At 46.6% G+C, this 230,686-nt stretch carries 186 protein-coding genes, 1 tRNA gene and 2 pseudogenes (2 of these 189 running past the window's edge); 66 read left to right on the top strand and 123 right to left on the bottom strand.

Going from position 1 to position 230,686, the window contains the following annotated elements; genetic code table 11:
* Positions 1–403 carry the 5' portion of a TetR/AcrR family transcriptional regulator gene (locus AOT11_RS13245; RefSeq protein ID WP_026050557.1) on the bottom strand. Its footprint begins 386 nt before the window's first position, so 403 of the gene's 789 nt are visible here — the first part of the coding sequence; its start codon is at positions 401–403; its stop codon lies beyond the left edge, outside the window.
* A 400-nt stretch (positions 404–803) separates the two neighbouring features.
* Between AOT11_RS13245 and AOT11_RS13240 the strand changes: the two genes are divergently transcribed.
* Both AOT11_RS13240 and AOT11_RS13235 read left to right on the top strand, forming a co-directional pair.
* Positions 804–1,637 carry a TonB-dependent receptor gene (locus AOT11_RS13240; RefSeq protein ID WP_017421083.1) on the top strand — a complete coding sequence of 278 codons (834 nt, stop codon included), beginning with the start codon at positions 804–806 and terminating at the stop codon, positions 1,635–1,637.
* Between the two features lie 13 nt (positions 1,638–1,650).
* Positions 1,651–5,544 (top strand): zinc-dependent metalloprotease, encoded by a 3,894-nt coding sequence (locus AOT11_RS13235; protein ID WP_026050556.1) that lies wholly within the window; start codon positions 1,651–1,653, stop codon positions 5,542–5,544.
* Between the two features lie 102 nt (positions 5,545–5,646).
* Here AOT11_RS13235 and AOT11_RS13230 read toward each other — a convergent pair whose 3' ends face one another.
* The 3 genes from AOT11_RS13230 to AOT11_RS13220 form a co-directional block, all read right to left on the bottom strand.
* Entirely contained in the window at positions 5,647–6,456 is an 810-nt protein-coding gene (locus tag AOT11_RS13230; RefSeq protein ID WP_017421085.1) for a helix-turn-helix domain-containing protein, read from the bottom strand.
* 251 nt (positions 6,457–6,707) lie between these two features.
* The gene (locus AOT11_RS13225) at positions 6,708–7,247 is read right to left on the bottom strand and encodes a GNAT family N-acetyltransferase (RefSeq protein ID WP_017421086.1); all 540 of its coding nucleotides are present in this window, start codon (positions 7,245–7,247) and stop codon (positions 6,708–6,710) included.
* Positions 7,248–7,258: 11 nt separating this feature from the next.
* Entirely contained in the window at positions 7,259–7,831 is a 573-nt protein-coding gene (locus AOT11_RS13220) for a DJ-1/PfpI family protein (protein ID WP_026050555.1), read from the bottom strand.
* Positions 7,832–8,046: 215 nt separating this feature from the next.
* Between AOT11_RS13220 and AOT11_RS13215 the strand changes: the two genes are divergently transcribed.
* Complete coding sequence (locus AOT11_RS13215; protein WP_039539633.1) at positions 8,047–8,877, top strand: HDOD domain-containing protein; 831 nt, start codon at positions 8,047–8,049, stop codon at positions 8,875–8,877.
* Between the two features lie 116 nt (positions 8,878–8,993).
* Here the strand turns inward: AOT11_RS13215 and AOT11_RS13210 are convergent, their stop codons facing one another.
* The gene (locus tag AOT11_RS13210) at positions 8,994–9,431 is read right to left on the bottom strand and encodes an HAD family hydrolase (RefSeq protein WP_225452697.1); all 438 of its coding nucleotides are present in this window, start codon (positions 9,429–9,431) and stop codon (positions 8,994–8,996) included.
* Positions 9,432–9,683: 252 nt separating this feature from the next.
* Here AOT11_RS13210 and speA point away from each other — a divergent pair, with 252 nt between their 5' ends.
* From speA to emrD, 3 genes are all read left to right on the top strand, one after another.
* Positions 9,684–11,594: an arginine decarboxylase gene (gene speA, locus AOT11_RS13205; protein ID WP_013571559.1), complete on the top strand. Its 1,911-nt coding sequence runs from the start codon at positions 9,684–9,686 to the stop codon at positions 11,592–11,594.
* Entirely contained in the window at positions 11,595–12,530 is a 936-nt protein-coding gene (gene speB, locus AOT11_RS13200; RefSeq protein WP_011080223.1) for an agmatinase, read from the top strand. It begins immediately after the preceding gene.
* 365 nt (positions 12,531–12,895) lie between these two features.
* Positions 12,896–14,101, top strand: a complete 1,206-nt coding sequence (gene emrD / locus AOT11_RS13195; RefSeq protein ID WP_026050552.1) for a multidrug efflux MFS transporter EmrD — start codon at positions 12,896–12,898, stop codon at positions 14,099–14,101.
* A 52-nt stretch (positions 14,102–14,153) separates the two neighbouring features.
* On the opposite strand, the gene AOT11_RS13190 is transcribed toward emrD, so the two are convergent.
* The 4 genes from AOT11_RS13190 to AOT11_RS13175 all read right to left on the bottom strand — a co-directional run bounded on the left by AOT11_RS13190 (position 14,154) and on the right by AOT11_RS13175 (position 17,044).
* Entirely contained in the window at positions 14,154–14,996 is an 843-nt protein-coding gene (locus tag AOT11_RS13190; RefSeq protein WP_017421091.1) for a lipase secretion chaperone, read from the bottom strand.
* Between the two features lie 16 nt (positions 14,997–15,012).
* Complete coding sequence (locus tag AOT11_RS13185; RefSeq protein ID WP_086016756.1) at positions 15,013–15,921, bottom strand: esterase/lipase family protein; 909 nt, start codon at positions 15,919–15,921, stop codon at positions 15,013–15,015.
* A gap of 219 nt (positions 15,922–16,140) precedes the next feature.
* Positions 16,141–16,602 (bottom strand): OsmC family protein, encoded by a 462-nt coding sequence (locus tag AOT11_RS13180; protein WP_017421093.1) that lies wholly within the window; start codon positions 16,600–16,602, stop codon positions 16,141–16,143.
* A gap of 43 nt (positions 16,603–16,645) precedes the next feature.
* Positions 16,646–17,044: a hypothetical protein gene (locus AOT11_RS13175; protein WP_017421094.1), complete on the bottom strand. Its 399-nt coding sequence runs from the start codon at positions 17,042–17,044 to the stop codon at positions 16,646–16,648.
* Positions 17,045–17,257: 213 nt separating this feature from the next.
* Here AOT11_RS13175 and AOT11_RS13170 point away from each other — a divergent pair, with 213 nt between their 5' ends.
* On the top strand, positions 17,258–17,710 hold the full coding sequence (locus AOT11_RS13170; RefSeq protein WP_017421095.1) for a hypothetical protein: 453 nt from the start codon (positions 17,258–17,260) through the stop codon (positions 17,708–17,710).
* Positions 17,711–17,746: 36 nt separating this feature from the next.
* Here AOT11_RS13170 and AOT11_RS13165 read toward each other — a convergent pair whose 3' ends face one another.
* On the bottom strand, positions 17,747–18,244 hold the full coding sequence (locus AOT11_RS13165) for an outer membrane beta-barrel protein (RefSeq protein ID WP_011080213.1): 498 nt from the start codon (positions 18,242–18,244) through the stop codon (positions 17,747–17,749).
* A 121-nt stretch (positions 18,245–18,365) separates the two neighbouring features.
* Positions 18,366–22,319, bottom strand: coding sequence for an ATP-dependent RNA helicase HrpA (hrpA, locus tag AOT11_RS13160; protein ID WP_399462698.1), 3,954 nt, complete (start codon positions 22,317–22,319; stop codon positions 18,366–18,368).
* 316 nt (positions 22,320–22,635) lie between these two features.
* On the opposite strand from hrpA, the gene AOT11_RS13155 reads away from it, so the two are divergent.
* Positions 22,636–25,488 carry an Ig-like domain-containing protein gene (locus AOT11_RS13155; RefSeq protein ID WP_017421097.1) on the top strand — a complete coding sequence of 951 codons (2,853 nt, stop codon included), beginning with the start codon at positions 22,636–22,638 and terminating at the stop codon, positions 25,486–25,488.
* A 185-nt stretch (positions 25,489–25,673) separates the two neighbouring features.
* Positions 25,674–26,261 carry an FMN-dependent NADH-azoreductase gene (locus AOT11_RS13150; RefSeq protein WP_017421098.1) on the top strand — a complete coding sequence of 196 codons (588 nt, stop codon included), beginning with the start codon at positions 25,674–25,676 and terminating at the stop codon, positions 26,259–26,261.
* Between the two features lie 147 nt (positions 26,262–26,408).
* On the opposite strand, the gene AOT11_RS13145 is transcribed toward AOT11_RS13150, so the two are convergent.
* The 13 genes from AOT11_RS13145 to AOT11_RS13085 are packed head-to-tail and all read right to left on the bottom strand — an operon-like array spanning position 26,409 to position 37,139.
* A complete protein-coding gene (locus AOT11_RS13145; RefSeq protein WP_017421099.1) occupies positions 26,409–27,806 on the bottom strand; it encodes a VWA domain-containing protein in 1,398 nt (465 codons plus the stop codon).
* 1 nt (position 27,807) lies between these two features.
* Positions 27,808–28,296 (bottom strand): TadE/TadG family type IV pilus assembly protein, encoded by a 489-nt coding sequence (locus AOT11_RS13140; protein ID WP_026050551.1) that lies wholly within the window; start codon positions 28,294–28,296, stop codon positions 27,808–27,810.
* Positions 28,283–28,750 (bottom strand): TadE family protein, encoded by a 468-nt coding sequence (locus AOT11_RS13135; protein WP_017421101.1) that lies wholly within the window; start codon positions 28,748–28,750, stop codon positions 28,283–28,285. The genes AOT11_RS13140 and AOT11_RS13135 overlap by 14 nt, the downstream gene beginning before the upstream one ends.
* On the bottom strand, positions 28,747–29,487 hold the full coding sequence (locus tag AOT11_RS13130) for a tetratricopeptide repeat protein (RefSeq protein WP_017421102.1): 741 nt from the start codon (positions 29,485–29,487) through the stop codon (positions 28,747–28,749). Before AOT11_RS13130 ends, AOT11_RS13135 begins: the two co-directional genes overlap by 4 nt.
* Before the next feature lie 47 nt (positions 29,488–29,534).
* The gene (locus tag AOT11_RS13125; RefSeq protein WP_017421103.1) at positions 29,535–30,416 is read right to left on the bottom strand and encodes a type II secretion system F family protein; all 882 of its coding nucleotides are present in this window, start codon (positions 30,414–30,416) and stop codon (positions 29,535–29,537) included.
* Positions 30,417–30,419: 3 nt separating this feature from the next.
* Positions 30,420–31,304 (bottom strand): type II secretion system F family protein, encoded by an 885-nt coding sequence (locus AOT11_RS13120; RefSeq protein ID WP_017421104.1) that lies wholly within the window; start codon positions 31,302–31,304, stop codon positions 30,420–30,422.
* A gap of 9 nt (positions 31,305–31,313) precedes the next feature.
* Positions 31,314–32,606 (bottom strand): CpaF family protein, encoded by a 1,293-nt coding sequence (locus tag AOT11_RS13115; protein ID WP_017421105.1) that lies wholly within the window; start codon positions 32,604–32,606, stop codon positions 31,314–31,316.
* Positions 32,606–33,703: a CpaE/TadZ family protein gene (locus AOT11_RS13110; RefSeq protein ID WP_017421106.1), complete on the bottom strand. Its 1,098-nt coding sequence runs from the start codon at positions 33,701–33,703 to the stop codon at positions 32,606–32,608. Before AOT11_RS13110 ends, AOT11_RS13115 begins: the two co-directional genes overlap by 1 nt.
* On the bottom strand, positions 33,693–34,262 hold the full coding sequence (locus tag AOT11_RS13105; protein ID WP_017421107.1) for a hypothetical protein: 570 nt from the start codon (positions 34,260–34,262) through the stop codon (positions 33,693–33,695). Before AOT11_RS13105 ends, AOT11_RS13110 begins: the two co-directional genes overlap by 11 nt.
* A 17-nt stretch (positions 34,263–34,279) precedes the next feature.
* Positions 34,280–35,671 carry a type II and III secretion system protein family protein gene (locus tag AOT11_RS13100; RefSeq protein ID WP_017421108.1) on the bottom strand — a complete coding sequence of 464 codons (1,392 nt, stop codon included), beginning with the start codon at positions 35,669–35,671 and terminating at the stop codon, positions 34,280–34,282.
* 2 nt (positions 35,672–35,673) lie between these two features.
* The gene (gene cpaB, locus AOT11_RS13095; protein WP_017421109.1) at positions 35,674–36,513 is read right to left on the bottom strand and encodes a Flp pilus assembly protein CpaB; all 840 of its coding nucleotides are present in this window, start codon (positions 36,511–36,513) and stop codon (positions 35,674–35,676) included.
* Positions 36,514–36,528: 15 nt separating this feature from the next.
* The gene (locus AOT11_RS13090) at positions 36,529–36,960 is read right to left on the bottom strand and encodes a prepilin peptidase (RefSeq protein ID WP_017421110.1); all 432 of its coding nucleotides are present in this window, start codon (positions 36,958–36,960) and stop codon (positions 36,529–36,531) included.
* A 2-nt stretch (positions 36,961–36,962) separates the two neighbouring features.
* Complete coding sequence (locus AOT11_RS13085) at positions 36,963–37,139, bottom strand: Flp family type IVb pilin (RefSeq protein WP_017421111.1); 177 nt, start codon at positions 37,137–37,139, stop codon at positions 36,963–36,965.
* A 248-nt stretch (positions 37,140–37,387) separates the two neighbouring features.
* Between AOT11_RS13085 and AOT11_RS13080 the strand changes: the two genes are divergently transcribed.
* Complete coding sequence (locus tag AOT11_RS13080; RefSeq protein WP_017421112.1) at positions 37,388–40,276, top strand: DUF1566 domain-containing protein; 2,889 nt, start codon at positions 37,388–37,390, stop codon at positions 40,274–40,276.
* 10 nt (positions 40,277–40,286) lie between these two features.
* Complete coding sequence (locus AOT11_RS13075) at positions 40,287–41,210, top strand: Lcl C-terminal domain-containing protein (protein WP_017421113.1); 924 nt, start codon at positions 40,287–40,289, stop codon at positions 41,208–41,210.
* A gap of 66 nt (positions 41,211–41,276) precedes the next feature.
* On the opposite strand, the gene AOT11_RS13070 is transcribed toward AOT11_RS13075, so the two are convergent.
* On the bottom strand, positions 41,277–42,581 hold the full coding sequence (locus tag AOT11_RS13070) for a MipA/OmpV family protein (protein WP_017421114.1): 1,305 nt from the start codon (positions 42,579–42,581) through the stop codon (positions 41,277–41,279).
* Positions 42,582–42,699: 118 nt separating this feature from the next.
* On the opposite strand from AOT11_RS13070, the gene AOT11_RS13065 reads away from it, so the two are divergent.
* Complete coding sequence (locus AOT11_RS13065) at positions 42,700–43,059, top strand: VC1380 family protein (RefSeq protein ID WP_017421115.1); 360 nt, start codon at positions 42,700–42,702, stop codon at positions 43,057–43,059.
* Positions 43,060–43,130: 71 nt separating this feature from the next.
* Complete coding sequence (locus AOT11_RS13060) at positions 43,131–43,577, top strand: tellurite resistance TerB family protein (RefSeq protein ID WP_026050548.1); 447 nt, start codon at positions 43,131–43,133, stop codon at positions 43,575–43,577.
* A gap of 96 nt (positions 43,578–43,673) precedes the next feature.
* On the opposite strand, the gene AOT11_RS13055 is transcribed toward AOT11_RS13060, so the two are convergent.
* Together AOT11_RS13055 and AOT11_RS13050 are read right to left on the bottom strand one after the other, a co-directional pair.
* Positions 43,674–44,204, bottom strand: coding sequence for a 3'-5' exonuclease (locus AOT11_RS13055; RefSeq protein ID WP_017421117.1), 531 nt, complete (start codon positions 44,202–44,204; stop codon positions 43,674–43,676).
* Positions 44,205–44,293: 89 nt separating this feature from the next.
* Positions 44,294–45,853, bottom strand: coding sequence for a diguanylate cyclase domain-containing protein (locus AOT11_RS13050; RefSeq protein WP_017421118.1), 1,560 nt, complete (start codon positions 45,851–45,853; stop codon positions 44,294–44,296).
* Positions 45,854–46,134: 281 nt separating this feature from the next.
* Between AOT11_RS13050 and AOT11_RS13045 the strand changes: the two genes are divergently transcribed.
* The 3 genes from AOT11_RS13045 to AOT11_RS13035 are packed head-to-tail and all read left to right on the top strand — an operon-like array spanning position 46,135 to position 51,552.
* The gene (locus AOT11_RS13045) at positions 46,135–46,779 is read left to right on the top strand and encodes a DUF2760 domain-containing protein (protein ID WP_017421119.1); all 645 of its coding nucleotides are present in this window, start codon (positions 46,135–46,137) and stop codon (positions 46,777–46,779) included.
* The gene (locus AOT11_RS13040) at positions 46,779–48,686 is read left to right on the top strand and encodes an Hsp70 family protein (protein WP_017421120.1); all 1,908 of its coding nucleotides are present in this window, start codon (positions 46,779–46,781) and stop codon (positions 48,684–48,686) included. The genes AOT11_RS13045 and AOT11_RS13040 overlap by 1 nt, the downstream gene beginning before the upstream one ends.
* Positions 48,687–48,744: 58 nt before the next feature.
* Positions 48,745–51,552: an Hsp70 family protein gene (locus AOT11_RS13035; RefSeq protein ID WP_017421121.1), complete on the top strand. Its 2,808-nt coding sequence runs from the start codon at positions 48,745–48,747 to the stop codon at positions 51,550–51,552.
* Positions 51,553–51,621: 69 nt separating this feature from the next.
* Here AOT11_RS13035 and AOT11_RS13030 read toward each other — a convergent pair whose 3' ends face one another.
* Positions 51,622–52,122 (bottom strand): hypothetical protein, encoded by a 501-nt coding sequence (locus AOT11_RS13030; protein ID WP_017421122.1) that lies wholly within the window; start codon positions 52,120–52,122, stop codon positions 51,622–51,624.
* Positions 52,119–52,448 (bottom strand): DUF805 domain-containing protein, encoded by a 330-nt coding sequence (locus AOT11_RS13025; RefSeq protein ID WP_017421123.1) that lies wholly within the window; start codon positions 52,446–52,448, stop codon positions 52,119–52,121. The genes AOT11_RS13030 and AOT11_RS13025 overlap by 4 nt, the downstream gene beginning before the upstream one ends.
* Before the next feature lie 183 nt (positions 52,449–52,631).
* Between AOT11_RS13025 and AOT11_RS13020 the strand changes: the two genes are divergently transcribed.
* A complete protein-coding gene (locus AOT11_RS13020; RefSeq protein ID WP_017421124.1) occupies positions 52,632–53,687 on the top strand; it encodes a helix-turn-helix domain-containing protein in 1,056 nt (351 codons plus the stop codon).
* On the opposite strand, the gene AOT11_RS23600 is transcribed toward AOT11_RS13020, so the two are convergent.
* Positions 53,684–53,857, bottom strand: coding sequence for a hypothetical protein (locus AOT11_RS23600; protein ID WP_017421125.1), 174 nt, complete (start codon positions 53,855–53,857; stop codon positions 53,684–53,686). The genes AOT11_RS13020 and AOT11_RS23600 overlap by 4 nt on opposite strands.
* Before the next feature lie 128 nt (positions 53,858–53,985).
* Here AOT11_RS23600 and AOT11_RS13015 point away from each other — a divergent pair, with 128 nt between their 5' ends.
* Entirely contained in the window at positions 53,986–54,690 is a 705-nt protein-coding gene (locus AOT11_RS13015) for a DNA-3-methyladenine glycosylase I (protein WP_017421126.1), read from the top strand.
* 4 nt (positions 54,691–54,694) lie between these two features.
* Here AOT11_RS13015 and AOT11_RS13010 read toward each other — a convergent pair whose 3' ends face one another.
* The 3 genes from AOT11_RS13010 to AOT11_RS13000 are packed head-to-tail and all read right to left on the bottom strand — an operon-like array spanning position 54,695 to position 57,544.
* On the bottom strand, positions 54,695–55,231 hold the full coding sequence (locus AOT11_RS13010) for a GNAT family N-acetyltransferase (protein WP_017421127.1): 537 nt from the start codon (positions 55,229–55,231) through the stop codon (positions 54,695–54,697).
* Positions 55,232–55,234: 3 nt separating this feature from the next.
* Positions 55,235–56,548 (bottom strand): diguanylate cyclase domain-containing protein, encoded by a 1,314-nt coding sequence (locus tag AOT11_RS13005; protein ID WP_017421128.1) that lies wholly within the window; start codon positions 56,546–56,548, stop codon positions 55,235–55,237.
* Between the two features lie 12 nt (positions 56,549–56,560).
* Positions 56,561–57,544: an ABC transporter substrate-binding protein gene (locus AOT11_RS13000; protein WP_080586442.1), complete on the bottom strand. Its 984-nt coding sequence runs from the start codon at positions 57,542–57,544 to the stop codon at positions 56,561–56,563.
* Positions 57,545–57,791: 247 nt separating this feature from the next.
* Here AOT11_RS13000 and AOT11_RS12995 point away from each other — a divergent pair, with 247 nt between their 5' ends.
* Entirely contained in the window at positions 57,792–58,283 is a 492-nt protein-coding gene (locus AOT11_RS12995; RefSeq protein WP_026050545.1) for a type II secretion system protein, read from the top strand.
* A 72-nt stretch (positions 58,284–58,355) separates the two neighbouring features.
* Here AOT11_RS12995 and AOT11_RS12990 read toward each other — a convergent pair whose 3' ends face one another.
* From AOT11_RS12990 to AOT11_RS12940, 11 genes are read right to left on the bottom strand one after another with little or no spacing between them, the layout of a single operon-like run.
* Positions 58,356–59,834 carry a DUF4832 domain-containing protein gene (locus AOT11_RS12990; protein ID WP_017421130.1) on the bottom strand — a complete coding sequence of 493 codons (1,479 nt, stop codon included), beginning with the start codon at positions 59,832–59,834 and terminating at the stop codon, positions 58,356–58,358.
* Between the two features lie 40 nt (positions 59,835–59,874).
* Positions 59,875–60,279 (bottom strand): hypothetical protein, encoded by a 405-nt coding sequence (locus tag AOT11_RS12985; protein WP_017421131.1) that lies wholly within the window; start codon positions 60,277–60,279, stop codon positions 59,875–59,877.
* Positions 60,280–60,281: 2 nt separating this feature from the next.
* On the bottom strand, positions 60,282–61,388 hold the full coding sequence (locus tag AOT11_RS12980) for a glycosyltransferase family 4 protein (protein WP_026050544.1): 1,107 nt from the start codon (positions 61,386–61,388) through the stop codon (positions 60,282–60,284).
* Between the two features lie 5 nt (positions 61,389–61,393).
* On the bottom strand, positions 61,394–62,599 hold the full coding sequence (locus tag AOT11_RS12975) for a glycosyltransferase family 4 protein (RefSeq protein WP_017421133.1): 1,206 nt from the start codon (positions 62,597–62,599) through the stop codon (positions 61,394–61,396).
* Positions 62,596–63,594, bottom strand: a complete 999-nt coding sequence (locus tag AOT11_RS12970) for a glycosyltransferase family 2 protein (protein ID WP_017421134.1) — start codon at positions 63,592–63,594, stop codon at positions 62,596–62,598. Before AOT11_RS12970 ends, AOT11_RS12975 begins: the two co-directional genes overlap by 4 nt.
* Before the next feature lie 44 nt (positions 63,595–63,638).
* Positions 63,639–65,039 carry a hypothetical protein gene (locus AOT11_RS12965; RefSeq protein WP_017421135.1) on the bottom strand — a complete coding sequence of 467 codons (1,401 nt, stop codon included), beginning with the start codon at positions 65,037–65,039 and terminating at the stop codon, positions 63,639–63,641.
* Complete coding sequence (locus tag AOT11_RS12960) at positions 65,026–66,261, bottom strand: lipopolysaccharide biosynthesis protein (protein WP_017421136.1); 1,236 nt, start codon at positions 66,259–66,261, stop codon at positions 65,026–65,028. The genes AOT11_RS12965 and AOT11_RS12960 overlap by 14 nt, the downstream gene beginning before the upstream one ends.
* 1 nt (position 66,262) lies before the next feature.
* Positions 66,263–68,434 carry a GumC family protein gene (locus AOT11_RS12955; RefSeq protein WP_017421137.1) on the bottom strand — a complete coding sequence of 724 codons (2,172 nt, stop codon included), beginning with the start codon at positions 68,432–68,434 and terminating at the stop codon, positions 66,263–66,265.
* Between the two features lies 1 nt (position 68,435).
* Positions 68,436–69,011: a polysaccharide biosynthesis/export family protein gene (locus AOT11_RS12950; protein WP_017421138.1), complete on the bottom strand. Its 576-nt coding sequence runs from the start codon at positions 69,009–69,011 to the stop codon at positions 68,436–68,438.
* 14 nt (positions 69,012–69,025) lie between these two features.
* Entirely contained in the window at positions 69,026–70,324 is a 1,299-nt protein-coding gene (locus AOT11_RS12945) for a capsular polysaccharide biosynthesis protein (protein WP_017421139.1), read from the bottom strand.
* On the bottom strand, positions 70,302–71,717 hold the full coding sequence (locus AOT11_RS12940) for an undecaprenyl-phosphate glucose phosphotransferase (protein WP_017421140.1): 1,416 nt from the start codon (positions 71,715–71,717) through the stop codon (positions 70,302–70,304). The genes AOT11_RS12945 and AOT11_RS12940 overlap by 23 nt, the downstream gene beginning before the upstream one ends.
* Positions 71,718–72,329: 612 nt before the next feature.
* Between AOT11_RS12940 and AOT11_RS12935 the strand changes: the two genes are divergently transcribed.
* From AOT11_RS12935 to AOT11_RS12920, 4 genes are all read left to right on the top strand, one after another.
* Complete coding sequence (locus AOT11_RS12935) at positions 72,330–73,877, top strand: alanine/glycine:cation symporter family protein (protein ID WP_017421141.1); 1,548 nt, start codon at positions 72,330–72,332, stop codon at positions 73,875–73,877.
* A gap of 532 nt (positions 73,878–74,409) precedes the next feature.
* Positions 74,410–76,158 carry an ABC transporter transmembrane domain-containing protein gene (locus tag AOT11_RS12930; RefSeq protein WP_017421142.1) on the top strand — a complete coding sequence of 583 codons (1,749 nt, stop codon included), beginning with the start codon at positions 74,410–74,412 and terminating at the stop codon, positions 76,156–76,158.
* Positions 76,155–77,930: an ABC transporter transmembrane domain-containing protein gene (locus AOT11_RS12925; RefSeq protein WP_017421143.1), complete on the top strand. Its 1,776-nt coding sequence runs from the start codon at positions 76,155–76,157 to the stop codon at positions 77,928–77,930. Before AOT11_RS12930 ends, AOT11_RS12925 begins: the two co-directional genes overlap by 4 nt.
* 315 nt (positions 77,931–78,245) lie before the next feature.
* Positions 78,246–78,794, top strand: a complete 549-nt coding sequence (locus tag AOT11_RS12920; RefSeq protein WP_026050543.1) for an MSHA operon transcriptional regulator — start codon at positions 78,246–78,248, stop codon at positions 78,792–78,794.
* Positions 78,795–78,873: 79 nt separating this feature from the next.
* On the opposite strand, the gene AOT11_RS12915 is transcribed toward AOT11_RS12920, so the two are convergent.
* From AOT11_RS12915 to AOT11_RS12890, 6 genes are all read right to left on the bottom strand, one after another.
* Positions 78,874–79,092, bottom strand: coding sequence for a hypothetical protein (locus AOT11_RS12915; protein ID WP_011080165.1), 219 nt, complete (start codon positions 79,090–79,092; stop codon positions 78,874–78,876).
* Positions 79,093–79,231: 139 nt separating this feature from the next.
* Positions 79,232–79,705 carry a Dps family protein gene (locus AOT11_RS12910; protein WP_011080164.1) on the bottom strand — a complete coding sequence of 158 codons (474 nt, stop codon included), beginning with the start codon at positions 79,703–79,705 and terminating at the stop codon, positions 79,232–79,234.
* A 134-nt stretch (positions 79,706–79,839) separates the two neighbouring features.
* Positions 79,840–80,979 carry an HD domain-containing phosphohydrolase gene (locus tag AOT11_RS12905; protein ID WP_017421145.1) on the bottom strand — a complete coding sequence of 380 codons (1,140 nt, stop codon included), beginning with the start codon at positions 80,977–80,979 and terminating at the stop codon, positions 79,840–79,842.
* Between the two features lie 249 nt (positions 80,980–81,228).
* A complete protein-coding gene (locus tag AOT11_RS12900; protein WP_026050542.1) occupies positions 81,229–81,612 on the bottom strand; it encodes a VOC family protein in 384 nt (127 codons plus the stop codon).
* 67 nt (positions 81,613–81,679) lie between these two features.
* Positions 81,680–82,885, bottom strand: coding sequence for an aromatic amino acid transport family protein (locus AOT11_RS12895; protein WP_017421146.1), 1,206 nt, complete (start codon positions 82,883–82,885; stop codon positions 81,680–81,682).
* A gap of 175 nt (positions 82,886–83,060) precedes the next feature.
* On the bottom strand, positions 83,061–83,975 hold the full coding sequence (locus AOT11_RS12890; RefSeq protein ID WP_017421147.1) for a diacylglycerol/lipid kinase family protein: 915 nt from the start codon (positions 83,973–83,975) through the stop codon (positions 83,061–83,063).
* A 312-nt stretch (positions 83,976–84,287) separates the two neighbouring features.
* Between AOT11_RS12890 and AOT11_RS12885 the strand changes: the two genes are divergently transcribed.
* The 3 genes from AOT11_RS12885 to AOT11_RS12870 all read left to right on the top strand — a co-directional run bounded on the left by AOT11_RS12885 (position 84,288) and on the right by AOT11_RS12870 (position 87,604).
* Entirely contained in the window at positions 84,288–84,995 is a 708-nt protein-coding gene (locus AOT11_RS12885) for a substrate-binding periplasmic protein (protein WP_017421148.1), read from the top strand.
* A gap of 151 nt (positions 84,996–85,146) precedes the next feature.
* On the top strand, positions 85,147–86,013 hold the full coding sequence (locus AOT11_RS12880) for a patatin-like phospholipase family protein (protein WP_017421149.1): 867 nt from the start codon (positions 85,147–85,149) through the stop codon (positions 86,011–86,013).
* 322 nt (positions 86,014–86,335) lie between these two features.
* Positions 86,336–87,604, top strand: coding sequence for an HD-GYP domain-containing protein (locus tag AOT11_RS12870; protein ID WP_017421150.1), 1,269 nt, complete (start codon positions 86,336–86,338; stop codon positions 87,602–87,604).
* 119 nt (positions 87,605–87,723) lie between these two features.
* On the opposite strand, the gene AOT11_RS12865 is transcribed toward AOT11_RS12870, so the two are convergent.
* Positions 87,724–88,326 (bottom strand): 2OG-Fe(II) oxygenase, encoded by a 603-nt coding sequence (locus tag AOT11_RS12865; protein ID WP_017421151.1) that lies wholly within the window; start codon positions 88,324–88,326, stop codon positions 87,724–87,726.
* A 225-nt stretch (positions 88,327–88,551) separates the two neighbouring features.
* Here AOT11_RS12865 and AOT11_RS12860 point away from each other — a divergent pair, with 225 nt between their 5' ends.
* Both AOT11_RS12860 and AOT11_RS12855 read left to right on the top strand, forming a co-directional pair.
* Complete coding sequence (locus tag AOT11_RS12860; RefSeq protein WP_017421152.1) at positions 88,552–89,511, top strand: DUF4382 domain-containing protein; 960 nt, start codon at positions 88,552–88,554, stop codon at positions 89,509–89,511.
* 143 nt (positions 89,512–89,654) lie between these two features.
* On the top strand, positions 89,655–90,572 hold the full coding sequence (locus AOT11_RS12855; RefSeq protein WP_017421154.1) for a LysR family transcriptional regulator: 918 nt from the start codon (positions 89,655–89,657) through the stop codon (positions 90,570–90,572).
* A gap of 12 nt (positions 90,573–90,584) precedes the next feature.
* Here AOT11_RS12855 and AOT11_RS12850 read toward each other — a convergent pair whose 3' ends face one another.
* From AOT11_RS12850 to AOT11_RS12835, 4 genes are all read right to left on the bottom strand, one after another.
* Positions 90,585–91,478: a YjjW family glycine radical enzyme activase gene (locus AOT11_RS12850; RefSeq protein WP_017421155.1), complete on the bottom strand. Its 894-nt coding sequence runs from the start codon at positions 91,476–91,478 to the stop codon at positions 90,585–90,587.
* Positions 91,479–91,486: 8 nt separating this feature from the next.
* Positions 91,487–93,046 carry a YjjI family glycine radical enzyme gene (locus AOT11_RS12845; RefSeq protein ID WP_017421156.1) on the bottom strand — a complete coding sequence of 520 codons (1,560 nt, stop codon included), beginning with the start codon at positions 93,044–93,046 and terminating at the stop codon, positions 91,487–91,489.
* Positions 93,047–93,204: 158 nt separating this feature from the next.
* Positions 93,205–95,940: a bifunctional diguanylate cyclase/phosphodiesterase gene (locus AOT11_RS12840; protein ID WP_089529802.1), complete on the bottom strand. Its 2,736-nt coding sequence runs from the start codon at positions 95,938–95,940 to the stop codon at positions 93,205–93,207.
* Between the two features lie 184 nt (positions 95,941–96,124).
* On the bottom strand, positions 96,125–97,336 hold the full coding sequence (locus AOT11_RS12835; protein WP_026050541.1) for an HD-GYP domain-containing protein: 1,212 nt from the start codon (positions 97,334–97,336) through the stop codon (positions 96,125–96,127).
* Positions 97,337–97,645: 309 nt separating this feature from the next.
* Between AOT11_RS12835 and AOT11_RS12830 the strand changes: the two genes are divergently transcribed.
* The 3 genes from AOT11_RS12830 (at position 97,646) to AOT11_RS12820 (ending at position 102,191) form a co-directional block, all read left to right on the top strand.
* On the top strand, positions 97,646–98,524 hold the full coding sequence (locus tag AOT11_RS12830) for an AEC family transporter (protein WP_017421159.1): 879 nt from the start codon (positions 97,646–97,648) through the stop codon (positions 98,522–98,524).
* A 376-nt stretch (positions 98,525–98,900) separates the two neighbouring features.
* Positions 98,901–100,613 carry an EAL domain-containing protein gene (locus AOT11_RS12825; RefSeq protein WP_017421160.1) on the top strand — a complete coding sequence of 571 codons (1,713 nt, stop codon included), beginning with the start codon at positions 98,901–98,903 and terminating at the stop codon, positions 100,611–100,613.
* A 258-nt stretch (positions 100,614–100,871) separates the two neighbouring features.
* Positions 100,872–102,191 carry a GGDEF domain-containing protein gene (locus tag AOT11_RS12820; RefSeq protein ID WP_017421161.1) on the top strand — a complete coding sequence of 440 codons (1,320 nt, stop codon included), beginning with the start codon at positions 100,872–100,874 and terminating at the stop codon, positions 102,189–102,191.
* Between the two features lie 51 nt (positions 102,192–102,242).
* Here AOT11_RS12820 and AOT11_RS12815 read toward each other — a convergent pair whose 3' ends face one another.
* From AOT11_RS12815 to AOT11_RS12765, 11 genes are all read right to left on the bottom strand, one after another.
* On the bottom strand, positions 102,243–102,719 hold the full coding sequence (locus tag AOT11_RS12815; RefSeq protein ID WP_011080146.1) for a response regulator: 477 nt from the start codon (positions 102,717–102,719) through the stop codon (positions 102,243–102,245).
* A complete protein-coding gene (locus AOT11_RS12810) occupies positions 102,688–104,043 on the bottom strand; it encodes an ATP-binding protein (protein WP_017421162.1) in 1,356 nt (451 codons plus the stop codon). The genes AOT11_RS12815 and AOT11_RS12810 overlap by 32 nt, the downstream gene beginning before the upstream one ends.
* Positions 104,044–104,047: 4 nt before the next feature.
* Positions 104,048–105,466 carry an SLC13 family permease gene (locus tag AOT11_RS12805; protein WP_011080144.1) on the bottom strand — a complete coding sequence of 473 codons (1,419 nt, stop codon included), beginning with the start codon at positions 105,464–105,466 and terminating at the stop codon, positions 104,048–104,050.
* A gap of 244 nt (positions 105,467–105,710) precedes the next feature.
* Positions 105,711–106,184, bottom strand: coding sequence for a DUF2947 domain-containing protein (locus tag AOT11_RS12800; protein WP_017421163.1), 474 nt, complete (start codon positions 106,182–106,184; stop codon positions 105,711–105,713).
* Between the two features lie 9 nt (positions 106,185–106,193).
* A complete protein-coding gene (locus AOT11_RS12795) occupies positions 106,194–106,781 on the bottom strand; it encodes an HD domain-containing protein (RefSeq protein WP_017421164.1) in 588 nt (195 codons plus the stop codon).
* Positions 106,781–107,356, bottom strand: coding sequence for a ribosomal protein S5-alanine N-acetyltransferase (gene rimJ / locus AOT11_RS12790; protein ID WP_017421165.1), 576 nt, complete (start codon positions 107,354–107,356; stop codon positions 106,781–106,783). Before rimJ ends, AOT11_RS12795 begins: the two co-directional genes overlap by 1 nt.
* 1 nt (position 107,357) lies before the next feature.
* A complete protein-coding gene (tyrR, locus tag AOT11_RS12785) occupies positions 107,358–108,902 on the bottom strand; it encodes a transcriptional regulator TyrR (protein ID WP_011080140.1) in 1,545 nt (514 codons plus the stop codon).
* 86 nt (positions 108,903–108,988) lie between these two features.
* On the bottom strand, positions 108,989–110,014 hold the full coding sequence (locus AOT11_RS12780) for a YcjF family protein (RefSeq protein WP_017421166.1): 1,026 nt from the start codon (positions 110,012–110,014) through the stop codon (positions 108,989–108,991).
* The gene (locus AOT11_RS12775) at positions 110,011–111,387 is read right to left on the bottom strand and encodes a YcjX family GTP-binding protein (RefSeq protein WP_026050540.1); all 1,377 of its coding nucleotides are present in this window, start codon (positions 111,385–111,387) and stop codon (positions 110,011–110,013) included. The genes AOT11_RS12780 and AOT11_RS12775 overlap by 4 nt, the downstream gene beginning before the upstream one ends.
* Before the next feature lie 196 nt (positions 111,388–111,583).
* Positions 111,584–111,769: a hypothetical protein gene (locus AOT11_RS12770; RefSeq protein WP_011080137.1), complete on the bottom strand. Its 186-nt coding sequence runs from the start codon at positions 111,767–111,769 to the stop codon at positions 111,584–111,586.
* Positions 111,770–111,915: 146 nt separating this feature from the next.
* Positions 111,916–113,439, bottom strand: a complete 1,524-nt coding sequence (locus AOT11_RS12765) for a fumarate hydratase (RefSeq protein WP_017421168.1) — start codon at positions 113,437–113,439, stop codon at positions 111,916–111,918.
* Between the two features lie 160 nt (positions 113,440–113,599).
* Between AOT11_RS12765 and pabB the strand changes: the two genes are divergently transcribed.
* Complete coding sequence (pabB, locus tag AOT11_RS12760; protein ID WP_017421169.1) at positions 113,600–115,000, top strand: aminodeoxychorismate synthase component 1; 1,401 nt, start codon at positions 113,600–113,602, stop codon at positions 114,998–115,000.
* Between the two features lie 134 nt (positions 115,001–115,134).
* Here the strand turns inward: pabB and AOT11_RS12755 are convergent, their stop codons facing one another.
* Together AOT11_RS12755 and AOT11_RS12750 are read right to left on the bottom strand one after the other, a co-directional pair.
* A complete protein-coding gene (locus AOT11_RS12755; RefSeq protein ID WP_017421170.1) occupies positions 115,135–116,853 on the bottom strand; it encodes an ATP-binding protein in 1,719 nt (572 codons plus the stop codon).
* Positions 116,846–117,403 (bottom strand): heme NO-binding domain-containing protein, encoded by a 558-nt coding sequence (locus AOT11_RS12750; RefSeq protein ID WP_017421171.1) that lies wholly within the window; start codon positions 117,401–117,403, stop codon positions 116,846–116,848. Before AOT11_RS12750 ends, AOT11_RS12755 begins: the two co-directional genes overlap by 8 nt.
* 67 nt (positions 117,404–117,470) lie before the next feature.
* On the opposite strand from AOT11_RS12750, the gene AOT11_RS12745 reads away from it, so the two are divergent.
* The 4 genes from AOT11_RS12745 (at position 117,471) to tpdA (ending at position 123,082) form a co-directional block, all read left to right on the top strand.
* Positions 117,471–118,097 carry a CoA pyrophosphatase gene (locus AOT11_RS12745; RefSeq protein ID WP_017421172.1) on the top strand — a complete coding sequence of 209 codons (627 nt, stop codon included), beginning with the start codon at positions 117,471–117,473 and terminating at the stop codon, positions 118,095–118,097.
* A 290-nt stretch (positions 118,098–118,387) separates the two neighbouring features.
* A complete protein-coding gene (locus tag AOT11_RS12740) occupies positions 118,388–119,641 on the top strand; it encodes an aromatic amino acid transport family protein (protein ID WP_011080131.1) in 1,254 nt (417 codons plus the stop codon).
* A 96-nt stretch (positions 119,642–119,737) separates the two neighbouring features.
* Entirely contained in the window at positions 119,738–121,099 is a 1,362-nt protein-coding gene (locus AOT11_RS12735; RefSeq protein WP_017421173.1) for an L-serine ammonia-lyase, read from the top strand.
* A 267-nt stretch (positions 121,100–121,366) separates the two neighbouring features.
* Positions 121,367–123,082 carry a cyclic di-GMP phosphodiesterase TpdA gene (gene tpdA / locus AOT11_RS12730; RefSeq protein ID WP_017421174.1) on the top strand — a complete coding sequence of 572 codons (1,716 nt, stop codon included), beginning with the start codon at positions 121,367–121,369 and terminating at the stop codon, positions 123,080–123,082.
* Between the two features lie 269 nt (positions 123,083–123,351).
* Here the strand turns inward: tpdA and AOT11_RS12725 are convergent.
* Positions 123,352–124,544: pseudogene (locus tag AOT11_RS12725) on the bottom strand (ISL3 family transposase).
* A 93-nt stretch (positions 124,545–124,637) separates the two neighbouring features.
* Here AOT11_RS12725 and AOT11_RS12720 point away from each other — a divergent pair.
* Positions 124,638–125,027: pseudogene (locus tag AOT11_RS12720) on the top strand (GNAT family N-acetyltransferase); the annotation flags it as partial.
* A gap of 72 nt (positions 125,028–125,099) precedes the next feature.
* On the opposite strand, the gene queD reads toward AOT11_RS12720, so the two are convergent.
* Positions 125,100–125,462 carry a 6-carboxytetrahydropterin synthase QueD gene (gene queD / locus AOT11_RS12715; protein ID WP_026050647.1) on the bottom strand — a complete coding sequence of 121 codons (363 nt, stop codon included), beginning with the start codon at positions 125,460–125,462 and terminating at the stop codon, positions 125,100–125,102.
* A 299-nt stretch (positions 125,463–125,761) separates the two neighbouring features.
* On the opposite strand from queD, the gene AOT11_RS12710 reads away from it, so the two are divergent.
* The 6 genes from AOT11_RS12710 to AOT11_RS12685 all read left to right on the top strand — a co-directional run bounded on the left by AOT11_RS12710 (position 125,762) and on the right by AOT11_RS12685 (position 133,098).
* Positions 125,762–127,387 carry a methyl-accepting chemotaxis protein gene (locus AOT11_RS12710; protein WP_017421890.1) on the top strand — a complete coding sequence of 542 codons (1,626 nt, stop codon included), beginning with the start codon at positions 125,762–125,764 and terminating at the stop codon, positions 127,385–127,387.
* A 175-nt stretch (positions 127,388–127,562) separates the two neighbouring features.
* A complete protein-coding gene (gene asnS / locus AOT11_RS12705; protein WP_017421891.1) occupies positions 127,563–128,963 on the top strand; it encodes an asparagine--tRNA ligase in 1,401 nt (466 codons plus the stop codon).
* A gap of 178 nt (positions 128,964–129,141) precedes the next feature.
* Positions 129,142–129,372 carry a hypothetical protein gene (locus AOT11_RS12700; RefSeq protein ID WP_017421892.1) on the top strand — a complete coding sequence of 77 codons (231 nt, stop codon included), beginning with the start codon at positions 129,142–129,144 and terminating at the stop codon, positions 129,370–129,372.
* Between the two features lie 177 nt (positions 129,373–129,549).
* Complete coding sequence (locus tag AOT11_RS12695; RefSeq protein ID WP_026050646.1) at positions 129,550–129,849, top strand: hypothetical protein; 300 nt, start codon at positions 129,550–129,552, stop codon at positions 129,847–129,849.
* A 298-nt stretch (positions 129,850–130,147) separates the two neighbouring features.
* Complete coding sequence (locus AOT11_RS12690) at positions 130,148–131,602, top strand: HD-GYP domain-containing protein (protein WP_223848407.1); 1,455 nt, start codon at positions 130,148–130,150, stop codon at positions 131,600–131,602.
* 305 nt (positions 131,603–131,907) lie between these two features.
* Positions 131,908–133,098 carry an amino acid aminotransferase gene (locus AOT11_RS12685; RefSeq protein ID WP_026050644.1) on the top strand — a complete coding sequence of 397 codons (1,191 nt, stop codon included), beginning with the start codon at positions 131,908–131,910 and terminating at the stop codon, positions 133,096–133,098.
* A gap of 57 nt (positions 133,099–133,155) precedes the next feature.
* Here AOT11_RS12685 and AOT11_RS12680 read toward each other — a convergent pair whose 3' ends face one another.
* Positions 133,156–133,788 carry an outer membrane beta-barrel protein gene (locus AOT11_RS12680; RefSeq protein ID WP_017421895.1) on the bottom strand — a complete coding sequence of 211 codons (633 nt, stop codon included), beginning with the start codon at positions 133,786–133,788 and terminating at the stop codon, positions 133,156–133,158.
* A gap of 186 nt (positions 133,789–133,974) precedes the next feature.
* Here AOT11_RS12680 and AOT11_RS12675 point away from each other — a divergent pair, with 186 nt between their 5' ends.
* Together AOT11_RS12675 and AOT11_RS12670 are read left to right on the top strand one after the other, a co-directional pair.
* The gene (locus AOT11_RS12675; protein ID WP_017421896.1) at positions 133,975–135,852 is read left to right on the top strand and encodes a DUF294 nucleotidyltransferase-like domain-containing protein; all 1,878 of its coding nucleotides are present in this window, start codon (positions 133,975–133,977) and stop codon (positions 135,850–135,852) included.
* Positions 135,853–135,855: 3 nt separating this feature from the next.
* Entirely contained in the window at positions 135,856–136,572 is a 717-nt protein-coding gene (locus tag AOT11_RS12670; protein WP_017421897.1) for a 3'-5' exonuclease, read from the top strand.
* 112 nt (positions 136,573–136,684) lie between these two features.
* On the opposite strand, the gene AOT11_RS12665 is transcribed toward AOT11_RS12670, so the two are convergent.
* Positions 136,685–138,568 carry a methyl-accepting chemotaxis protein gene (locus tag AOT11_RS12665; RefSeq protein WP_017421898.1) on the bottom strand — a complete coding sequence of 628 codons (1,884 nt, stop codon included), beginning with the start codon at positions 138,566–138,568 and terminating at the stop codon, positions 136,685–136,687.
* Between the two features lie 190 nt (positions 138,569–138,758).
* Positions 138,759–140,330: a BCCT family transporter gene (locus AOT11_RS12660; protein WP_026050643.1), complete on the bottom strand. Its 1,572-nt coding sequence runs from the start codon at positions 140,328–140,330 to the stop codon at positions 138,759–138,761.
* A gap of 394 nt (positions 140,331–140,724) precedes the next feature.
* Between AOT11_RS12660 and AOT11_RS12655 the strand changes: the two genes are divergently transcribed.
* Complete coding sequence (locus AOT11_RS12655; protein WP_017421900.1) at positions 140,725–141,210, top strand: MarR family winged helix-turn-helix transcriptional regulator; 486 nt, start codon at positions 140,725–140,727, stop codon at positions 141,208–141,210.
* A gap of 72 nt (positions 141,211–141,282) precedes the next feature.
* On the opposite strand, the gene AOT11_RS12650 is transcribed toward AOT11_RS12655, so the two are convergent.
* The 6 genes from AOT11_RS12650 to AOT11_RS12625 all read right to left on the bottom strand — a co-directional run bounded on the left by AOT11_RS12650 (position 141,283) and on the right by AOT11_RS12625 (position 147,274).
* Positions 141,283–141,921 carry a response regulator gene (locus AOT11_RS12650; RefSeq protein ID WP_017421901.1) on the bottom strand — a complete coding sequence of 213 codons (639 nt, stop codon included), beginning with the start codon at positions 141,919–141,921 and terminating at the stop codon, positions 141,283–141,285.
* Positions 141,914–143,269 carry a cache domain-containing protein gene (locus AOT11_RS12645; RefSeq protein ID WP_011150631.1) on the bottom strand — a complete coding sequence of 452 codons (1,356 nt, stop codon included), beginning with the start codon at positions 143,267–143,269 and terminating at the stop codon, positions 141,914–141,916. The genes AOT11_RS12650 and AOT11_RS12645 overlap by 8 nt, the downstream gene beginning before the upstream one ends.
* 111 nt (positions 143,270–143,380) lie before the next feature.
* Positions 143,381–144,667 carry a TRAP transporter large permease gene (locus AOT11_RS12640; RefSeq protein ID WP_026050642.1) on the bottom strand — a complete coding sequence of 429 codons (1,287 nt, stop codon included), beginning with the start codon at positions 144,665–144,667 and terminating at the stop codon, positions 143,381–143,383.
* 10 nt (positions 144,668–144,677) lie between these two features.
* On the bottom strand, positions 144,678–145,217 hold the full coding sequence (locus AOT11_RS12635; protein WP_017421903.1) for a TRAP transporter small permease subunit: 540 nt from the start codon (positions 145,215–145,217) through the stop codon (positions 144,678–144,680).
* A 124-nt stretch (positions 145,218–145,341) separates the two neighbouring features.
* Entirely contained in the window at positions 145,342–146,430 is a 1,089-nt protein-coding gene (locus AOT11_RS12630; protein WP_011080108.1) for a TRAP transporter substrate-binding protein, read from the bottom strand.
* Positions 146,431–146,875: 445 nt separating this feature from the next.
* Positions 146,876–147,274, bottom strand: a complete 399-nt coding sequence (locus tag AOT11_RS12625; RefSeq protein ID WP_017421904.1) for a hypothetical protein — start codon at positions 147,272–147,274, stop codon at positions 146,876–146,878.
* Between the two features lie 248 nt (positions 147,275–147,522).
* Between AOT11_RS12625 and AOT11_RS12620 the strand changes: the two genes are divergently transcribed.
* Positions 147,523–148,191 (top strand): DUF2982 domain-containing protein, encoded by a 669-nt coding sequence (locus AOT11_RS12620; RefSeq protein ID WP_017421905.1) that lies wholly within the window; start codon positions 147,523–147,525, stop codon positions 148,189–148,191.
* 73 nt (positions 148,192–148,264) lie between these two features.
* Here AOT11_RS12620 and AOT11_RS12615 read toward each other — a convergent pair whose 3' ends face one another.
* The 9 genes from AOT11_RS12615 to fadR form a co-directional block, all read right to left on the bottom strand.
* Positions 148,265–148,921 (bottom strand): MBL fold metallo-hydrolase, encoded by a 657-nt coding sequence (locus AOT11_RS12615; RefSeq protein ID WP_026050641.1) that lies wholly within the window; start codon positions 148,919–148,921, stop codon positions 148,265–148,267.
* A gap of 69 nt (positions 148,922–148,990) precedes the next feature.
* Positions 148,991–149,536, bottom strand: a complete 546-nt coding sequence (locus AOT11_RS12610) for a peptidoglycan L,D-endopeptidase MepK (RefSeq protein ID WP_026050640.1) — start codon at positions 149,534–149,536, stop codon at positions 148,991–148,993.
* Between the two features lie 163 nt (positions 149,537–149,699).
* Positions 149,700–151,256 carry a L,D-transpeptidase family protein gene (locus AOT11_RS12605; protein WP_038941635.1) on the bottom strand — a complete coding sequence of 519 codons (1,557 nt, stop codon included), beginning with the start codon at positions 151,254–151,256 and terminating at the stop codon, positions 149,700–149,702.
* Positions 151,257–151,338: 82 nt separating this feature from the next.
* On the bottom strand, positions 151,339–152,433 hold the full coding sequence (locus AOT11_RS12600; protein ID WP_017421909.1) for a DUF1513 domain-containing protein: 1,095 nt from the start codon (positions 152,431–152,433) through the stop codon (positions 151,339–151,341).
* Positions 152,414–153,439: an imelysin family protein gene (locus AOT11_RS12595; RefSeq protein WP_026050639.1), complete on the bottom strand. Its 1,026-nt coding sequence runs from the start codon at positions 153,437–153,439 to the stop codon at positions 152,414–152,416. Before AOT11_RS12595 ends, AOT11_RS12600 begins: the two co-directional genes overlap by 20 nt.
* Before the next feature lie 9 nt (positions 153,440–153,448).
* A complete protein-coding gene (locus AOT11_RS12590; RefSeq protein WP_017421911.1) occupies positions 153,449–154,828 on the bottom strand; it encodes a di-heme oxidoreductase family protein in 1,380 nt (459 codons plus the stop codon).
* Between the two features lie 72 nt (positions 154,829–154,900).
* On the bottom strand, positions 154,901–156,163 hold the full coding sequence (locus tag AOT11_RS12585; RefSeq protein ID WP_026050638.1) for an imelysin family protein: 1,263 nt from the start codon (positions 156,161–156,163) through the stop codon (positions 154,901–154,903).
* A gap of 170 nt (positions 156,164–156,333) precedes the next feature.
* Positions 156,334–156,930, bottom strand: a complete 597-nt coding sequence (ribA, locus tag AOT11_RS12580; RefSeq protein WP_011080106.1) for a GTP cyclohydrolase II — start codon at positions 156,928–156,930, stop codon at positions 156,334–156,336.
* Positions 156,931–157,143: 213 nt separating this feature from the next.
* Complete coding sequence (gene fadR / locus AOT11_RS12575) at positions 157,144–157,983, bottom strand: fatty acid metabolism transcriptional regulator FadR (RefSeq protein WP_011080105.1); 840 nt, start codon at positions 157,981–157,983, stop codon at positions 157,144–157,146.
* Positions 157,984–158,623: 640 nt separating this feature from the next.
* On the opposite strand from fadR, the gene nhaB reads away from it, so the two are divergent.
* Positions 158,624–160,213 (top strand): Na(+)/H(+) antiporter NhaB, encoded by a 1,590-nt coding sequence (gene nhaB / locus AOT11_RS12570; protein WP_017421914.1) that lies wholly within the window; start codon positions 158,624–158,626, stop codon positions 160,211–160,213.
* A gap of 87 nt (positions 160,214–160,300) precedes the next feature.
* Positions 160,301–160,819, top strand: coding sequence for a disulfide bond formation protein DsbB (gene dsbB, locus AOT11_RS12565; protein WP_017421915.1), 519 nt, complete (start codon positions 160,301–160,303; stop codon positions 160,817–160,819).
* A gap of 79 nt (positions 160,820–160,898) precedes the next feature.
* Here the strand turns inward: dsbB and AOT11_RS12560 are convergent, their stop codons facing one another.
* Complete coding sequence (locus AOT11_RS12560; protein ID WP_017421916.1) at positions 160,899–161,507, bottom strand: SEC-C metal-binding domain-containing protein; 609 nt, start codon at positions 161,505–161,507, stop codon at positions 160,899–160,901.
* 163 nt (positions 161,508–161,670) lie between these two features.
* On the opposite strand from AOT11_RS12560, the gene dusC reads away from it, so the two are divergent.
* On the top strand, positions 161,671–162,627 hold the full coding sequence (gene dusC, locus AOT11_RS12555; protein WP_017421917.1) for a tRNA dihydrouridine(16) synthase DusC: 957 nt from the start codon (positions 161,671–161,673) through the stop codon (positions 162,625–162,627).
* Here the strand turns inward: dusC and AOT11_RS12550 are convergent.
* The 6 genes from AOT11_RS12550 to yfbV form a co-directional block, all read right to left on the bottom strand.
* Positions 162,597–164,090, bottom strand: coding sequence for a GGDEF domain-containing protein (locus AOT11_RS12550; protein WP_026050637.1), 1,494 nt, complete (start codon positions 164,088–164,090; stop codon positions 162,597–162,599). The genes dusC and AOT11_RS12550 overlap by 31 nt on opposite strands.
* A gap of 112 nt (positions 164,091–164,202) precedes the next feature.
* Positions 164,203–166,041, bottom strand: a complete 1,839-nt coding sequence (gene malZ, locus AOT11_RS12545) for a maltodextrin glucosidase (protein WP_026050636.1) — start codon at positions 166,039–166,041, stop codon at positions 164,203–164,205.
* A 142-nt stretch (positions 166,042–166,183) separates the two neighbouring features.
* On the bottom strand, positions 166,184–166,978 hold the full coding sequence (locus AOT11_RS12540) for an ABC transporter ATP-binding protein (protein ID WP_017421920.1): 795 nt from the start codon (positions 166,976–166,978) through the stop codon (positions 166,184–166,186).
* Entirely contained in the window at positions 166,975–167,907 is a 933-nt protein-coding gene (locus AOT11_RS12535; RefSeq protein ID WP_011150648.1) for an ABC transporter permease, read from the bottom strand. Before AOT11_RS12535 ends, AOT11_RS12540 begins: the two co-directional genes overlap by 4 nt.
* A gap of 60 nt (positions 167,908–167,967) precedes the next feature.
* Positions 167,968–168,933 carry an ABC transporter substrate-binding protein gene (locus AOT11_RS12530; RefSeq protein WP_017421921.1) on the bottom strand — a complete coding sequence of 322 codons (966 nt, stop codon included), beginning with the start codon at positions 168,931–168,933 and terminating at the stop codon, positions 167,968–167,970.
* 264 nt (positions 168,934–169,197) lie between these two features.
* On the bottom strand, positions 169,198–169,650 hold the full coding sequence (gene yfbV / locus AOT11_RS12525) for a terminus macrodomain insulation protein YfbV (RefSeq protein ID WP_011080095.1): 453 nt from the start codon (positions 169,648–169,650) through the stop codon (positions 169,198–169,200).
* Positions 169,651–169,991: 341 nt separating this feature from the next.
* Here yfbV and AOT11_RS12520 point away from each other — a divergent pair, with 341 nt between their 5' ends.
* Together AOT11_RS12520 and pta are read left to right on the top strand one after the other, a co-directional pair.
* Positions 169,992–171,188: an acetate kinase gene (locus tag AOT11_RS12520; RefSeq protein ID WP_017421922.1), complete on the top strand. Its 1,197-nt coding sequence runs from the start codon at positions 169,992–169,994 to the stop codon at positions 171,186–171,188.
* A gap of 138 nt (positions 171,189–171,326) precedes the next feature.
* Positions 171,327–173,471 (top strand): phosphate acetyltransferase, encoded by a 2,145-nt coding sequence (gene pta / locus AOT11_RS12515; RefSeq protein ID WP_017421923.1) that lies wholly within the window; start codon positions 171,327–171,329, stop codon positions 173,469–173,471.
* Positions 173,472–173,589: 118 nt separating this feature from the next.
* Here the strand turns inward: pta and metE are convergent, their stop codons facing one another.
* The gene (metE, locus tag AOT11_RS12510; protein ID WP_017421924.1) at positions 173,590–175,926 is read right to left on the bottom strand and encodes a 5-methyltetrahydropteroyltriglutamate--homocysteine S-methyltransferase; all 2,337 of its coding nucleotides are present in this window, start codon (positions 175,924–175,926) and stop codon (positions 173,590–173,592) included.
* 307 nt (positions 175,927–176,233) lie between these two features.
* Between metE and metR the strand changes: the two genes are divergently transcribed.
* Positions 176,234–177,145 carry an HTH-type transcriptional regulator MetR gene (gene metR, locus AOT11_RS12505; protein ID WP_017421925.1) on the top strand — a complete coding sequence of 304 codons (912 nt, stop codon included), beginning with the start codon at positions 176,234–176,236 and terminating at the stop codon, positions 177,143–177,145.
* An 11-nt stretch (positions 177,146–177,156) separates the two neighbouring features.
* Here the strand turns inward: metR and AOT11_RS12500 are convergent, their stop codons facing one another.
* The 4 genes from AOT11_RS12500 to AOT11_RS12485 form a co-directional block, all read right to left on the bottom strand.
* A complete protein-coding gene (locus tag AOT11_RS12500) occupies positions 177,157–177,357 on the bottom strand; it encodes a DUF4250 domain-containing protein (protein WP_026050635.1) in 201 nt (66 codons plus the stop codon).
* A gap of 103 nt (positions 177,358–177,460) precedes the next feature.
* Positions 177,461–178,147 carry a hypothetical protein gene (locus AOT11_RS12495; protein ID WP_017421927.1) on the bottom strand — a complete coding sequence of 229 codons (687 nt, stop codon included), beginning with the start codon at positions 178,145–178,147 and terminating at the stop codon, positions 177,461–177,463.
* A 90-nt stretch (positions 178,148–178,237) separates the two neighbouring features.
* Positions 178,238–180,700 carry an EAL domain-containing protein gene (locus tag AOT11_RS12490; RefSeq protein WP_017421929.1) on the bottom strand — a complete coding sequence of 821 codons (2,463 nt, stop codon included), beginning with the start codon at positions 180,698–180,700 and terminating at the stop codon, positions 178,238–178,240.
* A gap of 101 nt (positions 180,701–180,801) precedes the next feature.
* Positions 180,802–183,264 carry an EAL domain-containing protein gene (locus AOT11_RS12485; RefSeq protein ID WP_017421930.1) on the bottom strand — a complete coding sequence of 821 codons (2,463 nt, stop codon included), beginning with the start codon at positions 183,262–183,264 and terminating at the stop codon, positions 180,802–180,804.
* Between the two features lie 209 nt (positions 183,265–183,473).
* Here AOT11_RS12485 and AOT11_RS12480 point away from each other — a divergent pair, with 209 nt between their 5' ends.
* The gene (locus AOT11_RS12480; RefSeq protein ID WP_017421931.1) at positions 183,474–185,780 is read left to right on the top strand and encodes a YgiQ family radical SAM protein; all 2,307 of its coding nucleotides are present in this window, start codon (positions 183,474–183,476) and stop codon (positions 185,778–185,780) included.
* Positions 185,781–185,875: 95 nt separating this feature from the next.
* On the opposite strand, the gene AOT11_RS12475 is transcribed toward AOT11_RS12480, so the two are convergent.
* Complete coding sequence (locus AOT11_RS12475; protein WP_017421932.1) at positions 185,876–188,299, bottom strand: bifunctional diguanylate cyclase/phosphodiesterase; 2,424 nt, start codon at positions 188,297–188,299, stop codon at positions 185,876–185,878.
* A gap of 240 nt (positions 188,300–188,539) precedes the next feature.
* Here AOT11_RS12475 and AOT11_RS12470 point away from each other — a divergent pair, with 240 nt between their 5' ends.
* On the top strand, positions 188,540–189,469 hold the full coding sequence (locus AOT11_RS12470) for a pyridoxal-phosphate dependent enzyme (protein WP_017421933.1): 930 nt from the start codon (positions 188,540–188,542) through the stop codon (positions 189,467–189,469).
* Between the two features lie 67 nt (positions 189,470–189,536).
* Positions 189,537–191,300, top strand: a complete 1,764-nt coding sequence (locus tag AOT11_RS12465) for a SulP family inorganic anion transporter (RefSeq protein ID WP_017421934.1) — start codon at positions 189,537–189,539, stop codon at positions 191,298–191,300.
* Between the two features lie 38 nt (positions 191,301–191,338).
* Here AOT11_RS12465 and AOT11_RS12460 read toward each other — a convergent pair whose 3' ends face one another.
* Positions 191,339–192,178, bottom strand: a complete 840-nt coding sequence (locus tag AOT11_RS12460) for a cupin domain-containing protein (protein ID WP_017421935.1) — start codon at positions 192,176–192,178, stop codon at positions 191,339–191,341.
* Positions 192,179–192,283: 105 nt separating this feature from the next.
* Between AOT11_RS12460 and AOT11_RS12455 the strand changes: the two genes are divergently transcribed.
* Positions 192,284–192,817, top strand: a complete 534-nt coding sequence (locus tag AOT11_RS12455; RefSeq protein ID WP_026050633.1) for a carboxymuconolactone decarboxylase family protein — start codon at positions 192,284–192,286, stop codon at positions 192,815–192,817.
* Between the two features lie 143 nt (positions 192,818–192,960).
* Here the strand turns inward: AOT11_RS12455 and AOT11_RS23595 are convergent, their stop codons facing one another.
* Positions 192,961–193,122 (bottom strand): hypothetical protein, encoded by a 162-nt coding sequence (locus AOT11_RS23595; RefSeq protein ID WP_017421936.1) that lies wholly within the window; start codon positions 193,120–193,122, stop codon positions 192,961–192,963.
* Between the two features lie 232 nt (positions 193,123–193,354).
* Between AOT11_RS23595 and AOT11_RS12450 the strand changes: the two genes are divergently transcribed.
* On the top strand, positions 193,355–195,124 hold the full coding sequence (locus tag AOT11_RS12450; protein WP_026050632.1) for an SgrR family transcriptional regulator: 1,770 nt from the start codon (positions 193,355–193,357) through the stop codon (positions 195,122–195,124).
* Between the two features lie 1,207 nt (positions 195,125–196,331).
* Here the strand turns inward: AOT11_RS12450 and AOT11_RS12435 are convergent.
* Both AOT11_RS12435 and AOT11_RS12430 read right to left on the bottom strand, forming a co-directional pair.
* The gene (locus AOT11_RS12435; RefSeq protein ID WP_017421940.1) at positions 196,332–197,102 is read right to left on the bottom strand and encodes a TerC family protein; all 771 of its coding nucleotides are present in this window, start codon (positions 197,100–197,102) and stop codon (positions 196,332–196,334) included.
* Positions 197,103–197,322: 220 nt separating this feature from the next.
* Entirely contained in the window at positions 197,323–198,318 is a 996-nt protein-coding gene (locus AOT11_RS12430) for a 2-hydroxyacid dehydrogenase (protein ID WP_026050631.1), read from the bottom strand.
* Positions 198,319–198,964: 646 nt separating this feature from the next.
* Between AOT11_RS12430 and AOT11_RS12425 the strand changes: the two genes are divergently transcribed.
* Positions 198,965–200,605, top strand: coding sequence for a methyl-accepting chemotaxis protein (locus AOT11_RS12425; protein ID WP_017421942.1), 1,641 nt, complete (start codon positions 198,965–198,967; stop codon positions 200,603–200,605).
* 131 nt (positions 200,606–200,736) lie between these two features.
* Here the strand turns inward: AOT11_RS12425 and AOT11_RS12420 are convergent, their stop codons facing one another.
* The 7 genes from AOT11_RS12420 to AOT11_RS12390 form a co-directional block, all read right to left on the bottom strand.
* Complete coding sequence (locus AOT11_RS12420) at positions 200,737–201,372, bottom strand: HAD family hydrolase (RefSeq protein WP_026050630.1); 636 nt, start codon at positions 201,370–201,372, stop codon at positions 200,737–200,739.
* A gap of 57 nt (positions 201,373–201,429) precedes the next feature.
* The gene (locus tag AOT11_RS12415; protein WP_026050629.1) at positions 201,430–201,819 is read right to left on the bottom strand and encodes a nuclear transport factor 2 family protein; all 390 of its coding nucleotides are present in this window, start codon (positions 201,817–201,819) and stop codon (positions 201,430–201,432) included.
* A 97-nt stretch (positions 201,820–201,916) separates the two neighbouring features.
* Positions 201,917–202,447, bottom strand: a complete 531-nt coding sequence (locus AOT11_RS12410) for a nucleotidyltransferase family protein (RefSeq protein ID WP_172840601.1) — start codon at positions 202,445–202,447, stop codon at positions 201,917–201,919.
* 17 nt (positions 202,448–202,464) lie between these two features.
* Positions 202,465–202,935: a GrpB family protein gene (locus AOT11_RS12405; RefSeq protein ID WP_026050628.1), complete on the bottom strand. Its 471-nt coding sequence runs from the start codon at positions 202,933–202,935 to the stop codon at positions 202,465–202,467.
* A 33-nt stretch (positions 202,936–202,968) separates the two neighbouring features.
* Positions 202,969–203,502, bottom strand: a complete 534-nt coding sequence (locus AOT11_RS12400; RefSeq protein ID WP_026050627.1) for an AAA family ATPase — start codon at positions 203,500–203,502, stop codon at positions 202,969–202,971.
* Positions 203,503–203,550: 48 nt separating this feature from the next.
* The gene (locus AOT11_RS12395; protein ID WP_026050626.1) at positions 203,551–204,069 is read right to left on the bottom strand and encodes a GNAT family N-acetyltransferase; all 519 of its coding nucleotides are present in this window, start codon (positions 204,067–204,069) and stop codon (positions 203,551–203,553) included.
* 147 nt (positions 204,070–204,216) lie between these two features.
* The gene (locus tag AOT11_RS12390) at positions 204,217–204,588 is read right to left on the bottom strand and encodes a zf-TFIIB domain-containing protein (RefSeq protein WP_011080068.1); all 372 of its coding nucleotides are present in this window, start codon (positions 204,586–204,588) and stop codon (positions 204,217–204,219) included.
* Positions 204,589–205,220: 632 nt separating this feature from the next.
* Between AOT11_RS12390 and AOT11_RS12385 the strand changes: the two genes are divergently transcribed.
* From AOT11_RS12385 to dndE, 7 genes are all read left to right on the top strand, one after another.
* Positions 205,221–205,544: a helix-turn-helix transcriptional regulator gene (locus tag AOT11_RS12385; RefSeq protein ID WP_011080067.1), complete on the top strand. Its 324-nt coding sequence runs from the start codon at positions 205,221–205,223 to the stop codon at positions 205,542–205,544.
* The gene (locus tag AOT11_RS12380) at positions 205,538–206,854 is read left to right on the top strand and encodes a type II toxin-antitoxin system HipA family toxin (RefSeq protein ID WP_017421948.1); all 1,317 of its coding nucleotides are present in this window, start codon (positions 205,538–205,540) and stop codon (positions 206,852–206,854) included. The genes AOT11_RS12385 and AOT11_RS12380 overlap by 7 nt, the downstream gene beginning before the upstream one ends.
* Positions 206,855–207,175: 321 nt before the next feature.
* A complete protein-coding gene (locus tag AOT11_RS12375) occupies positions 207,176–209,203 on the top strand; it encodes a DNA phosphorothioation-associated putative methyltransferase (RefSeq protein WP_017421949.1) in 2,028 nt (675 codons plus the stop codon).
* A gap of 215 nt (positions 209,204–209,418) precedes the next feature.
* Positions 209,419–210,498, top strand: coding sequence for a DNA sulfur modification protein DndB (gene dndB, locus AOT11_RS12370; protein WP_017421950.1), 1,080 nt, complete (start codon positions 209,419–209,421; stop codon positions 210,496–210,498).
* Positions 210,495–212,126, top strand: coding sequence for a DNA phosphorothioation system sulfurtransferase DndC (locus AOT11_RS12365; RefSeq protein WP_017421951.1), 1,632 nt, complete (start codon positions 210,495–210,497; stop codon positions 212,124–212,126). Before dndB ends, AOT11_RS12365 begins: the two co-directional genes overlap by 4 nt.
* A gap of 8 nt (positions 212,127–212,134) precedes the next feature.
* Positions 212,135–214,144 carry a DNA sulfur modification protein DndD gene (dndD, locus tag AOT11_RS12360; protein ID WP_017421952.1) on the top strand — a complete coding sequence of 670 codons (2,010 nt, stop codon included), beginning with the start codon at positions 212,135–212,137 and terminating at the stop codon, positions 214,142–214,144.
* The gene (dndE, locus tag AOT11_RS12355) at positions 214,144–214,491 is read left to right on the top strand and encodes a DNA sulfur modification protein DndE (RefSeq protein ID WP_017421953.1); all 348 of its coding nucleotides are present in this window, start codon (positions 214,144–214,146) and stop codon (positions 214,489–214,491) included. The genes dndD and dndE overlap by 1 nt, the downstream gene beginning before the upstream one ends.
* 149 nt (positions 214,492–214,640) lie before the next feature.
* Here the strand turns inward: dndE and AOT11_RS12350 are convergent, their stop codons facing one another.
* The 11 genes from AOT11_RS12350 to AOT11_RS12300 form a co-directional block, all read right to left on the bottom strand.
* Positions 214,641–215,096 carry a hypothetical protein gene (locus AOT11_RS12350; RefSeq protein WP_017421954.1) on the bottom strand — a complete coding sequence of 152 codons (456 nt, stop codon included), beginning with the start codon at positions 215,094–215,096 and terminating at the stop codon, positions 214,641–214,643.
* Positions 215,096–217,117 (bottom strand): AAA family ATPase, encoded by a 2,022-nt coding sequence (locus AOT11_RS12345; RefSeq protein WP_017421955.1) that lies wholly within the window; start codon positions 217,115–217,117, stop codon positions 215,096–215,098. The genes AOT11_RS12350 and AOT11_RS12345 overlap by 1 nt, the downstream gene beginning before the upstream one ends.
* A complete protein-coding gene (locus AOT11_RS12340; RefSeq protein ID WP_017421956.1) occupies positions 217,098–217,325 on the bottom strand; it encodes a hypothetical protein in 228 nt (75 codons plus the stop codon). Before AOT11_RS12340 ends, AOT11_RS12345 begins: the two co-directional genes overlap by 20 nt.
* Complete coding sequence (locus AOT11_RS12335; RefSeq protein ID WP_017421957.1) at positions 217,322–219,418, bottom strand: DEAD/DEAH box helicase family protein; 2,097 nt, start codon at positions 219,416–219,418, stop codon at positions 217,322–217,324. Before AOT11_RS12335 ends, AOT11_RS12340 begins: the two co-directional genes overlap by 4 nt.
* 59 nt (positions 219,419–219,477) lie before the next feature.
* A complete protein-coding gene (locus tag AOT11_RS12330) occupies positions 219,478–219,822 on the bottom strand; it encodes a hypothetical protein (protein WP_017421958.1) in 345 nt (114 codons plus the stop codon).
* A complete protein-coding gene (gene dptH / locus AOT11_RS12325) occupies positions 219,815–224,875 on the bottom strand; it encodes a DNA phosphorothioation-dependent restriction protein DptH (protein ID WP_017421959.1) in 5,061 nt (1,686 codons plus the stop codon). Before dptH ends, AOT11_RS12330 begins: the two co-directional genes overlap by 8 nt.
* On the bottom strand, positions 224,856–226,205 hold the full coding sequence (gene dptG, locus AOT11_RS12320; protein ID WP_017421960.1) for a DNA phosphorothioation-dependent restriction protein DptG: 1,350 nt from the start codon (positions 226,203–226,205) through the stop codon (positions 224,856–224,858). Before dptG ends, dptH begins: the two co-directional genes overlap by 20 nt.
* Positions 226,205–227,803, bottom strand: a complete 1,599-nt coding sequence (dptF, locus tag AOT11_RS12315; RefSeq protein ID WP_017421961.1) for a DNA phosphorothioation-dependent restriction protein DptF — start codon at positions 227,801–227,803, stop codon at positions 226,205–226,207. The genes dptG and dptF overlap by 1 nt, the downstream gene beginning before the upstream one ends.
* Before the next feature lie 463 nt (positions 227,804–228,266).
* A tRNA-Ser gene (locus tag AOT11_RS12310) sits at positions 228,267–228,354 on the bottom strand.
* A gap of 144 nt (positions 228,355–228,498) precedes the next feature.
* A complete protein-coding gene (locus AOT11_RS12305) occupies positions 228,499–228,948 on the bottom strand; it encodes an L-alanine exporter AlaE (RefSeq protein WP_089529801.1) in 450 nt (149 codons plus the stop codon).
* A gap of 245 nt (positions 228,949–229,193) precedes the next feature.
* A protein-coding gene (locus AOT11_RS12300; protein ID WP_017421962.1) for a hybrid sensor histidine kinase/response regulator crosses the window boundary here: on the bottom strand, positions 229,194–230,686 show its 3' portion. Its footprint extends 925 nt past the window's final position; only the last 1,493 of its 2,418 coding nucleotides appear in the window; its start codon lies beyond the right edge, outside the window; its stop codon occupies positions 229,194–229,196.

Here is a 230,686-nt window from a genome sequence, read left to right as displayed (position 1 = left end):
ATGGCGTTTTAGCCATGATGGCACAGGTCGATAACACCGGCTCTAGACGCGAGTAAATACGGTAACCGACATGCATCGCGATCATTTTTTCTCGCGTCGTACCTTCAAACGCTGCGGTACGATTAAAGAGAAGCGCTTCGTTTTTTAGCGAATGAATACACAGCGCTAAAATCACATCCTCTTTACTGCAAAAATGATTGTAAATCGTCCCTTTTGAGTACGGACTGGCCGCTGTTAGTTTGTCCATCGTAAGGTTGGCAAATCCTTCCTTCTGTACGATGGCTTTTGCTAACAGAATTAATTCAACTTCTCGATCAGCGATAGCTTGCTGTTTTTTCGTCTTTCCAGCCGAAAAGCCACACCCGTTTTGCTCATCACTTTTCTTACAACCAAAGTTAAACATCATTCACTCTTCCGTATCGACGTACTCCCGCTGCGATTGTAACACGAATCCCTACTAAAGGAATCTCACTCATTTTTGACGAACCGTCACAAATGACACTTCGTCATAATAGTGCATTAATTGATCTAATCAAGTCCTTCTTACGAGAAAAATTGATGAGGGTTATGTGTCAACCAAGCTGAAGTACAACTCATTCCATATACAATAAGAGCTCAGCAACTAAAAGAGGCGGTTGGAGCTCAAAACAAAACTATTAACATTCGAGCAGGCTCACAAATTAGTACTGGTGACACAAGATATTGATACTTTCCATGAATAGATGTTCTTCTTCCAATGATTCCTCTAGTATCCGTCAATCATAAAAAACACTACATTAATCACAAATTACAAGGAAAGTAGAGTGAAACAGTGTCATATTGCACTGTGTGCGCTAACTGCATCTTGCTTGCCGTTTACAGTTCATGCAGAAGATGTCGCCGAATCTATGGTGGCGCCACCGACTCAAAACAGTCCGTGGAATTTGACGTTTTCGACTTCATACAGCCGAAACGCCTACCCCGATAACAGCTATCTTGCATCACGTTCTCTCGACGCCAGTCTCACCGTGGAATATGAAACGGAAACCAACTGGCTCTTTAGCGCCAATTTCAGTGGCGTTCATCAATTCGACGGGCATGAGGGACAGTATTGGCGAGATGTCTGGTTACGAGCGGTTTACCGAGATCTCTATCAACCAACAGAAAATCTCAATTTTTCTGCGAGTATTCGTGGGTTAATTCCTATTTCTGACATCGCAAAAACCACCGACCTTTCTACTGCTTTTCGTGCGGATCTCAATCTCAGCTATGACCTTGGCTTTTTGCTTGAAGGGCTACAACTAACCGATTCCGTTCGTCTAAGAAAAAATTTCCATCGTTACACCACGGCAGGCAATCTTCAGCTCGAAGAGTATCGCCTGAGTAACAGTTTTGGTTTGAGCTATGAATATGGTGATTGGTGGATTTCCACCACCATAGACAGTTCAAAATCGTGGACCTACCGAGGTTCAGAATATTCTCCTGAATTCTCACACGCCGAAGAGATTGGTTACAACGTAACTGAAAGCTTTTCTATCGCTGCTGGTTTAACCAACAGCGCCAGGTATTTCGATACCGACCGAGGACCAAACCCAATCGACACCTTATTCGACTTGGACAAGCCAACTTACTACTTAACACTCACATATAACTATTAAACTGGTGCACAACATGTATAGAAAGTTATTACTCGCCACTATGGTGTCTGTGGCATTGTATGGCTGTGGCGCAGAGGAACGCGCATATGAATATCAACCGAGAGCTGAAGAGCAAATAACTAAAAGCTCTTTAGATACTGAAGCGCTTTGGCTTTATATGCCATCAACAGGCGCGGCGCCACGCTATGCGGCAACTCAACGAGGCTTTTTTCAGGGAACGCCCAAATTAGTCACGCTGCGTTTTGATAAAGCCAATGGCATCATCGCAGAAGAAGTAGACCGCGATACCATTATTAATGGCAAGCCAAGCCGATACGACAGCAGCATCAACCTTGCTCCGGTTCTTAAGATTCCTGGTGAATTCCAGCAATATCGCTGCGCTGAAGATCAGTTTGATGAGTGCACCAACAAAGAAGAGCTCAACACAGACGCCAATCTAAACTGGCAAGATACCACTCACTTCACGCCCGATTACGCGGGCATAAAGTCATTGGCCGTTGATACCGTTGACGCATGGTGGACTGCTGACAATGTCACAGAAACCGCCGAGCCTCGTTTAGTGCATTGGGAATACGACGCGGCAGCCGGTGTCATTAACGTTGAAGTTGAACGCACATTCACCGCCAGTGCCGATGATATGTATCAATTTGGTTCTCAACTGGAAGATCTTTCTTTCAAAACGCGTTTTTTCTACTCGCTGGTGAAACTCGACAAGCTTGCTAGCCCAGATTACGAAGTGGTCCACTACCCAGGCAAAGACTCACAGCGTTATGGTTTTTTTAATGATGAAAAAACACCACTTTCAGTCAATGGCGAGGCTAATCTACAAGGTGAGAAGTTCCGACTCATTAACCGCTTCAACCCGAAAAAAGAGTCCGTCGATTATTATTTAAGCGACAGTTATTTTTCACCTGAGGGGCGGGAGTTTCTGCAAACCACTCTCGACACTATCGCACACATTAACCAGATTCTTGCTGGTACTGGTGTGCCAAAAATCAACATCGTCAACAAAGACAAACCTGCAGGCAAACATCCCGGTGATTTGCGTATCAACATGTTTAACCTAATCACCGATCCGGTTGATAACGGATTGCTAGGTTACGGCCCATCAGCAACCAACCCGCTCACGGGTGAAATTGTCCATGCGCATGTGAACCAATATGCCGGTGTGATCCGCGCTTCGGCTCGTGAAATGTGGCGCAGACTAGCGGTTCACTACAATCGCCAAGAGATTGCCCGCCCAGCAGAGTTCAAATTGGATGAGACAGATCCAGCGGTCAACAATGGAACCGATGACTCTGATGCAGGCACCACCTCCATGACCTTTGGTGCCGAAAGGGTCTCTGACTTCATCGTAGATAAAAATATTACCAATATTCAAACGTCCCTACCCTTGGTGGCCGCTAGCGAGCCAGATTTCAATGACGGCGTAGTGACTTGGCTTCGCCCAGATATGCAGAGCGAATACAGCTTCAACAAACAAGCTTTATCCTACGCAAAACAGCGTCAAGCCTACGCTGAGCAAAACATGTATTCTGATCAGTTCTTGTGGGTAAGCACTCAGTCAAAAGGGTTGATCAAAGGTATTGATTACAAAGCAGGTGGCTATTTTGACAACGCTCATTTAGACCCTTCTGCACCCGATTACGCCGACAAGGTCAACACCAAGCTCAAAGCGTGGGAAGATCTCAACGCTGATCAGCAAGCGCAAGTAACCAAACAGATTTCGCAGCACATTTATACGTCAACGTTAGTCCACGAGCTTGGCCACAACCTCGGTTTGCGTCACAACTTTATGGGCTCAATGGATAAAAGTAACTTCTATAGCGAGCAAGAAATCACTGCACTTGGCTACGACAAAGTTCCTGCATACAGTTCCATTATGGACTACGGTGCGTCCATTTTTGACGAGCTGCCAACTTACGGTAAGTACGATATTGCCGCATTGCGTTTTGGCTACCAACGTCAAGCGGAAGTTAAAACGCTTGATGATAAAGGCGAAACGACAGTGGCTTACGTTAGCTTAAGTGAAATCGACGAAAAAGTGCGTCAAAACTACCGTGCTTATCCACTTGGTACTTTGGAAGTGCTCAAAGAGCAGTTAGCAAAACAAGACGATAACCAACCGACTCAAAGCGTTAAAAACTACTACTACTGTACTGATGAAAACACCAGTAGCACGACCACCTGTAACAGTTTTGACGAAGGGACCAATATCCTTGAGCTGACCGAGTTCCGTATTCAGCGATACTGGGACAGTTATGAGTACCTTAATAAGCGTAATGGGCGTAACCAGTTTTACGAATATCAGGTTCATAACTACACCATCGCGCGCCTCAATCAGTTCAATGAAATTCGCAAAGTTGTCGAAGATTTAGGTGAGATCGACTACTACTTCGCGCAACTTAAAGGGGAAGAGGAAGAGAGTTACGGGCAAAACGTAGCAAATTTCTACACAGACAACTGCCAATATAAGTTCCGTAGAAGTCAGCTACCACAAGGGGCACAGATGATTTGTGACACCTTTGATGCTTCATTGTTGGCAGCAAATTTCTTTGTTGAGGTGATGGCGCAGCCTGACCATGTTTGCGAAATTGAAGTCTCTAGCGATGGTCAGTCGTTATATCGCTTTGTCTCATTAAACGATCTTTGGGCGCAATTTGGCCAGAGCATTGCCTATAAAACCACGCTACCTGAGTCATGTTTCGACGCAGATTTGGTCGCTGAGTTAGCAAAAGGGTCACAGCCGATCAAAGTGCTCGCCGAGACGCGTGATGGCCGCCCGTATGCCGATATGAAAGCCAATAACCCGCATCAATCCTCATCCTCCGCCATTGATTTAATGGGGATTTGGACTGATAAACTACTTGCAGCGCAAATGTTGGTCCAACGAGATGATTGGACCAATGCACGCGACAGATCCAATATGGCTTTAATGGATGTTTCCGATGTTCGCAGTGGCACTAAAGGCACCCCCGTCAAAATGAAAGAATACTTGGGCTATCTAGGCTATGGGGCGACAAGCTTCCGAGGCCCAGTATTTGTCGATGAGAACGGTGAAAGTGTAGAGACAAAAACACGCTACTTACCTGATCTACGTAGCGCGATAGAAGTACCGGCTTATCTTCTTGGCTTAAAGAGCTACTACCAGTTGTCACAAACAACAGTGACGCCGTTCTTTAATGCCCTTGTCACCAACCTAGTTGCATTTGGCCAAGCTGAAGAGTATGGGCTTTCTGATAGCTCGCAACATTTGATCGACGATATTACTTTGACAAGACCAAGCTTATCTGTCGATTTAGACGGCGGTTATGAATTTACTTGGAAAGCACGCAAATACATGATCACGCGTCGTAACGGTTTGGCAAAAAATATGGCTCTCAAAGCGATGTTGATTGATGGCCGAGAGGAACAACGTGAGTTACTAAACAACGCGCCATACGCCGTTAAGCAAAATCTCAACTTTTCTCGCTTAGGGATACGCACACAAAAAGACGCAACTTTGTATCTACTTCGTGATACAGACACCGTGAATCTTTTGCAGTCTGCGGCTTACTTCGACAGTTTGTTCCGTGGGACAGTGCTAACGCCTGCGAAATTTGCCTTCGATAAGACCAACAAGTGCTACTACCCTGCTAAAAACGACGCAGAAAAGGCTTGTCATAGCAAAGATGATCTTCTGTTGGCTTGGCAAGCGATTGAAGAAAACAAAGAAAGCAATCCTGATTATTTAAAACAACTGTTAGCTTATTCTGAAGAGCAAGCAATAAACATTGCGAAGCAAATTGAGAGCAAACCTGAATACGCGCAATACTATGCAATTCCGACTGAAAGTATTTGGCTATGGAATTCTGGTGACTACCGTCGCTATCGTCGAGCAATCGAGCAACTGCCAGTAATGCGTTAACTAGATAAACAACGTCAGTAAAACAAAGAGCCGCCACACTTCATGTGACGGCTCTTTTTTTAGTTTTCATTCAAGATAGCCAAAGATTTCGTTTATCCCACTCTAGAGAGCAAGACTCGGCTTATCCCCTGATTTGTCAATTGCATCTTTGATTTGGTTTAAGAAATCATTTGGCAGTTTTCCAATGCCATCAGAGAACATCAACGGTTCATGCGGGCTCGCAATCAAGAGCACGTTTTTGAAATCAGACACTTCAAAATTACCTTCCGCCATATTTTCGCTATGATACTTAAGCACTTCTTTGGCAATCACTTTACCAATCGCTTTAAGTTGGTCATCGGTCAAATTCATACGTGAAAAACCAATTTTGACGCAATCTTTGTACGCGGTGGTCTGATCTTTCAGTGTTTGTGTGTACTTCTTGTTGAGCTTAGAGTTGTCCGCAAAACGATAGTACATTGGACCGATCAAACTGAACTTGTGATCTTCACTTAACTTGATCAAACCTAACATTTCCAAAGCACGGAAATAGGAGTAAGTGGTTGATTCATCAAGCCCATGTTTTTCTTTCATCCAACGAAATCCATCTTTATCACGCAAATGACGAATTTCTCGGTAAAAGTCGTAAAGTTCCGGAAAATTGAAAAACACTTCGTCTTGAGTGTGACTGAAGTAATTTTCATCGTTGGTTTGTAACTGAACCGCCAGTTTTTGCAACTCTTCTAGCGAAGTATCTGTCTCACGGCAATATTCCAGCAACTTATCGAGCGAAATGTTCGAGCTATAAAGGTGTCTTTTAAACGTAGAAAGAGGTATTCCTAACCTGTCAGACAACTCTCGATATGTCAGCCCCTTGCTTTTGATCGCCTGTCTTAAAGCAGCCAACAGATACTCGGGAGTGGTATCTTGCATATCTTCTTTCCCTATTATTAGTATTTCCGGGCTACATTTGTAACCAGTTCAAGATCTTTAGCAACTATTTATGTTGATTTAGTTATAAATAATGTGCTCAAAAACGTGTTTTAGCATTTATGGAACAAATATCACTAAACACACACATTTTAAGTAGTTATCTCGTTTATTCATTAAAAACAATAACAAAGAGAACATCATCCTCTAATTTCATCATTTAGAGTATTTTTTCTAATTTCTGTTAAGCATGGCTACTTTTTAACCTTAAATTGATACAAATATCGAAAACAATCGACCGATTGACCGTGCAAGGTCACATAATTTGCGATCAGGTTCATTTGCCTAAAACCACACTTTTCGAGCACTCTTTGCGATGCAAAATTGTCTGAGGCAACCACAGCAAGCACGCTTCTAAAACCTAGATTTTCCAATACCACCATCGATTTCGTCACCATTTGTGTGGCAATGCCTTTTCCTGCACTCTCTTCAGAAAATCGATAACCGAGCGTCGCAACGCCACGGTTAAACTTGATGTCGTGAAAGTTCACACGCCCCACAATGGCGCCATCATCCGATTCAACAATCATCGGTAGCATTCGCTTGTGTTGGTATTCTGATAAACAGTAATCGATGTGTTTTCGGATCCCCTGCTCAGAAAACATCGACGCGTCTCGCGGTGTGATGAAACGCTCAAACCAATGGCGATTTTCGTATTCAAATACCAGCAGCGATGCCTCATCGCTACCGCTCAGCATTCTCAAATGAAAACGCCCTTGCTCCACACTTGTCACGGATGACCTCATTATTGATTCCACTGATACTCCATTTGCTTGGCCGTCTGACGAGCCAAATCCTCGCCTTTCAACTTGGCGACCAAATAGAGGCTCATATCTATACCAGCAGAAATTCCACCACTGGTGGTGTATTTTCCGCTATCCACCCAACGCCGTTGCGACAAAACCGCCAGCTTGGGATAACGCTGTTTTAAATCTTCGATGTCTTCCCAATGCGTCGTGACTTGCAAACCATCAAGCAAGCCAGCTTCCGCCAGTAGAAAGCTTCCGGTACACACGGAGGCGACTGAACTCGCCTGCATTGCCGTTTTGCCGATCCAGTTAATAACATTGCGTTTCTTGACTTCATCACGATGATCGCCCCCGACAACCAAAAGCAAATCTAAGTGAGGGTGATTGTCGATGGAATAGTGGGGCTGAACATAGAAGCCACCTCGCCCTTTTACCTGTTTGTCTGTTTCGCCAATCAATGCGACTTGCCAATGGTTTTGACCAAAACGGTTGGCGGTTGAAAACACTTCAAATGGTCCTGCAAAATCGAGGACTTCCGCGTCATCATAAATATAAATTCCAATGTTCATCCTTGCCTCACTGATTATCCATTGTTTCACTTCCAAGTGGTTTAAGCGCTTATCTAGGCACGTTTAACGCTGCAAAATCACTGCTCTGATTTACCAACCCCATACGGGCATCAAGGGCCACCATTGGAATTATTTACTTTTTTGTAAATATCAAATGACCTGACCTATATTCAAATGGCTAACGCTCATTATGCTGAGCATTGAGGAGAATGATCATGAGTCAGGCTGCGTTAATAACTCGATTAAATGAATTACCACGTATTCAAAGTCTGCTGCAAGAATTACTGGAGATGGTTAACCAAGAAGAGGTTAACTTTGGCGCTTTAGCGAAAAAGATATCAATGGATCAAGTGCTCAGCGCCCGATTGCTACGTATGGCCAATTCCGCCCACTTTGGTGGTACGAAATCCATCGCCACCATCAATGATGCTTTGATTCGTGTCGGCACGGGCCCTGTGAGAACGCTAGTGGTCGCCTCGGTACTTTCCAGCGCTTTCCCACGGGTCAAAACCTTGGATATGGAAAAATACTGGACCGACACCTTCGAGGTTTCGGTCATCTCGTCCAAATTGGCGGCAGAAGCTGGAATGGACGTCAATGAAACCTTTACCACTGGAGTCTTGCACAACATTGGCGAGTTGATGATCCACACATTAGTGCCCGAACAAGCCATGGAGATTAACCAACGCGTTAATAAAGGTGCAGACGCCATTGCCGTACAAGAAGAGCTACTGAATGTCTCATCACCAACATTAGGAGCCAAATTGGCACGAAGTTGGAAGTTTCCTGAAGAGATGGCGGATGCAATTGAACATTTCCATGAACCCAGAGAGGCCGATGTATCACCAAAGCTCGCGACCATTATTCATTTCGCTCGTGCAATAAACAAAAGTTGGGATGATTTTAAAGATCCCAGTGAAAAAGCACATTTCCTAGCCAATCATCCCGATTCACGGCTGCTGTGTATCTCCGCCGCTTTTGTCGACAAAATTGATAAAGTGAGAGGAAACGGGCGTGATTTGGCAATGCAAATGGTGGCCGCTTAGCAGTGGCTGAGCTAACTTGATTTAGTCTTACAATCAAACAATCGGGTGAACAGCCATGAAAGCGCCTTCACTCGGTTGTTTTCATTTGACCTACCGCTTTTCGTTGCAGCCCTCTTTTATAACAACAAACTTTCAAGCGCCTGCAACTGGGTAATGGCCACGACCTGAGGTGGCGGTGTATGCCGGTGATGATTCAACCAAATGGCGGAAAGCCCTGCCTGCTTGGCCGGAATGATGTCCTTCTCTAGACTGTCTCCAATCATACAAAGCTCTTGGGGCTTTACCCCCAACGCAGAGGAAATGGCGAGATAAAAGTCACTTGAGCCTTTGAGAAACGGAATGTTTTGCCGATTAAAATAGCCTTTAATGAAAACATCGATTTCAGCACGTGCAAATGCTGCATGAATATCTTTAATTGTTGAATCACCAGCACCGGTTGCAACGTAAAGTGGATAGACAGAGCTCAGTTTTCTTAAGGTCTCAGAAGCACCATTAACCAATTGAATTTTATCCCAATACCTCATCTTTCCTTGCTGAGTTTTGTCATCAATCATGAGAGTATCTCCCCAATCAAACAAGATCGCTTTATGCATTGTTCCTCCATGAAAATTCGCTGGCCTTTTTACCAACCTCTCAATAATAAACTCTTGTCGTAATAATCAATTTTATTCATTAGACTCAAGTGATAAATTGTCCGTTAATTCGCGCAACACGCGTTGCGTGCCAGGCCATGAGAGGGACTTTCCACTCATGTTTTGTTCTTAATATCCGTTGCTGTATTTCGGATATACTCTGTGAGATTAGATGTGGAACAAACATCCAAATTAGACCGCGTTCGCGCCGACTACAACGTGCACTACTGGAGTCAAGGTTTTTACGGTATTGACGACCAAGGCGAAATGTACGTTTCCCCACGTAGTGATAATGCCCATCAGATTCAGCTAAGCAAAATCGTTAAGCAGCTAGAAGAGCGTCAGCTCAATGTACCTGTGCTGGTTCGATTTCCGCAAATCCTGCATCAACGTGTGCATTCAATCTGTGACGCGTTTAACCAGGCAATTGAAGAATATCAATACCCGAATAAATACCTGTTAGTGTACCCAATCAAGGTAAACCAACAGCGTGAAGTGGTAGACGAGATTCTTGCCAGCCAGGCACAACTGGAAACCAAACAGCTAGGCCTAGAGGCAGGCAGTAAGCCTGAGCTTCTCGCCGTTCTAGCCATGGCTCAGCACGCAAGCTCTGTTATCGTTTGTAACGGTTATAAAGACCGTGAGTACATCCGTTTGGCACTGATTGGTGAAAAACTTGGTCACAAAGTCTTCATCGTACTTGAGAAAATGTCCGAGCTAGACCTTGTGTTAAGAGAAGCAAAAAGTCTTGGTGTGACACCCCGCCTTGGTATCCGTATTCGCCTTGCTTCTCAAGGTGCAGGTAAATGGCAAGCCAGCGGTGGCGAGAAATCGAAATTTGGTCTCTCTGCATCACAAGTGCTGAATGTGATCAGCCGTTTGAAGAAAGAAAACCAACTCGATACCTTGCAGCTCGTTCACTTCCACCTAGGTTCGCAAATGGCAAATATTCGCGATGTGCGTAATGGTGTAAATGAATCGGCACGTTTCTACTGTGAGCTGCGTACATTGGGTGCCAACATCACTTACTTCGACGTGGGTGGCGGCTTAGCGATTGACTATGATGGCACTCGCAGCCAGTCTTCCAACTCGATGAACTACGGCTTGGTGGAGTACGCACGCAATATCGTCAATACCGTGGGTGACGTGTGTAAAGATTACAAGCAACCAATGCCAGTGATCATTTCTGAGTCTGGTCGTTCACTGACAGCACACCACGCAGTGTTGATCTCGAACGTAATTGGTACTGAAACTTACAAACCAGAAACCGTGACAGAGCCAGAAGAAGACTTCCCTCTTCTACTGAACAACATGTGGCGCAGCTGGTTGAACTTGCACAATGGCACCGATGCTCGTGCACTGATCGAAATTTACAACGATACGCAAAGCGACTTGGCGGAAGTGCACTCACAGTTTGCGACCGGGGTATTAACCCTTGAGCATCGCGCGTGGGCAGAACAAACATCGCTGCGTATCTACTATGAATTGAACCGTTTGATGAGCACGAAGAACCGCTTCCATCGCCCAATTCTTGATGAATTGTCAGAGCGTTTAGCGGATAAGTTCTTTGTCAACTTCTCACTGTTCCAATCATTGCCAGATTCATGGGGCATTGATCAAGTCTTCCCTGTTCTGCCACTGTCTGGCTTACAAAACGCCGCTGATCGCCGTGCAGTAATGCTCGACATCACCTGTGACTCAGATGGCGCGATTGACGCCTATGTAGATGGTCAAGGCATCGAAAGCACACTGCCAGTGCCTGCATGGAACGAAGATGAGCCATACTTGATGGGCTTCTTCCTCGTGGGTGCATACCAAGAAATTCTTGGTGACATGCACAACCTATTTGGTGATACCCACAGTGTTGTGGTGAACGTGGGCGACCAAGGTGAGATCAACATCGATTTCATCAACGAAGGCGACACCGTCGAAGACATGATGCGTTACGTACACATCGATGTAGACCAAATTCGCAAAAATTATCACTCTTTGGTATCGCAGCGCGTTGACCAAGAGGAACAGCAACAGATTCTAGCAGAGCTTGAACAAGGTCTGTCTGGTTACACCTATTTAGAGGATTTCTAAATGAATGATTTGTTTACTAAAACTGATTATTCACTCTACTCAAACTCGATGAGTTTTGTGCGTCGTCCGTATGTCAAAGATCCTGTCGCAGCAGACGCTGATCTCGTCGTTTTTGGCGCACCGCTAGACATGGCAACCTCTGGTCGTCCTGGCGCGCGTATGGGCCCAGATGCGATCCGTCGTGCATCGGTGAATCTTGCATGGGAAGGTAAGAAATTCCCGTGGGATTTCAACCTTTTCAAAAAGGTGAAAGTGATTGACGGTGGCGATCTTGTCTTCGATTGTGGTGATGCAGAAGACTTCACTTACCGTATGGAAGCAGCTACCTCTGCGATCCTAAAAAGTGGCAAAACAATGCTTGGCCTTGGTGGTGATCACTTCATCACGCTGCCTATTCTGCGCGCTTACGCAAAACACTACGGTGAAATGGCACTGATCCACTTCGATGCACACACCGACACGTACGCAAACGGCAGCAGTTATGACCACGGCACCATGTTCTACCATGCGCCAAAAGAAGGGCTTATCTCTCCTAAGCATTCAGTACAAGTCGGTATCCGTACTGAGTACAAGCAAGAAGGTCACGGCTTTAACGTCATCAATGCGATGCAAGCCAACGACATGAGCGTAGAAGAGATCCTTGCAGATATCCGCCGCATCGTGGCAGATAAGCCGGTGTATGTGACATTTGATATCGACTGTCTCGATCCGGCTTTTGCACCAGGTACCGGTACACCTGTCTGCGGCGGCTTGAACTCGGACAAGATTTTGAAAATCATCCGTGGCCTAAAAGACGTTAACATCGTTGGTATGGATGTGGTGGAAGTCTCTCCTCCATACGATCAAAGCGATTTGACTGCACTGGCTGGCGCAACCATCGCACTGGAACTTATGTACGCTTGGGCAGCAAATAAAGAGTTTGAATCAGAGTTCTAAGCGAAGACTTTGAAGCAAGACCACCAAATCCGATAAACTCTGTTTATCGGATTTTTTTATGCTTACTTTTCATGTTCTCCACTAACGACCCTAAGGCTATTCTACCTCCTCCTCAGCCCCTATCTTTGTTATCTCAAACCAAGGAATCATTAATGAACGGATCGTTAAGTAAAAAATAACCATTAGTTTTTCTAATGAAAAAGATAGATTTTTATCTTGCTTAAGATCACATTTTCAGATTGATCACAATGCCATCAACGACTAATATCTCGCGCCGTAAATCCCTATAAAACTCATTACTTGGCAGTCTTTACCGATCTGTCATGGTCTTTTTCGTTTTTAATTTAGCCGGAGAATTTGCGCAGATGTCCGCGTCATTTCCATTAGCCAAGCTTACCTTTTTGATCGCTATTTTGACCGCTGTGGGTCAAATGACTCAAACCATGTACGTGCCATCAATCGGACACATGGCCAGTGAGTTTTTGGTATCGCCTGCTGCACTGCAGGCTGTCATGGCGTGCTATTTGATCCCTTACGGATTATCGCAATTTGTCTATGGTCCACTGTCGGATCGCCTTGGCCGTAAACCGATCATCATCGCCGGTCTATTGATTTACATTGCCGGCACTATGCTGTCACTGTTTGCGCACGAGTACACTTGGTTCCTTGTCGGTAGCTTCGTTCAAGGCTTGGGTATCGGTTGTGGTGGTGCGATGTCTCGTACCCTGACTCGTGACTGTTTTGAAGGCGCAGAATTACATCGCGCCAACAGTTTGATCAGCATGTGCGTGATCTTTTCACCGCTGATGGCTCCTGTATTGGGCGGCGTGCTGACGGAAACCTTTGGCTGGCGTTCAAGTTATTTGTTTTTGGCACTGTTTGCTATTGCGGTCATTATTACCATGATGACCAGCATGATGGAGACGTTGCCAAAAGAAAAACGTAAACACGAGTCTGTCACGCGCAGCTACCACTACGTTTTATCCAACAAACGTTTCCAAGGTTATTTACTTTGCCTAGTTGCGACCTTTGCCGGTGTGGCGGTTTTTGAGGCAGCGGCGGGCGTGCTATTAGGCGGTGTGTTAGGGCTGCCTGCGACTATCGTCAGCATTCTATTTGTATTGCCGATCCCGGGCTATCTGATTGGTGCTGGCTTATCAAGCTACATTGCTCAGCGTCGCTCACAAAAGCGTGCTCTGAACGTTGGCTTGGTCGCAATACTGATCGGCGCAGCCGTGGTGCTGATTCCAGGTCTGTTTGGTCAAACAACGGCACTGACGTTGGTCGGTGGTGCGACGATTTACTTCCTTGGTGCAGGCATTTTGTTTCCAGCGGCGACCACAGGCGCACTGGCTCCTTTCCCTTATCACGCGGGAACCGGAGGCGCTATTTTGGGCGGCATGCAAAATCTAGGTGCAGGTATCGCGACATTAATCGCCTCCTTGTTCCCAGCCCAAGATCAACTGCCTCTTGGCTGCCTCATGCTCGCAATGTCCATCCTTGCGATGTTAGGGTTGCGTTTGGTCTATCGTAAACCGGATTCTTCCAATGAAATGCCGCTGGCAATCTGATCTTTCTAAGAGGCGATTTCATCGCCTCTTTTTTATTTTGCTACGATAGCGATTATCCACCATCTGCAATGCGTTCAAGTGCTTCAATTCTACGCCATTGGTTTGCGTCGAAGCTGGTTTCTCTCAACATTGTGATTTGTTGGCGCTTTTGCTCATCGCTCAAGCCGAGGTCATCAAGAATCGTATTACGTTGCTCTAAGTAATGTTGAAAAACGCGATCAAACTCGGCGCGATTTTGGTCCAACACTTCCAGTCGCTGTGCTCCAGCCTCGCCCACGAGTTCCACTCGCTTGAGATAAGTGGTTTGTGCATCTTCTCCTTGCGCTAATTCACTCATCAATCGGCGGTTGGCTTCACTTTCTTGAACGTATTCCGGTTGCAGTGCCAAATGATCACGCCAGAGCTGTTTCTGCTCTTCTGCTGAATAGCCCTGTTCACTCAAGCGCGCTTTTTCCAGAGCAAGCGCCCTTAATTGGTTCTCCTCGCCAAAAATCAGGTCGATTTGTTGCGCTGAAAAGTACTCTCGCTGTAGATCGAGTATCGCTTGATGCAAGGTTTCTAATGAGGTGATGTCTGACCCCGTTATTTCAATATCTAAATCAGCAAGAGCTTGCTTGTAGCGAAGGTAAAGTGCGAATAGCTGCTCATCCAACTGCAATTCGCCTAACGCCCTCTCTTCGCTAACCACATCTTGCGTTATTGCCTGCAAAGGTTTTTCACCTAGCGTGGAGAGTGAGTAGTCCAAAAAGGCCTTGGGCGATGTGTTATCAACCGAGGTATCGTGCTGAGAGGTGGCACGTATGTCTTTTTCCACCACAGGCTCCGAAGGTAAAAAATAGACCGCACCGAGGCTCCCCAAGGCGATCATGATAATGGTCAGTGCGGTCTTTTTCATAGTGTTACCTCTAAGGCTACAGTCCTTGTAGTTTCAGACGATTGGCGTGCTGGCGATAAAGGGTGACGGGATCCGTTTCAAACAAATGATGAATACCCAGCAGGCCATTGATCTCATCTAAGTGATTCATTTTGTAGTCGTCACGAATCACTTTACCCAAATGGGTACTGCACGCGCCAACAAGGCCATCGTTCGCTTCACCACCGAACGCCAGACCAAGAATAGCCATTGGTGCATCGGCGGGATCCAAAACATTGGTGTAGGTGCTCGAACCCGTCCACGAGTAGTAATAGACGCCATTGCCAGCCAACCTCTCACCCTCGCCACACTCGGTTTGAGGCACTCCCTCTGGGTAGAATTGGTTAAAGCGCAATGAGCCTTGTGTTGTCAGTGCATCCAGCGACGCGAGCGGATCTTGATCCAAGCCACTGCCCCCAGATAGTAGCCCAATCAGGCCGCTAAGCCCCTCCGCGAGCTTCACTGCCAGTGCTTCGGTGACCGAGCCTTCGGAAACATGACCTCGGACTAAGTCCGCCACTTTAGAGCCCTTATTGACTCCACCTATACTGGTTACTGACGCCACGAGATCAGGCCGAACAGAAGCAACATAGCGAGCCGTCGGACCACCATGGCTGTGACCAACCAAATTGACCTTTGCTGCGCCAGTGGCTGCCAACAACATTTCCACTTGTGACAGGAGCTGCTCACCACGCACTTCGCTGCTGTTGGTAGCAGAGACTTGCGCGACATACACCTTGGCACCATCTTTGGTTAAGGATTCAGGAATACCATAGAAATAATCCACGCCCGCCAACTTATCAAAGCCAAACAGACCATGGACTAACACGATAGGATAACGCGTTTGCGTATACCCCGTTTGATTGAGGGATGAGGTGCTGGTCCCTGCGAGGGCAGCAGCACTCATACACCAGAGAGCAGCGAACAATATTTTCCGTTTCAAGTTATTTTCCTTCTACTAATCGGACCTCTGAGGAGCCAATTAAAGGTAGAAGGGAAATTCAGCGAAAGTGGCATTATTAACTAACATTAGCTTAACATTCGTGAGCCTATCTTGCAGTTCAACAAGAATGGTAAACATCACACGATACCGCACGAAGTAAGGCTCTGTTTTAATTAGCTTTTGCTAAATTTTGGTAATCACTTCACTCTTCACGGAGTTCGCAATGAAGCAGTGCTGGTGTGCTAAGTGATGCAGTTTTTCCAAAGCTTGTCGATCAGGCTGCTTGTCACCGGAAAAGCGGATTATTGGTCGTAAAATCACTTTGGCCACCCACATTCTGCCCTGCTCATTCTCTTCCATGATTCCCACAGCGTCGTCGATGTATTCGTCAATCACGTAGCGCTGTTTTGCGGCAATACCAAGGAACGTCAACATGTGGCAGCTTGAAAGAGCAGCAACAAACGCCTCCTCAGGATCGACATTTTCCGCCACAGAAAGCGGCAGTGGCACCACATGTGGCGATGCCGACGCCGGTACCTGCACACCCCCATCAAATTCCCACATGTGACCTCGGCTGTATTGATTATCAGAGAACGCTTCGCTCGCCTGACGCTGCCACACTATTTTCGCTTTGTACTCCGCCATCTTCCCTCCATGAATGGCAAAACCGGCTTTTATGCCAAAAGTTTTAATTGGAGAGAAACACTACGCCACTCTCGGTTTCCAATGCAACTCTGTCTTCTTGTAACTTGATGTGCAGCAATAAGCCGTTGAGACGAATGGTGTGATCTTCGTATTTATAGATGCTGGTGTAGCCTTCTTCCCCACCGGGATGGGAATAGAGCGCCGTGCGGGTTTGGGTATCAAACTCAATCACGCTCTGTTCTAGGCAAGAATGGCAACGCGCTGTCTCTTGCTGCGGATATTGCTCGACAAAGACGCGCCCCATGATGTACTTATTGAGCATGCTCTCTTCCATCGGATCAGACCAAGTGTCGTTTGCCCAGACCACCGAAGAAAAAAGTATAACCACCACCACAAAGGTTAAAAATGCAGAATGGATGTAAATGGCATGTGTAATTTTCATTGTTTTTCATCTAGTTAGCTTTATAAAAAGATGATTATAGAAAACCCTTTTGATATCAAGACAATCTCGATTCTGATATTTTATGGCCTCATAAGCCAACCAGAATAACGCGGATTGATTCACTTGCTTACTCCGCCAAACCACGCTTTCACGCAGAACTGCGTTACAATAAGCCCATCCTATTCGAGTTTACTGTAAAGCCACATCGCACTTATGTACGACACCCATATAGAACTGCAACACATCTTGTTAGAAGTGAAAGCTGAACGTTGGCACGCCATCGAACGCTTCCTTTTCCCTTATTATTGCTATCAGCACCAATTGCTCACGCGTCAAGGCAAGCCAGATTGGCACTTAGCAAGAGAAAAGTTGCCTCGTTCGGTTTCAGTTGTCACCACTAAGCAATGTGTTATTGAGCCACTTGTGCCTCAGCAGAGCATCGTCGGTTTGCTGAAAGCCCACTGGAAAGACCATGAGCAGATCTCTTTGGTATCGCTGACGTCGCTGTTTGAGCAATGGCTGCACTACGCTGTGATCACCAAAGATGAACAAGCGAGCCTGAAAAAAGCGGGGTTAGAAAACGCCATGCCAAAGGAGTGGTATCAGGATGAACAACCATCGATGGAAGCACGTTTCGAGAAAGTGGGGATAAAAATAAACCGCTAACAAAGTAGCGGTTTATAGGAACAATTTCGCGTCAGCTTATAGGAAGTGTAGCGTCGCGTTAAGTGAGAATGTACCCACGTCATCTTTGTCCATGGTGTAGTTCATGTAGCTTGCGCCAACAGAAAGTGGACCAAAGATAAAGTATTCAGCGCCCACGCCGTACATGATATCGACACCGTCATCATTGGAAGAAGAAAGACCAGTCACTTCTTTGTCCCATGAGTGCAAACCGCCTTTTGCCCAAATGTGCAGTGGACCAAAATCGATGCTTGGTTTTAGCGCCGCGTAGTAAGAGCTCAACTTGGTGTCACGCTTAGTGCCTGAGTAATCGATACCAAAAGTACCGTGTTGAGTGATACCACCTTCAATACCGATGATAGGTAGAATACCAGTACCTACATGCAGTGAGTAAGACGTGTCGCTTTCGCCTTTGTAGTCAGACTGACCTACACTCGCACCGCCGTAAATCCATGAATCTGCCATCGCAGTTGATGACGCGCCGATAAGCGCTAGTGCTAAAAGAGTCTTTTTCATTGTTAACCTTCTCTTGTTTACTAGTCAGTCATTCAGGTGGCATGGTTTTGCCACCTGACCGACATATCAATATCCGTTATTATAGCGTCTGCAATTTATATGCCTACCGCAAAACAACGTATTAGCAAGCTTCTATAGCGTTTTTTACTCGTTTATCGGAGACCGGATAAGGTGTTCCGAGCTGTTGAGCAAAGAAACTGACTCGCAGCTCCTCGATCATCCAGCGAATCTCTTTCACGTTTTCCGGTACCGCTAATCCTTTCGGAATCTTGTTCAATAGTTCTTTGTAGTCTTTGACTACCGACTCAATCTTCAACATATGTAAGCGATCTTTGTTCGGGTCGATAGGCAGTTTTTCCATTCGACGCTCAATCGCTTTCATGTAACGCAAGATATCTGGCAGTCGTTTCCAACCACATTCCGTGGCAAAGCCTTTGAAGATCAGGCCTTCGATTTGCGCTTTGATGTCCGACAGGGCAAATGCCATGGTGAAATCAATCTTGCCTTTGAGCTTTTTGTTGATGTTGAAGGCCGTGGTCAAAATCGTTTCCACTTGCTTGGCGATATCCACCACCGTATCGCCCAATTCTGCGCGCACGTGTTCCTTCAACGCTTCAAATTTTTCTGGCTCCCAAACCAAGCCGCCCCGCTCTTCAATCAGCTTGTCAACGCCACAAGCAATGCAGTCGTCAATCAAATCAAGCACTTTGCCGTACGGGTTAAAGTACAAACCCAGCTTCGATTTGTTTGGCAAGTTTGCGTGCAGATACTTAATCGGCGATGGCACATTCAACAAAATCAAACGGCGTTGACCAGCTTGCATCGCACTGATCTGCTCTTGCTCGGTTTCGTAGAGCTTGATCTCGACGCTGTCTTTGTTATCGACCAGCGCAGGGAATGCCTTAACCTGATAGCCGCCGCGTTTCTGCTGATATACCTGTGGCAACTCACCAAAGCTCCAAGTGTGTAAACCTTGTTGCTCGATATCGTCATCCGCCACTTTTGATAAGGTTTCTTGTACCTTCTCTTTCAGGCTTTCTTTTAGCTCATGGAGATCTTTGTGCTCTTTCAGTTTACGATTTCTTTCATCAACCGCACGGAAAGTCACTTTCAGATGGTCAGGAACTTGATCCAGTTTCCAATCTTCACGCAGCACCGTCGCCCCCGTCATACGGCGTAGCTCTTTCTCTAAAGCATCGAGCAACGGCATTTCCATTGCAGTGACGCGAGACAAGAATGCATCGGCGTAATTTGGCGCAGGCACAAAGTTTTTGCGCAGCGTCTTCGGTAGCGACTTAATCAAGCTCACCACCAATTCATGACGCAAGCCCGGGATTTGCCAATCGAAGCCCGCCGGATCAATTTGGTTCAAAATCGGCAATGGAATGTGCACCGTGACGCCATCGCTGTCGTCACCCGGCTCAAACTGGTAGCTCAACTTGAGCTTCAAGCCATTCTGATGCCAGAAATTCGGGTAATCCAAATCCGTTACGTGGCTTGCATCGCCTTTGAACAACATCTCTTTTTCAAAGTTCAGCAATTCAGGCTCTTTCTTCGATGCTTGCTTCCACCAGGTGTCGAAATGACGGCCAGAGACCACTTCCGTGCCAACGCGTTGATCGTAAAATTGGAACAGCTCTTCATCGTCAACCAAAATATCGCGACGACGAGATTTGTGCTCCAGCTCTTCCACTTCGAGCAGCAATTTACGGTTTTGTTTGAAGAAGGCGTGTTTGGTTTCCCAATCGCCTTCCACCAGCGCACTGCGAATGAAGATTTCACGACTCACTGATGCATCGATATTGCCGTAGTTCACCAAGCGCTTAGGCACAATCGGAATGCCATAGAGCATCACTTTTTCGTACGCCATCACGGCGGCTTGCTTCTTCGACCAATGCGGTTCGCTGTGGCTGCGCTTAATCAAATGCTTCGCCAGTGGTTCAATCCATTCTGGCTGAATTTTGGCGATAATTCGGCCCCACAGTTTCGAGGTTTCTACCAGCTCTGCCGACATCACCCACTTTGGCTGCTTCTTGAAGAGACCTGAACCAGGGAAAATATGGAAACGGGCATTGCGTGCACCGTGATACTCATTTTTCTCCTGATCTTTCATCCCAATATGCGATAACAGGCCAGTCAAAATTGCGCTGTGCACCGCATCGTAAGAGCCGGGCTCACTATTGAGCTTGAACTCCATCTCACGCATCGATTGATGGATCTGGAAGTAAACATCTTGCCACTCACGAACACGCAAGTAGTTGAGGTAATCATCTTTGCACTGACGACGGAACTGGTTACCCGACAATGCTTTTTGTTGCTTCTGAATGTGATTCCACAAATTCACAAAGGTGAGGAAATCAGAATCTTCATGGTAGAAGCGACGATGCTTATCATCTGCCGATTGCTGTTTGTCTGACGGTCGCTCACGCGGATCTTGAATCGACAAGGCCGCCGCAATGATCATGACTTCTTTCAAACAACCCAATCTTGGCGCTTCCAATACCATGCGCGCTAAGCGAGGGTCAATCGGCAAACGAGCCAACTGCTTGCCCACCGCGGTGAGGCGTTTTTTCGGATCTTTGGCATTGCTGTTGATGGCGCCCAATTCTTCAAGCAAGCGCACACCGTCAAGAATGTTGCGTTTATCTGGCGCTTCAACAAATGGGAACGCTTCAATATCGCCAAGGCCCAAAGCTGTCATCTGCAAGATAACCGACGCTAAGTTGGTACGAAGAATTTCAGGATCGGTAAACTCCGGACGTGAATTGAAATCGTCCTCAGAGTAGAGACGAATACAGATACCCTCTTGCACACGACCACAACGACCTTTTCTCTGGTTAGCACTGGCTTGAGAAACCGGCTCAATGGGCAGACGTTGTACTTTGGTGCGGTAGCTGTAACGGCTAATACGTGCAGTACCTGGGTCAATCACGTACTTGATGCCCGGCACGGTTAATGAGGTTTCAGCGACGTTGGTCGCTAAGACAATGCGGCGGCCAGTATGCGGCTGGAAGATTTTATTTTGCTCGCCCGCAGAAAGACGCGCGTACAGCGGCACAATCTCAGTATCTTTAAGCTTACGTTTGGCCAGCGCATCCGCGGTATCGCGAATTTCACGCTCACCATTCATGAAGATAAGAATGTCGCCTAAGCCTTCGTCGCACAGCTCGTCAACCGCGTCAAAGATGCCTTCAAGTTGATCACGATCGTCTTCGGTTTCCCCCCCTAGCGGACGGTAGCGCGTTTCCACAGGGTAAGTCCGTCCCGACACTTCAATGATCGGCGCGCCGCCAAAGTGGTTGGAGAATCGCTCTGGGTCAATGGTTGCCGATGTGATGATGACTTTCAGATCAGGACGACGTGGCAGCAACTCCTTCAAATAACCCAAGATAAAATCGATGTTCAGGCTGCGCTCGTGCGCTTCATCGATGATGATGGTGTCATATTGATTGAGGAAACGGTCGTGTTGGATCTCGGCCAGCAAGATACCGTCTGTCATCAACTTAATTTGCGTATTTTCAGAGAGTTGGTCGTTAAATCGAACTTTATAGCCGACAAAATCACCCAGTTGAGTTTCCATCTCTTCGGCAATGCGATTGGCCACCGAGCGTGCCGCCAATCGACGTGGCTGCGTATGGCCAATCAAGCCAAACTTACCACGGCCTAATTCGGCACAAATCTTAGGTAACTGCGTGGTTTTTCCTGAGCCCGTTTCCCCCGCCACAATCACCACTTGGTGATGAGCAATGGCATCTGCAATGTCATCTTTCTTCTGACTCACAGGCAGGATTTCTGGGTACTCAATTTTCGGTTGATGGCGGCTGCGCTGTTCCACTTCCATCATCGATTTTGCGATGTCTAGTGCGATCTCATCAAACACCGCGTTGCGGGCCGATTCTTTGTTAATTTTACAGGCACCTGCAATGCGCTTACTCAGACGAAAGCGATCTTTGATCAAACACTGACTGAGCGCCTTGCGTAATGACGCGGCGCTGTTTGCTTGAGCCTTTTGCTCAGAAGCATGGGATTCTGTATTTGGCTGTGACGAAGTCAAAGCATTTCCTATTATTTTCATGGGATAAAACTGCGCGGATTGTATCACAGGGCGGCGCATTCCGCGAAGCGTGTAAGGCGCGTGATGCAACAACTTATTTACAGCACAAATCAATAATAAAAATCAGATTTTAAAATGCTATGAAACATCAAAAATCAACTGCGATTAGAGCAAAAGATTTAATCGTGACATTCCACCAGAATTTGCAAATTCGTTGTCAATTTACAAGCCAAACCATTAATTTGTAAGAATTTTCCTTCAATAAAATTGTTTTATCTCGAAGTACTATTTCCTTCGAAACCAAGCTCATTGGAAAGTGAAACAATAAGGAAAAAACATGTACAGAAAAACCACAACACTCGCCGGCTTGATGCTAACGGTTGGGTTCGCGTTGAATCCGATCTCTGCAGCATTGGCGGAAACGGTGCAAATCGGCGTGCAAGCGCCTTCGGAAAGTCAATGGTGGAGCACTTATCGCGTGCAAGTGAGCAACGCCGGTGATAGCCAAATTGAGATGCGTGAATCGAACATAGAGTTTGTTTTGCCTAGTGCGGTCAACGATGTTCAATGGGCGTCAGAGCACCTTTCTTACCCAAGCAGCGCCATCACTCATCAACCCATCCAAGGTGGCGTAAGGCATATCGTGACGTTTCAATTTCCTCAAGAGGATTGGGTCAAAACCACTTTGCAAGCCAATCAATCGTTTCAGTTGACCATAGGTTACAACGGGCAACTGAACGATTTGGCCCGATTTGAACAGAGCATTAAATTCAATGGCGACGGGGGCACTCTTCCTCCAGTGGATCCTGAGGTTGAACTCACCATTCTTGCACCTGTTGAAGGTGCCACGCTCACCGTATCAGAACCGACTTCTATCTCCATTTCTCTTTCTGGTCCGGCAGACAAAGTGGAGTTTTGGGCCGAAAATCGTCGACTTGGCGAGCAAACAGTAGACGAAAACACGCAGGAATATCAGCAAAGCTGGACACCTAACACCACAGGTACGCAGACTGTCACCGCGCTGGCGTTTGACCACGCAGGTAAACAGTTGGAATCACAAAGCGTTTCGGTTTCCGTCATTCCCGATCACCAGCACAGTGCGCCAGAAGTTCGCTTCCTGACACCACAAAGTGGTCAGAGCTTTAAGAAAACAGAACGTATTGCCATTGCGGTTGAAGCCTTTGATGCTGATGACGATTTAAAGAGCGTCACCTTAGATGCCAATGGCGTGGAGATTTGCCAATTTGAACCTGCCGAAAGCACGCCTTTCGAATGTGAATGGCAGCCTGTCAATGCTGGTAGCGTGACGCTTTCGGCCACCGCAGTTGATGAACAAAAACTGCAAAGCGTGGCGCAAGTGAGCATCTCCGTGACCGAATCCAGTAACAGTTGTGGCGATGTGCCTCGCTATCAAGATGGCGTCAATTACCAAGTGGGCGATCAAGTTACCAATGTCGGCGAGATCTTCTCTTGTAAAGTGTTTGGCTGGTGTGGCAACCCTGTATGGGCACCTGGAACCGGACACCCTAGCTACCCAGACGCTTGGAAAGATGCCTGGGATCAAGTTGGTCAATGTGACCCTAATTACGCACCTGAAGTCGATCTGCTTTCACCATCGAATGGCGATCGCCTCACACCAAACCAACCATTCGATGTCGTGTTAACTGCGACTGACGAAGACGGTGATATCGAAAAAGTCGAGGTGCTACTCAATGGAAAAGTGGTTGCGACCGCTGACGGCCAACAAGATGTCGACGCTTATCGCCTCACCGTGGCGGGACAAGCAGAGGGCATGTACCAATTGACGGCGATGGCCTATGACGACAAAGGCGCGAGCAGCGAAACGTCGCCGATTACTGTAGCAATCACGGATAAAACATTGGTTGTAGGGCTCACCTCGCCAAGCGACGGTTCGGTCTTTACCCAAGGCCGTGCGATTACATTGACCGCCGATGCGTCCAGTTTTGTTGGAGAAGTCACGCAAGTGCGTTTCTACGCCGATGATCTGCTGATTGCGACGGTAACACAAAGCCCATACCAACATGAGTGGTTAGGGGCGCAGCTTGGTCAACATCAGCTTTACGCCATTGCGACGGATTCCAAAGGCAACGAGCAAACCTCGGTGGTTTCTCATATCGAAGTCAAAGAAGCCAAGCCCGATACTGGCTTACGTGACAACCCAGATCGCAGCATCACCTATCTCACCTCTTGGGGTTTAACGAACATCGAAGAGCTTCAACGCTCTCAGGGGGATGCTTACTTCCTCTCCTTTGGTAAATGGGACAGCGCTGGCAATATCCAAATCAGTGACGACATGCTAACCCCAAGCTACAACTCAGATTGGATGTCACCAACGTATCAATCGTGGACGGAACTCAAACATGCCCAGCCACGCAAAGCGATGATGGTGGCCTTTGGCGGTGCGACGTACGAAAGCATGTGGAATGACATGGCGACTGAGCAAGGTCGTCAGAATATCGCCAACAGTTTGGTGAAACTGATGAACCAGCCTTACCCTGTTTACAAACGCAATTTGAAACCGGAAGAGATGGTTGGCGAGTGTTTGGCAACGGATTGGAGCGGCCAATGTGACTACAGCAAATATCAGCTCGCAGGTTACGTTTCAATTGATGGTATTGATTTCGACTACGAGACGACCGCGCGCTTGACCGAACAATCGAATCGCAATTTGGAAGACCTGATTCAACGTATTCGTGCTCAAGTGGGTGACAGCAAGTTGCTCTCACTGACCACCTATCACGTCGGTGCCGATCCGGAATCGTGTTCAAACCCTGCCGTATATGACGACTGTTCATTTATTGAACCCGCCCGTTCGATTCACCACGGTGAAGTGATTTCTTTGCTGCAAAACACCAAACAGAGCATCGATTTCTTCAATGTGATGGCCTACGACGCTGGCGAAAACTTCCGATATGAAGTGGCAATGGCAAACTACGCTAAGCACGTGGGCGATCCGTCGAAAATCATCCTAGGGGCGACCATCAATAGCCAGTGGGGACCAAATGGCCGCTTTGTCGAAACGCGTGAGAACAATATCGAGCGTGCTCGTTGGCAAAAACAGAATGGCTACGGTGGCTTCTTTATTTGGACATTAGGTTCCAATACTGAAAGCCTCTCAATGGCAGAACAAGTGGATTACTTTAATCAAATGATCGAACAAAACCAGTAATTCCCTGCCTCCAAGAGCCGCGTTGCGGCTCTTTTTCTTTCTTCCTTTCGTGCATCCCCCACGGCTACATTAGCAATGACTCATTCAGTTTTTTCGAATGAGATGAGCAAATTTCGACGCTTCATCCCCAGCCTCGGCCCGATACAATGGCTCCATAGTTTGAACACTCATTGAAGGAATTCATTATGTCTCGTTTACTGGTATTAAAATCAAGCATCCTTGGTGATTACTCTCAATCAAACAAACTGGTTGACGAGTTCATCAATAAATTCGACCAACAAGACGTTGTCGTTCGTGATCTGGCCCAGCAACCATTGCCTGTTTTAGATTTCCAAGTGGCGACAGCATTGCGCGCAAGCGGTGATTTAAGTGAAGCGCAACAGGCTATTGTTGATCTTTCTGACCAACTGATTGCCGAAATCAAACACGCTGACACCTTAATTATTGCTGCCCCTATGTACAACTTCACCGTCCCGACCCAGCTTAAAAACTGGATCGATTTGATTGCTCGTGCTGGCGTTACCTTCACTTATACCGAGCAAGGTCCGAAAGGACTGATCGAAGGTAAGAAAGCGGTTGTTGTAACGACTCGTGGTGGTATTCATAAAGACGCAGCGAGTGACATCATCACTCCATACCTAAAAACCGTATTAGGGTTTGTTGGTATCACAGAGGTTGAATTTGTTTACGCTGAAGCACTCAACATGGGTGAAGACTTTGCCTCTAAAGGCTTGGCTTCAGCAAGTGAGCACCTTGCTGCGCTAACCGCTTAAGTACGCCAACAGCTTAAGTCATAACACCCGTACCGATTCCACTGCCTGGTACACCAACGGATTGAACGCACCTTGCCCACTTAGTGCCAGTTTGTTTGCGCCCTCACATGATGTGAGGGCTTTTTTCATCACGTTTCTACCCTTGCGTTACTCGATCAACGAACTGCTGATCACTTGATCGGCGATCTGCTCAAACACGCGCTCTACACTAAACAAACTCGCCACATGATAAAACTCCGGCCCAGACGCGCACGACTGCATCAAGCGCTGACTTGCCGCACCTCCAAAATTGATGGTGATGACTTTTACATCACGACCCGGTTGCTTGAGCTGGGTACAAATCAATTTCATTTTTTTATCGCGAAACGCAGGGTCGATTAAATGGTTGCCATCGGAGAACATCACCAAGTACTTACTGCTATTTTCATCACCGTAATGCCGGGGCAACTGCGGGCGAGAAGCATCCCAAATCCCCTGCCAATACGGCGACAAAAGGCGCATCGCCCAGACCATTCCTTCCGCATTATTGGTGTTCATGCCTGGGACTAAACGCTGAACCGTGGATTCAAAGTGCCTCCGCTCGGTAATAAAAGGCACAATCGGGTTCACATGACATTCAATGTCATCAAAAATCGCCTTGTCTTCATGAAACGGTCGATAGTTCTCACGCGTGTTGGTTGATGGATAGACAGCGGGATCCAACGGCGTGCCATCGTCAAAAACCGAGACCGCCGGTTTGTGCATGGGGCGAATTATCCGCTTGGAGTTGTTGTTTGCGAACTGAGGCTGCTTCTCCAAATTGCGGAAATAGCGCAAACCGAGTGTGCCCGGATTGTTCCCCTCGTACTCCAAATCGCGACACATGGCATTGCGTTTCCTCCCAGGTACCGCAGGCGCACGGCCGTTGCCTCGGTCAAACATGTCACTCCAACCATTTTCTCGTTTGACTTGTGCATGATTGTGGCGGCGAAAAGCGCCAAGATAGATCTCCTCCATTGGGCCAGTGTTCACATTCCCTGAAGCGGGCACGATGCTCACCACGTAATTTTGATTGCGATTGCCTCGCGAATACAGCTTATCAGCAAAGGCCAGCAACGCTTCTTTGGTTTTTGCCATCGGCTCGCCGGACATGGAGTTTGAAACATCCAGCATAAAGACAATTTCCGCTTTATTGCTGCTTACACCGGCTTTGGCATGAGCTGAAATTGGCACAATTTCGGAGGCAGCGACATTGAGTGAGTTGGGCACAAAATCGAGCTCTACTTGTAAGTTTTCTTCTTGTTCATCGCGCTGATGTGTCAGACGAACGTCTTGCATAAAGGGGCTCGCAGCACCTGAACTGAGGTTTGCATTCAGTAGTTCAACAGCGGTCGCTTCTGGCACTTCGCTAATAATCGCGGAGGCGAGTGCCGCATCCGTAGCGTTGGCGACTTGGTTGTGCACGCTGTAAATACGCATCACATCCGTCACCCAGGCGGCAAACACCAACATGCTCACTAACATCACCAGCATAAAGACGGAAATACCGCCAGCTTGCTTGCGCATCCTATCTCCTTTTGTAAATCGCATGGCTAACGAGGGCTTGTTGCTCAGAAAAGAGCACCCACCAATGGGATAAAAGCTGTTTTGGTGCTGGCTGATAACAGACACTGACCAGCCAAAGGTCCACCTCGCTTAACTCAAACTCAGCTTGAGGGGGTTGGCACGCCCCTTCTGCCGCTGCAAACGTATTTTGCTCAGAGAGGAACTGAACATTCACCCCCAGCACAGAACCTGGCTTTGCCATCAATTGCTCGGCTTGTTGCAAGTAGGCAGGAATCCACACGCGCAGCTCGTTTCCATCTTGAATATCTTGCATAGAGACAGCTCGAACTAAGGTATGGCTGATCTCTTGCACTTTATCGTTACTGCGTATCAACATGGTGAGGTCCATAAAAGCCAGCACCATAAGCAGAAGAAGAGGAACAAACATCAGCGCTTCAATCGCCACACTGCCCGATTGCATTCTGCGCTGGGCATTCTTAATCAGTTTCAAATGCTTTCTCCGGTATTAAGGCAATGTGATTGCGGTAGCGATAGACCATCTCTTGATCCGTTAATAGGGGAATGGCTAACGGAGGCAGCTCGAGAGAAACCGTAATGACGATAACCCCATGCTGCAACTGCCCCTGTTGCACCGTTTCTCTCTGCGCGGCACCAAGCCACTGAGCGATTGAGGCAAACAGTTGGGGTTCGATATTGGCATGGCGAGCCAAATCCGAACTGTGCAGCTGGAGCTGTTGTGAAAAGTGCTCAATTAGCGCATTTGGGTCCGCGACCTGTTTCAGTTGAGTTGCGCGCCTCGCCTGCTGAATCGCATGGTCAAGCGCAGAAAAATGCCACTGCACCCGTCCCACTTCAAAAAACAGCACCACTAGGGCGAGCAAAACCGGCATGATCAGCGCGGCTTCGACACTGACACTGCCTATTTGACCTTTGTGACCTTTCATTGCAATCGGCTCAACTGCTGCTTAAGGAGCGCAATATCATGCTCCGCTTGTTGCGATGACATGCTGTGAGTGAGCAACTCAAAGGCTTGTTGTTCCTCATCTTGTGCCAACAACACTAAGGCATAATGCTGCGTGACAAAATCCGGTACACGATTCCCCTTAATCAAGGGCTGCAACTGCGATTGTGCAAGTTTGAACTTCCCTTTAAGCAGGTAGTGAAATGAGAGGTTAACGCGAAAGCTTTTGCTGTCAGGCTCCAGCTCAATTGCACGCAGAAAATGCTTCTCCGCTTGCTCGGTGAACTGTTGTTCGTCTTTGGTGATGGCCAATAAGTTGTGCAGGCCTGCATGTTGCTCATCAAAGCCTAAGCCTTGCTGCAAATAGTTACTGGCTTGAAGAAGTTCGCCTTGGTTGAGATAGTGGCGGCCCAATATGAATGCGGCTTCGGCGGCATTGTCTGATTTTTCTAGCAACAATTGCTGCAACTGAGCTTGCGCTGCATGTGGCCTGTCTTCCAGCAGGTCAATGCGAGCGAGCATCAAGCGTGCGTGGACTTCCTCGGGGTAAATCTCTAGCACTTGTTGGTATTTATTTTTAGCCGAATCGTAACGGGCGTATTCAAACGCCGTATCCGCTAGGCTGTTGAGCGATTCTGCACTCGGCTGTGAAGATGGCGCAGCGCACCCCACAAGCAAAAGGGCAAACATTGATACAAGGAGTTTGTAGGCAAATTTCATGGGGGATTCCTAAATGGGCAGCGCAGCACCGCTGCCCTAACTGATGGTTATGCCAAACTGGTTAATAGCTGGGAGAGAATCGGTGATATCACCATCACCAACATCGGTAACATGATCATGGTCATCTGGATTAAGGTGATCTTTCCAGGCAACTTGCCGGCTTTTTCCTCGATATCCAGTGCTCTTTGTCGACGAGCGTCTTCACTGATTTGTCTGAGTGTGTCCGCCAAAGGTGAACCATATTTTTCTGCCATTGTTAAGGTGGTCGCCAAGGTATGCAGCTCTGGAATGCCCGTTCGCCAACTTAAGTTGTTCAACGCTTGAGTCCGGTCATTAAGCAGATCAAGCTCAGCAGATGTGACGCGAAACTGTTCAGCCATTGCACTATGCTGACCTTGCAAGTATCGCGCAACACGCTCAAATGCCCGATTCAATGACAAGCCAGACTCTACACACAACACCAACAGATCAATCGCGTCGGGGGCGGACTGCTTGAGCTTTTTCCGGTAACGATCCGCATTGAGGTTCAACCACCACTCAGGGCCATTCGCGCCCAACACATAACCGACCAAGACCAAGGTCAGTGACCACATGCTGATGATCGCTTCGCCATTCAATGCCTGGCGCCCCAACAACATCGCCGCCACCATCACACCGGAACCAAACTTCGCCAACAAAAGCCATGTTAACGCTTGCGGCTTATGAAACCCCGCGTTGGCAAGCAAACGGCTTAAACGCGCTTTTTCATTGTGTGTTACCCAGTTGTGCATCAACGCATTATCCTGTTGAACAACCGCCTCTTTTCGTTTGATGTAACGCGTTAGACGTGCCTCACGACGCTTACGTTGGTGGGTGTTTTGCCATGCGACAACCGCCATAGCCAATAACATCAACGCACTGAGCATCACGATGATTTGTGCAAGCTCCATCTTTTACCCCTTGAATTTGGTCAGTTGACGAATCAGCAGCAAGCCGCTGGTAACACTGAGCACCACGTAGAGCAGAATCCATTGGCCAGTACCGTCACGCAGTAGGTAATCAAAATGTTCCTTAGCAGAACCATACAGCACGCCAATCAAGGCGGGCGGTAAGATCGCCAGCACCTTGGCGGACGTCCGAGATTCCGACGTGATGGTTCGCACGCGGCTTTCCATCAAACTGCGCTCACGCAGCGTTTGACCAAGTTGCTTGAGCATATGAGATAACTTCCCCCCAGTTTCACTTTGCAAACTCAGCAGAGTGGTCAGAAAGCGAAACTCTTGGCTTGGCATCTGCAGCGCGGCGAAGTGCATCACTCTTTCGACACTATGACCCAACTTAAGGCGATCATGCATCGCCATAAACAGACGTTTAGCACTGCCTTGATATTGCTCTGAGAGGGCAAAAAAGATGTCGTGCAAGGGCGCGCCCACTTTGACCGCCCGCTCCATACTGTCGATGATATCGGGCATTTGCGCGTTGAACTCGCTGATGGCAATCTGCTCAAAATGGCGAAGCGCCAACACCGTCACCAACACCGCCATGACGCTGACTAAAAGTAAGGCTGTCGATGCTGCCATGCCTTGTGAGAGCAAGGTAACAAATAGCCCAGTGGTCGCCACGACCAAGTACAAGCGGTACTTTTGTAACCGCGCCGCACCGATCAAGGTTTCGATACGACTGTAAAATGCCAGCCATTGCGGTCGCTTTTTCTCCATCACCGCCAACGGTTTAAGATAACGTTCACGCTGTTTCTCACGCTTCGCTTCAACGCGACGCGCTCGCATGATCAATGCGCCCATCGCGAGCCAAATGAACAAAAACAATAGCCAAAGCATGGTGCTCTCTTAACCCCCTACGGTTGAAAACAAGCTTAACCACGCTTTATCCAACGCGAAGTGACGAGCTCGTTCAATCACGCCTTGCGGCAAGATGCCTTGGTGGTAATCACCGCGCCCTTCTTCATCAAGGCGATAGTCAAACAGGGGATGGATGGCGATCTGCCCCTCTTCCAGCCCGCCAACAGCGGAAATCGCAGTGACACGGCGTTTACCATCGTGCGAGCGTTCAAGCTGCACGACCAAATCCAACGCTGAACTGATTTGCTGACGCAAAACCGCTGATGGGATCTGCTCTGCCCCCATCATCAACATGTTCTCCAAACGCAACATCGCGTCTGCTGGTGAGTTTGCGTGCAAGGTACATAAGGAACCATCATGGCCGGTATTCATCGCTTGCAACATGTCAAAGGCTTCAGCACCACGAACTTCGCCCAAAATGATGCGATCAGGTCGCATTCGCAGGGCATTTTTGACCAAATCTCGCACGGTTACAGCCCCAGTGCCTTCAGAGCTGGCGGTTCGCGTTTCAAGCTGAATCCAGTGAGGTTGAGTGAGTGACAACTCAGCCGCATCTTCTATCGTGATAATGCGTTCATCTTCACTAATGGGCGTGCTCATGGCGTTGAGCAAGGTGGTTTTACCCGCCCCCGTTCCGCCAGACACCAAGATGTTAAAACGACAACGTGCCGCTAACGCAAGGCATTCCGCCATCTCTTCGCTCATACTGCCAAAGGCAACCAAACCGGGAAGATCGTACTGACGTTCAGGAAATTTACGAATTGAGATACACACGCCATTTAGCGCAAGTGGTGGTGCGATGATGTTAACGCGGCTGCCATCTTCCAAACGTGCATCCACTAACGGGGTGGATTCATCTAAACGACGGCCAACGGCGTTTACGATTCGCTGCGCGACATTGAGCAAGTGCTTTTTGTCGCGAAAACGAATATCGGTTTTCAACAGCTTGCCATGACGCTCAATGTAGATTTGCTCTGGTCCATTGACAAGAATGTCGCTCACGGACGGATCTTCGACCAAACATTGAATCGGGCCCACACCCAACATGTCGTCACACAGCTGCTCCACCAGCACCGCCAACTCACTTTGGTTGTAAGGCAGCAACTGTTGCGCTGACATTTGGCCAACGGCTTTCTTAATCTCTTGCTGCAGTTGAGCTCGGCTGAGTTTTACGGCTTCTGAGGGCTCAATCAGCTTTTCAAAAGCCGCTTGCGCGGCTTCAGGCATGACGAGTGGGTTACCTCGGGAGGCATGCACCAGTTGAGTTTTGTGACCAAACATTAGGCGATCCCCGCTAGGCGTGTTTTTAGTTTGCCAATCGCTTTGGCCAACTTACCTCCGCGTTTTACCAAAGGTTCGCCGTTGTGCTCTGCCGCTTGCACCGCTTTGCTATCGAATGGCAGATCACTAAATTGTGTGATTGACCACGCTTCAAACAACTGTTTTTCGCTCCAAGGCTTATGCGCTTTGGCGCGGCTCTGATTCCCAACCAGATGCACATGGTGCAGATACCCTTCGAGTTTCGACAAAATACCATCGGCTCGGCGACCCGCTTGCAGTGAGAAATCGTGTACCAGTAAGAAGTTGTCCGCCGACAGCATGAGATCCTCTACACTTTCAATAAGATAATGAGGCACATCCAAAATCACATAAGCAAATTGCTGTTTTAACTTATTGACGACATTGATTCGCTGTTGCACAGATAACTCCTCCTGCTCCTCTGTATAAAACAGGCTCAACTGGTGGCCCACATTTTGACCAAATTGCTGAATCAGCACCGAATCAACGCGTTCCACTTCATTCACTAAGCGATGAAGGGTTGGCTGATATTCCACCCCCAGCAAAATCGGGTGCTGAGTAAAGTTGAGGTTAAAGTCGACTAACGCGACAGAACGATGCTTAGCCAACTCAACGGCTAAATTAGCCGCAACAGTCGACGTTCCGACACCACCGCTGGTACCACTCACCAAATAGACTTGCCCTTGCTGAAAACCTTTCTGTGCATGCACCCCTAAAAGGTGCAACAAACTCTTGTGCAGCGCTGTGGGATCCAGTGGTAATGCAAGGTAATCCGCGATGCCCATCTGCATCAGATGACGATATTCCGACAAGGAAATTTCCTCGCCGAAGAGAATCACTTGGCAGCCCGGAGGCGTCACTTTGGCCAGTTCAGTCAAGCGTTGCAACTCATCACGTTGCACCTGCAAAAGTAAAATGTCGCCACATTGGCGCTGCGCCAAATACTTAATCGCTGCGCTCAGGCTTTGCGTGTGAATTTGGCAATCAAGTTGTGCGATGCGATCCACCACCGACTCAATCACGCTCAGTTGCTCGCCTTTTTGGGCAAACACCATCATCGATTGACGCTTAGTTTCCACTTTCACCTCCTGAACCATCGGTGATCTTCGCTGGGTCTTCGGCAATTCTGACGTTACCTTGGCGCAAACGCTCCACGGCCCCCACTTCCAAGCTGCTTTCGGTAATCAAAAGCGGTGCCCCTTGACGATAATGCTGCTGATTGGCCATTGACATTTGTAGGCGACGTTTGTGGCGACACTGCGCCTCGCTCAACGCCAGATTCGGCTCAAAACGGCAAGTTTTTGGGATGAGAGCGACGTCAATCTTCACCCCAATGTCGGTTTGATCCACTTGCTGCCAGCGAACATCCACAGGCAAAGAGAGTGACTCACTCAGTTGCTGCTGCCACTGGGCGAGGCTGTTGTGCGACACCTGCTGAGTGCGAATCAATACCGAGACATCACCTTGCTCAACCCTTTGCTGTGTTGGCTGTAAAAGCTGCTGCAAAGCGGGCAAAACGGCGTCGTGTGAGCTCAACGTCAGTTCACGTTGTTCGGATAGATTCGGCGTTGAGGTACACCCTACGTTGAACAGCATCGCGGCTGAAAGCATCCATAGATGCGGTCGTTTGTTAATCATGTTGTCGTGAAATCCTGTTAGTAGCGATAGCCGTAATCACCAATCAACTTTGGTGTGTTTGCCTCTCCCTCTAACTCACCAAAGAGCAAGCGTTCAAAACGCGTTGGTGAGCGGAAGCTATCCAGAGGTGTCGGTATGGACTCGAGATCACCCGTCGGCTGAACCAGACTCGCCGTGGCAATGATCACCAGTTCACGTTCAATCTGTTTACTCTTGTTGGTTCGAAACAGCGCGCCAACCCCTGGCAACTCACCCAAAAATGGAATGGCATCAACGGAGTTTTCTTCTGATGTTCTTAGCAACCCAGCCAACGCAAAACTTTGCCCATCAGCCAACTCGATGGTGGTGGTCGCGGTTCGCTTATCCAGCCCCGGCACATCAACCCCATTAATTTTGATAGAGTTTTGACGGCTAAGCGCACTGACAACCGGTGTCACGGTAAGCGAAATGCGATTTTCCGATAGCACGGTTGGGGTCACCGAAAGACCCACACCAAAGCTCTTGAACTCAACACCAACCGAATCACCATCGATGCTTGGGAAAGGAAACTCTCCCCCCACCAAAAACTCGGCTTTTTCACCCGATTTTGCCGTGAGATTCGGTTCAGCCAGCACATTGACGAGGCTCTTTGATGCCAGCGCATCGATGATGCCCATAAACGCTGATTCTTTAATGAGATTATCGGGGTCTGTTAAATCCAGTCCTGCGGCAAATTCGTTACCGGGTGACACGCCCAGCATCCAATTCGGATTGACCGATTGCCAGCGGATCCCCAGTTCTTCACTGGTACTCTTGGCCATCTCCACCATACGGATTGAAATGTTCACTTGAGGTGCGGCAGTGATTTTTAATTGATTGATCACCAAAGGCAGCACCGACTGCCCACCCGGCCCTTCTGGCTGGTTGGCGGATTTACGGCTCACTTCCGCTGTGATTTCTTTCAGACGGTCTTTGTCTGCAATCTGCCCGAGCGCAAAATTGTTCACCAAACTCAAAATATCCGCCGCCATTTCTGGGCTTGCTACCGTGCCGGCCACGGCGATCGAATCGCCCACCGATTGAAGGCTAATACGGAAGGCGGGATATAAGATCTCAAGGTGACGTTCCAATTGGCTCAAACCACTGTTTTTCACATTCAGACGATAGTGCGCAATAGCATCCCCTTCTTTGCCAACAATCACTAGGTCGGTTTTGCCCACTTGCGCGCCAAATACCAACGCACTGCGTGCAGACGGCGTTTTGACATCGGCAATGGTTGAATCGACGATGTAGACGCTGCGCATCTCTTTCGACAGAGGGATGAGTCGGCTTTGCCCCACTTCTAAGGTGATCTCTTTGGCCGCCTGTGCGAAAGGCACCACCAGCGTGAAAGCGGCAACCAGCCACCATTGTTTAGCCACGTGCATCATGATTACTGCCCCTCCTTCACGTTACCGCGGATCACCGTCACCGACTGGGTGGGTTGTTGCTCAAGGTCATACGCGCCCGAAATATCTTTGGCCCACTTGAGCGGTTTGTTGGCCACTTCGGTTTGATCGTGATTGCCGCGTAACACCAGGGATAACTCCCCGAGCTTGCTGGCCAACACCAATTTTTCTGCGTCTTGAAGTGATACTTCGAAGGTCACTGAGGTTGGATCATAACTTTTGGCACTTTTCTCTGGCTTTTGATGGGTAGAATATTGATTACCAATCGCGAGCAAATGAATGTTTTGCAATACCGTTTCGACAGCCATGTTGTTGTATATCGGCGTGCCGTTGGCGTCTTGGTCGATTTCCGATTGGCTTGTCAGCAGCACATCCACTTTGTTTCCCGGACGAAGTAAGCCGAGGCCCGCCGCCATTGGGTCAAGCTCAATCGAAATCGCTCTCATACCTGGTTTCACCAGTGCAGACAGAAAATCCGATTGCTCTGGGCGCAACAACATGGCGGGAGATAACACCGTATTGGCGGGAATAAACTGCACTGCCACACTGCCGGCGATCTGTTCTAGCTCAAACACGGGCTGAAGAAACACCTCACCCAAGGTTTCTCGTTCTTGCAGCGAGACTTCTTTCCACTCCAAGCTCTCTCGCTCGATAAATGATCCCATCGCCAACGCTCGGCTGGAGACCAGCACTTGCGCTTTTCGCTCAACAGGCGACAGATGTTTTGATGATTGGTGGAGCTGGGAGGTATCTAACCAGACAAACCCCGCCAGTAATAAGGCAACAGACAAAGCTGCAAAGACAGCCATGTACCAACGACTCATGATGAAAAATCCAATTTATAAAATAAGGTAAGCGGTTGAAGCAGATATCGAAACACCAAGTGGAACCGTCCCTTGATGCCCGTTTGATGTGGCAAAATAAGCGCGAGCCAACTGCCAAACCGCCAATATTCCTGCCCCAAACGCACTGAGTAAAACAAGCTCAAACCAGTGGGGGAACACAATCCAAGCACAGACTGCCGCTAACTTCACATCCCCCGCGCCGAGCAAGCCGTATTGCCAAAGCAGCATCCCCACGACACAGACAATGAGGGCATACAAAGTGGCATCAAGCCAAAACGGTGAGCCCTGCATAAAACGATAGCCAGTCGCCACCAAAAACAAGAGCGCTATGTTGGCGTTGTATATCTTTCGCTGTAACGCATCGCTAAGCACGACCACCATCAGCAATACCAATAAGGCACTGATCGCGACAATCTCTGGATTCACGTTTACTCGCCTGCAGGGTTCAGGCTGTTAACGATGCCAAGAAACTTCTCTTTCAGCGCAGAAATAAACACCCCATCTGAGCCGAAAATAGCCAGCACACCAGCCGCAAGACCGGCAGCAAGGATTCCATATTCAATCGCGGTTGCGCCGTTTTCATCGTTAATGAATTGTTTCAGCATCATTACTCCTTTTTGAAACAACATGTAAATGTTTATGAGAATTAATATCATTTGCAAATGATAACATTTATATTATTATGCGCAACAAATAAAGCGATGAATATTTTACAAAATGACATTTTGCCAGTGTTTTTGATCGAATTTTTACCATTAATTAGATCATTGATCTGATTAATAGAGCATTCACTCAAATCACGGCGTCATTCCCCTTCTCATCTATCGAGCAAATTTTTCAATAAGGAGTGAAAATGCGCTTATTTGCCAAGAGTTTGGTTGCCTCAACCATTGCGGGTCTGTTGACTGCATGTGGTGGTGGCGACGGTGGCGGTTCAGCAACCAGCCCAGCAACGTCCACGAAAGTCACCTTGACGGGTTTTGTTACCCCCTCCCAAGCGACACCACTGAATAGTCATGAAACCACCACAACGGAAGTGAGGCTGCTGGCGGGCGAAGAGATTGTGGCGCGCTCAACCGCGAAAAGACACGCAGGTGAGCATCAGCCTCGCTATCTGCTCGAGGTGGATCCTGCCAAACTGAGCGATGCGCTTCCCCTCACCATTGAAGCCGTCCGCGTTGTTTATCCGCTTGAATCTGCAAATGAGGATCGCACTTCAAATACCGCGACCACCAACACAGAGAAAACCGCAATACGCGAAGTGCTGCTGTATCGAAATGCGATTGGCGCTAAGAAACCGTTATTGGCCGCAGACAAAAACGGCGACTCTTTCATCACACATGATGAATGGCTGCCACTGACATTCTCGCAAACCAATTCGTTGTTTGTTGCTCTCGACCCCAGCGGTGAGCGAAGTGCACTTGAGCTAATGAACGAACATGGTCGTGAGAAAATCATGGCGATCGCCGCCTTGTTGCACACCATTTCCGATCCATTTGATAGCGAAAAACAGGTTGCACTCTCTTCTCTAGAGATGGAAAAAGCGTCTCTGATTGATGCCTTGCTCAAGCATGAAACGATTGCTGCACCTTTGACTGAGGACGCTCGTTGGATCGACGCGGTGAGTTCAGTCTATGAGCAGATGGCTCAAAACCAAGCGATTGTTTTGGCTGATGGCTGGCAAAAACGTATCGAAGATAAATGGATCGAGATGCACGCCGTTGAACAGAGCAATGTGCTGCGTGAAGTGCTTGATAATTCTTATCCAAGCAGAACACTGGTCTTGAAAGGCGAAACCGTTTCGGGCATGAAAAACCCGCAAATCTCGTTGCAAATTGGCTCCTACCCTAACGATCCTTTGGCAAGCAGTCACTATGACAATCCGCTCAAACCCAAGCGTCCATTGCTGCTGCCTATCACGCCCGCTGACGCCGTGAAATCCTACACTGCCATTGAGGGGGCGAATCGTCAGTTTGAGCTGCGCCTTACTCTACGTGACACCGCCAACGGCTTTGATGCTTGTCAGCCAACAGGCAATGAAGTCTACGTTTATTACGACAAGAATGAAGATCTCACCAAGCCAAGCGCCCATCCTACCGACAATATGCAAGATCTGTTGACGGTGATCGCCTACGATCCTGCCAGCGGGGTGGAAATGCGCTCCTACTTAGGCGCGTTTTGTGAACTGGCAAGTGCCGATATCGATAAGAACCAAGATGGCATCGTCACTGCTGATGAGTTCCCTCGTTTAAAAATCTCATTTGAAAACAACGCGCATGCACTATTAGCCGAGCGCAGTGGATTGATGCATCACGGTGGCGGTCAATACGCGAAGCCTGTGAAACAAACGGCGATCGATACACTGTTTGCCAAACACACACCAGAAATGTTGCAGCTGATGAGTTCCATTGTTGCGATGCAGATGGCATCGGTGCACAACAACAAGCTACCCGCCATCGACAACGCTTCTGATTTTTTCCGTACCGCAGCACAACTGCTTGATTTGGACTATAACGCCCAATACCGCATGTATAGCACAAGCAACCTATTGCCTGAGCCGTTTCAAGTTATCCAACTGCTGAAAAATATTTCAGACGTTGCGCATCATATGGAAGATACCGACACCACCATCAACAACTTGTTGAAATGGAGCGCTCAAGCGTTTAGCAATTTGAGCCAGTTCCCAGCAGACACTAAGATGGCATCAGAGCTCAACACAGCCATGGATAGCAACACCAGTTGGCTACCCACTGAACCCATCAACGGCTTGGAATCTATTTGCAGCACCGAATTTGCGCAAGACCAAATCCGTGGTATCGCCGTTCGTGGGCGCGGTGACGACTGGTTGACCTTGGAGTGGCAACCACAAGGCAACAGCGGTTACACGCTGCACTGGGATACCAAACCATTCACGAACTTAAGCGAGGCTGCCAATCAAACGACAGCGGAAAAAAACATAACAACGTTAACTGGGCTCACTAAGTTCACTCGTTATTACTTCCAAATTGCTCATAAAGGGACACCAAGCGCTCAGTTCAACGTTCGCATCGGTGACGCAGGGCTGACCAACTCACATCATTTTGATTCAGACTTTGGCTGCGACCCGATGAGTGGTTACGCACGAAACTCCAATGCCGATGGTTACCAATCCCTTTCCTTCCTCAAAATCGATGCGCAAGGCGAGCGCTTGGCTCGACAAGATCTCCCTTATATTGCGACACCACATAGCTGCACCGTGGAAAGTAAAACTGGCCGAACTTGGGCTGTGCCAAACAGTGAGATGGAGGAAGGCGATCGCATTCGTCACTGGTATGGCATCGACAATCGATACCTGCATGGCGATAACTTGGCGGTGAGTGACGACCAATACAACGGCTTCTGTGTCGCGCTTAACGGTGACGTTTATAGCCAGGATAAAGCGCATCAATGTACGGTGAATCAGCTCGTTCAGCGAGCCAACGAATCCAAACTCTGTGGCATCAGCGAATGGAGGCTGCCGACCTACGAGGAAACACTCAATATTCTCACTTTGAAAGGCAAACCTCAGTTGAACTTTGATGATGATTACTTCCCTAGCATAGATGGCAATTTGTTGTGGATGAGCGAGCACAATCCAGCACTGACTGGCTACGCCAATCTACTTCGCACGACCAGCATCGATGTGAGAACACAAATCTCGCAGATCAACACCCCTCATCAAGTGATGTTGGTGAGTGATGGATTAAAAGTGGATCAGGAATAAGGAAGCAGACATGAAAACAACTTTTCTCATTTCATTAGCAGCGGCGCTTTCCGTTCCTGTCTCTGCACAATGCCTTCCAGAAGAAGGACGTTTTGAAAAAACGATGATTGACTTTCAAGGTACGAGCTACTGGGTGATCAACGACAACAAAACTGAGCTTCAGTGGATGATGTGCCCGATGGGTCAGCAAGGTGAACAGTGCATCGGTGATGCGATTCAAGAAAAACGTTTGGATCTTGATGGGCTTATTGAGACCTTCAATCAAGCTGAAGGGGACAGCACGCTAACGTGGCGACTACCTTATGCCCAAGAGCTTATTACCATCTCCGACCAGAGCTGTCGCTATGGCACTTATACCGATTACTTCCACTTAACGGAAACAACCGAGCATTTAGAGCAGATTTATCAAGCTGTCGCCCCTTTCAAAGAGAAAATGGACATTCTGTATCAGCGCCATCAAGATAACTTAGCGCTATTGCAAAAACGCCGAGAAGCCGATTCAGAGGTTGATGCAAAAATGGCAGAATGGCTGCAAAAACGCAGGCAGCTCCTGAACCACGACGAATGGACACTTGAGGCACATCACTACGTCTCTCAAAAACTGGAACCTTGGTTAAGAGAGAATGTACCTGAATGGGTAAACGCGCGCACAAGTTACTATAAATTCTGGAATTCTCCTCACTTCGGAGATAAGGAGCTAGGGTTAGAAAGCCTCAATAATTTCTACAGTAATCATTACTCGAAAATGGATCAGGCTTATGCCACTCAAAATGGTGCGACCATCTCTTTTAGAAACGTACCGAAGTTAGAAATTGCTAGTGATAGCATCTTAAGCGTGAACTACGACTATTCACTACGCACGATTCAAAGCCAACAAAATTGGTCGATATACTACGTGCGATTGGTCAGAGCGATACCACACGAGAATCGCTAATATAAAAGCAGGGGCATTCGTGCCCCTGCTTTCTTATTTTTGACATCCATGGCTCAATGGCCGGAGTTAAAAATCAAACTGCAAGTAGACCGTGTTGTAGTTACTGCCGCCTTTGATTCGACCAAACTGCGAGGCTTTCTCAAAGATCGCGGAGCGGTGATGCAAAGAGTAGCCAAACCAGACGTTCTTCCAATCATTCTTACCCACCAAATCCCCCACATTCACATCAAATGAAAAGTCGAGATAGTTGAGTAAATGGCTTGGGGTATAACCCTTACGCTCCATTTCACTCTTCTCGATATAGGTGATGTTGTCGATATAAGACATCCCTTCTGCCACACCAAAGCGCCATTGCGTCGGCCAATTAAAGGTGTAATACGCTTTGATAGAGACCACAGTCTCTGTACTTGAGCTTTGCACCTCTGAGCTCCAGTGGTGCGCGATGCCCGAATGCAAGTAGAGGTCTAGCGGCAGTCCGAACAACTCATCTGTCAACGGATGGCCATAGAACACTGACGTTAGCTGGTTATTGTAAGGATCTTTTTCGCGTTCAAATTTGAATATCTCACCAATGTTCGACGGCGTTCCCCAGCCGTGCGCCACACGCAGATACGGCTTGTTTTTCAGGTTAGACTTTCGTTCTTTGGTTTTATCGTTAAAGAAACCAAAGCCAACGTAGAACTCACCCTCATAACGATCTTCCACCGCATCGCTGTTGTAAGCATTGTTATCTAAACGCGTAATACTGGTTTGGCCGAGCAAGTAAAGATTAGAAATAACGTGGTAACGGCCTTTTAACGCGATATTGGTGTCCACACCGGCGCCAATGTTCTGTTTGGAGACATCTGAAAACGCATAGTAAGTACTGTTGAAATCAGCGTCTTTGTAGCGCAGCGTGACTGAAGGCTCTAGCTCCCAGTCACCAAAGTCATATTTGGCAGCCAAGCGGTAGTTGGAGTGAAAACGGAAACTGTCGTCAGACATCAACTCCACTTCAAAACGCCACTGGTCGTCTATTTGATATTTCAATTGTCCACCGAAATCCGCTTTGTCACCTTCGATAGAGTTTTGTGCAATCTTGGGAATATCGATAAAACGTAGACGCGTCAGCGCATTAAATTGCAATTGTTGCTCTTCTGACTGCCACAAGTACGCCCCCCCTTCGATGCCGCGAATGAACACATATTCATTGTCAAAAAACATCATCGGTACAAAGGTACTAACGGTTTGATCGCCTCCTTGCGTATCAAAAGGAATCGACGCTGTGCGGTACATTGCGGCGATGCCCCAGTTTTCCTCTTCTGCAGCCAAAGCGCTTTGTGTCCCACCTAAGCCAACAATTAGACTTAAAGCCAGCCATTTCTTTTTCATTTTTGTTTAAATTCCAGTTAATTACGCTGATTAATTCATCAAACAGAAGAAAAGCTCTTATGTTCATTATCAATTAGCCGTTACAATTAGTAGATATTGTCATTGATTTGAATTTAATGTGAAAGCCTCAGAACTGAAAACTTTTCTCCTTAGCCTGCCAGACGGTTACGATCCCGATGTTGTGATGGGAGAAGAATGGCTGCCAGAAAGGTTGGTAAATACACGCCTTGACGATAATTTGTTGTTTCTTGAATTCGATAATGCTCCAGAGGAAAACCAAGGCGATGAAGAGGGTCGTGGCTTTGTTGAACATGAAATTGCCATGATAAGACAGCGCTTTGAACACATTCTCGATGAAGCCAGTGACACAAAAACCAAAGCCGACGCTATGTTGGCTCTCTTCCTGATAGGCCATGAGCTCTCAAGCTCTGAAGTGATCGAAATTCTTGAAGAAAACGACGACAGTGATGGATATTAATCTTCCTCACACCTTGTAAAATGGCGTAAATGACTTCATGTTGTAGTTAACCTCGTTTGCCGGTGAACACTATGTTTAATGTATTAACTTCATTATTTAAGGAGCTTATTGAGGGTTCTGACCTCAGTAAGCACAAAGCGACCAACCCCAATTTGGCCATTGCGAGCCTACTTTGTGAAGTCGCCGGTGCCGATTACCAAATCGATGAGCGTGAGCAAGCCGTTAAAAGGCAATTACTCAAACGCCTACTCAATCTAGACGATACTCAAGTAGAAGCCTTACTTACGCAAGCACAAAGCGGTGTCGCTGAATCGGCCTCTTTGTATGATTTCACCTCTCAGCTTAGAGAGTTGTCTCAAGAAGTCCGCTTTGATTTGATTAAAGGCATGTGGGAAGTTGCCCACGCTGATGGCGAGATCGACCCACTGGAAGACGCCGTCATTCGTAAAACCGCTGAACTGCTTTATGTCGACCACAGCGACTTTATACGCGCCAAACTGCAAGTACTCGATAAGTAGTTTTTTAATAACGTCACAACAAACTCAACGAAAAACGAAAAAACGCGCCGAGGCGCGTTTTTTATTACAGATACGATGTATTTGGCCATCCACCCGTTAGAACATGGTTAATGCCAGTTTAGCGAGATTATAAGCATCCACATACCCAGAATGTTGACGCCCTTCCCACTCTATGCCTTTGGCTTCTTGCGCAGCTCGATGACCAATACGCTTATCTTTCAAGCGATTTTGAATTCGGTACAACGTCGCAATATTAATGAACTCATTGAATGGCGCATCTATGCCTTTTTCTTGGCATTCTTGCATAAGGATTCGGTCATCACGCCCCCAAGAGGCATAGATTTTATTGCTGCCACCAAAGTTCTTGATCATCGACTTAATCACTTCAGCCAGCGGCCTACCCTGCTTTTCAATCTTACGTGGCGTAATCCCTGTCAACTCAGCGCAAAATAGCGACACTTCATCGTGTTCGGGCTTAACGTAATACTGAGCGCGCTTGACGATTTCACCTTTGAGCAAATCAATCTCTGCTAAACCGATTTCAATGATTTCCCCTGTGCGACCTACGCCATCTTCGTTCCAGCAGCACATTTCTAAATCAAAGCAAACAATTCGGTTGTGGTTCATAAATCGCCTTTTCGTTTCCCAGCCAATAAAGCGCGGAAGTTTACCTCAATAAAAACAGAAACTCGACTCAAGCCATACCGTTTGTCTAATTAGCCTGCAATTGTCACGCAATTTCGCCCTTTGTTTTTGCTTCGGTAAAGCTGAATATCCATCCTTTGTATCAACTCTTCCACGTCCTCATCTTTATGTATCGCGGCCCCTATACTAAGCGTGCAGTGAATTGGGGTTTCTTGATAATAGCAGGCCGTTATTTCGATCCCCTCTCGAATCGACTCAAGGTAACACGACAGCTCTTTTGGTTGAGTCACCGAAGAGAGAATACCAAATTCATCACCACCAAAACGGTAAAAACGGTCGCCCTCTTGCAGCAAGGCACTGATCATCCTTGCCACTTCAACCAAGACTTCGTCCCCACCTAAATGGCCATATTGGTCATTGATCTGCTTGAAATGGTCAACATCAAAGCCGATCAAACTAAATGGTACTTGTTTATCAATCATCTCGGTTAAATCGTGGCGAAACGCGCGGCGATTCAACAATTGAGTTAATGAATCATGATCCACCATAAACTGCAGCTCTTTGGTTTTTTCGTTGAGCATATAGTTAAGGCGTTGCTTCTCGCGAGTTTGCAAGTTCACCACGTGTGCCACTAAAGACGCCATGATGAGGCCGATAACCACGATCCCCATTAACACAGCACGATCCCACTTGGATAGGCTTCTTTCCAGCTTAAACTCCACTTGCCAGTCACGATTTGGCAACGACACCACTTTACTCACCACGGTGCCTTTAATGTTTGACCAGTGAGGGCTCTGGTAAAGGATAGGGTCATCTTCAGCATCAAAGCCTAAATCTGTCACTCTTACCACTAGGCTAAGTTCCGTCGCGGTTTTCGTCACCAGTTCTTCAAAGTAGACCGTACTACGAATCACCCCCACCACAACACCAAGTAAGGTTTCGCGGCGCTGGTCGAATACAGGGTGATAAACCAACAGTCCCGTTTTATCTAATGAGCGATCGTAACCATCTTGCAGTAAACGGACTTTATCGGAAACATTCGCCCGCCCAGTGCTAAAAATATCGTCCAGAATCAACTCGAAACGAACTCGAGCCGAATAAAAGCCAAGCAGTTCAATATTCTTTTCACTTCGTGGGTAAATGTCACTGGCAATGTAGATAGGTCGCCCGTCAGAAAAGACGTACCCTTCGGTCTTGGGGCCATCTTTAGGAACGGTGAAAACGATGAAATTCGGAAAGGTTTCTCTAACATGGGCAATATGCTGCTCAAGCTGCTCGGGGTAGACTTTTTGCATCCACTGCAAACCGATCAAACTCTTTGAAGATGCCACAGTGTGGCGAGCGAAGACTTCAAAGCGCTCCCAGTCTTCCGGCGCAACGGAGTAAAAGAAATTAGCGCCCGAGCCTATATAATCCAAGTCGTTTTGCACAAACTCTCGCAATGATTCAGCTTGACGCTGTGCAAGGTTGTTAAACATGGTCGTGGTATAACGCTGCTGAATTTTGGCGGCAACAAAGAGGAAAACTGCCGTCACAACTAACGTCGCAACAAACGCGATAAGCGAGGCAGAATGCCTACGCAACCATTTGGGAGAAAAGACAGAAACAGGTTGACCCACAAACAAATCCATTTAATTCAATATCACCGAATCGATCGCCAATAAACACGATAACCGTATAAACATCAAGCTTATTAATCGTACACCAGTCGGTTATGTTGTTTTTTTCAGCAATCAAGCCCTAAATTTTGCCTCAATCTCGCATTTATTGCAGCCTAGCAGCTTGAATATGCTAATATTCGTCACCATTTTTACGTCTAATACTAGGTGCAAATCGCAAATTCGCCCGTCTATGTCGTCTATCGCGAGCCAATCAATGCACCTTTAAATCAATCGAATAGAGAAAAATTAGCATGAACATTGATTTAAACCTTATTCCTCAAACGTTCGATATGCTTCACGCAGGTCTAGCGGCGTCGAGCGTTTTATTACTACTAGTGGCTGTTTCTCGTAAATCCAAAGTGATCGAGAAAGTGGTTGAGAAGCCTGTAGAAAAAATCGTTGAAGTCGAAAAACCGGTCGAAAAAATCGTCGAAGTAGAGAAAATCGTTGAAGTTGAAAAAGTGATTGAAAAAGTGATTGAAAAAGTGGTGGAAGTACAATCTAAGCTTGCCACCGCATCCACTGATTCTGCGATGCAACTGCTTTCCATCATGCAGCAAGAAGCTCGCTTGATTGACTTCCTACAAGAAGATCTCACCGCATTCTCTGATGAAGAAGTGGGCGCTGCAGCGCGTGTTATTCATAGCGGTGGCCAAAAAGTACTGAAAGAGTACGTGACGCTCGAAGCGATCCGCAACGAAGACGAAGAGAGCCGCATTGTGGTTGAAGAAGGTTTTAACCCTCAAGCGATCCGTTTAGTCGGAAACGTAACGGGTAATGCGCCATTTAACGGCACCTTAATCCACAAAGGTTGGAAGGCTTCTGCGATGTCGCTACCTAAACTGGCGGAAAACTACGACGCTTCGATCATCGCACCCGCTGAGGTTGAGCTGTAATGGAAACGATGATGACACCCGCAACTGAGCAAGTAGCAAAATTCAGCGTTGGTATCGACTTAGGTACCACGCACTGTGTTATGTCATTCATGGATACCCAGGATGAGCAAGCTCGCGTACAAGTGATGGCTATTCCACAATTGACGGCGCCTGGCACCGTTGAGTCTCGCAACCAGCTTGGTTCTTTTCTTTACCAGCCGCATGAGCATGAGATGAACCCTGCATCACGCGTGTTGCCATGGACGACAGAACCGACTGCCCTTGTCGGTGCGATCGCCCGTAATCTGGGCGGCAAAACGCCTTTGCGTTTGGTGGCCAGTGCGAAATCTTGGCTTTGCCATGGTGGCGTGAATCGCCGTGATGCGTTTTTGCCTGCAGGCAGCCCAGAAGAGATTGAAAAAGTCTCACCATTGCGCGCCACCGAGCTTTATTTAGAGCATCTAAAGCAGGCGTGGGATCACGCACAACCAAATCACCCGCTATCAGAGCAAGACGTGACCATTACGGTACCAGCGTCGTTTGATCCTGCGGCGCGCGATCTGACTGCAGAAGCAGCGCGCAATGTGGGTTTTGTCCATCTTACCTTGTTGGAAGAGCCTCAAGCGGCACTTTATAACTGGATCGACAACAGCAATGACAAATGGCGCGATGAAGTCACCGTTGGTGATATCGTGCTGGTGGTGGACATCGGCGGTGGTACCACTGACCTTTCTTTGGTGGAAGTGACCGAAGAAGAAGGTAATCTGACCCTCAAACGTATCGCTGTCGGAGAACACATTCTGCTGGGCGGTGACAACATGGATCTTGCCCTCGCCTACAGCTTGAAGATGAAACTGGCTCAGGAAGGCAAAGAACTGCAACCTTGGCAAGTACAAGCCATGACGCACGCTTGTCGTGACGCGAAAGAAGCGCTGCTCAATGATGCCGAACTGCAATCGGTACCGATTGTCGTGCCAAGCCGCGGTTCTAAGTTGCTCGGCGCAACACTGAAAACCGAGCTGACGCAGCAAGAAGTGCAGCAAATGCTCGTCGATGGCTTCTTCCCTAAAGTCGCTATCACCGAACACCCAGTACAACGTAACCGCGGTGCACTAACCCAGATGGGCCTACCTTATGCACAAGACGCAGGCATCACTCGCCACATTGCGGCTTTCTTGTCGAAGCAAGCCAATGCCAACGGTGAAGCGGTACCTGCACAAGATTACAACCCGTTTGTTGGCGGAATGCCGGGCATGGCTCAACAAGCCACTGTCGATTTCATCAAACCGACCGCGATTTTGTTCAATGGTGGTGTGCTGAAATCATCGCTATTAGCAGAACGTTTGGAAGAGACCATCAACGAATGGTTGCTTGACGCTGATGCAGAGATGGCAAAACGACTCACCGGCGTCGATTTGGATCTCGCGGTGGCGAGCGGCGCGGCTTACTATGGCGCCGTGCGTCGTGGTCAAGGTGTACGTATCCGCGGTGGTATTGCTTCAAGCTATTATGTCGGTATCGAGAGCGCGATGCCTGCCATTCCAGGTATGGCTCCTCCAATGGAAGCACTGTGTGTGGCTCCGTTTGGCATGGAAGAAGGCACCAGTGTCGACGTACCAAGCCAGCAGTTTGGTTTGATCATCGGCCAACCAGTGAACTTCCAATTCTTTGGCTCAACGGTTCGTCGCGACGATCTTGCAGGAACACATTTGGACCATTGGGGCCAAGATGAGCTTGAAGAGTTACCAGAAATTCAAGTAACGTTACCGGTTTCCGAAGGTCGCCGTGAAGGCGAAGTGGTGCCGGTGACATTAGCCTCACGCGTGACTGAACTTGGCACGCTGTATTTAGAAGCGATTGCGGCGGACAATGGTCAAAAATGGCACGTGGAATTTGACGTGCGTGACGATGCCTCTCTGGCAGAATAATCGAACAAAACAAGCGGCATCCGAAGGGTGCCGTTTTTAAATCAATCAAGGGTTTGTCATGGCATCTCCTCGCTATCTTGTCGGCATTGACTTAGGCACCACGAACACGGTGGTCGCGTTTTGCGAACTGACCGAGAACTTACAACAATCCAACGTCTCCCTTTTCGATATTGACCAGCTTATCGGCCCCGGTGAAGTGGTTCGTAAACCGCTGCTTCCCTCTTTTCGCTACCACCCTGCCAACGGGCAAATCGCGCCTGCCGATCTCACCTTACCGTGGGAAAACCAAAATGTGGCTGGCGACATTGCTAATGTGATCATTGGTGAATGGGCACGCGAACTGGGCGCGAAGGTGGAAGGGCGTCAGGTTTCAAGCGCTAAGAGCTGGCTTTCTCATCAAGCGGTTGATCGCCATTCAGAAATACTGCCTTGGGCCGGGGTCAGCGATGTTGAGAAAGTCTCCCCTGTTATTGCCAGTGCCAGTTACCTTAATCACATTCGCCAGGCATGGAATCATCGCCACCCGGGCAATCTGCTTGAAGACCAAGAGGTGGTGGTCACCGTACCGGCATCATTTGATGAAACCGCACGTAAGCTGACCCTCGAAGCCGCTCAACTGGCAGGCTTAAGCCAAGTGCTTCTGCTCGAAGAGCCTCAAGCGGTTTGCTACGACTGGTATGCTCGCCACCAGCACAGTGCCGCAGAGTTATTAAAAGAAATCCCGCTGATTTTAGTGTGCGATGTCGGCGGCGGCACCACCGACTTAAGCTTGATTGAAGCAAAATTTAACCAAGATGCACTCGCCTTGGATCGCATCGGGGTTGGTGAACACCTCATGCTCGGCGGCGATAACCTAGATTTGGCCCTCGCGCATTTAGCAGAGCAGCGCTTTAATCAAAGCAAAAAACTCAATGCTGCCAGCCTCACCAAACTGATTCAACAAACACGCAAAGCCAAAGAGCAACTCCTCTCGAGTAAGGCACCGGAAGAAGTGAAGATCACCATGCTGGGCAGCGGTTCCAAACTGCTTGGCGGCACCAAGAGCATCGCTTTGAACAAACAGGAAGTTCATCAAATCGCCCTCGACGGCTTCTTCCCGCTTTCTGATTTTACTCAAACGCCGGATAAACGCCGCAGCGCCGTGGTCGAATTTGGTTTGCCTTATGTTGCCGATCCTGCAGTGAGCAAACACGTGGCCGAGTTTTTATCTCAACACCAACAAGTCTCTCATGCTGCGTTAGGAGAGTCAAAGGGTGAGCAACCTGCCATTCCGGTAGGTCTGTTGTTGAACGGCGGCGTGTTTAACAGTGACCTCGTCACGGCGCGGATGACCGAGTTGCTCGGTCGCTGGCGTGGTGCACCGGTTACCGTCCTTGATAACCCGCATCCCGATTGGTCGGTGGCATTAGGGGCCGTCGCATTTGCCAAAGCCCGCCGCGGTGCGCAACTAAAAATCGGCGGCGGTTCTGCTCGGTCTTATTTTTTGCATCTGCAAGAAAAAAACAAAATGGGCAAAGCACTCTGTTTGCTTGCAAAAGGCACCGAAGAAGGACAAGAAATTCGTCTCACTGGACGACGCTTCTCGCTCACCCTTGGTGAACCTGTACGCTTTAACCTGCTGACTTCAACGCACGATGCCTTATCGCACCATGTGGCGATTCAAAACGGCGTCATGGCGGACATCGACCCTGATATCTTCACCCCACTTCCCCCGTATATCGTTACATTGCAGGGGGAAGGCGCAGAATTAGAAGCAAACCAGAAAGAGCGTGTGGAAGTTCAACTCGCCTGTCAATTGACCGAAGTCGGCACCCTGAAGATGGAGTGTGTCAGTGTCGAAGAAGAGGACAAACGTTGGGCACTGGAGTTTGAAGTTCGCAACAAAAAAGCGGAAGAACAAGAACACGCCACACTTCACCCACGATTGAATGAGTGCAAAGAACTCATTACTCGCCTCTATAGTGGCAACAAGAAAAGTGGCGAAGGCAATGAGATCAAAGTGTTAGCCAAAGAGCTTGAACGCAAACTTGGCAAGCGAGATGAATGGGACTTCACCACCCTACGCCACTTGTTTGATGCCTTTGCACAAGGCCGAAAACGTCGTCGCCGCTCTGAACAACACGAAAAGAACTGGCTGCGCTTAGCGGGCTTTTCTCTTCGCCCGGGTTTTGGTGATGCAACCGATTCTTGGCGTATCGAGCAGGTGTGGGGTCTCTACCAACAAGGAATCCAGTTCCAAAATCATCAAGGTTGGACCGATTGGTGGGTATTCTGGCGCCGTATTGCTGGTGGTTTGAACCAAGAGCAACAAGAAACGCTGCTTGCCGACATTGCCAAGTACTTGCACCCTGGCGCGATGAAAAACCCACAAACAGCAAAAGCCGCTCAAGATATGGGCTACGAAGCCATGGTTCGACTGGCCGCGTCTCTAGAGCATCTTGAAGTGGAAGACAAAGTTTTGCTAACCAGTTGGTTTTTGAGCAAAGCACTGAATCAAAACCAATTTGAACAAGCACACTGGTGGGCAATTGGCCGCTTAGCCTCTCGTACACCGCTCTACGCAAGCCAACATCGTGTCATTCCACGTGAGCAAGCGGAACAATGGTTACCGAAACTATTGGATCAAAACTGGCAAAAAGAACCGATGATCGCCTTCGCTGCGGTGATGATTTGTCGTAAAACAGGTGATCGTCTCTTTGATATCTCTGAAGATTTCCGCCAACAAGTGCTCACCAAACTGAAACAGAGCCGAGTGCCGGACGCGTGGATAAGCTTGGTCGAAGAGGTCAAAGAGCTTTCTGAAAGCGAGTCTAAACGCGTGTTTGGCGATGCACTCCCTAGCGGGTTGCGTCTAGTGACTCAGTAAACCAGCATTATTGAACCGCCCAATCAGCCAGCATCATGCTGGCTGATTGGGGATCACAACCATCTATTATTACCAACACATTTCTGAACGTTTATCTCCACCAAGCCAAGAGATCCAACGCCGCTTAGAGTTTAAAATGAAGTACTCGTCTGGCGAAGCGCCTTCTACGATATACCCATCTATCCCTTGTTCACTTGAACTCAACTCGTTTGACGAGACAGAAAAACGCCAGTTCGTACTGCTAATTCGTTCTCCTGCGAGTAGTGCATCATTGAGGCGCTGACTCATCACAATAACAAACATTCCCGATACTGTATTAACGCTAAATCCCGCATCTGCCATCGCCCCTGCAACAACAGGTATTTCATATGAGCAATGTCGACCAAGCTCATCAAAACGTGTATATCGTCCCTCTCCTACTCGTCCTCTCAACCAAAAGAACTGCCCCTCAGTCATCTTTTCAACCGATAAAATACCCTTTGCCCCTGACGGAAAATCATGAGGCATACTGATCTCACCCCATGCTGTAGAGCAGAATAGCGACAGGAGCACCAAACGAAATCTCATCATACAGCCTCCTTGATTACGTTATTGGATACACTTTCTAGCGCTAGCCAATACAGAAGCAGTAAAGGACCGAAAAGAGGAACAATGAACAACAAACACCACCAACCAGAACGCTGAATATCATGTAAGCGTCTTACTATCAACGCGACCAAAGGCATTAGGCTCGCGACACCATACCATGCATCAAAATAGCTTTGTGTCATCACATCAATCACGATAAAGATAAGCGTAAAGACTAAGTGGTATAGCATAAACATCCAAAACTCCGTTCGGTTTGAACAACCTGAAAAATCAGAACAGTTTCGCCAAGCCAGAAGGTAATACTCCATAAACTCTCTCCATAAATAATATGTCGAGGGCATCTTGACGTCGCAGCCAGAGAAAAACGTCCTAAATCCGGTTTTAGGACGTGCTCGAAACGGTATTTGTCCGGTTTAAGCTTTCTCGTATAGAGTCAAACCGTTATCCTTGCTTCAAATGGACTATCATTTCTTTAACCTAAATGGACTTATATGCTCGCCATTCCTATTCCTTTCGTCGTATCTCTAATGCTTGCTACCTTGGCCGTGACTTTGCACGTCAGGTATTCAGAGCAAGCCCCAAAAGCCATGAGGTTCATATTGTTATGCGCATTGACAACCGGGGTTGTAGGCTTACGTTGGACTTATAACCTGCCTATCATCGCTATCTTACAACCCATCTTGGCATCCTTTATTCCTATCGTGGCGTGGATTACATTTGCTCACCCTAACGAACAAACCATTCAACGGATTGCTAAGCATTTTTTGGCACCATTGCTCGTTGCCCTATGTGCGACGACCCGATCATTTTGGGCTCTGCCACTCGATGAACTCCTGACTGGTATCTACCTATTTTATGGTATGGCTCTAATACGGCATTCAACAAGGGAAGCGTCTTTTAATCATATTTCGTTTGGTTGCTGGGAAAACGCGAAAAGAGCGGCAAACATTGCAGGCTGGATGCTGATGTTTTCGGCATTAATTGATGGCGCTATGTCCTTAGATTTTGCAGTGAATCAAGGAAAACTTGCTCCCTATATACTGAGTGTGGGGCATCTTGTGTTGTTACCCATTTTATCTCTGACGGTTGTGACCGTCGCAATGAGTAGTGCGCCTATCGAAGAAACGTCTTCTCAAAAACAGAGCTCTGAAAAGGGTTCTACCATCGCGGATAAAGAACCCTCATTACCCATAATCACTCGTGATCACGCAAAGGAAATTGTCTCAGCATTAGAGCTATTAATGAACGAAAAAAGCGCCTATCTAGATCCAGAATTGACGCTTTCAAAACTCTCTCGTAAGTTGTGTATTCCAGCAAAACACATTTCCATCGCGGTCAACATGCTCCTCGATAAAAACATCTCAAAGCTTATCAACGAATACCGTATCGAACATGCAAAATGTGCGTTACAACAAAGCGATCAGACGGTCACCCAGATCATGATGAACTCGGGATTTCAGACTAAATCCAATTTCAACCGAGAATTTTCACGTGTTACAGGTATGACACCCAGCCAGTTTAGGCGACTAAACCAGTTGGCAACTTAGCATCGCCCTTTTTTCGCCTGTCCAGGAGGACAAAATGATTGGCTTTCCTCGCGGCTGGAACTCTTGTTCTTCAGTTTCACTTCCACATCTTTGTACTCCCCTTCAACACTGGTCAATTGGCAGCCAGATAAAAATACGCATAGACCTAGCGCAATCCATGTCTTTTTCATAGTTTTATAACCTCATGTTTTGTCGCAGACTTTACTGACTCTTGCTTTTAAAATGTCATTCGTTAGTCAACATATCGTTTGGCTTTGTTAGTCCTCGGTAAAAGCGCATAGAAAGGGAGATTGAGATTGTGAATCTAGAAAAATTTGACGACATCTATCAAAGAGCCGCTGAGCGCAAAGGTGGCGAAGCAAAGCTTGAAGCCCTTTTGTCCAAACCACTCACCCAAGCGCAAATTGCCGCCATTCCGGATGATCGTTGGCTCTCTGCCTTCAGTATGAAGATTTTCCAAAGTGGCATTTCTTGGAAAGTCGTGCGAAACAAGTGGCCAAATTTCGAAGAAGTCTTCTTTGGTTTTAAAGTGGCACCTTTGTTGATGCTTTCTGATGAACAGTGGGATCTGAAAGCGGCGGATACGCGTATTATTCGCCATCACGCTAAGGTCAAATCCATTCAAGCGAATGCGCAAATGATGCACGAAGTGGGGTTGCAATACGGCTCATTTGGCCAAATGGTGGCGAACTGGCCGAAAGAAGAAATAACGGGACTATGGGCGTTTTTGAAAAAGCACGGCAGTCGACTCGGTGGTAACACCGGCCCTTACAGCCTACGTCAGCTTGGCGTCGATACCTTTATTTTATCTGGGGATGTAGAGGCGTACTTGCGCAGCTATAAAATCATTGAAGGCGGTAAAGAAACTAAGCGCTCGTTAGAAGCCGCAACGCTGGCCTTTACTCATTGGCAACAGCAAAGTGGACGCAGCCTCACGGAAATTAGCCAAGTGATCGCTTTTAGCACGGGAGATAATCGCGTACAAAGTGCGATTGAAGAATAAATTATTAGGCGGGCACGTCAGCCTGATAAATCATTTCAAGGCAATCTTGCTTGTCGTTACTAAGGTTGGGGAACACCATCCACGACCTTAGTCTCCTTGCAGGTTGAAAGCCGGCCTTTTCTAACACACGCAGACTCGCCGTGTGCTCAATATGAGCATAGCTCCAGACCTTGTGGTATCCGCTTGCTTGTAATGCGTTCGCCATGGCTCGACACATTTCTGTCGCGTACCCCTGACCGCTGTATGTACGGTTGAGGCCAAAGTGGATCTCTATTGCCGTTCCTTCCCGCTTAAGCACCATAATACCGATGGGTTGCTGGCTGGCTTTCAACACCACGCTCAGCACTCGCGTATCGGCCTGCGCGTCATACCTAAATGATCGCCAAAGTTCGATGCTTCTTAAGGTGACTTCGGGATTCGGGTGCGCGGCTCTGCCCAAGAACTTAGACGCCGCTACATCGGAAAAATACCCTTGATACAAAGGCCAGGCATCGCTTATCTCAGGCCAACGGATACTGAGGCGATCACTTTCAACTTCCACTGTTTATTTAAACTCCTTAAGTAACACCATATCAGGCGCTTGTGACAGAAAACGGCTAACAACATAGTCACCATTGGCGTTTTTGGCCTGATACATGTCTTCGTCGGCCAACTTCACCAGCTCCAATATTGAACTGCTCTGATCAGGATAACAACTGATACCAATACTCGGCGTTACTTGCAAGTGGTGGCCATGAAAGAGAATTGGCGCACTCATTTGTTCAGCAAACTGCTCCGCTTTACTTATCACCCCGTCATAGCTCTTCAACAAATCGAGACAGACGACAAACTCATCTCCCCCTAGCCGGCCCAAGATGTCCGAATGCCTAAAACAATCAACCATTCGCTCTGCTACGCGACACAGTATTTCATCGCCAGCATCATGTCCGTAAGTGTCGTTAATTTCCTTAAACTTGTTGAGATCAATAAACAACAGTGCCATTTTCAGCCCACTTCGGTTGGCTTTGATGGCAGCGTCTTCTAACGCGGTCATAAATGCCCGTCGGTTCTTCAAACCCGTTAAGGGGTCACGCTCAGAAAGATAAACCAACTGTTCTTTTTGCGCTCTTAACTCGGTCGTTTGGCGCAGCACTTCCAACTCGAGTTGTTCTCTGGTCACGGTGATCTGCCTGAGTGAGGTTTTCATCGAATTAAAGCGATCGGCAACCAGCACAAACTCTTCATCTATCCCTTTGCTACTGATACGGCTTTCTAAATCACCGTGACTTAGCTGGTTGAATCCCGACTGCAATACTGAACAACCTTTTTTAAAACGCTTCAAGATCAGGAAAGTCACAACACTGACCAACAGAGTAAAACACACCAGTGAGATGCCACTTTTAACGATGACATTGGTTAACTGCCCAAGCCGTTTTTCCAACACATTTCTTTGTAGAAACGAGAGTTCTTCGTCCATTGACAGCACAATCATGTTATATCGTGAGTGCAAAAGCTCTTTTGCCGCATAATTGGCGTTGCCGAGTGAGCGCTCGTGAATCAGCAAGTCTTGAAAGGTTATGCACATTCGCTCCAAGTTGCTCATAGTGCGGTGAAATCCAGATGTTTGTTGAATGTGTTCTGATAACTTTTGTTGTGCCACAAACAATTGCTCGTAGCTTTCCTCGTCTTGGTACTGAAGAAACAAAGAGAGCTGATTTCTCAATTGTTCGAGGTTTGACTGAGTAAGGTTGATCACCGCCATCTCTTGCCTGATGCTATTTTGTTCTTCATAGACGTTAAACAAAGAGTGCGCGACAACCCCAACCACCAGCAAGGTGGAGAAAAAGAGCAGCGTCAGTTTTTGCGTTAATGAACTCATCCTTGCCACCCTTTAGCGCTGTATCGCACGCGATAACTGCGTTCGATCGATGAGTTTTCGGTAGTCGGGCATCTCACCCGCCACCAATCCATTTTCCAGCGCCCAACGAGCTTGGATCTGTAAGTTTGAAAGCAAGCTGTTACTCAACACCAAGCGAAATGTGTAGTCATCCCAAGTCCAAGACAACTGCCCAATCGGAATATCCAAATAACGCGCAACAATCTTCTGCGTCTCTATGGGATGCTCATGCATCCACTCTAGCGCTCGATCTAAAGCCACCAACACTTGCTTGTTCTCTTGAGGTGCGGATTCCAACGTGGACTTTAATGCCATAAGGTTAAAAGAAAGATGGTAGATACCACGAATACTCAAATCGTGAATCTGGTGGGACTCTTCATTTTGTAGCTGGTAGCCGTAGGGCTCCCAAATAGAGATCGCGTCTACTTGATGATCCAGTAACGCAATACTCATTTCGTTGGGGGGAAGGTAATGCTTTTCTATGAAAATGTCTGGCGTGACGCTCGATTTGATCAACGCATCAAGATAATACTCACTGGAACTGGCTTTTATAACGCCGACCTTCTTACCATCGAGTTGACGAATTTGTTCGATGCCATTTTCTTTGAGAGTGAGTAACTTTAAATCATTGTCTGACTCCACAAAGCTCGCCAAAACAGCAAAATCATTTCGATCAAAGCTGGAAAACATGACTACCGATTCTGATGCCGTTGCATACTGAACCTCGCCATTAAACATCAGCTGGGCACATTTAACCCCACCATAACAAGGTAATATATCAACGCGTAGGGCTTCGGAATCAAGATAACCAAGCTCTTTGGCAATGATAAACGGGGCAGAAAGTGGCGTTTGAGACACCGCGATGGTGATCACTGAATCAGAGTCATAAAGAGGCTTTTGACTGCCCAGCCAAACAGCAGCCCCTACCGTTACTAACAGTAGTGTGACAAACAAACTTGCTCGGAACCGAACCAACATACTCGCCAACCAAATGAAATCAGACTCATATAATCATAGTCTGAATTTCACATAATACTAAATGGTTATTTTTTGTGCCTAAATGCATTTTTTAGTCACTTAATCATCAATTAAAACTGCAAAAGAAAAGCTTTGATTCACGTTCTAAAAATGTTGTTGATTCAAGTGTGGTTTTTCTCAGATATGAAACGTGATGTTGATTAATCTGGTCTTACACTCCTATTTCGATACTTTTTTAGGACGACTTATGGCCAAAGCGAAAGGCTTTACTCTCATCGAACTGGTGGTGACGCTGGTTATCATTGGTATTATTGCGGTTACCGCAGCAGCGCGATTTCTGGATATTCAGACGGACGCTCGTATTGCGGTGCTCCAAGGTGCGAGAACGGCACTAGAAACGGCCAATACGCAAGTCTATACCAAAGCCATTTTGCAAAACCAAGAGTCCATCAATGCGCAGTTGGCTCCGAATATCGATCTCGATGGGGATGGTCATCCCGATCTCATTGGCTATTTTGGCCTGATCAAATACGTGATTCCCGCACAAGATCTTGCAGGGCTCGACCCCAAACTCACAATCAATAAATGGTATGGTGTGGATAATCCAGCCGAACCCTATTTTTTAATTGGGTTTGCAAACAAGCCTGTGGGCCCTACGCATCGTTGCTACGTTGAAGTGTTTTACCCCGCCAGTGCGGGAGGTGATGTCACCTATCAATTGCAAACTGCGCACTGTTAAACCGCAAAAAGAATCGAAAAGAAAACACCCCAAAAGGCTCGGTGCCGTTTGGGGTGTTTTTGCTGAAAAGTGTTATTGAATGCTCAACTGAGAAAGCCGATACCAACCAGAGGCTTGCTTGCCATCATTAGCCAAGTTCAGCGGTAGCTCACCATGACTATCAATCAAAGCCACTTCAACGGCATAATCTCCACGTTCGAGATCATCAGGCAACGTTAAACTGGTTCTTGTCGCATGCTCTCCGGGTAACCATGTATTCACGTCATACTTAGATATCGCTGAAAACACGGTTTCTCCTTCACTGTTACGCAGACGATACGCCAAGTTACGGTGAACATAGGGAGGCGCCACGCCGTCGTTACTGAACAAGGTTTCAATAACCCAAGTGCTGCCCGCACTGAGCCACTGCTGGTGAGATAAACTTTTGATTCTCAATCGGTAGCCTAATTTGCTCAACGCGTTATCCAGCAGTGGGCGATACGCCTCTGGGATCGGTTTCGATTTGAGATTAAGCGAAGAAGCATGGTGTGCAATGGCCCAATCTAAGCTTGCCTGGACTTCCTCTAATGTGTATGCCTGAGCACTTCGCCATTCCTGCATGGTACCGCAGGTTTCTAAGCTTATAGGCCCGTGTTGCCACGCCTCTTTAAACTGGCTGTCTTTTTGTTCGGCTTGCTGCAAACGATATGGATAGTCATCTTTCATATGACTCCAAGTCGTCGAGAAATGATGCCAATCTCCCCAACAATCGGCGCGCCACCCAGCCCCTTTACTCACTGCATAATTTAGGCTGTTCTCGCCGCTGATGAGCATGACTTTGGGGGTATTGGGAAATGCTTGAAAGTGCAAATCCACAATATGATTGAGCGTTGCATCACTGTAACGCTGATGCAGTGGTGCTAGGTTAGCAAAATTGCTGTTGTGCCACTCACCCCAAGAGCCAACCATACCAATATCAACGTGGCTGAGGTTAGGATTGCCATCGTAACGTTTGCCAAACGCGTTCAACAGCTTCGCCATGTAACTCATGTATACGCTGTCTTCTAGGCTCGGAACGAAAGTAGAGCCATCTTCACTCCAATCGCCCGCGATCCCTTTATTGATCAACCAGCTTGGGATTTTACTGCCAGTATAAGGCTCATCGGCGGTCATAAAACGTATCGCAATCATCTTCGCAGGCGATTCCTGGCGATTTTCCGCCAAAATTCGATCGAGCTTATCAAAAGCATATTGCCCTTCAACAGGCTCTAACTCATTCCAATAAAAACGATAGTAATCAATACCCGCTTCTGGATATTGTGCCGTGCTCAGAGTCGCGCCCCAATTGTTATGAAACGTTTCGACCCCCATTCCGGGATTGCTGATTGGCCCTGATAATTCCGTTGGATAAACCGTCACGATCCCCTCGTCAACGGGATCTGCACTCTCAACAACGGAGTTCTCTGGTTTGTTTGCTCCGTTTTCCGCTTGGCCTTTTTTGGCATAGCAAGCGGTGACGGGCATGCTAATAAGCGAAGCCAATAAGAGCTGTTGGTAAAATCGACGTTTCATTCCGTACCTTTTCGTGTTGAGTATGAACTCGCTGACAACACTAGTGAATCAGACCTTTAAACCAGTCCCATATTCCTAGCGAGTAGTCTTTGAAGATATCAATCCCTAACGCTGACTTAAGCAGGTATAAAGCCAAGGCGGATAAGCCAAGCAAGGTCAACAATGCGATGACAACAAACGTCACCGTAAAAAAGTTGACCAATTTCGACTCTTCCGCTCGAACTTGTCCACGGCGGTCACGACCGCAGAGGAGAACCAAATAGTAGCGCTTGCCAAACCAGGGCAAACTCTTACGAACATCAATCGAATGCCGAGCCACTAGGCCCATGGATTGCACCGCTTGTTCAATGTCGCGCTTCTGTTGCTCAGTTAAGCTCTCTGCCGTTTGCTTGTCCAGCGCATGGTAAAATTGTGCCACTGCCTTGTTGGCTTTTTTTGCATCCACGTTTATTTCTCCAACGCCTTCTGATAAACCGCAATGGTTTGATCCGCGATTTTATGCCAGTCGTATTTGGCCAAATAATCATGGTAATCCACGCTTTCAGCTTGCTCTGCTTGTTTTAATTTTTTCCCCAGCACCACCACATCCCCCACTGGAAAATAGTTTTCTTGCGGCAACGCAACTTCAGCATTGGCGGGGATATCACTCACAACGGCTGGCAGCGAGTAAGACATGGCTTCAAGTAAGGCGATAGGCAACCCTTCATGATAAGACGGCATCACAAAGGCGCGCGCCTGAGAAAAGACGGCTTTTAGCTCATCACCATTTAAAAAACCGGTCATATAGACGTTTGGTGTGTTGCGTGCTTTTTCTTTTAGTTCGGCGCTGTACTTCGTTTCATGATCGGTATCTCCCACCAATACCAAAGGCAGAGCGGAACCAGACTGCGCATAGGCATCAATCAGATCATGGAACCCTTTTTCTTCAACAAAGCGCCCTACCGCAACAAAATACTCTTTCACCAGTAAGCCATGCTTGGTCATCACGTCTTGTATTTGCTGCTCATCAAGTTGTTCAGATGCTTCCACACCGTTATAAATCAGGTGGGCATCGTAACGATGGTATTTCTGCTGAATTAAGTCGTTAATCACATCCGAGATCACGATCACTTCATTTGACCAACGCACCGCGAGCTTTTCGCCAAGCATCAGAATTTTCTTCGCAAAACCACCCCATTTTTGGCGATCATAGTCAGGCCCATGGTGAGTAAAAACGACTTTCTTACCCAGTAAACGCAGCAGTGGCACCACTAAACCCGGACCAATGGCGTGAACATGCACCACTTGCGAGCGGTCCACCCAGGTCGATAGTGCCGCTAAGATAGAATGGATGACGGCTTCCAACGATTTTTTCTTTGGTGCCCACACCGATTTCGTCTCCACCCCTTGATACTGGGAATGTCGATAATCGACATAAGGAGAGCGCGCCAGTACGCAGACTTGAGAATCGGATTGTTCGACAACTTGAGGATATAAATGCTGACAATGTGTTTCGACACCACCTAAAACATTGGGAATACCACGCGTACCCAATACGGTAATTTTTAATGTCATGCTTCTCACTTATTGATTAGATTTCGGTAAAGACTCATTAAGCTTTGTTGATGACGGGTCAACGAGTAACGCTGTTCTAATCGTCGACGCGCATTGTGGCCTAATTGAGCCGCCTTCTCTGGATGTTGGGCAAAAGTGTCCATTACCTCAGCCAAAGAAGTAGAGTTCCCTGCAACAAATAGATGCCCTTCGGTTCCCTCTCTTACCTGCTCTGGAATCCCTCCAATATTGGCTCCAATCACGGGTTTTCCATACGCCATCGCCTCAAGAACGGACATTGAACAGTTCTCGTAGCACTCTGACGGCACCACGATCGCACTGGCTTTTTTAATCAGTTGATGCAATGCATCGCCAGATTGAAAGCCCAGAAATTCGATCATGCTGTATTGCTGTTTTAACGTGTCATGCAGTGGGCCATCCCCCACCACTTTGAGCGGCAGCAAGCGTTGTGACTGTTGATAAGCAGCCGCCAGCGTTGCTATGCCTTTTTCCTGACTTAATCGTCCTAGATAGAGAAAATAACCGTCATCACTGACGTCGCTGCAATCGACGTTTTCATCGATGCCATTGACAATCACTTCAATGTGGTTTTCTGGTAACTTGCGGCGCAAGATGCTCGCAAGAAATTCGCTCGGAGAAATAATCACGTCAAGCGCGCGATAATTTCCCGCTAAAGATTGATAGGTTGCTTCGAGTGAGAGCAACACACTTTTAAATAAGGATCCTTGTTGGCAACGGTAACGTGTCGCGTTCCAAACACTGCCATCTAGGCACGCTTCGCAAGTTTTACCTTGGCGATACATGGTGTAACTCGGGCATGCAATTTTCGTATCGTGCGCCGTGAGTACCGTTTTGCAACCCGCAGATTTTGCCACTTTAATCAGCGAGGGTGTCAACTGATGGTAAATATTATGAAAATGTACGACTTGTGGTTTTTCTTGCTCAATCAGTGTTTTTAGCTTGGCACACGCATCACTGTTGTGAATAAACGCCCAAGCGGTCTTCAAACTACTGCTGATCCCATGCCCTTGGTGGTAGTCGACGTTGTCGACAAAAAAGTCACTGTATGAGGAAGTGAGGTTTTTCTCATGCTTCATGGCGAAATCGATGATCTCGAAACCCGCCGAATGAAGCAGCTCACGCTCTTGAAAAAACACCGTCTCAGCACCGCCTTTCAAAAAGAAGAACTTGTTAACCAACAATATTTTCATGCCTGCTCTCCTTTCGTTACGGTATTTTGCGGTGCTTGATGTGGATCGTTGTGAGAGGAAAACAACCCTCGAACCAACCCCGCCGAAAAGACAGTTAGGTTGATCACGCTTTGCGCCGCATCGCGCAAAGAACGATTTTTGACCGTTTTAAGCAGAAAAAAAGCGCCAAGTGGCATGAGCGCCGCCACAATGACCACAGGCTTCAACGAACACAGTGATACCAGCAGTAAGCCGAGATAGAGAGTGAATATCGCTTCGTTTTTAACGGTATGCAGGGCATCACGGAAATGCGCTTTCCCCCAAGCGCTTCTCAACAGCTCACCCGGCGCAAACAAATACTGGCTACGCCAGCGATATTTGAGCAATTGCCAAGTGGAGAGATCATAAGAAGTGTGGTGAAAATAAGGCTGCGCTAAGCGATGCAGCTTATAGCCTGCATGCTTCAAACGCATGCCCAACTCGGCTTCTTCATACGCGTGTAAGTTACGGTTAGTGAGATAACCGATCTCATCAATGGCACTTTTACGATAAAGGCCACCTCCACCAAGATGCGTACAATCCCCCAGAGGGTAGATTTTGTGTAGGCGCTGCTTGCGTGATTTGAATTCGTAGCTAACGGCATCATCCATCTCAACCATACCAGCCACACCAGCATAACTAGGATGAGAGCGCAAAAAATCAACACCCGCTTCAATAAAGCCCGGAGCCAGTTCCATATCACCATCCATCAAGAGCAGAAATTGACCTTTGGCATGGAGATAACCCAGTTGATGGCCCACACCACAACAACGCTCATTTTCATTCACTAGGCTGACAACGGTTGCGCCATTGGCTAACGCGATAGAGGGTGTTTCATCGGTAGAAAGGCTGTCCGCCACCAGAATCTCGTGAGGAAAAGCAGCAAGATTTTGGCGAATACTGTCGATCGTGTTCGCGATACCTTGCTGTTCATTGTAGGTTTTAATAATGACACTGATTAATGGCTTAATGGTCATATCTCACTCTTTTTATTGATCATTCTGTGTCATCTAGCTGCGTATTACGCTTCACGACCCATCGCAAACTCACAATGGGTTACTTGCTGCCTTACCGATTGGCGAATCACCACCACTGCGCCTAGCGCGAAGTAGAATAGAAACTGCAACATAGGGACTAACATTAAAATTTGGCTATAAGGCAGGCTGAGCAGCACAGCGATAATGAACGCGATAAACGCCGGTTGCGATGCTAGCAATCGTCGGTCTTCATCGTTGATTGATTCGATATCGAGTTGCGGTGTTGGCAAGGCAACCCATACGATGGTGCCCACGACCGCAACAAACAGCAGTAAACCAGCTAGCCCGAGCTCCCAAAGCATCATGCTTAGCGAGGTGGAATCCAGCAGAACATTGAACACCTGATTCAAAAAGCCCGGCGCAACTGAGCTGCCGTGGTTGGTGGCATTGAGGCCGTAACCAAACCATTGGCTTGGCCAGCCATACAAATCGCTGTTTTCTTGCCAAAAGAACAAGGTGGTCATTCGCCCCAACTCACCAGAAGGCATGATGTAATGAGGATCAAACGCGTAGGAGAGAGAGTCGATGAACACCATCAACGCACCTTTGCTTGGGTCACCACCAAATGCCGACGCATAAGAGGCTGCCAACACCAATACCGCAATCGTGATCAGAGCCAACATCCCGAAGAGGATGATCAACACCATTTTTAGCCCGTATCGGCGCATGCCTTTCAAATAGCTGGGAGCAAACCACGTAAAAGCCAAAAGCAGAGGCGAAATAAGAATGACAAACTTAATTTCGCCCAATACGCAAACTGCAAACGCGGCAATGATGTGTAACAGCGCGCTGCGCTTTGTCGCGACACTATGTTTGTATTCAGACAATTTGAGCAACATGATGAGCAGACAAAACAGCCCCAGAGCAGCGGTGTTTCCGCCCCCTAGTGGATCACCACCAAACGTGCCCACCACAGAGTCCCACTTTTCGTACTCTCCCATCACGGCAACGCGTTTTGGCACCATGACCAAAACCTGATAAGCAATCACCGGAAACTGCAGATAGAAAATCCAGTACAGCGTTTGAGTCACACGATAGATCTGTGATTCGCGGCAAAAGCCAAGTAATAAGCACAGTGTTATCAGCGCCAGCGCCAACTCATTTTTAAAGCCAACAATGGTGACGGTCACGCCGTTTTGTAACACGGTCGAAAGCAGTGCCAAGACAAACAGAGCCACAAGGCCGAACAAGATGAGCTGCTCTTGTGTATCAAGCGAAAACTGGCTGAAACGTGTTTGCATCATCAATAAAATGACCATCACACAAGCCAAAATAAATGGCAGCCACAGCACCGAACCGATGCCCGTGAAATACTGTACTAAACCGCACACCACTAGGGTTATCCAGGCGAGCCCTTGTAAGTAAAAGCCATTATTGAGCGTCACGCAGCACCTCGCTATCACTCATACTACGCGCTCGCTTGTTCACCGTGAGATAAATAAAGCCGTAACGCAAGGCTGATAAAGCGGCAAAGGCGATAATCGACGCTTCATAACTGGCCGACCAATACGGCATGAGGACGAACGCCACCATCACCACGGCAAACTGCTCACACTGAATTCGGAAAAAATACCTCGGAGAACCAAACACCAGCTCCACTACGGTCAACGGACAAATCGCCAGAGCAGTGAACAGATACGGCAACATGTATTGTGAGGTAGGAACGGAGTCCAACCACTCTTGGCTGACCCATTGCTGTGCGGTGGCAAACTGCATCACCAACGGATAAAACAGGTAAACCCCAGCGGTTGCCGCAATCCCCATCATAAGCAGCAGTTGTCTTACCTTGAGAAACTCTGGGTAATTAAAGCGTTGGTGGCGAAAATCCACCGACCACTTTGAGAAAATCGAGTTGCGCACGGCGTTGCCAATAATCACCACCGGAGACAAACAGAAGCGGCTCACTACCGCAAAGTAACCCGCGATCAGCGGCGAAAACCAATAAGTAATCAATACGATGGGAAGATTACCGTTGACCATCGCCATGACTTCCGCGCTGCCAATGCCAGCAATATGCTGACGATGCTCGCACAAAAAGCGCCAATTAGACGCCCAAGAGAAATGGCGAAGTTGGATGCGTTTAAATGGAATGGAATAGAGAAGCCACAGCGCAATCAGTAACAATAAGGCCGCAGTCCACGCCCAGTAGATCTCTGCTGGCTCACGAGAAAAGTAAACACACAAGGCGACCAATACCGAAACCATCAGTCTTTGTGTCGCGAGCAGCGTGATCTTCTCATCGCGCATCAGCAGGTTTTCGGAAATCAAAATCCACGCATGGGCCAAGGTTAAACCATAGACCCAAAGCAAAGATTGCTCGAAAAGCGCGACCACAGCCACCGCATAAGGCAATGCCAACACGCTGGTTTGCACAAAGCAAAACACCACATTTTGCCCTAATTGCTCGGATGACTGCTTTGGCAGTAGCAATTGCGAGGCAAAGGTCGCAATCTGCGCGCCAATCAGCACAATACTATAGGTCAGTGCGTATTGCCCTACTTCCGCCATGCCGTAGCGGTGCGAAATCAACCAAATGGAAAACGCACCAATAACTTGCGAAATAATGGATGAGCCTGCGACCGTGGTGATGCTTTTCAACAAACTCATGCTATTGACCTAGGTTATCGAGTGCCGACAATGCCCCATGCGTCACAAAGGCGAGCGACTCTTCGCTGATCAGTTCATCGGCATTCACGCGATTAAGCACCCCACCTAACAAACCGACTCCCTCTTGCTCAAGCTTGGCAAGATCATGACGAATGGCCGTCGCCTGACGCGTATCGGCTTGAATCACCACCAACACTTGGTCTAGCCATTTAGCGATCAACTGTGCATCTTTGTTTTCATGCAGGCTGGGTAAGTTCACCACTACACGGTCGTAATGGAGTGCGAGCTGCTCAAAAGCGTGCTTGGCTCCTTCCCGGCCAAGCAATAGCAACGGAGATTGCGTCAGCACCCCTCGTGGTAACCAATCGCCGCCCTGCTCCATTGGCTGAACAAAGTCAGACAAGGTCAGCGTTGTTGTTTGTTGCTCTGCGTCCAACCATTGCGCAAAACCTGTTGCCACAACGGATTCCTGCTCTGATTGAGATTCAAACGGCAACGAGAGCCCCGTTTGGGTGCGATAATCGAGGTCCACCAGCAAGGTTCGATGGTTTGCCGCAAGGCTTTGCGCCATTAACTGAGCCACCAAGCTCGCCCCTTCTCCCTCACAACTGGCAACCACACCTAAGGTTCGAGCAGTCGGTGCTTTCAGTAACACCGCGCTGTTAATGCCGTGAATGGTTTCCATCGCTTGCTGATTGCTGGCAATCAGTTTTGCCAAAGCCGAGCGTTCAACCCCCTCAGCAAACTCAGGTAAATCCGCCAATGGCACAAGGCCAAGTTTACTAGGCAACTGGGCCAGTGTGCTGACCGTTTGGTTCATGGCGGTACGCACAATCACAAACAACAAAGCGATCATCAGTGAGAGTACAAACACCATCACCAACAACAGTTTTTTGTTTGGCTTTTGTGGACGCTCCGCTGCAACCGCAGGGTCGTAAATCAGCGCATCGGGGTCACGATACTGCGCAGTGAGCGATTGCTCTTTGCTGCGTAAAAACAGGCTCTTATAAAGATCTTCTGTCTTTTGCAAATCCAGCTTCATGCTCTCGTACTGGTCACGCTTGGCCACCAAGGTGCGGAACTGCTTTTTCTGCTCGTTGAGCAGAGCTTTGTAGCGATTCTCTTTGGTGAGCGCCGCTTGGTACTGTTTGTACAAGCCCTCTTTTAGCTCATTCAGCAGGTTCTTAGTTTGGCCTTCGATCGCTTGAATTTGCGCTTTGGCTTCCAGCACCTTGTTATGCTTAGGACCGTATTTATTTTGCAAATCGTAGAGTTTACGTTTCGCTTGAATCATAGCGATACGCAAATCTTGCAACTGTGGGTGACTTGAGATTTCCGGAATCGCGGCAATGTCATCCAGCGGTGCATCGATATTGTTGAGCACGATTTCATACTGCGCTTGAGCTGCCAAACGACGCTCTTTCGCATCAGCCAGTTTGTTGGTAGTGATGCCCAACTCTTCCGTTTCAAAGCCATCAATGCCACGAAAAGTGAGCAAGCCCTCTTTGTCGAGGAAGCGCTCCATCTCTTTCTTTTTTGCTGAAACTTGTTCACGCAACTCCGCCATTTGGCTTTCATTCCACTGTTGAGCACTTTGCGTTTTTGTCATTTTTTGCTCAACGCTGTAGTCAATGAAACCCTGCGCAACAGCGTTGGCAATGCGCGCCGCTTCTGCGGCGTCTGGCGATTCATAAGAGACATAAACCAATTGCGTCAAACGCACCGGCGTAAACGTAAGCCCTTTACGCAATGTTTTGATCGCATTGTCCACACGCTGCTGCTCTGGCAACTGCCAGGTCAAAGGCGACTCTGAGATTATCTTGTCGCGATTGTATTGACTGTTTTCGTCGAGCTTAAGCTGCTTTACCACACGCTCAAGCACCACGCGAGACTGCATCAGGTTCAGTTGCGTTTCGTAATACTGAGCACGAGTTGAATCATAGCCATCAACCTGCTCAATCGGCGTGGCGTTGTCAGCTTGTGCTTTGAGCAACACGGCCGCGGTCGAGATGTACTTTGACTCCATCGACATGATCAAAGGCACGCTGGCTCCGGTGACCAGCGCCGTAAAAAGCACTATTTTTAATCCATTCTTTTTCAACGCTTTAAGAAACGGCGTGAAATCGATACTGTTTTCAACTTTCTTGCCGCGCGCGACCATTCCTGCTGCCATATTAGAAAAAGCTCTGTTCTACAATTACAGTGTCACCCGGGTTCACAGGGTGCGTGAGTTCAACATCTTCAATCAGCTCCAAAGTCGAGCCTGTACGGATATTGATATCGCCTTTGTCGGCGCGATCGGTCAAGCCACCCGCCATGGCGATGGCCTGTTCAACGGTTAAACGAGGCTGGTATTCATAGCCATTTGGCTGCTCAACCTCGCCAGAGATATAGAACAAGCGAAATGACTCAAGATTGACGGTTACCATCGGATTAAGAAGGTAATCTCCGCGCAGACGGTTTTCGATCTCGGTTTCAATCTCACTTGGCGTTCTGCCAGTTAGCTTCACTTCACCAATGTAAGGGAAGTTCACTAGGCCAGCTTTGCCAATTTTCAGTTTCATCGATAAATCGTCTTCACCATAAACGATGATCTCGATTTTATCGCCAGTGCCTAAGTGGTAATCATCCAACGATGCATCGCGCTGTTCTTTCTGAGTCATTTGAGGAGACGAGGGAGCGTCTAACGTTTCCGCCATCCCTTGCCCAAGCCATAACAGACTGAATATTAAAAGAAGTACTCTTTGCATCTTTCCAAACCTTTTTATATCTGCAACTTCAACTGCAATTCGATGAACGACTGGTCGTATCCTAATTGGCGCTCGACCCATTCACTTGATCCGTTGCCGCCAATGTTGAAACGGTCAACGTCTTCGTTCGAGTCCATTCCATTCCATTGATAATTCATCTCCAAACGAACCGATGGTCTAAAGTCGTAACCTAACGACACTTTGACGATCTGCGTTTCATCTCGGCGGTCATTGTTAGCCATGCGATAATCTTCGGTTTCATAGCCATATTCAATTCGCGATGACAGGCGTTTCACCCACCATTGATGCTGCCAAGCAACGCCGTAGTGACTATTGAGGATGTAGCCCCCTTCCTCACTCGGATCTTTGACGCGTTGCCACGTATACAAAGTAAACGTTGAATGTTTCACTGGTCGCCAATTGGCTTCCACATCCCAGTTAACCCCTCGAAACGTCTCTGCTTCACCGTTATTCGGGAAGCTTTTTTGCAGTAATGCTGTCTCCGCTTCCAAGGTCGTTTTGCCGGTCAGCTCGGTTTTTACGCCAAACAGCAAGTAGTACTCATTGCTGTTTTTTCTCTCGTTTTCTTCATAATGTCGTTGATTGGTGATGAAGCTATACCGAAAGCGGCTATGACTGCTCATTTGGTCAAACAAATCCACCACTAAGCTGTCTTCACGCCACTGCTGCTCTTCAACGTAACGGAGAAAATTCGCATTGGCTTTTGCAATATCGTTGGTATCACGAAAGCTAAGCTGCTTGCTCTGCAACATCACTTCCAACTTGCCGCGACCTTGTAATGCACCGTAGCTGTAGCGCAAACTGGTATCAAACATGCTATTTCTCAGGCCATGCTGAGAAAATCCGTATTGTTCAAACTGACTTTCGCTAAACCCTTGCGTGAGTTCATCACCCCGCTCTTCTTGATCGTAGGTTTGCGCGATGTTCCATGTTAGCCCGTGTTTTTGGCCAAAACGCCATGCTCCTTCAAACTGCAGAAAATGCCGTGCATAATCGTCAGCTGGCGAATCGGCGTATTGGCGGTATTCTCCGCTGTAGGCCAACAGATAACGGTCTTCCCCTCGCACACCAATCGCCTGAAGATAAGGCGCTAATTGAACATAGTCAGATTGCTGCGCCTGCTGATCATCTGCTTGATACGTCACATTGTCATTTGAGCCGTAGCTCGCAGCGAGCTGTGACTGAAAATCGATGCCTGCAATGCCAATATGCGATTTCGGTGTTAACTCTGCATTGACTGGCAAACAAACGAGCAACCCGAAGATGGCACTAGTAAGCTGTCTCACTAACAAAGCCTTTGAATACCGTCATGAAAATAATTTTGATATCCAACCACAGACTCCAGTTTTGCATGTACTGAATATCGTATTGGATTCGCTTTTCCATTTTATCGACCGTTTCGGTTTCGCCACGGTATCCATTGATTTGTGCCCACCCCGTGATGCCAGGCTTAATTTTGTGTCTGATCATGTAGTTATCGACCAACACTCGATATTCTTCATTATGAGCAACCGCGTGTGGTCGCGGCCCCACAATCGACATCGAGCCTTGCAGTACGTTAACAAACTGTGGCAGTTCGTCTAGTGAGGTTCGGCGGATAAAAGCGCCAAATTTGGTCACGCGAGGATCATTCTTGGTGGCTTGCGTCACTACCGCATCGTTTTCCATCACGCGCATTGAACGAAACTTCCACACTTTGATTTTCTTGCCACCAAGGCCATAGCGGTCTTGCTTAAACAGTACCGGGCCTGGAGAGCTGAGCTTCACACCAATGGCAACAGCAACCAGTACAGGCAAAATCAAAAGGGTGATCAACGAACCAATGACGAGGTCTTCGACACGTTTGAAAAACGCTCCCACCCCATCAAAAGGCGATCCAAAGACGCTGAAGGTTTGCACACCACCTACCGATTTCACCTTGGAAACCGACAAGTTATAGGTATAAAGATCTGGCACCAGATACGTATCCACGGTGCTGTCAGACAATGCATTGAGATAATTGCGGATGCGATCTTTGGCCACCATGGGCAACGCTATGTACACTTCGTCCAGCTTGCGTTCTCGGGCAAGCTCTAACGCAACGTCAACTTTGCCCTTATACGGCGCCTGCGTTAAATAACCAAAGCGTTCTTCCTCTCTGTCATCATAAAACGCCAGCTCAATATCATTTTCGTTGTAGTCTCGCATTAATGAGTTGGAAATTGCCAATCCCGCAGGCGTAAGGCCAATGATCGCAATGCGTTTTTTACGATTAGCCAGCTTGATCACCGCTCGCACAACGGAAATGATTGAAATTCGGAAAAGGCTCAAGAACGCCAACACCAGTACATACCAGTAGCTCAACAGTGTTGGATTCAGGTTTGTGATGGAAATGCCTTTTAGCCCCCAAAAACCAAATCGCACGAACACCATCATAAAAGCAGACAGGAGTATCACAACGCACAGTCTGGCCAGCGAAGCACGCACTCGGCGTATACGAGAATGCGAATAGAGACCCAGATATTCACCGCCAAGCAGAAAGATAATCGAAAAGATAAATCCTGCGGTGACATCAATGGCGGTTTCCTCTTCCCCGAGCAAAGCAATGAAGATGAAGAGTGAAAAGTTGATGAGAAGGAAGTCGGCTATTTTCAATAAAGTAGCGTATCCATCATCGGCAAACTTTAGTGCTTTATTTGAAGTCATTACGAGAACCTATCTACAACCTTGAAACACATAGACCTTGTTAAAAAACACAAGTCGATATTGATACGAATGATTGTTTGGATGAGAAAAACCGGTCGCAATGTACATAAATTTGACACCGACACTGTCAAGAAGTTGTCAAAACAAATTTTAAAATAGTCGACATTGATCACCCAAATAAGTAACAACACCAAAGCATTCGTCACACTAATGAGACATTGCAAACTCAGAGGCATATTACCGAGCACGAGCGAAGAATGCGAGGAGAGATGATGTAAATCGTTGAATACATCAGATTTTTAGATCTTATGGTTGGTAACAAAAACACCGAATAAAAAGGCGATTCAGAGAAATCGCAGCACGCCACCCCGTAATAGCGAGGCGTTGGACAATCGCATCTTTGACTTTGATTGCCTGTCTAAATACAAACTAATCACTTTGGATCAAGCATTTTTTCGACGAACATCACGTAGTGACGGGTAGATCATAAAACTATCAATACGTGTTGCAAAATTGTTATCACTCAGAATAATGCACAATGTTACGAAAAAGTAACAACACAACATCAGATAATAATTATTCGTTTCTATTAAAGAACAGACAGGATACACAATGGTAAAAAATGTAATGCTGGCCATGTTAGGCAGCACTGTGGCGCTCAACGCTTCAGCAGCCGGCTTGGATGAAAAAATCAACGAGGTCGTGGCACCTATCGTCAACCCCTTTGTTGGAATGATCTTCTCGACCATTCCATTCCCTTTTTCTGACGTACAGGTTCCTTGGATTGTATTGTGGCTCGTCGTTGCTGCGACGTTTTTCACTTTTTATCTCGGCTTCATTAACGTACGCGGTTTTAAACACGCGATTGATCTGGTTTCAGGCAAATATTCTGATCCTAAAGCTAAAGACCAAGGTGAAGTTTCTCACTTTCAAGCCTTGACCACTGCCCTTTCCGGTACCGTTGGCCTTGGTAACATTGCCGGTGTTGCCGTCGCGGTCTCTATCGGTGGTGCTGGTGCCACATTCTGGATGATACTGGCAGGCCTACTGGGCATGTCCAGTAAGTTTGTTGAATGTGCACTGGGCGTGAAATACCGCAATACCAACCCAGACGGTTCAGTGTCGGGTGGTCCTATGTACTACCTCAGCAAAGGTCTCGCCGATCGCGGTAACGCGGCGTTTGGTCGAACTCTTGCAGTGCTCTTCTCCGTTTTTGCCATTGGGGGTGCTTTGGGTGGCGGTAACATGTTCCAAGCCAACCAAGCGTTTAAGCAAGTGGTTGAAGTGACAGGCGGAGCATCTTCATTCCTTGCTGACAAAGGCTGGCTATTTGGTTTGATCCTCGCCGCCATCGTCGGCGTCGTGATCATCGGTGGTATCAAATCGATCGCAAAAGTGACCGAGAAAGTGGTGCCATTTATGGCGGGTATCTATGTCGGTACTGCTCTGATCATCATCGGCATGAACTTCGATCGCATCGACGACGCATTCGCGGCGATTTTCAATGGCGCCTTTACTGGCGAAGGCATCACTGGCGGTGTGATTGGTGTATTGATTCAAGGCTTTAAACGTGCGGCATTCTCGAATGAAGCAGGTGTGGGTTCAGCGGCCATCGCACACGCAGCGGTAAAAACCAAAGAGCCGATGTCTGAAGGTTTTGTTTCGCTCCTTGAACCTTTCATCGATACCGTCGTGATTTGTACGATGACCGCCTTGGTGATCATCATTACTGGTTACTTGGATAACGGCTCTGGTCTCGCGGGTGTTGAACTGACGTCTGCCGCTTTTGGTAGCGCCATTAGTTGGTTCCCATACATCCTGGCGATCGCAGTAGTGTTGTTCGCGTTTTCAACGATGATTTCATGGTCATACTACGGCTTGAAAGCATGGACTTACCTATTCGGTGAAAGCAAGACTGCAGAGCTGATTTTCAAAATTAAATTCTGCATGTTTGTGGTGATTGGCTCTGCGATGAACCTAGGCCCAGTGATTGATTTCTCTGACGCGATGATCTTTGCCATGGCATTGGTGAACATTGTTGGCCTGTACATTCTTGTACCTGAAGTTAAACACGATATGAAAGATTATCTAGCGCGCCTACAAGCAGGCAAAGTCTACAAAGTACAGCAGCAAAATATCGAAGAACCGACACAAGCGTAACTGTTGGATACTCTCTTTAAAAAACAGCAACTTCGGTTGCTGTTTTTATCCATGAATCAAAATATGACGATCCACCAACATCCTCTCCTTCGATGGTTAATAATGATGAACTTCATCGCAAGATAACGCTCGCAGCACTACTTTGTGCCGTTTTTTCAAGAGTTCAAAAAATCATCTTGTAATTCTATTCAGACGACGAATAATTGAACATTCCCGATAGGCTTTTTCTCTCTCATACCAGACGTTGATCGCTCACTTGCGTACTTATGTCGTCCGGTAACTCGTATTTGTCACCTAGGTGTCAATACCACACACGATCTCAAATCGCATCTCATCGGGTCTTTACTATTCAACATAACAAAACTCCGCGATGAGAAAGCAGTATCACTCTCATCCAACGAGCAACAAACTCTCTTTACAACGTATGCGGTAACATGAGGCTCACGCCTCGGCATAACGTGAAGCGCGCTCTTCGCAACATGTTTCTCCGTCGTTAGTTCAAGAGACGTCACAATCAGTGCAGGAGGCTTAAGTGAAAATATTCTGGAATTTAAGGTGGTTTTTCAAACTCAGGTGGAAGCACTATTGTGGTTCTATTCTACTTTTTATGCTCATCTCTGCGATGCAACTGGTAACTCCCAAAGCAGTGGGTCACATCGTTGACGGTATCGTCGCTAATACCATGTCCACCACTGAAATGCTGCAGTGGTTTGCTGGTTTAACTCTGATTATGTTCGCCATCTATGGCTGCCGAGTGTTGTGGCGAGTGTGGCTATTTGGCGCCAGCATTGAGCTTGGCAGCATTTTGCGAAATCGTCTCTACCATCATTTATCGAAACAGCCCCCCCGATTCTTTGAACGCTACAAAACTGGCGATCTCATGGCTCGTGGCACCAACGACGTAAAAAATGTCGTCGTGACCGCAGGTGAAGGCGTGTTAACCGCAGCGGATTCGCTGATCACTGGCATTGCGGTGTTGATCATCATGGTGACGCAAATCAGTTGGAAGTTGACGGTGATGGCGTTGCTACCAATGCCGTTTTTGGCGATCACCATCTTTTACATTGTGCGCATTTTGCATCAGCGTTTTCGCATCGCTCAAGAGGCATTCTCTGAGCTTTCCGATCTGACTCAAGAGTCTCTCAATGGTGTGAGAATGCTCAGAGCCTTTGGTTTAGAAGAGCAAGAGCAAAAACGATTCGAGCAGATGGTTGATGAAACAGGCAACAAGAACATTGCGGTTGCACGTGTTGATGCGCGTTTTGACCCGGCTATTCAACTCTCTATCGGCCTTTCTTTTTTCTTAAGCATCAGCGTTGGAGCCTATCTCGTTCACCAGAAAGCGATCACGTTAGGCGATCTCACTGCCTTTACTATGTATTTAGGCTTGATGATTTGGCCAATGCTGGCGTTTGCTTTCCTATTCAACATTCTTGAACGTGGCTCCGCTGCGTGGAATCGTCTCGAGGAAATTTTCCAACAAGAGCCAGAAATTAAAAGTGGGGATTTGCCATTAACAAAAAATGCTCAGTCACTTGCGATCGAGATTGACAACTATCACTGGAATGCAGGCTTGCCCGCCGCGCTTTCTCAGTGCCACATTACCTTGCAGCCTGGCGCAATGCTTGGTATCGCGGGGCCCGTTGGCAGCGGTAAATCAACCTTGATTGCCTTGCTGCTTCGTCAACAAGAGCTGAAACAGGGCGATATTCGCTACGGTGATATCTCGCTCAAACAAGCAAACCTAGAGCATTGGCGCGAGAAATTTGCCGTTGTGAGTCAAACACCCTTTCTGTTTTCATGCTCTATCTATGACAACATCGCGTTAGGAAAGCCAGACGCAAGCCAACAAGAAGTGCATCAAGCGGCCAAATTCGCCTGTATTCACGATGACATTTTGAAGTTCCCAGACGGCTACGACACTGAAGTTGGAGAGAAAGGGATTACGTTGTCCGGCGGGCAAAAACAGCGAATTGCTATAGCCCGAGCTATGCTGCTCAACGCTGAAATTCTTATTCTCGACGATGCACTTTCAGCAGTAGATGGACGAACCGAGCACGAAATTTTACGTAACCTTGAACAGTTCTATCGTCACCAATCATTGATTGTGATTGCCCACCGACTGACAGCGTTAGAGCAAGCCAATGAAATTGTGGTGTTAAATCACGGACACATTGCCGAGCGAGGTGATCATGCCAGTTTAATTGGCGCACAAGGTTGGTATGCAGAAATGTATCAATATCAACAACTCGAACAAGCAATGGAGGAGGCAAACTCATGAAAAAGACCACGTTGAAACGCTTATTTGCTTATCCATTGGCGCAACCCAAACCCATGATGACGGGTTTAGTCTTTTTGTTGATTGCGGCCATCAGCAATGCGGGGGGCCCTTGGCTTATCCAACACTTTATTGATGAGCACATTACCAAAGACAATTACACTCAACAGACACTTGTCTTGCTGGCTAGTGGCTATATTGGCCTGCTGCTTTGCTCAGCTTTGTTTCAATATCTTCAAGGTTTGCAATTTAACATTGTCGCGACAGGCATCATTAAAACCATTCGCAAGCAAGCCTTTCATCGTGTGATCAAGCAACCTTTGTCGGCTTTTGATTACACCCCTACTGGCAAGTTGGTCTCAAGACTCACCAACGACACGGAATCTCTGCAGCAGTTCTACGAACTGTTGATCGCCTCCGTGGTGAAGAACCTCGTGATGATCTTAGTGATGCTGGGCGTTATGCTGATTTTGAGCTGGCAGCTAACGTTGGTGGTCTTGGTTTTGCTGCCCGTTGTGGTTGGTTTTATGGTGCTATTTCAAAAGCTCAGCAGCCATGCATACCGAGTGATGCGTGACTTGCTTACCGACATCAATGGCAACATGAGCGAATCGATCCAAGGGATGAGCGTGATCCAACTGATGCGCCAAGAAAAACGCTTTAACCAACAGTTTAATCAACTGACCGAGCAACATTTCAATGCGGGCCGTAAAGTCATCAAGCTAAATGGCATTTTACTTCGACCCTTGATGGATTTATTGGCGGGCATCGCTTTGCTCACCCTCGTTGCCATTTTCGGTTTCAGTGGTACCGAGCTCATTGGTGTTGGCGTACTGTACGCGTTTATCAGCTACCTTGGCCGTATTACTGAACCGTTAATAGAAATGACGCAACAACTAGCGCTACTGCAACAAGCTTTAGTGGCCAGCGAACGCATTTTTGAAATGATGGATGCACCGGAACAAAGCTATGGTAATGATCAGCAGCCACTTAAAAGTGGTTCCATCGCCATAGAGCAGCTGAACTTTAGCTACGATGGTAAGCAGCTGGTATTGAAACAGATCGACATTGACGTGGAACACCAGCAATTTGTCGCTTTGGTCGGCCACACGGGTAGCGGAAAAAGTACGCTCGCTTCGCTATTGATGGGCTTCTACCCAGTAAGCCAAGGCAAACTGAAACTGGATGGGCGCCCTATTGCGTCATTGGCAAAATCGGTGCTGCGAAAAGACGTGGCGATGGTTCAACAAGATCCACATATTCTGCCAACCTCGGTCAGAGAAAATATTGCTTTGGGAAGAGAAGTGTCAGACGACATCATTTGGCAATCTTTAGAACAAGTTGGTTTGGCTGAGCAGATCAAACGCTACCCTCAATTGCTGGACACCCAACTAGGCCAAGGAGAAACCAACCTCTCTGCTGGACAAAAACAGTTGTTGGCCATGGCCCGAGTGCTTATCGCTAAGCCGAAAATTTTAATCCTCGACGAAGCGACGGCAAACATCGATTCAGGGACTGAGGCACTGATACAGCGCAGTTTGAATGCACTACGCCATGATATGACGCTAGTGGTGATTGCACACCGCCTTTCCACCATCATGGAGGCCGACAAAATTGTGGTTTTACACCACGGAGATTTGGTTGAAATGGGCAGCCACAAACAGCTGCTTGCACAGCAAGGGCGATACGCACAGATGTACCAGTTGCAACAAGCAGGCCAGCATATCAAGGAAATTGAACAGCAAGAGGAGCAAGAACTGGAACAAGCCAGCTAACCCCGCTTTTTCGCACTTGATGCACACACAAGCCGTGCCAGAATCTAAGGCACGGCTTATCCTTACGTTAATTCCACGTGATTTCTTAATAAATTTACAATTTACCCCTAGGGTAGAAGCGATAAACCACTCGCATTTCATGAGATATTTATTGTACAATTTTGTCGTCTCACGATTTTGACTGCTTGTGAAGCCGTTAAATTCCTATACTTGAGTGAGACTGTCAGTGTCTTTCATCTTTAAATAACTATTCCAACAGAAAGACTGGTTGTTATTCGTCATATCTATCACCTTTAACTACTGTGTAATATGTCCATGAACGAAGACAAATTTACGAATATATATCGTTTACCAGGATCACTGCAGATTCGTATTGCCAAATGGCAACAAACCTTTCGCGGCACGTCTGATCTTGTTTTGCATCAAGCCCTCACGGTACGTAATAAACAGTACCAAAAGCACGACTTTTTTCCTAAAGGTTGGTGTATTCCATTGGTCGATGAGAGCGAAAGCTCCATCACACATCATGGGAAATATATTCAAACCGCAATGCGTACCATGGTGGACCGAAAAGTTTCCTATAAGCGTGTCTTCCTCTCTCGTATGCCACAGGACGAAGCCGAGAAAGCGCTCGCTTTATTTAAGAAAGAGTGGATCACTAAACACAACAAAATTGCGCGCCAATACAACCAAATTAAGAAAAAAGAGTTTATGAACTACGCTTGGGAAGAGTTAGAAACGCTTTATCCTGCGATTCCCAAAGAAAATTTCGACAAGCAATTGTGGAATCGATTGGTGTTCAAGGAATTTGGTCCAGATAAGAAATACAAAAATCCTTACTTTGTTAAAAAAGCCGATTTTTAACTTGATACGATGTGATTCGTGCCCCCAATAGACCCCATACAAAGAAGCCGCTATCTTTCGATAGCGGCTTTATTGATTTTTAATGTTGGTGGACATCGGGTCTTGTCCCAAATTCAGATTGCTGATAAATGTCGGCCAAAGATTTTGGCTTTTTCACTCTGCGCTTTGTTCGTGGACAATAGACAACTTCCTGCTCACTAAGCGCTTTTTCGTGTTCTTTGGCTGACTGAATAAACTCAGGATTCGCCATGGCTTCCTGCCTGAGTCGGTTAACACGTTCTAGAGTATCCCAAAACATAACTGCACCTCCGCAAAGAAACTGTATGTATATTCAGTATAGTCAATTTACTCCATTGGTCAACAAAATACTGTTCATTTATACAGCCAATAACAAATCGCGTAGCGCGACTTGTCATTGACTGTTTGCCAAGGGCGCTTTATTGGAGGTAAGCGTTAAGCATCCACAACAGTTTTTCTTGCTCGCGGATGTAATCTCCCATCAGCGCAGCGGTACCTTCATCTTCTGCTTCACCTGCCTGCTTAAGAATCGCACGTTGCTTAACCAACAACTTGCTAAAGCCATCCACCAAACCAGAAACAGACTCCTCGCCACTGAACACATCTTGATGTTCAGCAATCTCACTGTTTAGTAAGTAGGTGCTAAAGCTGTGTTTTGGCGTAAAACCAAGCGTTAAAATACGCTCTGCCAATTCATCCACCTTCACCTGCAGATCGGTATAGATTTCTTCAAATTTTACGTGCAATTCGAAAAACTGCTGACCTTTGATATTCCAGTGGTAACCACGAGTGTTCATGTAAAGCACTTGATAGTTTGCAAGAAGTTGATTGAGTTGTTCTGCCAACGCTTGAGCTAGCTGCTGATCGAGACCGATATAATTTGTATTAGACATAGCATCACCCTTATTTATTTTTGCTAGAGAAGCCTTTCTTCTCTCAATGGGTGTAGTCTATGCGAGCGGAGATTAGAGGTAAAAACGATTAAATCTATAGATTTAATTGTCTTTTCCTATTAAAAGTAAGGTTTTTAGTAGAAACCATCTTTGGGGTCGTGTTCTGGAAAACGCGCCACAACATCACGCAGCTCTTCTTGGTGTTCGCGCAGCGCATTCACGCATCTGCGATCCAGTTTTCCTGCAATCACCATTTTTTCAAGCTCTAGCAAGGCATGCGTCACCGACCAAGCTTGGCGATAAGGCCTGTGCGTGGTGAGCGCATCAAACACATTCGCTACCGAGACAATTCTTGCCGCAGGTGGTATTTCCTCCCCTTTCAAACCAAATGGATAACCTGAGCCATCTAAAAACTCATGGTGATAGGCCATAATTTGTGTAAGAAGTGTGATGCTTGGATGATTTGGATTGCCAAGCGATTCCAAGATGCGATCCATAATCTCTATGCCATTTTCAACATGATTACGCATCGTATTGCGTTCTTGCTCATCCAGCGTATCGGTTTTGCACACCAGTTCGATGTCGAGTCTCACTTTACCCAAATCGTGGAAGCGGGCGAAAAGAGAGAGATGCTCTATGGTTTCGTCGTCTAGCGACCACTCCGCCGCCATGTCGTGCGCAATGATTCGGGTGTAATGGCTCATGCGCTCTTTGTGCGCACACGAATCTTTATGGTAAACAGGAAACAGAACTTGAGTTCGTTCAGCACAATCCGCAATGGCGTGCACGATCTGATATTCAGAGACAATGGTGAATTTCACCATATCAATGTAAGGCTGAAGTTTCTCAATCAGCCCTTCATCAAACGCGTCCACTTCTCGAGAGTTCAGGAAGAGAAAACCCACAAATTTGTCTTTTTCAAAACATGGAATGGCAACCGATGAACGATAACCTGCATGAAGAAGCGACATCACATGCTTACTGGACGCCAAGCTGTTTAAATCCGCAACAATACGGTGGCTCTGCTCTTCGACACAACGCTGCAACATTGGCAGCTCATCCAAATAGGCACTAAAGTGTGCGAGTTGAGGATACAAGCCACTGCTGTCAGCATAGGTTTTCAATTGGTTGTCATCTTCATCAAACAGTGCAAACGAAATCCGATCGATACTAGGCTCATGGATACGCATGCGATCACGAATGCTTTCCAATTGCTCATTCAATGAATTCGTGTGATGAAAATAAGCACAATTGTTGACTTCTAGCAGTTCCATTCCCAGCTCCTTTACACGTAGCAAAAGATGGCCAGCCTTCATGCTTGCCTATTGCTCCGTCTATTTTGTCTCCCAACACTCCTAATTGTAGGAGCAAAAAAGAGCGATTGCCTGATAGAAGAGCGGCAAAATGCAGATTGTTTGATCTACATTAATATCCATTTTTTTGACTGAAAATAAGCCATTTATTTTGATGAATTAATCAAAACGGACGACATTTTTCTGACTGGTCTTATCACTGTTATAAAACTAAAAGCGGTTGGCAACTTCAATCAAATTCATGTCAGGATCGCGAATGTAAACCGAGATAATCGGCCCAGTAGCACCCGTTCTTTGAACCGGCCCCTCTTCAATCTCAATACCACATTGTATAAACCACGTAGCGACCTCTTGGATAGGCGTATTGGTGATAAAACAGAGATCGGCACTGCCAGGTTGCACATGACCTGCCTTAGGTTCAAATTCGTGCTGCCACTGATGAAGGTTGATCTTCTGTTGCCCAAAGTTGAGTGCAATACGTCCACCAGCAAATTCCTGCTTCTCCATCCCCAAGCAGTGGGTGTAAAACGCCACAGAGGTCGGAATATCCTTAACGGTCAAAACTAGGTGATCGAGCTGAGTCATCGCTATCATGTGCACCTCTGAATCGTTGATACAAAAAGGGCTGGTTGTGTTAACCAGCCCAACATCATCACTATTGTTACCCTAACGCAGGCAGAACCCCAACGGTTATCAGGATCTGGGCCGCAACAATCACAACCCCGGTTACGCCTGTGAGCGTTAACGCTAGTTGGCCACCAGCCACTTGGTAACTCCCCTGCTTCTCTGGTGATTTACGTACTTTGTTTACCATCACCACCGGCAAGAAAATCGCCAAAACAGCCAATGCAATTGCGGCATAACCAAGCGCCATAATGAAGCCCTGTGGGTAGAAAAGCGCAAACATCAGCGGCGGTGTAAATGTCACCACTGCAGGAATGACGCGATTTTGTTTCTGGCCACTCTTTTTGATGACATCGCCAAGAAACTCAAACAAACCTAGGCTCACCCCTAAAAATGAGGTTAACAGAGCCAAGTCCGCGAACACGCCTACCAATTGGCTTAAGTAAGATTGCTGAACTTTCGCGGCCAACTGGGCAATCAACGCCGTCAACCCTGAGTTATTAAGCAGTACCTCTTGATTCACCACGCCGAGCGTGACCAGTTGCCAGAACACATAAATAATCAGAGGAATGGACGATCCAATGACAATCGCTTTGCGCAGCGATTTGGTATCGCCATCAAGGTAATTCACAATAGCAGGAATGCTGCTGTGGAAACCAAACGACGTAAAAATGACGGGCAGAGCCGCGACAATCAACCCTTGTTGGATCGGCATGCTGAGCAAGTAAGACTCCGTCACATTAGGAGCGAGAAAGAACAGCACCGCGACCATGGCAACCATTTTTAAACCAAATAAAACGCGGTTTACTCTATCGACGGTCGCCGTACCACTGGTTACCACCGCGGCCACAATCACGGTAAAGATGACCGTTGCCACAGAGGCATCCATTTCGATGGAAAACCAAGCGGCAAGGCGCTCACCAAACTGCGCACCACCACCAGCAATGTAAGCTGCGCAAAGCGCGTAAAACAGAAACAGCATGGCAAAACTGGCAACCCATTTTCCTTTCGTGCCTAGAATTTGTTTCGCCAGCGTGTGCAGCGTCGCACTTCTATCTGCCTCTTGATGGAGCTCCACCATCAACAGCGCGGTATACGACATCAAAACCCAAAAGCCGATCATAATCATGACGGAAGTGGAAAAACCAATCCCTGCCGAAGCAAGGGGCAATGCAAGCATTCCAGCACCAATTGTGGTGCCTGCAATAATCAAAGTACTACCAAAAATCTTTGAACGGCTCATAGTGTATTCTTATATTTACGGAACAGAATATAGGCCTAGAGACAAATGGTAGAAAAGAGAATCATCACCACCAAATTAACTAGGTTGATGGCGATTTTGTAGCATCTTCATTTTTAGATCAAGCAAAATGTAATGCATTTTATCCAAAAGTGTAAACTTTGGAATACACTCCGTTCTAACACCTTGTTAGTACTCGTATAGCGCAAGGGCGAAGCGTCAGTCGAGCTGGCAACGCTCCAATCAGTTCGCCATCGCATTGGAACAAGGCAGTGTCTTCGCCTGCCACTAACAGTGCGCGCATTGTTTCCGCATGCACTCGGCGGTGGTGTTCGATTTTTCCATTGAGTAAATACGGCAAACTGAAAAGACGCTGCAAAAACGGCATATCTTCTACAAAAACGGCGTGTAGCACACCCGATTGATGGTGCGCTTTGGGGGAAAAATCCATTCCGGCACCGCCATAACGGCCGATGCAAAACATGCTGAGTAGGACCGTTCTGGCCACATCTTGCGAAGAGGAATCATCAAAACATTTGAAGTGCAACGTGCGACCTTGATAACCGTAAAGAGAACTCAGCAGCGTAGAGTAGTAACGCAGTGACTTACCACCCGCGCATCCCATTTGCTGCAATATGTGGCAATCAAGCCCACTGCCCGCCATATTGATGAACACATGCTGCTGTAAAAAATCGTCACCATACTCCACCACCCCCACATCATGTTCGACCACATTAGCGGTTTGAAGAAACTCAAGCCACGCGTTTGGACTTTTGGGAATGTGGTGATAGCGCGCCCAATCATTGCCCGTCCCTTGCGGCGCAACGGTAAGAACAAATTCTTGTAAATCGCAACCAGATTCAAAGATCCCTTGAAGCAGTTCGTTAACGCTTCCATCTCCTCCGATTGCCACAAACGCGCGTTCGCCTTTCTCTGCCAACGCTCGACTGAGAACTTTGGCATGCCCTTGGTATTGAGTTTGATGGAAATGGTGCTTGATATTGTGTTGAGAAAGTAAAGGCTTGAGTTGTTGCCAAAAGCGAAGTGCTTTTCCTCCGCCAGCTTGCGGGTTGAGAATAAAATTCCAGGTCATACCGATTAACTTCAATGATTTATGGCGCTATTTTAACTTGTCACTCGTGGGGGAAAAATCAATTGTTAATTTGTTGTGATCAACCACGGCGTTTTGCTCCAAGCAATGTCATTTCTGCGAGTTCAACCCACTTAGCAACATGAGAACCTAGCCTTTCAACCAGAAGCGAATGTCACGACAAGTCAGTTCGCTTTGCTACACTCTAATAACCCGTTCGTCAAAGCGACGCTTAACGACGGTCACCTCGTTCGACATAAAACCGAGTAGAGAACATTGATACATAAACCGATCTTGTCACTTTGTCTGTTCGTTATGATCGCCAACAGCGTGGTCGCCGCAGCGCCGCCTACTCAGCCGGACGTCGTCCATTTTGCGATTGGCGAATGGGCACCTTATACCAGTGAGCGTCAAGGTACACTGGAGAAAATCATCCGCCAGATCTACACCAGCCAGGGTTACGAAGTTCACTACTCATACCATCCTTGGGTTCGTAGCACTAAACTTGTCGAGCATGAAAAAGCAGACGCCACTTTCCCTTGGTATAGCAATGAAGCACGCCAACAGATTTTTTATCAATCCCCTACGCCAATCATGTTTGCAGAAACGGTGATTTTTTACCGTGAATCGATGCCCATTCGCTGGAGTGCTATTTCTGATTTGGCTAACTACCGTATTGGCGGTGTAGAAGGATTTTCCTCGACGTTGCTGTTGCGACAACACAAAGTATTTCCTCTCATCAGTTCCAATCAAAAGGAGAATTTCCACAAACTGCATCGGGGAAGAATTGACGCGGTGCCGGCTGAAAAACGCGTCGGACGCTTACTCATCAACCAAGTGACGGGGTATGATGAACGCGTGATCATGACGGATCCCAAGCCGCTTCTCAGTGAGCCTATGTTCCTGTTGTTTCAAAAAACACCGCGTGGCAAAGCGCTGCTCGATGCCTATGAAGACGGTATGAAAAAGCTCATTGCCAATGGTTGCTATGAGAAAATGCTCGATGACCAAGATTGTCCGTAGCGCTCAAATCGCAGCCTCTAAGCCCAAGCCCCACCATTCACTCAGCCATTAATAGACGCCTCCTATTTCAACGATAAACACAACCGACTACGACATCCCGCCCGGTTGTTTTAGCCTTGCAGACTAGAGTGAATCTAAACGGTAAAGAGAGATGAAAGCACTGGTCGTGGAAGGGGGCGCAATGCGCGGCGTATTTGCCAGCGGCGTATTGGACGCATTTTTGCAGCAAAATTATCAACCTTTTGATCTGGCCATTGGGGTGTCGGCTGGCGCATCCAATTTGGTTGGCTATTTGGCGAACGCTCAAGGGCGTAGTTTTAATGTCATCACTAAATTGGCCACATCTCAGCGTTTTTATAACCCAAAACGTTTTATCAAAGGGGGCGATTTGGTGGACGTAAAATGGTTGGTTGACGAATCCATGCGTCGCTACCCCATTGAGGCAGAACGTCTTTTTACAAACACGCGTTTGCTGGCCACCACCACTGACATAGCAACAGGGTTACCACGCTATCAACAGCTAACCAAGCAGAATGTAAATCAATTATTGGAAGCGAGCTGTGCCCTACCTATTGCTTATCGCCAACCACCTTGCTTTGCAGGCAGTTGTTTTACCGATGGCGGGGTCTCGGATTCCATTCCAGTGAAAGAAGCGTATCGCCAAGGCGCTCGTGACATAACGGTGGTGTTGTCGCACCCATTGAGCTACGAGATGCCAGAAAGTCGCCACACTTGGCTCACCAACACCTTGTTGTCACGTCAACCCACTATCGCTAAAGCGCTGCGTCAACGAGCCAAAAATTACAATGCAGCATTGGCGTTTATTCGCTTCCCACCGCCCGATGCCACTATCCGAGTGATTGCACCAGAAGAAGGTTTTAAGGTGAAACGGTTAACGATGAATCAACGCAAACTTCATCAAGGCTATCAAATGGGTATTACGCAGGGAAAACAGCATTTAGCAAGGTTGAACGGCACAGATGGACTGACACGCGAAAACTGCCCTTTTTGCATTTAAAGCGGACACTTTCCGCGCAACGAGATCCGACCACGTAACAAAAGTGTCACCGACTTCAAATTACTCAACAATAGCTTGTTTCAAAGATGATAATTTGCATATAAAGCAAGTATCATAAATGAAAACTATTACAAATAAGTCAACAACACTTAATAACAAGATACCCAAACCACTTGGAGTTGTAGGTAGGCGGCAAGTGAGGTCTTCCCCATGAACATAGACAGAATACGTGATTGGGTCGGACTGGCGTTTCAGATAATGAGCCGAGCCAACAGCGCTGCAGCTTCAAGTAGGAATGGGATAACGTAATGTCGGAACATCAATGAATAATACATGTGAGTCAAGCTCGCTTCATTTTGAAGTGGACCTCAAACAGGCTCTGATTTGGGTGGCACGTGCTTTAGATTATGTCGGAGTCGATGACACTCACCATAACCACCGTGTCGCCTATATCGCTTACCAATGCGCGCTTGCTCTGGGTTGGGATTTAAAAAAAGCGGAGTTCAGCTATTTTGCTGGAATGGTGCACGATTGTGGCGTCTCGGAAACGAAAGAGCATTTAATGCTGCTAGAGACGCTGATGCCACAAGACGCCCAAGCCCACTGCATTCGCGGTTACCAATCTTTACAACAGTGTAATATTTTGGCTCAGTTTGCTGAGTCAATTCTGTATCACCACACTCGTTGGGATGAGCTTGAAACCTTAGAAGTCTCTCCGTTTAACAAAGACATCGCAGCGCTTTTGTATCTTTCTGATCGCCTAGATTTTCTCAGAGCTCAATTCACCGATGAGTGTCATAGTGATATGGTGACGCTGCATGAACACGCCATCGCCGACACCATCATGACCAATGCGGGTAGCCTCTTCCATCCTGGAATGTGTGATGTGATGGTCAAACTCATCATGACTGACGGCTTCTGGTTTGCAATGGAATCGGAAAACATCGAAACCATTGGGCTTGGCTTCTCACATATCGATTGGCTGCAAAAACAGCTCACTATCGGTGACTTAATGAGCTTGGGTCTTTTTCTCGCTCGAATTGTCGATGCCAAAAGCCCATTTACTTATCAACACTCACAGAAAGTCGCCGAAATCTCACGCTTCCTCGCTGGAAAAATGTCGCTCTGCGAGCATGACCAAGAGATGATTTTTATTGCCGGCTTAGTGCACGACATCGGCAAGTTAAAAACCCCTGATGACATTCTTCATAAACAAGGAAAGCTCAATGATCAGGAGTACACAAGAATCAAACGGCATACCATCGATACCGAACTTGCTCTGCATAAAGTCTTCCCCAACTCAAAAATTGCTGAGTGGGCATCCAACCACCACGAAAGGTTAGATGGTTCTGGTTACCCATACCACAAAACGGCCACCAATCTGGATCTGCCGTCGAGAATTATTGCCGTCGCCGACGTCTTTCAAGCATTGTCCCAAGATCGCCCCTATCGTCCAAGAATGCCACAACATGAAATTGAAGCCTTGATGACGGCCTTGGTGGACGATGGCAAACTTTGTCCAACTGTTTTTGGTGCGCTAAAGCGCCACTTAGATGACTGCTATCAAATGTCCATTCAAGACAGTAAGTAGCTTTCTCGGCTCTCGTCAGTAAAACCGTTTGACAAAAAACCGCCAAAAGGCGGTTTTCATTTCAAATAGGCTAGGTTGCATACGACATCACATAACAGTGCAAGAGAGTAACCGATGCCTTATTTGGAGATATCCAATAGATTGTCCCGCACGCCATTGATGCGGAACCACCCTGCAATGCTGTAGCGGTTAATATGGCTGGTCAGCACTTCATGGGGGAACAGCTCCGAGAGAAAAACAACCAGTCTTCCGCTCTTTGGCGCGATGACTTCTAGCAAATCGTCCTGAAGATCGTACAGATGTAATTCACCGCCATCTCCCGGCTGCCAATCCTCATTCATGTAAAACACGGTCGTTAGTTTTCGGTTTTCTTGCCCTTGAAAACTGTCTAAGTGCTTTTGATAGAAATCGCCCGGTTCATACTTGGCAAAATGCGCTTCATATTCAAACAACCCTAGGTAAAGATAGCGATTGACACTCAATCGAATCTCTTCCATCACGTCGAGATAGTGACCTACCGCTCTCGCATTCTCTCGTTGAAGCCACTGAATTTTGTCGCTGCGAATCTTCGTCGCTTTCACCAAGTCGTCATTGCGGCCAATTCTCGCCTGCTTCCAGTTTGCTGGTATCGCTTCTCGTAAATCCGCGACGGACTGCGAGTCTAAAAAATCATCCCAAATGTAATAACCATGGGTAATTAGCGCATCTATCAACTTTTCCATTCAGCTCATTCCGCACAATTCAAAACGCATTTTTGCGCTCGGGTTTATAACGGTGAACCACGCAAGAAGACAGACAAATATCTTTATCGTGTGGATTAAATGAATTAATAATTTTCGAAGGTACAAGTTGACAAAATACTTGCACACGCCTAACGCGCAGAACATTCGCATTCAAAAATAACGACTATAATTGACAGTATCATCAGTTGTAATGAGATATGTGTAATGAATGGACTAACTAAATCTGCAATTTCTTCTGTCGCGGCAGCGCTACTCTTAGCCGGCTGCGGTGGTAGTGACGGAGGCAAAACCGCCAATGTCTCATTTTATGTCTCTGATGCACCCGTTGACAGTGCTCAGTCCGTCTCCGTGGGCTTCACTCAGGTTGAGTTAGTGGATAACGAAGGCAACTCTGTTTTCCTTGACGTGGTACCTTCTACTGGCGTGGACTACCAAAAAATTGACTTGCTTGACTACCAAGGTACGGACTCCGTATTGATCGTCAGTACGCAACCCGTCCCTGTAGGCAGCTATAAAGAGCTGATACTGCATGTGACGAATGAAAATGGGGTCAATTACGTGGTCGATGACAGCGGCCAACAACCTTTGAAGCAACCGAGCAACAAGTTAAAGTTAGGCAGTTTCGATGTCACTTCCGAGGCCGTCCAGCTCTACACTATTGAGTTTGACCTTCGCCAGTCTTTGGTGATGCGCGGCAATTTAGGCAGTAACAATGGCTACATTCTTAAGCCTCATGGTGTCTCTATTGTTTCTAATGCTTCCGCAGTGAGTATCTCAGGGAATGTCGACGATAACCTTCTAACAGGGGACGAAAGCTGCACGGCTGACAGCCAAGCGTTTGTTTACCTCTATGAAGGAGAAGGACACGACAGCGCCAATCTCATCGATTTGGTCGATGAAGATGACCCAGAATTTGACGGTCAGAATCCCGTCCCAGAAAACGCGGTAAAACCCATTGCATCGGCAGGTTTGGATGAAAACAATAACTACGCATTTGGGTTCTTAAATGCGGGTACTTACACCGTTGCATTCAGTTGTAACGCCGGGGATGACAACCCCATTCAATACGATGGTACCGCAATTCCATTACCCACTGGGCAAGTCGGCACCACCACGCTAGCAGCAGGTGAAAATGGCACAATTGACTTTGTACCAGTCCTATAAACCGGATCATCGCTGAATTAACCGTGACTTAGTGCGAATAAGTCACGGTTTTTCTTTTTATTGGCAACATCTTCCACCAACAACGCTTGTTTCCCCATGAAAATGTGGTGTAATCCATGAAACGCTGAGTTGAAACACATTTTATGGATTACATTTCTCTTTCTCGAATTAGCCTTAAACATTTAACCGTTTTGCATGTTTTATTAACCACTCACAGCGTGACAAGCGCGGCGGAGCAACTGTGCGTCACCCCCTCTTGTGTAAGCAAGATTTTGTCTCAATTACGCAGTGTGTTAAACGATGAACTCTTTTATCGCGACGGAACCCAACTGATCCCTACCTCTTATGCACTGAGCATCGGTCCGGCCATTCACGGCATTCTTTCCAGTATGAATGGGGTAATTCACCAAGGTACATTTGACGCAAACTCATACAATGGGACCTTCTCACTTTCGATGCGTGAAAGTACCTTTGAAGTGTTTGCTGACACGTTCAGCCAGATCCTCCAACAGACCCCCAAAGCGCATCTTCATATATACGCTAAGGAGCAGCATGGCTTTGAGGCTCTGCTACGCGGCCAAGTTGATTTTATCTTGTTGCCCCACGACATTAGCCAACCTCCAACCATGAACCGTGAGTTGATTTGGCATACGATCAAACGCGACGAGATGATCTGCTTAATGAATAAGACACATCCGGCGCAGCAAACCGACTTTACCATCGAGGACTACCTGTCATTCCAACACATTGGCATTCACGACAAAGAGTTGGCGATACCCTACTTCGAGCAAACCTTGATTCAGAGCCATAAAGCGCGAGAGATCGCCCTTTCGGTCGCAGATTTTGGCGCGGCGGCCGTGATGTGTCATCGTACCCCATTGCTTTTTACTTGCTCGAAACTGTGGGCAGAGACGGCTTTACAAGCCAAAGGGCTAATTCAGAAGAGCTTGCCGTTTGACTATGGGCAAGTCGCGTATAGCTTGGTGTATAACAAACAGAGCTTGAATGATCCGGCGCTGACTTGGTTAAAAAGCCAGCTTCATCAACTCAATGAGAAGTAGCCGTTTCAACGACTAAGCAATGTCTCGATAGAGCGGCGTTTTCGGTATGGCGATTCGATGTGGGATTCGGCGTTTCAACGCCTGATAGAAACCGTTCATCGACTCTCTATCACAAGCAGGCCAGTTCAAGGCCTCACCTATTACACCGTGGTGAGCAAAGCCATTGAGGCGAATCGTGACCCGGTCAGGCAACGTATTAAGAAATTGAGCCAACGCGTCCACTTCACACGCGAGATCGCTTTTTTCGGGGATGTGCAGCAGGCGAACTTCATGCAGCTTGCCCAGTTCAACAAGATATTTTATCGACAATATGACTCTATGATTATCTCGACCCACTAACCAACGATGCGTTTCGGATTGCCATGCTTTCAGGTCAATCATCGCACCGTCGAGATAGGGGGCAATTTTTACCCAGCCATGAGTTGTTAGTGAACCATTACTGTCGATGAAACAGCTTAAATGCGCCAATTCAACGTCTTGTTTTATCGCTTTGAATAACTCGACAATAAAGCCAAGTTGTAGGGTTGCTTCCCCACCGGACACGGTGACACCATCGATAAACAGGTGGTGTTTACGGATCAAATCGATCATGTCCAAAACCGTCCACTCTTTTATTTTTGGATTCGAGTGATACGAACAAGTTTCAAGACAATGATCGCAGTGGGTGCAAACCTCTTCTAGCCAAACAACGTTGTTGTTTTTCTTTATTAGGGCGCCTGAAGGACACGTTGTCACACAGTCACCACAATGGTTGCAGTGATTAATTGTGTGAGGATTGTGACAGTTTAAGCAGTTGAAATTACATCCCTGCAAAAAAATCACCAGGCGATTCCCCGGCCCATCAACGCAAGAGAAAGGCAGTACCCGACTCACTTTCCCTTTCTTGTTGAACTGAACAGCTGACATTTTGATGTTCAGTTACATTCTGCCTGATCTTGATACACAGGCGTTGTTTCCATACTCACGATACGAGGACGTCGCGCGAGTATTGCGGTATTTTTTGCTGCTTCAGCACCTAGGAAGGTGGTGTTGCTGCGCGAGCCCAATTGAGCGAACTTCTCAATGTCTGACAGCTTGACCATGTAACCCGTTACGCGCACCAAATCGTTACTTGCAACATTGGCAGTAAACTCTCGGTAACCGGCGGCTAAGGCGCCTTTACAAAGGTTATACATTGCCTCCGGGTTGTCTTTGACCGTTTCATCGATAGTCAAAATATCGCTGATACCCGATGGATAGAAAGCATGATGCGGCGCGTTTGCTAACACATAGCTCACCGGATCGGGCTCATGCCCATAGGCGATTCTCACTCCCGGCGTCACATCAATATCTAAGCTAATGCCCCCCTGAGCGTGCAGCAGTGCGCGTTGTTGCCAACCGTATTTGACTGGCCGCTCTTCAAGCAATTGCGCCAGTTTCTGCGAAATCTGCACACCCAACTGATTGGCTTGTGAATCGAGCCCATATTGACCTGATAACGACGATTTCGTTTGTAACGTGTCAACCGCTTCCGCCATACCATAGATGCCAAACATAGGCGCAAAACGCTGTTCATCAATCAGTTTTTCTTCAACCAAGAAGCTGGTAAAAAATCCTGACTGTTCATGCAAATACGTAGTTCGCGCATCAATAAGTTCAATGGCGAGATCCACATAACGTGGCAACACGGCTTGCATAAAATCGCTTACCGACTCAGCGCGCAGGGCCACTTCTTTAAGGTTTAAACGCACTAAGGTGTTCGCACCACCGGCCAATGGCAACGAGTTGTAACAACTGACGATACCAAACTGCTTATCGCCGTAAGTTTGCGCATGCATAGGGTAGTTGGCGATATGCGGTTTGCTGCACTCACAAATGTTGGTGCAAGCCACTCTGAGCAGATCATCTGGCGTCACCTTAGGGTCGTACATAAAGGTTAAATTCGGTGCAATTTGCTTGAGTTCAGCATCAATACGCAAAATCGTGCGGCAGATGAGGTTATCACTCGGGCCAATGTTGGCGTGCATAAATGCATCAGGCAGCGTGCGATCTAACATGATCCAAAAACGTCTGAGCTTCTGATAAATCTGCGCATCGCTCAGTTGACCAACATAAGGCATGAGCAACTCATCGAGTTGACCAAGATACACCGGAATATTGGTGACGGAAGGAACGTGATGGTAAAGCACCGTTAACATATTGAGGGCATCATCAAAATCGTTCGCGGCGTCTAATTCGAGAAAAGCACTGCCTTGGGAGAGGTAACGAGCATAGTCTGGCAACACGTAGCGCGGTTTAAATGGCGCATTGCCCTCAAACATATCGCAGATAATTCCCTGCTTCATCGCAGACTGCACACCCTCGGAAACAGGCATGTAATCAAGTAAAGCTTCCGCTTCTAATGCGAGAAATTGGTTTTTCTGCTTAACCGTCAGTTTCGGGTCATTGATAATTTGGCGAAAACGATCGGTATTGAGGGCTAAACTGTTGCTCATAAAAGAGAAATCCTGAAGAGTTTTCAGCAGTCTAGCCCTAATTGATAATTTCCACTATTGAAAAACCAAGAAAGAGTCTTTTCCGTTTTGGAAACCCTACGCCTCAGTTTGACGCCCATTGCATAGACACCCATTGCATAAACCCCATAGCAGAACACTTACTGTCGCTCGAACGCATTCAGTGCCTCCGATTCCGGCATGGGCTTATAAAAATAGTAGCCTTGGATTTCATCTACGTGCCAAATTTTGAGTTTGCGTAATTGGCTGGCGGTTTCCACCCCTTCAGCCACAGTGGTTAAACCGAGCTCTTTTGCCATGGAAGCGATACTGCGAATGAGTGTTCTCGCTCTGTCATTGTTCTCCAACTGATCGATGTACGATTTATCCAGTTTCACGATGTCGAGTGGGAAGGAACAAAGCGTACTAAAAGAGGAATAGCCCGTGCCGAAATCATCCAATGCCAGTTGGATTCCGAGTGACTTGATCTCTTTGGTTCGCTCCAACGTCTCTGATTCAATGCCAAGTAACGTGCTTTCTGTAATCTCAATCACCAGTTGACCCGGTGCAATATCAAACTCATCCATGACATGACGTAGTGCATCTGGCAAACGCGCGTGGTAAAAGTGCATCGCACTCAAATTGACATGCACCGTTAAAGGGTTCAGTCCGTTGTCCGCACGAGTGCGATTCAACGTGGATATAAATTGGCACGCCTGACGGAGAATGGACTCGCCAAGCTCCACGATCAATTGGTGCTGCTCTGCGAGATCAATAAACACATCTGGCGGAACAAACCCCAGCTCAGGGTGAATCCAGCGTGCCAAGGCTTCAAAGCCATTGACCTTGCCACTTTCTGTATCCACTATCGGTTGATAGTGAGCAATGATCGCTTTGTCTCGAATTGCCTGAGAAATATCTCGGCTGATCACCAGAGAACTTTGCGCCCGCTTCGCTACATCCTCGCCAATTTGTATCACCTCTGTTACCACTTTGTGCTGGAATCTCTGCACCGCAAAAGAGCCCGATTGCAACAAATAGCCGAGCGAATGGTGGGTAATTTCAGGATCAGCGATGGCAATCTGACAGCTCAAGTCCAACTCGATGCCTAAGATGTGTGTTTTACGTGAAAGGACATCTATAAAATGCGTTGCACACTGAATCGCATCGTCACATTGCTCAACGTCTTCAATAATGGCGATAAATTCAAATTCACTAACCCGGCCCACCTCAAACGGCCTTAACTCCGCCCCAAACACCGCGGCAATATAGTTAATCGTGTCGTCAAAAATGAGGTGACCATACACTTCTGACACCTGTTTCAATCTGTCGATAGAAATATAGAGGAAGGAGAACTGGTTAGGCTGATGTTGGATAAGATCATCTAAACGCGCAAGGATAGCCGGGCGATTATACAAACCTGACACTGGGTCTCGACCAACCAAATCTTTGATCATTCGCGCTTGTTTCTTCTGTTCACTCATGTCGCTAACAGAAAGCATGAGGGCTTGTTGGTTTTCATGATGAATGAGATTCACATCAATCAAACATTCAATTTCTCGCCCTTGTCGAGTAACCATCGTGGCTTCAAACTGTGTGACCCCATTTGACAACGCTTGGTACATTTGATCGACCTTGCACTCAGGTTGATTCTCATCCACTTTACACAACACGTTGAGCTCTTGGTGTACCAAATCACCTTTCTGATAACCCAGTAATTCTAAGGCCGCCTGATTGATGTCGATGATTTCTTTGTCCACCACTAACAACATGCCCATTGAACGATGTTGATAGAGTGCGTCAAATTTTTGCAGTGTGTCCTGCAACTTATCTTGCGTTAAGGAGGTATTCTCGGCCAGCACTTCGACTAATTGAGTAATGCGTTCAAGTTCATCCGTGCGCCGATTAGAGAGATCATCCAACTGATATTTCGAGAACAACTGCATGACACTTTGTTCAAAATCGGCAAATCGAGTGGAGACACGTTTTTTAAACAGCATAAATGTCGCTAAGGCGATCAAGCCCGCGACCAACACCACAATGCCAATAAGGTACAAAAAGAGCCGATGCCCTTTCAAATAGTGAACACGCAGCTCCGTGGTTTGCAAATAAGCCACCTGCTCACCTGACATGCCATAGACCGTAGACCACTCAACCACCGTCTCTTTATCACGATGAACCCATGTGTTTTCAGACAGCTGCACGCTCTCGCTCGGCAGTTGTAACTGGTTCAAGCCCAACAACTTGTTGTCTGCAGTTAGGATTGCATCGAAGTTACCAGGAAAACGTCCACTCAGATTTTGCCCCCAAATCAACCAGCCACTGGCGGCAGACACACCTTCACTGTCACGTACTGGCGTTAAACTAATCACCCACAATTGCTCGTCAATCAACAGCAAACCCGCTTCACTTTCACGATACAGATCAAGCATGCTATTCATTTTGGTAAAGTGTGACTTAACGCTGTCATTCGCCACTATTTGGCTCACGAGCGGGTTATAAGTACTGTCACCTTGGGCGCGCACGAGCGATTCAACCACCTCACCTTTTAAAGAAACAAACGCCATCATATCGAGGCTAAGCGTGTCTAAACTTTCTTGATATAGGTTGCGATCACGGTAACCAGCAATATCCCCTTCCGTGAACAGTTGATACGTTTCATCCCAATACGCCCAATCGTAGGAGCGATCTTCTTGCAGGCTGATCATCATTTCGATGACGGCTTGCGCTTGTTTATTGGTGCGGCTGACTTCAAGATTTTCCAGCTCGTCGAGACTGTAAAGGAAAAACGTTCGGGTAATAAAAAGCGTGCTCAAGATGACGCCAGTCAATCCTAAGCCAAAATAGAGCGCAGTGCGGCTGCGTAATGTTAAGTGCAACAAACGAAATCGAGACATTGATTTTAATGATTATTAGATTAATGACTTAGAGTGTAAGGCAAAATAGCGGTGAATGGTTTGAGATAGATTCAATTCTGTTGCGTAACTGTTTCAAACATACAGATTACTTCGCATTATGGCTCACAAATTAAAAAGCGCATCCATCTGTGATGCGCTTTTGCTCGAACTCGCTTTACGTTGTTTAATCGTAGAAAGGTTTGGCGTCCACCTCCAAGCTTGAGGGCGCTACCGCTTTTTCAATTTTTAGCGAACTGTGTTTTAAATCTACCATCGCCACATCGACAAAACGTTTGTATTTACGTGAGTAGAAACACTTTACTTCCGGCTTCAAAGGCTGAGTCGGGTTAGAGGTCCAGACGATGCCAACCCGACCATCGTTCAATTCGACAATAGACCCCACTGGATACACGCCAATGCAGTTGATGAATTTGTAAACCAGATCAGGATCTAAGTGAAATGGGGTTAAGCCGAGTATGATTTTAAACGCTTCGGCAGAACTCATGCCTTGCTTATAGCATCGGTCTGCCGTGAGCGCATCATAGATATCGACGATACAACTCATACGACCATGGAGTGGTATTTCCTCTCCTTTTAACCCTTTGGGGTAACCGTTTCCATCAAGCTTTTCATGGTGCATTAAACAGACATCACGGCTCACATCGCTTAGCCCCTCAACATGCACAATAATCTCTTCGGCAAACACCTGATGGAGTTTCATGTGTTCAAACTCTTCAGGCGTTAGTCGCGCTGGTTTATGCAGCACTTCATCGTTTACTTTGATCTTGCCGATATCGTGAATGATCCCACCTATCGCCATCTGTTTGAGCGTTTCGCGCCCCAAGCCTAAATGTTTGCCGAAGGTCACTAACAAACAGGCGACATTCACTGAATGTTCCAGCAAATAGGTGTCTTTTTGGCGCAAGGCAGAAACACACTGCAAGGCGTCTGAATCCACCAAAGCGGCTTCAATCATATCTTCAGCCCAGTCCTCAATCTCATCAACCAGAATCACTTTGCCTTCAAAGGTTTGGTTAAGAAGCTTTTGAGCGAGGCCTTTGGCTTCTGCAATCAGCTTTTTGGCTTTCTTTTGATTTGAGGCGCGACTCTTTGGCTGCTTACGTGGCGTTGGGGAATGGGATTCTGTCACGACTTGCGATTCAGTGTTATCAACCTTTGGCGCTGGTTTAATCACACAATTTTTAGCCGATAAGCCTGCGTCTACCCACACAAACTTCACCCCACTTTCAAATAAGCGGGTAATCGCTTTTTCTGACTGAACACGCCCTGCATTAGCCAAATTAACCCGCTCACTATTTTCAATCGCGGTGACAAACATACCAATCGTTAAGTTTGAAATATCTACTTTTATTGATTTTTCAGGGTCATACTGCATATTCAAGACAATTTCCAACACAAACTTTTCTCGACTACCTCAAGTATATGGCAATCTCACTAATACAACCTGCCGAGGAAGTCGAATAATTCACATTTTTTTACAAGCGTTCCATTTGCCCAGAGAATACAAATTTAAAATATATTTGCAAACTCTAATTTACAACATCTTGAAGCGGCGATAATCAATGAATTGACTAGGCAATAACGCTCATAACACAGTGATGAGCTCATGTTTTTCAACCAGTTTAGGTGACGAAAAACACATCACCTGATAGCGTAAAAACAAATCCTCTTCAGGAACGTCAACATGCTCATCAAAGTTGTTAACATTTTATTCCCCGTTTTTGCCTTGGCAGGCGTCGGCTTTTTGGTTGGGCATTATTTGAAACCTGACTTTAAGCCGATTAACCGCATCAATATCGACGTTTTCCTCCCTGCTTTGGTCTTTTCATCTCTCACCACCATGCCGTTAGACACCCAGCAGCTCCCTTTAATATGGGCATCGCTTGTTGCAGTGTTGCTGCCGGGGATATTGATGATACCCATTTGCAAACTGACCGGGCTTTCTTTTAAGACCTGGGCACCGCCACATATGTTTCGCAACAGCGGCAATCTTGCCATTCCTCTCTTTGCCTACGCATTTGGCGACGCGGCGCAATCAAGCGCCGTACTGCTTTTTGTCATGTCATCTTGCATTCATATTAGCTTAGGTATCGCGTTGTTAAGCCGCGGCGGATCACTCTTACAAATGGTCAAGATGCCTGTGTTTATTGCCGCGTCTGCGGCTGTGTTTTTTAATCTCAACCATGTAGCCGTTTGGTCACCACTGATTGAAGCCACCTCTTTGCTAGGACAAGCCGCAGTGCCGGTGATGCTCCTTTCTCTAGGGGCGCAAATGACGCATTTAAAATGGTCCGGCCTCAGCGTTGGGCTCTACTCAACGCTCCAATCCATTGCAACAGGAGCGATAGCATTTGCGGTGATTTACTTCTTTATTCCTCTCCCCCCGCTGCAAATGAAAATGATGGTTCTGTTCACCATGTTGCCAGCAGCGGTGATGAACTATCTTTTTGCCGAACGTTTTCATATCGAACCCGAAAAAGTGGCCTCAATCGTATTATTCGGCAATTTTTTCAGCATCTTAACCCTACCTGTATTGCTTGGATTTGCCCTCTCTTTAACGTGATGATGAATTTATTTCATCATTCGTTTTAGAGTTGAAATATTCCTTAAATATTTTATGGATATATTTATTAATATGATAGAAAGTGAATTCATCATCACAAAAAATGAAGATCGAAATAAGAAAACGTTATATTGCACAAAATAAAATCTAGGAATCGCTTATTTATCGCATATTTATCTGTTATTGATTGATTAGAGCAAATGCTCTAACTATAATCATCCATAGTAATTGTGATAAAAATAACGCTTATTCACTCATTTTATAAATATCCCCCTAGTACTATTGGCGACTTTGGTGATATAAAGATTTGAAACATTCTGAAACATTTAACCGACATCGTACAGCGATCAAGTAAAAAGAAGTAACCACCATTCAGATGACAGACGACGTATCTATTGCAGAATCAATCCTGCCAGACTTTGAGCACCTTATGGAAAGTCGCTTTATGCACATCTTCGATGTGTTTAGCGAGGGGCTATTTCATATGGATGAACAAGGCGTGATGTCGTTCTATAACAAACAGTTTTACCAGCAGTTTGGTATTGAGAGTGGCATCATCGCGTTAGATACTTGGTTCGAATTGGTGCACCCGTTAGATCGCTCCAAACTCTCTGCCCGAGTTGATGACCATTTAATGTGTGAAGATTTACGTGTTACTAGCGAGTACCGCGTACGCAAACCTAATGGTCACTACGTCTGGATTGAAGGAACGGCAGTCACACGTAAGACTGACTCCGGTATTTATTTGATCGGCAGCCACAAAGATATTTCTGAACGTAAACTGATGGAGAGTTACATCCATCAAGTGGCTTTTCATGACAATGCATCTGGCATGGCCAATCGCAGTCGCCTTTTGCTCGACATCGAGGAATCTTTTCAAGCCTCTTCCCTGCCCTACGCCTTGATTTACATTCAGATTGAAGACATCAAATCGTATTTGAGCCATTACGGCAGCGAAATTCTCAACCATGTCGTGCAAAGCATGCTCACCGCCGTCAGTCACCTGCCTGGCCAAGTAGCAAGACTTTACCGAGTCCGAGATGATGATTTTGCCGTGTTGTTAGAAGGTAACTTTACTGAACAACAGTTGCTGAACATCTGCTCGACCATCAAACAACGCTATCACGATACGGTTGTAGAGCAAGGGCAATTACTGGGCACGGGGATCAGCATGGGTCTGATCCCTCGCATCGAGAATAACCACGAAGGCGAAGAGCTGCTAAGAAAAGCGGCTCGCACTGGGCAATATGCCAGCAAGAAAAAAGCAAACAAAATTGCGCTCTACAGTGCCCGCACGCAGCAAATCGTAGACCGTTATTTCTTTATTGAACAAGGATTACAAAGTGCGATTGAATCCCAATCGCTGAATGTTAAGTTCCAGCCGATTGTTTGTGCCAAACACCTAGAAGTAAAAAGCTTTGAAACACTAGTACGTTGGCGCAGCAAAGAGTTTGGTGAAATCTATCCAGATGAATTTATTACTGTTGCGGAAAATAAGGGTCTTATTATTGACCTTGGTTATTTTGTTTTCCGCAAAGCATGCGAATTTATTCAAAGATACAACCAGGCCAATAATAAAAATATTCGAGTCAATGTAAACGTCTCGGTATTACAACTGCTCAATAGTAATTTCCCTCAACGCATTCATGAAATGGCCAGTGAATATGGCATCTCACCCAACTCTATCGTTTTAGAGCTTACGGAAACCATTATATTAGACAATAACGCCGCAGCGATTGAGCAACTGAATCAGCTGTCTAAATTGGGTTTTCACCTTTCATTGGATGATTTTGGTGCGGGTTATAGCTCACTCAACTCCTTCTTTGATTTGCCCATGAAACAGATCAAAATCGATAAATCGATGGCTTGGCGCAGCCTCAAAAACCCAGATTTGACTGCCTATCTCTCTTTTCTGATCCAGCTTTGCCGCAACAACCAGATCGATGTTGTCATCGAAGGGATCGAAGATGCCGAAATGTACCAAACGTTCAGAAATATGGGCGTGAGTTACCTACAAGGCTATTGGTTTTCCAAGCCCTTAAGTCTCGCCTCAGCGAGTCGATTTACCTTATCAGCCATTGATAAATAGTAACTCGCAACACTGTGCATCGAGCAAAAATGCCTGTCTAGATCGCAACCTACTTCTTTGTCATAAAATCTTCACCTTTTCTTCACTTAGTGTCACGGGTTATGCGGCATATTGGTGACTCATCAAGTTTGACCCCACGCCGGCGCGATACTCAAACTAGCGGGTGCAATAGGTAGACAGAAAGTAACTGACAAATTTATCTGGAACCAATTTGCAAAGCCGTGGGATGGGCATATCGGTGTTTAAGAAATAGTCAACATGGTCCTCTATCAATCAAAATTGTCGCCATCAACAGCAACCATAGAATTACGCAGCTTACTGATTATGATTGTGGTTATTTTTGTTTTTAATACGCCACAAAACCTTATTAAAAGAGAAAAAATAGAGACCGTACGATTACAACTAAGTGCATCATTAGAATCTTTAAATACACGAAAGGAGTTAATACAAAGCTATCTCTCTTTAGCAGACAGTAAAATTGCGCAGCGTTATTTTTCTGACTCCGCCGACTTTATTGATCTGGTCAAAAACTTAATTCAGCATCAAAAAACCATTCGCCGCATTCGGATTATCGATAAACAACCAGCTGAGCAAGAGATCTATTCTAAACGCGTTATCAGTTTCAATCGCTTTTATCAAAATGACTTAAACCGTAGCCAGAGACAGACTATTTTGGATATCGAAAATGGCCTGTTTGTCGAGTTCTCACCCATTTATCAACATAACCGTTTAATGGGCTATCTGAGTGTTGAAGTCGACCTGATCCATTTTACCCCTTTGTTTCGTGACAATATGCTCCACGTTGACCTTGATGGTTTTGTCTATTCCAGCTCGTATGCCGATATCACCGCCTTTACTTACCTCAAACATCGTGAGCAAACCTTACTTCAAGAGCTGAATCGCACTCAAAAAACATCCGGTGTTTTGGAACTTCAAGGAAAAACATTCGTTTATCAAAATGTGGGGCAACTCAATGGCAAAACGAGCTATTTGGTCAAAATCATTACCAACGAAGAACTCATCCCAAAGTATTTCTACTTAATTCCACTGCTGCTTGCCATCACGGTAGGCGCTTGCTATTACCTATACAAGCTGACCAAAGCACAAAAGAAGCTAAAAGAAATCAGTTATTTAGATCCACTATCCGGGTTAAACAATCGACACTTTCTTGCTGAAGTCGAAAAACAACAGCTGCCGCTTGAACATTACTATGCCGTTATGCTTGATATTGACCATTTTAAGAGTGTCAACGACCGATATGGGCATGACATCGGCGATCAGGTGATTCGCCGTGTAGCAAAGGTGGTGAAAAGTCGTGTCCGCGTCAGTGATTACGCCTTTCGCATTGGTGGTGAGGAATTTCTTTTGCTGGTCAAAACCCCTTCGTCTAATGAAGCACGGCAGGTGTGTGAACGCATTCGCCAAGATGTTGAGAACATGACTCAAGCACCACACGTCACGGTGTCCATTGGCTTTACTGCTTTACAGGCACAGCTCGGCGAGACCATTCGCATGGCCGATTCACATCTGTATGAGGCTAAGCGCAACGGGCGAAATCGTGTTTGCCCTAACGCTTAGCGCCCAGCTCAACTCTCAGTCACTCATGCCTTCCACATCTGCATCTTTGACTCAAGGATGCAGATGTTTCAGCACACCCGCTTGATCCAGTTCATCATGCCAAATCTGGTAATCCAGTCCCTGATCGAAAATAAAATCCGTCACCAATTCGCGAATGCACTGTACGAGTTCTTGTTTTTTCCAAGGTTTTTCGAAATAGCGCACAATACCAGCGGAATTGATCGCTTCGATGGTATCGCTATGCGTGGCTTGCCCTGTGAGCAATACCTTGCGTGTTTTGAAGAATCGAGCATCCGTGTGCAGCGTTCGCAAAAGCTCGACACCAGTCATTCCCGGCATAACGTGGTCTGAAATCACCACAGCGATAAACTCGCCATCCGCATCAAGCTCATCGATCAGCTCCAACGCTTCATGGCCAGATTCACACTCTTCAATATTTAGCCAGTCAGCTAAACCGTCTAGATCCTGCACCACCGCATTAAGCACTTCGCGCTGATCATCCACGCATATTAGGTTCAGTTTCTCCATGATTTCCCTCTGTTGGCAATTTAATTCTAAAAATAGTGGCTTGGTCATCGCTTTTCACCACAATCGAGCCTCCTAGCCCTGTGACGATCCGCTTCACAATCGATAACCCTAAACCCAGTCCAAATGACAGCCCGCCTTTTTTGGTGGTGAAGTTAGGCTGAAAAATTTTGCGTCTTGTTGCCTCATCCAAGGCAGGTCCATTGTTGGCGATCGTGACCAAAATGCGCTTGCCTTCTTGATGGATACGTATCTCCAACTGTGGCGATAGCGTGGTTTGCATCGCGTCACAGGCGTTCTTGATGATATTGACCCAAACTTGCACCAATTCGGTCTCCGAAGCCCAAATCGATTCGACAGGAGATGGACGAAGACGCACTTCGACACGGCGCAACTCACTTTGCAAAAGCGCGATCGCTTGATTGATGGTGTCGCCAATATTAACTTTGCTAATGCGATCCGAATCCGCCCTACCGAGCTGTTTGACCGATTTCACAATACCAACCGTGTGTTTGGCCGCTAAACGTAAGTCATGTAAATCACACCCCATTCCCCAATAACGAATGGCTTGATCTGGGTTGTTCAACCAGTGCGGGCTAACCAAACCATCAGGTATCGCTTTCGCTAACGCTTTGGCCTGTTTTTTCTCCAAGCCATATTTCTGCTCCAGCAACTTGGCATTTTGTCTTGCCGTGCTTGTTGGCACATTTTGTCCAGCAAGCAGGCCAATATCGAAGAACTGGTTCGCTTCTGGGTGCAGTTCTTCAAGCAGTTCCAGAATAATGGTTTCGAGTCTTTCAGCTTTGCTGCTGACCACCCCGATGGCGTTATTAAGCTCGTGAGCCAACCCCGCCGCGAGTTGACCTAACGTTGTCATTTGCTCTGCGTTGTGCAACCTCTGCAAGACCTTCTCTTTGGCCACCGCCTCTTGTGTTGCTCGCCTTTGGCGGCGCGAAAGCTCGTTCACAATCACCGGCATAAATTGTGTGGTAAGCGGGCCAAACTCTTCGACTTCCACGGCAGGCGTGTTGCGGTCAATCCAAGCCAGTGTGACTTCGCTTTTGGCCATCACCGTCGACGATGCTGTCCAAGTACCAGAAAAGAAACTGTGCACGCCAATAAATGCCCCTTGCGAGGCAGAAAAAACGCGCACTTGTTTCTCCTCATGTTCAGAAAAGTAACCTTCCAGATCACCTTGAAGAACGAAAAACAGACGGTCGTTGTAGCCTTGCTGCACAATGACGACCGATCCCGCTTCCAACGTAATTTGACGCTCTGGATTACAGAAGTAACGCTCAATCAGTGCTTCTAATTTACTCAAATACATGGGGCTACCCGATGTGTCCAACCATATGAAGGATCCAGACCATAACAAAGCTGAGCAACACGCCTACAACGCCCAAAATCACCCCCACACGCGCCATTTGATTACTTTGGACATGCCCAGTAGCATGTGCCAATGCATTAGGAGGCGTACTGATAGGCAGCGACATACCTAAGGAAGCCGCCATCGTCACAACCAGAATCAAGGTCACTTCTCCGCCTAATGGCGTTAATGACGTCATAGAAATCCCCAAGGCAGCCATGATTGGCATCAGCAAGTTAGCCGTGGCGGTATGCGACATAAAGTTCGCCATCACTAAGCAGAGGAACGCCGCGCCAAACAAGACGATATAAGGCGAGAACTCATCAAATGGAATGCTGTGAACCACCAACTTGGCAAGGCCTGTTTTGTCCAGAGCCAAACCAAGAGCGATACCGCCCGAAACCAGCCAAAGCACATCCCAGGAAATTTTCTTCAAATCTTCTTTGTTAATAATGCCAGTGATGGAAAACACCGCGACAGGAATCAGGGCTACGGTGTACGAGTTCATGCCGTGCGCTGAGCCCATCAACCATAGAAGAATGGTTAAGCCAAAGGTGATGTAAACCACGATTGCTTTTGGCGTTTTGAGAAACTTGCCTTTGATGGAAAGCTCAATTTTGGGAATTTCTGCTCGGTACATCGCCGTGATCAAAAACCAAGCTAACGCCATCATCACAACAACAAAAGGTACGCCGAACATCATCCATTCGCCAAATGTAATCAGGTTGTCACCCACCAGATATTTTAGAGCGATGGCGTTGGGAGGCGTGCCGATTGGGGTGCCAATACCACCAATGTTGGCCGCGACTGGAATACAAAGTGCAAAGGCAATTCGTCCTGGGTCTTTGGGGCCAAACACCGCTATCACTGGCGTTAAAATGGAAAGCATCATAGCCGTCGTCGCGGTATTGGACATAAACATCGAGAAAATCGCCGTGATCAGCATCAGCCCCAACATAACGAATTTCGGGTCTTGGCCAAATGGCTTGAGCAGCACGCGTGCCAAGTTCACATCCAAGCGGTATTTGGTGGCCGCCATCGCTAGAAAGAATCCACCTAAGAAAAGCATGATGATTGGGCTGGCAAAGGTTGCCATGATTTCACTGTAAGACAGCAATTGCCCAAAGGTTTCACTGCCTTCGTTTAGCCGGAAGAGGTACAGACCTTTGTCGGAAACCAATAAAAGCTCTAAAACAATAATGACGACGGACGTGGCGTAGATGGGAATCGGCTCAAACACCCAACACAACGCCGCCAATAAGAAAATGGCAATCACACGCTGCTGCACGATGGTCATGGCTTCAAACGGAAAGGCTGACAATGGCAACAACAGCACAATCAACGGAATGATAATAGGGATAATAAACTTCAGATACGGGCGCATAATACAACTTCTCTTCCTGAGATGGACACCTTAGAGTTTTAGCTCTACAGGGCTAGACAAGAAATTATGCGCGCGTGTTTCAAAACAAAATTTGGCGTTAGATCAATGAAACTGAAGTCACACGAAAAAACTTACTGAACTGTGCCTTACCTCACTAAACGCTGATAAAAAAAGCAGCGTAAACACGCTGCTTCTCATGACTAAGCTAATGATTAAGCTAATTATTGACCGACCTTTGAGTTGATCAGTTTCTTTGCCCCAGTTTCACTGTTCCATCGGTAGCAAACCACAGCGCCTGCTGGCGACGTCTACCCAGCAAAATCGGGCCGTCATCGTAGAACAAGAAGTTTTTCCAATGTTTGCGGAAAATGACCCACTTGGTTTCAATCACGTTGTATTTTTCGTAACAGAAATAGACCGTCACATCATCTTGCCAATCAATATGCTGAAGAATTTCCTCTGGCATGTCGGGTTCATCGGCTTCCCAAGCCGCCATCCAGTCAACTTCAGCTAGCCAATTACTTTGTTTCGTTGGCCAATCATCACTACCAAGACGTTCTGCATCTGGGCTATGGGCGCTGATGTTCTCTTTCCAAAACTGCGCAGAGCGTGCCTGATCCATCGGGCGAATGTGCGCGAGATCTTCTTGTGGCACTGGCATCGACGGATGCGTAAAAATCCATTTTCTTTGGTATTGGTCCAAAGTTAAATAAGACATTCAGATTCCTTAAGCTTTCAGCCACCCATTTTGGGTTGCCTGTTCAATAATTTCTTGCGCCTTATCCCATAACACATGGGAACCAAGGTCGATTTTCTGATTCACCGTCAACGCTTGCTGGCGAGTCACGCCATGCTCTTGCCAACTTTGTCCTTGGTTATGGTAGTTAAGCAGCATAGGAATGATTCGATCTAACGCCTTGCCAAACTTGGCATCTGCCGTTTGGGCGGCTTCAAACTCTAACCAGAGTTGAAGTAATTCTTCTCCTTGGTCAGCCGGCAACATGCCAAATAAACGCTGAGCGGCAGCAAGCTCTTTCTCTGCTTGCTGCTTTGACGCGACCGCATCGTACACAAAGGTATCGCCGGCATCAATTTCTACGACATCATGCAGCAGCAACATTTTCACTACGCGGCAGATATTGACTGACTCATTGGCATGCTCTTCCATCAATAGCGCCATCAAAGCGACATGCCAACTGTGCTCTGCACTGTTTTCCAAACGTTTATCTGCACTTTTCACTCGCGTGCGACGCAGTACCGATTTCAGCTTGTCCAGTTCCATCAGCAATGCCAGTTGCTTGTTCAATCGTTCCATTACTTTTCAACTCGCCAGTTAGGGTTGATTAAGGAGGTCAAGACGTGGTCTTGCCACTGCCCATCAATCAAAAGATAGGAATGCGCAAAGCCCTCTTTGCAAAAACCGAGATGCTCTAGCACGCCAGCACTGCGGTGATTATGCGGCATATACGCGGCTTGAATACGGTGCAAGTTTAGCTGCTCAAACATATAGTCACACGCCATTTTTAATCCGCGGCGCATGTACCCTTTTCCTTGAGCCTCTTCAGCTAACGAATACCCCACATTGCAGGCGTAAAAAGGAAACTTCGACAAATTGCTAAATGATATGGTCCCGACCATCTCATTCGTTTGCTCTTCAATCAAAACGCAGTAAAAGCCCAATTTCATTCGATGTAGTTCATGAAGCTTGATCAGCTTTTGCGCCCACCCGGCTTCAGTGAAAAACGACGCTTCACGTGTCGGCTCCCACGGTTTTAAAAAGGTTTGATTGCGTTGAAAGTACTGAGCAACCATCTCGGCATCGCTCACAGTAACGGTTCTTAGCACCAAGCCTTCGTCAACTTGATAAATGAAATATTGGTCAGCGCCCATATCAGTGTTTCTTAATTCCGTAGTCTCTTAGCTTATTGGCAATCGAGGTGTGTGAGACGTTTAAGCGCTTCGCCAACTTACGACTGGATGGGAAAGATTGGTACAAACGTTCCAATACTTGCGATTCGTAATCTCGCATGATCTCATCGAGTGAACCGTCCAGCTTCACTTGGGCATTAGAAGTGGCTACCGCAGCCGGTTGTGGCAAATGGAAATGCTCTGCTTTCAATACATCGTCATCCATCTCGGTAAGCGCACGCAACACCATGTTGTCCAGTTGGCGCATGTTACCCGGCCATTGATAGGCGGTGAGCTCGTCCATCAGTTTCGCTTCATACTCTGGCTTTCTAATTGCCAATTTTTGGCAATGCTTGGCAACAAAAAGATCGAGCAAAGGGCCAATATCACTGGAGCGAGAACGCAAAGATGGGATCGATAAGGTCAACACATTAAGTCGGTAGAAAAGATCTTCACGAAACGATCCCGCTTCAGCTAACGCAGCCAAATTGTGTTTGGTGGATGCGATGATTCTCACATCGACGTGCATCTCTTCTTCTGCGCCAACGCGGCGGAAATTGCCATCCTGCAAGAAGCGCAGCAGCTTAATCTGCAAATGGGGGCTCATTTCACCGATTTCATCGAGGAAAACGGTGCCACCATTAGCTTGCTCGAAAATGCCTTTATGGCCTTGCTGATGATTGAAAGAACCAGGGGCATGACCAAACAACTCGGTTTCTGCAACGTCATCGGGCATGGATGCACAACTCAACACCAAAAAGGGCTTACCCGCGCGATGAGAGCGGTTGTGACATGCTTTCGCCAGCATCTCCTTACCCGTTCCTGTTTCCCCTTCAATAAGCAAAGGCTGATCGAGTAAGGCCAGTTTTTTGGCTTGACCAATAAGGGCTTTATGACGATTTGAAACGCCAACAAAATGCTCAAAACCCAGTTCACTGTGCGGGGAGAGTTGATGACTATCGACCGAATTCGCTTTGGCGCCGCGCACCATTACAACCGTACTGGCAAACGTGGATTGTTTGGATTCATCTTGAATATAGACGGGCATGAACTCAAGCAGATAATCGAGGCCATCGATCACCATGCTTTCTCGCTGGCGGTGTTGTTCGCCTTCTGACCAACGGCTAAACTTCAAACTGGGCAGGAGCGCGGCTATCGGCGCGCCAATGACCTCTTTTTCAGTTTTACCAATCAGCGCCAAGGCAGCTCGGTTCGCCATGTCCACCGCGCCCTTTAGGTCTATCGCCAAGACGGGATCGGGCAAGTTGTTGACGAGTGAAATCAGCTCGGTGTTATGGCGTTCCATCGGCATAAATTGGATTTTACGCACGTCTTTCACGCCAGATATTCGACGAATTTCTGCCATCAGTAGACTGAAGGTATCAAAGTCTATATCAGGGCAATTGAGATAAATGATGCCACTGATATCAATTTCGATACCTCGTAAATCGATATTTTTGGAGGCTAATATATCGAGCAGCTCTCGGGTTAAGCCGAGTCTGTCTTCGCAAAAGACTTCTAGGCGCACGGAAAATCCTAATTCACACTGTCACGAAAAGTTGACAGTAGTTTCTACTATGCCCGCGTTAGCGTCAAGATGCGCCCGCTGAAACTCTATGGTTTTAGCGTGATAGAAGCGACTTTCGACACAATTTCTTTGCGAATTGCTGATAACTTAACCTGTGTTTCGGTTTGCCAAGGAATCGGCCTTAGCAATGCCATCGCTTTCAAACCCAGTCTCGCTGTCAAAATCCCCACACCAACGCCTTGCCCTGCTCTGGCAGACAGCTTGCCAGCGAGATCCATCGACATCAAATCCATACCCGCATCAATCACCAACTCACTAGCGCCCGCCACCGCCATGTTTGCCAACACCAAACGCAGCAAACGAATGCGCGATGCGTAGCCAAGCTCAATACCATAGATGGTTGAGAGCGTATCAATCATCTTGAAGTTACGCCAAGCCACCAGCAGCATGTCTGCGATGGCGAGTGGGCTAATGGCGACCAAAGCCGCAGACTCTGTCGCAAAGCGCGAGATCACTTGGGTTGCTTGTTTGTCTTGTTGAGTCACGACCATCGCATCGTACATCTGCAGGATTTCTGCGTCACTGTGTGCCGTATTAACGCTGTTTTTCCAGCGGTCATAAGCCGGATTCTCTTCTGCAACACCACTTTGTTTCGCCACTTTCTGGCAAAAGTCTTTACCTTGCCCAACACTGTCACTTTGCAACAATTTTTCCCCTTGCTCCTGCACGGAAAATAGGTGTCTCAATTGACGCAGCTTCCACAGCTCTTTGCCAATGGCCCCAAGCCCCAAGCCAGTAAGCACGGAAATCAAACCAGACCAACCGAGCGTTAGCCAATCGCCATTTTGCAATGCACTCAGAACGCTATCGACGGCTTGCCAGCCAACCAATCCGGCAAAAGCGGTAAACAGCCCCCCCGCTAACCACTTGCGACGGCCTGATGGGCGTATCACCTGCTCCAAAGCATCTTCAAGTACAGGTTCACTCTCTTCAATCGTGGTTGGAATGAACGTCTGCTGCTGATCAAATTGCTGCTGCGCAGTGAGCTCTGGTTTGTCTTGCTGAGAGAAAATCGTCTCTTCAAACACTTGTTTTGGTTTTAGATCGCTCATAGCAACTTATCTCCCAATAAAAACTCTAGGGCTTTATCAACTCGAATGTGCGGTAAAGGCTCTTCACGTTTGCCTTGCACTGGCCTAAAAGAGGTAAATTCAAACCCTCGCGCTTGCCAATAGTGCTCATCGGGTACTTTGCGTGGCACTTCGCCAGGAAAGAGGGTTAACGCTTGCCCTTCTAACGTCATCCCCTGAATGGCCGGTGTGCTCTTATCACCATTGGCAATAAAACCGGCCTGAGTCGCTTGTACCGACGCCATCGATAAACAACCCATTTCGATATTTTCGTATGCGGCGGTTTGCCATGCGGGGTGGATCATCTGTTGCAGCAAGGCAACCAAATTAGGATGCTGCTCAGGCGTCACGTGATCCGCTTTGGTAGCGGCAAACAGTACTTTGTCTATTTTGGGTGCAAACAGACGCTTAAGCAGTCCTGAGCGGCCATAACGAAAGCTGTGCATGATTTGCTCTAAGGCATCACGCATATCATAAAATGACTCACGGCCAGCATTGAGCGGCTGCAAACAATCGACCAACACAATTTGGCGATCGAAGGTTGAAAAGTGATGCTTGTAAAACGCTTTCACCACTTTTTGTTGATATTCCTGATAGCGCTTTTTCAACATCGCCAAATTGCTGTGTTTGGCGGTTTTGTCCGCATCATCAAAGCGGCAAGGGAAAAATTGCAGCACTGGCGCACCAGCAAGCTCACCCGGTAGAACAAACCGCCCCGGCTGCACCCAATGTAAACCATGTTCTTTACAACGGTGCAAATAGTCAGTGTACGCCTGAGAGATGCTTTGCAGCTGTTTTTCATTCAGTTCCGCATTGAGATCTAAACTGTCGAGTTGACTGAGCCATTCACTCGCCAAATTCAAACGTTCGCCTTTTAGTGCATCAAACTGCGTCTGGCTCCAAGTGGCAAAATCGAGCTCCAACAATGGTAAGTCCAACAGCCACTCCCCTGGATAGTCGATGATATCCAGATGCAAAATCGCGGTTTGACCCAGTAATTTTTTGGTTCTTTTCTTCGGTCGATACTTAATGGCAAGGCGGATTTCACTGACATCTCGCGTCGGTTCAGGCCACATTGGCGGTACACTGCAAAGCTGCTCCATCGCTTCATCGTAAGCGAATCTAGGCACCATCATGTTACTTTGTGGCTCTCGCTTGGCTCCAACGAGACGTTTATCTCGCGCGCTGCTTAGCAAGGGCATATTGTCGTGCGTTGAGGTATGGAGGAGTTGATTGACAAGTGAAGTGATGAACGCGGTCTTCCCGGCTCGGGAGAGCCCCGTTACCGCCACACGAACGTGGGAATCCATACTGCGGTGGATAAAATCATTCACTTCTCGGGTAATCTTCTTCATAGCCCTTCTCTTACTATCAAACAACACCATTCACTGTGCGCCAAAGTGTACCAACAATCAAAGGGATTTATTGGCGTATCTCATTTTCTTCTCTAGCGTGGGGCGAACCATAACTCGACTAATATTAATCGCAGATGAACAAAAAGCCCCTGATATAAATCAGAGGCTTAGTATAAGAACGCGAGGGATGCCGAGATTAATCGTCCTCAATCAGTTTGTAGATAACAAACAGAGCGATTTCCAGAATGAGCCACAATACGCAAGTGATGGTGACGTATTTCTCATCAAAAATGCTGATGCCGTGCAGAATCAAGTCATAACCGACAAAACTACCGACAACCACAGCGAGAATAATTTGTAATATTTGAATAAAGCGAGGCATTGAGCACTCCTTTTTGCTTTAAGTAGTGAGTGTTGAGCAAACGACCAGATGATATGGAACTGGTTGGTATTATACAAAAACAAAGTGCAGCTTTCGCTGCACTTATGTCAAATGTTTGCTAACTAAATCAGCACTTTGTCACATTCTTATTTTTGTGATTCCATTTCTTGGATTTTAACTTTCCAAGTATCAGGACCAATTTGGTGCGCGTTGGCACCAGTCGAATCCACCGCGACCGTCACTGGCATATCTTCGACTTCAAATTCGTAAATCGCTTCCATACCGAGATCTTCAAAAGCAACAACACGTGCTTTCTTGATGGCTTTCGCAACCAAGTACGCCGCACCACCGACCGCCATCAGATACACCGCTTTATGATTCTTGATTGACTCAACGGTGGCTGGGCCACGCTCCGCTTTGCCGATCATGCCCATAATGCCCGTTTCATCCAGCATCATATCAGTGAACTTATCCATACGTGTTGAGGTGGTTGGGCCTGCTGGGCCAACCACTTCGTCACCCACTGCATCAACAGGGCCAACGTAGTAGATAAACTTCCCTTTAAGGTCAACGCCTTCAGGTAGACCTTCGCCATTTTGCAGCATGGTTTGAATGCGTTTATGCGCTGCATCGCGACCGGTCAAAATCTTACCTGAGAGCAAGAGTGTCTCACCGGTTTTCCATTGCTGAACGTCTTCTTTGGTGACGGTATCGAGGTTAACACGGCGCGCACTCGCACCAGCATCCCAAGTGATGTTTGGCCAATCTTCTAGTTTCGGTGGCGTCAGCTCCGCAGGGCCAGTACCGTCGAGAGTAAAGTGAACGTGACGAGTCGCCGCGCAGTTCGGGATCATACACACTGGCTTGGACGCTGCGTGCGTAGGGGCAGTTTTGATTTTCACATCCACCACCGTTGTCACCCCACCGAGCCCTTGAGCACCAATACCTAAGCGGTTGACACGATTGAAGATGTCCAAACGCAACTCTTCTTCTGCATTTTGCGGGCCACGCTCAATCAGTTCATGAATGTCGATGTGCTCCATCAACGACTCTTTCGCCAACACCGCCGCTTTTTCTGCTGTACCGCCAATGCCAATACCAAGCATGCCCGGAGGACACCAGCCAGCCCCCATCAAAGGTAATGTTTTTTCTACCCACTCAGCAATATCGTCTGAAGGGTTAAGCATCACCATCTTGGTTTTGTTTTCAGAGCCGCCGCCTTTTGCCGCGATCTGAATTTCGACGGTATTGCCCGGCACCATATTGATGTGAACAACCGCAGGTGTATTGTCTTTGGTGTTAATACGTTTACCTGCAGGGTCCATCAGTACCGACGCACGCAATGGGTTATCAGGATTGGTGTAAGCCTGACGCACGCCTTCGTCAATCATCTGTTGTACGGTCAGATCCGTTGAGTCCCACTGAACGCCCATACCAATATTGACAAAACACGTCACGATACCGGTATCTTGGCAAATTGGGCGATGCCCTTCTGCCGACATACGCGAGTTAATCAAAATCTGCGCAATGGCATCTTTGGCCGCTTGGCTCTGCTCACGATGGTAGGCTTTTTCTAGGGCTTGAACAAAATCGAGTGGGTGGTAGTAAGAGATGTACTGAAGTGCATCAGCTACGCTGCTGATGACATCTTGCGTGCGAATTACAGTCATTGCATGCCTCGTTATAGTTATGCTTCCATAAACTTACTTAGTTGTATCGATTGTTGAGCTAGTGATCGAAAGAATCCATCCGACTTTTTATGAGTTCCCGACTGAACTAAGTAAGCGAAATTGTTTCGTTTTATGATACTCTTGCTTTCCATCACGCGCTATGCAGCAATCGAACTCTTTGTCACAAATTAAACAAATGAATAACAGCACAAATACGGCCATTTCTTCAAAAACACTGCCTTATCAAACGGACCTTGCCCAACAGTGGTTTGACGCCATCCAACATCAACCTTGGGCAATGCTGTTGCGTTCGGCATCACCAACACATGTTGACAGCCGTTTTGACATTCTCGTCGCAAAGCCCGTTGCGACGTTAGAAACACGTGGTGCGGTGACTGAGATCAAAACTAATGACGAAGTCATTGAAAGTAAAGATGATCCTTTCACGCTTCTTGCGCATTATCAACAGCGCTTTACCCCTGCTCTATCCAGTGATGAAGAGATTCCTTTTATTGGTGGTGCTCTGGGCTACTTTAGCTACGATTTAGGTCGTCGCGTTGAAAAACTGCCAGAGATCGCAACGCAAGATATTGCTGCGCCCGACATGGCAGTGGGCATCTACACATGGGCGTTGATTGTCGATCACCAGACGCAGAAAGCACAACTGGTTGGCCAAGACGTAGAGCAAGCTTATCAATGGCTGAGCATGCAAACACAAACAACGAAAGCAACGTTTACCCTTACCAGCGATTGGCAATCCAACATGAGCCGTCACGATTACCAAAGTAAGTTTGATCGCGTACAGGAGTACTTGCTCAGTGGTGACTGCTACCAAATTAACTTAGCGCAGCGCTTTCATGCCACCTACCAAGGCTGCGAATGGCAAGCTTACCAACGGCTAGAGCAGAGCAACCAAGCGCCATTTTCTGCCTTTATTCGTTTGGAGGATGCGGCGATTTTGAGTGTGTCGCCCGAGCGTTTCCTCGAACTCAAAAAACGCGTCATTGAAACCAAGCCGATCAAAGGAACTCGCCCTCGTCATAATGATGAACGACAGGACAAACAGGCGGCACTGGAACTTGCCAATGCCGACAAAGATCAAGCGGAAAATCTGATGATCGTCGATCTACTGCGCAACGATATTGGCCGTGTCGCCAAACCTGGCAGTGTGCATGTTCCTAAACTGTTTGACATCGAAAGCTTTCCCGCCGTGCATCATTTAGTCAGCACGATTCGCGCTGAGTTGGCAGCGCAGTATACTGCCGCTGACTTACTGCGAGCGTGTTTCCCGGGAGGCTCGATTACCGGTGCGCCGAAAGTGCGCGCAATGGAAATCATTGAAGAGCTTGAGCCTCATCGACGTTCCGCCTATTGCGGCAGTATCGGTTACATCAGTCGCCATGGTCGCATGGATACCAGTATTACAATTCGTACCTTAGTAGCGGAACAAGGTAAGTTGTTCGCTTGGGCTGGTGGCGGCGTGGTAGCAGACAGTCAATGCGATGCGGAATATCAAGAGACGTTAGATAAACTGTCTAAGATTCTGCCAATCCTGCAGTAAGTAAAATGAAAGATAAAAGAGAGGAGAACAATGATCTCCTCTCTTTTGAATAAGCGATTGTTAGTGCGCAGTGAACACGCACTTTGGGTCCCCTTTGACGCCGACTTCACGCATTGCTTTTTTCTTGTTACCGGTTAAGTTTTCACTGTCAGCCACTTTAACATCATTCGTTCAACATCATCAGCGGTGTAAGGCTTGGTGAGAATGTCATTCATGCCACTCACTAAGCACTTCTCTCGCTCTTCCAATGTCGTACCGGCAGTAAGCGCCACAATGGGCGTCGCTAGGCCTTGCTCTCGTAAATAGTGAGTCGCCTCATAGCCATCCATTTCTGGCATGCGACAATCCATGAATATCAGATCATAGTCTTGCTGGCTAACCGCCTGAAGCGCCTCCACACCATTGTTTCTCACCTCCGGTGTGACTTGTAGCTTTTTCAACATTTGATTGATGATGACCTGATTCATGCGTATGTCATCGACCACCAGCACTTTTAGTGCTGCCCAATCCAGTTGATGACGCTCAACCTGTTCAGAGTGTGGCTCGAGTAACGGTTCATCACTCGCTGGCAGTGGGATGGCAAAATGGAAGCAAGACCCTTTACCTAACTCACTGCGAAAGCCGATCTCTCCTCCCATAAGGCGACAAAGGTTTCGACAAATGGCCAACCCCAACCCCGATCCTTCATAGTTGCGCTTGCTACTGCGGTCTGCCTGGACAAACGGGTCAAATAAGGTGCTTTTGGCCTGCTCGGCGATGCCAATACCAGTATCTTCTATTTCCACTGACAGCACATCGTCTTGCCAATGAGTGCGAAACGTAACGGCTCCTTGTTGGGTAAACTTGATCGCGTTGCCAATCAAGTTCACCAAAATTTGTTTGATTCGCTCAACATCTCCGCATACGCAGCGAGGCATGCCAAACTGTTTCTCAATGTGAAAGCCAATCTGTTTTTCGCTCGCTTTGGCGGCAAATATCCCGACGATGGACTCCTCTACCTCTCGCCAACGAAACACTTTCGGCACAATTTCCATCATGCCGGCATTCATTTTGCTGAAATCGAGCAGATCATTGATGATGACTCGCAGCAGTTCTCCCCCCTGACGTAGGTTTCTTAGATAGAGTTGCTGCTCATCATTGAGGTAGGTGTTACCCAGCAGTTCAGCGCTGCCTAATACCCCATTTAACGGGGTACGTAGCTCATGATTGATCATCGCGACAAACTCTTTGGTCGCTTTCTCTGACTCTTCTGCTCGCTTACGTAGCTCCGTTTCTCGCTCCATCCAGAGCTGACGATTGAGAGCATTGCTGACCAAATCAGCGATCAGGCAGAGCTGGTTGGAAATAAAATCGAGATCGATATCGAAGTGATCAATGGTGAAGACCATGCTGCCAACAGGTTCACTTTCTAAAATGATGGGAATGCAAAGCGCGTCGCCAAACCACTCAGCACGCGTTCGGCTATCGTCAGCTCGATAGAGAAACCCCGTCGGCTTCAGCCCATATTCAAGACTTTTGAGCGTCGTTAGGATGGGCTTATCCAGCTTCAACCACGCTTGACGAATCACCGACGCACGAGAAAGACGCTCCAATAGATTGGCCAATAATAAATCATCGATACCATCGACAATGAAGACTCGACCAAACGTGATTAAGGTGTCATCAATTTGCTGCTCAAACTCAAACTTGAAAAGCTGTTGTTCCGATTTTAACTCCAACTGCTTCAACGCCAGTTTGAGTTGTTGATTGGATTGGTAAAGCTCCAAGCTTTTTTCTTCCAACAGCCTTTCCGCTTCTTTTCTTGAGGCGATGGCGCGTTGGAGTTTGCGATTGAGATGCAAAGAATCATCCATCTTGTTTACCCTTCACCAAAGCAACATTGAAACGAACGTGACTCCCTGTCGGGTTGAGTGTCTCCATCTGTATCGCTAGCTCTTCGCCAAAATGCTTGGCACACCCTCTCATCAATCCAAGGCAAACATGCCCCATACAACGCGCGCTTTTGTAGTCAAACACCATCTTCATTCGATCTTGTTCTATGAAGATAAATTCCGGCGGCTTGGCATCGGGGTAAAGTTTCTTCACCTCAACATGGATGTACTCTTCCACATGGCGAATAAACTGAAAGGTTGAATGGCATTGATGCAAGCTTGAACGATTGGAAATAGACGCCAATAAGTTATCGAACACCGCCTCACCGAAGACCTCTTGCAGCTGCTCAACGGGAAGCCCCGTCACCTGGCTAAGATGCACAATCAAACTGACCAGTTTTCGGTGGTCGTAGCTCCCTACTGCGGTGTAGATGCCTTGGTCATTGGCTCTATCCAAAATGTCATCCAAAACCGCCAAGCCAAACTTTTCTTCGACCAATTCCAAAAATTCAGTGAAAATGATTCCCTTCATTTTTTGCGCTACCCTGTAATTAGACGCTATGCCAAATAAGCATGGTGTATAAAGTAGGTTTGATCAAATGACGGGCAGAGGTAATACCTTGTTTGAGCTTAATAAAAATCAACTATTACAATCTTTTCAGTTCAATCTGCCTCGCGGTTATCACGCAGAGTCCACCGCGCGTGTTGCACACTTGAAAGGCAGTAAACTCCGCGATGCCGCCGTGTTAATTGGCTTTGTTGAACGAGAGCAAGGCTTGAATGTAATTTTGACTAAACGCGCTTCTCATCTGAAACATCATCCGGGACAAATCAGCTTTCCCGGTGGCAAGTACGAAGAAAGTGATAGTTCTTTACAAGCAACGGCGTTGCGCGAGACCCGCGAAGAGATAGGAATTGCACCAGATGCGATCTCCATTTTTGGCCAAATGCCGGAGTTGGTAACCGTCAGCCGATTCAAAGTCACACCCATATTGGCGTTTGTCGAACCAAATTATCAAATCGTCATTGATAAAAATGAGGTCGATGAGGTGTTCGAAGTTCCCGCCAATCACCTACTTGATACGCAGAAACTGAAAAGTGCCCAGTTTCGCGTGAATCAATCTCATCATCGAGTCTTTGCCATTCCCTATCAGCAGCATTTTATCTGGGGGATGACTGCCCAGATAATCCAAGCCATGCAGCAACAAATTATGAAGCGAGGTTAAGAGTTGTTAACGGCCTCATTACCAAACATCAGGTTAGTTATTTTAATCTCCGCCAAAGCAAACGTTTGGCATGAGAACATTTTGTACAAACACCCATTCAAATTAGTTTTTCTAATGCCACGCATTAGCAATCATCACGTGTAGCACATCATTTTCGTGATAATAAACAGGTTTTTGACATATCATTCAATAAGCACGAGCAATACATGATTTAGATCTAATTTTCTTGCAACAAAAAAGTGCAGAATTGCGGCCGACTTATTTCCTGTTCCCAAAATGAGTAATCAAAAATGAAAACAACTTCAACTGCGGCTCCTGCCGTACAATCTTCTAGTAAGTTTACTTACAAAGATTTCACTTGGTGTCTGTCCCTTTTCGGTACAGCGGTAGGTGCTGGTGTACTTTTCCTTCCAATTAAAGCAGGTGCTGGCGGCTTCTGGCCATTAGTTATGCTAGCGCTACTTGCAGCACCAATGACTTGGTTCGCTCACAAATCTCTCGCTCGTTTCGTTCTTTCTGCTAAGAACCCAGAAGCGGACATCACTGACACTGTAGAAGAGCACTTTGGTAAGACTGGCGCAAACCTTATTACTTTTGCCTATTTCTTCGCTATCTACCCAATCGTTCTGATTTACGGTGTTGGTATCACAAACACAGTGGACTCTTTCCTTGTTAACCAAATGGGTATGGAATCCATTCCACGTCCACTGCTATCTGGCGCATTGATCCTTGCAATGACCGCTGGTGTGGTATTTGGTAAAGAACTGATGCTAAAAGCAACATCTGCAATGGTTTACCCACTAGTATTCGTTCTTCTTGCACTTTCTGTCTACTTGATCCCAGATTGGAACACGTCGATGATGCAAGTAGCACCGGATTGGTCTTCTATGCCTGTTGTCGTATGGCTAGCAATTCCTATTATCGTGTTCTCATTCAACCACAGCCCAATCATCTCTCAGTTCTCTAAAGAACAGCGCCTACAGCATGGTGACAAAGCGGTTCAGAAAACCGATGCGATCACTGGCGGTGCAGCGATGATGCTAATGGGCTTTGTTATGTTCTTCGTATTCTCTGTTGTACTGTCTATGTCTCCAGAGCAACTGGCTTCTGCGAAAGAGCAAAACATCTCTGTACTTTCTTACCTAGCGAACGTACATGAGTCTCCACTGATCTCTTACCTTGGTCCACTGGTTGCGTTTGCAGCGATCACCTCTAGCTACTTCGGTCACTTCCTTGGTGCACATGAAGGTTTAGTTGGTCTGATCAAATCTCGTTCAAATAGCCCTATCAGCAAGATCGAGAAAGCGTCGCTACTGTTCATCGTTATCACCACTTGGATCGTGGCTATCGTTAACCCAAGTATCCTAGGCATGATTGAAACAATGGGCGCACCAATGATTGCGGCAATCCTGTTCCTAATGCCTGTATTTGCAATGCAAAAAGTGCCAGCGATGGCGAAGTACAAAACTTCAGCAGCTGTGCAGATTTTCACAGTTATCTGTGGTCTTGCTTCTATTACTTCTGTAATCTACGGCGCTCTTTAATCTCACTCCCCCTGTAAGATGAGAATAAAGACAAAAGCATAACGATAAGATAAAGCCTCCCTCCTCCTTGGGAGGCTTACTTTTGAGGTAATCAAAATGATTAGTGTATTTGATATCTATAAGATCGGCGTTGGTCCTTCAAGCTCACACACTGTAGGTCCAATGAAAGCGGGTAAAGAGTTTATTGATGATCTTCGCGCAATGGGAAAATTACGTGACATCACTAAAATCACCGTTGATGTTTATGGTTCATTATCACTGACAGGGAAAGGTCACCATACGGATATCGCCATCATCATGGGTCTTGCTGGTAACACACCAGAGAAGGTGGATATCGATTCCATTCCGGGCTTTATTGCTCGTGTAGAAGAAACTGAACGCCTGCCAGTTGGCATGCATTGTCATACCGTTTCATTCCCTCGTGAAGGCGGAATGAACTTCCACAAGACCAACCTTGAGTTACACGAAAACGGCATGCAAATCCACGCTTGGATTGATGACGAAAAAGTATACTCAAAAACCTACTACTCAATCGGTGGTGGTTTCATCGTGGATGAAGAGAACTTTGGTAAAGACAACAACAGCTCTATCAAAGTCCCTTATGAGTACATCTCAGCGGAAGAGTTAGTCAACCAGTGTAAAGAGCACGGTTTGTCTATCAGCGCACTTGTGATGAAAAACGAGCACGCTCTGCACTCAGATGAAGAGACTCGTACTTACTTCGCAAACATTTGGCGCACCATGCGCGAGTGTATGGAGCGTGGTATGAACGAAGAAGGCATTCTACCTGGTCCACTGCGTGTTCCTCGTCGTGCTGCTTCACTTCGCCAGTTGCTGCTAACCTCAGAAAAAACCTCGAACGATCCTATGGCCGTGGTTGACTGGGTAAACATGTTCGCTTTCGCGGTAAACGAAGAGAACGCAGCGGGCGGTCGAGTCGTAACAGCACCCACTAACGGTGCATGTGGCATCATCCCAGCCGTTCTTGCGTACTACGACAAGTTCATCCAAACAGTAACAGAGAAAGATTACATCCGTTACTTTGCTGCTTCGGGTGCGATTGGCGGTCTGTACAAACGTAACGCTTCTATCTCTGGCGCTGAAGTCGGCTGTCAAGGCGAAGTAGGCGTAGCGTGTTCTATGGCAGCAGCTGGCCTTGCTGAGCTTATGGGCGGTAGCCCAGAGCAAGTGTGTATGGCAGCAGAAATCGCTATGGAGCACAACCTTGGCCTAACGTGTGACCCTGTTGCAGGTCAGGTACAGGTTCCATGTATCGAGCGTAATGGTATTGCGGCGGTGAAAGCGATTAACTCAACGCGTATGGCACTTCGTCGCTCTTCTGCACCTCGTGTCTCTTTGGATAAAGTGATTGAGACGATGCTGGAAACGGGCAAAGACATGAACGCGAAATACCGTGAAACATCACAAGGTGGCCTGGCCATTAAAGTGATTTGCTAATATCCACAGCGTAATAAGATTTGAGCCCAGGAAATGACCTGGGCTTTTTTGTTCTGTTCTCTGTGCATCATTCCAAGCATTTTTTCGCCTTTAGATCGCTCATTTTCCCTGATTACTACGCTCTGAATCGTTTCATTTATAAAACTATAAAAAATTCTAAAACCATAACTATATCCAATTGTTTAGGATATCCCCGTAAAAAATCACATCCCAAGCCACAATTTATTGATAACGTAGCCAAAAATTTAATTTGGAGCCCCACAACACATGATTAGGTTTGAACTAGGAAACCAAATCTGCGTTTGCTTGTCCGAAAACGAAATTTCACTAGAGCTCAATAACACACTCCACGACGCCATTCCCGTTACACCAAATGAGTATGCCATTCTGTCGATTATCGCAGCACACGGTAGCCTAAATGCCCCCGTCAGTCAGCGCTCTGTCGAGAGAAAAATCACTCAGCAGTACAAGGTGGCACTGCCCGAAAATGGGTTTAAAAATGCGGTGGCCGCTTTGAGAAAGAAGTTTCGCAAGCTCACGGAAGATCATTTCATCACCCATAAAAACATCATCGAAAACATTCATCGGACAGGATATTTCATCCCATTTCTTATGCAGCATCACTACGACAACGGCCTTTATCAGCAAGAGCGCATTAATCGACACACCAAAAACAGTGTCTGGAAAGCGCTGGCCATTGGGCTAAAGAACCGCAAGATCTACTCTGACATCACGCTAGTCATGTTGGTAACGGCATTGATTTTTTTCGCCGTATGCTATTACGCGATTAACAGTATTGTGCGGCATAACTACCTAGACAGCTCACTCGACATTGCGCAAAACCTGTCTGAAATGAGCTGTTTTGCCAACGAAGCGGCGCTAAGAGAGCAATTTGACAATGTTAAGTTAGTGGAGTCGAGCATGATGCTCGATAGATTCAACATACGATGCTTGATCACGCCAGAGACGGTTTCTCCAGTCAGTGAAAAAGCCTTCAACGAATGGAGCAAAAATGAAAACTACACCACCCAAGCCTATGAACTCAATGACGCTGTGGTGCTGGTGCGAGTCAAAAACATCAATCTTTCAAACAGCGTCGAAAATCATATCTCACGCTTTTTCCTCGCGGGAATGAAACTCTCCACCAACACGGGTACGTCCCTTGAGATTGGCAATACCAAAGAGCGCTTTTTTCATTTTAAAACTGACAACAACGGCTACAAGGAAGTATTTTATGTCTCTGGCCCGTTTCAGAGCATCTTGGCTTTAAGTACGTTCTTTTTGTGTGTGCTTCGATACAAGTCGATCCAAGCTTTTCTGTATTATCTTCTCGCTATTCGACATTTTAGTATCCGCCTAGAGCCGATTTATAACACTTCGACACAGAAAACCATCCATTTTGAAGCCTTATCCCGATTTAAGGTCAAAAACACTCAAAAGTTCATTGAAACCCTAATTGGTAATGGCCTGTTGCTGACTCATACTATTCTGGTTCTTCGGGCCATTTATGCTAACCAACCATCACTTAAAGTGCCGATTAGCATCAATGTCTGCCCCTCTTTACTGCAAGGACACAATTTCTCCGCCCTTTATCGTGAGCTCTCCAGTCTCGATTGCCGTTTGCTGACGATTGAAATAACCGAGAATGCCTCTATGTATTACACTGCCGAAATTTACCAAAATGTGGCCAAGCTAAAGCAGCTCGATTGCAAAATCAGCATTGATGACTTTGGGACAGGCAATAATAACGTCGCCTTGATCAGTAAGATTAATCCTGACTATCTCAAAATCGACCGCGAGTTTGTAATTGGGGTAAAAAGTGATGACAAGAAAATTGAAACACTAAGACAACTAATTGCCATGGGCAAAACCTACCACTGCACTGTGATTGTTGAAGGCGTTGAAACGGCCGACAGCGCCCATTTGCTCACCACCCTTGGGGCTTATGTGCATCAGGGTTATTACTACCCACTTCACTATTAATACTTTGCTTGTCACGGTGAGTGTCATTTCATCAACGGCACAATCACCGTGAACAAACTTTGCACGAAATGGAAGCTAGCATTGTTGAAGCCAATTATGAATACAATCAAATACCTAGACGATAGCATTGATTGGAATTTATAATGCAGCCTCGCACTTATCGTTTCGCTAGTTACTGTCATGATTGCAATAAAGCCTACTAAGCTACGAGATTTCGCCAGCTTGATGCAATTGGATGTGCATGAAGAACAAAAAGGATTTTTTAAGGTTCATCGCGGCTTTCCGGGGAAAGCCGCTTTAATCTTTAAGAAGAAGTAATCTGTATCTCGATAGCCATATCCCATCCGCTTGATTAACTTTATCTTGTTATTTATCCCTTCAAGCGTACAGGTGTTCAGGGGTAGCTTGCTGAAGCAGTAATCCCATCAAGGTATGGACGGAGCTTTCGAGCGAACTCTTTTAGCGGCTTAATCCCACTCTCATTCACTTGCTCCCACCATACCTGCCATAGGTTTTTAGCCTGAAGTTCCGATCCGCAGCGCCACAGTTCCTTTAATTGCGCACCCAGTAAGTAGGTTGTCATCAGATCCTGATTCATATTCAATATTTCAGTGAGATAGCTTTCCTGTTGCGTATTTAAATTATCCCTATTTTTCAATAACACCCAGCGAGAACGCTTGACCCATTGCCTTGCTTTTTTATCTTGTTTTAGCTTATTGGCTTGGTCGACTCTGACTCTATCCATCACTTCGCGACCGAATTTAGCAACAACGTGGAACAAGTCGTAAATGATACGGGCATTTGGGCAATGCTCTTGGACTTCAAGGTCAAAAGCCGTATTCATATCCATTGCTACCGCTTCGATGTTTTTGCCATGCTCACCTAACTGCTCGAAGAACGGTCGAATATCCTTACGGCTTCGGCCCAGTCCAATCCAGATAACCTGATGGCTTTTAGCGTCAGCAATGACGGTGGCATAACGATGTCCCTTAAAAATCGCGAACTCGTCCATGACGAGTTGCCTTAATTCACCCCATTTAACTTGCGGTACTACTTGTTGAAGTCGACGCTTATCTATCTCTTTGATTGTGTGCCAATGAACACCTGTCAATTGGGCAATATGCTTAATGGGCAACAGCGGCAACAACTGTTCTATATAGTTTCGTAGACGATTGGTGATACGAGCATAAGGCTCTAACCAAGATAATCGTTCCGTTTTAATACCGCAGTGACTACACTTAATGCGTCGAGTTTGGACGGACAGTTCAACGGGCATTCCAAGCAGTGTCGCTTCTTTCACGTTGCGCCACTGATACTCATGTACGGCTTGAGCTTTAAGTCCACACGGGCACTTAGCGATAGAGTTCGGTTCGAGAGTGAGCTTCATCAATGATGCAGTCTGATGAGACTTTACAATATGAAAGCCTTCCCAGAATGAAGATAGGAAAGTATGATTCGACATGAGAACGGTAGTTTGTGTAGGTTTTTTTTGGCGATAAAACTCTATCACTTACTACCGTTTTTGTTTTGGCTTCCCGCTTATCCGCGATGAACCTTTTTTAAGCCTTTTGAGCAGGCTTATCAAAAACGCCATAAGTCCGAAGCGTTTTTTACGATTTATTCGGACAGTTCGACGGTTGGTTATTTGGTCATTGATAAAGGGTTTTCTCAGCACGCGCCATTTGCCAAACGCCATGAGCTGGGGCTGAACTACCTGATGATTGATCGTCAATACCAACGTCAAGGTATAGGAACTGAGGCACTGAAGAAGCTGTTTGTGTACGCGTACACCATTGATCCAGAGAGTAATTCTCTCTGCCTGACTGTGCCAAATAGCCACAAAACGGCCAATGAGTTTTTCCTCTCCGCTGGCTTTACCAATACCGATAAAGTCATCTATGGCGAAGTAGAAAAAGAGTGGATTTTACGCCACCCATTGGGATAGGCGTTTTAACACAGCTCAGAAACAACAAAGGCAAGCTTCATGCTTGCCTTTGTTTCAATTTTCTAAGGGCGATTACTCACCTTTGTAGATACAGCCTGCGGTGCAAGTTTCCTTGATTTCCACTTTGCTCAGTAGTGGTAAATTTGGCTTAAGTTGTTGCCAAATCCATTTTGCCAATACTTCGCTGGTTGGGTTTTCTAGGCCTTCAATATCATTTAAGTAATAGTGATCTAAGCGGTTATAAATCGGTTTAAACGCCGCTTTGATTTCAGCAAAGTCCACTACCCAGCCAGTATGCGGATCCACTTCACCTTCAACATATAAACGAACTAAGAATGAATGGCCATGTAGGCGACCACATTTATGACCTTCAGGAACATGTGGAAGATGATGGGCAGCTTCAAACATGAACTCTTTATACAATTCGGTTCTCATCACGATACTCAGGCTTTTTCAAAGAGTGGCAATACTAAGGATTAATTATAGGGGTGACAAGCGTTGGCTGTGAATATCGAACAATAATCTCCTGCCAAACGTTTAGCTATATGGACTAGACCTAAGTCGCATGTCGGAATAATGACCATTACGTCAATAATACGTTCACAACGTACTCACATCACATTTACAAAAACCTTATTTTGTCTATGGTCACACTGCAGAAATCTCATGATCGCGACACTTTAAACGTCAGCTTAAAATATTGAGGTCTATTCCAAAACTCAATTATAAAAACTATGCGCTCAACCATAACCTTCAAATTACTTGTCGCCCTTATCACCGTCTTTACCTTTGTCCTAGCGGTATCGACAGCCTATCAATATTACCAACAAAAACAGCTTATTAACTCTGTTTTAAGTGAACAACTGCACGACAAAGCCAGCAACTATTTCGACAGCCTAAATATGATGATGATCACGGGGACTATGGCCCAGAAGGAGACATTGCGACAAAAAGCCCTCGCCCAAGAAGGTATTGAGCAAGTCCGTGTATTACGCAGTGAGTTGGTGAGTAAGTTGTATGGCCCGGGCCAAGCGAATCAGGCTCCACAAGATGACATCGATCAGCGCGCGTTAAATGGTGAGTTGGTGATCGAACCTGTGGAAGCCGATTGGGGCAAAGGTTTGGTCGTCGCTCTGCCAATGAAATCCAGCGAGAATTACCGAGGCACCAACTGTGTGGCCTGTCATATGGCTGCAGAAGGCGAAGTCTTGGGTGCAATTCGTTTGGAATACAACTTAAGCCATGTCAATTCGATGATTAATAAGCAAGCGATGTTTGCCATTGCGATTATGTCTTCGATTGCTTTTGTGGGCTTTTTGATCACCATGACTCTGATCCGCAAAATCATTGTCCGCCCTATTCAAGCCACATCGCACTTTATGACTAAAGTGAGTAAAAGCAAGGATCTCGCCCAACGCGTTACTATCACTCAAAATGACGAGGTTGGCATGCTTGCCACATCAATTAACTCCTTTATGGACACGGTCACAGAGAGCCTTAATCAAGTACAATCGACCTCTCACTCGCTCGCTAACTCAGCGACCCGCCTAACGCATGTGGCCCAACGCACCGACTCTGCGGCAAACAACCAACAACAAGAAACCAGCGATGTGCAACACGCCATCGAAGCGATGCAACATCAGCAGCTCGAAGTCGAACAAGCCACCGTCAATGCAACCGAGTTGGTGAATCACACCGTGGAAGTGGCAACCACCAGCTCCAACCAAGCGCACAATGCCAGTGAAGAGATCAAAAATCTCGTCGGCGATATTGATAAAGTGCGAGACCGGATTTCAGAGCTCAATGCGCAAACCGATGAGGTTTCGTCAATTTTAAGTGTGATTCACGCCATTGCCGATCAAACGAACCTGCTGGCATTGAATGCCGCTATTGAAGCCGCTCGCGCCGGAGAACAAGGCAGAGGCTTTGCCGTGGTTGCCGATGAAGTACGCAGCCTAGCGTCACGCACTGCCGTCGCCACAGGCGATATCGGCTCCATCATCGCTCAGTTCCAGCAAGGCAGTTCCGACTCTCTGCGCGCGGCAGCGCAAGTCTCCAAGCATGCCCACCAGCGCTCTCTTGAAGTGGAAGCCTTGTCTGACACCATGCGCAAAGTGGTTGAGGAGATGCATCAAGTCCTCTCGCACACCAAGCACATTCAATCGCAAACGCAAGCAACGAGCCAATCCAGCCTAGCGATTCAAGCCAAAATAGGCACCATCACCCAACACGCCGATGACACCTCGCATTCCGCGAGCCATACGCGTGATATCTCCGTCGAGTTAGAACAGCTTTCAGAGCATCTAGAGCAATTAATCAACCAATTCACCCTCAGCAACCGCTCGTTTCAGTCGAAATGAAAGAATTTCTTGGCTGGAATGAACATTAAAGGTTGAAGCTAGCGAATTGACAGGTAATATGTTCCGATGAATCTGTAAAATTCTATCCAACCCAATGTTTCGCTTAATTTTTGAACGCTTACGTTTTTGGCAAACATTGGGTTGTATGTTTACCTCAATGGAGATTATTTAAAACATGACTTACGCGCCTGTAAAAGACGTATTAAGCGGTAAGCTGGCAGTGGACAGTGAAGTCACTGTACGCGGCTGGATCCGTACACGTCGTGATTCCAAAGCTGGAATCTCTTTCCTTGCCATCTACGACGGCTCTTGTTTCGACCCGATTCAGGCCGTGGTCCCAAATAATCTTAATAATTATAACGACGAAGTACTCAAGCTAACGACTGGCTGCTCTGTTGAAGTAACGGGTAAGATTGTGGCTTCGCCTGCCGCTGGTCAAGCGTTTGAGCTTGCAGCGACTGACGTAAAAGTGGTTGGTTGGGTTGAAGATGCAGATACCTACCCAATGGCGAAAACACGCCATTCTATCGAATACCTACGCGAAGTAGCTCACCTACGTCCACGTACTAACGTGATTGGTGCAGTTGCACGTGTTCGTCACTCATTGTCTCAAGCAATCCACCGTTTCTACCACGAGCAAGGCTACTACTGGCTATCGGCTCCGCTTATCACCGCCTCTGACTGTGAAGGCGCTGGTGAGATGTTCCGTGTGTCAACACTGGATCTTGCGAACCTACCTCGTACTGAGAGCGGTGACGTTGATTTCAACGAAGATTTCTTCGGTAAAGAGACATTCCTAACCGTTTCTGGCCAGCTAAACGGCGAAGCGTACGCATGTGCATTAAGCAAAATCTACACATTCGGCCCGACTTTCCGTGCTGAAAACTCAAACACCAGCCGCCACCTAGCGGAGTTCTGGATGGTTGAGCCAGAAGTCGCGTTTGCTGATCTGAACGATATCGCGAAACTGGCTGAAGACATGCTGAAATACGTTTTCGCTGCCGTACTTGAAGAGCGTCGTGATGATCTTGAGTTCTTTGCTAGCCGTATCGACAAAGATGTCATCAATCGCTTAGAGCAGTTCGTGACTTCTGATTTCGCACAAGTGGATTACACAGACGCGATTCAAATCCTATTGGATTCTGGCCGTGAGTTCGAGTTCCCAGTTGAATGGGGTATCGACATGTCTTCTGAGCATGAGCGTTTCTTAGCAGAAGAGCACTTTAAAGCTCCGGTTATCGTGAAAAACTACCCGAAAGACATCAAAGCATTCTACATGCGCATGAATGAAGATGGCAAAACGGTTGCCGCGATGGACGTACTTGCACCAGGCATCGGCGAAATCATCGGTGGTTCACAGCGTGAAGAGCGTTTAGACGTACTGGATGCTCGTATGGTTGAAATGGGTATCGACCCAGAACACATGAACTGGTATCGCGACCTACGCCGTTACGGCACTGTACCGCACGCTGGTTTCGGTTTAGGCTTCGAGCGTCTTGTTTCTTACGTAACAGGCATGGGCAACGTACGTGACGTGATCCCATTCCCACGTACACCACGTAACGCAAACTTCTAATTTTTCTTGCTTCTCAGCCGGATCAAAAAAAGCTTCTCATCAGGGAAGCTTTTTTATTTTGCTTTTAAGATTTGGCGCCACTGAAAAATCCTCAAAGTTAGTTGTCACATTTCTTGCTACAAATTAGCCATTTTTGTCCCATACTGTCAGTGAAATCATGCATCTCTTAGGAGGAACAATGAAAGTTTTTACATTAGACGATCTTTCATATAACGGCGTGCATCAAGGTGTTCATAGCTGGAATCACCCTCAAGGCGACAACCCCTACTACTGGCATCCGGACTGGATCCATATCGCAGAAGACGCGACTGGAATGTATCCAAAACGCGAATTAGACGTGCCAACCGGTGAAACCGCCACAGAGCGACACGCCGCTGAAGCGATTGTCAAACATCTCAACGGTGAATAGCTTACTTGCTGTCTCAATGAGCTTGCCAATCGTTCGAAATGAGAACTTGAACAGATTGTCACAAAGACACACGATAGCAACGAGATTCACTTCACGTTATTTTTGCGCGCATCTGTTACATTTACGCAGCTTATAGTGATTATGCGCACAGCTGTCGCAAAACAAGAGATGATAAAAATGAAAAAATACAACTCAGATGACATTCAATACAAAGGCGAAACCAATGGCGTCCATAGCTGGACTGCCCCATCTGGCCAACCTTACTATTGGCATCCAGATTGGTTGCACATTGCGGAAGACGCGACTGGCTCACACCCAAAACAAGAGCTAGACGTAGAAGAGGGTTCTCAGCCAACTGAGAAACACGCGATGAAAGCGATTCTTAAACATATGAATGATTGGGCAGCGAAAAAACTAGCAAACAATCCTGACATCGAAACCAACGCAATCGAATCAGAAATCAACCTGAAGAAATAAACGCTTTCGATACACCACCTAATGAAAAAAGCACCGAATGATCGTCGGTGCTTTTTTATTTTTCGTTGTAAAAATGTATCCTTTATTGCAATGAGAACATAGAATGCTCGGTCTTTTATTTGCAACAAGAATGCTTTTGCTTGCTTGAATATTCCAAGCTGATGCGAGGCGCTCTTCTACACTAAAGTGAGAAGAAGGTTCTTTTCTTAGATCAATCAGCGTAATGCTGAAGGTAAAATTAAGCAGAGAATTGGCCAAGTCGCATTTGCTGCGAATGATAATTACAAGGGCTTACACAATGTCTCATTACAACGCGCCATTAACTTTCAAACTCTATGCGCTTGCTGCCATCGTTTTTGGTACTTATGGCGGTCGCGTATGTCCTATGCTGGCAACGCTGTCACCGCTAGAAGTGCTGTCGCACGTTTCTATTACGTTTCTTGCTGTCTTCGCAGTACGACACTTTTTCTTTGCTCAACATCGATGGGTCCGCGAACAAAAACACGCGCAGCTCGACACCATATTGTTTTTTATCGGCAGCTTACCTCTTGCCTACTACTACAACAGCCAATATGACTTCACCATTGATAGCAATTTAAAAGTACTGTTTGGTATGACGTTGTTTGGCTTTTTTACTGGATTGATCCTGCAACTCAAAGCCAAATTACTTCGCTTTGAGCTTCTTGAGAACAATGCCACTCACCAAGACACCTTGAGTGGCGAGCGACAATCGATTATCAAACAGCTCATTTTGATGATGACGCTGCTTATCATCGCGTTGACCACCATGCTGACCATGGTGGCAGTGAAAGACATTTTTTGGCTGGAACACAACCCAGAGAGATTACTCGATGGCAGTGGCAAGATCAGCATCATTAAAGAGTTCATCTATTTAGGCGTAGTACTAGGTGGATATGTCCTAGCCATTCTTCTCTTGTGGTCGAAACTCATGAAAAAGATTTTGCTGCGACAAGAGCATTCCCTGCAAGAGGTGACCAACGGTGCAATAGGATGCCGCCTTGCCGTTTTCGAGCATGATGAATTGGGTTCAATGGCGGCGCTCACCAACAAAATGTTGGATAGCCTGCAAGCATCGCAAGATGAGGTAAAAACCACTCGAGATGTGGCCATCGTCAGTCTCGCAGCGCTCGCCGAATCGCGCGACAACGAAACGGGTGCCCACATTATTCGCACGCAGGAATACGTTAAAGCATTGGCAGAGCATTTAGCCCACGCTCCACAACACGCTTCTCTGCTGACGCCAACTTACATCGATTTACTCTATAAATCCGCCCCCCTTCACGATGTGGGAAAAGTCGGTATCCCTGATAGTGTGCTACTCAAGCCAGGCAAATTAACCGACGAAGAGTTCGACATCATGAAAGGTCACCCACAAATTGGCGCTGATGCCCTCTCGATTGCTGAAAAACGCATGGGCTCCAGTTCTTTTTTACGAGTGGCCAAAGAGATCTCCCTCTCTCACCATGAAAAATGGGACGGTTCGGGTTATCCCAATCAACTGGCTGGCGAAGCGATCCCACTATCTGGTCGATTAATGGCGCTCGCCGACGTCTACGATGCACTGATTTCTAAGCGTGTATACAAACCGGCATTTAGTCATGATAAAGCCAAAGAGATCATTCTTGATGGTAAAGGCAAGCATTTTGACCCTCATGTGGTTGATGCCTTTTTAGCGGTAGAAGCACAGTTTTGTCGTATTGCAGCACAATATCAAGACTCCACAACTCATTAGACCTCTAACATCATGTTAACACCCCAATTTCTCTCGCGGTTTTGGGGTGTTTTATTAGCAAAACTCGCAATTCATTAGCACTTCTGTTTCAAATCAAATTTTTTTTAACTTTTCTACTTACAAACTGTTGTGTCCGCTATGTCTCAAAGGTATAAATAGACGGTTGCGACTGGCTCACCCTTTCGCCTCAATGTTTATCGGTTAGGCTAATGCTATTGTGTGAATGCCTGATTATGTTTCATGGTCTCGCTGGGCCCTGAAACATAAACAGACCTACCCCCTTCGATTTAACATGGATGAAGATTATGTTTGAAAAAGTAGTTGCCGCTCCCGCGGACCCGATTCTTGGCCTAACTGAAGAATTCAAAAAAGACCCTCGCGCAGAGAAAATTAACCTTGGCGTGGGTATCTACAAAACAGAACAAGGTGAAACACCTGTTCTTGCTACGGTAAAGAAAGCGGAAGCTGCGCTTGTTGAAACCGAGAAAACCAAATCTTACCTAACCATCGAAGGAACAGCAGAATACGCATTAGCGGTTCAAAAACTGCTGTTTGGTGCAGATGCTGAGCTAATCAGTGCACAACGTGCAAAAACAGCACAAGCACCTGGCGGTACTGGCGCACTGCGCGTTGCAGGCGAATTCATCAAACGCCAACTCGGCGATGTAAAAATCTGGATCAGCAACCCAACTTGGGCTAACCACCACGGTGTGTTCCGCGCAGCGGGCCTAGAAACGGTAGAATACGCTTACTACAACCCAGAAACCAAAGACAAAGACTTTGCCGCTATGCTGGCCGACCTTGAAAAAGCGTCCGCTGGTGATGTGGTACTGCTGCATGGATGTTGCCATAACCCAACGGGCATCGACCCAACGGCACAAGAGTGGGAAGCACTTGCTAAACTGGTGGCAGACAAAGGCCTACTTCCACTGTTTGACTTTGCCTACCAAGGTTTCGCGAAAGGCGTTGAAGAAGATGCGCAAGGTCTACGTACCTTCGCGAAATTCAACAAAGAGATCCTCGTAGCAAGTTCATTCTCGAAAAACTTTGGTCTGTACAACGAACGTGTCGGGGCATTCACGTTAGTGGCTGAAAGCCAAGAGATCGCGGAAACGGCATTCTCTCAAGTGAAAGCGATCATTCGCTCTATCTACTCAAACCCACCAGCGCACGGCAGTGCGGTAGTGACTCACATCCTTAACGATGCTGCGCTTCGTGCAGAGTGGGAAGCAGAAGTGGCTGAGATGCGCGATCGCATCCAAGAGATGCGCGAACTTTTTGTTGCGACACTGAAAGAAGAAGGCGTTGCTGCTGACTTTAGCTTTATCGAACGTCAAAACGGCATGTTCTCTTTCTCTGGCTTGAACAAAGATCAAGTGGCTCGCCTAAAAGAAGAGTTTGCGATCTACATCGTCGGCTCAGGTCGCATCAGCGTTGCGGGCATGACCAAATCCAACATGGGTCCGCTTTGTAAAGCTATCGCTGCGGTACTGTAATTCGCATTTCAATAAAAAAGGCCGTTTAACGGCCTTTTTTGTTGCTTCTTGCTCACGCTAATAGACCCACTTAAGGGATATGCCTGCTTCGTTAATGTAGTCTTTGCCCGCATCTCGGTACTTGTAAAAAGCGCTACTGCCGAATCGTTCTCCCCACTGATAAGCAACCGACACCTTGGCATTGTCTTCATCGACCCAATCGCTACGTGTGAACTCACCTTCAATTTGCACACTCAGTTTGTCCGTCGCGAAATAGTGAAAACCCACTTTGCCACCACGTAACAGACCTTTCTCTGAGTTTAGTTTGGTATCTGTGCTTTTTTGTCGTTCTTCTTCTCGAAATCCTCCCAAGCCATAAAAAGCATAAACATCGAGTTTTTCGTGAAGCGCATAGCGATACCCAGCGGAAAGCAGTGCTCTATCCACTCTGACGGTATAAGAGTCTGGGTGAAAAAATTGTGCGGAATAGTTGATATTTACCAGCACATTCGAGGAATAGAGATATCCGCCTTCCACTTCAAAAAATGATGCGTTCGACCCTTCTAACCAATCCTGATTGGTCGTACCAGAACCGACCCATAATGCGATGCTGTTGTATGCCGCTTGCGTAGAAGCCGGCACATTGGCTTCCTCCGCGACACTGCTCATCGAACATAATATGGGGATGACAAACCAACCGCGTTTTATCATATTCAACCTCTTTCCTTGGCGTTTACCTAAACTAAGGGTAGAGGATATCGACAACGAAATACGCGAAGTGGCTCATTTTCCGAGAAATTTGGCTTATTGCATTTAGCCCAAAGCACAATTGCGCTACCATGGAGTGCTTATGCGTACAACGGGTCACCATAGGCTCAAAACCCAAAAGGTTTGATTATGGAAGCAGAATTAAGCGACATTCTTCACTTTCTTTCCCTTCACTCGCCCTTCAGCGAGCTGCCTCATGAAACATTGGAGCACGTCGCCCATCACATCGAAATTGGCTACTACCGCAGCCAAACTCCCATCATTAACGCCGGCGACGAGATCCACGAGCTGTTTCTGGTCAGAAGTGGCGTGGTGGAAGTGTATAGAAGAAATGGCGAACTCTATAATCGTCTCGATGAAGGGGCGCTGTTTGGACAAATGGGCCTATTGACCAATAACCGCGTACGCTTCCCCGTAACGGCAATCAAAGATTGCTTGGTATACACCATTCCCGAAGCGATATTTCAGCAGTTGTATGAACAGCACGATTGCTTCGCTGACTTTGTGGAAGTGGAACAAACCACACGGCTTCGCCAAGCGGTGAAAGGGGTAAATGAGGCGAATGATCTCACCACCTCCAAAGTGCGCACCCTACTCACTCGAACCGCCCCCACCATTGATGCCAGCGCGACCATTCAAACCGCAGCGCAAAGAATGGCCGATGAACAAGTCTCTTCGCTTTTGGTGTTACAAGCACCCCACGAAGAAAACCACGATCCTATCGCAGGCATCGTTACCGACCGAGATTTGTGCACTCGTGTGGTGGCTCAAGGAAAATCCCCCAATGAACCCGTGGCATCGGTTATGACGCCACAGGTGATTCGATTGGATCACAATGCCTACGTCTATGAAGCAATGCTCACGATGTTACGCCATAACGTTCATCACTTGCCCATTTTGCAAGGCAACCGACTGCTGGGCATTATTGAAGCGACAGACATTGTCCGTTATGAATCGCAAAACTCTCTGCTGCTCGTTAGCCGGATATTCCAGCAACAAAGCTTTGAAGGGTTAGCGCAAATCGCCCAAGAAGTGAAAGCCAGTTTCGTGCGTTTGGTCAACGAGGATGCCAACTCACATATGGTCGGCAGTGCGATGTCGGTGATTGGACGAAGCTTTAAGCAGCGCATTATCGAACTGGCTGAAGAAGAATTGGGGCCTCCCCCCATCCGATACTGTTTTTTGGCGCTGGGGTCGATGGGACGCGACGAGCAACTGCTGGTGACCGATCAAGATAACGCGATTATTTTGGATGACAGCTATCAAGAAAGCGTACACGGCCAATACTTTGAGCAGCTTGCTCATATTGTGTGTGATGCGCTCAATGAGTGCGGCTATCAGTATTGCACTGGTGATATTATGGCCACTAACCCGATCTGGCGTATGACTAAGGCCCAATGGCGAGATTGCTTTGCCGATTGGATTGACGATCCTAATCCCAAAGCGCTGCTCAACGCATCGATTTTCTTTGACCTTGACGGTGTGTCCGGCCAAGTCGCATGGGCGGACCAACTGACCGAGTTTGTCGTCAAACGTGCCAAAGGCAATCCACGTTTTCTGGCCTGTTTAGCAAGAAATGCCTTGAATCGAACCCCACCGTTGGGATTTTTCAAAGATTTTGTGATGGAAAAAGACGGTCGACATAACAACTCGATCAACTTAAAACGTCGAGGCACCGCACCTTTGGCCGATTTGATTCGTGTCCACGCGCTTGCCGTCGGTTCAACGGCGAAAAACTCCTTTGAACGTCTTGATGACATTATCGATGCGGGCATATTGCCTAAAGGTCGTGCGCAAAATCTTAAAGATGCCTTGGAGTTCATCTCCATGGTGCGGATCCGCCATCAAGCTATCGATGTGGCAAATGACAGTGAACCCGACAACAACATTGAGCCGGAAAATCTGTCCGACTTTGAGCGCCGAACGTTAAAAGATGCGTTTCAGATTCTAAGTAACGCGCAGAACTTCTTGAAGTTTCGTTACCAAGCCTCTAGCCATTTTAAGTAGCTTATGATCTCTTTACTCAAACCCACCAAGCTTGAATGGCAGCACAAATTCCTGCAAAAGCAGCAGCGAGTTGCCGATGCGCGCTTGCGCCGATTTTATCAATCACCACCCGTCTCGGGCGAGACAGTGATAGGCTCAACACCACTGGTGGCCTTAGACTTTGAAACCACTGGCTTAAATCCCAATCAACACGATATTCTTTCTATTGGGCTGGTACCCTTTGATTTACACCGAATACGGCTGCAACAAGCACGCTATTGGACAGTCAAACCGGAAGACCAGTTGCATGAAGAGTCCGTCGTCATTCATGGTATTACGCACAGCAAAGTTCAGCGCGCGCCCGACTTAATCGACGTACTGGATGAAGTGCTTGATTGCCTAGCGGGTAAAGTGGTGGTGGTTCACTACCAACATATTGAGCGACCATTTTTTGATAGCGCGTTACGTAAGCGAATCAATGAAGGCATTGAGTTTCCCCTGATCGACACCATGGAAATTGAAAGTCAGTGGGCAAAACAGCAATTTGGCGGCTGGTTGAATCGACTCAAAGGGAAATCGCTGCCTTCAGTCCGCTTAGCCCAAAGTCGTCGTCGCTATGGTCTACCCGATTACTCCGCGCACCACGCTCTTACCGATGCCATTGCCACCGCCGAGCTGTTCCAAGCACAGATCGCCCATCATTTTTCCTCGCAAACGCCTGTTTCGGCGCTGTGGCGATAGCCAAGGCAAAAACCAAGAACAGCGATATCCAAGAGCGCAGAATAATCCTCAAGTTTCGAGCATAAAAAAGGAGCTGAATGACCAGCTCCTTTTTGGTGTGTAGCAACAGCGCTTACAGTTTGAAGCGTCGGATTTCCTGTTCCAGCTCGTGTGAGAGCTCAGAAAGCATCGCAGCTTGAGAAGCTGCTTGCTGCGCTTCGTACGCGAGCTCGTTAGAGACGTCGCGGATCCCTTCGGTATTACGTGTGATCTCGGTGGTAACAGAGGCCTGCTCTTCTGCCGCCGACGCGATTTGCGTGGCCATATCACTGATACGCTCAACAGCGGTATGGATTTGCGTCAAGCTCACCGCCGCCGAGTTTGCATCATCAACGCTGGTGCCCGCAAGCTGGCGACTGTCGTCCATAATACCCACCGCTTGAACGGTTGTGCCTTGCAGCATTTCAATCGTGTGTTGGATTTCTTTGGTCGAAGCATGAGTACGTTGACTTAGCACGCGGACTTCATCAGCCACCACGGCAAAACCACGACCTTGCTCACCCGCACGCGCCGCTTCAATCGCTGCGTTCAGTGCCAGTAAGTTGGTCTGCTCAGCAATCCCTTGAATGGTAGAAAGAATGGTGTTGATGGCATTGCCGTGTGCTTCCAACTCTTGGATAACACTGGTTGCCACTTGCACTTCTTTCGCCAAGTTTTGGATCGAACCTTGAGTTTGTGTCACTTGCTCAGAACCATGCACACAGGCAGAAACCGCTTCTTCCGCATTTTGCGCCGTGTGGTCGGCATTGCCCGCGATCTCTTGCGTTGCAGCTGCCATTTCATTCACTGCCGTTGCCACCATGTTGATCTCATCTTGCTGATGAGAGATGCGCTGGCTACGCTCTTCCGCTCGCATTGCTGTGGTTTTTGCCTGCTCAGACAACGAAGCTGAAACGGCGCTCAACTTGCTCACCATGGTGTGCATGTTGCCGACAAAACGGTTGAAGTTTTCCGCCAGCTTGCCCACTTCATCATCACTGCGAGGCTCAAGACGTTGCGTTAGGTCGCCTTCACCTGAAGCAATCTCTTCCAGTGCTTTAGATACACGGCCTAGGTCACGGAACAAGAAGCCCACCAACCAAGAAACCGCAACAATCACCACGATGGTGATCAACACAGCTGTGATCAGCATTTCACGCAATAATCGGCTATGGCTTGCTTCCTCGGTCGCTTTGTCCATTTCAATCGCGAACATCCAAGGTGTCTCAGGCACCTTCGTGAAGTAGAAAAGCTTAGGTTTGCCGTTGATGGTCGCTTCTTCGATATTGCGTTGAGACGCAGAGCGCTCGATATCTTGCAAAGTAAATTGTTTCAATAAAGTGTTAACGGGCTTTAGCGCAAGATTTTTGTCTGGGTGTGCGAGGAAAGTGCCATCTTGTGTATCGATAAGCATCGCATGAGCATTTTCACCTGCATCGAGGTTGATAACGTCATTGATCAGTTGGTCGATAAGAACGTCAGCACCAACAACGCCCACCATTTTGCCACCACGGTTGACGGGTTCTGCAATGGTCACCAGTAGCGCATTGGTGATGGCATCTTGATAAGCAGTGGTAATGATTTGTTTGCCTGCAGCTGTGGCATCCTTGTACCAAGGACGAACACGAGGATCATAATCAGGGCGATTACGCTCTGGATGAGAGCGGTACATATCACCAGCTGGCGTACCTAAGAAGATATCGTCAAATCCGCCTGCTTTGCGCGCTTGCTGCAAGAACGGCACCACATCGCTTTCTTCACTGTAATCGTTAAACGCGCGAGCAATGTCTTTACGAATCGCAATCCAGTCAGAAATGCCTTGTGAGGCTGCCACACCCAAGCTTTCTGCTCGAGCATAAACGCCATTACGGGTTTGATCAAACAGCTGTCCAGCAGACAGCCAAGTCAAAACGGTAGCCATGATCACTACCGCCGATAGGCTTGCGCCTATGAGCTTTTGTTTCAGGGTTAATTTCATGTCGTAAGGTCTTGTTGGGGGAACAAATTTTCGCCTGCGATATTACACAGAATCCCTTATTGATGCACTAATTATTACAGCAAACAGAGTACGTTAAGTCTTTGTTATCCATGCAATTATCAGCGTCATTTTTATACCGTACGACAAATAAAAAGCCGACCATAGAGGTCGGCTAGAGATTAATGAATGCTTATTGCTTCTCGGTGCGCATACCCATAAGCAAGCTGACACACATCGCAAGCAAAATAAAGGTAAATGGCAATGCGGTAGAAATCGCCCCCGCTTGCAGTGCTTGTATCGCTTCGGTGCCACCTACCCAGAGCAAAGCAACGGCAATCGCGCCTTCCATAAAGGCCCAGAACACACGTTGCAGCACAGGTGCATCCACCTTACCGCCTGCGGTAATGGAATCGATCACCAACGAACCTGAGTCCGACGAAGTAATAAAGAACACCAACACCAACACAACTGCAATAACCGACAGTAAAGTGCCATATGGAAGCTGATCAAACATCTGGAACATCGCCAACGGAACATCGGTTAGCCCTTTGGCACCCAGCTCGCCGATGCCATTAATCACTTGGTCAATCGCCATACCACCAAACACTGACATCCAAAGCAGCGTTACCGCCGTGGGTACAATCAGTACCGCCGTCATAAACTCACGCACAGTGCGACCCTTTGATACACGCGCGATGAACATGCCTACAAACGGTGACCATGAAATCCACCATGCCCAGTAGAAGACAGTCCAACCTTGAAACCAAGCTTCGTCTTCTCGACCAATTGGATTACTCAAAGGAATAATATTTTCAATATAGGCACTTAAGGTGGTAGAAACGGAACCAACACTGACCGCCCAACCAATCAGGCCAACCAACGCTAATAGAGCAAAAGCAACCAGCATATTGATGTTACTAATGACTTTTACACCGCCATCAATACCACGAACAACCGAAACCACAGCGAGTAAAGTCACCACGGTGATCACCGCGATTTGTAGGCCAAGACCCGCTTCCACACCAAACACATGGTGAATACCGCTGGCGGCTTGTTGAGCACCCAGTCCCAACGAGGTTGCCAAACCAAACAAGGTGGCGACAACCGCCAAAATATCAACTAGATGCCCTGCCCAACCCCATGCACGATCGCCCAGCAAAGGGTAAAAAATAGAGCGCATCGACAAAGGCAAACCTTTGTTATAGGCAAAGAAAGCTAACGACAACGCAACGACACCATAAATCGCCCATGGGTGTAATCCCCAGTGGAACATGGTCGCGCCTAACGCTAATTTGGCAGCTTCTGGTGTATTCGGTGCCACATTGAGTGGTGTTTCATACCAACCCGTAAAGTAAGCCACTGGTTCAGCGACACTCCAAAACATGAGACCAATTCCCATGCCTGCGGCAAACAACATAGCGATCCAAGATAGGAAGGAATAATCCGCTACCGCATCTCGACCACCTAAACGAATCTTGCCTAACGGAGAAACGATCAAAGCCAAACAGAAGATGACGAAAATATTGCCCGACCAAATAAACAACCAGTCAAACGCGCCGATGATTTGCCATTTAATACCGTCTAAAGCGGTTTTCATCGTGTGCGCATCCAACACTAATGCAGCAACTAAAAATAGACCCACTAATCCAGCACTGATGCCGAAAACTGGGTTGTGAACATCGAACCCCCAACGCTGAACATTATCTTGTCCAACGGTGTAGTCCGTACTGTCAATACTGTACTTATCTATACCTTTTGTCATTCTCACTCACTTAACGATAACTTTTCAAAAGACACTAACTAATTTTGAAAATACAGCCCAATATTAGTTAGAGAACAACACATTTATCATTTCAAATCGGCTAATACCCTAACAGAAATCACACACAAAATGCAAATTACCACCGGATATCTGGCCTAAAACTCAATTAACGGGACAATATGACACGTAAAACGACACGACAAATAATTCGACATCTAAACATTACACAACGAAGTGAAATTTGCCAAAAGATGCGCTAAAATGAGCTTCTTATTGCCTCGTCCATTTCAAACGCCTCCCCTTGACGTATACAGGGATTCAACGACTTAGGATCGAGTCAATCGCGATATGTACAAATCCCCCCCAACAGTAAAAATCGGATAGGCTGGCCATAGTGGAAAAACATGAAGAAGTCCTGATCGCAATTCGTCAAATCATTCGCGCGATCGATCTCCATTCAAAGAAACTGAACAAGGTGTCTGGGCTGACCGCACCACAGCTTATCTTGATGCGGGCCATAAAAGATCTGGGTGAGGTGACCATCCGTCAGTTGTCTAATCACACCAACATGAGCCAAGCCACGGCGACCACTATTCTTGATCGCCTAGAAAGGAATGGTCATGTGCAGCGTGTACGTAGCCAAGAGGACAAGCGAAAGGTCCACGCGATATTGACAGAATCAGGGTCAGCGCTGCTTGCGCAAGCACCCATGCCATTGCAAGAAAACTTTGTGACTGAATTTCAAAAACTGCAGGAATGGGAGCAGTCGTTGCTACTCTCTTCAGTGCAACGCATCTCTAGTATGATGAGTGCGGAGCAAATAGACGTTGCTCCTATTCTTGAAATTGGCAACATCGCCAAAACTGAGCAAGAGTCTTAATACAACTAACCCATTGCAGGCATGTTTTCAAAGAAGACGCGATATTTGCAACATTGAATAGGGGCACTCCCCCTATTCAATCAACCCTTGCTCTAGCGCATACTTCGCCAGTTCTGCTGTCGAGTTCAAATCTAATTTATGTTTGATGTTATGACGATGCGTTTCAACCGTCCGATAGCTGATCTCCAGTAACGTCGCAATTTTCTTGCTGCTGTGTCCTTGTGCAACCAGTCTTAACACCGCTTCTTCACGACGGCTGAGTGGATTTGGCCTTTGGGCCGCGGGGACAATTTCTTGCGTGAACAAGGTTTGCGTGACGGATTCACAGAAATAGGTTGAGCCTTGGTTGACGGTCTTGATTGCTTGCACCATTTTCTCCGCTGATATTTCTTTGAGCATGTAACCAACAGCGCCCTCTTGCATCACCTTCATGATGTATTCGCGATTATCATGCATGGTCAGCATTAAAATTTTGGCCTCAGGCCACTCCGCTTTGATCATTCGGGTGGCTTCAATGCCATTTAAAATGGGCATACTAATGTCCATCAAAACCACATCGGGTTTATGCTGTTTCACCACGTCCAAGGCTTCCAAACCATTACTTGCGGTACCAACCACATCGATTTCCGGCTCCATTTCCAATCGAGCCATAAACCCATCCAACACCACTTGATGATCATCGACTATTACAACTCGAATTGGCTTATCCATAGGTCAATCCATCTAAATTCAATAACACCGTTATTTCAGTCCCAAAGCCAGGTTCACTCATTAGTTCAAAATCACCACCAATGAATTCCACTCGCTCTCTCATATTTCTTAACCCAATGCCTCGTTTACGTAAAGCATCACTGACGTTAAACCCATAGCCATCATCGCGAATCAGTAACTGAAGAATATTGCCCATCTGCTGCAAAATCACCGTCACTTTTTTCGCGCCTGCGTGTTTTTCAATGTTGTTGAGCGACTCTTGTACCACCCGATAGAGTGTCGTGGCCACCTCGGATTTTAAACGGCCATCTTGCGTATCGAACAAAATGTCGATGTCTATGCCCGAGTGGGAACGAAAATCTTGCATCAAACTCGATAACGCCGCTTCAAGGCCGATGTCATCCAGCGCGCTGGGGCGAAGCTGATGTGAGATATGACGAACTTCGTTAATGGCCGTGGTGAGCGATTGTTGAGATTTATCAAGATGCACTTTTAGCGACGGGTCTTGCACCTTGTGCGCCAGCAGTTCCAAATGACATTTGCTCGAAACCAACAGTTGGTTAATCCCGTCATGGAGCTCTCGAGCGAGGTGTTTTTTCTCATCTTCTTGAAACATCACCGTCTTATGGGCCAGCTCTTTGAGGTTTTTATCGGCCAAGCGGTGTTCGTGCAGGTTAATGGCTAACGTCAGCACCACGATGACCGACACCGTGACCAACAAAATCACCACCACCGAGAAGAATGTCGTTTCAATGTTTTTATTAATTGCGGCCTGCATATTCGCCACTTCTTCACTGATATCTTCAATGTACAGACCCGTCCCTATCATCCAATCCCATTTATCCAGCCAAGCCGCATAACTGAGTTTCGGGACTGTCTCCCCCGTTGACGGTTTCTGCCATAAATACTGGTGAAAACCACCACCCGTTTGCGCTTGATACAACAGCGCTTCAATCAAGTGGTCACCATTTTGATCTTGGATATGCAGTAAGTTTTGTCCGACAAGTTCGGGCAGTATGGGATGAACCAAGTTTGTGCCCCGCTTGTCGTACGCAAAAAAATAGCCATCCGCACCATAGCGAATTTGCGTCAACAGCGCTTTGACTCGGCGCTGCGCTTCCTCTTGAGATAAATCAGGGTTGTTGTAGATGTAAGAGATGGCATCGAATGCTTGATCGACACTGTCTTTCAGTGCGCTTTCACGCGACTTTATCAAGCTCTGTTTGAAAATCGCCACTTCCTTATGCCCTAAGGTTTTCGCTTGATAAATAGAGATCCAACTGATGCTGGCAGAAACCAACAACAGTGGCAGTAATGTTAGCAGAATTAACTTAACTTTCAGTGGCATACTTCAGTCCCTAATAAAGAAACTGCTTCCACTCCTTGGAAGCAGTTTTACTCTATCAACTACGGAACCAATATTGAAACTTTTGGCTCACAAATCCAACAAATTAGCGATCTAACCCATGCCATAAAAAGATGGGAACACCAGCAGTGAGGCCAGCACCAGTATTTGTAAGCCGATAAATGGCATCACACCGCGATAAATATCTCGGGTGGTCACACCCGCAGGAGCGACCCCTTTGAGATAGAAAAGGCTAAAGCCAAAAGGTGGCGTCAAGAACGATGTCTGCAAGTTCATCGCAATTAGAATGGCAAACCAAGTCATATTGATGCCCAAAATTTCTGCCACAGGCGCAAGAATCGGCACAATAATGAAACAAATTTCAACGAAATCGATGAAGAAACCGAGGAGCAAAATCACCAACATCGTGATAATGAGGAAGCCCCACTTATCACCAGGGATAGCCAGCATCCACTCTTCCACCAGCTCGTCGCCACCGGTGTAGGTGAAGGCCATGGAGAATGCCGTCGCCCCTAGCAAGATGGCAAACACCATCGCGGTGACTTTGACGGTTTCTTTGGCTGAATCGTATACCATGCCCCAGCTAAATTGCTTGTACAGAATGGCCAGCACAATCGCACCCGCGCCACCTAACGCAGCAGACTCGGTGGGTGTTGCTACACCGGCAAAGATGGAACCAAGCACCACCACAATCAAAGCCAAAGGCGGGATCACCGCTTTCAACGCTTTAACAACTTCTTGCTTGCGGCTGATGGTATCATCGCGCTCCATCGGCTGAGCTGCTTCTGGATTTAATTTTGCATAAATCAAAATATAGATAACATACACGCCCACCAGCACAATTCCCGGCCACACTGCCGCTTGGAACAGATCGCCCACTGGCACGCCGAGCACATCACCTAATAGGATCAAGACAATCGAAGGCGGAATAATTTGCCCTAAGGTACCGGACGCACAAATGGTGCCGCACGCTAGCCCTTTATCGTAGTTGTACTTCAACATAACTGGGAGCGAAATAAGCCCCATCGCTACCACAGAAGCACCCACAACGCCTGTTGAGGCAGCCAGAAGTGCGCCCACTAGCACGGTTGAAATCGCCAAACCACCACGCACACTGCCAAACAGCTTGCCCATAGATTCAAGCAGTTGTTCTGCCAGACGGGTTTTCTGCAGCACCAATCCCATAAAGACAAATAGCGGCACCGCCATCAACACCGTATTTTCCATGATGGATTGAATGCGATACGGCATGAAGGCAAACATTTCAACCCCTTCAGCCCAAACACCAAACAACAGCGCAATACCACCAAAGGTAAATGCCACAGGGAAACCAAGCAGTAGCGCAAACAAGGCTACAAAAAACATTACTATACCAATCATCCTGATTTCCTTACGACTTATCTGATGGAGATGGATGCATAAGATGCGGGTTAACGATTTTATTGAGTGAATGAAGAAGCAGACCAACACCACTTATCGCCATGAAGAGGAAGGAAAGTGGAATGATCGCCTTAATCACCCAACGATAAGGCAAACCACCGGGATCACCCGATGTTTCTCCCAAGGCGTAGCTTTCTTTGGCAAAATCGATACCGAACCAAGCCACCAGCAAACAGAATGGAAATAGAAAAAAGATCGTGCCGAGCAAGTCGATAATAGCCTGCGCGCGATGCGATAAGCGTTCATAAAAAAGGTCAACGCGAACATGACCACCCGACTTCAGCGCAAAAGGAATACCGAGCAAAAAGACCGCTGAGAATAGATGCCACTCCATTTCTTGGAAGGCGATGGATACGTCATTGAACACATAGCGCATGACAACATCGTAGACAACGTTAGCCAGCAGCAAGATAAACAGCACGCTGGAAAGCCATCCTAGAAGATCGCCAAATCGGTTAAAGAGACGCTCAATGTAAATTAAATTTCTCATTCCCTACTCCATGGAACTTTGAAAGATGCTCCGCTTGGCAGTACCAGCGGAGCTTTTTGGTGTGCTCTCACCTTACGGTTCGAGCTTTTCTTGGGCTTCTCGTCAGGGGGAACTGACGAATTTCTTACTGTGCTTGGCTATTGAGATAAGCACGGGCAGAAATATCTGTCCATGGGCGAACTTGCTTGATATAAGCTGCCTGAGACTCTTGGATTTCTTTTGCCAACGCATCTTGCGCGGCATGTTCTTTCAATAATTTGTCATTCGCCGTGCGAAGCGCTGTCATCACCGACGCAGGGAAATCTTTCACCTGAACATTCGGGTATTCTGATTTAATCGACGCCCAGTTCTTACCACTCTCATGCACAGATTGAACGTACATGTCATAGGCCGCGGTCTTCATTGCGACTTTTAAAATCGCTTTCAGATCATCAGGCAGACCATCCCAAGTGCGTTTGTTCACCAAGAATTGGAGTTCTGTGCCTGGCTCATGCCAACCGGTGTAGTAGTAAGGGGCAATTTTGTGGAAGCCCATACGCAGGTCAAGTGACGGGCCAACCCATTCCAACGCATCAATAGTACGGCGCTCAAGTGAGGTATAAAGCTCACCCGGGGCAATGTTAGTTGGTTTTGCACCAAGTTCAGCTAGGATTTCACCGGCAAAACCTGGAATGCGCATTTTCAGCCCTTGTAAGTCATCGACCGAGTTGATCTCTTTTTGGAACCAGCCGCCCATCTGGGTATCGGTATTGCCGCCTGGGAAAGACAGCAGGTTATGCGGTGCATACACCTTCTCCATCAATTCCATCCCACCGCCTTGGTAGAACCACGCGTACTGCTCCGCTGGTAACATGCCAAACGGCATAGAGGTGAAGTAAAGTGTATTCGGTACTTTGCCTTTCCAGTAGTAAGACGCCGAGTGACCAAGATCGTATTGACCCGATTTCACCATATCAAACACGCCGAGTGGCGCCTTGTGCTTGTTGGCAGAGTCGATACGGATTTGCAAACGGCCGTTTGACATCTCTTCCGCCATTTTGGCCATATTTTTCGTAGCATCACCGAAAATTGGGAAGTTTGGCCCCCAAGTTTCTGCCAGTTTCAAGCGATAGACTTTATCAGCAGCGTTTGCAGTGGTAGCCACTAAAGCGAGCGCGGCCGCAACCGCCGTCGTTTTTAGCACTCGTTTTATCGTTCTTTGGATAAGACTCATGTTTCACGTCCTTTGTTTTTATTCATGTCGGATCAATTGACATTGGAAATTCATGTTAAACATGAAACAAAAAACACACTTTGTTAATCGGCAGGAACACGCAAGGGAAAGGGAAGTGGCAACCTACTCTAGCTCACGCAAATACGTATAAACACGTAGGATATTGACTAAAGCTCTGCTATGAGATTGTCTTTATTAGACTTCACTCTTCAATAACACATACCAGATAGAGAAGAACTACGTAGGTAGTATCATCAAAGATATTTAACAAGCTTTGTCTAAAATGTGATGAATTCGATACAAACATGTAGGCATCAGAAACCAAATGATGCTTCAAAATAAGGTCAGAGAAAGATGAAAGACAGAAAAAACCCCCAATCAGTGGGGGCTTCTTACTTGAGTATTCGTCACACTCGATGACAAACCGCCTAGGCGAATCAGCGCATTACGCCAACTTGTAGATCACCTTGTTACCTACAAGCTGCTCTTTCTGCACTAGGTTATCTTCAAGCAGTTTTTTCAGTGCGCCAGTCGCCCAAGATGCCGCTTTAGCATCTTCTTGACCTGCTGCAAGGCCGATGCTTTTCGGGTTAATGCCTTCTGCATTGGCGGCAACGATATCCAGCACTTGTTGCTGCTTAGGCGTCAGAGAAATCTCTGTGTTTACTGCAGATGAAGCAGCCACTTTGGTCGCAACGACTTTTTTCTCAGCCACTGACTTAGAGATAACGGTTTTTTCTGCAGCTGGCTTAACTGTATTTGATGCAGCAGCCAAATTCGCTACAGCTGCTTTAATGCGTTTTTGCAGTTTCATCTGCACTTTACGCTTATGAGCAAGTCTCATTAAATGTGTCTCCAGTTCACTGCTTATCAGCAGGGATGAAAATTTGAAGCGCGTTTTATACCAAAATTTCAGCTCGATTTGTAGGCTTAAGCAGTGAACAGTGGCGAAAAATGCGTTATGAGCGGAGAGAGACTATTCTTTAATCAATAAGATAATGAACTTAATTGGGTATCCAAACGTAAAATGTCGTTATAGTTCACATCATTCCGCCTCCGGCACTAACGGCTCAAAACGAGTTAAGGAACACAATGCAAACTCTCCAGTTGTCAAACCGCTATCAACTCGCCAGCTCGGTTTTTGTTAAAGGGCTGGTGGTGGTATTTGCGATTGTCGGCGGTTTGCTCTTGCTTCTGTCTCCAAGCTGGCCGCAAGCGCTGCTCTCTGTTGGCCTGCTCATCACCATTGCGCTGTTTGGTGTCTACCTGATACAACGCAGCACCGTCGCCTATACGCTCACGCCCACGCACTTCCAGCAACATCTCTTTCAAGGTGGTTGGGTTGTAAAATGGAAGAACATCGAAAAAATTGGCATTTGTACCTATGAATCGGAAGGCTGGCATCAGCCTTTGCCGTGGATTGGCATCAAACTGCTGCACTACTCACCCTATTTGATGGCGATCTGCCCTCGCGTTTCGACGGAAATTCTGCTCAGCCAACGCGCACTGCTTTACCTCGGCGCGCGACAACATCAGTGCGAAAGCCAATTTGAAGAGATGGTATTGGATCCCCAACCATATATTGATGAGCAAGGGATAGAGCACACGGGTTTACAGGCGATGCTGGCGAATCGCATGAAATATCAACGACGTTTTTTCGATTACGATATTTTTATTTCAGCGCAAGATTTGGATAGAGAAGCAGAAGAGTTTGTTGGCCTAGCAAGGCGCTACTTAGCGGCGGCGGAACCCGATCAATAAAGCCAACCAAAGAAACACGACGAGTTGTCTCCTTAGCTGGCTTACACGATAAAAACCGCTAGTACCGTAGCAGTTAGTACAGTGGCATTTCGTCAGCCACGAAAGGATTGGTTCGACGCTCGTGCCCAAACGTAGATTCCGGACCATGACCCGGAATAAAGGTGACGTCATTGCCCAGTGGCCACAGCTTATTTTTGATTGACGCGATCAGCGTATTGAAATCACCTTGAGGGAAATCCGTTCGGCCAATGCTGCCACTAAATAGCACATCCCCGACAAACGCACGACGCGCCTCTTCACTGTACAACACCACGTGACCCGGAGTATGCCCAGGAGTGTGAAGTACTTGCAGCACTTGATTGCCAAAACGTACTTCGTCACCATCATTGAGCCATTGGTTTGGTTCAAACGCCTCTGTCAACGGAAAGCCAAACATTTGACTTTGCCCTTCCAGACCTTGTAGCCAAAAGTTGTCTGCTTTATGAGGGCCAACAATCTCGATACCATCAAGCATTTCAGCCAGACGCTCGGTTCCGCCAACGTGATCCAAATGACCATGGGTTAATACCAAATTGACCACTTCCACACCCAATTCTTTGATGATCACGGCAAGTTGCTTTTCATCGCCACCTGGGTCGATGACGATACCTTTCATGGTGTCATCGCACCAAACAATCGAACAGTTTTGTGCAAATGGAGTAACGGGAACAATCTGATATTTAAGTGCCATAGCAACCTCGGTCAATTTCGAACTGGGCGAAACTATGACACCGGAAGCGTCGAAAAACAAGGTGACCCATCACCAAGAGCGAACCGGACCCGTGTCGATATGGACAAAATTACTGCCCGGATAGTACCCGACCCCACCGGCTTCGAGACTCAAAGCGGCATCGCGCACCGTTGAAAGCTTCACGCCATCAAGGCGAAAGTCGATGGCTCGTCCAAGCATATGATAGCTTTTCTTCGCCACACCAGAGGATTTAGCGCGCAACGCGGCGTTGGTTTGTGGCGATCGGTAACCTGAAATGATTTGGACTTCGTTTTCTGTACCGATCAGTTTTTGAATTTGAGTCAGGCGATCAAACAAACGGCGATCCATTGGGTGCACTTCGTTTTGGCGAAAATCTCGGCAAATCTTGTCAATACGCGCCAACTCTTCAATCAGATAAGTCGAACCGTCAAAATAGCAAGTTTCAAGTAACTCACCTGTGTGTAGATTGTTGAACGCAAGAGTACGAGGCTGATCAGGATACGACGCCATGGCAAGTTTAGGCATGGCTGACGCCAGCAATAACCCCCCACCGGTCATACGTAAAAATTGTCGTCGAGAATATTGATCAGACATGAATAAAGTCACCACTAAAAATTACTTCAGCAGCGAACCTTATCGGAAGGTATTTTTCACGTCAAATGCATAAAACGCGCCCAAATAGGGCAAACTTCGGTAAAAGAGTGATTAGTTATTGAGTAAACACTCTTTTTTTCTTATGTAAATTTTTGTTCAATTTTCAGCCTTTGTGATCATCCACGAGATCGTACTGATAGATATCATCGCGGTAGTTCAGCTCTTCCCCTTCAAACCACACTGTCTGATAGATGATATGCACCGGAATCCGACGCCTGAGGGGGATCATAGTGTTGGCCTCTTGCCGAGTGGCTAAATTAGAGAGCTCCTCCTCCAACCCTTGGGTTTTCAGCAATTGCAGCGCAAACTGATCGGCATTTTGAACCCGCACACACCCAGAGCTGAACGCTCGGCTGTCTTCTTGGAACAAACTTTTTGACGGAGTGTCGTGCAAAAAGATCGCACGCTTGTTGGGAATATTGAATTTGTACAGCCCTAGCGCGTTTTTATCTCCGGCCAGTTGACGCATTTTGTATGGGAAAGATTTGAGTGACACCTTTGTCCAATCAATGGTTTGTGGATTCACCGCGGTTTGCGAGTCCCACCCTTCAATAATTTCAATATTTTGTTTGGTTAAGAAGCTTTGGTCATATTTCACTTTCGGCAAAATATCTTTGACCATAATGGTTTTTGGCACGTTCCATACGGGATTCAGCACCACCCCATCCATCTTGCCCACCATAATCGGCGTTTTTCGGCTCTTTCTGCCAACCACCACTTTGGATTCAAAGATCTCCTCGCCCTTATACCAAAACTTCATCTCATAGCCTGGCACATTGACCAAAACCAGCAGATCTCGTTCTTCTGGCCAAAGTCTCGAACGCTCAGAGTTTAACGCCATCGAGTGCAGCCGCTGAGCGGGAGTCATGTTAAGCCATTTTAAGGTAATAGGCCCGACAACACCGTCTTGCGTCAGCCCATGCATTTTTTGAAATTGTTTCACCGCCAGTTCAAGCTGCGTGTCGTAGTATTTGATATCCCGCTTCAAATGGCTGGTTTCAAGACCCACCACTTCTAAACGTTTGATCAAATTGGCTCTATCGGGCAGTTTATCCCCCAGCTTCAATAAACCCACCTGATGAAAAAGCGGCACGGCGTGATCTCGCGCCTTTAGTAAACGACTATAACGATTGGCAAACTGCTGATGGCGCTGTAACGGCGAACGCAATGAGCGAACAAACGTTGCCAAATACCCAGCCTGAATATCTGCAGATAAACGATTCATTGATGAATAGGACGGCGCGGGCAAACTTTGGCTTAACGGCTGCGTAAAGAGCCACTCTTTGCCATGTTGGGGAAGTTTTTCCAAATAGCTGATGTAGGAAAGCAACAGGTCGGTGGCAACAATGTCATACTCAAACCACTTTTGCTCGTTTTTATAGCGTCTCAGTTTACTAATTTGGTGGTCAAAATAGGGGCTAACAGATGCGGTTTTGATCAGTTCTAGTTGGAACTCAAGTTGCGAGGTCGCTTCATTGTCAGACCAAATGAGTCGATGATGATTGCCTTGATACAAGCGCTCAACATACTCAGGAAACTGAACATAGGCAAACACGGCAGAGTTTCCATCCAACCACTGCTTCTCTTCCAATCCACTCAGTGACCAAGAAGGACTAGAGAAGAAAATGCCTATCATAAGTAACACTCGTTGCCACCGCATCTCTGCTCCTTGAGAACTCAATCCACTCAGTAAGTATGGCAAATTTCCCAAAGAACAGAGGTGTGATTTTAAGCGAAGTCACTCACAATAATTTTGACCAGTGATTATCCCATTGAATATTCGATTGAATCTCAGCACTGCCCATCTGGACCGATGTGGTGATCACTTTTCCAGCCCCAGAGTTCACGCGAAACTGATCTTGGTAAACCACCACGCCTGAGGCATCAGGCAGTGCGGCTAACTCCACCAATTCTCCAGTGGCTTTAGACCAGATACCATAGCAGTTGCCCGGCGGTGAGGTGGCCAAAATCCAATCGGATGTTGCCGCAATGCTGGCGATGTAATGATTAAAACGAGCCCACTGCTCTGGTTCAGCACGCAATGGAATCATCTCTCCTCCACGAGTGTGCATCGCCAACAGCGATGGATACTCATCCGGCTCACCTCGATACTGCTGACCACATAACACCGTTTCCGCACCATCGTGAGCGAGATGCCGAATGCTTAACTTAGGATCCGATAAAGCAACTTGCTCCAACAGTTTCCCTTGTTGTGAGAGGTAACTTAACGATGGCCGCATGGTGTCCAAATTTAATGGCGCGCGACCAAGGGTATGAACGCCGCCAACACCAATTGCCAATACACCATCAGGCATCATGATCACTTCATGAGGGCCAATGCCAAATCCGCTGAGCTCCGCGACTTTTTTATAACGGTCGCCAACATCGTACACACCGATAATACCTCGGCTTGTACTGCGCTCTCCCTCGGTGGCAAAGAGGTAATCCCCTGCATGGGAGTAGACGCCGTGGCCATAAAAATGCCTTTCGGGATGAGCACTTTGCAGATGGATGGTTTCTCCCGAGTGATAGTCAAACACCATGAAGAAACTACCCGGACGACGTGCAAATACCGTCGCATGACCATGTGCATTGGTGGCGACACCATGGCCACGTTCAGGAAGCGGCAACTGCTGTAGTGGTCGGCCATATTGATCAGCCACTACCGCTGTATATTGGTGACGTCCACGAATCGCGCATCCCACCAATGCGGGTTCAGCTTGTCTCGCATCTTTACTGGTTGATGCACAGCCAAAAGGCAGGAGCGGCGCACTCACACCAAACAGTGCAGCTTTTAATAAGGTTCGTCGTTGCTCGTTAGTCACCATCGGTTGCATTGAATCCTATGACGACACCTAACTCGACCGCCACTTCGTCGTGGATGAGGTACTTTAACTGTTCCAATTTACGTAACTGAGTCAACGCCATTCGATAGCCTTCTTTGTCTTGCAACGCTGCAAATAAGCTCGTTTGCTCAGGCCAAGTCGCTAGAGTCACATCAAACTGATTCACCACTCGATCTGCCAACTCTACTTTATCCATTCCCCTCAATGTAGCGTCTAGCCCCTCTCCGTTGGCCAAATACAGCGCTTTCAGTGCTTCCACGTTCGCTTTTAGATTGGAAAGCGAGGTTTGAGAGCGCCATGATTCTGAAAAATAAGGGCGAGGTTGACCAATATTGGCTAACGGACGGCTCAGCTTTTTCATCGCATATTCCAATTGGTTTGACAGCAGTGAAATGTACTCTGAGTGCCACTCTTGTTCATTGAGTGATGCCCAAGGATTACTTGACCAGGCATCCGAAATACGTTGCGTGTTTTGATTGAGATGACGGCTAATCGCGACCCCAGTTTGGCAAGTTTGAGCATTTCGGCTGAGATCTGAACTTTCATCATAAAGTAGCCATTCAATCGCACCCAGCCCTTGAACCGTCACGCTTTGTGCCGCGATGTCATCTACTTTCCATGTTTTGTTCTGCTGAATCAATGCGGACATTTTGCGTCCGGTGGTGTTCTTTTTATCTGGCCAAAATTGTACGTTCCAGCTTTGCTCAAGCGCCGCTGCAGGTCCGCGCTCTTGACCTTGCAACGCCATCCAGCTCAACATACTGCGGTGCCACTGTTTCTTGACGATGTCCATGCCCGCCTCTGGCGACTGGCAGTAATGCACAAACGCGCTAACAAGTTCTGTGGTCTCTTGAGCCAAAGTGGCTGCTGCCGCTCGTTCGATATGGAAAACCGCGTCGCTACGATGTTGTGAAACCTTGAGCGAGTCTGCTGTTGATTGGCAACCGACAAAGAGCAGCGCCGCGCTCATTGCAAGTGAAATTTGTATGATCTTCATTGCCACTCCCTATAGTGAATTGAGGAAAGCGATCAACGCATTGCGCTCTTTTGCTGACATCTTCAACACCTTTTGCTTGGCCGCTTCAGCTTCACCACCATGCCAAAGCACCGCTTCCATCAGATTTCGTGCTCTTCCATCGTGTAAAAAATAAGTGTGATCATTCACTTCTTGCGTATAACCAATGCCCCACAACGGTGGCGTTCGCCACTCTTGACCATTGGCTAGGTATTCTGGTCGATTGTCCGCCAAACCTGGTCCCATATCGTGCAACAATAAATCAGTATAGGGATGAATGGTTTGTTCTGACAATGCAGGTAATGCCTCACGTTTGGCTGTTTTCACCGTCTGCTTATGGCAACTCTCACAACCAGATTGTACGAACAGCGTCTCGCCGAATTTCACTTGCGGATCATTCACGTTGCGACGAATCGGCACCGCTAAATGCTGAGAATAGAACTCAACAAAATCCAAAATGTTGTCACTCACCTCAGGCGAGCCACCATTGGGCAACTTACGACAAAGATCTTGTCTATCGGTGCAGTTTTCTTGTGGGAAGAGATGACTGGTTAAGCCAAGATCGCCATTAAACGCCGCCGCGTTTTGTTGCATTAAGGTGGGTTGACCCGCTTTCCAACCAAAACGACCAATTGCGAGGGATTGAGTTTGCACATCCCACACTTTATTGAGTTTTCCTGAGATGCCGTCTTGATTGCGGTCGTCTTCATCAGCCCACTGCAACAGGGTTTCTTCGGCTATCGATTCAAGCAGACCAAGACCGATCATCGGAGGTGCGACACGAGCAGAAAGCAAGGTTTGTGGATGCATCTCTCCATTAGCCAGATCACGGATCTCAACCGCAGGCTTACGCAACACCACCGTCGTCCCATCGCTGAATGTGACAGGTACATCGCTGTAACGGATGCTGATTTGCCCTTCCGGTTTTTGGTCTTGAAGAGCAAAATCTTGCAACTGACCACCATAAGTGGGTTCAGGAATAACACCACTGGTGATCACCGCTTTTTTCTGCTCCGCCGTGAGTGCTGGAATACTCAAGCGCACCAGCATTGATACGGCATGACTATCCCCTTTTTCAGGAGGATGCCCTCGGCCATCTTTAATGTGGCAGTTTTGACAACCATTCGTGTTAAACAGTGGACCAAGGCCATCACGCGCATCCGTTGATGCCGGCGCAGAGACCCAAGGGTTACGAAAAAAACTGTTGCCTACACTAAAGTCCAATCTTTTGCTCATTGGAAGATTGGCTGCAGGTAGTGAAAACGCATTTGGCCCCTCTTTCTTAACGCTGGTGTCACCACCAGATTTAAGATCGTTGGCAAATGCGGTTGAAGAGAGCACGATGAGAGTGCTGAGCAAGTACGGCTTCATTGAATTGCTTCCTACTAAACTGCATAAACAGCAAAAGGGCTCTAATGAGCCCTCTAAATATGATAATAATTATTAGAATTCGTGATCCGCAGTGTCTGGATTCAGACTGTCGATACCAACAATCTTCGCTGCACGTTCGATCGCTGAGGTTTGCGCCACCAATGACATGATGGTTTCGTTCACTAGCGCATTGCCTTGCGCATTGCCCGCTGCGATCAGTTGGTCAAAATGTTGATTTTGCTTTTCCGCTGATGTGACTAACTTGCCTACTTGCGCACGAGTGGTATCAAACTGTGCTTGGATCTCTTTGGCTGCATTTTTATCTTGTTGCGCCACCAAATCATGTAGGCTCGGCCCTGTAAGCAGTGAGCCATCAACACGTTTGTAGATACCGGTATAAACGTTGTAGATACCTTGCTCGTTGTAGTAGTGTGAGTTATGAGTGTTGTCCGAGAAACAATCGTGCTCATCCTCTGTCGAGTTCGCTTCTAGTGCCACTTTCATACGCTCACCGGCCAATTCACCAAGCGAAAGCGAGCCCATACCAAACAGCATTTTACGCAAACCATTTTCAGCCGACTGTGCAAGCAACTCTTGACGGTAGTTACCTTTCTCTTGCGCCGACCATTGTTTTTCCATCCACTCAAGATCCGTTACGAGGAGCTGAGCCGCCGCTTTTAGATAGGCACCACGGCGGTCACAGTGATCATTAGTGCATTGCGAACCCACAACAAAATCCGTGTAAGCGCGTTGGCCAGCACCGGCATTTGTACCGTTAAGGTCTTGACCCCAAAGTAAAAACTCAATGGCGTGATAGCCAGAAGCCACGTTAGCTTCAGAGCCACCGACTTCGTTGAGCTCTGCGATCAACTCAGGTGTAATAACGGAAACATCCAGTTGCGACGCGCCGATTTTCAGTGTTGTGTTCGCAACGATATTGGCTTTCGCCCCTTCGTTACCCAGCTCATATTGGTAGTCGGTTGAAACATAATCGATCAAACCTTCGTCTAATGGCCAAGCATTCAACTGCCCTTCCCAATCATCCACAACGGCATTACCGAAACGGAACACTTCAGATTGTTGATAAGGCACTCGAGCATCTAGCCACGCCTGCTTAACCTCTTCTAACTTTGCCGCTGAAGGCGCAGACAAAAACTGTTCAACTTTCTTTTCAAGTTGCTGTGCGGTTGTCAATGAATCCGCAAAAACAGCGTGGGCAACGTCAGCATAATGCTCGACAACTTGCTGATTGGTAACATTCGCGGCAAGCAGTTGACCACTGGCAAACAGTGTTGTCACTGCTAAAGATTGGACTAATAGAGTTTTTGCATTCATCTGAAGCATCCTTGTTGAGCATTTCTTACTTGTTATTCGTAGTGCTAATTATTCTTATTTGCACCTTTAGTCGCCAGATAATACAAAGTTACATTTTTTTTGCAAGTGACAAACAAAAAAAGCTCCACAACTGTGGAGCTTTTTATCAATTATTGCTAAGCAACTTCGCATTACACTTTTAAATGGTGCTTACCATGAGAGACTTTCGCCTTTAAGTAGCTTTCATTGCCTTCTTTGATGTGAGCAGAGGTATTGACCACTTCAACAATCTCTATTCCGTACTCACTTAGTTCGCGAATCTTCTTAGGGTTGTTGGTCACTAATCGAATCTGTTTGATGCCCAGCGCCTCAAGCATTTGTGCCGCTTCCGTAAAGTCACGAAGATCGTCATCAAAGCCAAGATGGTTATTGGCCTCATAAGTATTCATCCCTTCGCTTTGCAAACGGTAAGCATCGATTTTGTTGTAAAGGCCGATTCCGCGACCTTCTTGGCGAAGATAAAGAATAATACCGCCAGACTCACCCATACGATTGATTGTCTCTTCCAACTGCTCGCCACAGTCACAGCGAGACGAATGGAACACATCCCCAGTGAGGCATTCAGAATGCATTCGGACTAGGGGGACTTCTTGAGTCACGTCTGCCGATTTAAAGATGACTGCCACATGCTCTTTGTCGGTCTTCAAACCACGAAATGAAAGAATTTCCGCATCAATATTACTTTTTGCACCGACTTTAAAATCGACTCTGGCTCGAACTTCCGCCATATCTCTACTCACTTGATTGGTTACGTCTAATCTAACGACTCTTTTGTACATGATGTTTTCTCATCTGTATTGCAACTATGGGGGTTGATACTCCAATTTTCAATCATCGGATCACAAATGAGTTTTGTTATATTATAACAACAATGCTTGAGTGCAACAGTCAGGTATAAAAAAACCGCCAGGCTGGCGGTTTTCGATTAACAACGTCAATACTTAACAGTCGTCTTCTGTGAAATTCGTTGGAAGCTGCTTTTTCATCTCGTTCCAAATCATCGCACTCTCAATACCGTATTGACGAATCAACGCTGGTAACTGTTCACGCTGTCCTGACTCACACGTCAACAGCAGTTGGCGATAAAACTTGAGGGCCAATTCACGAGACGCTGGATTAGAGAAGTAAAAACTACCGACACGATCATAGAGCTTCTTCAAACCATTAAAAATCAAACCATAAATTTGATTTCCTGAATGGAAGGCCAAACGCTGGAACAGCATGTAGTCGTAGAAGTTGAAGGTCTTCGCAATCAAGATTTCTTGGCGTTTCGCTTCATCTTTCTCATTGTCTTCTTTTACATTTTGCTGAATTTTGTCGGCATAAGGAGACGATGACAAAAATGCATCCCAAGATTCAGCGGCAACCAATTGCTCACATGAATCAATAACGGTTTTGATCGTACGCTCAGAGTTTTCTTTATTCACTTTAAAAGCATAACGCATGAATATCGGACTGATGTTTGTACGTGCTGCAAGCAAATCTTCCACAATATTTGTTGCGTTATCAACGTCTAGCGTCATGAGTGTATCGAGGATATGCAAACCCGAGGTTTCCATAAACTGGTTCACTTTGGTTGGCTTACCATGTTGGATCGTCAACCAACCATCACGAGCAAGTCTTTGTAAAACCTCACGTAGTGTGGTGCGCGTAACACCAATCAGTTCAGACAGCTCACGCTCAGCAGGTAAAATGGAACCTGGAGGGAAACGCCCATTCCAGATGCTTTCGATAATGTATTTCTCTGCAAATCCCGCAGGGCTCTTTGCCTTAATGACCATTATATTTGTTATTCCAATATTTGTTTTGGGTCGAATGGCACTCATCATACCACTACTTCTTCATTTGCGGAAAATTTACTATCACGAAATGCAACCAAATTGCAATATAGAGTAAACACTCTAAGTTAAATTGGATAAAAAATGCCTTTTCCGAATCTGCAAGTCGTCAAAAAATACATTTTATGGCCGCAAGGCCATGCACAAAGCCAGAATAAATAAAGGGTACTGGGTCACATTTTTAAATTCATAAATTGCAAATTAAAATTGAGTTAATCGGTTAATACTCCTTCTTAATTTAACTTTTTTATGCTTTGAACGTAAATTATGATGATAAGCGAACTTTTGCATAGTTTACATGATATACTTGTGCTACTTCGATCGCGTTTTGCGAAATTAAGTCAGCAAATGAAGACAGGATTGGGATTTCCTGTTGACTAAATGTTACTTGAGAGTAGAGTTGCGGGCGAAAATAAGAGCGGTGCTTAAGTTCAAGGGAAGTAACTTGGCAAGACTACATTTTAACAAGGATTGTTGTTTTTCTAAGTTATTGTTTATAAAGATAGATATTTCTTCTTTAAAGCATAGGCTTAAGCACTATGTTGTAGTGTCTATTCATATATAAGTTAATAAGAGAATTATCATGCCGATGTCGCTCGGAAACGCTTTTATTAAGAATTTTCTTGGTAAAGCGCCTGATTGGTATAAAGTTGCCATCATTTCTTTTTTAATCATTAACCCGATTGTTTTCTTCTTCGTTGACCCATTTGTAGCAGGCTGGCTACTCGTCGTGGAATTTATTTTCACGTTGGCAATGGCGCTCAAATGTTATCCTCTTCAACCTGGTGGTTTATTAGCCATTGAAGCCATCGCGATTGGCATGACTAGCCCTGAACAGGTTAAGCATGAGCTCGTCGCCAATATCGAAGTGTTGTTGTTACTGGTCTTTATGGTCGCTGGCATCTACTTCATGAAGCAGTTGCTACTCTTCATTTTCACCAAGATATTGCTTGGCATTCGCTCTAAAGCGATTTTGTCCTTAGCGTTTTGTTTTGCCGCGGCCTTTCTTTCCGCTTTCTTAGACGCACTGACTGTTATCGCCGTTGTTATCAGCGTTGCTGTGGGTTTCTATTCGATCTACCACAAAGTGGCATCGGGTAAGGGCGTCAGTTCCGATCACGACCATACGCAAGATGATCATCTTGCCGAGCTGACTCGTGACGACTTAGAAAACTACCGCGCATTTTTGCGCTCTCTGCTCATGCATGCAGGTGTTGGTACTGCGCTCGGTGGCGTGACGACCATGGTAGGTGAACCTCAAAACTTGATCATTGCAGACCAAGCAAGTTGGCTGTTTGGTGAGTTTTTGATTCGCATGGCTCCAGTTACGCTTCCTGTTTTCATCTGTGGTTTGCTCACCTGTTTTGCGGTCGAAAAACTTAAGGTGTTTGGCTACGGCGCTGAACTACCAGATAACGTTCGTCATATCCTTGTCGAATTCGACAAAGAAGAGCGCAAAGCACGTACCAACCAAGATGTGGCCAAACTTTGGATTCAAGGTCTTATCGCCGTATGGCTTATTGTCGGCCTTGCACTGCACTTGGCCGCGGTAGGTTTGATTGGTTTGTCCGTCATCATCCTAGCCACTGCCTTCACTGGTGTGATTGAAGAACACTCACTAGGTAAAGCGTTTGAAGAAGCACTGCCATTTACGGCACTTCTTGCGGTTTTCTTCTCTATTGTGGCGGTAATCATCGACCAAGAGTTGTTTAAGCCTGTTATCGATGCGGTTCTCGCGGTGGAAGACAAGGGCACGCAGTTGGCGATGTTCTACGTGGCAAACGGTTTGCTTTCGATGGTGTCTGACAACGTGTTCGTCGGTACGGTTTACATCAACGAAGTCAAAACTGCGCTAGTAGAAGGCATAATTACACGTGACCAGTTTGATTTACTGGCCGTGGCGATCAACACAGGAACTAACTTGCCATCAGTAGCAACACCGAACGGTCAAGCGGCGTTCCTATTTTTGTTGACTTCAGCACTCGCACCATTGATTCGTCTGTCTTACGGCAAAATGGTTGTCATGGCTCTGCCATACACGATTGTACTGGCTCTGGTTGGCTTGTTCGGCATCGTGTTCTTACTTGAACCTATGACAACTTGGTTTTACGACGCAGGTTGGATTGCTCATCATGTGGGTGAAGCAACTCAAGCAATTTCCGGCGGACATTAAATTTTTAGTTTGCTAAAGAAACTTATCCGAGATAAAAAGCTCTGAGTATTCAGAGCTTTTTTATTGAACATACAAAGGATTTTAGAAGTGAATTTATTTGCATCACTCAATCAGTTTTCAAAAAACAGAATCTCATGGCTGCTATTGCTACTCTTCGTGGTCTTTTTTGAAGGAGCGGCGCTGTTCTTTCAGCATGTGATGATGCTGTCACCCTGTGTGATGTGTATTTATGAGCGCGTGGCGATGCTTGGCGTAGGTGGCGCTGCACTCTTTGGCCTGATTGCCCCCAATAACCCACTTGTTCGTTGGTTAGGTTTGGCAGCTTGGGGAGCTAGTGCTTACAAAGGGTTGGCGTTGTCATTACAACACGTTGATTACCAGTTTAATCCGTCGCCTTTTGCTACTTGTGATCTGTTTGTCACCTTCCCAGATTGGGCTCCATTGAATCAATGGGTGCCTTGGATGTTTGAAGCCTATGGCGACTGTAGCAAAATCGTCTGGCAGTTCATGACGCTTTCGATGCCACAATGGTTGGTGATTATCTTTGCTGGTAACCTAGTAGCGCTCGCGTTTATCGTTATTGCTCAGTTTTTCAAATCAAAATAGTCCCAACGAAAACTTGGAACTGCAGGTAAAAAAACAGCCGACTCATTCAGAGTCGGCTGTTTTGTTTGTCGCGCTTTGATTATTGGCCACAACACAGTTTGAATTTTTTGCCACTTTGACAAGGACAAAGGTCGTTTCGCCCTACTCCTTTGAAAGGATTCAAACTTTGTGATTTATTGCCAACCATCAGCTCATCGGCGGCAAGCGCCACTTCGTTAATCATCAGATCCATTTGGTCAATGAAATCGCTCAAAGCGGGTGGCGCTTCAATTCCGGCAGCACGCATTTGCTGTTGAGTGCTCTCTTCATCAATGGCCAACATAAAGCTGGTAAAGAGCGCCTGCATCATGCGTTGAGTACCGTCATTAACGGTGGCTGATTGCCATTGCTCTTCAACTCTTGGCCACAAAGACATAAAACCTTCGGCAAAGTCAGCCAAGTTATCTCTTTCATTGCCCACCAGTTCGAGCAATGAATATTCATTGCGCAAAATCCGATTATGCTGCTTATGAATTTGCTCCGTCACCGCCGCGCGAAGCTCGACAGACACATCCCCGAGCAACTCGGTTAGCCAAGTATCAGGATCGGTCGGCTGAATCGTCAGGTTGGCTGCCAGTACGGCACCTTCAATAAACCACGCTGTAGCTTGGCATGATGAATCGTTTAATTCGATTAATTGATATTGCATCGTTAATAGGCTTCTTTTTCAATTTCGACGGATTATATACCCATGCCTAGTAAAATTGACCATTTAATCTCGATTTCCGCTCGATTACCCTAACCTGTATCGTGACAAGGCTAAGGTGAGTCGCTACAATCGCGCCTCGTTTTTAAAGAGGCAGTAATAGACCATGCGAGTAATATTGGGACCGATGGAAGGTGTGCTCGACCACCTGATGCGAGAGATGCTTACCGAAATCAATGACTACGATTTTTGTGTCACTGAGTTTGTTCGCGTTGTCAGCCAACCCCTCCCAGATCATGTGTTTTATCGCCTCTGCCCAGAACTGAAACAAGGGTCAAAAACAAAAAATGGTGTTCCTGTCAAAGTGCAGCTGTTAGGCCAAGATCCCCACTGGATGGCCGAAAATGCTATCCGCGCCGCGGAGCTCGGGGCGCATGGTATCGATCTGAACTTCGGTTGTCCGGCAAAAATGGTCAACCAGAGCAAAGGGGGCGCAGCGCTACTGCAACACCCAGAACTGATCTATCAAGTGGTCAACGCGTGTCGTGATGCAGTGCCCTCGCACATTCCAGTTTCTGCCAAAATTCGTCTGGGCTGGGAAAACCCGGAAGATTGTTTCGAGATTGTCGATGCGGTAGAGCAAGGCAAAGCGGATGAACTAACCGTCCATGCAAGAACCAAAGCTGGCGGCTATAAAGCGAGTGAAATCAAATGGGATTACATTGACCAAATCCGCCAACGTTCCACTATTCCTCTGATTGCCAATGGCGAAATCTGGAACTATGCCGATGGTCAGGCCTGCATTGAAACCACTGGCATCGATTCTTTGATGGTGTGCCGTGGCGCATTAAACGTACCTAACTTGGGCAACATCGTTAAGCACAATCACCGTGCGATGCCGTGGCACGAAGTGGTGGATTTATTGCTCAAATACACCCAATACGAAGTGCGTGGCGACAAAGGGAAATATTACCCAAATCGTATCAAGCAGTGGTTTGCTTATTTGCGCCAAGCGTACCCACAAGCGGCTGACCTGTTCCGCGATATTCGCACCTTGACGCAAGTGGAAGCCATAGTGGCTCACTTGCACCACTATCGTGAACAGCTCGAGGTGGCACAGTAAACAATTTTGTCTTTGCCACTGGTTTTCGCTTGGTAGAGACTATCATCGGCAGCTTTGAACAACGCATCAAAGCTGTCACCTGCACCCATTTCACGTATCACCACGCCTGCTGAAATCGTAAAACCGTGCCTCACCACTTGAGGTGACCGTTCATTGACGGCCTCACGAACTCTTGCTAGCACTTTCTCCATGCCATCGCATTCATCGCCATAAAGGGTAATGACAAATTCTTCACCACCAAATCGAGATGCCACATCGCATTGGCGGATATTATCGCGAATACAACTGGCCACTAATTTGATCGCTTCATCACCCACATCATGACCATAGGTATCATTAATCGCCTTAAAATCATCAATATCAAACACCGCAAGCGCTATCTTCTTCTTGGAAATTTTGTTTCGCCAAACCGCCTGCATCCCACGGCGATTGAGTAGTCCTGTCATTGGGTCTCTGGTAGCAAGTTCTTTGAAATATTGACGTTCAGTGCGCGTGTTAACTAAAAACAAAGTAAAAGTAGAAAGTAAGTAAATGAACACCGCCGCAATCACACTATAACGTTCATAACTAACAAAATTTTGAAGTTCTTTCTTCCAAGAAAACCCATAATACAGCGCATGCGTGTCATCCAAGGTGGGCAACTCTACATTAGTGACAAGTAGCGCATTGTCGGGCAAAGCGAAGTTCAGATTGGCAAGATGTATCTGCCCCCCCAGCTGTTTTTTGTTTTGCAAGAGAACATGACTGTCAAGCGTCATCATTAGCATGCCCTGGTGCTCGCTATGCTCAAAAACGGGGATGGACAATGAGTAACGGCTTTCATTTTGAACACGTCCCAAATTGAGATCATATCCTGGCCCAGTAAAGGTGACTTTCCCTGGCGAGTTTGCCGTCTTCTGCCAAAATGGTCTCGCTTTGAGCGTGTCTAATAGCTCCAATGAAAATGAAGCGGCGTAACTGTCTGGTGACGTAATGGCATAGCCATGTTTATCAAGATACAAAATGCCCACCATAAAGGGCTCAATGTCATGTAGAAATGAAAGCGACGGAGCAAAACCTGATTTGTTACTGACTCTCACATTCAGCCCGCTATTTACTTCACATAACTCAGTCACACCAACCAACATGTAATTAATATCAACCTCGGGTTGGTCAGGCACTTTTCCCTCAGCGCGCAATAGAGGGTCTATCGGCCAGATAGAACAAAGTCCATTCTCAATTTTGGCATTGTGATTACTGAGAATCGAGTAGCCATCATCGGTGTAGCTGCTAAAGCTGTATTCGAGCGCCGTCAGTATTTTAATGCTACGCGTTAATGTTGTATTGATACGGTCATATTCTTCAGCAATGTTGCGGTTTACCGAATCGTAGTAATTCTTCACAGTGATAAACATTACTGTGAAGAAAATTAACGCAGGGAAAAGAACCACAAAGCGTCGGCTAAATTGTCTTTTTTTTCTCATTCGATAACCAAGGGTGCTGAGAAACAAAACCCTTTGACTGCATTGCATGTCAAAGGGTTTGATGTCTTTTGTTTGAGAACAGTTTAAATATTAATAGATTGTGCTAGAACTGTCACTCAAGTTTCCAAATTTGAATGGATTCAGAAGAGATATTAACCGCAACTTTACCATTTACTTGCAAAGCACTTTCATTACCCAATAGGGAAACCAGACGTCCCTGCGGCTTTCCAAGTTGCCAAATTGGCAGCGTCATAGTGCATGCCTTCGAATCTAAGTTGACCATAACAAGCAGAGTGTCTTCACCATACTGACGAGCAAAACTGAACGACGCTGGTTCAACATGCAAAAATTGGATCGAACCTTGCTGCAGCGCCTTAGACGTTTTGCGAAGTTCAATCAGGCGTTGGTGATATTGGAACGTCTCCACATGACCAATACGCTCCCACGGGAAACAGCGGCGGTTATCTGGGTCATTCTCACCTTCCAGCCCAACTTCACTACCATAATAAATGCATGGGGTTCCGACATAAGTGAACAGCAAGCCGAGAGCAATGTTCATGCGCGCTTGGTCATTTTCCAACAAGGTAATAAAACGTGCGGTGTCGTGGCTGTCGAGTTGATTGAACTGGCTGAGCTGGTTAAGCCAAGGTACTTTAGCGCGTGATTCATTTAGCCAATCAACAAAGTCGATGCAGTCGATCTCAATAGGGTGGTAGGCAATGTCTTTTTGGGCCAATAATGCTCTCACTGGATGCGCAAAGCCGTAGTAATTCATCGAGCCGTCTTCTTGATCGCCTTGGAGCCACTTACTCGCCTCAAAGAAATGCTCCCCCAATACATAAGCTTGAGGGTTTTCTTGTTTAGTCGCATTGCGGAACTGCTTAACATAGTAGGCATTGTTGCTCGCCCCTTCACCTTCTCCAAGCATGTGGATCACGTCAAAACGCCAACCATCGATTCGATAAGGTGCTTTCAACCAGTGGCGAATGGCCGCTTGTTCGCTGGCATAAATGTAATTACGTACCTCTTCATGTTCAAAATTCAGTACTGGTAAGCTGTCAACGCCCTTCCAGCCAATATAATTCTGGCTATCGTCTTCGAAAAAATAATAATGGCGATACGGCGATTCGATGTGGTGATAAGCCCCCATCTCACCTACCCCATTTTTATCAAACCAAGGGTGCTCACATGAGGTGTGATTAAAAACGGCATCAAGCACAATTTTCATACCGCGTTGATGAAGCGCTTCGCTCAACTCTGCAAACTCTTGATTGCTTCCCAAATGCGGATCAATGGTTAAGTAATCGGTGGTGTCGTATTTGTGATTGCTTGGCGCCGAAAAAATTGGATTAAGATAGAGCGCTGTCACGCCTAAGGTTTGCAGGTAATCCAGTTTGCTGCGAATTCCAGCCAAGTCCCCGCCATAAAACTCACAACCCCCATAGCCATTGTTTTTGTCAACGGCTGCTCCCCACTCTTTTGCGACCACAGGACGCGTGCCATTTTTTACCGAGTATTCGCCACTTCTAACGCTGATCTCCGGGTTACCATTACAGAAGCGATCAGGGAAAATTTGATAGAAAATCTGCTCACTCACCCACTCTGGCGGCTGATGAGATTGGTTGTATTTGAAATGGTACTCGCTGCCTGGCATCCGTTTCTGTACGCCACGAGCGTCTAACCAGACGGTGGCACCCTCTGTGATCACTTTGAAAACGTACTGGGTAATCTCTCGGTCTTTATTCAAAGGGAATGACGCTTGCCAGCCATCGAGTTCTCCTAACTTAGAGACTCGCTGCATTTCCACTAAGTATTCTTCATTGTCCGGCTCGTGCCGCAGGTAGACGGCTTGAATGCCTTCAGGCTGAGCTCTTAAGGTAACGTGAGCGATTTGATTCTCAACGCGGAAATAATCCGGCGTTTGCGCATGAAAAAGAAAAGGTAGGGTCATTGCGAGTACTCTTTTAATCGGTATTTCATACCATTCTAAAAGCACAGTGCTGAGCGACATCCCCCCTTGAGAAATAAAAATCACGTTATTTTTCAAGGGGAGATCACAATCGGTAGGAGGATAGTGAGGGCGTAGAGAAAAACTAATTGAGCAGTAAGCTGTCGTCGGCCAACTCTTCGCCACGCACTTTAGAGAACATCTCGAGGAGATCTTTCACCTGCATCCCCTCTCGCTGCTCACCAACAACATCCAGCACAATTTCACCTTGGTGCAGCATGACCGTGCGATCGCCACACGCCAACGCGTCTTTCATCGAGTGCGTCACCATCATAACGGTCAGGTTAAACTCTTTGACGATCCGTTTGGTGAGATCAATGATGAACGCCGCCATGCGTGGATCAAGTGCTGCTGTATGCTCATCAAGCAGTAAGAGTTTGCTGTCTGACAACGTAGCCATCACAAGGCTGACCGCCTGACGTTGTCCGCCAGAAAGAAGACCAATACTGTCACCCAAACGATCTTCTAACCCTAGCCCCAAAATGCTGATCCGCTCTTGAAACAGTTTGCGACGCTTTGCGGAGAGCGATAAGTGCCAACCTCGCTTTTTTCCACGCATGTACGCAAGCGCCATGTTTTCTTCAATGGTTAACGCGCCACAGGTGCCTGCAAGCGGGTCTTGGAACACACGAGCACAAAGAGAGGCTCGCTGGTCAACCGTCTGTGATGTCACATCGACGTCATCGATCAATACCTTGCCACCCACCATGGGGGTTTCACCTGTCACCGCGCCAAGTAAGGTCGATTTACCCGCCCCGTTAGAACCAATCACCGTCAAAAACTGATGCTCTGGCACTTCGAGCGTAACACCACTTAGCGCACGATTTTCTAAAATGGTGCCTCGATTAAAGGTGACCTGAATATCTTCCAAACGAATCATAGCGCACCTCCTGACTTCTGTTTGCCACCACTTGCTCCTGAGTTAACGGGCTTTTTTATCGCCATGTTTCCTTTTAGTTTTGGCGCAATCAACGCGATGGCAACCAGCACTGCCGTGACTAAATTGAGATCCGACGCTTGCAGACCAAACATGCCAGAACTTAGCGCAAAGGCGACCGCCAAACGGTAAAGGACTGAGCCGACGATGACCGCGACAACGGCAACCCAAATTTTTCGTCCCGGAATCAACGTTTGCCCAAGAATCACTGCAGCCAAACCCACCACGATGGTCCCGACACCCGACGTCACATCGGCAAAACTGTTGGTTTGCGCAAATAACGCCCCCGCAAAACCGACGAAGCCATTCGACAGCGCAAGGCCGAAATAGGTGTAAAAAGAGGTGCTACCTCCTTGTGCGCGCACCATGCGTGCGTTAACACCGGTAGCGCGTAAGCCTAAGCCAAAATCACTGTTGAGCAGGCGTACCACCAGCCAAGAGGAGATCAAAACGAGAATACCGACCACCAATGGGCGGATGAACATGGGATCACCCAAGCTTTCAAACGGGGTCAAAATGGTCTCTTCACCTAGTAACGCTAAGTTTGGTCGCCCCATAATACGAATGTTGATTGAGAACGCCGCAATCATGGTTAGGATGGAAGCCAAAAGATGAAGAATACCGCAGCGCACCGCCAAAAAAGCGGTCACCCAACCAGTCATCGCACCAGCTAGAATGGCCATCCCAGTAGCTAGCCATGGATTCACACCCGCAACGATAGCGGTTGCCGCAACCGCAGCACCCATCGGGAAACTGCCATCGACACTCAAATCCGGAAAATCGAGAACCCTAAAGGTTAAGTAAACACCTAAGGCAACTAAGCCGTAAAGTAAGCCAATTTCTAGCGCACCGAAAAACGCAAAAGCAGACATAGCAACTCCTTTATTCTGCTCTAACAAAGGGCCGAATCTCCGTCGGCCCTAGATAGGATTTTATTTGACGTCTGTGGCTCGAGAAAGCACAGAGGCTGGAATAGTAATACCTAATTTCTCTGCAGTGCCTTGATTCACAACAAGATCTGATCCCGTTGCCACTTTTACGTCTAGCTTACCTGGCTCTTGACCTTCCAAGATCGCAGCAACGTAATCCGCCGTTTGCACTCCAACTTGGTAGTAATCGAAACCTAAGCCTGCGATTGCCCCTTTCTCAACATAGGAAGTTGCACCACCAAATACCGGTTTTTTCGCTTGATTGGCAGCAACAATCATCCCTTCAATCGCACTGGCCACTGTGTTATCCGTCGGAGCGTAAATCACGTCAGATTTCGCAGCAATCGCTTGAGTCGCAGATTGAACATCCGCACTTTTTAGTGCTGTCGATTCCACCACCTTTAACCCTTTTTCTGCCGCGCTTTTCTTCAATAGCTCAACCAAGGTAACCGCGTTTGCTTCGCCTGGGTTGTACACTACACCAATCGCCTTGGCGTTAGGCAACAGCTCTTTAATCAGGTCGACGTGCTGAGATACGGGTGAGAGATCGGAAAGACCAGTGACGTTTTTCCCAGGTTGCTCCATGGATTTCACCAGTTTAGCGCCAACCGGATCGGTCACTGCGGTGAAAACAACTGGTATAGAGCGCGTGGCCGACACCAGTGCCTGAGCCGTTGGGGTCGCGATGCCAACTAAGACATCCGGGCTTTCCCCCACAAACTGACGAGCAATTTGTACCGCAATCGCTGGGTTACCTTGCGCCGTTTTGTAATCGAACTCGAGGTTTTCTCCTTCGACATACCCTTTTGCTTTTAGTCCATCTAAAAGGCCTTGTCGGGTGGCATCAAGTGCGGGGTGTTCAACGATTTGTGAAACGGCAACTTTGGCCATTTTTGCCATCACAGAATGGGAAGAAATTAAAGCAGCACCGGCAAGAACGGCCGTGGCGATCAGTTTTCCTGCTTTCATCTTGACTCCTTGAATTCAGCATAGGTTGAGATGTTGTGTGGTATCACGAAACCTCCACTCTGGATGAGCAAGGTTAAGCAATTATTTTTGTGCACTTTTTGTACATCTGAATGACATTATTACCAGCAACTTCTCTATTAGGAAAGCAGGATTTAACAGAAATACAACAAAACGAGAGATCAATGACGGTCACTCAGCGGGCAAAAGCAAAACGGGCAACCCGATTGGCTGCCCGTTAACGATCTTTTTTGAACAAGAGGAAACTTAGAACCAACGCTCGAGCGCGGATTTATCTAAGTGACGGAAAGCGCGGTTTAAGGTATGCGCCAACTCTTTGTAGCGAGGTCGGGATTTAAGCGGTTCTAATGCCGAACCACTTTCGACAATTTTCTGATGCAATTCTCGATACCACGTGGCCAGTGCCGGTGGCAGTTGAGTATTGGAACGATGGCCTAACCACCACATTCCTTGCAAAGGCAAACTCAATGCAAATAAAGCCATGACAATCGCTTGAGGCAGAGCTTGATAATTGTTGAACGCCATTTGAGTCAGGACACTGATGGCCGCTATCGCAGGCATCACTTTAATACCAAAACGCGTCGCTTTGATAATCCTTTGCTCAGGAAAGATTGCGCTCAGCTCTTTGCGCATCGGCCAAGTATCCATGTACTTTTGCCCATCTCTCAGACTGTGGGCAAGTCCGACTTTATTGTTCATACTGCTCTCTCACTAAAAATTAGTTGAAGATTTCAACTGAAAACGCAAAAAATTGATGAAAGTTAATATTCTTTCAAATTTTTTTTGTTATCATTGCTTATTATCGCTATCCTTTGCAGACCCTCAATCTCATTGTTGCTGTTATTTACAATTTAAGCAACTCTGAAGACCTTCTGCAATGGATCGCAAAGTGGTGATACGGGTTCACCTCTCTCTTAGAAATACGGAAATTGAAAGTTTTTTGACCAAGATTAGTGCGCAGCTTTGGTTGCATCGTCTATTCTTGTGAATGATTTTTCATCCTTACTGATTTTAATCAGACGAATAACAGGTAGTCACACATGTCTAAGCTAGTTTTAGTTTTAAACTGCGGTAGTTCTTCTCTTAAATTTGCTGTTGTTGATGCTGAGAATGGTGCAGAGCATCTTTCAGGTCTTGCTGAATGTCTTCACCTTCCTGAAGCTCGCATCAAGTGGAAACTTGATGGTAAGCACGAAGCTCAACTAGGTAACGGTGCAGCACACGAAGAAGCACTAGCGTTCATGGTAGAAACTATTCTTGCTTCTAAGCCAGAGCTTTCTGAAAACCTAGCTGCAATCGGTCACCGCGTAGTACACGGTGGTGAGCAGTTCACTCAATCAGCTCTAATCACTGACGAAGTTCTTAAAGGTATTGAAGATTGTGCAACGCTTGCTCCTCTTCACAACCCTGCGCACATCATTGGTATCAAAGCCGCTCAAAAATCTTTCCCAGCACTGAAAAACGTTGCTGTGTTTGACACCGCTTTCCACCAAACTATGCCAGAAGAAGCGTACCTATACGCACTTCCATACAACCTTTACAAAGAGCACGGTATCCGTCGTTACGGCATGCACGGTACTTCACACCTATTCATCACTCGTGAAGTTGCAGGCCTACTAAACAAACCAGTTGAAGAAGTAAACATCATCAACTGTCACCTAGGTAACGGTGCGTCTGTTTGTGCAGTGAAGAACGGCCAATCTGTTGATACTTCAATGGGTCTAACGCCACTTGAAGGTCTAGTAATGGGTACTCGTTGTGGTGACATCGATCCTGCGATCATCTTCCACCTACACGACACTCTTGGCTACTCTGTTGAGAAAATCAACACTATGCTAACCAAAGAGTCTGGCCTTGCTGGTCTAACTGAAGTGACTTCTGACTGTCGTTTCGTTGAAGACAACTACGGTCAAAAAGAAGAAGCAACGCGTGCGATGGACGTATTCTGCCACCGCCTAGCGAAATACGTAGCTGGTTACACTGCTACTCTAGAAGGTCGTCTAGATGCTATCACTTTCACTGGTGGTATCGGTGAGAACTCTGCACCTATCCGTGAAATGGTTCTTAACCGCCTAGGCATCTTCGGTATCGAAGTTGACAGCGAAGCTAACCTTAAAGCACGTTTCGGCGGCGAAGGTGTTATCACAACAGCAAACAGCCGTATCCCAGCAATGGTTATCTCGACTAACGAAGAGCTCGTTATTGCAGAAGACACTGCTCGCCTAGCAGGTCTTTAATTGACTTCTCTGGCTAGCCTTCAGGCTAGCCAGATTTCTTTTTGATAAAGAATCTGGGGCTTCACTTCTATTGTTTGGTCCGCCAAACCATAAGCAGTAAAGCTTTAAATCCCCCAATAGTTAAAGGTACTTTCTCTGATGTCCCGTACTATTATGCTTATCCCTGCGAGTGCTGGTGTTGGTCTTACTAGCGTAAGCATGGGTGTTCTTCGCGCTATGGAGCGCAAAGGCGTTAAAGTTTCTTTCTACAAGCCTATCGCACAACCACGTAGCGGCGGTGATCTTCCTGATCTTACTACCACTATCGTTGGCGCAAACAGCGATATGAAGATTGGCGAACCCCTATTGATGTCTGTTGCTGAGAACCTAATCGGTAACGACAACATGGACGAACTGCTAGAAACGGTTGTAGAACGTTACAACCAAATTAATAAAGATGCAGACGTAACGCTAATCGAAGGTCTTGTTCCTACTCGTAAGCACCCATTTGCTAACCAAGTAAACGCAGAAATCGCGGCAACACTTGGTGCTGAAATTGTTCTTGTGGCGACCCCAGGCACTGACAACCCAGCACAGCTAAAAGAGCGTATCGAAGTGGCTTGTTCAAACTTCGGTGGCACAAAAAACAAAAACATCTCTGGTGTTATCATCAACAAGCTAAACGCACCAGTTGATGAAGCAGGCCGTACGCGTCCTGATCTATCAGAGATCTTTGATGACGCAGACAGCGCGAAACAAAACCAGCTAGAAGTGATGCAAATCTTCAACTCTAGCCCAATTCGCGTTCTAGGTTGTGTGCCATGGAGCATCAACCTGATTGCAACTCGCGCAATCGATATGGCGAAGCACCTGAAAGCAGAAGTGATCAACGAAGGCGACATCAACACTCGTCGTATTAAGAGCATCACCTTCTGTGCACGTTCTCTGCCACACATGATTGAGCACTTCAAACCAGGCTCACTGCTTGTGACTTCTGCAGACCGTCCAGACGTTATCGTTGCGGCTTCTCTAGCAGCAATGAACGGCGTGGAAATCGGTGCGGTACTACTGACTGGCGGTTACGATATTCCTACAGAGATCGAAAAGCTATGTAAGCCAGCGTTTGAAAGTGGCCTTCCAATTTTCAAAGCACAAGGTAACACTTGGCAGACTTCGCTCAATCTACAGAGCTTCAGCCTAGAAGTACCTGCAGACGATAAAGAGCGTATCGAGTTCATCAACGACCACGTTGCGGGTCACATCGATGGCAACTGGATTGAGTCAATGACAGAAGGTACTGAGCGTTCTCGTCGTCTAAGTCCTCCAGCATTCCGTTACCAGTTGACTGAGCTTGCTCGTAAAGCGGGTAAACGCATCGTTCTTCCTGAAGGTGACGAGCCACGTACTGTGAAAGCGGCGGCGATCTGTGCTGAACGCGGTATCGCAGAATGTGTGCTGCTAGGTAACCCTGAAGAGATCAAGCGCGTGGCAGCACAACAAGGTGTTGAACTGGGCGCTGGCGTTAAGATCATCGATGCAGACGCGATTCGTGAAAACTACGTTGCTCGTCTTGTTGAACTACGTGGCTCGAAAGGCATGACGGAAGTTGTGGCTCGTGAGAAGCTGCAAGATTCTGTGTTCCTAGGCACTATGATGCTTGAGAACGATGAAGTTGACGGTCTTGTTTCTGGTGCGGTTCACACGACGGCAAACACCATCGTTCCTCCGTTCCAAATTATCAAGACTGCACCAAATGCGTCTATCGTATCTTCTGTATTCTTCATGCTTCTGCCTGATCAAGTACTGGTTTACGGTGACTGTGCGATCAACCCAGATCCAACGGCAGAACAGCTTGCAGAAATCGCGATTCAATCTGCGGATTCTGCTGCAGCCTTTGGTATTGACCCACGCGTAGCAATGATCTCTTACTCTACTGGTGAATCTGGTAAGGGTGCAGACGTTGATAAAGTACGTGAAGCGACCAAACTGGCTCAAGAGAAACGTCCTGATCTGATCATCGACGGTCCTCTGCAGTACGACGCAGCGATCATGGAAAACGTGGCAGCTTCTAAAGCGCCTAACTCTCCAGTAGCAGGTAAAGCGACTGTATTCGTATTCCCAGACCTCAACACGGGTAACACGACTTACAAAGCGGTACAACGTTCAGCAGACCTTGTTTCTATCGGTCCAATGCTGCAAGGTATGCGCAAGCCTGTAAACGACCTATCTCGTGGCGCGCTAGTCGACGATATCGTCTACACCATCGCTCTAACTGCAATCCAAGCGACTCAAGATCAGCAATAATCCACTGAATCTTTTGTCTCTTGTCAGTAAGACTGAGCAGCGATAGAACGAAAAAGGGGTTGGCACTATGCCAACCCTTTTTGTTTTATGACTCATTCGGTCTCTTTACGCGCTCGCTTTAAGCTTCTGTTTCTACGACTGCCACTGCCTCGTGATTCACTGCGCTAGTCTCCTCGGCTAACTCGTTTCTCAGGCGTTTTGCTGCAGACACCAAGTTTGCCAACGCCGCTTCGGTTTCTGGCCAGTTGCGTGTTTTCAAACCGCAGTCTGGGTTTACCCACAAGCGCTCTACTGGGATCTTCTGCGCCGCTTTTTTCACGAGATCGACAATCCACTCTTCGCTTGGAATGTTTGGTGAATGGATATCATACACACCCGGACCAATTTCATTTGGGTAGTTGAACTCTTCAAATGCTTTAAGCAGTTCCATATTCGAGCGTGACGTTTCGATGGTAATCACATCGGCATCCAATGCCGCCACCGACTCAATGATTTCGTTGAACTCGCTGTAGCACATGTGCGTGTGGATCTGCGTTTCTGGCCTCGCACTCGCTGCTGAAATGCGAAACGCTTCGACCGCCCAATCTAGGTAACTCTGATGATCACGCTTTTTCAGTGGCAGACCTTCACGAATCGCCGGTTCATCAATTTGAATGATATTGACGCCTGCATCTTGCAGGTCCGACACCTCATCACGAAGCGCCAACGCCAGTTGCTGGGCAATCGCTTTACGGCTGATGTCTTCACGCGGGAACGTCCAGCATAGAATCGTCACCGGGCCTGTCAGCATGCCTTTCATCTGTTTTGAAGTGAGCGACTGCGCGTAAGTAGACCAACCCACCGTGATAGGCTGCTCACGCTCAATATCAGCAACCACAATAGCAGGTTTCACACAGCGCGAACCGTAGCTTTGCACCCAACCAAATTGCGTGGTTTGGAAGCCCGATAAGTGTTCAGCAAAATACTCAACCATGTCGTTGCGCTCCGCTTCACCGTGCACAAGCACATCGAGATCGAGCGCTTCTTGGCGTTTTACCGCATCCGCTATGTGGCCCTTTAGCGCCTGTTCATACTCTGCTGAAGAAAGCTGACCACTGCGATAGGCACTGCGCTGAACACGAATCTCACTGGTTTGCGGGAAAGAACCAATCGTCGTGGTTGGCAATAACGGCAACTGCAATACCTCAGCTTGGTGTCGCGCACGTTCCGCATAAGGCACACTGCGCTGTGCAAGCTCTGCGGTAATCGCGTTCACTCGTGACTGCACCGTTGCTTTGTGTACATGAGCAGCCGACTTGCGTGCTTGGATTGGCTGGCTGTACGCCTCACACTGTGCAATCGCCGCCGCATCACCATCCAGCGCTTTACCCAGTAGCACCACTTCCGACACTTTTTGTTTAGCAAAAGCAAACCAACTACGCACTTCTGCAGACAAACCCGCTTCGAGATCTAAATCCACCGGTGAATGCAGCAGCGAACATGAACTGGCGATCCAAAGGCGCTCGCCCAATGCGACTTTCACCGGCTGAAGTCGCGCTAGCTGCGTTTTGACGTCCGAACGCCACACATTCCGACCATTGATAACCCCGAGCGACAGCACCCAATTTTGCGGCAACTTAGCCAGCACCGCATCCAATTGCTCTGGTGCGGCAGAAAGGTCAACATGAAGGCCGTCCACTGAGAGCTCGACAATACGATCGAGCGTATCAACCACAGAGTCAAAATAGGTGGTCAGCAGCACTTTTACCTCGCTGCGGATCACTTGGTAAGCAAGCTTAAATGCATCAAGCCAAGGTTTTTCCAACTCAAGTGCAAGAATAGGTTCATCAATTTGCACCCATTCAACACCTTGCTTGGCCAACTTGGCCAAAATCGCTTGGTATGCGGTGAGCAAACGAGGTAACAGTGTTAAGCGGTCAAATCCGTCTTCAATTTCCTTCCCAAGGTAGAGATAACTCAGTGGACCAAGCAGCACCGGTTTTACTTTGTGGCCAGCTTGTACGGCTTCGTTCACTTCTTCAAACAGTTGCGGCCAGCTGACTTCAAAGGTGTCCTCCTTCGTGAACTCTGGCACGATGTAGTGATAGTTGGTGTTGAACCATTTCGTCATGTCTGACGCGGCCGCACCATGACAAGGACAGCTCGATTGCGACTGACCACGGCCTACTCGGAACAAGGTATCCAAATCGGGGAAGCCATGACGATGGCGTTTTGGCACATGGCCAAGCAACAAGGTGGTGGTCAGAACATGGTCGTACCATGCGAAGTCCCCTGCGACGGCAAAGCTAAGCCCTGCTGAGGCTTGAGTTTGCCAATTTTTGTGGCGCAACTTCGCACCGACTTTTTTCAGTTCAGCTTGGTCGATTTCACCGCGCCAATATTTTTCTTGGGCAAATTTGAGTTCGCGTTTTTCGCCGATACGGGGATAGCCGAGGATATGCGTGGTCGTTGTCATGTCAAATTCCTTATTTTTCTATGCGTAATTTTTCTATGCTGGGATGGTTAGGCGGCTCACAAACGGCTGCTGAGCGGATGCAATACATCTTATTCGTCACATCTCTCGAGATGTCCGGATGGCTAAACTATCTCGCTAACCTCGCGTTTCGACAATCTCCAATTATTCAACTTGTTTATTAGAAAAATTCATCATAAGAAAAGAAACATCAGCAAAAAAATAAATAGACGTCTAGATGTTTACAGCTCCAAAAAAACTGGGTAAGTTAAAAAGGCTCATGTAACGAGCGATTGGTTGAGAGGGATTCATGATTGAGCTAAAACACTTAAAAACACTAACGTCATTGCGAGACACAGGCTCATTAACCGCCACAGCGACATCACTGCATCTCACTCAATCGGCGCTCTCGCATCAAATTAAAGATTTGGAAGCGCGCATTGGTGGTCAGCTCTTTTTGCGCAAAACTCGCCCCGTTAAGTTCACCTCAGAAGGGGAAATTTTGCTGCGCTTAGCCGACGAGATTTTGCCAAAGTTAGCCAGAGCAGAGAATGAGTTGGCGAGCTTAAAAGAAGACGTGAATGGCCGCTTACACATGGCGATCGAATGCCACTCCTGCTTCCAGTGGCTCATGCCTGCTCTTAAGGAATATCAGTTGACCTGGCCGAGCGTAACCCTCGATTTTTCCTCCGGTTTTGGCTTTGAGCCCCTACCCGCTTTGATGGCTGGTGAACTGGATTTGGTGATCACGTCCGATATCCAGCCTCGCTCTGAAGTGCATTACGAGCCACTGTTTGATTTTGAAATGCGCCTGATTACCGCCACCAACCATCCTCTTGCAAGCAAAGAGCGCTTACAACCTGACGATCTCGCCGATCAGACCATGTTGACTTATCCGGTACAAAAACAACGTTTAGACGTGGTGAAACACTTTTTAGCGCCCGCCGGTGTCGAGCCCGCTCGCTGGAAACAAGCAGACAACACACTGATGCTGGTGCAGATGGTTTCCGCCGGCTTGGGGGTTGCGGCTTTGCCCAACTGGGCGATCAGCGAATTTTCTCGCCAAGGGCTGATCACCAGTATTCCATTAGGTAAGGGATTGTGGCGACGACTGTTTGCCGCCACACGCAATGCCGATAAAGACAAACGCTATCTTCAAGCCTTTTTTGCGACGGCAAGACAACAATGCAAAAGCCATCTTGATGGCATCAAGATGGCTTAAGGGAATGATCACTAGCGAGAGTATGATTTGAATTGGTTGGTGAGCGGATCGTATTGGTAGCCCAAACCATCCAGTTTGCCAACCACTTGCTCAACGTCCATTTCGTACATGCTGACCAGATCTTCAAAGCTGTCGCATTCCAGTCGTAACTTCTCGTTGACGATGCCCAGTAGAATAATGCTGTCTAAACGGGCGACGTTACTCAGATCCATGACTACGCTCCTTTGTTGGTACATCTCTATTAAGCGTAGTCACTATTTCAAGTGGATAAAGTGAAGCGGGTCTAAATGTTTGAATGTTCGTCAGAGATGAGACTTATCCATTCACCACAAACAAAATCTGCATAGAGACGGTGGCAGCCACTACCATCAGCCACGAGGTTGAAAGCTGAAGTTTGCTGGCGGTTTTTCCGGTGAAAATATGCCAACACCACACCACAATGCCGCCAATGACCAGCGCTAGGCTGGTGAGAATCAAGGTGATGGCTTGAGTCTGTGCCTGTTCATCAAAGCCAGACGCAACAGCCAGCAACGAAAGCGCTAGGCCCATCGCCGCCACAATACCGCTAAACGGCAAAATGCGGTGGAAGGCTTGCAAACGTGAGCGAGCAATCACTAACAACAAGTGCGCAAACGCCGCGCCAAGCAGTACCACCATCATCACCGTCGCCACAGACGCCCCCCACATGGGTTGCTTCATCGCCTGAATCGCAACAAACGACACCGCTAAGCCATCGGCTAAGTAGAGAACCCAAAGTGGCCCTGCATCACGCGTTTTGCCCGTTTGTACTTTGGAGTAGAAATAGAAAATGGCAAACACCACTAAAAATGCAGCAATCTCAATGGAAGAGACCGCCATCCACATCAAACCAATCGCAGGAAGCAGTTTATGAATGCGGCCACGTTGGCCCGGGCAAATATCGCCTTTAACCAAAACAAGAGTCAAAACAAGTTGTGCTCCTAGTAACATTGGAGCAAACGAAGAGAGTAAGAACTGAACCATGATGAATAACGCTATGCGATTAAAACTGGGCAGGCATGATACCCAAAGCCTTATCGAACAGCAATTGATGTCCTTCAGATTGCCACATGCCTAACATCCCTGAGCAAAGTAACGCAGTACCTCTTTTTGCGTCACAACGCCCATGTATTTGCCCAACTCATCCAACACCACCCAAGGGAATGGCAACTCTTGAACGATCAACTCGCCGATATCCACCGCTTTGGTCTGGTAGCTGATGCTCGAGAACTGGGTCTTCATCACCTGATTTAGCGTCCGTTTCGAGATCGAGAGATCTTTCATGGTTTCCAGTTTTGTGCCTAACGTCGCGGAAAGATGCAAATTGAGCGTTTCGCTATCGACAATGCCGAGGCATTCATCATCATCCACAATCGGTATCACCGTAAGGCTGCCCGCATCCAAAAGCGCTTTTGCTTGCCCAAGGGTGTCTTGAGGCCCAAGCGTGCTTTGCGTCGCTAAAGAGAGCCTTAGCACGCCCATGCTTCGCACACTCTCGTTACTTTCAAGGAAGTCACTCAGTTGAGCTTGATAGTTCCAAGCTAAGTGCAGTTGATCCAAAGGCAGGGGCTTAGAGAAAAAGTAGCCTTGAATGAAATCTACCCCTAACCCGCACAAGACTTCCAATTCCTGTTTGGTTTCCACGCCTTCGGCCACCACTTTCACGTTAAGGGTATGGGATAGCTCCGTGATCATTCGGACGATGTGATATTTGTGCGTACCAATGCGAATATTGGTCACAAACTCTCTGTCGATTTTGAGCAAATCAAAGTTGCAATCACTCAGATAGGTGAAAGAGGAATACCCTGTGCCGAAATCATCAATGGCGACGCTCACCCCCATGTGACGAATGCGTTTTATCAATTCCGATTGGTTCGACTCGCTATCAAAATACGCGCTTTCCGTCAGCTCTATTGTCACTAACTCAGGTGTATCGGCGTACATGCAAACCATCTGCTCGGCATTTTGCAACACCTCTTCAGCACCCAACTTGGTGTTGAGTGAACGGTTGATGGTAATGCCAATCCGCCGACCAAAACGTTGGTGGATAACTTTTAACCCTTCGAGCGATTTCTTGCCTACTGTCCAATCCAGATCGGCAACCATTTCAAGATCTTCAGCAATGCCAACCATTTCTTGAGTATTCTGCCACTGGCCATGTTTGTCTTTAAAACGGCACAGCGCTTCAAACTTGGCGATATCCCACGTCGCCGTATCGACGATCGGCTGGTAAAACACGTCTACCGATTCCTCTTTGATCGAGCGCACCACCAGCTCTTCCAACTCTCTTCTGCGCAGCACTTCTCGGTGAATCGAACCGTGATAGAAGGTGATCATACCTTTATGCTGACCATCATGCTCAAGCATGGCTTGTACCGCGTGTGACACCATCACTTTAGGGTTTTGCGTATCATGCCCAAGTATCGAAACCCCCACTTTCCCGCCCAACACCGCATTTTGCACTTCCTCACCACTCAAATGGGTCAGTTGAGCGAAAAACTTACGGATGGTTTGATGAATGATTTGAACCTGATTCGGTCCTTGGCTTTTGTTACATTCGATCGCCGCAACAAAGTGATTGCCGCCTAAATAACCCACGGCGCTACTGATGCGGTTTTTCTCCAAGCTTTCTGACAGGCGCTGTTTCAGTTCATATTCATCACCTGCCGCGAAGTTGGGCAAAAATGCCAGCACCATTAACAAATCATCATTGTTCGAGTCCATCCAGCGTACCGTCAGTTGCTGGGTAAACTGCTTTTCGGTTGGCAGCTGTGTCAACAACTCAACGCCACCATGTTCCATGTCAGCAATTCGATAAAGTCGGTCAGAGAAATCAACATACAAACCAAGGTAATAGATTTTATCGTCACAAGTGAGTTTTTGCAGCGTCAGTTCCTGCGGCACAATCGCACCGCCAAAGGTACGAATAAGCACCACGCCTTGCCACAACCCTTTGCTGTTTACCTCTTCAGAGATGCTTTGATAAAACTCATCGCTGTGCTTACCTGAATCCAAAATCGACGCGCGCTGCCCAACAATTTGATTGAGCTTGTAACCGGTGTGATTTTCGAAGTAGCGATTGCACAGCAAGATCTGTGTTGTGGCATCTGTGAGCAGAATGCCATGATGATCATTGTCGAACGCTTGGCGAAACAGCGTCGAAAACTCATTCCCTTTGGTATCGACACTAAACAGTTTGCGGATTTCCCCCTCTACGGCATTCTCCGCTTGGGGAACAAATCGAAACAGCACATAGTGGCTGACCGAGTTGAGGCTAATCCAACAACGGTAGCTGCCTGATTTTTTGGATTGGCACGCTCGATCAAGCAAGTTGAGTAATTGCAGTTTGTCGATGGTGGCAAACGAAGACCAAAATAACGCGCTGACATCCTCACTCAGTCCGATACGCCAAAAATGACGAAACAGCGCTTCATCAACATGTAAGCACGCATCACCGTGTTTCCATTGCCAGCCATACGATGATGACTTGGTGGAATGTTCGCCAGAGCGCCACTCTCCTCTGGAAGGTTGTAACATAGTTTTTCCTTAACGAACCTCACGCTAGCCACTGCGTTGACGTTAATAAAAACCCTAGCCTCTTTAAAATTAGGTGATGAGGCGCAGTTACACCAGTCGAACTAACTAAGATTCTTGCGCAAATATTTAAGGACCGAGTGCATTTCAATCACCCCTTTATAGTCTCCATCGTCATCCACCATGATCCAAGGAAACAATTCCAATTGGTTAATGACCACCGCCAACGCGCTCATTTGTGTGTGCCAGTGCAGTGTTGAAAAATTCAACACCATCACTTGATTGACGCGCTTGTTCCACAAACCGGCTTCTTTCATAGTTTCCAGCTCTGTGCCCATCCCTGGCGTTAAATGTAAGTTCATCGCTTCTCTATCGACAAACCCTACACATTTCCGCCCGTCCACCACCGGGATAATGTTGAGATCATCTCGCTGCAAATATTCAAACGCTAATGAGATTGGGTCTCCTGGGTCAAGATGTGGCGTGGCGGGCGTGGCAAGATCGCAAACGCACCCTTTTGAGCCGTATTTCTTCTGGTAGGGCGCCAAAGAGAGCGCTTCGAATTGCTGCTGAGCGTCACTTTTGAGGGCAAAAGGCTTAGCAAAAAAGTACCCCTGAACGCTGTCCACACCGATTTGTGCCAAAATTTGCAGCTCGGTTTCGCTTTCTACCCCTTCAGCGACCACCCGCAAACCCAGTTGATGCGAAAGCTCTGTCAGCGAACGCACAATGCGATATTGATTGGAGTTAACACGAATATTTTGCACAAACGCGCGATCGATTTTGAGCACATCAAAATGGCATTGTGTGAGGTATTGAAACGAAGAGTAACCGGTACCAAAATCGTCAACGGCAACAGAAACGCCCGCTTTACGCAGCAGCTTCAGTCCATCGGCTTTGTGTTCTTCACTTTCAAAATAGGCATTTTCCGTGATTTCCACCGTCACTTGCTCAGGTTGTACGCCACTTTCATCAATCAGCAACGCCGTTTGCATCAACAACTGACTGACACCCGTTGAAGAACTGATGGAACGATTAAACGAAATGCCTACTTGTGGCCCAAAACACGACTGTAAATACTCAAGATCGCTTAATGCTCGCCTTGCCACCTGCTGGTCGAGGGTTTCAATCATGTCCAAGTCTTCGGCGATATTGATCAACTCTTGAACCGAGGCTTGTTCACTCAATTCGGGGGGAAACCGGCACAAGGCTTCGAACTTATCTACTCGCCACTGTTGTAGATCGATAATCGGTTGGTAATGCACCTCAATGGTTTTCTGCTCGATACACTCAAGCAATAAGGTTTCTAAGCGCTTTTTCTTTTCGATTTGCAAGTGCATAGCGTGATCATAAAAACTGATGTGTCGTTGCTGCCCTGAATGCATTTCCAACAGAGCCTGATTTGCATGAGTGAACAGTGCTGCCGGCGTTTTTGCGTCAACACCGAGAACCGAAACACCGGTTTTTCCTTGGGTTAGCGCTTGCGAAACTTCGCCTTTGGCTTGCTTGAAACCGTGAAAAAATCGCTTCATACGTTGGCGAACCTGACGAATGAGAGAAATATGCGGATGATGTTTAATCTCCAGCCCAACAACAAAGCGATCATTGCCAAGATAGCCCACTAAGTGATTATGGCTGTGCTCAAACAGAAACTGAGCAAATTCTCTTTTCGCATTCAGCTCTGTGCTGTAAGAGAAATTCGGTTGTATTGCCAGAAGGAGGAGCGTTGATTTGTCACTTTCACTTTGGTACCAAACCTCCAATAAACGCAGGAACTTCTCTTTAGAGGGCAATTGAGTGAGAAGATCAATGCCTCCTTTTTCCCGATCATTAAGGCGATTGAGATGCGTAGAGAGATCAGCACTAAAGCCAATAAAATAATCTCGACCCGCTAAAGTCACTTTCTGGATGGTAAGATCTTGTGGCGTATTCTCTCCCCCTGAGGTTCGGGTCAAAATCGCCCCAGACCAACTGCCCTCCGTTGCAAGGGCGTGCCACATCGACTGATAGAAATGCTCGGAGTGTTTGTCTGCGTTAAAAATACGAGATTTAAGTCCAATAAGATCGCGGCGATGATACCCAGTAAGGCGTTCAAAATAGGCATTACACGCGAGGATGCGAGTCTCTTCATCGGTCACTAAAATGCCATGGTGGTCGTTTTCAAACAAGCGATAAAACAGCTCGGCCACTTCATCGGCATCACGCAGGAGCAATAATGGTGTGACGGTTCCAGCAAGCTGATTCTCCCCTTGTTTTTCAATATCAAACTCAACAAACGTGACAATGTTTAACGGCGTCACGAGCGCACATTGGTAACGTTGACTGACACCCGTCATTAACACTTGGCGAAAAACGTCTATCGCTTTTTTCCGTTGAGAAATCGGCAACCATTGGATGAGTTGCTTAGTGGTAATCGGAAAGATCTCCACACCAAATAAGGCATAGGCGGTACTCTCTTCGCATTCAAACCGCTGAGTAACAAAGTTGAGCCGCCAGTCAAACGCGACACCAATGACATTTTCATGATCCTGAACTTCACTCGACGAACCAACTAACTTCTCATCCATGGGCCAACTCCATGCCAAATACGACTCTTGTTTCATAATTATAGAATCGTTGCCCATCGTTAACCTTGACTACCTCTACAGTTTTTACCTTGCTTCTTACCAGTGGGCTTTGGTTAGCAAAAAAACGTGATAAAACTAGGGTTATGTAGTTGTGGATAGTGGTCTCACAAGCCGCTATAATTCGCGCTCGCAAAATCTGAGGTTATTTTATGCACAGCGATATTACCCCTATCCATACCCACAAAAAATATTGGGCCGAATGTTTTGGCACCGCCCCTTTTCTGCCAACCAGCAGAAAAGAGATGGACGCATTGGGTTGGGATAGCTGTGACATTGTTCTAGTCACCGGCGATGCTTATGTCGACCATCCAAGTTTTGGTATGGCGATCATCGGTCGCTTACTGGAAGCGCAAGGCTTTCGCGTTGGCATCATTGCTCAACCACAGTGGCAAGATAAAACCGACTTCATGTTGCTTGGTAAACCAAACCTGTTTTTTGGTGTCACCTCCGGCAACATGGACTCGATGATCAACCGCTACACTTCAGATCGCAAATTACGCCACGATGACGCCTACACGCCAAATAATGAAGGTGGCAAGCGCCCAGATCGCGCCACACTTGTTTACTCGCAGCGTTGTCGTGAAGCCTATAAAGACGTACCTATCGTTTTAGGCGGCATCGAAGCAAGCCTACGCCGTGTTGCTCACTACGATTACTGGTCCGACAAAGTGCGTCGCTCTGTTTTGCTTGATGCCAAAGCGGACATTTTGTTGTTTGGTAACGCGGAGCGTGCATTGGTGGAAGTGGCGCATCGTTTGGCTGAAGGCGAAGAGATCGCTCAAATGACCAACATTCGTGGCACCGCAGTTAACCTTGCGGCAGAGCCAGAAGGCTACACCATCATCGATTCCTCGCGCATCGAGAAGCCACGTAAAGAAGCCTTTATTCCGCCAAACCCTTATGAAGTGGAAACACAGTGCGAAACCAAATCGGAAGAGCCCAAAGCACAGCCGATTACGATTCGTCCTTCGCGTCACGACGCTGCGACCACGGCGGTGCGTTTGCCAAGTTTCGAGAAGCTGCAAAACGACCGTATTCTTTATGCGCACGCCAGCCGTATCCTTCACTTGGAAACCAACCCTTATTCTGGCCGCGCACTGATCCAGCGTCACGGTAATCGTGAGCTTTGGGTAAACCAAGCGCCGATCCCGCTGACCACCGAAGAGATGGATTATGTGTTCGGTTTGCCATATGCGCGCGTTCCGCACCCGAAATATGGTAAGGCGAAGATTCCTGCCTACGACATGATCAAAACTTCAGTCAACATCATGCGTGGCTGTTTTGGTGGCTGTTCATTCTGCTCAATCACCGAGCACGAAGGGCGCATCATCCAAAACCGTTCACAAGAGTCGATCTTAACTGAGCTCGAAGAGATCCGAGATAAAGTCCCCGGTTTTACGGGCACTATTTCTGACTTAGGTGGCCCAACAGCCAACATGTATCGCCTCGGTTGTAGTGACCCGAAAGCCGAAGCGAACTGTCGTCGTCCATCGTGTGTCTTCCCGGGGATCTGTCATAAACTCAATACCGATCATAAACACACCATCGACCTCTACCGCGCAGCGCGTCAAGTTAAAGGGGTGAAGAAAGTGATGATCGCCTCTGGCGTTCGTTATGATCTCGCGATTGAATCTCCTGAATACGTGAAAGAACTGGTCACGCACCACGTTGGTGGTTACTTGAAAATTGCTCCTGAGCACACCGAAAAGGGCCCTCTCGACCTAATGATGAAGCCGGGTATGGGCACTTACGATCGCTTCAAAGAAATGTTCGATAAGTACAGCCAAGAAGCGGGCAAGAAGCAGTATTTGATCCCGTACTTCATCTCTGCTCACCCGGGCACGACCGATGAAGACATGTTGAACTTGGCATTGTGGCTGAAGAAAAACAATTACGAATGTGATCAGGTACAGAACTTCTACCCATCGCCAATGTGTAATGCAACATCGATGTACTACTCTGAGACTAACCCATTGAAGCGCGTTAAGTATAAGCAACGTGAAGATGTGCCGGTAGCAAAAGGGGATCGCCAGCGTCGTCTGCACAAAGCGCTGCTGCGTTACCACGATCCAGCCAACTGGCCGTTGATCCGCGAAGCACTGATCACCATGGGTAAAAAGTATTTGATCGGTGATAAACCGGGCTGTTTGGTGCCTGCGGAAGATGTGGATGCTCGCACGCCAGCACAGCGTCGCAAGTCTGGTCGTCATGGCGCCAACCGTTTTGCCACCAAACACACCAGCACGCAACCGGGTTTCCCAGGTGATAAAGCTAACGCGGGTTCAGGCAAAAAACCAACACGTGGCGGCCAGTCAAACTCGGCGCCATCGCGTTCAGGCTCAGCGACTGGTGGCAAACATCCACAGCGCTCTGGTGCAAACCCAGGTGGGAAAAGCTCAGGTGGAAAAAACTCACCACGCGCAGGTGGCAGAAACCAACCTTCACGAGCTCGCTAAAGCCAATAAAAAGAGGCGTCTGTGATCACAAAGCGCCTCTAAGTGTTCAAAAGCCAAGGTCTCGACCTTGGCTTTTTGTATGTTGATGTCACGCCTTAAACGCTAGCGGTTCTGCTGGCTTCAACGACGTTTACCAGATCTTTTAGTGACACGGGTTTAGAGAACAAATACCCCTGAAGACGGTCACAACCCAGTTGATGTAAGCGGATTTGCTGGTCAACCGTCTCGACCCCTTCCGCCACCACAATAATTCGGTTGGAATGACCAATCGCTACGATGGTCTTGACCAAACTTTCACTCTGCGATCGACTGAGCATATTGCTGACAAACGAGCGATCTATCTTAATTTCACTGATGGGTAGCGCATTCAAATAACTGAGCGATGAGAAACCGGTACCAAAGTCATCCAACGAGATATGGAAGCCGAGTTGGCGCAGCTCTTCCATGATAGGTTTAACCTCTTCCAACTCTTCGATAAACACGTTTTCAGTAATCTCTAAGGTGATCAAGCGGCAATCAATATCCAACTCGCGAGTTACGCAATACACACCATTAACAAAACCTTTTTGCAGTAATTGTTTCGGGGAAATATTGATCGAAACCGGCATGGTTCGCCCTGTGGTTTGCGCTAGCCACTTCATGTCCGAACACGCTTTGCGCAGCACAAAATCACCAATCGCGAAGATCTGCCCAGAGATTTCGGCAATCTGTATGAATTTCATCGGAGACACCGCACCGAGGTAGCCATTGGTCCATCGACACAGCGCCTCAACGCCTTCAATCTGACCGGTTCTTGGGTTCACTTGCGGCTGGTAATACACCTCTAGCTCCTCGCGCTCAATGGCGTATTTCAACTCATCTTCCAAAAGGAAATCGTATTGGACCTGCTCGTTAATGCTCTGATCATAGAACATCACTTGCCCTTTGTGTTGAGCTTTCGAACGGAACAACACAATGTCTGCATTGGCAATTAATTGATCGGCGCTGTCACCATCTTGAGGATACATCGCCACACCAACACTGCACGATGTTGACACCAAAGCGCCATGCAAAATGAAATGGTCGGTCAATGAACGTCGAACGCTTTCTGCCAGCATCTCGGCCTCTTCCTTACTGCTTAGCTCTGCAAAACAGAAGACAAACTCATCTCCGCCAAAACGGGCTACGCTGTCACCCGGTCGCAGCAGTTGGCTGAACTTCTCACCTACTCTGAGCAGTAACTCATCACCCACTTTGTGACCATGTTGATCATTCACCTTCTTAAAGTTATCCAAATCAACAAACATCACCGCCAGTTGCTTACCACTTACTCGGCAACGTTGAATGCCTGACACAATTTGTACTTCCAGCAAGGAGCGGTTTGGCAGTTTGGTGAGAGAATCGTGCTTCGCTTGGTAGGCCAGTTGCTCTTGGCTCTGTTCCAGTTTTTTAAAATCGGTGCGAATGCGTTTTTGATATTGATTAAAACGACGGCCAATGTAGTGACTGACTGCCAGTGATAACGACGCCAAAACAAACGCCAATAACAGACAAAGCGTGAGAATTTTAAACAGCTCAGAGCGGTAGCGGTCACGCAAATCACGCCCTTGCTTATCAATGAATTTTTCGATCTCCGACAGATAAACCCCACCACCGATCACCCAACCCCATTCCGGCAGCTTTTTGACGTAACTGATTTTCTCTCCGCTGGTCACGGCTTTCGGCACATAGGCACTTTCATAGCGAACAAACGCGGCGTTTTCATCTCCGGTTTTCTCTAGCGCATCAAGGAAAAGCTGCAATAAGTGCGGTTGATTCACGCTCAGCTTGCTACGGTCAATATGAGCGATGGTCTCACCTTCCATATTCAACACAAAAATGTAGCCGTTGCTATCAAAGCGAAACTCTGAGAGCCACTTCAGCATCCGTTTTTGGATATACGCTTCCACATCAACCGTGTATTCCCCGGTACCAATAAACCAATCGTAAGGGGCAAAGTGTTTGGCATAGCCAATTTTCTCAAACTCTTGCGTGCCAAAGCCCGGTTTTTGAAACCACCAGCGAGAAAACGCGCCCCCATCAGTGGAACTGCGAATGTTGCGCACAATATCTCGGGCAATATAGCCGCCTTGTGTGTCTTGCAATTCCCATGTGGAGGTTTGTTCTAGATCTGGACGAAGAGGATGCATGACCGTTGTGCCATCCATCTTGTAGATAAAATAGTAGCCGCGCCCATCGTTGAATCGGACATCACGCAGCGCTTCCATCACCAGTTGAGTCACTTCCTTCTCTGAAAGATGTTGATTGGCTTTGTATATACTTTCGATGATTTGATAAGCTTCTAAGGTGCGGGCTTTTACTGAGGCTTTAAGAACATGAATCGTTTGACCGCGCTCATACTCTAACTGCTGATAAACACTTTCAACTTGTCGTGCAACATTGGCTTTTTGATTGTCGGTGAAATCGCTGCGCAGTGTTTCAATCAATTGCGTAGTGCGGCTTTTATTGCCATTGACGATCACCGCCACCAAGATCAACATAAAGCCTGTAATGATGCACAACGGAATTATACGAATTAGCCGTAGAATGTTTTGATCTGAACTCGAATGCACGTTTTCTAAAGCTCCAGCCTTGACGTAGTATTTTTAAGAACTGAAGTATCGCTAGCTGTTGCGTCTTAGTGTTGAGACTTTTTCTCTCAACGCTTAAAATCGCAGCGACACGACCTTCCAATTTATCATTTATATTTATTTTCTTTTAAGTCAATAACATCACACGTAATGAAACTCGATAACAGCCCCATTACTCAACATTGTTACGCCGGTCATACCTTTTACCTAAAACGTGACGACTTGTTGCATTCCCACTTTAGCGGGAATAAGGCAAGAAAATTCATGAGCTTATTGAACGCCAATTTGCCCAATATCACCACTCTGATCAGTTATGGCTCCGCGCAAGCAAACTCTCTCTTTTCTTTGGCCGCGTTGGCACGCATCAAAGGTTGGAAACTCGAGTTTTATGTCGACCACTTACCAGAATGGCTACGCTCACGCCCACAAGGTAACTATCGTGGTGCGTTAGAGCTCGGCGCGGAGATCATCGAGGTCTCTCAACACGCTCCCGGCATGCATCCTCAGCAATATATCGAGCAAGTAAGACAGCCATCAGATGCCTGCTATGTCGTTCCAGAAGGTGGGCGCTTTGAACTGGCAGAAGAAGGCATCAAACAGCTGGCTTTGGAACTGCTGACTTGGTCACGCTTTGAACCGTCGAAACAATTTGTCGTCGCGCTCCCGTCAGGAACCGGCACCACCGCACTTTATCTGCACAAATACCTTAAACCTCATGGCATTGATGTTTTGACCTGTGCGTGTGTCGGAGGCGACAGCTACCTCACCAGCCAATTTGAGCAATTAGGCGAAACAGACCATCCCCAGCGCCTTACCCCACCCAACAAGCACCATTTCGGCAAGCTGTATAAAGAGGACTACCAAACCTGGTTGTCGCTACTCAATCACACCGATATTGAGTTTGACCTCCTATACGACCCGCTCATGTGGCGCTGCTTGCTCCCTTGGTTAGAGGAAAATAAAGATAAAACGCTGCTGTATATTCACCAAGGAGGCTTGTTAGGAAATGAGTCAATGCTGCCAAGATATCAGCGAAAATTCCCATTAGAAGAGAATTTACCCTCCGCTATCGATAAATAACTCACGAATGTTACAAAATAACGCTGTATACTTTACAGTAACTTAACCGCATTTATGGGTAGATCTGTTGGCCAAAATAATCCTATCGCAGTGGTTCCCTGGACTCGTCCAACTAAAACACTATCAAAAAGAGTGGCTCGCCGATGACGTTCGTGCCGCCTTTTCTGTGGTGGCCGTCGCGCTGCCTGTTGCTATCGCCTACGCCCAATTAACGGGGGTATCTGCGATTGTCGGTCTCTATTCGTGTGTATTGCCAATGTTGGTTTACGCCTTAATGGGTACATCAAGACAATTGATCGTCGGGCCTGACGCCGCAACCTGTGCGGTGATTGCTGCCGTGGTAACCCCGCTTGCCGCCGGTGACGCGACCAAACACTGGCAACTGGTGATGACCATGACCGCGATGACCGGAATGTGGTGCGTACTGGCAAGCCGTTTGAAATTGGGCATTTTGGCGGACTTTCTTTCGCGTCCGATCCTCTTGGGGTTACTCAATGGTGTGGCACTCACCATCATCGTTGGCCAGTTTGCCAAGGTGGTAGGCTGGAAATATGAGCAGCGCTATCTACTCGAGCGTTTATGGGAAGCCCCACAACGATTGGCAGATTTGCACTGGCCGACACTGGCGCTCAGCGTAGCCACTGTGGCTGTCTATCTGGTCACCAAGCGATTTCGTCCTAGTTGGCCTGCGGCGATGTTTGCGATCCTCATCACCACCTCCTCCGTTTGGCTTTTGCGTTTGCAAGAAGCCGGGGTGTCGGTTGTTGGGCTGACACAAGGCGGGTTTCCTAACTTCCAAACGCCCGAATTTGAACTGGGCGTCACCCGTGAACTGGTGGTACCAGCGCTCAACTTGGCCATGGTGAGCTTTGTCAGTATGATGCTCACCGCCCGCAGCTTCGCGGCCAAAAATGGCTACGATATTGATGCCGACAAAGAATTCCGTGCTTTAGGGTTTGCCAATATTGCCTCGGCCTGTTCACAGGGGTTTGCCATCAGTGGCGCCGATTCCCGCACGGCAGTCAACGATGCCAACGGAGGAAAATCGCAACTGGTATCCATTATTGCTGCCATCACCATTGCGGTGATCGCCGTGTTTATCTACCAGCCATTGCAGTTTATTCCTATCGCCTCACTGGGCGTGGTCTTGATTATCGCGTCGCTGTCGCTGCTTGATCTTAAAGGCATTTGGATCTTACGGAAACGTGACAAAGACGCCTTCTATCTCGCCTCCATCACTTTTGTTTCTGTGCTGGTGATTGGTGTAATACCGGGTATCACCTTGGCGGTGTTGTTGGGGCTGTTCCAGTTCTTGCGCATCGTTATGCGCCCAAGCGATCAATTGCTTGGTTTGGATGAAGAAGGCACTATTCGCACCGTCGACGGCACAGGTAAAGCCACTCCGATCCCAGGCATGGTGATCTACCGTTTTAACTCGCCACTTACCTACTTCAACGCACCGTATTTCAAGCGCCGCTTACTTGAACACGCAGAACACACCAAAGACGTGGGTTGTGTGGTGGTGGATGCCGTTTCTAGCTTCACTCACCTAGATTTGAGTGTGATGGCAACACTCGCGGATGTGCATGAGACGCTGAAAAAACGGGGAATTCGCTTGATTCTAGCCGGCCGTAAACGACGCCTTCGTCAGTGGTGCGAATTGACGGGCATCAGCACCAGTGAAGGTGGCATTTTGCTGCGCGCGGATATGTATCTCGCCATCAAACTCAGTGGCTGTTACCTCAGTGCTGTGGGTGAAGGTCAAGTCCCCACCGTGCAAAAAGAGCCCGATTTGGAAGAGCCGCCAAAAGCGATTCCCGAAGTGGCATGAAGAGCCTTTTCGTCTCTTTTCTATTTCCCGAATGCCGTTTATTCAGCAGGGCTCGTGTGAGCTTGTGCTTGCTGAAGCGCTAACCATTGAGCCGGTGTGATATCAAAACATCGGCTAAATGCGCGAGTAAAAGCAACACTGCCACTGTAGCCCACCTCCAGCGCGACCGACTTTATCGCTTGCCCTGAAATCAACAACTGTTGCGCTTTGAGTAAACGAACTTCCGTCAGGTAGGTCAGCGGGGGTTGTCCTAACGTCTGCTGGAAAACGGCCGCAAAACGGGCACGCGACATACCCGCCTCTCGCGCAAGGCTCTCTATCGTCCATGGGTGATCCATTTGGTTATGCATCACCTCAAGTGATGATGCCAATCTTGGATGAGCCAATGCCGCCAATACCCCTGCCTGACAAATGTTTTCTGCCACCAAATGGCGGATCAGCAAAATCAACAGCAGATCCAACAAATGCGCGATGCTGGCGACGTAACCGTAGCGCTGTGAAAACGCCTCGTCAAACAGCAAGCTCAGCACGGATTCAAGATGCGTCAATTCACTTAACGGAATCACCACTACTTCGGGCATTGCTCTCAATAAAGGGGAATCTTGAAAGCTTACTGTTGCACACACCAGATCGCAGCCTTGTAACGTGCGTGACTGAATAGAATGCCTGCGTCCCTTTGGGTAGAAAATGAGTGTCGGTTCAGTTAACACATGTTTTCGCCCGTGCGACTCATACACATTCAGCTCTCCACTTTTCAGTAAGTGCAATTGGCCGCCTTGCCCGTGGCTTGCGCTTTCCGAGCTGCCACAAAGATTGCCACTAAAAAACAAGTTCGCTTTAGGTGCGGCGTGTTGAACGAGTGCCGATAGCGCATCCATAAAAAGACTCTTGGTATATCCAATAAGACTTTTAGTGATAAATCGTCTTACTTCTTATGTCAATATCTCTTCAACAAATCAGCACACACAAAAAGGAAAAGCATTATGTCTCGTATCCAAAAACTCGTTAACCCACAAGGCGCAGCCGAAATCACACTATCAGCGATCGAAAAGAAACTCGGTATGGTACCAAACCTCTACGCCACCATGGCTCACTCACCAACGGTATTGAACTCAATTCTGGCGTTTGGTGATTCACTGGGCAAAGGCAAATTGACCGCCCGCCAACGTGAATTGGTGGCTTTAGCCGTCGGTCAAGCCAATGCTTGTCAATACTGCCTATCCGCTCACACGCTGATTGCGTCAAGCACGGGTTTAACCAAAGAAGAAATCGTGGCAGCACGTAAAGTAGAAGCCGATAACGGCGTTGATCAAGCGATTGTTGAGTTTGCAGCACTGGCGGTGACACAACGCGGCGTGATCTCAAATGAGCAGTTAGCCGGTTTACAAGCGAAGGGGCTCGATAACGAACTGTTGTTTGAAGTATTGGCGCAAGTCGCACTGAACACCTTTACCAACTACGCAAACCACATTGCGGAGACAGACATCGATTTCCCGGTGGTCTCGTTGGACGTTTAATCTGGTAAGACTCAGATACGCTCCCTCAACTTCGGTTGGGGGAGTTGTTTATTGGGCAAAAGCAGCACTCAACCATAGACTTCGGGGGAAAGCTATTTGAACCATCAGGAGCAGTGAAGAGTGCTGCGTTTATTCTTGCGGAGTTAGTGTTTATCCTTACTTGACTGCTCTGGTTCTGAACGGGCAAACATCAACTCCATTAAGGCCAGCAGTGCCAAACGCTCAATACGACTATGACTCTGTTGTAACCTTTGCTGGTAATACTCCGCCATGGGGTACTTTTCCGTTTTCTGAGTTAGGTACATACATCGCCCTCCTGCGTTGTCTCTACCCTTTCATTCTGCCTTGCAAAGATGATGAGAAAAACTGAGCAATGCGTTGTCGTTCGCTCCGCTTTATCGTTTTTTCTTGCCCCGCTACGCGCTCAACGGCTTCAAAACCCGCAAAAGAGGAACAAACCGAGCGGAAGGTTTTCACCATTAGCCATACCAATATTCATTACAATGGTCACTCTCCATGATGCTCACCGAGGTATGTGTGTCCGATCTCAATTTACTGCGTTATTACGCGCGACTGACCCCATTAGGTGTGGGCGATGAAATAAAAACCACCCTATCAGAGCTGGCTGATCGTCTTTTTACCAGCACTCGTCATGCGCGTAATCTTTTGGTGAAGCTGCACCAAGTGGGCTGGCTGAGCTGGACGCCCAAACCAGGACGTCATCATCGTTCATCGCTGGTATTGAATTTTGAGCTCATTGCGTTGAAAGAAGAGCTGGCGGCAAAACGGGTTCGCATCGGAAAGTACGAAAAAGCCCTCACTATTCTTGATAATGATGACATTGCCTTCGCCAAGTTATTGAAACGTACATCAGGCGCGACACTGCAAGAAGGCCGGCTGCACATTCAGCTCACTTACAAACGTATGTTTGAGCCATTGCTGCCCCATCTTCCACAACGCAGCAGCGAGCGTTTCTTAATTCGCCAGATCTATTGTTGTTTGGTGTCCGTTGATACCCATGGCCAAATTCAGCCAGAACTGGCACACCATTGGCACTATGATGCGAGTTTGTTGCAATGGACTTTCCATCTGCGGCCTGGGTTGACGTTTCACAACGGCGCCGCCATTGATGCTGTGAGCATTGTGAGTTTATTTGCCAAACTGTCCCGCTTGCCGAGCCATCAACAAGAGCTGGCTCATGTTGTCGACATCAAAGCGCCAACCCCTTTTAAGGTGGTGTTCTCCCTTGATCGACCCGATCTTGGTTTTGCAGGGCTTATTACAGGCGTGAAATACGCGATACAGCCTGTTAGCCAACTCAACAACGTTGCTGGCCTTCGCGAGCGTCGCATACCCGTTGTGGGCAGTGGCGCCTTTGAAGTAACGGAGCACAATGAGAATAAGCTCTGCTTAAAAGCGTTTAATCAGTTTTATGCGTGCCGCGCATTGACGGAAAAAGTGACCATCTGGCGGGTAGATGAAGAGCGCTTAAGCGCGACGTTGATTGAAACCAACCATCCAGAATCGCCACCAATGCCCTGCCGTTTCAGCGTCACAAAGAATACCAAACAACGACAGCACCATGATTCCGAACAACAACATAGCCGAGTAGAAGATGGATGTTTGATGCTGCTTTTTAATCAGCGAGCTCCCCAGCCTCTTGATTATGCTCAGCGCCACTACTTGATGCAGATGCTCAGCCCATCTGCCATTGAGGAGGAGATCCGACTTCACGACAATATGTTTGGCGTTGTCCACGCCTCCAATTTGCTGCCACATTGGCGTGCTGTACTCAAAACACCGGCCAGCGTCGTTTCGTTGCCTCGGCGAATCACGCTCGCGGTGTACAATTACACTGCGTTGAACATTTGTGCGAATGCCATTGCTAGGCTGCTAGCCAAGATTGGCATTGAAGTGGCTATTCGTTGCTATACCTATCAAGAGTTGCATCAACGCAGTTTAGATCAGCAATGGGATGAAGATTTAGTGCTCACCAGTCTTAATCTGGACGACAATCGACACCCTTCGGCGTTTGCCATGCTGTTTAGTAATCCGATTCTTCATGCCTGCATGACTGAAAACGATAAAACTTGGTTGCTCAATCAGTTAACTCTGCTGAGAGAGCAGGTACCACTGCACGAGTATCTGCAACAGTTAGAGCCGATTGCATCACTGCTCATTAGTGAGTGTTGGCTTACTCCTTTGTTTCATCATCGTCAGACCCTACGCTTTCACGGGGTGCTTCATGACGTTGCACTCACCAACTGGGGTTGGCCAGATATTCGCAATGTGTGGTCAGCGGACTAGAGATTTCCGTGTTCTAAAGGGTTTTCCTGCTTGTCTCTTTCGTCTTTTGCTTGTCATCCTCGCGCAGGCGGGGATCCATCCTAAAGCGTTCACTGCGAGTTGATGGTACGACAGCATTCACCTTGCTCTCTGCATTTGGAATGTTTGTCGCTGTAAGGACTTTTCCCAACGCACTACTCGGTGCGCGCGGATAAATGGATTCCCGCGTTCGCGAGAATGACGATAATGGGGGACGCTGTTTCTGCGTTTGTAGATGTTTTCCGCTGTGAGTACTTATCCCAACGCCATGCTCGGTGCGCGCGGGTAAATGGATTCCCGCGTTCGCGAGAATGACGGCGATGGTGGGTGTGGCTCTATAATGGAAACGAATTTGAACGCTGTTCGCGTCTGTCGTACGGCAGCTTTCTGGAGACAAAAGTATTCAACTCCCTCCCAAACATTCTCTTGCTTGTCTCTTTCGTCTTTTGCTTGTCATCCTCGCGCAGGCGGGGATCCATCCTAAAGCGTTCATTGTGAGTTGATGGTACGACTACATTCACTGTGCTCTCTCGGCATTTGGAATGTTTGTCGCTGTGAGTACTTTCTCCAACGCACTACTCGGTGCGCGCGGATAAATGGATTCCCGCGTTCGCGAGAATGACGATAATGGGGGTGTGGCTCTATAATGGAAACGAATTTGAGCGCTGTTCGCGTCTGTCGTGCGGCAGTTTTCTGGAGACAAAAGTACTCAACTCCATCCCAAACATTCTCTTGTTTGCTTATCTCTTTCGTCTTTTGCTTGTGATCCTCAGTTGATGGTACGACTGCATTCACCTTGCTCTCTCTGCATTTGGAATGTTTTCCGCTGTGAGTACTTATCCCAACGCACTGCTCGGTGCACGCGGATAAATGGATTCCCGCGTTCGCGAGAATGACGGCAATGGTGGGTATGGCTCTATAATGGAAACGAATTTGAGCGCTGTTCGCGTCTGTCGTGCGGCAAGCTTTCTGGAGACAAAAGCACTCAACTCCATCCCAAACACTCTCTTGTTTGCTTGTCTCTTTCGTCTTTTGCTTGTCATCCTCGCGCAGGCGGGGATCCATCCTAAAGCGTTCGCGAGATTGACGGAGGGGCATTGACTCGGCAGTTTTATCGATCTTTTTTTAGGAGTTCCTCAACGTAATAAGGCCCCTTTCGGAGCCTTACTTCATAGCCTAGTTTTAGCGTTTACCCTCGGATAAGATCGCCTTGAATAGACACGTTTAACGGACGAATACGACGAATACTCACCTTTTGCTTTTTCTTCAACTGAATATGGCAAAGCTCTAATATCAAACCAAAAGCCATCGCGAAGTAGACATAGCCTTTATTCACGTGAATAGCGAAGCCTTCGGCCATGAGCAATCCTCCCAATAGGATCAAGAAAAGCAACGCCAAGGTTTTGAAACCTGGGTACTTAGTCACCACATGGTTGATTTTTTCCGCCGTTAGCACCATCACCACTGCCGAGGCTAAAATGGCGGCTACCATTATAGGCACTTCATTGGTTAGGCCAACCGCCGTGATAACTGAGTCCATCGAGAAAACAGCATCCACCGCGACAATCTGTAGCAATACCACAGCCAAACCCGTTCTGACATGGGTGGAATGTGCATGCTCATGCTGCGTTAACCAAGACCACAACTCTTTGGCACTTTTAGCCAGTAAGAATGCGCCACCAGCAATCATGATCACATCACGGCCAGTGAATTCGACACCTTGAAATGACAAGATCGGCTGCGTTAGAGACATCACCCAAGAGATCGAAAAAACCAACACTATGCGTGCAAGTACAGCAAGAGTGATACCCATATTGCGGGCGAATTTTCGTTGTTCTACTGGTAAGCGTTCACATAAAACAGAAATAAATACGACGTTGTCAACGCCAAGTACAATTTCCAACGCAAAGAGAGTGGCAAAAATAACCCACGTTTCGGGTTGCAGGAAAAGTTCTAACATAGGGGAAACTCCACTTTAGTGGAATTCAGAGGGGTGTTTCGTCGACTGGGGTCGTCCATTAAAAAAATAAACCTTTATTGCTTAGGGACGAGTAGTTAATCAGTAACAACCAACCTTGGCAATGGGGCCAGTTGTAACAAAGCGTAACACGCCAAAAAACAATCAAAGCAGTGCCGCTCAATAAGAGTGACACTGCTTCACACACCCCATCAGTTGGCCGTTATTGCACTAGCTCATTACCAGATGTGTTACCAGCAAAGAAAGCCTCGACATTGTTAAGCGTCACCGACGCAATATTGTTCAACGCTTCATGCGTTAAAAAGGCCTGATGGCCAGTAAACAAAACGTTGTGGCACGCAGACAAACGGCGGAACACGTCATCGACAATCACATCATTCGATTTATCTTGGAAAAACAGATCTTTCTCGTTGTCATAAACATCAAGGCCCAACGCGCCTATTTTGCCTTTTTTCAGCGCTTCAATGGCCGCTGCTGAATCAAGCAGTTCACCGCGGCTCGTGTTGATGATCATTACGCCATCTTTCATCTGTTCAAACGAGTGTTCATTGAGCAAATGGAAGTTTTCTTTGCTCATCGGACAATGCAGCGAAATCACATCGGCATTTTGGTAAATCTCTAGGAGAGTGGTGTAGCGCGCGCCCATTTCGATGGCCAGTGGATTTTCATAAGGATCGTAGCAAAGAATGTCCATCCCCAATCCTTTTAGAATCCGCATCGTCGCTAGGCCGATTTTCCCGGTGCCAATGACTCCAACGGTCTTGCCGTAGAAATTAAAGCCAACTAACCCCTCAAGTGAGAAGTTGGCATCGCGAGTTCGCTGATAGGCTTTATGCAAGCGACGATTCAAACACATCATCATACCAACCGCGTGTTCCGCTACCGCCTCCGGAGAGTACGCTGGCACTCGCACCACTTGCAAACCCAGTTCTTTGGCCGCACGCAGATCGACTTTATCAAACCCGGCACATCGCATCGCAATCAGCTTTGTGCCACCAAGCGCTAACTGCTCAAGAACAGGGGCAGAGAGATCGTCATTGACGAAAGCACAGACCACATCACAACCTTGAGCCATTTTGCTGGTTTTTAGCCGCAAGCGAAAATCATGGTAGTGAAACTCATACTCTTTGTTGCCATTCACTTTATTAAACGAGGCTTCGTCATAAGATTTCGCGCTAAAAAAAGCTATCTTGATCATGGTGTTCTCCTTCGTCGGCCAGTTCTCTCGCACTTGCCTTTTTATTACTGCTTACAGCAAACATTGAGCTATTTGCTTTGTTATTACCAACCCTGTTTTACCTATTGATTTTTGAGCTATTTCTGACTACAAACCGAACAAAAATTGAATAATATAGTTTGATAAAACATTGGTTTAACGCCAACTATACTCCTTTCATCGGCAAAAAAAACACTGTAAAAATTGTGCTTAAAGAGGGGAAATTTGATTGGCTAGTCATGGCAACGATTGACATATCAAGTGCAAGACATGTCAGTGGTCGCTAATATCACTCATCTACAGACAGAAATACAAAACATGAGTGAAACTTCGCAACTGTATCTATGACATGCTCTTGCATCGCCAAACTTACTATTACAATAGTTTTCACCTATTAACCTAATCACAACAAGCAATTGGAAATCCCCCTTCTCCCTCTGCGAGAATGTCGCGCGAGACCACAATATCCAGGCGCTGATTTCATCAATGTTGGTGATACTTCACCCTTTCTTTGGTTGCTTGTCATTTTTGCTCGAATAAAGCGGTCTCACTCTTTCCACAAAAACTAAAAAATAAGCGTTGATGGCGATATTGCCTCAACGGTTACGTTTGCTATCAGGAGTATGGAATGCAATACCTTGCACAGTTAAAAGTAAGGACGCGTTTGGCGCTCGGTTTTGGTACGTTAGTGGCACTTATGGCGTTACTGACCATCGTCGGTATTCAAAAAGTTAACTTTATCGACAAAAGCCTTGCTGAGGTGACGGACATTAACTCGGTAAAACAACGATACGCGATCAACTTTCGCGGCAGTGTCCATGATCGAGCGATCGCGATTCGCGATGTTTCAATGGCCCGAACCTCACAAGAGCTTGCTCGTTTTGAAGATGAAATCCGTCGATTAGAAAAATTCTATCAACAATCGGAACAAAACATGCAAAGCATGATGGCTGATGGCATTCCCTTTTCAGCGCAAGAGCGAGCCATTTTGCAGCGCATTGGTGATATACAAACAAAAACGCTGCCTCTTGTGAGAGAAGTGATTGCGAAGAAAAAAAGTGGCGAAGACGTTACCCCTTTGCTACTTGAACAAGTTCGTCCAAGCTTTGCCAGTTGGTTAAAAGTGATCAATGAGTTTATTGATTGTCAAGAGTCGCTCAACCAACAACTGACGCCCATCGCTCGTGCGGAGGCCAACGGATTTCAGAGCTTAATGCTGGTGTTAAGTGGTATCGCCGTGCTGATTTCGGCAATGGTTGGTTTCATTATTGAGCGCAGTTTTCGACTTTCCTTGGGAAGTGAACCCTATGTGGCCCAACATGCGATTCAGTTGATGGCCAATGGCGAGTTAACTCAACAACATCAGAGCAGTGATAAAGGCAGTATTCTGCACTCACTTTCGTTGATGTCCGATAAACTCAGCTCTATCGTGCACAATATCCGAAACGCATCAGAGCAACTGGCTATGCAAGTGGAAGCCGTTTCAAGCGGTTCTAGTTCAGTCTTTGACTCCGCTCAGCAACAAGCGTCGCTGACACAAAACATGGCCACGAAATTAGAAAGCATGCATGCCAGCATTGACGACATTTCCAAAGTGGTGAGCCTTACTGAGCAAAACTCAGTCAATACCTCTGATAATGCCCGTGATGGCCGTGTGCTTGTGGCGGCAGTGGCGAAGCAAATGCTGTCTGTGACCGCCGCCGTCAATGAAACGGTTGCTCAGGTCAAACAGCTAGAGGCCAAAACGCGCGATATTGGCGGAATCGTCAATATGATCAGCAGTATCTCAGAGCAAACCAACTTGCTCGCGCTGAATGCTGCGATAGAAGCGGCGCGAGCGGGTGAATCTGGACGCGGCTTTGCCGTCGTGGCCGATGAAGTGCGAAGCCTAGCCAAACGTACAGGTGAAGCAACAACGCAGATCGAGGCGATGCTCAAAGAAGTGCAAGCTCAAACCGTTGCCAGCGTGACTGCAATGGAAAACACGCAGCCTAAGGTAGAGAGTTGTCAGAAAAACACCGCACAAGCGAGCCAACTGCTGGTGAGCATTGAGCAGCAGTCTCAAGATTCTCTCAATCGAGTGCGTGAGGTTGTCATCGCAACGGATGAACAAGTGGAAGTGGTCCGTGAGCTTGTCGTGGCCATGGAACAGATATCCTGCATGTCGAAGGAGTCCATTCGATCAATGGAGAATAACCAGGTGGCCAGCCAGAACTTGAACGCGCTTTCTGATCATCTCAAACAAGAAGTTGCCTTCTTTAAAGTGTAACGGTCAACGAATACTTGGCCGATAAAATGTAAAAACTCAATCTGTCACCAGGTTGAGTTTTTAAAGCACTAGGCGTTGTTTCAAATGCAGCGCATTGCCCGACCTTGGCCTGAATTTGTTTGCGCTTTGCGTTACACCAAAAGCGCTTCAAAACTCTCGATACAAGCAACCGCACCACTCAAATCATTTTTGCCATTAAATTCATGCCTGATGGCCACCACGTTACAACCGCTCGCTCGGCCAGCCAAGACGCCAGCATGAGAATCTTCAAATATAATTGCCTGTTCTGGCGTCACACCCAGTTTTGACAACGCCAGATTAAAGGCTTCTGGATCGGGTTTGTGTTTTGTAACGTGCTCTTGTGTGATCACAACCTTAAACGCCTCCTTCAGCTCTAGCGCATTCAGTATGTTTTCCACCATCCACGTTGCTGCTGAGCTGACCACGGCACACTGTTTTCCACTCGCATTCAAATGTTCAATGTACGCTTTCGCGCCGCGATTCAACTCGAGGTTTTCCGACAGCAATCTCTCGTAGTGAGCCCGAAAGTGTGTATTGAACTCGGCGAGCTCAGGGGAAATATTCGCATGTTTGAAAAAATGGCCAGTGACCACAGGCCAGCTCTCTCCCATCACCTCTTTATAGATATTAAAATCCACCACTGAGCCGTAATCTTGGCAAGCTAGGGCCAACGCTTGCCCTTTCAATGGTTCCGAATTCACTAAGGTGCCATCCATATCAAACAGGTAAACTTGAAACTCTTGCAAAACTTTTTCCCTATTGTTTCGTTTATTCTTTTGTGGTTCTAGATAGCCAAAAATCACTTAATCACACGACTCTTGAACGATCTTGACCCATTTTGAACGCCACGCTTGCGCTGGCATTGGATCCGGCCAAAATTCCTTTTGCTTGCAGATAAGCCCATTTTCAACCGTATGAAAAGTGATGGCTCGCGCTTTTTGAACGCCATCGGTAATCACAACGTCTGTCACAACCGTAGCCCCCTCACAAACAACGGAATGAATGTCGAATGTCCAAACACCATTGGCCGGGTAATCGGTGTTAATCGCGATAAAATTCTCTCTGCCAACAATTAGCTCACCAGATTGCGGCCAAAAGCCCTCAAAGTCCAAACTTAACCATTCACTGGCTTTGGCAAAATCATTACTTTTCATCGCCTGCCAATAGGCTAAAACGACCTCTTTTGCTTCCATTGTTTTCTTCACTCCATGAATTGATAAAAATGAGTGATGCAGATTCAGAGCGGCTAGCCGCATCACGAAAAGGGCAAGCCCAAACGGCAAAGTGTTATTACGACACCACCACTAATTGAGGCCAGCGGGACACCCATCCTTTTGAAGTAACGCGGTGTTCAAACGTTGCCAAACAACGCTTAGGATTGTGCGTGATATGACCGAGAAATAGAGATTCAAGCCCAAAAGCCGAAACACATTCATATTGATTCGGCGCCACTTGCCGAACGGCCACTGCCGTTTCTTTCTCTGGCCAATAACGCATGGCATCTACCGCGCTTTTATACGGTTCATCCCCGTTACGAATATGCATTTTTGCTTGATTGCGAACCTGCCAATTGAACTGCGGCATGTGCGCTTTTAAATGCGCTTCATATTGCAAATAAGCATCGGGGTTTGACTCTATGGGATCAAAGTAGATCACATCAACGTCATTCAAGGGAGTGACAAAACCGTGTAATGAATCCCAAACCAAATTTCGCACAAAACCTGCGGCAATATAGCACTGAGGCAAGCACAACTCGGCCACATGGCCTAACGCCTCTGTTCTCATTCGGTCTTCTTTGATGAGAGCGATGAGCTCATCCATTTTCGGACACACGTTGTTTACTGCGCCAAAACATGTTCAACAAATGCTGATTTTTTCAGACGATATTCGTCTTGAGACCAACCAGTACATGAGATTTTCAGCGCATTGTATTGTTGAACCAACTCAGGGTTTGCACGCAGCTTATCTCTAAACGCCAAAAAGCACTCAAACTCAGAACCATTGGCAACCACTTGGAACGCCACATCTTCATTGGCGGTGCTTTCCAACATGCATAGCTCAGGTGTTCTTAACGTATCTTGCTTTTCCTCAAAGCCCAAACCTTTGAGTGTTTTTACCGCGTTTTCTAACTCTTCGCTATCCACACCCACATAGATATCCAAGTCGCCTTTAGAAACCGCCAAAGGAATGGAAGATGCCCCTACGTGCTCGACAACGGCATCAGGGAGTAGCGCTTCAATCTCACTTTGGTATTTTTCATAGCGTTGTTCACAAGAAGCCTGATACTCCTCTGCGCGATAAAACTTCATCTTTTCTCCCAAGGCATAGCGCCATACTAAAGATTAGGGTTTGAGGTTGTTTAAAATAAATTCCGCTCGCTCTCGAACGGAGACCATCGGCACTTCCAGCAAATCGTAACCAAACTGCGTGTAGGCACTCACCATTTCGCGATATGTAGCAACGGCTTCGTTAAAATCTTGCTTTCGCTCTCGATCATTTTTATAGATCGATTCCCATGGCGGGAAAATAAACACCTTACGCTCATAACTTAACTCACAACATTTCGTGGATAAAAGCGTCGTAATCGGTAAGTTTTCAAGCTTACTATAGCCGTAGCAGTCAATAATGCTTCTATCATAAAAAGTCGTTACTGCGTGCCCAAAGTCGTCATAGTTTTTGATTTCTTCAGCCACCATTTGGTCGCGAAAGGCCACTTTGTCCAGCCAAGGTAAAGCACTTCCTTGAGATTGCATTTGTGCTTGGATGACTTTTCGCCCCACTTCGGGTGCACTGGGATAACCTAAGTTATTGAGATACTCGATCACGGAGGTTTTGCCCGCCCCCGGCCCACCGGTAAACACAACACGATGATTCAAATGAACCTCCTTGGTGGCCATCTCTTTGTTGGAATGAAAGTACGCGATTTACTTACAATCAACCCAATACCGAGCCAAGGCATTGGGAAACACCTTGCCCATAACAATGTTCTCAAACTTTCCACCGTTGGCTTCTATCACACCACGCGACGCAAGGTTATCTTCATCAGCGGTGATTAATGCCCGTTCAATGCCAAGCTCTGCCGCTTTCGGTAATGCCAACTTAAGCATCAATTTACCATTCCCTTTTCCTCGATGTGAAGGCGCGATATCGTAGCCAATGTGGCCTGCTTCCATCGCAAGAAATTCATTATTGATGTTGTGACGAACTCGAATCGCACCAAGAACCGTTTTTTGAGCATCCACCAGCCAAAAGTGGCTGCATGGTACATAGCCTTCGCGTAGATTGACCCCCATTGCTTCATCATGCAACCGCTGAACATACGTTGAAAAATCCGTTTTGCCCTCAAGATAATAGTCCGCATTTTCACGATCATTCTGTGCAAAATCGTCGTAAAAATATGCAAAGGCAAGCTCAAACTCTGGTGAAGGGACAACTAATTCCATGTTGTTTGCTCCGTGATGGGATAATAAAAACGCGATCTGACATTAGTCGCCAACTCTTCTAACGCATTGCTTCAATATCAGCGAATTCCGACCCCTTAGATCACTATACCAAGCGATGGGAACCCGCCTCATTATGTGATGTGGCGTCTACAAGCGTTCAACTAGGCCAAACTTTTTGAAAAAGTCAGAAAGATCGAGAGTGGCTAAATCTTTAAACTCACCCGCATCATAGAAACGGCCTTTACACGTAGGGCAGCTTTCAAACCAAATGTGAGGCTGTTTAGGATCAACTAAGCGCAGTAACTGGTTGTTGGGACAAACCGGGCAATTGATACGGTCAATCACGTTAAATGCTTTGCCGATCTCTTCATCACCTGAATCGATAACATCGGCAAGAGGTTTCATCGCTTCAACTTCATAAGCGTCAATCCACAGCCCTTTACACTCCGTGCATCTTTCTACATCACCTAGCGGTGTTTGAAGCTGTTCAAAATCAGAACTGCATTTTGGGCATTTCATCTTCGTTCCTTTTATTCTTTGTTTGTTCACTATTTTTCTGATACTGGGTTAAGAGGTGAAACGCACCAAAGCGGAACATTCTACAAATCTCTTTGACCACAGCATGTTATAGCCGCAGATTATACCATGTGTTATGAATCCTTTTTATAACCAAGAGAAATTTATTGCCGCAAGTTTATATCGAATAGTAATGAAGGCTTAAAAGCCGATAGAAAGATTGACTAGCACAACCTTAACAATCACTTGTCACTTTTAACGTGTACCCACACTTCAAATCGGCACCCTTGCGATAATTAGGCGTTCAACTTCGTTTCAGGCATATCAAACCCTGTAAGCTTGTTCAGTGCTGCCTCTGATAGAGAGCGCATGATAGCCATACCGCCTTTTCAATTCTTGTTGGAGCCGTTGAGCTTCTGGTAATCCCTCCAAAGAGCCTTCCATCACTCCCCTCTAGAAGAGATTTTCTACAAACATCACAATGTCCAAAAATAGTTACTTTATTAGACTTAAAGACACTTAATGTCACCAAAATGGAACACTAAATGCGATTATTGACAGTACCAACATAAGGTCCTAAATTAAGAACATTACGCAACAAAACACCAACAATGAAACCAAAATAGGACTTTAGAGTGAAACATGTAACAGCCGCAGCATTAGCAGAAGAAATCGGCGATAGGTTGAAGCAAGCTCGACTCAATCGAGACCTAACACAATCTGAAGTTGCAGAAATTGCTGGCATTGCCCGCAAAACAGTTTTGAATGCAGAAAAAGGAAAAGTGCAGCTCGATATCATGATCGCGATATTAATGGCATTAGACCTTACAGAACAAATTGATCTCTTTATCCCTAAACAAGAAATTTCTCCTTTACAGCTGGCAAAACTGCAAGGAAAGAAAAGGCAGAGAGCCTCTGGACAGCGCAGTAATAAAGATGAGGAGACACCAGAATGGTAATGGAAGTCATTACAATAACTTACCAAGGCGATCTCGTTGGCGCTGTGAGTTTTGACACTGAAAAGGGACTTGGATCATTTGAATATGATCCAAGCTTTGTAAAAAAGGGGGTCGAGCTCTCTCCAATCAAAATGCCATTATCGAATCGTATCTATCGCTTTACCGAACTGGATTTCAATACCTTTAAAGGACTACCCGGTTTAATTGCTGACTCCTTACCTGATGATTTTGGTAACGCGGTTCTCAACGCATGGGTTGCAAGTCAGGGTCGTTCACCGAGTGACATTACCCCACTGCAACGCCTCCAATATACGGGAAAGCGAGGCATGGGCGCTCTTGAGTATGCGCCAGCGACAAAGTTACGAAGTTTAAATGCTTCACAACAGGTAGAAATCCAATCGCTCGTTTCAATTGCACAAGAAATCTTAGATTCACGAGGTAATTTTGAAGTCGAGCTCAAACAAAATGGCCAAGACGATAGAGAAGCAATGATGTCTTTATTATCTGTTGGTATGAGTGCGGGAGGCGCAAGGCCGAAAGCCGTCTTGGCATTTAATGAAGATTTTACTCAAGTCCGCTCCGGCCAAACCAACGTGCCAAGTGGATTTACTCATTATTTGATGAAGTTTGACGGTGTTAGTGAGCATAACAAAAATCAAGAAACCTTCGGTGACCCATTAGGTTATGGCGCAATGGAGTTTGTTTATCATTTAATGGCGAACAAATGCGGTGTCGATATGATGCCATGCCGCTTACTCCATGAAGGCAATCGACGGCACTTTATTACACAGCGGTTTGATCGAATTAAAAATAGCAAGGTACACGTACAAACGCTAAACGGCCTGGCCCACATTGATTATAAAAAGCCGGGGTCATTCTCTTACGCAGAGTTATTTGGCATTGCCAGACAATTGAAGCTTTCCGCTGTTGACGCTGAGCAGCTATTCAAACGCATGACGTTCAATATCATTGCTCGAAATCATGACGACCACTCAAAGAACTTTGCCTTTATGTTGAAAAAAGACAGATGGTCTCTCGCTCCCGCTTATGATTTAGCCTATAGCTATAAACCAGGTAGTAAATGGGTAAACAGCCATTGGATGAGCTTGAATGGCAAAAGAGATAACTTTACACGCGGTGATTTCTATAGCTTAGAGAAACTAAGCCCTATTTTTAACAAGAGAAAGATCGACGACATTATTGATACAACGATTGAGCACGTATCAACTTGGCGTCAGCTTGCTGAGGAATGGGATGTACCAAAAACACTAATAGATGAAATTCAAGAAAACTTGCGGCTCGATATTTAGTGAAGTGGCTGTATACAAAAAGGATGGTCTCTTATTTAAGGCCATCCGAACCAAATCCTGAGATGCATTGCTTTTGTGTAGATATGAAAAAAGGCCTGATAAATCAGACCTTTTAGAATGTGGCGGGAGTGAGGACTCACGACCGAGATGATAATCCATTGAAAAAGGATTTCTGAGTTTTGAATGATTAAAATACGATTAAACCACAAGCACAAACCTCGCCTTACCGTGATTCATCTCTCGAAAATGTTGAGTGCCTCAAAGTACCGCCAACCAACTCTTTTTAATCGCGTATAATCGGAAAAAACACCGGAAATCGCCATGAATAAAGCACTGTTTTCTGAGCTCATCTCACGAGTCCGAGTTGGCAAACAATTACCAGAAGCGGTGTATCTTCATAGGGATGCTTTCAGCGCTCTCCCACCAGAACTGGCCAAGTTTATTCCTGCGGTTGCTAAGGCCCTTAACCTGCCAGACGACCAATGGAACCTTGTAAAACTCTTTAAAAGAGAGTTTCGACTCTCTCTACTGCATTACCCTGCTTTTTATTGTGATTCTTACCCTGCGCTAAAACAAAGCCTTAACGTCGACCTTGCCAAATTGAGTAATAAGCTCACTTGCTACGAAGATTCTGATAACCCTCCCATCTTGCATCGAAAAGAAATCATGGTCTTGCCCACCAGCGAATACTACTCACATTTTGTTTCCCTAACCCGTGAGGGAGAAAATGCAGGGTTGTATGAAAACACTCGAATCATCGGATTTAAACGCTCTTGGGAAAATGTGATCGCTCGGCATGGTTACGAGCTCGTCGATGGCCATTTATTTCGCACCTCTACATTTCATGCAGAAACGAAAACCGAGATCGATCGCTATAAAACTGCCCTTGTCCGTCACGAACTCTCCGCACCGATGAAAAACCTAGCAAAGCACGGTTACCTCGAGGGCGTTTACTCCATTTTTGATTATGGCTGCGGACGTGGTGATGATTTACGAGAGCTAGAAGCACACGGGCTAGACGCACTTGGGTGGGACCCAAACTTTCAGCCAGACAATGACAAAGTGAGTTCAGACATCGTCAACCTAGGTTTCGTCCTCAACGTGATTGAAGATCAAGACGAACGTTTGGACGCATTATTAGGTGCATGGGAGCTCGCGAATAAGGTTCTCGTTGTCTCCGTGATGCTGGCCACCGAAAGTTATATCGCCCAGTTCAAACCCTATAAAGATGGCGTGATCACCTCTCGCAACACCTTCCAAAAGTATTACGTTCAGTCAGAGATAAAAGCGTATCTTGAACGCAGTTTACAAGAGGATGCCATTACCGTTGCCCCGGGCATTTTTTATATCTTCAAAGATAAACTTGAAGAGCAGCAGTACTTACAGCGCAAGTACAAACGCCACCACAAATGGCAACAGCTCACCTCTCCTGAACCTGCCGAAGCAAAAGACAAAGCAAAGCTCCTTATCACCCAAAACCAAGAGATATTCGATGCATTTTGGAACTCATGCTTAGAGCTTGGGCGTATACCTGCCAATGAAGAGTTTGAACAATCAGACAAAATTCGAGCGCTTATAGGTTCACACAAGAAAGTGTTTGGCCTACTGCGAGAAATGTTTGATACCCATGAGTTCGAAAAAGCAGAAAAGCGCCGCAAAGAAGATTTGCTGCTTTACTTTGCTATGGGGCTATTTGAGAAGCGAAAACCTTACACACAGCAACCGGAATCACTCAAGCGTGACATCAAAGCTCTGTTTGATGATTACAAAACGGCGCTTAACCTCGCAGCGGAGCTGCTATTTGCGATTGCCGATGCGGAACTCATCAACACACAATGTAAAAAAGCCCACCAACATTTACCTGCAAGCTTATTGAATGAAGGACATTCACTCATTCTTCATCGTGATTACATCGATGACTTACCACTCTTACTGCGTGCATACGTCGGCGCGGGCTTACAAATGTATGGAGAGCTGAATGACGAGATCGACCTGATCAAAATCCATATCACATCAGGCAAGCTCACCTTAACCGCTTACGATGATTTCGAGAAATCTGTGCCCTTTTTAGTCGAGCGCATCAAAATCAAAATGGCAGAGCAAGACATAGACTTCTTTGATTATGTGGATGAAAAACGCAGGCCGCCTTTGTTAAACAAACACCTTTATCTGCCAAATGAGCACAAAGACTACAAAAAGCAGCTGAGCTTTGACAAACGAGTAGCCAAGTTGATGGAATTTGAACCAACTGAAGAAACTCAGATGACGCGAACGGAGTTTGAGGTACTTTTGGGCAAACATCATAAGGAAATCAGAGGGTTTACAATAAGCACAACGGCATTCACTTAAACCTTCAGAAAAAACCAGTCCTGCAATAGAAATCTCACCAGCATCCTTGTAGAATGTCACACTCATTTTGGCATACCTATGAAAGAATTCGCATAGACAGTACCAACACATAACAAAATCCAAGATTGGTACGTCAAAATTTGACATACCCAAATAAGTTGACTTAGCTAAATCCTATGGACTTTGTCATAAAACAACAAACTCAAAGGTATCGTATGCACAATCAAGATTCAGGCTACTGCTACTCATTCCCTGCGGTTAGAGGAATTCAAGCAGGACGCCCATTTTACATTGCTACTTGCCCTCTAAGAATTATTCCTAAGATCTTTAGCTATAACGAAGATGATGTTCCACCTGAACTTCGCGCACAACGTACACTGAACAAAACTCGTATACCAGAAATGGTTAAATACTTGCTTGATAATCCAAAAGACTACGTTTTTTCGGCGTTAACAGTTTCCGTTGGTGTCGACATTGCCTTTGAAGACCATGCTGGCGCTCCGAATCTTGGCATTCTAAAAGTGCCAATGGATGCGCAAATCCTAATCAATGATGGGCAGCATCGCCGCAAAGCAATTGAAGAAGCATTGCGTGAAAACCCCGATCTCGGCCAAGATAACATTCCAGTGTTGTTTTTCATCGATGAGGGTTTAACACGAAGTCAACAAATGTTTGCCGATTTAAACAAGTATGCGGTTAAACCTAGCCCATCTTTAGGTACGCTATATGACCACAGAGATGAAAGCTCTGAACTTGCTCGTGAACTAGCAACTAAGGTGCAACCGTTTATCGGCTTGACTGAAATGGAGAAGTCCAATATCAGCCCCAAGTCGAACAAACTTTTTACTCTGAGTAGTATCAAGCAATCAACTCGCGCTCTCTTGAGTAAAGGTCCTAAAGATGGCTTCAGTGAAGAAGAGAAGCAACTCGCCGCTGAATTCTGGCAAGAGGTAACTTGTCATATAAAAGATTGGCAAATGGTTATTGATAAAGAAGTATCCCCAGCACAACTTCGCCAAGAGTATATTCACGCACATGGAGTAGGGCTACATGCTATTGGCGTATTAGGTAAACACCTACTGTGCCAAGAACCAAAACTATGGAAAGAAAAGCTTCAGCAGTTGGCCAAAGTTAACTGGTTAAAAACCAATCCGGACTGGATCAAACGAAGTATGAACCACGGCAAACTAAGTAAGTCGACACAGAACATTCAACTTACTGCCAACGCACTAAAAATTGAACTTGGGTTACCACTAACCCCTGAAGAGAAAGCTCTAGAGAAGCAGTTATCATGATACACGAGCTAAAACTGGCAGAAGACCTAGCCGAATACGAAGACTTTATCAATGCAGAAGACTTCGCAAATAACAAACTGAGCCACTACATTGCAGATGTGCAGCGTGTCTACTGTGCTGACAAACGCCCATGGGTAATTGGTTACAGCGGTGGTAAAGACTCATCAGCAGTCATGTCGTTAGTTTACTTGGCACTACTTGGCTTAGAGCCAAAAGACCGCCAGAAACCGGTTTTTGTGGTCTCTTCAGACACACTTGTTGAAACACCTGTTGTTGTTAACCACATCAAAGACTCGTTGGCTGCTATCGAGAAAGGCGCGAAGCGCGATAACCTACCTATCACTTGCCATAAAGTCGTCCCTAAAGACAATCAAACATTTTGGGCAAACTTGCTTGGTAAAGGCTACCCAGCGCCAACACGTTCTTTCCGTTGGTGTACAGAACGAATGAAAATTGACCCTGTGAGCGACTTTATCAAGTCTAAAGTCTCACAGTTTGATGAAGTGATTGTAGTACTTGGCTCTCGTAGCCAAGAAAGCGCCTCACGTGCGCAGGTCATCGCGAAACACAAAATTGATGGCTCACGATTAGCCCGCCACACAACACTTGCAAATGCGTTTATTTTTACCCCTATCGATACATGGGGTGTAGATGATGTTTGGAAGCTACTGCGTCTTTGCCACCTAGAAACTAAACAAACCCCGTACGGACCTAAGAACATTTGGATCGATGAGTATGATCTTGAATGGGAAAATCCGTGGGGTGGCAAAAACCTTGTGCTGTGGAATCTCTACAAAGACTCTTCTGGTCAAGGCGAATGTCCAATGGTCATTGATGAGACAACACCGTCTTGTGGTAACTCTCGCTTCGGTTGCTGGACATGTACTGTCGTAACCAAAGACCGTGCAATGGAAAGCCTTATCCAAAACGGTGAAGAGTGGATGGCTCCCCTTCTTGAATTCCGTAATAAGCTGTCAATGACTACCGATCCTGCGAACAAAGAAGAGTACCGAAACCATAAACGTCGCACAGGTAAAGTCAGCTACCAATACGCAAAAGAAGGCGAAGACATCGCAACCGAACGTAAGCACGTTCCGGGACCTTACTGGCTGAAATATCGCCGTCAATGGTTGCGCGAGTTGCTTGAACTGGATAAGAAGTTTAAAGCTGAAGGAAGAGAGATCGAGCTGATCACAGTACCTGAACTTCATGCTATTCGCCAAGAGTGGATTCACGATCCAAATGAGCCAGACTGGGACGACTCTCTACCTACTATTTTCAAAGAAGTTTATGGTTACGACCTTGATTGGGTATATGACGATAACGCAAGTTTTGGTAAAGATGACGCACAACTCATCCATGAGCTGTGTGACAACTTTGATATTGAACCAGAGATGATCATGAAGCTTATCGAGCTAGAAGTCTCGATGGAAGGCTTAAGCCGTCGTAGCGGTATTTCAAATAAAATCGCGTCCCTGTTGAAGCGAGACTGGGGTAGCTTGGAAGAGATCAAACAAAAGCATGCTTCTCTACAGAGTAAAGCTGAGTTTGATATTCACCAAAAAGAGATCGAGCGCTATAACGAACAACTTGCCGATCTAGATAAGCAGCTTCAAAAAGAGTTTTAAATACTGAAATGTTAATAACAAAACTAACTCTCAATAACTTTCGAGTGTTCCGTGGCGTACATGAAATTGACTTGCGCCCTGCTCCGGCACGCTTAAGTAAAAATGGCCCTATTGAAGGAACCGAACGACCAATTATTCTGTTTGGTGGCCTTAACGGTGCTGGTAAGACATCGATTCTGACAGCTGTGCGACTCGCTCTTTTTGGCCGTCAATCATTTAGCCAAGTGTTGTCAAATGGTGAGTACGTTGATGCCCTTTCCGAACTGATCCATAAAGGCGTCGGCCATGGTGGAGTTCAAGATAACGCATCGATTGAGCTTGAGTTTAAATACAGCCAAAACGGCGAAGAAAACACTTATAAAGTGATTCGCGGCTGGAAACGCGGTAAGAAAGATAATTTATGCCTTGAAAAAGACGGAGTTCAAATTCCCGAGCTCAATTACGATCAGTGTCAGGGCTTTCTAAACGAATTAATCCCAACAGGCATCGCTGACTTATTCTTTTTCGACGGCGAAAAAATCGCAGAACTTGCTGAAGATGAGTCTGGCACGGTGCTAAAGACTGCAGTTCGTCGTCTATTGGGCTTAGATGTTATCGCAAAGCTCAAGAGTGACTTAAATATCTTCTTGAAAAAACAAGGTTCTAGCGCACTAAGTCAATCGTTAAAAAAGGAAATGGATTCTCTTGATGAGAAACGTATCAGCCACGAGCGCAATGCAGAGAAACTTCGCGGTGAAGCGGACATCGTTGACGCACAAATTGAGCTCGTATCACGCGATATTCTTAGTCTAGAGAATAAGTTATCTCAAAACGGCGGCGCTTGGGCTAAAACTCGAGAAGATGAGCAACAAAAAGTAGATAGCTTGCTTAAAGAGAAAGTAGAGCTTGAAAAGCAAATCCGCATGGAGATGGAGACAAGTCTTCCATTCGCGCTAGCACCAAATGCAATGCAGCGCCTTCAAACTCAGATAAAGCAAGAACAACAGATTAAGAAGAAACAGAACTTTGGCAACGAGCTGGACTCATTCTTAGAAACACTACGTTCAAAGTACCCAAGTTTTGATACCGAGATGGCTCAAAGTGCGATTGCTGATAGCTTTAAAGCACACGTGGGTGAGTTTGATTCTGCCGAGCTGCTTTTGGATATCTCCGACCGTCAAGCGAATACTATTGACTATCAACTCTCTAACCTGTCTCGAGAATCTTTTTCACGTTTCGATGAAGCACGAGTACGTCTTCAAAAAGTCGAAGAAGAGATCGATAACGCCTCAAACAATATTGCACGAGCTCCTGAGCAAGAGCAGGTGCAAGAGCTTTTTGCGGACGTGCGCGCATTAGATAAGAAAAAAGAGAAGCTGATTATCGAATACCATGCTTTGCTTGAAGAAGCAAAACGCGAATTGCGCCAAGCACTAGAGACAGCTCGTCAAATTCAGAAGCTACACGATAAGAATAAAGATCAATCCAATAAAGATCAGAGTATTAGCAATGCCCAAAACTCAATCTTATTGCTTGAGAAATTTGGTGAACAGTTAACTAAAGCTCGCGTCAACCAGTTAGAAAACGAGTTCGTCCAATCTTACAAGAAGCTGGCTCGTAAAGAAGATTTGCAGCTATCTGCTTCAATTAACCCTGCATCGTTTGATGTTGAACTAGTCGATGAACACGGTATTAAGATCAATCGCAAAGCAATGTCTGCAGGTGAAAAACAGATCTACGCGATCTCAATTCTGGAAGCGCTAGGCCGTACATCTGGTCGTAAGCTGCCAATTATTATTGATACACCACTAGGTCGCTTAGACTCGCACCACCGTGATAAGCTCGTTGAGAACTACTTCCCAACAGCAAGCCACCAAGTTGTGATTCTATCGACAGATACAGAGATCGATAGAAACTACACCAGTCTTATTCAAGACGATATTGCGCGCACTTACGAAATCTGCTTTGACGGTACAACTAAGTCTTCAACCTTGAAAGAAGGTTACTTCTGGAGAGAAACAACTAAGGAGGCTGTGTAATGCTACCTAATCGTATGAACCTGACTCGCACTACTGAAGAACAGCTTAAAAAGTTGAAGGGCTATACTGGTATCACTCCAAACGTATCGGCACGTATTGCTTTCTTCCGTTCAATAGAAAGTGACTTCCGTTATCAAGGCCAAGAAGCCAAGTTAGACGGCTCACTTGTATTGGATAAGTATACTTGGCTTGGAGAAACTAGTGATGTTACTGAGTTAGTTTTGAAAATGTACTACCCAGATCTTGATACTAAAGAATATCAACAAGCTTGGGCTGCGCATGTGGAAGATGGAATATCTTCAATACGAAATCATAAAAATACGCTAGATTTTTCAATAAAAATTTAGGTCTTTGGCTAACTTAAGTCAGGTGTAAATTTACACCTGACTTCTCATTTGGAAGATGATGTAGGATCACTTTAGTTCTTATCTGTAATTCATTGACTGTATATTAGACTGAAAAGGAAAATAGTTTGATTTCGAAACCCAACCATTTTTTAAAATACATTCGGCGGAATGTCAATATTTTCCGAATCTTGGTCAATTAAAGCAGTAGCTTTTTCCGCTATCGCATTAAGCAAAGTGTCCGTACCAAAAGCATCTGTAGGATTATCTGCTAACCATCCTGCAATCTCATACATTCCAGCGTTCACATAGTCTTCAAATATTTTCCAACACTGCCTGTCTTCTTTCAGTATATAGGGATCTTCAGTTTCTATTAATGCAAATAAGTAGACTAGACCTTCTTGCCTATTATTAAAAAAAACTGAATCGGGAATTTCTGGCCCATTATTTTCCACTTTAATACGTTCTCTTTGGAAACCAACCAAGGCTGCAAAAACAGCTAAATCCATATATGTGCGAAAAGTTTTTTCCTGTGTCTTAGCATCCCTATCATCACAAAACTGCTTACATAAATTAGTATATTTTTTATCAATGTAAATTGTAGCCATTACTTAACCTTTACTATAGTTGAGCCGTTGAAACTAGAATTATATTCGGATTGATTATACTTATTATTATTAATATATATTTCATCCAATGGCTTGCCATTTCTATGATATTTTTTATGAGAAACCAGAATATACTCACTTCCAACTTTGTCTTCGATAGTTTTACCGACAGTCCCACGCCAATGAGATGAAGAGAGTAGCAGAACAAGTTGTTCTGAGTTTTCAGGTAAAAATTTTGCTGTGGCTTCTCGATAGGTTTCATCGAGCTCGCCAAATGGAGCGTCAATGATAAAAGGAGCAACTGTACCTGGTTGTAAGAATTTACCATCAGCTTTACTTCTCTGCTCAGCCATATTTATCAAGGCTGATACAAAAGCTAAATTTAGCAATAGTTTCTCACCTTTACTTTTAGCCACTATATTTCCGTCTTCCCTTACGAGTTCAAAGTTAAATGTATCAGAAACCCTAACAGAATAGTCCTTTCGACTAAAAGTACTAAGAATATCATTTACGTCTTTTGCAATAAGAAATTTTGAATCCTTTTCTGTTTCTCTTAACTTTCTCTCGCTGAGATCTGTAAGTTGTTCTACAAATTTAATGCACTTATGCAAGCTATAACTCTCTGCACCACTAGGTAATTGTTTCTCAACTTCTTTTTTGAGGGATGCAATAGAGTTTTGTAACTCGGCAATTTCTTTGCTTATTACCCTCTGAGATGCAGAAAATCGTGTTATTTTCTCTTTTACATCCATTTCTTGAGAACGAAGAACCTTTAACTTGCTATCATCGATTTTATCTAATTCCACATTTAATTGAGTTATACTTTCTTTAGAAGATGCTATTAGATTATTAAACGACTTAACTGAACGTCCTACTTCTAACAAGTTGTCAATAAAGTCTCTTGACTTATTCCCAATAGTTTCAGCAAAAGAACGAGCCTTCATTATATTTTGTTTTATCTCTGCAGTATTTGCGTGATCTAATAAAGATAGTATCGCATTATGTTCTGGCGATTCCGGACATACGTCTCGGCCACAAATACACCTAGCAGATGAAATTATATCTTTTACCAAAGTTTCATCGTAGGGTGCTGGTACCTTTCCTGTAAGTGTTGTAGTATCAATGAAACTTAAACTTTTTTCACTAATATCTAACCCAAAGACGCGCCATCCATACTCGCCAATTAGTTTTTGTCTTCTTACCTGCTCACGCTTTAGATTTGCTTTGTGACTATCTAAAGAATTTTCTGCTGATTTTATTCGCTTTTTAAGCTCTGTAGCATCTGCAACTTTGCAACTTATTATCTCATCATCAATTCTCTGCCTTTCAAGTTCAAGCTCACTTAGTATATCTAATATATTTTTCTGTTGTAACTTCTTAGTTGTAAGCGTAATAGTGTTTTCTTTTAATTCCTCTTGAACCTTTAAAAATTTAGTATTGGCATTATTTATCTTCGTTAATTTTGAGTTCCATTTCTCTCTAATTTGACCAAAATCTTCAATTGCTTGTTCAGCTAGTGTGAAGCCTAGAATATCCCTAATAGCTTTTCTAAAATTCCCCTTGTTGGCCTGTAGTTGTGAAATCCCTTCTCCGTGAAATAGAAAATACTCTGCCATATCTTCAGGAATCACGCTATTTAGAAACCGTTTATCACTCCGAATAGGTTCATAACTACCTCCACTTACAGAGAATAGACTTAATTTGGATGTGCCTAAGGTGCTATCAAATGTTCTACTTGCACTGTAGGTATTACCCTCATGAAAAAACTCTACCTCAACACCACATTTAGTAATTCCTTCTTTCTTAGCATCTAAATTTACAAGCTCTTCTTGTTTTTCAAAATCAGCAGTAAACTTGTCGTAAAAACACCATAAGATGCTGTTAAGTATAGTGGTTTTACCTACACCATTTTCGGCATGGATTAGAGTGACGTTTTTTTCTCTATCTGTTGAAAATTCAATTTTGTTATCATTGCCGTAAAACTGACGAAAGTTAGTTAATTTAATTCTTTTGATCTTCATTATTTAAGCTCTCGATGCTCTTTAGCAGAATTTTCTCAATTTCTTCTAAACGTGCAGATTTGGTGGTATGTTCTATACCAAATAAATATTTTTTTTCTGCTCGAATGACCTCATTGATCGTTTTTTCATGTACACTCAGGTCGATATCTAATAGTTCGGGAGAATCCTTTACCTGATTCAAAAAGTCTTTTACTTCTTCAAAATTCATAATAAATGATCCAGATTTGCTTTGTTTAAACTTAATAAAGAAAAATCATCTACTCGCTGTTTCTCTTGTTGCATCATAGATGTGAAGCAGTTTATATGAGTCCGATTTTCCGGAGGAAATGCGACAAAATCATATATTACAGCCTTATCCTTGCCTAAAGATTTTCTAAGCACTCTTCCGCGCCGTTGTATATACTGACGTTCATTACGGGTGCTAGCCATAATAAAGGCTTGGGTGCAAGCTGGAACATCGATACCTTCGTCTAGAACACGTTTCGATACTAAAGCATCTATCTCTGTGTTTTTAAAACTATTCATGATTTTTTTTCTCAATGACAAAGACTGTTGACTAGTAAACTTAGAAGTTCTCCAGCCCCGTTGGTGTAATATTTGGGTCACTTCATCAATAGCATACTCATCATCGCCAACATCATTTTCATAGCCACCTTCACCGCAGTAAAAAAGCGTATGTGATATGATCCCCTGCCTAGACACTAAGCTTTCAAGGGCTTGCAATTTTGATGTTAAGTTTCCTAGTAAGCGTGTCCGATTTAAATATAGATACATCAACGCATCCTCATTTATCAGTTTGCCGGATTCTTTCGTAGCCTCTAGTTTGGCTATACTTGACGTTAGATGTTCATATTGATCAGCTTCTTCATCATTCATTTTGCAGATAACTGGATGGTAGTCGTATGGGCATAATACACCATCTTCTATCGCTTCTTCTATGCCGTATTCTGTTACTATTTCACCATAAAAACTTTCTAACAACTCCTGCTTGTCTGCTTCTCTTTCACTCCAAGGAGTCGCTGATAGACCTAGTCTCAGCCTAGCACTAGGAAACTTATTTAATAGATTCAGATTTGCATGGTTATGGCATTCGTCACCAACAAACATAATTCGGTCTGAGTTGATTTTATTTACTTCTGCTAGAAATGAAGGGTTGTCTCTCAATGTATCATTTACAACGACTAATGCTAGGAAAGTAGGTTCAAGAGACAAATTAAACTCTGATACCCTATTCTTAAGCTCCTGTAGCCACAGGCTCTGAGATTTGTAACATAACAATCCATGAATATTGAATGCTTTCATCTCCTCATACCATTGCTCAGCTAAACCTTGATAAGGAACTGAGACAATTAAACAAAACCCTCTATTAAAGGCTTGGTGATTACTCAATACTGTACTTGCATGCAAAGCTGTGACTGTTTTTCCTGTTCCTGTAGCTAATTTCATAATTCCATGATAATTGTTTTCCGCCCACGCTTTTAAGGCTACCTCTTGATGTGTTCTTAACTGATATTTATGTCGCCCTATATATTCTGGTAATTTCGGTAGATCTCCGATTTTTTCTTGAGAATCTTCTAGTATCTTCGTTTCTATTCCTTCAAGAGCTTGAATTATTTCAGAAGCACATTTCCCAGAATGAAATTCTGCTAGTCGTTCTATAAACTCTTTACTTGCTGGTATTGTTTTGGTTACAGGCTGGTTATCGTACCATAATTTTTCAAAGCGTTCTTCAATATCTATTCCATAGAGGTTATATATTTCTTGATACCAGCTAAAATATGCATTAATTGATTCTGAATTCAGATCGTCAGATAAAGCATTCTCTGTTTCATTTGCTGAACCTATAAATGCAACTTTTTCTCCATCGGAATCAGAGATTATACCTATTTTTTCATGGTACATACCTCGAGGTCGTAGAGCAAAGCGAATTTGTAAACGTCCACTGGATACCAGAAAAGACAAAGCATCCAAACGCCTACATTCAAGGTCATCTTCTAGGTTTAGGAAGAATTCAGAAATTTTTTTTTGTATTTCCGTATGCTGGCTATTAAGACCTACACCTCTTTTAATTGCTTCAAAATCCTCAGCACTAACTGGGTAACCAATGATTAAACGCATATCTCCGCCAGAGCGCAATAAAGGGGCAAGACCTCGTGCAGCTATACTCAAAGATGCTGAAGAAAAAAAGCCAACCGCACGGTAATAGCATTGAGCATCTTTCAATGCTGGAATATAGAAATCTTTTACAATTGAGCTATTCTCGGAAGAATAACTGAACTTTAACCCTGCTCTATTTAGCATACACTCGCCCCAAAGATTTTTTACACACGTGGCCTTTGAATTTAACTTTAAATATATATCTAGCTAATAATTAGCCCTTTTTTCTTAGCCAAACATGCTAAAGCACATAAAGGGGCAATTATATCTAGGTACCCTCGCTGGTATGTAGCTTCAACCAACGTCCCTATTTCATCACCATACCTCTCTGTGACACGAGTAGCATTGCGAATATGTATTTCCTTTCCGAGACGACCTAATTGCTTAAACTCCGTCATGTAAGCAATTATTTCTGGTGAGTGATTTGAGTTTGAGTCATACCATTCTCTTAAGGTAACTACTTCTGCATTTCGCTTTGCTAATTCTACTTCCTCAATTTTCGCTAACACCTCAGGTGTTTTACGAATGCTTACTTTTTTGCTATTCATAAACTGGCAACTCCCAAAACGCCCTATCGCGCATCTTAACGATCTTCTTAGCCCCATCGATGTATAGGCTGTAGTGCTTCTCTAACTTATTGATGGTTTCCATGAGCTTCTCTTGCTCAGCTTTTTCGTTTACACAAAAAATAGCTTTTAACTCTTGAGGTCGAATCTTCGCAACACGGTGGATAACCCATGTCAGCACATAACTTGAGTAGTCGTTTTCACCTGTTTGAAAGTGGGTAATATCCTGCGTAGAGAGGATGACACCAACGCCGTACTCTCTGCCTTCCTTCAAGATCTTACGTAAGCTTGGAAAATTCTGAGACATAAAGTTGTCGGCTTCGTCTACCAAAATCATCTTGGTAATTTGACGGAAGTCGCCCACAACGTCTGGCTTTCCTTTCTTCTGCATTTGCGAGTAGAAAAGGTCCAACGTCAGCGCCACAACCAAGTTTTGAATTTCCGAGGGATAACCCGCCAGTTCAACCACGGTAATGCCATCCACCAGCTCATAAAGGCTGGTCATTTTCTCTGGCTCGGATTCAAAAATCTTAAAGCGAGCTAGCTTCGAGAGTGCGGCATACAGAGAGTCTTCCTCGACTTTTTCTTGCTCTAAGAATAGTGCCCAAACGTCATCAATCGTTGGTGCTGGTCTGCTCCATGTTGTTGGGTCTTCAGGGTGAATACCTGCCGCTGCGTAAGATTCTAGAATCAAGTTCTCCAAGCGAAGCTGCTGCTTTTTACCTAACCCGTATGCACGGGACATTGTTTCTGAAAAACCTGCTGCAGTGTGAATCGGTAGCATGGGCGTATCACCGTACAAGCTCAGCGGGTTATAAGGCAACCTGAATAACTTGTACTTTTTAGCATGGGTGGCATCGATAAACTTGTCGTCGACGTAGTCTGACTTGTAGTCGAAGATCAGCATGCCAATTGGTGCACTGTTTACATTCTCTGCTTGATTGCGGTAAAGCTGAGTAATCACAGACTTGGTGAACTGGGTTTTGCCCGTACCCATGGTGCCAATAATACCCGTGTTGGTATTCATAAACTTAGCGGTGTTGGTCGGCTCCCAATTTAACGGCGCATTTGTGGTCGCATTGTGTCCAAACAACACATGAAGATTATCAGAACTAGCTGATACTAAAGGCATTGGATCAACTTTAATCTCGGGCTCAGGAGCTGGATCAACTTCAGGTTTGGCTGGTTCTTCATCTTGCTTGTCTACTGCGGACACGCGCTCTGGGTCAGAGGCTTGTGTTTCCCCTACCAACATATACTCCGCTGGCACATGACAGATCTTCGCGATGTCTTTTTCATTCATCAGCACCTGAAGTGGGGTTTGCACCAGTGACGGCAATAAAGACATTGGAAGATCAACCTTTAACACTTCTTCTTGCACACTGTAGCTAGGCTCGAAGCAGGTTCCACTTTCAAGGTGGCTAATCACTATGCCAGCAGGATAGTTTTCGAGCTCTGCAATGCTGTAGTTGCCGCGCAGCCACTCTTCTTTCTCCCCTAATAAGGCCTCAAAGTAGTCGTTACTGAATACGTTGTAGAGTCGGTATTTGTCGATTTGCATCAACACTTGGCGAATAAACAGGCCTCGGTACAACTTCGACGCCAGTGTCTCATCGCTTAAAAGCTCTGTCAGATAGCGGCGAAGCTCATTCGCTTGCTGCACCGCTTTTTTGTAATCTGGGGTGGAGCCAGTTTTGACCTCGACAGGCAGAAGATACATATTGCCCTCTTTAAAACCCACCAGCAGGACATCATCGGAAATTGCGCCTTTTTTATAACCCTGAACATTGCGTGAGAAATCACTGTCCGTCATTTTCAAGCCAATGTTTCCAGAGACACGGATCATCTCACCGACAGACAGTGGCACCCAGGTGATATCCGATTGATGTACAAGACAGGTCGCAAACTTGTAAGCACCGATGATGCCAGTGCGCTCTTTGCGGATGGTGTCGTTGCAGGTCATCATTTTCAGCAGCCAATCACCGTTAAAGGCGTTGAACTCATTAATTTGCCCACCACCACTTTGCGCCACTACCCTTTCAAACAAGTCACGCTGTGCCGTCACGGTAATGGCATCGTAACTGGCTGAGCTGGTGTACTGATCGGAGTAATGGATAAGAACGACATCTTGATTGGCGTGGAAGAAATCCAGTGTCACTTTAGGGTCTATGATGGTGGTCCAAATGGAGCTGTCATACGAACGCTCCAGTAACGATTTAAAATCTTCACTTACCGCGAGTGCGGGTGCATTGGAACCAGTGTATGGCGTACTTGGCTTGAATGCTGGCTCCATTAGCGAGCCAACATACTTCGCCATTTCCAGATGCGGTTGGTTACGGTATTGAACGTTTTGCAGACCAAAGGCGGTAAAGTAAGAACCTTGATCGCTCTTAGAGGCATCACCAGTCAGCAGCCCGTCACAGGCGATGCCACTTGGCATGTCATCAACGCTTAAGGCCTTCAGCTTCACATTGTCATTGTTTCTGAAGAATGACAGATGTGAGTAAGCTTGCCCTTCACGCTCGCTGTGAGCATTGGTGAATTTACTGTAGGTGAGCCGAGTTCGAAGAATGTCGATAATGGTATCAGCATGTTCGCGAACGTTGCCACGGTCCAGTTCAAGCCATGAAATGAGCTTTACACCAGTGGATGATTCTGCAAATTGATCAAATGCATTGAAGGCTAGCTCATCATCATAAAGGTTGACGTGAATTGCTGCTGAGCTCTCTAGGTTATCTTTGACATAATCCACTAACCCAAAAAACAACTCTTCCGCTCGATCTTGATTCACCGCGTTGATCAAGATGCTCTTCTCTGAACCCGTGAACAAATGAACGAATGCCTTTTGGAACTCGTTGATCTTCTCTTTCACCAGTTTACGAACGAACTTCAGGCAACTTTTCTGATGCGGAACGCTTTTAATCCAAAATGAATTTTCTGTCACTTGTTGGTTGTAAGCAAAATCGTGCTTTGCATGGTAAACATAAGGAAGCAAACCACTCGGCCCTAAGCGATTAAACGTCACTGTTGGTAAGTCTGCAAAGCTATCGTCTTTTTGCATTTCATTGCAAAGATTTAGGTAGTAAGCCAGTACGAGTGGATGGAATGACGAGTAATACTCGTCGCCATTCTCACGTACCAAACCGATTTGCATCACCAGCTTTTGTTCTTTGCTCAGCATGCCACCGGTTGGAATTGCTTCAAAATAGGCTAGAAACGCCTCAACGGCGGCCATGACCAATGAAGTAAATTGTGGCCCCCAAGAAACGAGCGAAATCGTGGTTCGACGTGAGGCAAGGTAATCAAACAACGCGTGATAAGCATTATGAAGCGTGTCATCAATAGCCCTTAATTGCTCAAGCGCTAGGCTGTTACTTTCCGCTAAGTAAAGCATCTTTTGCTGAACAAAACGCTCTTCCCAACGCAACAAACTGATACGCGGCTCCATGACACGGAACTCACTGTTATCAATAGCGACCACATCTTTGTTTGGGTAGAGCACGCCATAGACGTCATCATCAAATAGTTTGTGGAAGCGAGATTGGTTGAGCAGCAATGGAAAAGATAGGCTGCTTTCTACTTGCTCGCCTTCAACGCGAAAGGCCAATGCGTTATCACCTGATTTCACCACAAAGCCAATATCTTCTGATTCATTGGCCAGAGATTCAAAATCAACGACGCCAGTTTCTGCGCGATCGACTTCTTCGCCGACATCGTCTAGGCTGCGAACAGTCGCGAGCACGGGATTGATAACTAGGCGATTATCTGCCGTTTTCAAAGTAAGGCGCTGTTTCGTAGGTTCAATCACAAAGATATTTTTAATCTCGTCGAGAAAAAACTCACCTTTTCTGACCACTAAACAGCGGAAATTGTGATTTTCTGAGCTGTTTTCACGCTTCAGAGCAAGATTAAAAAATAATGGCTTGTTGCCATATCTGGCAGCCAATGTGGCATTCGCCCCTTTACTCGTCAGGCGCGTCGTGAGCACATCCTGCTTGCCAAAGGCATTTGCTGGAGTAAGCTTAAATTGCTCTTTGCTAAGATCATCAGTGCCAGAGAAACTCAGTTGCAGTTCAAACTCGCTTTGGTCTTCATCCAACTCAATGATGAGGTGACGATCGCGAAGCCCTGCTTTGGTTTCTTTCGGGTAGCGGCCAATCACCTCTGCGTTGTTGAGCTCCTTTTCGCTCTCATGCTTCAGATGCTGAGTTTTGTTCTTTTTGATTTCTTCTCTATAGGTTTCAAACTCGACATCTTTCCAGCCGTCATCGGAAAAATGCTCTTTTATAAATTTACTGCTAAAACCTTTGAGTTTTTCTTCAAGTTGTTGGCCAAAGTTTTCCACTTCAAACGACAACTCTTGATATAGGGAACGGTTTTCCTGCAAACGCTGTTTGATCTGCTTTTTGTTACCAGATAACTCTGCGACAAAAGGATCGTCGAACATACCCAGCTCTCTGAAACACAACTCGCCATCTTCAACCGCCTTGTATAATGACTCAAACCCAAACATGGTCGCGCCATCTTCCAATATCGCGTCAAATTGATCATCCAAAAGACAAAGTGAAACGTCTCGAGACTTGTCAGTTTGCTCAATCAAACCGCTGAGTGCGACTTTAATTTTCTCTGGGCTCCATACCTGACCAGGCTGACCGAGATCTTCCGCAGAGTTGATAAGCGTATCGAGGCGACTGTTATGAATCACCACCAGCGCACAGCCCTTCAACGGGCCTTCTTGGCTGGCGATTTCATCACGAAGATGTGAGATGTAGTTTTCAGTAAACCCGGTATCGCCTTCTTCTTCGCTATGAAGCACGGGCACGACTTTGCAATCTTCTAAGCTCAGATAACTCAGCATCACACCGTTGCGAGCTTGTATATCGCCATCTTTGCGCACGATAAGCGCATCAAACAAGCGCTGACTGTTGCGATGATCGGGAGAATTAAATTGGTAGCGATAACCGGCGCGGATGTTTCCTTTCGCGTGCAGTAAAAACTGCGAAACCAGAAACGTTTCAAATTGTTTTGCGCACATATACTGCATCTCCACTGTCACTCATGCGTTCAACGTTACCAATACGCTCATAAAACTTGATAAGCTCTTGCTCTGTTTGTTTATCAACAAAAATCCCCCTTCCCTGAAAGCCAAGTATCAGCTCATGGAAGCGAAGCTTTTCCTCTTTACCCACGACCAAGTTAGTCAGCAAAATAATGTGGTCCTGAGTGAGTACTAACACTCGACCAGAGCGACCACGGACTTGAACAAAATCCTTGGCCATGTTTTTCTCAACCTCAGACATGTACTTTTTGATAATGCTTGGGCGGTCGGTTTTAGGGTCTCTAAACTGCTCTTCAGCAAGCTTAAGAGCGTACTCTAGCCAGTCGATGGCGGTTGTTGCATTCTCAGGTATCGCGGTATCTAAGTTGCGATTGGCTCTGAACATCAGCGAATAGTTTTTCATTTTCTCAGCGAGATCTTCCCTACAGGATCTTTCGATATCTCTTGCCAAATGCCACAACGGTTTTTTTGATTCTTCTGCGTTTGGTTGAAGGTTTTCCAACATAGAGAGAAACGGAAACAGCTTGAACGAAGACTCACTAAAGAGCTTATAGCCGTGCTTTTTAATATGGATGCGTTCACCACTGGCCCGTTCATGATCCATGATGAAATAAAGCGGTTTCGCGGTTGGGGCTTCGCAGGTTTTCCAATCCGCCAGCGATAGGCTCAGCTGCGCGGTATAAGCAAATCCATAAAACGCTAAGAATTTCTCGAACTCATCTAACAGATATTTCGGATAGTGAGTGAGAAACTCTAGGTCACGTTTAAACGCTTCTGCGATGTAGGGCAAATAAGGCAACTCGTCAGCACGTAATAATTTGTCATTATCTGGCTTGGTTTTTGAACGCAGTGTTTGCAAAAACTCTTGCTCGATGAAGTTTAAGTTGGCATCAAACTGCTCGATTTGTCGACCATTTAACAGGTTGATGAATAGAGACGCCACGCGAAAATCACCCGCTTTACACTCACTTTTCTGGCTCTTAAACAACAGAAACTCGGGGCTTACCGAAAAGATATCCTGATTGGTGAAATACATATCCTCAAGCACGTCCCAAAAGCCTTCTTCACCGAGTTTGTTCTGTAAATTGGCTTTGCAATCGGCGATAAAATCTTGGTAGCTGTATTTCTCGATCTTTTTGCGCAGCAAACCACGCAGCACTAAGCCTACGACCGATGACCAGTCAAAATCATTGCCCTTGGTACGAATGGAAATATAGCTGTTAAGGATATTCTTGTTTTGGAACTTGTCCGCTGCCGTTTGCGGCAAGCCGGATTTTATGGGTAATGCGAAGTTATCTGTCGTCATTAGTGCATACCACTCACTTCGAAATAGTCACTTTCTTCTCTTACAATTTTGTAGCGCTTGTTCGCTTTCAGAATAAACAAGGTATCTTTTCGATTGGCGACCGCCAACATCTGCTCCAACGCTTCATCAAGTAAGAGGACGGCATTTTTGTCATGCTTATTTGGGCGATATCCCTGACCAATCTTCACAAGCAGTTCAAGTAACTTGACACTAATTGGCATTGGCTTAAGTAATTGCTCATCGACTTTTAAGTAAGCGTTGAATGTACCGATTTTCTGTAAGGCATTATTTTGTATCTCCGTAAAATCAGGTTTGACTTCAAGAGAAACTGCCGTTTTGTAGCCGTTTAGCTCCGAAACCAAATACTCATCTTTATCTAGTGTTGGGGCATGGCGATTACAGTAGCAACGGAGAGCAGCAATTAGTGTCTCTTTATAGAAGCTGCTGAGTGCTTTGCGCATTTTTCCGGAGCCATCGAAGTCACGGTGCAAAAGCCAAGCGGATGCATAGGCATCAACCAGATTGTTGGTAAACTCGTTTTGTAGCTTTGACACAAAGCCATTGCTGAGCTCCTCATCACCATTGAGTATGTAAAAAAGGCGAAGGAATGATGTCGCTTCCGTGACCTCAAAAAAACCCATCGAGTTGATCTTGGCTTTAAACGCAGCAAAACCTTCATGCTCGATGCCTAAGCTATGCTGTAGAACAAATTCGTCGACTGTGCGAGTGTGCAAGTTACTAGGGTCAAAACTCTCAATGCGAGATAAAAGCTCGTTATCACTGTTCGTAAATAAGTTATCAAACAAATAACCATCAGCTGCCAGCAGTTGGAAAATGAAGTCCAGCAAAGCTCGAGCCGTGAGAAACTGATCTTTGATAAGACGAGCTTTTAACAGCAAGCCGATCAGAGACTTTTGCACTGCCGGGCGGCTCAATAACGCAAAGTTTGCTGTCAGTCGTGTATGCCCTTGAGACTTTAGCTCTCTGTCGTAAAGCAGATAAAATGGGTTATCAAATGTCTGAGCTGTCAGTCTTTTGAGAAACTGCTCGGCAAAGTCAGATGCACTGCCCTCGCTATTAAAGGTAAATTTTGGATAGTCTTCAAAATCCAAAAACACATACTGCTCTGGAATGTCAGAGCGATTGCGAGCGAGAAAGCTCCGAGCTGCATTCTTAACATCGCTATGATCGTCTGCACCTTCTTCCGCATAGTTGCCAAGCATACCCACGTTGATGCCGACCACGAGGGGTTTATTACTTTGCTTGAACTCGGTGAATCGCTCATCTAAAGCATGAATAGCCGTCTGGCTTGGGTTGAAACTGTGTGTCGCATCCAAATGAAAATCATGAGTCGCTTTGTGCTTCTGGCTATACTGCGTCAGGATCTCAGACTTGCCATCGCCACTACTCCCACATAAAAAGATGATTTGATTAGGCTTGGCAGATAGGAGTGCCTTTTTGAAATCCGCTTCTATATCTGTCTGGATGTAGATATAGCGTTTGTAATCAGCCAGATGATCTTGATTTTGCTCTCTCTCAGTGCTTACCGCATAAGGTGAAGATTTTGAAAGAATGCTCAGGGCTTTCGCTAAGTTCAACAGTTATGTCTCATATGGATGTTCATAGAGTTACATAATACTCAATATTCTCAGTGTTTTAATCGAACTTTCGTGATTTATGTCCACATGTTGGAGTAAATTTGCTGTTGATCAAGTTTCTATAACCTTGATCTGGCGAAGATTTATCCGTGCTCATGGCTAGGACGAAAAATGATAAAGGCAGCGATCTCAGAATAGCCTGATAGCAAGATTGGCCTGCAATAGAGTGTGGGATATTTATCGATCACATCAAAGCCTTTCTAAACTGTTAGAAAACGATGTTCCCAAACGGATTTGATGAGTGGTTAAGGCACCTAAACGTGACGTGAGTATTTTCTTAAACCTAGTTCGTCGTTGATAACTTGTATCGAACTTCATAGGACTTTCAATGAGTTAAAGTCATTGATTTAACAAATTTACAGACATAAAAAAAGACGTCCTAGGACGTCTTTTTTCAAGAATGTGGCGGTGAGTGAGAGATTCGAACTCTCGGTACGTTGCCGTACACACACTTTCCAGGCGTGCTCCTTCAGCCACTCGGACAACTCACCGAATCAAATTTTGTGTGGCAACTCGTGCCAACGAGGCGCTAATTTAATGATTATCTTGGGATTGGTCAAGCCCAGTTTTAAAAAAAAGCGCCATGAGGAGTTTAGTTGGCTAGTAATTGGCTAAATCGAGCAATCTACCATCAATTATGCTTGCTGATAGTAGCCTGGGACCTTAAACCAACGGCGACACATATCTAGGAAGTAGCCGTACAGAACGCCCATACCGCAAGAGATAATCGCATTGCTGGTCACTGCGGTGATGATCTGCTCTGTCGATGCGCCTACCGCAAGCAAAATACCGGCGTAGACTGGCGATTGAAAAAGCACATACGCCACTAAATCGGATACGTTTTTCATCAGTCCACTGGTCGATACACGCGCACCTTGGCGAAGAACCCAATCACGAAACACACCAAAAGGCCACGCGATCGCGATGTTAACCGGAATAGATAACGTTCTTGATGCCAGAGATTGCTGGAAAGTCATTCCAGAAATCAGAATCTCGATAATCATCCCTGAGATAAAGCAAAAAACCACCATAGCAAAAGTATCAGCTGCCGCATGACGGATACAAAATGGCGCACGAGATTTCATTTTCTTCCTCTATAAAATTAAAAACTGCAAAATTAGCAAAATAACGACATCATGAACCAACAAACAAACCAGCATGCAGTTCATCGCGCTATTAGAGCAGATAATTTGCAGTTTTTGGCACCATTTTTAATTGAAAGATGTAAATTAATAACCAATTTAAACGCAAGATGTAGTTTAATTCGCCAGAAATGAATAAAGCCGCTTTTTCAGCGGCTTTATTTCGTAATTAAACTACATTGGGTAACTCAATCTGCCAGCAAAACGGTCAGCAGGTTGATTTCTTCTTGATCTGGTTGTTTATTCTCGCTCAGTTGCTGCTCAATTCTGGCGAGTGATTGCGCCAATGCAGGCTCGATCGCGTCTTTGTGCTGGCCTCGAATTTGGCTGATCGCGTTGTACGCTTGAGTAAGTTCCCCGTTTTCTATCGCGATATAGAAACCGACGAGAAGTGATTCTATTGATTGCTCTTCAACTTGTGCTTGCACATCTTCTGCTCGAAACTGGTACAAAAGTTTCGCGTGTTGGAATAAAGCGTCATCCAGTTCTGCTTCTACTATTGGCTTGGCGATAATATGATCCGCCCCTACCCCTAACATGCGCTCTCGGGTTTCTTTAAACACGTCAGCGGTACAGCCGAAAATCAAGGTATGTCGACAAGGTGAGTCCATGGCACGAATCGCGGTAATCGCTTCAATACCATCCATGACGGGCATATGGTTGTCCATCAGTATCAGATCAAACGCGTGCTGTGCTACGCGCTCTATCGCCTGCTCTCCATTCTCCACACGCTCACAGCTGAAACCTTTATTCCTTAAGAAGGTTTCGATAATGATGGCGTTGGTTCGGTTATCTTCAACAATCAGCGCTCGTAACCCCTGATAGTTGAGCTTGTATCTTGGCTCTGTGCTCTCTGCTCCTGGTGAGGTGCATTCCAAAGCCAGCTCAACCGTAAAACAGGTACCTAATCCTACTTGGCTAGACACAGCAACACTGCCGCCCATTTGTTCAGCAATTTGTTTGACGATGGCGAGGCCAAGCCCTGTACCACCAAAACGGCGAGTGGTTGACGATTCAGCCTGTTCAAAAGGTCGGAAGATGCGTTTTTGCGCCGACTCTGGGATCCCGATGCCGGTGTCTTTTACTTTGATTGATAGATAGTTCACATGCTCCTTTTCGTGCTCTTCAAAATACACTTCCACCAAGCCTCTTGCGGTAAACTTCACGGCGTTACTGAGCAGATTGAATAACACTTGACGCAAGCGTGCTTTGTCTGCGCAGTACCAGCGGCCCGTTGGCACCGTTGAGTACACTTTAAACTGCAAACCTTTCTCGGCACATAAGGTGTAGTAAACGCTATTAACACTGCCAATGATGGAGTCAAATGGGAAAGGATTGTTATCAAACTCCATATGCCCCTGTTCTATTTTCGAGTAATCGAGAATTTCGTTGAGCAACGTCATCATGTGATCACCGGAGTCATAGAGGGTTTTGAGATGCTTACGTTGTTCTTCGTTTAATGGCGTTTTTAATAAGATCTGTGCCGTACCAAGCACACCGTTCATCGGGGTCCGAATTTCATGGGAGAGCGTAGCCAAAAAGGCCGTTTTAGCGTTTGTTGAGGCTTGGGCTTTGACTTTCTCTGCTTCTAAATAGACGGTTTTCTCGTTGATGGTTTCGATTAAGTGTTTGATTTCGTCTTCGCTGTCATAGTGAATGTCGATAATACCGCCTGTTTTAG

The sequence above is a fragment of the Vibrio vulnificus NBRC 15645 = ATCC 27562 genome (genome assembly GCF_002224265.1).
Taxonomy (GTDB): domain Bacteria; phylum Pseudomonadota; class Gammaproteobacteria; order Enterobacterales; family Vibrionaceae; genus Vibrio; species Vibrio vulnificus.
Note: the sequence above shows the minus strand (reverse complement) of the source record. Positions and strands in the feature narration are given on the sequence as shown.

Excerpts from the sequence above, each read along its gene's own strand:
- nhaB (WP_017421914.1), top strand. The coding sequence starts at position 158,624 with ATGCCGATGTCGCTCGGAAACGCTTTTATTAAGAATTTTCTTGGTAAA.
- AOT11_RS23595 (WP_017421936.1), bottom strand. The coding sequence starts at position 193,122 with ATGTACCTAACTCAGAAAACGGAAAAGTACCCCATGGCGGAGTATTAC.
- AOT11_RS12600 (WP_017421909.1), bottom strand. The coding sequence starts at position 152,433 with ATGCAACCGATGGTGACTAACGAGCAACGACGAACCTTATTAAAAGCT.
- AOT11_RS12740 (WP_011080131.1), top strand. The coding sequence starts at position 118,388 with ATGAAAACAACTTCAACTGCGGCTCCTGCCGTACAATCTTCTAGTAAG.
- AOT11_RS12850 (WP_017421155.1), bottom strand. The coding sequence starts at position 91,478 with ATGTCAGCTGTTCAGTTCAACAAGAAAGGGAAAGTGAGTCGGGTACTG.
- AOT11_RS12415 (WP_026050629.1), bottom strand. The coding sequence starts at position 201,819 with ATGGAAGCAAAAGAGGTCGTTTTAGCCTATTGGCAGGCGATGAAAAGT.
- AOT11_RS12910 (WP_011080164.1), bottom strand. The coding sequence starts at position 79,705 with ATGTCTAATACAAATTATATCGGTCTCGATCAGCAGCTAGCTCAAGCG.
- AOT11_RS12845 (WP_017421156.1), bottom strand. The coding sequence starts at position 93,046 with ATGAGCAACAGTTTAGCCCTCAATACCGATCGTTTTCGCCAAATTATC.
- AOT11_RS13115 (WP_017421105.1), bottom strand. The coding sequence starts at position 32,606 with ATGTTTGGTCACAAAACTCAACTGGTGCATGCCTCCCGAGGTAACCCA.
- AOT11_RS12990 (WP_017421130.1), bottom strand. The coding sequence starts at position 59,834 with ATGAAACGTCGATTTTACCAACAGCTCTTATTGGCTTCGCTTATTAGC.
- AOT11_RS12970 (WP_017421134.1), bottom strand. The coding sequence starts at position 63,594 with ATGACCATTAAGCCATTAATCAGTGTCATTATTAAAACCTACAATGAA.
- AOT11_RS12840 (WP_089529802.1), bottom strand. The coding sequence starts at position 95,940 with ATGTCTCGATTTCGTTTGTTGCACTTAACATTACGCAGCCGCACTGCG.
- AOT11_RS12940 (WP_017421140.1), bottom strand. The coding sequence starts at position 71,717 with ATGACTTCAAATAAAGCACTAAAGTTTGCCGATGATGGATACGCTACT.
- yfbV (WP_011080095.1), bottom strand. The coding sequence starts at position 169,650 with ATGAACAATAAAGTCGGACTTGCCCACAGTCTGAGAGATGGGCAAAAG.
- AOT11_RS12905 (WP_017421145.1), bottom strand. The coding sequence starts at position 80,979 with ATGGAACTGCTAGAAGTCAACAATTGTGCTTATTTTCATCACACGAAT.
- AOT11_RS12770 (WP_011080137.1), bottom strand. The coding sequence starts at position 111,769 with ATGCCTCGCTTTATTCAAATATTACAAATTATTCTCGCTGTGGTTGTC.
- AOT11_RS12835 (WP_026050541.1), bottom strand. The coding sequence starts at position 97,336 with ATGCAGTATGACCCTGAAAAATCAATAAAAGTAGATATTTCAAACTTA.
- AOT11_RS12765 (WP_017421168.1), bottom strand. The coding sequence starts at position 113,439 with ATGACTGTAATTCGCACGCAAGATGTCATCAGCAGCGTAGCTGATGCA.
- AOT11_RS12805 (WP_011080144.1), bottom strand. The coding sequence starts at position 105,466 with ATGCGCCCGTATCTGAAGTTTATTATCCCTATTATCATTCCGTTGATT.
- AOT11_RS13125 (WP_017421103.1), bottom strand. The coding sequence starts at position 30,416 with ATGGAGCTTGCACAAATCATCGTGATGCTCAGTGCGTTGATGTTATTG.
- AOT11_RS13120 (WP_017421104.1), bottom strand. The coding sequence starts at position 31,304 with ATGCTTTGGCTATTGTTTTTGTTCATTTGGCTCGCGATGGGCGCATTG.
- AOT11_RS13080 (WP_017421112.1), top strand. The coding sequence starts at position 37,388 with ATGCGCTTATTTGCCAAGAGTTTGGTTGCCTCAACCATTGCGGGTCTG.
- asnS (WP_017421891.1), top strand. The coding sequence starts at position 127,563 with ATGACTTACGCGCCTGTAAAAGACGTATTAAGCGGTAAGCTGGCAGTG.
- AOT11_RS12610 (WP_026050640.1), bottom strand. The coding sequence starts at position 149,536 with ATGTCTGATCAATATTCTCGACGACAATTTTTACGTATGACCGGTGGG.
- AOT11_RS13185 (WP_086016756.1), bottom strand. The coding sequence starts at position 15,921 with ATGAGTGCTGCTGCCCTCGCAGGGACCAGCACCTCATCCCTCAATCAA.
- AOT11_RS12660 (WP_026050643.1), bottom strand. The coding sequence starts at position 140,330 with ATGACAAAAGGTATAGATAAGTACAGTATTGACAGTACGGACTACACC.
- dusC (WP_017421917.1), top strand. The coding sequence starts at position 161,671 with ATGCGAGTAATATTGGGACCGATGGAAGGTGTGCTCGACCACCTGATG.
- AOT11_RS13215 (WP_039539633.1), top strand. The coding sequence starts at position 8,047 with ATGAGTCAGGCTGCGTTAATAACTCGATTAAATGAATTACCACGTATT.
- AOT11_RS12630 (WP_011080108.1), bottom strand. The coding sequence starts at position 146,430 with ATGAGTCTTATCCAAAGAACGATAAAACGAGTGCTAAAAACGACGGCG.
- rimJ (WP_017421165.1), bottom strand. The coding sequence starts at position 107,356 with ATGGGCGCTGACCAATATTTCATTTATCAAGTTGACGAAGGCTTGGTG.
- AOT11_RS13000 (WP_080586442.1), bottom strand. The coding sequence starts at position 57,544 with ATGTTGGTTCGGTTCCGAGCAAGTTTGTTTGTCACACTACTGTTAGTA.
- speB (WP_011080223.1), top strand. The coding sequence starts at position 11,595 with ATGAATGATTTGTTTACTAAAACTGATTATTCACTCTACTCAAACTCG.
- AOT11_RS12795 (WP_017421164.1), bottom strand. The coding sequence starts at position 106,781 with ATGGAACGATTGAACAAGCAACTGGCATTGCTGATGGAACTGGACAAG.
- AOT11_RS13145 (WP_017421099.1), bottom strand. The coding sequence starts at position 27,806 with ATGCGCAAGCAAGCTGGCGGTATTTCCGTCTTTATGCTGGTGATGTTA.
- tpdA (WP_017421174.1), top strand. The coding sequence starts at position 121,367 with ATGATTAGGTTTGAACTAGGAAACCAAATCTGCGTTTGCTTGTCCGAA.
- AOT11_RS13055 (WP_017421117.1), bottom strand. The coding sequence starts at position 44,204 with ATGAACCACAACCGAATTGTTTGCTTTGATTTAGAAATGTGCTGCTGG.
- AOT11_RS12365 (WP_017421951.1), top strand. The coding sequence starts at position 210,495 with ATGATACACGAGCTAAAACTGGCAGAAGACCTAGCCGAATACGAAGAC.
- metE (WP_017421924.1), bottom strand. The coding sequence starts at position 175,926 with ATGACAACGACCACGCATATCCTCGGCTATCCCCGTATCGGCGAAAAA.
- AOT11_RS13075 (WP_017421113.1), top strand. The coding sequence starts at position 40,287 with ATGAAAACAACTTTTCTCATTTCATTAGCAGCGGCGCTTTCCGTTCCT.
- AOT11_RS12975 (WP_017421133.1), bottom strand. The coding sequence starts at position 62,599 with ATGAAAATATTGTTGGTTAACAAGTTCTTCTTTTTGAAAGGCGGTGCT.
- AOT11_RS13175 (WP_017421094.1), bottom strand. The coding sequence starts at position 17,044 with ATGAAAATTACACATGCCATTTACATCCATTCTGCATTTTTAACCTTT.
- AOT11_RS12640 (WP_026050642.1), bottom strand. The coding sequence starts at position 144,667 with ATGATTGGTATAGTAATGTTTTTTGTAGCCTTGTTTGCGCTACTGCTT.
- AOT11_RS13035 (WP_017421121.1), top strand. The coding sequence starts at position 48,745 with ATGGCATCTCCTCGCTATCTTGTCGGCATTGACTTAGGCACCACGAAC.
- AOT11_RS12540 (WP_017421920.1), bottom strand. The coding sequence starts at position 166,978 with ATGATTCGTTTGGAAGATATTCAGGTCACCTTTAATCGAGGCACCATT.
- AOT11_RS12855 (WP_017421154.1), top strand. The coding sequence starts at position 89,655 with ATGGATTACATTTCTCTTTCTCGAATTAGCCTTAAACATTTAACCGTT.
- AOT11_RS13135 (WP_017421101.1), bottom strand. The coding sequence starts at position 28,750 with ATGAAAGGTCACAAAGGTCAAATAGGCAGTGTCAGTGTCGAAGCCGCG.
- AOT11_RS12825 (WP_017421160.1), top strand. The coding sequence starts at position 98,901 with ATGACAGACGACGTATCTATTGCAGAATCAATCCTGCCAGACTTTGAG.
- AOT11_RS12500 (WP_026050635.1), bottom strand. The coding sequence starts at position 177,357 with ATGGATCTGAGTAACGTCGCCCGTTTAGACAGCATTATTCTACTGGGC.
- AOT11_RS13235 (WP_026050556.1), top strand. The coding sequence starts at position 1,651 with ATGTATAGAAAGTTATTACTCGCCACTATGGTGTCTGTGGCATTGTAT.
- AOT11_RS12890 (WP_017421147.1), bottom strand. The coding sequence starts at position 83,975 with ATGACCTGGAATTTTATTCTCAACCCGCAAGCTGGCGGAGGAAAAGCA.
- AOT11_RS12475 (WP_017421932.1), bottom strand. The coding sequence starts at position 188,299 with ATGTTGATCTTGGTGGCGGTGATCGTCAATGGCAATAAAAGCCGCACT.
- AOT11_RS13220 (WP_026050555.1), bottom strand. The coding sequence starts at position 7,831 with ATGAACATTGGAATTTATATTTATGATGACGCGGAAGTCCTCGATTTT.
- AOT11_RS12625 (WP_017421904.1), bottom strand. The coding sequence starts at position 147,274 with ATGAGACTTGCTCATAAGCGTAAAGTGCAGATGAAACTGCAAAAACGC.
- dptH (WP_017421959.1), bottom strand. The coding sequence starts at position 224,875 with ATGTGCGCAAAACAATTTGAAACGTTTCTGGTTTCGCAGTTTTTACTG.
- AOT11_RS12800 (WP_017421163.1), bottom strand. The coding sequence starts at position 106,184 with ATGTCTTATTTAACTTTGGACCAATACCAAAGAAAATGGATTTTTACG.
- AOT11_RS13050 (WP_017421118.1), bottom strand. The coding sequence starts at position 45,853 with ATGGATTTGTTTGTGGGTCAACCTGTTTCTGTCTTTTCTCCCAAATGG.
- AOT11_RS12650 (WP_017421901.1), bottom strand. The coding sequence starts at position 141,921 with ATGGATAAGCCAATTCGAGTTGTAATAGTCGATGATCATCAAGTGGTG.
- AOT11_RS12535 (WP_011150648.1), bottom strand. The coding sequence starts at position 167,907 with ATGTCTGCTTTTGCGTTTTTCGGTGCGCTAGAAATTGGCTTACTTTAC.
- fadR (WP_011080105.1), bottom strand. The coding sequence starts at position 157,983 with ATGGTCATTAAGGCAAAGAGCCCTGCGGGATTTGCAGAGAAATACATT.
- AOT11_RS12860 (WP_017421152.1), top strand. The coding sequence starts at position 88,552 with ATGAATGGACTAACTAAATCTGCAATTTCTTCTGTCGCGGCAGCGCTA.
- AOT11_RS13165 (WP_011080213.1), bottom strand. The coding sequence starts at position 18,244 with ATGAAAAAGACTCTTTTAGCACTAGCGCTTATCGGCGCGTCATCAACT.
- AOT11_RS12380 (WP_017421948.1), top strand. The coding sequence starts at position 205,538 with ATGGTAATGGAAGTCATTACAATAACTTACCAAGGCGATCTCGTTGGC.
- AOT11_RS13040 (WP_017421120.1), top strand. The coding sequence starts at position 46,779 with ATGGAAACGATGATGACACCCGCAACTGAGCAAGTAGCAAAATTCAGC.
- AOT11_RS12695 (WP_026050646.1), top strand. The coding sequence starts at position 129,550 with ATGAAAAAATACAACTCAGATGACATTCAATACAAAGGCGAAACCAAT.
- AOT11_RS13030 (WP_017421122.1), bottom strand. The coding sequence starts at position 52,122 with ATGATGAGATTTCGTTTGGTGCTCCTGTCGCTATTCTGCTCTACAGCA.
- AOT11_RS12480 (WP_017421931.1), top strand. The coding sequence starts at position 183,474 with ATGCACAGCGATATTACCCCTATCCATACCCACAAAAAATATTGGGCC.
- AOT11_RS13100 (WP_017421108.1), bottom strand. The coding sequence starts at position 35,671 with ATGATGCACGTGGCTAAACAATGGTGGCTGGTTGCCGCTTTCACGCTG.
- AOT11_RS12345 (WP_017421955.1), bottom strand. The coding sequence starts at position 217,117 with ATGAAGATCAAAAGAATTAAATTAACTAACTTTCGTCAGTTTTACGGC.
- AOT11_RS13060 (WP_026050548.1), top strand. The coding sequence starts at position 43,131 with ATGTTTAATGTATTAACTTCATTATTTAAGGAGCTTATTGAGGGTTCT.
- AOT11_RS12815 (WP_011080146.1), bottom strand. The coding sequence starts at position 102,719 with ATGGAGAAACTGAACCTAATATGCGTGGATGATCAGCGCGAAGTGCTT.
- AOT11_RS12745 (WP_017421172.1), top strand. The coding sequence starts at position 117,471 with ATGACGGGCAGAGGTAATACCTTGTTTGAGCTTAATAAAAATCAACTA.
- queD (WP_026050647.1), bottom strand. The coding sequence starts at position 125,462 with ATGAGAACCGAATTGTATAAAGAGTTCATGTTTGAAGCTGCCCATCAT.
- AOT11_RS13020 (WP_017421124.1), top strand. The coding sequence starts at position 52,632 with ATGCTCGCCATTCCTATTCCTTTCGTCGTATCTCTAATGCTTGCTACC.
- AOT11_RS13130 (WP_017421102.1), bottom strand. The coding sequence starts at position 29,487 with ATGAAATTTGCCTACAAACTCCTTGTATCAATGTTTGCCCTTTTGCTT.
- metR (WP_017421925.1), top strand. The coding sequence starts at position 176,234 with ATGATTGAGCTAAAACACTTAAAAACACTAACGTCATTGCGAGACACA.
- AOT11_RS12615 (WP_026050641.1), bottom strand. The coding sequence starts at position 148,921 with ATGGCACTTAAATATCAGATTGTTCCCGTTACTCCATTTGCACAAAAC.
- dndE (WP_017421953.1), top strand. The coding sequence starts at position 214,144 with ATGCTACCTAATCGTATGAACCTGACTCGCACTACTGAAGAACAGCTT.
- AOT11_RS12490 (WP_017421929.1), bottom strand. The coding sequence starts at position 180,700 with ATGTTACAACCTTCCAGAGGAGAGTGGCGCTCTGGCGAACATTCCACC.
- AOT11_RS13155 (WP_017421097.1), top strand. The coding sequence starts at position 22,636 with ATGTACAGAAAAACCACAACACTCGCCGGCTTGATGCTAACGGTTGGG.
- hrpA (WP_399462698.1), bottom strand. The coding sequence starts at position 22,319 with ATGAAAATAATAGGAAATGCTTTGACTTCGTCACAGCCAAATACAGAA.
- AOT11_RS12425 (WP_017421942.1), top strand. The coding sequence starts at position 198,965 with ATGCAATACCTTGCACAGTTAAAAGTAAGGACGCGTTTGGCGCTCGGT.
- AOT11_RS13230 (WP_017421085.1), bottom strand. The coding sequence starts at position 6,456 with ATGCAAGATACCACTCCCGAGTATCTGTTGGCTGCTTTAAGACAGGCG.
- malZ (WP_026050636.1), bottom strand. The coding sequence starts at position 166,041 with ATGACCCTACCTTTTCTTTTTCATGCGCAAACGCCGGATTATTTCCGC.
- pta (WP_017421923.1), top strand. The coding sequence starts at position 171,327 with ATGTCCCGTACTATTATGCTTATCCCTGCGAGTGCTGGTGTTGGTCTT.
- AOT11_RS12645 (WP_011150631.1), bottom strand. The coding sequence starts at position 143,269 with ATGCCACTGAAAGTTAAGTTAATTCTGCTAACATTACTGCCACTGTTG.
- AOT11_RS13105 (WP_017421107.1), bottom strand. The coding sequence starts at position 34,262 with ATGATTAACAAACGACCGCATCTATGGATGCTTTCAGCCGCGATGCTG.
- AOT11_RS12775 (WP_026050540.1), bottom strand. The coding sequence starts at position 111,387 with ATGAAGAAGATTACCCGAGAAGTGAATGATTTTATCCACCGCAGTATG.
- AOT11_RS12305 (WP_089529801.1), bottom strand. The coding sequence starts at position 228,948 with ATGAAATCTCGTGCGCCATTTTGTATCCGTCATGCGGCAGCTGATACT.
- pabB (WP_017421169.1), top strand. The coding sequence starts at position 113,600 with ATGCAGCAATCGAACTCTTTGTCACAAATTAAACAAATGAATAACAGC.
- AOT11_RS12830 (WP_017421159.1), top strand. The coding sequence starts at position 97,646 with ATGCTCATCAAAGTTGTTAACATTTTATTCCCCGTTTTTGCCTTGGCA.
- AOT11_RS12880 (WP_017421149.1), top strand. The coding sequence starts at position 85,147 with ATGAAAGCACTGGTCGTGGAAGGGGGCGCAATGCGCGGCGTATTTGCC.
- AOT11_RS12895 (WP_017421146.1), bottom strand. The coding sequence starts at position 82,885 with ATGAGCCGTTCAAAGATTTTTGGTAGTACTTTGATTATTGCAGGCACC.
- dptG (WP_017421960.1), bottom strand. The coding sequence starts at position 226,205 with ATGACGACAGATAACTTCGCATTACCCATAAAATCCGGCTTGCCGCAA.
- AOT11_RS12340 (WP_017421956.1), bottom strand. The coding sequence starts at position 217,325 with ATGAATTTTGAAGAAGTAAAAGACTTTTTGAATCAGGTAAAGGATTCT.
- AOT11_RS12820 (WP_017421161.1), top strand. The coding sequence starts at position 100,872 with ATGGTCCTCTATCAATCAAAATTGTCGCCATCAACAGCAACCATAGAA.
- AOT11_RS12995 (WP_026050545.1), top strand. The coding sequence starts at position 57,792 with ATGGCCAAAGCGAAAGGCTTTACTCTCATCGAACTGGTGGTGACGCTG.
- AOT11_RS12870 (WP_017421150.1), top strand. The coding sequence starts at position 86,336 with ATGAATAATACATGTGAGTCAAGCTCGCTTCATTTTGAAGTGGACCTC.
- AOT11_RS13025 (WP_017421123.1), bottom strand. The coding sequence starts at position 52,448 with ATGGAGTATTACCTTCTGGCTTGGCGAAACTGTTCTGATTTTTCAGGT.
- AOT11_RS12750 (WP_017421171.1), bottom strand. The coding sequence starts at position 117,403 with ATGAAGGGAATCATTTTCACTGAATTTTTGGAATTGGTCGAAGAAAAG.
- ribA (WP_011080106.1), bottom strand. The coding sequence starts at position 156,930 with ATGGCGGAAGTTCGAGCCAGAGTCGATTTTAAAGTCGGTGCAAAAAGT.
- AOT11_RS12950 (WP_017421138.1), bottom strand. The coding sequence starts at position 69,011 with ATGCAAAGAGTACTTCTTTTAATATTCAGTCTGTTATGGCTTGGGCAA.
- AOT11_RS12735 (WP_017421173.1), top strand. The coding sequence starts at position 119,738 with ATGATTAGTGTATTTGATATCTATAAGATCGGCGTTGGTCCTTCAAGC.
- AOT11_RS12670 (WP_017421897.1), top strand. The coding sequence starts at position 135,856 with ATGATCTCTTTACTCAAACCCACCAAGCTTGAATGGCAGCACAAATTC.
- AOT11_RS12605 (WP_038941635.1), bottom strand. The coding sequence starts at position 151,256 with ATGCGGTGGCAACGAGTGTTACTTATGATAGGCATTTTCTTCTCTAGT.
- AOT11_RS12550 (WP_026050637.1), bottom strand. The coding sequence starts at position 164,090 with ATGAGAAAAAAAAGACAATTTAGCCGACGCTTTGTGGTTCTTTTCCCT.
- AOT11_RS13170 (WP_017421095.1), top strand. The coding sequence starts at position 17,258 with ATGTACGACACCCATATAGAACTGCAACACATCTTGTTAGAAGTGAAA.
- AOT11_RS12920 (WP_026050543.1), top strand. The coding sequence starts at position 78,246 with ATGAACGAAGACAAATTTACGAATATATATCGTTTACCAGGATCACTG.
- AOT11_RS13210 (WP_225452697.1), bottom strand. The coding sequence starts at position 9,431 with ATGATTGATGACAAAACTCAGCAAGGAAAGATGAGGTATTGGGATAAA.
- AOT11_RS12955 (WP_017421137.1), bottom strand. The coding sequence starts at position 68,434 with ATGGCAGCAGGAATGGTCGCGCGCGGCAAGAAAGTTGAAAACAGTATC.
- dndD (WP_017421952.1), top strand. The coding sequence starts at position 212,135 with ATGTTAATAACAAAACTAACTCTCAATAACTTTCGAGTGTTCCGTGGC.
- AOT11_RS13045 (WP_017421119.1), top strand. The coding sequence starts at position 46,135 with ATGAACATTGATTTAAACCTTATTCCTCAAACGTTCGATATGCTTCAC.
- AOT11_RS13005 (WP_017421128.1), bottom strand. The coding sequence starts at position 56,548 with ATGAGTTCATTAACGCAAAAACTGACGCTGCTCTTTTTCTCCACCTTG.
- AOT11_RS12755 (WP_017421170.1), bottom strand. The coding sequence starts at position 116,853 with ATGGATGATTCTTTGCATCTCAATCGCAAACTCCAACGCGCCATCGCC.
- AOT11_RS12960 (WP_017421136.1), bottom strand. The coding sequence starts at position 66,261 with ATGAGTTTGTTGAAAAGCATCACCACGGTCGCAGGCTCATCCATTATT.
- AOT11_RS12680 (WP_017421895.1), bottom strand. The coding sequence starts at position 133,788 with ATGATAAAACGCGGTTGGTTTGTCATCCCCATATTATGTTCGATGAGC.
- AOT11_RS12495 (WP_017421927.1), bottom strand. The coding sequence starts at position 178,147 with ATGGTTCAGTTCTTACTCTCTTCGTTTGCTCCAATGTTACTAGGAGCA.
- AOT11_RS12935 (WP_017421141.1), top strand. The coding sequence starts at position 72,330 with ATGGTAAAAAATGTAATGCTGGCCATGTTAGGCAGCACTGTGGCGCTC.
- dndB (WP_017421950.1), top strand. The coding sequence starts at position 209,419 with ATGCACAATCAAGATTCAGGCTACTGCTACTCATTCCCTGCGGTTAGA.
- emrD (WP_026050552.1), top strand. The coding sequence starts at position 12,896 with ATGTCCGCGTCATTTCCATTAGCCAAGCTTACCTTTTTGATCGCTATT.
- AOT11_RS12710 (WP_017421890.1), top strand. The coding sequence starts at position 125,762 with ATGCGCTCAACCATAACCTTCAAATTACTTGTCGCCCTTATCACCGTC.
- AOT11_RS12980 (WP_026050544.1), bottom strand. The coding sequence starts at position 61,388 with ATGACATTAAAAATTACCGTATTGGGTACGCGTGGTATTCCCAATGTT.
- AOT11_RS12635 (WP_017421903.1), bottom strand. The coding sequence starts at position 145,217 with ATGAGAAATTTAATTTACATTGAGCGTCTCTTTAACCGATTTGGCGAT.
- AOT11_RS12390 (WP_011080068.1), bottom strand. The coding sequence starts at position 204,588 with ATGAAATGCCCAAAATGCAGTTCTGATTTTGAACAGCTTCAAACACCG.
- AOT11_RS12810 (WP_017421162.1), bottom strand. The coding sequence starts at position 104,043 with ATGTATTTGAGTAAATTAGAAGCACTGATTGAGCGTTACTTCTGTAAT.
- AOT11_RS12925 (WP_017421143.1), top strand. The coding sequence starts at position 76,155 with ATGAAAAAGACCACGTTGAAACGCTTATTTGCTTATCCATTGGCGCAA.
- AOT11_RS12520 (WP_017421922.1), top strand. The coding sequence starts at position 169,992 with ATGTCTAAGCTAGTTTTAGTTTTAAACTGCGGTAGTTCTTCTCTTAAA.
- AOT11_RS12885 (WP_017421148.1), top strand. The coding sequence starts at position 84,288 with ATGATCGCCAACAGCGTGGTCGCCGCAGCGCCGCCTACTCAGCCGGAC.
- AOT11_RS12595 (WP_026050639.1), bottom strand. The coding sequence starts at position 153,439 with ATGAAGATCATACAAATTTCACTTGCAATGAGCGCGGCGCTGCTCTTT.
- AOT11_RS12865 (WP_017421151.1), bottom strand. The coding sequence starts at position 88,326 with ATGGAAAAGTTGATAGATGCGCTAATTACCCATGGTTATTACATTTGG.
- AOT11_RS12430 (WP_026050631.1), bottom strand. The coding sequence starts at position 198,318 with ATGATCAAGATAGCTTTTTTTAGCGCGAAATCTTATGACGAAGCCTCG.
- cpaB (WP_017421109.1), bottom strand. The coding sequence starts at position 36,513 with ATGAGTCGTTGGTACATGGCTGTCTTTGCAGCTTTGTCTGTTGCCTTA.
- AOT11_RS23600 (WP_017421125.1), bottom strand. The coding sequence starts at position 53,857 with ATGAAAAAGACATGGATTGCGCTAGGTCTATGCGTATTTTTATCTGGC.
- AOT11_RS12435 (WP_017421940.1), bottom strand. The coding sequence starts at position 197,102 with ATGTTAGAACTTTTCCTGCAACCCGAAACGTGGGTTATTTTTGCCACT.
- AOT11_RS12700 (WP_017421892.1), top strand. The coding sequence starts at position 129,142 with ATGAAAGTTTTTACATTAGACGATCTTTCATATAACGGCGTGCATCAA.
- AOT11_RS12485 (WP_017421930.1), bottom strand. The coding sequence starts at position 183,264 with ATGGATGAGAAGTTAGTTGGTTCGTCGAGTGAAGTTCAGGATCATGAA.
- AOT11_RS12690 (WP_223848407.1), top strand. The coding sequence starts at position 130,148 with ATGTCTCATTACAACGCGCCATTAACTTTCAAACTCTATGCGCTTGCT.
- AOT11_RS12410 (WP_172840601.1), bottom strand. The coding sequence starts at position 202,447 with ATGGATGAGCTCATCGCTCTCATCAAAGAAGACCGAATGAGAACAGAG.
- AOT11_RS12685 (WP_026050644.1), top strand. The coding sequence starts at position 131,908 with ATGTTTGAAAAAGTAGTTGCCGCTCCCGCGGACCCGATTCTTGGCCTA.
- AOT11_RS12395 (WP_026050626.1), bottom strand. The coding sequence starts at position 204,069 with ATGGAATTAGTTGTCCCTTCACCAGAGTTTGAGCTTGCCTTTGCATAT.
- AOT11_RS13190 (WP_017421091.1), bottom strand. The coding sequence starts at position 14,996 with ATGAAAAAGACCGCACTGACCATTATCATGATCGCCTTGGGGAGCCTC.
- AOT11_RS12590 (WP_017421911.1), bottom strand. The coding sequence starts at position 154,828 with ATGAAGCCGTACTTGCTCAGCACTCTCATCGTGCTCTCTTCAACCGCA.
- AOT11_RS12375 (WP_017421949.1), top strand. The coding sequence starts at position 207,176 with ATGAATAAAGCACTGTTTTCTGAGCTCATCTCACGAGTCCGAGTTGGC.
- AOT11_RS12460 (WP_017421935.1), bottom strand. The coding sequence starts at position 192,178 with ATGGATGCGCTATCGGCACTCGTTCAACACGCCGCACCTAAAGCGAAC.
- AOT11_RS12585 (WP_026050638.1), bottom strand. The coding sequence starts at position 156,163 with ATGAATGCAAAAACTCTATTAGTCCAATCTTTAGCAGTGACAACACTG.
- AOT11_RS12665 (WP_017421898.1), bottom strand. The coding sequence starts at position 138,568 with ATGAAATTAACCCTGAAACAAAAGCTCATAGGCGCAAGCCTATCGGCG.
- AOT11_RS12330 (WP_017421958.1), bottom strand. The coding sequence starts at position 219,822 with ATGAATAGCAAAAAAGTAAGCATTCGTAAAACACCTGAGGTGTTAGCG.
- AOT11_RS12900 (WP_026050542.1), bottom strand. The coding sequence starts at position 81,612 with ATGATAGCGATGACTCAGCTCGATCACCTAGTTTTGACCGTTAAGGAT.
- AOT11_RS13085 (WP_017421111.1), bottom strand. The coding sequence starts at position 37,139 with ATGCTGAAACAATTCATTAACGATGAAAACGGCGCAACCGCGATTGAA.
- AOT11_RS12335 (WP_017421957.1), bottom strand. The coding sequence starts at position 219,418 with ATGCTAAATAGAGCAGGGTTAAAGTTCAGTTATTCTTCCGAGAATAGC.
- AOT11_RS12455 (WP_026050633.1), top strand. The coding sequence starts at position 192,284 with ATGTCTCGTATCCAAAAACTCGTTAACCCACAAGGCGCAGCCGAAATC.
- AOT11_RS12530 (WP_017421921.1), bottom strand. The coding sequence starts at position 168,933 with ATGAAAGCAGGAAAACTGATCGCCACGGCCGTTCTTGCCGGTGCTGCT.
- AOT11_RS12780 (WP_017421166.1), bottom strand. The coding sequence starts at position 110,014 with ATGAGCGATCTAAAACCAAAACAAGTGTTTGAAGAGACGATTTTCTCT.
- AOT11_RS13180 (WP_017421093.1), bottom strand. The coding sequence starts at position 16,602 with ATGGCGGAGTACAAAGCGAAAATAGTGTGGCAGCGTCAGGCGAGCGAA.
- AOT11_RS13070 (WP_017421114.1), bottom strand. The coding sequence starts at position 42,581 with ATGAAAAAGAAATGGCTGGCTTTAAGTCTAATTGTTGGCTTAGGTGGG.
- AOT11_RS12405 (WP_026050628.1), bottom strand. The coding sequence starts at position 202,935 with ATGAAGTTTTATCGCGCAGAGGAGTATCAGGCTTCTTGTGAACAACGC.
- AOT11_RS12470 (WP_017421933.1), top strand. The coding sequence starts at position 188,540 with ATGAAACTCGATAACAGCCCCATTACTCAACATTGTTACGCCGGTCAT.
- AOT11_RS13150 (WP_017421098.1), top strand. The coding sequence starts at position 25,674 with ATGTCTCGTTTACTGGTATTAAAATCAAGCATCCTTGGTGATTACTCT.
- AOT11_RS12915 (WP_011080165.1), bottom strand. The coding sequence starts at position 79,092 with ATGTTTTGGGATACTCTAGAACGTGTTAACCGACTCAGGCAGGAAGCC.
- AOT11_RS12675 (WP_017421896.1), top strand. The coding sequence starts at position 133,975 with ATGGAAGCAGAATTAAGCGACATTCTTCACTTTCTTTCCCTTCACTCG.
- AOT11_RS12350 (WP_017421954.1), bottom strand. The coding sequence starts at position 215,096 with ATGGCTACAATTTACATTGATAAAAAATATACTAATTTATGTAAGCAG.
- AOT11_RS12620 (WP_017421905.1), top strand. The coding sequence starts at position 147,523 with ATGCAAACTCTCCAGTTGTCAAACCGCTATCAACTCGCCAGCTCGGTT.
- AOT11_RS12560 (WP_017421916.1), bottom strand. The coding sequence starts at position 161,507 with ATGCAATATCAATTAATCGAATTAAACGATTCATCATGCCAAGCTACA.